The organism is Arthrobacter psychrolactophilus, assembly GCF_003219795.1.
Classification (GTDB): Bacteria; Actinomycetota; Actinomycetes; order Actinomycetales; family Micrococcaceae; genus Specibacter; species Specibacter psychrolactophilus.
This window is the reverse complement of record NZ_QJVC01000004.1, coordinates 55,714-286,399: the sequence shown is the minus strand read 5'-3', so window position 1 is coordinate 286,399 and position 230,686 is coordinate 55,714. Positions and strand designations below refer to the sequence as shown.

Annotated in this window: 207 protein-coding genes, 1 tRNA gene, 1 pseudogene and 1 riboswitch (2 of these 210 running past the window's edge); of the genes and pseudogenes, 115 read left to right on the top strand and 94 right to left on the bottom strand. The window is 60.1% G+C overall.

Features of this window, described 5'->3' with window-relative positions; all coding sequences use genetic code 11:
- Nucleotides 1-1,051, bottom strand: the beginning of a protein-coding gene (locus CVS30_RS07510) for a DEAD/DEAH box helicase (protein WP_110484707.1). 2,459 nt of this gene lie to the left of the window's left edge; the window shows 1,051 of its 3,510 coding nt (coding positions 1-1,051); the start codon lies at nt 1,049-1,051; its stop codon lies beyond the left edge, outside the window.
- Nucleotides 1,052-1,264: 213 nt separating this feature from the next.
- On the bottom strand, nt 1,265-2,209 hold the full coding sequence (trmB, locus tag CVS30_RS07505) for a tRNA (guanosine(46)-N7)-methyltransferase TrmB (RefSeq protein ID WP_110484706.1): 945 nt from the start codon (nt 2,207-2,209) through the stop codon (nt 1,265-1,267).
- A 313-nt stretch (nt 2,210-2,522) separates the two neighbouring features.
- On the opposite strand from trmB, the gene CVS30_RS07500 reads away from it, so the two are divergent.
- Nucleotides 2,523-4,226, top strand: a complete 1,704-nt coding sequence (locus tag CVS30_RS07500; protein ID WP_110484705.1) for a DEAD/DEAH box helicase — start codon at nt 2,523-2,525, stop codon at nt 4,224-4,226.
- A 108-nt stretch (nt 4,227-4,334) separates the two neighbouring features.
- Here the strand turns inward: CVS30_RS07500 and CVS30_RS17950 are convergent, their stop codons facing one another.
- The 6 genes from CVS30_RS17950 to CVS30_RS07475 all read right to left on the bottom strand — a co-directional run bounded on the left by CVS30_RS17950 (nt 4,335) and on the right by CVS30_RS07475 (nt 7,382).
- Nucleotides 4,335-4,613, bottom strand: a complete 279-nt coding sequence (locus tag CVS30_RS17950; protein WP_181419721.1) for a hypothetical protein — start codon at nt 4,611-4,613, stop codon at nt 4,335-4,337.
- Between the two features lie 54 nt (nt 4,614-4,667).
- Entirely contained in the window at nt 4,668-4,793 is a 126-nt protein-coding gene (locus tag CVS30_RS18395) for a hypothetical protein (RefSeq protein WP_281268071.1), read from the bottom strand.
- A 49-nt stretch (nt 4,794-4,842) separates the two neighbouring features.
- Nucleotides 4,843-5,640, bottom strand: a complete 798-nt coding sequence (locus CVS30_RS07490; protein ID WP_110484704.1) for a hypothetical protein — start codon at nt 5,638-5,640, stop codon at nt 4,843-4,845.
- Between the two features lie 80 nt (nt 5,641-5,720).
- On the bottom strand, nt 5,721-6,560 hold the full coding sequence (locus CVS30_RS07485) for a PhzF family phenazine biosynthesis protein (protein ID WP_110484703.1): 840 nt from the start codon (nt 6,558-6,560) through the stop codon (nt 5,721-5,723).
- Between the two features lie 4 nt (nt 6,561-6,564).
- On the bottom strand, nt 6,565-7,149 hold the full coding sequence (locus CVS30_RS07480) for a HutD/Ves family protein (RefSeq protein ID WP_110484702.1): 585 nt from the start codon (nt 7,147-7,149) through the stop codon (nt 6,565-6,567).
- Nucleotides 7,149-7,382: a hypothetical protein gene (locus CVS30_RS07475; protein WP_110484701.1), complete on the bottom strand. Its 234-nt coding sequence runs from the start codon at nt 7,380-7,382 to the stop codon at nt 7,149-7,151. The genes CVS30_RS07480 and CVS30_RS07475 overlap by 1 nt, the downstream gene beginning before the upstream one ends.
- Before the next feature lie 187 nt (nt 7,383-7,569).
- Between CVS30_RS07475 and CVS30_RS07470 the strand changes: the two genes are divergently transcribed.
- The 9 genes from CVS30_RS07470 to CVS30_RS07430 all read left to right on the top strand — a co-directional run bounded on the left by CVS30_RS07470 (nt 7,570) and on the right by CVS30_RS07430 (nt 15,492).
- On the top strand, nt 7,570-8,574 hold the full coding sequence (locus tag CVS30_RS07470; protein ID WP_110484700.1) for a LacI family DNA-binding transcriptional regulator: 1,005 nt from the start codon (nt 7,570-7,572) through the stop codon (nt 8,572-8,574).
- Nucleotides 8,575-8,715: 141 nt separating this feature from the next.
- On the top strand, nt 8,716-9,594 hold the full coding sequence (locus CVS30_RS07465) for a transporter substrate-binding domain-containing protein (RefSeq protein ID WP_110484699.1): 879 nt from the start codon (nt 8,716-8,718) through the stop codon (nt 9,592-9,594).
- Nucleotides 9,595-9,654: 60 nt separating this feature from the next.
- Nucleotides 9,655-10,302 carry an amino acid ABC transporter permease gene (locus CVS30_RS07460; protein ID WP_110484698.1) on the top strand — a complete coding sequence of 216 codons (648 nt, stop codon included), beginning with the start codon at nt 9,655-9,657 and terminating at the stop codon, nt 10,300-10,302.
- Nucleotides 10,299-11,099 carry an amino acid ABC transporter permease gene (locus tag CVS30_RS07455; RefSeq protein WP_110484697.1) on the top strand — a complete coding sequence of 267 codons (801 nt, stop codon included), beginning with the start codon at nt 10,299-10,301 and terminating at the stop codon, nt 11,097-11,099. Before CVS30_RS07460 ends, CVS30_RS07455 begins: the two co-directional genes overlap by 4 nt.
- A 71-nt stretch (nt 11,100-11,170) precedes the next feature.
- The gene (locus tag CVS30_RS07450) at nt 11,171-11,911 is read left to right on the top strand and encodes an amino acid ABC transporter ATP-binding protein (RefSeq protein WP_110484696.1); all 741 of its coding nucleotides are present in this window, start codon (nt 11,171-11,173) and stop codon (nt 11,909-11,911) included.
- Nucleotides 11,912-12,019: 108 nt separating this feature from the next.
- Nucleotides 12,020-13,009: a C-terminal binding protein gene (locus CVS30_RS07445; protein ID WP_110484695.1), complete on the top strand. Its 990-nt coding sequence runs from the start codon at nt 12,020-12,022 to the stop codon at nt 13,007-13,009.
- On the top strand, nt 13,006-13,830 hold the full coding sequence (locus CVS30_RS07440; protein WP_110484694.1) for a glucose 1-dehydrogenase: 825 nt from the start codon (nt 13,006-13,008) through the stop codon (nt 13,828-13,830). Before CVS30_RS07445 ends, CVS30_RS07440 begins: the two co-directional genes overlap by 4 nt.
- 16 nt (nt 13,831-13,846) lie before the next feature.
- The gene (locus CVS30_RS07435) at nt 13,847-14,518 is read left to right on the top strand and encodes a bifunctional 4-hydroxy-2-oxoglutarate aldolase/2-dehydro-3-deoxy-phosphogluconate aldolase (RefSeq protein ID WP_110484693.1); all 672 of its coding nucleotides are present in this window, start codon (nt 13,847-13,849) and stop codon (nt 14,516-14,518) included.
- Nucleotides 14,518-15,492 carry a sugar kinase gene (locus CVS30_RS07430; RefSeq protein ID WP_110484692.1) on the top strand — a complete coding sequence of 325 codons (975 nt, stop codon included), beginning with the start codon at nt 14,518-14,520 and terminating at the stop codon, nt 15,490-15,492. The genes CVS30_RS07435 and CVS30_RS07430 overlap by 1 nt, the downstream gene beginning before the upstream one ends.
- A gap of 49 nt (nt 15,493-15,541) precedes the next feature.
- Here CVS30_RS07430 and CVS30_RS07425 read toward each other — a convergent pair whose 3' ends face one another.
- Nucleotides 15,542-15,943: a YccF domain-containing protein gene (locus CVS30_RS07425; RefSeq protein ID WP_110484691.1), complete on the bottom strand. Its 402-nt coding sequence runs from the start codon at nt 15,941-15,943 to the stop codon at nt 15,542-15,544.
- A gap of 97 nt (nt 15,944-16,040) precedes the next feature.
- Between CVS30_RS07425 and CVS30_RS07420 the strand changes: the two genes are divergently transcribed.
- Complete coding sequence (locus tag CVS30_RS07420; RefSeq protein WP_110484690.1) at nt 16,041-16,610, top strand: hypothetical protein; 570 nt, start codon at nt 16,041-16,043, stop codon at nt 16,608-16,610.
- Between the two features lie 9 nt (nt 16,611-16,619).
- A complete protein-coding gene (locus tag CVS30_RS07415) occupies nt 16,620-17,108 on the top strand; it encodes a PspA/IM30 family protein (protein ID WP_110484689.1) in 489 nt (162 codons plus the stop codon).
- 352 nt (nt 17,109-17,460) lie between these two features.
- Here the strand turns inward: CVS30_RS07415 and CVS30_RS07410 are convergent, their stop codons facing one another.
- Genes CVS30_RS07410 through CVS30_RS07400 form a run of 3 tightly spaced genes read right to left on the bottom strand, consistent with a single transcriptional unit; the run spans nt 17,461 to nt 20,955 of the window.
- Complete coding sequence (locus CVS30_RS07410) at nt 17,461-19,071, bottom strand: sialidase family protein (RefSeq protein ID WP_110484688.1); 1,611 nt, start codon at nt 19,069-19,071, stop codon at nt 17,461-17,463.
- A gap of 55 nt (nt 19,072-19,126) precedes the next feature.
- On the bottom strand, nt 19,127-19,744 hold the full coding sequence (locus CVS30_RS07405) for a response regulator transcription factor (RefSeq protein ID WP_110484687.1): 618 nt from the start codon (nt 19,742-19,744) through the stop codon (nt 19,127-19,129).
- The gene (locus tag CVS30_RS07400) at nt 19,741-20,955 is read right to left on the bottom strand and encodes a sensor histidine kinase (protein WP_110484782.1); all 1,215 of its coding nucleotides are present in this window, start codon (nt 20,953-20,955) and stop codon (nt 19,741-19,743) included. The genes CVS30_RS07405 and CVS30_RS07400 overlap by 4 nt, the downstream gene beginning before the upstream one ends.
- A 143-nt stretch (nt 20,956-21,098) precedes the next feature.
- On the opposite strand from CVS30_RS07400, the gene CVS30_RS07395 reads away from it, so the two are divergent.
- Nucleotides 21,099-21,572: a small multi-drug export protein gene (locus CVS30_RS07395; protein WP_110484686.1), complete on the top strand. Its 474-nt coding sequence runs from the start codon at nt 21,099-21,101 to the stop codon at nt 21,570-21,572.
- Here CVS30_RS07395 and CVS30_RS07390 read toward each other — a convergent pair whose 3' ends face one another.
- From CVS30_RS07390 to CVS30_RS07375, 4 genes are read right to left on the bottom strand one after another with little or no spacing between them, the layout of a single operon-like run.
- A complete protein-coding gene (locus tag CVS30_RS07390; RefSeq protein WP_110484685.1) occupies nt 21,573-22,232 on the bottom strand; it encodes a pentapeptide repeat-containing protein in 660 nt (219 codons plus the stop codon).
- 59 nt (nt 22,233-22,291) lie between these two features.
- Entirely contained in the window at nt 22,292-22,588 is a 297-nt protein-coding gene (locus tag CVS30_RS07385) for a cold-shock protein (RefSeq protein ID WP_110484684.1), read from the bottom strand.
- Between the two features lie 33 nt (nt 22,589-22,621).
- Nucleotides 22,622-23,047, bottom strand: coding sequence for an ASCH domain-containing protein (locus CVS30_RS07380; RefSeq protein WP_110484683.1), 426 nt, complete (start codon nt 23,045-23,047; stop codon nt 22,622-22,624).
- A gap of 23 nt (nt 23,048-23,070) precedes the next feature.
- Nucleotides 23,071-23,937, bottom strand: coding sequence for a DUF4031 domain-containing protein (locus tag CVS30_RS07375; RefSeq protein ID WP_110484682.1), 867 nt, complete (start codon nt 23,935-23,937; stop codon nt 23,071-23,073).
- Between the two features lie 112 nt (nt 23,938-24,049).
- Here CVS30_RS07375 and CVS30_RS07370 point away from each other — a divergent pair, with 112 nt between their 5' ends.
- Entirely contained in the window at nt 24,050-24,739 is a 690-nt protein-coding gene (locus CVS30_RS07370) for a ubiquinone/menaquinone biosynthesis methyltransferase (RefSeq protein ID WP_110484681.1), read from the top strand.
- Between the two features lie 13 nt (nt 24,740-24,752).
- Here CVS30_RS07370 and CVS30_RS07365 read toward each other — a convergent pair whose 3' ends face one another.
- Nucleotides 24,753-25,523: a MerR family transcriptional regulator gene (locus tag CVS30_RS07365; protein ID WP_110484680.1), complete on the bottom strand. Its 771-nt coding sequence runs from the start codon at nt 25,521-25,523 to the stop codon at nt 24,753-24,755.
- 160 nt (nt 25,524-25,683) lie between these two features.
- Between CVS30_RS07365 and clpB the strand changes: the two genes are divergently transcribed.
- Entirely contained in the window at nt 25,684-28,299 is a 2,616-nt protein-coding gene (gene clpB, locus CVS30_RS07360) for an ATP-dependent chaperone ClpB (RefSeq protein ID WP_110484679.1), read from the top strand.
- A gap of 58 nt (nt 28,300-28,357) precedes the next feature.
- On the opposite strand, the gene CVS30_RS07355 is transcribed toward clpB, so the two are convergent.
- Nucleotides 28,358-29,872, bottom strand: a complete 1,515-nt coding sequence (locus CVS30_RS07355; RefSeq protein WP_110484678.1) for a septum formation family protein — start codon at nt 29,870-29,872, stop codon at nt 28,358-28,360.
- 325 nt (nt 29,873-30,197) lie between these two features.
- Here CVS30_RS07355 and CVS30_RS07350 point away from each other — a divergent pair, with 325 nt between their 5' ends.
- Complete coding sequence (locus tag CVS30_RS07350; RefSeq protein ID WP_110484677.1) at nt 30,198-30,428, top strand: DUF3073 domain-containing protein; 231 nt, start codon at nt 30,198-30,200, stop codon at nt 30,426-30,428.
- A gap of 239 nt (nt 30,429-30,667) precedes the next feature.
- On the opposite strand, the gene purM is transcribed toward CVS30_RS07350, so the two are convergent.
- The 7 genes from purM to CVS30_RS07315 form a co-directional block, all read right to left on the bottom strand.
- On the bottom strand, nt 30,668-31,816 hold the full coding sequence (purM, locus tag CVS30_RS07345) for a phosphoribosylformylglycinamidine cyclo-ligase (RefSeq protein ID WP_110484676.1): 1,149 nt from the start codon (nt 31,814-31,816) through the stop codon (nt 30,668-30,670).
- Nucleotides 31,817-31,838: 22 nt separating this feature from the next.
- On the bottom strand, nt 31,839-33,404 hold the full coding sequence (purF, locus tag CVS30_RS07340) for an amidophosphoribosyltransferase (RefSeq protein WP_110484675.1): 1,566 nt from the start codon (nt 33,402-33,404) through the stop codon (nt 31,839-31,841).
- Between the two features lie 80 nt (nt 33,405-33,484).
- A complete protein-coding gene (locus CVS30_RS07335; RefSeq protein ID WP_181419720.1) occupies nt 33,485-33,808 on the bottom strand; it encodes a hypothetical protein in 324 nt (107 codons plus the stop codon).
- Nucleotides 33,809-33,862: 54 nt separating this feature from the next.
- On the bottom strand, nt 33,863-34,216 hold the full coding sequence (locus CVS30_RS07330; protein ID WP_110484674.1) for a sterol carrier family protein: 354 nt from the start codon (nt 34,214-34,216) through the stop codon (nt 33,863-33,865).
- 41 nt (nt 34,217-34,257) lie between these two features.
- Nucleotides 34,258-35,262 carry an asparaginase gene (locus tag CVS30_RS07325; RefSeq protein ID WP_110484673.1) on the bottom strand — a complete coding sequence of 335 codons (1,005 nt, stop codon included), beginning with the start codon at nt 35,260-35,262 and terminating at the stop codon, nt 34,258-34,260.
- Between the two features lie 36 nt (nt 35,263-35,298).
- A complete protein-coding gene (locus tag CVS30_RS07320; protein WP_110484672.1) occupies nt 35,299-35,835 on the bottom strand; it encodes a hypothetical protein in 537 nt (178 codons plus the stop codon).
- 172 nt (nt 35,836-36,007) lie between these two features.
- Nucleotides 36,008-38,368 carry an Ig-like domain-containing protein gene (locus CVS30_RS07315; RefSeq protein WP_110484671.1) on the bottom strand — a complete coding sequence of 787 codons (2,361 nt, stop codon included), beginning with the start codon at nt 38,366-38,368 and terminating at the stop codon, nt 36,008-36,010.
- Nucleotides 38,369-38,830: 462 nt separating this feature from the next.
- On the opposite strand from CVS30_RS07315, the gene purD reads away from it, so the two are divergent.
- Nucleotides 38,831-40,123 carry a phosphoribosylamine--glycine ligase gene (gene purD, locus CVS30_RS07310; protein WP_110484670.1) on the top strand — a complete coding sequence of 431 codons (1,293 nt, stop codon included), beginning with the start codon at nt 38,831-38,833 and terminating at the stop codon, nt 40,121-40,123.
- A gap of 11 nt (nt 40,124-40,134) precedes the next feature.
- Nucleotides 40,135-41,067 (top strand): phosphoribosylaminoimidazolesuccinocarboxamide synthase, encoded by a 933-nt coding sequence (locus CVS30_RS07305; protein ID WP_110484669.1) that lies wholly within the window; start codon nt 40,135-40,137, stop codon nt 41,065-41,067.
- Nucleotides 41,068-41,151: 84 nt separating this feature from the next.
- Here the strand turns inward: CVS30_RS07305 and CVS30_RS07300 are convergent, their stop codons facing one another.
- From CVS30_RS07300 to CVS30_RS07275, 6 genes are all read right to left on the bottom strand, one after another.
- Nucleotides 41,152-42,399, bottom strand: a complete 1,248-nt coding sequence (locus tag CVS30_RS07300; RefSeq protein ID WP_110484668.1) for a helix-turn-helix domain-containing protein — start codon at nt 42,397-42,399, stop codon at nt 41,152-41,154.
- On the bottom strand, nt 42,396-44,489 hold the full coding sequence (locus CVS30_RS07295) for a DUF6541 family protein (RefSeq protein WP_110484667.1): 2,094 nt from the start codon (nt 44,487-44,489) through the stop codon (nt 42,396-42,398). Before CVS30_RS07295 ends, CVS30_RS07300 begins: the two co-directional genes overlap by 4 nt.
- 33 nt (nt 44,490-44,522) lie before the next feature.
- Nucleotides 44,523-44,876 (bottom strand): zinc ribbon domain-containing protein YjdM, encoded by a 354-nt coding sequence (locus CVS30_RS07290; RefSeq protein ID WP_110484666.1) that lies wholly within the window; start codon nt 44,874-44,876, stop codon nt 44,523-44,525.
- A gap of 127 nt (nt 44,877-45,003) precedes the next feature.
- Nucleotides 45,004-45,080, bottom strand: a tRNA-Pro gene (locus CVS30_RS07285).
- A 125-nt stretch (nt 45,081-45,205) separates the two neighbouring features.
- A complete protein-coding gene (locus CVS30_RS07280) occupies nt 45,206-46,162 on the bottom strand; it encodes a metallophosphoesterase (protein WP_110484665.1) in 957 nt (318 codons plus the stop codon).
- A gap of 12 nt (nt 46,163-46,174) precedes the next feature.
- Nucleotides 46,175-48,415 carry a transglycosylase domain-containing protein gene (locus tag CVS30_RS07275; protein WP_110484664.1) on the bottom strand — a complete coding sequence of 747 codons (2,241 nt, stop codon included), beginning with the start codon at nt 48,413-48,415 and terminating at the stop codon, nt 46,175-46,177.
- Between the two features lie 36 nt (nt 48,416-48,451).
- Between CVS30_RS07275 and sp36 the strand changes: the two genes are divergently transcribed.
- From sp36 to CVS30_RS07265, 3 genes are all read left to right on the top strand, one after another.
- Complete coding sequence (sp36, locus tag CVS30_RS17945; RefSeq protein ID WP_181419719.1) at nt 48,452-48,607, top strand: Sp36 family protein; 156 nt, start codon at nt 48,452-48,454, stop codon at nt 48,605-48,607.
- Between the two features lie 2 nt (nt 48,608-48,609).
- Entirely contained in the window at nt 48,610-49,095 is a 486-nt protein-coding gene (locus tag CVS30_RS07270) for a RidA family protein (RefSeq protein ID WP_110484663.1), read from the top strand.
- A gap of 115 nt (nt 49,096-49,210) precedes the next feature.
- Entirely contained in the window at nt 49,211-50,023 is an 813-nt protein-coding gene (locus CVS30_RS07265; RefSeq protein WP_245934482.1) for an NUDIX hydrolase, read from the top strand.
- A gap of 77 nt (nt 50,024-50,100) precedes the next feature.
- On the opposite strand, the gene CVS30_RS07260 is transcribed toward CVS30_RS07265, so the two are convergent.
- Complete coding sequence (locus CVS30_RS07260) at nt 50,101-50,778, bottom strand: Crp/Fnr family transcriptional regulator (protein WP_110484662.1); 678 nt, start codon at nt 50,776-50,778, stop codon at nt 50,101-50,103.
- Between the two features lie 233 nt (nt 50,779-51,011).
- Here CVS30_RS07260 and CVS30_RS07255 point away from each other — a divergent pair, with 233 nt between their 5' ends.
- A complete protein-coding gene (locus CVS30_RS07255) occupies nt 51,012-52,196 on the top strand; it encodes a MarP family serine protease (RefSeq protein WP_110484661.1) in 1,185 nt (394 codons plus the stop codon).
- A gap of 48 nt (nt 52,197-52,244) precedes the next feature.
- On the opposite strand, the gene aroQ is transcribed toward CVS30_RS07255, so the two are convergent.
- The 6 genes from aroQ to acs all read right to left on the bottom strand — a co-directional run bounded on the left by aroQ (nt 52,245) and on the right by acs (nt 59,381).
- Nucleotides 52,245-52,703: a type II 3-dehydroquinate dehydratase gene (gene aroQ, locus CVS30_RS07250; protein WP_110484660.1), complete on the bottom strand. Its 459-nt coding sequence runs from the start codon at nt 52,701-52,703 to the stop codon at nt 52,245-52,247.
- Between the two features lie 237 nt (nt 52,704-52,940).
- On the bottom strand, nt 52,941-53,732 hold the full coding sequence (locus CVS30_RS07245) for a DeoR/GlpR family DNA-binding transcription regulator (RefSeq protein WP_110484659.1): 792 nt from the start codon (nt 53,730-53,732) through the stop codon (nt 52,941-52,943).
- A gap of 44 nt (nt 53,733-53,776) precedes the next feature.
- Nucleotides 53,777-54,685, bottom strand: a complete 909-nt coding sequence (locus CVS30_RS07240) for a carbohydrate ABC transporter permease (RefSeq protein ID WP_110484658.1) — start codon at nt 54,683-54,685, stop codon at nt 53,777-53,779.
- Nucleotides 54,685-55,527, bottom strand: a complete 843-nt coding sequence (locus CVS30_RS07235) for a carbohydrate ABC transporter permease (protein ID WP_245934481.1) — start codon at nt 55,525-55,527, stop codon at nt 54,685-54,687. The genes CVS30_RS07240 and CVS30_RS07235 overlap by 1 nt, the downstream gene beginning before the upstream one ends.
- 217 nt (nt 55,528-55,744) lie before the next feature.
- A complete protein-coding gene (locus CVS30_RS07230) occupies nt 55,745-57,067 on the bottom strand; it encodes an ABC transporter substrate-binding protein (RefSeq protein WP_110484780.1) in 1,323 nt (440 codons plus the stop codon).
- A gap of 337 nt (nt 57,068-57,404) precedes the next feature.
- Complete coding sequence (acs, locus tag CVS30_RS07225; protein WP_110484656.1) at nt 57,405-59,381, bottom strand: acetate--CoA ligase; 1,977 nt, start codon at nt 59,379-59,381, stop codon at nt 57,405-57,407.
- 348 nt (nt 59,382-59,729) lie between these two features.
- Here acs and CVS30_RS07220 point away from each other — a divergent pair, with 348 nt between their 5' ends.
- Genes CVS30_RS07220 through CVS30_RS07210 form a run of 3 tightly spaced genes read left to right on the top strand, consistent with a single transcriptional unit; the run spans nt 59,730 to nt 62,556 of the window.
- On the top strand, nt 59,730-61,052 hold the full coding sequence (locus CVS30_RS07220; RefSeq protein ID WP_110484655.1) for a hypothetical protein: 1,323 nt from the start codon (nt 59,730-59,732) through the stop codon (nt 61,050-61,052).
- Nucleotides 61,052-61,873: an endonuclease III gene (gene nth / locus CVS30_RS07215; protein WP_110484654.1), complete on the top strand. Its 822-nt coding sequence runs from the start codon at nt 61,052-61,054 to the stop codon at nt 61,871-61,873. The genes CVS30_RS07220 and nth overlap by 1 nt, the downstream gene beginning before the upstream one ends.
- The gene (locus CVS30_RS07210; RefSeq protein ID WP_245934480.1) at nt 61,870-62,556 is read left to right on the top strand and encodes an NUDIX hydrolase; all 687 of its coding nucleotides are present in this window, start codon (nt 61,870-61,872) and stop codon (nt 62,554-62,556) included. Before nth ends, CVS30_RS07210 begins: the two co-directional genes overlap by 4 nt.
- A 34-nt stretch (nt 62,557-62,590) precedes the next feature.
- Here the strand turns inward: CVS30_RS07210 and CVS30_RS07205 are convergent, their stop codons facing one another.
- Nucleotides 62,591-64,336 (bottom strand): bifunctional 3'-5' exonuclease/DNA polymerase, encoded by a 1,746-nt coding sequence (locus tag CVS30_RS07205; protein WP_110484653.1) that lies wholly within the window; start codon nt 64,334-64,336, stop codon nt 62,591-62,593.
- Nucleotides 64,337-64,456: 120 nt separating this feature from the next.
- Between CVS30_RS07205 and ssd the strand changes: the two genes are divergently transcribed.
- From ssd to CVS30_RS07175, 7 genes are all read left to right on the top strand, one after another.
- Complete coding sequence (gene ssd, locus CVS30_RS07200) at nt 64,457-65,632, top strand: septum site-determining protein Ssd (RefSeq protein ID WP_110484652.1); 1,176 nt, start codon at nt 64,457-64,459, stop codon at nt 65,630-65,632.
- Nucleotides 65,632-66,888, top strand: a complete 1,257-nt coding sequence (locus CVS30_RS07195; protein ID WP_110484651.1) for a TadA family conjugal transfer-associated ATPase — start codon at nt 65,632-65,634, stop codon at nt 66,886-66,888. The genes ssd and CVS30_RS07195 overlap by 1 nt, the downstream gene beginning before the upstream one ends.
- Before the next feature lie 19 nt (nt 66,889-66,907).
- The gene (locus tag CVS30_RS17785) at nt 66,908-67,786 is read left to right on the top strand and encodes a hypothetical protein (protein WP_146233369.1); all 879 of its coding nucleotides are present in this window, start codon (nt 66,908-66,910) and stop codon (nt 67,784-67,786) included.
- Nucleotides 67,787-67,821: 35 nt separating this feature from the next.
- On the top strand, nt 67,822-68,460 hold the full coding sequence (locus CVS30_RS07190) for a type II secretion system F family protein (RefSeq protein ID WP_181419718.1): 639 nt from the start codon (nt 67,822-67,824) through the stop codon (nt 68,458-68,460).
- Nucleotides 68,461-68,618: 158 nt separating this feature from the next.
- Nucleotides 68,619-68,969, top strand: coding sequence for a DUF4244 domain-containing protein (locus tag CVS30_RS07185; RefSeq protein ID WP_245934479.1), 351 nt, complete (start codon nt 68,619-68,621; stop codon nt 68,967-68,969).
- A gap of 23 nt (nt 68,970-68,992) precedes the next feature.
- Nucleotides 68,993-69,577, top strand: coding sequence for a TadE family type IV pilus minor pilin (locus CVS30_RS18390; RefSeq protein ID WP_281268073.1), 585 nt, complete (start codon nt 68,993-68,995; stop codon nt 69,575-69,577).
- Nucleotides 69,564-69,929 carry an Rv3654c family TadE-like protein gene (locus CVS30_RS07175; protein ID WP_110484777.1) on the top strand — a complete coding sequence of 122 codons (366 nt, stop codon included), beginning with the start codon at nt 69,564-69,566 and terminating at the stop codon, nt 69,927-69,929. Before CVS30_RS18390 ends, CVS30_RS07175 begins: the two co-directional genes overlap by 14 nt.
- Before the next feature lie 102 nt (nt 69,930-70,031).
- Here the strand turns inward: CVS30_RS07175 and CVS30_RS07170 are convergent, their stop codons facing one another.
- Nucleotides 70,032-72,377 (bottom strand): DEAD/DEAH box helicase, encoded by a 2,346-nt coding sequence (locus CVS30_RS07170; protein WP_110484649.1) that lies wholly within the window; start codon nt 72,375-72,377, stop codon nt 70,032-70,034.
- 24 nt (nt 72,378-72,401) lie between these two features.
- Nucleotides 72,402-73,115, bottom strand: a complete 714-nt coding sequence (locus tag CVS30_RS07165) for a GNAT family N-acetyltransferase (protein ID WP_146233368.1) — start codon at nt 73,113-73,115, stop codon at nt 72,402-72,404.
- 75 nt (nt 73,116-73,190) lie between these two features.
- On the opposite strand from CVS30_RS07165, the gene trhO reads away from it, so the two are divergent.
- Nucleotides 73,191-74,084 (top strand): oxygen-dependent tRNA uridine(34) hydroxylase TrhO, encoded by an 894-nt coding sequence (trhO, locus tag CVS30_RS07160; RefSeq protein WP_110484647.1) that lies wholly within the window; start codon nt 73,191-73,193, stop codon nt 74,082-74,084.
- 68 nt (nt 74,085-74,152) lie between these two features.
- Here trhO and srmL read toward each other — a convergent pair whose 3' ends face one another.
- On the bottom strand, nt 74,153-75,271 hold the full coding sequence (srmL, locus tag CVS30_RS07155) for a PheS-related mystery ligase SrmL (RefSeq protein WP_110484646.1): 1,119 nt from the start codon (nt 75,269-75,271) through the stop codon (nt 74,153-74,155).
- Nucleotides 75,272-75,456: 185 nt separating this feature from the next.
- Here srmL and CVS30_RS07150 point away from each other — a divergent pair, with 185 nt between their 5' ends.
- The 6 genes from CVS30_RS07150 (at nt 75,457) to proC (ending at nt 86,509) form a co-directional block, all read left to right on the top strand.
- Nucleotides 75,457-77,109: a DUF7059 domain-containing protein gene (locus tag CVS30_RS07150; RefSeq protein WP_110484645.1), complete on the top strand. Its 1,653-nt coding sequence runs from the start codon at nt 75,457-75,459 to the stop codon at nt 77,107-77,109.
- 137 nt (nt 77,110-77,246) lie between these two features.
- Nucleotides 77,247-80,036, top strand: coding sequence for a type I DNA topoisomerase (gene topA, locus CVS30_RS07145; RefSeq protein WP_110484644.1), 2,790 nt, complete (start codon nt 77,247-77,249; stop codon nt 80,034-80,036).
- A gap of 323 nt (nt 80,037-80,359) precedes the next feature.
- Entirely contained in the window at nt 80,360-83,389 is a 3,030-nt protein-coding gene (locus CVS30_RS07140; RefSeq protein ID WP_181419717.1) for a family 20 glycosylhydrolase, read from the top strand.
- A gap of 150 nt (nt 83,390-83,539) precedes the next feature.
- Nucleotides 83,540-84,526 carry a Ppx/GppA phosphatase family protein gene (locus CVS30_RS07135; RefSeq protein ID WP_110484642.1) on the top strand — a complete coding sequence of 329 codons (987 nt, stop codon included), beginning with the start codon at nt 83,540-83,542 and terminating at the stop codon, nt 84,524-84,526.
- Between the two features lie 6 nt (nt 84,527-84,532).
- Nucleotides 84,533-85,375, top strand: coding sequence for a sugar phosphate isomerase/epimerase family protein (locus CVS30_RS07130; RefSeq protein ID WP_110484641.1), 843 nt, complete (start codon nt 84,533-84,535; stop codon nt 85,373-85,375).
- A 297-nt stretch (nt 85,376-85,672) separates the two neighbouring features.
- On the top strand, nt 85,673-86,509 hold the full coding sequence (gene proC, locus CVS30_RS07125) for a pyrroline-5-carboxylate reductase (RefSeq protein WP_110484640.1): 837 nt from the start codon (nt 85,673-85,675) through the stop codon (nt 86,507-86,509).
- Between the two features lie 128 nt (nt 86,510-86,637).
- Here the strand turns inward: proC and CVS30_RS07120 are convergent, their stop codons facing one another.
- From CVS30_RS07120 to CVS30_RS07100, 5 genes are read right to left on the bottom strand one after another with little or no spacing between them, the layout of a single operon-like run.
- Entirely contained in the window at nt 86,638-87,282 is a 645-nt protein-coding gene (locus CVS30_RS07120) for a methylated-DNA--[protein]-cysteine S-methyltransferase (protein ID WP_110484639.1), read from the bottom strand.
- Nucleotides 87,282-87,854, bottom strand: coding sequence for an RNA polymerase sigma factor (locus tag CVS30_RS07115; RefSeq protein ID WP_110484638.1), 573 nt, complete (start codon nt 87,852-87,854; stop codon nt 87,282-87,284). The genes CVS30_RS07120 and CVS30_RS07115 overlap by 1 nt, the downstream gene beginning before the upstream one ends.
- A gap of 11 nt (nt 87,855-87,865) precedes the next feature.
- Nucleotides 87,866-88,375 (bottom strand): methylated-DNA--[protein]-cysteine S-methyltransferase, encoded by a 510-nt coding sequence (locus CVS30_RS07110; RefSeq protein WP_110484637.1) that lies wholly within the window; start codon nt 88,373-88,375, stop codon nt 87,866-87,868.
- Between the two features lie 48 nt (nt 88,376-88,423).
- Nucleotides 88,424-89,110: a potassium channel family protein gene (locus tag CVS30_RS07105; RefSeq protein WP_110484636.1), complete on the bottom strand. Its 687-nt coding sequence runs from the start codon at nt 89,108-89,110 to the stop codon at nt 88,424-88,426.
- Nucleotides 89,103-90,479: a TrkH family potassium uptake protein gene (locus tag CVS30_RS07100; RefSeq protein ID WP_245934499.1), complete on the bottom strand. Its 1,377-nt coding sequence runs from the start codon at nt 90,477-90,479 to the stop codon at nt 89,103-89,105. The genes CVS30_RS07105 and CVS30_RS07100 overlap by 8 nt, the downstream gene beginning before the upstream one ends.
- A gap of 175 nt (nt 90,480-90,654) precedes the next feature.
- Here CVS30_RS07100 and CVS30_RS07095 point away from each other — a divergent pair, with 175 nt between their 5' ends.
- The 9 genes from CVS30_RS07095 to CVS30_RS07055 all read left to right on the top strand — a co-directional run bounded on the left by CVS30_RS07095 (nt 90,655) and on the right by CVS30_RS07055 (nt 99,560).
- Nucleotides 90,655-91,803: an acetoin utilization protein AcuC gene (locus CVS30_RS07095; RefSeq protein ID WP_110484634.1), complete on the top strand. Its 1,149-nt coding sequence runs from the start codon at nt 90,655-90,657 to the stop codon at nt 91,801-91,803.
- A gap of 109 nt (nt 91,804-91,912) precedes the next feature.
- Entirely contained in the window at nt 91,913-92,614 is a 702-nt protein-coding gene (locus CVS30_RS07090; RefSeq protein ID WP_110484633.1) for an ArsR/SmtB family transcription factor, read from the top strand.
- A gap of 163 nt (nt 92,615-92,777) precedes the next feature.
- Complete coding sequence (gene gdhA / locus CVS30_RS07085; RefSeq protein ID WP_110484632.1) at nt 92,778-94,118, top strand: NADP-specific glutamate dehydrogenase; 1,341 nt, start codon at nt 92,778-92,780, stop codon at nt 94,116-94,118.
- A gap of 255 nt (nt 94,119-94,373) precedes the next feature.
- Complete coding sequence (locus CVS30_RS07080) at nt 94,374-95,321, top strand: family 43 glycosylhydrolase (RefSeq protein WP_110484631.1); 948 nt, start codon at nt 94,374-94,376, stop codon at nt 95,319-95,321.
- Nucleotides 95,318-95,497 (top strand): hypothetical protein, encoded by a 180-nt coding sequence (locus tag CVS30_RS07075; RefSeq protein ID WP_110484630.1) that lies wholly within the window; start codon nt 95,318-95,320, stop codon nt 95,495-95,497. The genes CVS30_RS07080 and CVS30_RS07075 overlap by 4 nt, the downstream gene beginning before the upstream one ends.
- 214 nt (nt 95,498-95,711) lie before the next feature.
- A complete protein-coding gene (locus CVS30_RS07070) occupies nt 95,712-96,998 on the top strand; it encodes an ABC transporter substrate-binding protein (RefSeq protein WP_110484629.1) in 1,287 nt (428 codons plus the stop codon).
- A 17-nt stretch (nt 96,999-97,015) separates the two neighbouring features.
- Nucleotides 97,016-97,969: a carbohydrate ABC transporter permease gene (locus CVS30_RS07065; protein ID WP_110484628.1), complete on the top strand. Its 954-nt coding sequence runs from the start codon at nt 97,016-97,018 to the stop codon at nt 97,967-97,969.
- Nucleotides 97,966-98,877, top strand: a complete 912-nt coding sequence (locus CVS30_RS07060) for a carbohydrate ABC transporter permease (protein WP_110484627.1) — start codon at nt 97,966-97,968, stop codon at nt 98,875-98,877. The genes CVS30_RS07065 and CVS30_RS07060 overlap by 4 nt, the downstream gene beginning before the upstream one ends.
- A gap of 2 nt (nt 98,878-98,879) precedes the next feature.
- A complete protein-coding gene (locus CVS30_RS07055) occupies nt 98,880-99,560 on the top strand; it encodes a Poxvirus protein I5 (protein WP_245934477.1) in 681 nt (226 codons plus the stop codon).
- 64 nt (nt 99,561-99,624) lie between these two features.
- On the opposite strand, the gene CVS30_RS07050 is transcribed toward CVS30_RS07055, so the two are convergent.
- Nucleotides 99,625-101,679, bottom strand: a complete 2,055-nt coding sequence (locus tag CVS30_RS07050; protein WP_110484626.1) for a beta-galactosidase — start codon at nt 101,677-101,679, stop codon at nt 99,625-99,627.
- A gap of 73 nt (nt 101,680-101,752) precedes the next feature.
- On the bottom strand, nt 101,753-103,732 hold the full coding sequence (locus CVS30_RS07045) for a DUF6807 family protein (protein ID WP_110484625.1): 1,980 nt from the start codon (nt 103,730-103,732) through the stop codon (nt 101,753-101,755).
- Between the two features lie 293 nt (nt 103,733-104,025).
- Here CVS30_RS07045 and CVS30_RS07040 point away from each other — a divergent pair, with 293 nt between their 5' ends.
- Together CVS30_RS07040 and CVS30_RS07035 are read left to right on the top strand one after the other, a co-directional pair.
- On the top strand, nt 104,026-104,679 hold the full coding sequence (locus tag CVS30_RS07040) for a YesL family protein (protein WP_110484624.1): 654 nt from the start codon (nt 104,026-104,028) through the stop codon (nt 104,677-104,679).
- Between the two features lie 40 nt (nt 104,680-104,719).
- A complete protein-coding gene (locus tag CVS30_RS07035) occupies nt 104,720-105,355 on the top strand; it encodes a rhamnogalacturonan acetylesterase (protein WP_110484623.1) in 636 nt (211 codons plus the stop codon).
- Nucleotides 105,356-105,371: 16 nt separating this feature from the next.
- Here CVS30_RS07035 and CVS30_RS07030 read toward each other — a convergent pair whose 3' ends face one another.
- The 3 genes and pseudogenes from CVS30_RS07030 to CVS30_RS07020 all read right to left on the bottom strand — a co-directional run.
- On the bottom strand, nt 105,372-107,459 hold the full coding sequence (locus CVS30_RS07030; protein ID WP_181419716.1) for a hypothetical protein: 2,088 nt from the start codon (nt 107,457-107,459) through the stop codon (nt 105,372-105,374).
- Nucleotides 107,460-107,495: 36 nt separating this feature from the next.
- Entirely contained in the window at nt 107,496-108,791 is a 1,296-nt protein-coding gene (locus CVS30_RS07025; RefSeq protein ID WP_110484621.1) for an ABC transporter substrate-binding protein, read from the bottom strand.
- A 125-nt stretch (nt 108,792-108,916) separates the two neighbouring features.
- Nucleotides 108,917-109,420 (bottom strand): annotated as a pseudogene (locus tag CVS30_RS07020) (substrate-binding domain-containing protein); the annotation flags it as partial.
- Nucleotides 109,421-109,631: 211 nt separating this feature from the next.
- On the opposite strand from CVS30_RS07020, the gene CVS30_RS07015 reads away from it, so the two are divergent.
- From CVS30_RS07015 to CVS30_RS06980, 8 genes are all read left to right on the top strand, one after another.
- On the top strand, nt 109,632-110,393 hold the full coding sequence (locus CVS30_RS07015; protein ID WP_306418759.1) for a YesL family protein: 762 nt from the start codon (nt 109,632-109,634) through the stop codon (nt 110,391-110,393).
- Nucleotides 110,386-112,419, top strand: a complete 2,034-nt coding sequence (locus CVS30_RS07010; RefSeq protein WP_110484618.1) for a beta-galactosidase — start codon at nt 110,386-110,388, stop codon at nt 112,417-112,419. Before CVS30_RS07015 ends, CVS30_RS07010 begins: the two co-directional genes overlap by 8 nt.
- Nucleotides 112,416-114,992, top strand: a complete 2,577-nt coding sequence (locus CVS30_RS07005; protein WP_110484617.1) for an exo-rhamnogalacturonan lyase family protein — start codon at nt 112,416-112,418, stop codon at nt 114,990-114,992. Before CVS30_RS07010 ends, CVS30_RS07005 begins: the two co-directional genes overlap by 4 nt.
- A gap of 12 nt (nt 114,993-115,004) precedes the next feature.
- Nucleotides 115,005-116,567 (top strand): extracellular solute-binding protein, encoded by a 1,563-nt coding sequence (locus CVS30_RS07000; RefSeq protein ID WP_110484616.1) that lies wholly within the window; start codon nt 115,005-115,007, stop codon nt 116,565-116,567.
- A gap of 78 nt (nt 116,568-116,645) precedes the next feature.
- Nucleotides 116,646-117,644, top strand: coding sequence for an ABC transporter permease (locus tag CVS30_RS06995; RefSeq protein WP_245934476.1), 999 nt, complete (start codon nt 116,646-116,648; stop codon nt 117,642-117,644).
- A gap of 1 nt (nt 117,645) precedes the next feature.
- Entirely contained in the window at nt 117,646-118,518 is an 873-nt protein-coding gene (locus CVS30_RS06990) for a carbohydrate ABC transporter permease (RefSeq protein WP_110484615.1), read from the top strand.
- 48 nt (nt 118,519-118,566) lie between these two features.
- Nucleotides 118,567-119,217: a rhamnogalacturonan acetylesterase gene (locus tag CVS30_RS06985; protein ID WP_110484614.1), complete on the top strand. Its 651-nt coding sequence runs from the start codon at nt 118,567-118,569 to the stop codon at nt 119,215-119,217.
- Nucleotides 119,214-119,894: a DUF1961 family protein gene (locus CVS30_RS06980; protein ID WP_110484613.1), complete on the top strand. Its 681-nt coding sequence runs from the start codon at nt 119,214-119,216 to the stop codon at nt 119,892-119,894. Before CVS30_RS06985 ends, CVS30_RS06980 begins: the two co-directional genes overlap by 4 nt.
- On the opposite strand, the gene CVS30_RS06975 is transcribed toward CVS30_RS06980, so the two are convergent.
- Nucleotides 119,880-120,905 (bottom strand): LacI family DNA-binding transcriptional regulator, encoded by a 1,026-nt coding sequence (locus CVS30_RS06975; protein ID WP_110484612.1) that lies wholly within the window; start codon nt 120,903-120,905, stop codon nt 119,880-119,882. The two genes, CVS30_RS06980 and CVS30_RS06975, sit on opposite strands and share 15 nt — an antisense overlap.
- 123 nt (nt 120,906-121,028) lie before the next feature.
- On the opposite strand from CVS30_RS06975, the gene CVS30_RS06970 reads away from it, so the two are divergent.
- Genes CVS30_RS06970 through CVS30_RS06955 form a run of 4 tightly spaced genes read left to right on the top strand, consistent with a single transcriptional unit; the run spans nt 121,029 to nt 126,101 of the window.
- Nucleotides 121,029-121,400 (top strand): L-rhamnose mutarotase, encoded by a 372-nt coding sequence (locus tag CVS30_RS06970; protein ID WP_110484611.1) that lies wholly within the window; start codon nt 121,029-121,031, stop codon nt 121,398-121,400.
- Nucleotides 121,397-122,563, top strand: coding sequence for an L-rhamnose isomerase (rhaI, locus tag CVS30_RS06965; RefSeq protein ID WP_110484610.1), 1,167 nt, complete (start codon nt 121,397-121,399; stop codon nt 122,561-122,563). Before CVS30_RS06970 ends, rhaI begins: the two co-directional genes overlap by 4 nt.
- Before the next feature lie 2 nt (nt 122,564-122,565).
- Complete coding sequence (locus CVS30_RS06960) at nt 122,566-124,647, top strand: bifunctional aldolase/short-chain dehydrogenase (RefSeq protein ID WP_110484609.1); 2,082 nt, start codon at nt 122,566-122,568, stop codon at nt 124,645-124,647.
- Complete coding sequence (locus CVS30_RS06955) at nt 124,644-126,101, top strand: rhamnulokinase (RefSeq protein WP_110484608.1); 1,458 nt, start codon at nt 124,644-124,646, stop codon at nt 126,099-126,101. Before CVS30_RS06960 ends, CVS30_RS06955 begins: the two co-directional genes overlap by 4 nt.
- Nucleotides 126,102-126,174: 73 nt before the next feature.
- Here CVS30_RS06955 and CVS30_RS06950 read toward each other — a convergent pair whose 3' ends face one another.
- Entirely contained in the window at nt 126,175-128,502 is a 2,328-nt protein-coding gene (locus tag CVS30_RS06950; protein WP_110484607.1) for a beta-galactosidase, read from the bottom strand.
- A gap of 263 nt (nt 128,503-128,765) precedes the next feature.
- Between CVS30_RS06950 and CVS30_RS06945 the strand changes: the two genes are divergently transcribed.
- Nucleotides 128,766-130,025, top strand: a complete 1,260-nt coding sequence (locus CVS30_RS06945) for an NAD(P)/FAD-dependent oxidoreductase (protein ID WP_110484606.1) — start codon at nt 128,766-128,768, stop codon at nt 130,023-130,025.
- An 18-nt stretch (nt 130,026-130,043) separates the two neighbouring features.
- Here the strand turns inward: CVS30_RS06945 and CVS30_RS06940 are convergent, their stop codons facing one another.
- A complete protein-coding gene (locus CVS30_RS06940) occupies nt 130,044-131,078 on the bottom strand; it encodes a LacI family DNA-binding transcriptional regulator (RefSeq protein WP_110484605.1) in 1,035 nt (344 codons plus the stop codon).
- Nucleotides 131,079-131,294: 216 nt separating this feature from the next.
- Between CVS30_RS06940 and CVS30_RS06935 the strand changes: the two genes are divergently transcribed.
- The 5 genes from CVS30_RS06935 to CVS30_RS06915 are packed head-to-tail and all read left to right on the top strand — an operon-like array spanning nt 131,295 to nt 137,193.
- Nucleotides 131,295-132,734, top strand: a complete 1,440-nt coding sequence (locus tag CVS30_RS06935; RefSeq protein ID WP_110484604.1) for a Gfo/Idh/MocA family protein — start codon at nt 131,295-131,297, stop codon at nt 132,732-132,734.
- A 2-nt stretch (nt 132,735-132,736) separates the two neighbouring features.
- Complete coding sequence (locus tag CVS30_RS06930) at nt 132,737-133,672, top strand: NAD-dependent epimerase/dehydratase family protein (RefSeq protein WP_110484603.1); 936 nt, start codon at nt 132,737-132,739, stop codon at nt 133,670-133,672.
- A gap of 8 nt (nt 133,673-133,680) precedes the next feature.
- Entirely contained in the window at nt 133,681-134,604 is a 924-nt protein-coding gene (locus CVS30_RS06925; protein WP_110484602.1) for a 5-dehydro-4-deoxyglucarate dehydratase, read from the top strand.
- Between the two features lie 12 nt (nt 134,605-134,616).
- A complete protein-coding gene (locus CVS30_RS06920) occupies nt 134,617-135,699 on the top strand; it encodes a mandelate racemase/muconate lactonizing enzyme family protein (RefSeq protein WP_110484601.1) in 1,083 nt (360 codons plus the stop codon).
- A 42-nt stretch (nt 135,700-135,741) separates the two neighbouring features.
- Nucleotides 135,742-137,193: an aldehyde dehydrogenase (NADP(+)) gene (locus CVS30_RS06915; RefSeq protein ID WP_110484775.1), complete on the top strand. Its 1,452-nt coding sequence runs from the start codon at nt 135,742-135,744 to the stop codon at nt 137,191-137,193.
- 107 nt (nt 137,194-137,300) lie between these two features.
- On the opposite strand, the gene CVS30_RS06910 is transcribed toward CVS30_RS06915, so the two are convergent.
- The 7 genes from CVS30_RS06910 to CVS30_RS06880 all read right to left on the bottom strand — a co-directional run bounded on the left by CVS30_RS06910 (nt 137,301) and on the right by CVS30_RS06880 (nt 146,392).
- Nucleotides 137,301-138,395, bottom strand: a complete 1,095-nt coding sequence (locus tag CVS30_RS06910; protein ID WP_245934475.1) for a M24 family metallopeptidase — start codon at nt 138,393-138,395, stop codon at nt 137,301-137,303.
- Nucleotides 138,392-140,401: a DUF6807 family protein gene (locus CVS30_RS06905; protein WP_110484599.1), complete on the bottom strand. Its 2,010-nt coding sequence runs from the start codon at nt 140,399-140,401 to the stop codon at nt 138,392-138,394. Before CVS30_RS06905 ends, CVS30_RS06910 begins: the two co-directional genes overlap by 4 nt.
- A gap of 73 nt (nt 140,402-140,474) precedes the next feature.
- Complete coding sequence (locus CVS30_RS06900; RefSeq protein WP_181419715.1) at nt 140,475-141,824, bottom strand: ABC transporter substrate-binding protein; 1,350 nt, start codon at nt 141,822-141,824, stop codon at nt 140,475-140,477.
- A gap of 73 nt (nt 141,825-141,897) precedes the next feature.
- Complete coding sequence (locus CVS30_RS06895; protein WP_110484597.1) at nt 141,898-143,082, bottom strand: L-talarate/galactarate dehydratase; 1,185 nt, start codon at nt 143,080-143,082, stop codon at nt 141,898-141,900.
- Between the two features lie 129 nt (nt 143,083-143,211).
- Entirely contained in the window at nt 143,212-143,964 is a 753-nt protein-coding gene (locus tag CVS30_RS06890) for an alpha/beta hydrolase (RefSeq protein WP_110484596.1), read from the bottom strand.
- Nucleotides 143,961-144,752: an acetylxylan esterase gene (locus CVS30_RS06885; RefSeq protein WP_306418758.1), complete on the bottom strand. Its 792-nt coding sequence runs from the start codon at nt 144,750-144,752 to the stop codon at nt 143,961-143,963. The genes CVS30_RS06890 and CVS30_RS06885 overlap by 4 nt, the downstream gene beginning before the upstream one ends.
- Before the next feature lie 344 nt (nt 144,753-145,096).
- Nucleotides 145,097-146,392, bottom strand: a complete 1,296-nt coding sequence (locus CVS30_RS06880) for an ABC transporter substrate-binding protein (RefSeq protein WP_110484594.1) — start codon at nt 146,390-146,392, stop codon at nt 145,097-145,099.
- Nucleotides 146,393-146,735: 343 nt separating this feature from the next.
- On the opposite strand from CVS30_RS06880, the gene CVS30_RS06875 reads away from it, so the two are divergent.
- From CVS30_RS06875 to CVS30_RS06850, 6 genes are all read left to right on the top strand, one after another.
- Nucleotides 146,736-147,680, top strand: a complete 945-nt coding sequence (locus tag CVS30_RS06875) for a carbohydrate ABC transporter permease (RefSeq protein WP_110484593.1) — start codon at nt 146,736-146,738, stop codon at nt 147,678-147,680.
- Entirely contained in the window at nt 147,673-148,611 is a 939-nt protein-coding gene (locus CVS30_RS06870) for a carbohydrate ABC transporter permease (RefSeq protein ID WP_110484592.1), read from the top strand. Before CVS30_RS06875 ends, CVS30_RS06870 begins: the two co-directional genes overlap by 8 nt.
- Before the next feature lie 174 nt (nt 148,612-148,785).
- A complete protein-coding gene (locus CVS30_RS06865; RefSeq protein ID WP_110484591.1) occupies nt 148,786-149,796 on the top strand; it encodes an acetylxylan esterase in 1,011 nt (336 codons plus the stop codon).
- 200 nt (nt 149,797-149,996) lie between these two features.
- The gene (locus CVS30_RS06860) at nt 149,997-151,121 is read left to right on the top strand and encodes a 3-deoxy-7-phosphoheptulonate synthase (RefSeq protein WP_110484590.1); all 1,125 of its coding nucleotides are present in this window, start codon (nt 149,997-149,999) and stop codon (nt 151,119-151,121) included.
- A 128-nt stretch (nt 151,122-151,249) separates the two neighbouring features.
- On the top strand, nt 151,250-151,486 hold the full coding sequence (locus CVS30_RS06855) for a helix-turn-helix domain-containing protein (RefSeq protein ID WP_110484589.1): 237 nt from the start codon (nt 151,250-151,252) through the stop codon (nt 151,484-151,486).
- Nucleotides 151,487-151,600: 114 nt separating this feature from the next.
- Entirely contained in the window at nt 151,601-151,699 is a 99-nt protein-coding gene (locus CVS30_RS06850; RefSeq protein ID WP_074712200.1) for a 30S ribosomal protein bS22, read from the top strand.
- Nucleotides 151,700-151,817: 118 nt separating this feature from the next.
- On the opposite strand, the gene CVS30_RS06845 is transcribed toward CVS30_RS06850, so the two are convergent.
- Nucleotides 151,818-152,630, bottom strand: a complete 813-nt coding sequence (locus CVS30_RS06845; protein ID WP_110484588.1) for an HAD family hydrolase — start codon at nt 152,628-152,630, stop codon at nt 151,818-151,820.
- Nucleotides 152,631-152,769: 139 nt separating this feature from the next.
- On the opposite strand from CVS30_RS06845, the gene CVS30_RS06840 reads away from it, so the two are divergent.
- Nucleotides 152,770-153,114 carry a glutaredoxin family protein gene (locus CVS30_RS06840; RefSeq protein ID WP_306418757.1) on the top strand — a complete coding sequence of 115 codons (345 nt, stop codon included), beginning with the start codon at nt 152,770-152,772 and terminating at the stop codon, nt 153,112-153,114.
- A 153-nt stretch (nt 153,115-153,267) separates the two neighbouring features.
- Nucleotides 153,268-153,981, top strand: a complete 714-nt coding sequence (locus CVS30_RS06835; protein WP_110484586.1) for a redox-sensing transcriptional repressor Rex — start codon at nt 153,268-153,270, stop codon at nt 153,979-153,981.
- A gap of 35 nt (nt 153,982-154,016) precedes the next feature.
- On the opposite strand, the gene CVS30_RS06830 is transcribed toward CVS30_RS06835, so the two are convergent.
- The 3 genes from CVS30_RS06830 to CVS30_RS06820 form a co-directional block, all read right to left on the bottom strand.
- A complete protein-coding gene (locus CVS30_RS06830; protein WP_110484585.1) occupies nt 154,017-154,736 on the bottom strand; it encodes a DUF6264 family protein in 720 nt (239 codons plus the stop codon).
- Nucleotides 154,737-154,868: 132 nt separating this feature from the next.
- Complete coding sequence (locus CVS30_RS06825) at nt 154,869-155,519, bottom strand: hypothetical protein (RefSeq protein WP_110484584.1); 651 nt, start codon at nt 155,517-155,519, stop codon at nt 154,869-154,871.
- Between the two features lie 127 nt (nt 155,520-155,646).
- Nucleotides 155,647-156,204 carry a YceI family protein gene (locus tag CVS30_RS06820; RefSeq protein WP_110484583.1) on the bottom strand — a complete coding sequence of 186 codons (558 nt, stop codon included), beginning with the start codon at nt 156,202-156,204 and terminating at the stop codon, nt 155,647-155,649.
- 166 nt (nt 156,205-156,370) lie between these two features.
- On the opposite strand from CVS30_RS06820, the gene CVS30_RS06815 reads away from it, so the two are divergent.
- The 5 genes from CVS30_RS06815 to ccsB all read left to right on the top strand — a co-directional run bounded on the left by CVS30_RS06815 (nt 156,371) and on the right by ccsB (nt 161,292).
- Nucleotides 156,371-157,033: a histidine phosphatase family protein gene (locus tag CVS30_RS06815; protein ID WP_110484582.1), complete on the top strand. Its 663-nt coding sequence runs from the start codon at nt 156,371-156,373 to the stop codon at nt 157,031-157,033.
- 118 nt (nt 157,034-157,151) lie between these two features.
- Nucleotides 157,152-157,739, top strand: coding sequence for a TlpA family protein disulfide reductase (locus CVS30_RS06810; protein ID WP_181419727.1), 588 nt, complete (start codon nt 157,152-157,154; stop codon nt 157,737-157,739).
- A gap of 15 nt (nt 157,740-157,754) precedes the next feature.
- Entirely contained in the window at nt 157,755-158,510 is a 756-nt protein-coding gene (locus tag CVS30_RS06805) for a cytochrome c biogenesis CcdA family protein (RefSeq protein WP_110484581.1), read from the top strand.
- Complete coding sequence (gene resB, locus CVS30_RS06800) at nt 158,510-160,219, top strand: cytochrome c biogenesis protein ResB (RefSeq protein ID WP_110484580.1); 1,710 nt, start codon at nt 158,510-158,512, stop codon at nt 160,217-160,219. Before CVS30_RS06805 ends, resB begins: the two co-directional genes overlap by 1 nt.
- Nucleotides 160,219-161,292: a c-type cytochrome biogenesis protein CcsB gene (gene ccsB / locus CVS30_RS06795; protein ID WP_110484579.1), complete on the top strand. Its 1,074-nt coding sequence runs from the start codon at nt 160,219-160,221 to the stop codon at nt 161,290-161,292. The genes resB and ccsB overlap by 1 nt, the downstream gene beginning before the upstream one ends.
- An 82-nt stretch (nt 161,293-161,374) precedes the next feature.
- Here the strand turns inward: ccsB and CVS30_RS06790 are convergent, their stop codons facing one another.
- Nucleotides 161,375-163,012: an ABC-F family ATP-binding cassette domain-containing protein gene (locus CVS30_RS06790; RefSeq protein ID WP_110484578.1), complete on the bottom strand. Its 1,638-nt coding sequence runs from the start codon at nt 163,010-163,012 to the stop codon at nt 161,375-161,377.
- Between the two features lie 349 nt (nt 163,013-163,361).
- Nucleotides 163,362-163,480: riboswitch (SAM riboswitch) on the top strand.
- A 35-nt stretch (nt 163,481-163,515) separates the two neighbouring features.
- On the opposite strand from CVS30_RS06790, the gene CVS30_RS06785 reads away from it, so the two are divergent.
- A complete protein-coding gene (locus CVS30_RS06785) occupies nt 163,516-164,058 on the top strand; it encodes an OsmC family protein (protein ID WP_110484577.1) in 543 nt (180 codons plus the stop codon).
- Here CVS30_RS06785 and CVS30_RS06780 read toward each other — a convergent pair.
- Both CVS30_RS06780 and CVS30_RS06775 read right to left on the bottom strand, forming a co-directional pair.
- Nucleotides 164,055-164,720 carry an NADPH-dependent F420 reductase gene (locus tag CVS30_RS06780; protein WP_110484576.1) on the bottom strand — a complete coding sequence of 222 codons (666 nt, stop codon included), beginning with the start codon at nt 164,718-164,720 and terminating at the stop codon, nt 164,055-164,057. The two genes, CVS30_RS06785 and CVS30_RS06780, sit on opposite strands and share 4 nt — an antisense overlap.
- Nucleotides 164,717-165,775 (bottom strand): LLM class flavin-dependent oxidoreductase, encoded by a 1,059-nt coding sequence (locus CVS30_RS06775; RefSeq protein ID WP_110484773.1) that lies wholly within the window; start codon nt 165,773-165,775, stop codon nt 164,717-164,719. Before CVS30_RS06775 ends, CVS30_RS06780 begins: the two co-directional genes overlap by 4 nt.
- A 109-nt stretch (nt 165,776-165,884) precedes the next feature.
- On the opposite strand from CVS30_RS06775, the gene CVS30_RS06770 reads away from it, so the two are divergent.
- Nucleotides 165,885-166,403: a MarR family winged helix-turn-helix transcriptional regulator gene (locus CVS30_RS06770; RefSeq protein ID WP_110484575.1), complete on the top strand. Its 519-nt coding sequence runs from the start codon at nt 165,885-165,887 to the stop codon at nt 166,401-166,403.
- Between the two features lie 7 nt (nt 166,404-166,410).
- Here CVS30_RS06770 and CVS30_RS06765 read toward each other — a convergent pair whose 3' ends face one another.
- Nucleotides 166,411-167,427, bottom strand: a complete 1,017-nt coding sequence (locus tag CVS30_RS06765; protein WP_245934491.1) for a LacI family DNA-binding transcriptional regulator — start codon at nt 167,425-167,427, stop codon at nt 166,411-166,413.
- A gap of 285 nt (nt 167,428-167,712) precedes the next feature.
- Here CVS30_RS06765 and CVS30_RS06760 point away from each other — a divergent pair, with 285 nt between their 5' ends.
- The 7 genes from CVS30_RS06760 to CVS30_RS06730 all read left to right on the top strand — a co-directional run bounded on the left by CVS30_RS06760 (nt 167,713) and on the right by CVS30_RS06730 (nt 173,707).
- Nucleotides 167,713-168,939, top strand: a complete 1,227-nt coding sequence (locus CVS30_RS06760) for a sugar ABC transporter substrate-binding protein (RefSeq protein ID WP_245934473.1) — start codon at nt 167,713-167,715, stop codon at nt 168,937-168,939.
- 171 nt (nt 168,940-169,110) lie between these two features.
- Complete coding sequence (locus CVS30_RS06755) at nt 169,111-169,959, top strand: carbohydrate ABC transporter permease (protein ID WP_245934490.1); 849 nt, start codon at nt 169,111-169,113, stop codon at nt 169,957-169,959.
- 9 nt (nt 169,960-169,968) lie between these two features.
- The gene (locus CVS30_RS06750) at nt 169,969-170,829 is read left to right on the top strand and encodes a carbohydrate ABC transporter permease (protein WP_110484571.1); all 861 of its coding nucleotides are present in this window, start codon (nt 169,969-169,971) and stop codon (nt 170,827-170,829) included.
- Nucleotides 170,830-170,896: 67 nt separating this feature from the next.
- A complete protein-coding gene (locus CVS30_RS06745; protein WP_110484570.1) occupies nt 170,897-171,685 on the top strand; it encodes a ThuA domain-containing protein in 789 nt (262 codons plus the stop codon).
- Nucleotides 171,682-172,827, top strand: coding sequence for a Gfo/Idh/MocA family protein (locus CVS30_RS06740; RefSeq protein WP_245934472.1), 1,146 nt, complete (start codon nt 171,682-171,684; stop codon nt 172,825-172,827). Before CVS30_RS06745 ends, CVS30_RS06740 begins: the two co-directional genes overlap by 4 nt.
- A gap of 139 nt (nt 172,828-172,966) precedes the next feature.
- Entirely contained in the window at nt 172,967-173,470 is a 504-nt protein-coding gene (locus CVS30_RS06735) for a hypothetical protein (protein ID WP_110484569.1), read from the top strand.
- 48 nt (nt 173,471-173,518) lie between these two features.
- Nucleotides 173,519-173,707 carry a hypothetical protein gene (locus CVS30_RS06730; protein ID WP_110484568.1) on the top strand — a complete coding sequence of 63 codons (189 nt, stop codon included), beginning with the start codon at nt 173,519-173,521 and terminating at the stop codon, nt 173,705-173,707.
- 65 nt (nt 173,708-173,772) lie between these two features.
- On the opposite strand, the gene CVS30_RS06725 is transcribed toward CVS30_RS06730, so the two are convergent.
- Complete coding sequence (locus tag CVS30_RS06725; RefSeq protein ID WP_110484567.1) at nt 173,773-174,972, bottom strand: hypothetical protein; 1,200 nt, start codon at nt 174,970-174,972, stop codon at nt 173,773-173,775.
- Nucleotides 174,973-175,186: 214 nt separating this feature from the next.
- Here CVS30_RS06725 and CVS30_RS06720 point away from each other — a divergent pair, with 214 nt between their 5' ends.
- From CVS30_RS06720 to CVS30_RS06710, 4 genes are all read left to right on the top strand, one after another.
- Nucleotides 175,187-177,004, top strand: a complete 1,818-nt coding sequence (locus CVS30_RS06720; protein ID WP_110484566.1) for an ABC transporter ATP-binding protein — start codon at nt 175,187-175,189, stop codon at nt 177,002-177,004.
- A complete protein-coding gene (locus CVS30_RS06715; RefSeq protein WP_110484565.1) occupies nt 177,004-178,749 on the top strand; it encodes an ABC transporter ATP-binding protein in 1,746 nt (581 codons plus the stop codon). The genes CVS30_RS06720 and CVS30_RS06715 overlap by 1 nt, the downstream gene beginning before the upstream one ends.
- 87 nt (nt 178,750-178,836) lie before the next feature.
- Nucleotides 178,837-178,980 (top strand): hypothetical protein, encoded by a 144-nt coding sequence (locus CVS30_RS17940; protein ID WP_181419713.1) that lies wholly within the window; start codon nt 178,837-178,839, stop codon nt 178,978-178,980.
- A gap of 75 nt (nt 178,981-179,055) precedes the next feature.
- A complete protein-coding gene (locus CVS30_RS06710; protein WP_110484564.1) occupies nt 179,056-180,105 on the top strand; it encodes an LLM class flavin-dependent oxidoreductase in 1,050 nt (349 codons plus the stop codon).
- Between the two features lie 128 nt (nt 180,106-180,233).
- Here CVS30_RS06710 and CVS30_RS06705 read toward each other — a convergent pair whose 3' ends face one another.
- Nucleotides 180,234-180,863 carry a maleylpyruvate isomerase family mycothiol-dependent enzyme gene (locus CVS30_RS06705; RefSeq protein WP_110484563.1) on the bottom strand — a complete coding sequence of 210 codons (630 nt, stop codon included), beginning with the start codon at nt 180,861-180,863 and terminating at the stop codon, nt 180,234-180,236.
- 330 nt (nt 180,864-181,193) lie between these two features.
- Between CVS30_RS06705 and CVS30_RS06700 the strand changes: the two genes are divergently transcribed.
- From CVS30_RS06700 to CVS30_RS06675, 6 genes are all read left to right on the top strand, one after another.
- Nucleotides 181,194-182,867 (top strand): ribonuclease J, encoded by a 1,674-nt coding sequence (locus tag CVS30_RS06700; protein WP_110484562.1) that lies wholly within the window; start codon nt 181,194-181,196, stop codon nt 182,865-182,867.
- 133 nt (nt 182,868-183,000) lie between these two features.
- Entirely contained in the window at nt 183,001-183,933 is a 933-nt protein-coding gene (locus CVS30_RS06695) for a sensor histidine kinase (protein ID WP_110484561.1), read from the top strand.
- Nucleotides 183,934-183,938: 5 nt separating this feature from the next.
- A complete protein-coding gene (locus CVS30_RS06690; RefSeq protein WP_110484560.1) occupies nt 183,939-184,628 on the top strand; it encodes a response regulator transcription factor in 690 nt (229 codons plus the stop codon).
- A gap of 164 nt (nt 184,629-184,792) precedes the next feature.
- A complete protein-coding gene (locus CVS30_RS06685; RefSeq protein WP_110484559.1) occupies nt 184,793-185,839 on the top strand; it encodes an ABC transporter substrate-binding protein in 1,047 nt (348 codons plus the stop codon).
- Nucleotides 185,840-185,869: 30 nt separating this feature from the next.
- Complete coding sequence (locus CVS30_RS06680) at nt 185,870-187,618, top strand: ABC transporter permease (protein ID WP_110484558.1); 1,749 nt, start codon at nt 185,870-185,872, stop codon at nt 187,616-187,618.
- Nucleotides 187,596-188,765: an ABC transporter ATP-binding protein gene (locus CVS30_RS06675; protein WP_245934471.1), complete on the top strand. Its 1,170-nt coding sequence runs from the start codon at nt 187,596-187,598 to the stop codon at nt 188,763-188,765. Before CVS30_RS06680 ends, CVS30_RS06675 begins: the two co-directional genes overlap by 23 nt.
- An 87-nt stretch (nt 188,766-188,852) precedes the next feature.
- Here CVS30_RS06675 and CVS30_RS06670 read toward each other — a convergent pair whose 3' ends face one another.
- From CVS30_RS06670 to CVS30_RS06650, 5 genes are all read right to left on the bottom strand, one after another.
- The gene (locus CVS30_RS06670) at nt 188,853-189,233 is read right to left on the bottom strand and encodes an RNA-binding S4 domain-containing protein (protein ID WP_110484557.1); all 381 of its coding nucleotides are present in this window, start codon (nt 189,231-189,233) and stop codon (nt 188,853-188,855) included.
- 116 nt (nt 189,234-189,349) lie between these two features.
- Nucleotides 189,350-190,351: a sugar phosphate isomerase/epimerase family protein gene (locus CVS30_RS06665; protein WP_110484556.1), complete on the bottom strand. Its 1,002-nt coding sequence runs from the start codon at nt 190,349-190,351 to the stop codon at nt 189,350-189,352.
- Nucleotides 190,352-190,354: 3 nt separating this feature from the next.
- A complete protein-coding gene (locus CVS30_RS06660) occupies nt 190,355-191,530 on the bottom strand; it encodes a Gfo/Idh/MocA family protein (RefSeq protein ID WP_110484555.1) in 1,176 nt (391 codons plus the stop codon).
- 13 nt (nt 191,531-191,543) lie between these two features.
- Nucleotides 191,544-192,650, bottom strand: coding sequence for a Gfo/Idh/MocA family protein (locus CVS30_RS06655; protein ID WP_110484554.1), 1,107 nt, complete (start codon nt 192,648-192,650; stop codon nt 191,544-191,546).
- Nucleotides 192,651-192,655: 5 nt separating this feature from the next.
- A complete protein-coding gene (locus CVS30_RS06650; RefSeq protein ID WP_110484553.1) occupies nt 192,656-193,390 on the bottom strand; it encodes a sugar phosphate isomerase/epimerase family protein in 735 nt (244 codons plus the stop codon).
- A gap of 255 nt (nt 193,391-193,645) precedes the next feature.
- Here CVS30_RS06650 and CVS30_RS06645 point away from each other — a divergent pair, with 255 nt between their 5' ends.
- From CVS30_RS06645 to CVS30_RS06625, 5 genes are all read left to right on the top strand, one after another.
- Nucleotides 193,646-194,776: an ROK family transcriptional regulator gene (locus CVS30_RS06645; protein WP_370800500.1), complete on the top strand. Its 1,131-nt coding sequence runs from the start codon at nt 193,646-193,648 to the stop codon at nt 194,774-194,776.
- Between the two features lie 8 nt (nt 194,777-194,784).
- Nucleotides 194,785-195,840 carry a LacI family DNA-binding transcriptional regulator gene (locus tag CVS30_RS06640; RefSeq protein ID WP_110484551.1) on the top strand — a complete coding sequence of 352 codons (1,056 nt, stop codon included), beginning with the start codon at nt 194,785-194,787 and terminating at the stop codon, nt 195,838-195,840.
- 300 nt (nt 195,841-196,140) lie between these two features.
- Nucleotides 196,141-197,439 carry an ABC transporter substrate-binding protein gene (locus CVS30_RS06635; protein ID WP_110484550.1) on the top strand — a complete coding sequence of 433 codons (1,299 nt, stop codon included), beginning with the start codon at nt 196,141-196,143 and terminating at the stop codon, nt 197,437-197,439.
- A 199-nt stretch (nt 197,440-197,638) separates the two neighbouring features.
- Nucleotides 197,639-198,613, top strand: a complete 975-nt coding sequence (locus CVS30_RS06630) for a carbohydrate ABC transporter permease (protein WP_110484770.1) — start codon at nt 197,639-197,641, stop codon at nt 198,611-198,613.
- A complete protein-coding gene (locus tag CVS30_RS06625; protein WP_110484549.1) occupies nt 198,606-199,445 on the top strand; it encodes a carbohydrate ABC transporter permease in 840 nt (279 codons plus the stop codon). The genes CVS30_RS06630 and CVS30_RS06625 overlap by 8 nt, the downstream gene beginning before the upstream one ends.
- A gap of 117 nt (nt 199,446-199,562) precedes the next feature.
- Here the strand turns inward: CVS30_RS06625 and CVS30_RS06620 are convergent, their stop codons facing one another.
- The 3 genes from CVS30_RS06620 to aceA all read right to left on the bottom strand — a co-directional run bounded on the left by CVS30_RS06620 (nt 199,563) and on the right by aceA (nt 203,526).
- A complete protein-coding gene (locus CVS30_RS06620) occupies nt 199,563-200,267 on the bottom strand; it encodes a DsbA family oxidoreductase (protein WP_110484548.1) in 705 nt (234 codons plus the stop codon).
- A gap of 175 nt (nt 200,268-200,442) precedes the next feature.
- Nucleotides 200,443-202,089, bottom strand: a complete 1,647-nt coding sequence (gene aceB, locus CVS30_RS06615; RefSeq protein ID WP_110484547.1) for a malate synthase A — start codon at nt 202,087-202,089, stop codon at nt 200,443-200,445.
- Between the two features lie 114 nt (nt 202,090-202,203).
- Nucleotides 202,204-203,526: an isocitrate lyase gene (aceA, locus tag CVS30_RS06610; RefSeq protein ID WP_110484546.1), complete on the bottom strand. Its 1,323-nt coding sequence runs from the start codon at nt 203,524-203,526 to the stop codon at nt 202,204-202,206.
- Between the two features lie 146 nt (nt 203,527-203,672).
- Here aceA and CVS30_RS06605 point away from each other — a divergent pair, with 146 nt between their 5' ends.
- From CVS30_RS06605 to CVS30_RS06595, 3 genes are all read left to right on the top strand, one after another.
- Nucleotides 203,673-205,169: an XRE family transcriptional regulator gene (locus CVS30_RS06605; RefSeq protein ID WP_110484545.1), complete on the top strand. Its 1,497-nt coding sequence runs from the start codon at nt 203,673-203,675 to the stop codon at nt 205,167-205,169.
- Nucleotides 205,170-205,389: 220 nt separating this feature from the next.
- The gene (locus CVS30_RS06600; protein WP_110484544.1) at nt 205,390-206,229 is read left to right on the top strand and encodes a DMP19 family protein; all 840 of its coding nucleotides are present in this window, start codon (nt 205,390-205,392) and stop codon (nt 206,227-206,229) included.
- 96 nt (nt 206,230-206,325) lie between these two features.
- Nucleotides 206,326-206,844: a GIY-YIG nuclease family protein gene (locus CVS30_RS06595; RefSeq protein ID WP_110484543.1), complete on the top strand. Its 519-nt coding sequence runs from the start codon at nt 206,326-206,328 to the stop codon at nt 206,842-206,844.
- Between the two features lie 101 nt (nt 206,845-206,945).
- Here the strand turns inward: CVS30_RS06595 and CVS30_RS06590 are convergent, their stop codons facing one another.
- The 8 genes from CVS30_RS06590 to CVS30_RS06555 all read right to left on the bottom strand — a co-directional run bounded on the left by CVS30_RS06590 (nt 206,946) and on the right by CVS30_RS06555 (nt 217,486).
- Nucleotides 206,946-208,142: a hypothetical protein gene (locus tag CVS30_RS06590; protein WP_110484542.1), complete on the bottom strand. Its 1,197-nt coding sequence runs from the start codon at nt 208,140-208,142 to the stop codon at nt 206,946-206,948.
- Between the two features lie 174 nt (nt 208,143-208,316).
- Nucleotides 208,317-209,243, bottom strand: coding sequence for an NADP-dependent oxidoreductase (locus CVS30_RS06585; RefSeq protein WP_110484541.1), 927 nt, complete (start codon nt 209,241-209,243; stop codon nt 208,317-208,319).
- Between the two features lie 180 nt (nt 209,244-209,423).
- A complete protein-coding gene (locus CVS30_RS06580; RefSeq protein WP_245934470.1) occupies nt 209,424-211,907 on the bottom strand; it encodes a signal peptidase I in 2,484 nt (827 codons plus the stop codon).
- Between the two features lie 80 nt (nt 211,908-211,987).
- Nucleotides 211,988-212,614, bottom strand: coding sequence for a hypothetical protein (locus CVS30_RS06575; RefSeq protein WP_146233365.1), 627 nt, complete (start codon nt 212,612-212,614; stop codon nt 211,988-211,990).
- Nucleotides 212,615-212,835: 221 nt separating this feature from the next.
- A complete protein-coding gene (locus tag CVS30_RS06570; RefSeq protein ID WP_110484538.1) occupies nt 212,836-214,014 on the bottom strand; it encodes an alpha/beta hydrolase in 1,179 nt (392 codons plus the stop codon).
- A 16-nt stretch (nt 214,015-214,030) separates the two neighbouring features.
- Nucleotides 214,031-215,362, bottom strand: coding sequence for a DUF3100 domain-containing protein (locus CVS30_RS06565; protein WP_110484537.1), 1,332 nt, complete (start codon nt 215,360-215,362; stop codon nt 214,031-214,033).
- On the bottom strand, nt 215,359-216,591 hold the full coding sequence (locus CVS30_RS06560) for a M20 family metallopeptidase (protein ID WP_110484536.1): 1,233 nt from the start codon (nt 216,589-216,591) through the stop codon (nt 215,359-215,361). The genes CVS30_RS06565 and CVS30_RS06560 overlap by 4 nt, the downstream gene beginning before the upstream one ends.
- A gap of 40 nt (nt 216,592-216,631) precedes the next feature.
- The gene (locus CVS30_RS06555; protein WP_110484535.1) at nt 216,632-217,486 is read right to left on the bottom strand and encodes a MurR/RpiR family transcriptional regulator; all 855 of its coding nucleotides are present in this window, start codon (nt 217,484-217,486) and stop codon (nt 216,632-216,634) included.
- A gap of 221 nt (nt 217,487-217,707) precedes the next feature.
- On the opposite strand from CVS30_RS06555, the gene CVS30_RS06550 reads away from it, so the two are divergent.
- Together CVS30_RS06550 and CVS30_RS06545 are read left to right on the top strand one after the other, a co-directional pair.
- The gene (locus CVS30_RS06550; RefSeq protein ID WP_110484534.1) at nt 217,708-218,307 is read left to right on the top strand and encodes a hypothetical protein; all 600 of its coding nucleotides are present in this window, start codon (nt 217,708-217,710) and stop codon (nt 218,305-218,307) included.
- Nucleotides 218,308-218,449: 142 nt separating this feature from the next.
- Nucleotides 218,450-219,166 carry a queuosine precursor transporter gene (locus CVS30_RS06545; RefSeq protein ID WP_110484533.1) on the top strand — a complete coding sequence of 239 codons (717 nt, stop codon included), beginning with the start codon at nt 218,450-218,452 and terminating at the stop codon, nt 219,164-219,166.
- Nucleotides 219,167-219,264: 98 nt separating this feature from the next.
- Here CVS30_RS06545 and tgt read toward each other — a convergent pair whose 3' ends face one another.
- From tgt to CVS30_RS06525, 4 genes are all read right to left on the bottom strand, one after another.
- Entirely contained in the window at nt 219,265-220,614 is a 1,350-nt protein-coding gene (gene tgt / locus CVS30_RS06540; protein WP_110484532.1) for a tRNA guanosine(34) transglycosylase Tgt, read from the bottom strand.
- A 79-nt stretch (nt 220,615-220,693) separates the two neighbouring features.
- Nucleotides 220,694-221,410: an SRPBCC family protein gene (locus CVS30_RS06535; protein WP_110484531.1), complete on the bottom strand. Its 717-nt coding sequence runs from the start codon at nt 221,408-221,410 to the stop codon at nt 220,694-220,696.
- A gap of 39 nt (nt 221,411-221,449) precedes the next feature.
- A complete protein-coding gene (locus CVS30_RS06530; protein WP_110484530.1) occupies nt 221,450-221,989 on the bottom strand; it encodes an NUDIX hydrolase family protein in 540 nt (179 codons plus the stop codon).
- Nucleotides 221,986-222,627, bottom strand: a complete 642-nt coding sequence (locus CVS30_RS06525; RefSeq protein WP_110484529.1) for a VOC family protein — start codon at nt 222,625-222,627, stop codon at nt 221,986-221,988. The genes CVS30_RS06530 and CVS30_RS06525 overlap by 4 nt, the downstream gene beginning before the upstream one ends.
- Nucleotides 222,628-222,674: 47 nt before the next feature.
- Between CVS30_RS06525 and CVS30_RS06520 the strand changes: the two genes are divergently transcribed.
- Complete coding sequence (locus CVS30_RS06520; RefSeq protein WP_110484528.1) at nt 222,675-223,271, top strand: YdeI/OmpD-associated family protein; 597 nt, start codon at nt 222,675-222,677, stop codon at nt 223,269-223,271.
- Here CVS30_RS06520 and CVS30_RS06515 read toward each other — a convergent pair.
- On the bottom strand, nt 223,268-224,311 hold the full coding sequence (locus tag CVS30_RS06515; protein ID WP_110484527.1) for a glycoside hydrolase family 76 protein: 1,044 nt from the start codon (nt 224,309-224,311) through the stop codon (nt 223,268-223,270). The genes CVS30_RS06520 and CVS30_RS06515 overlap by 4 nt on opposite strands.
- A gap of 254 nt (nt 224,312-224,565) precedes the next feature.
- On the opposite strand from CVS30_RS06515, the gene CVS30_RS06510 reads away from it, so the two are divergent.
- Both CVS30_RS06510 and CVS30_RS06505 read left to right on the top strand, forming a co-directional pair.
- The gene (locus CVS30_RS06510) at nt 224,566-225,345 is read left to right on the top strand and encodes an SDR family NAD(P)-dependent oxidoreductase (protein WP_110484526.1); all 780 of its coding nucleotides are present in this window, start codon (nt 224,566-224,568) and stop codon (nt 225,343-225,345) included.
- Complete coding sequence (locus tag CVS30_RS06505) at nt 225,342-226,520, top strand: acyl-CoA dehydrogenase family protein (protein ID WP_110484525.1); 1,179 nt, start codon at nt 225,342-225,344, stop codon at nt 226,518-226,520. The genes CVS30_RS06510 and CVS30_RS06505 overlap by 4 nt, the downstream gene beginning before the upstream one ends.
- A 216-nt stretch (nt 226,521-226,736) precedes the next feature.
- Here the strand turns inward: CVS30_RS06505 and CVS30_RS06500 are convergent, their stop codons facing one another.
- Nucleotides 226,737-227,543, bottom strand: coding sequence for a DUF1684 domain-containing protein (locus CVS30_RS06500; RefSeq protein WP_110484524.1), 807 nt, complete (start codon nt 227,541-227,543; stop codon nt 226,737-226,739).
- Between the two features lie 106 nt (nt 227,544-227,649).
- Here CVS30_RS06500 and CVS30_RS06495 point away from each other — a divergent pair, with 106 nt between their 5' ends.
- Entirely contained in the window at nt 227,650-228,210 is a 561-nt protein-coding gene (locus tag CVS30_RS06495) for an SRPBCC domain-containing protein (protein WP_110484523.1), read from the top strand.
- A gap of 134 nt (nt 228,211-228,344) precedes the next feature.
- Nucleotides 228,345-230,686: the 5' portion of a phosphoenolpyruvate carboxylase gene (gene ppc / locus CVS30_RS06490; protein ID WP_110484522.1), read on the top strand. It continues 478 nt past the right edge of the window; 2,342 of the gene's 2,820 nt are visible here — the first part of the coding sequence; it begins with the start codon at nt 228,345-228,347; its stop codon lies beyond the right edge, outside the window.

The window sequence follows — 230,686 nt, the reverse complement described above, 5'->3', positions numbered from 1 at the left end:
CCATCGCGGTGGGCTCGGAGAGATTGCTGAAGAACAAGCCGTTGACGGGATTGCCCACGCGGCCCACGATCTCTGCGGTGACGGGCACGCCGTCGATCTCGATCATGGGGCCAACATCGAGGCCGCCGGATTCGCCCTGCGTGACATCGAGTTGCAGCTTGGCGTTGTGCTCAACAACCCGGACCGGGTCACCATTACCGGTCTGGATCAGGGCAATACCGTTTTTGTGTGCGCCATGGAGCAGCTGCCAGAGATTGCGGCCAGCGAAATCGTTCAGTGACAACCAGGAACCAGCATTGCCATGGTTGAACTGCCGTGGGCTGTGCGAGGTCAGGAATTCCGTGAGCCATTCCAGCTGTGTGCGGTCGTGGGCGCCGCCGTACGTCAGGTAGCCGAGGGTTGCCCAGCTGACGCCGGTCTTAACCCATTTTCCGCGCGTGCCCATGACAACCGGGCGCACGTTGAGGACAGGCTCCGAGGGAACCGTGCCACCGCGACCGCGGTAAGAAAAACGAGGCGGGGGAACATGAAGCTCAAATTGCAGACCCAGGGCCGGGGTGTCCGCGCTGGGTGCAAGCGTCGTTGGTGGAAGAAGGGCGGAAAGGGCCGCTTCCCAAGAGTCGAGCGCTTCGACGTCATCGCTGGGAGCAGGTGCAGAGGCGGCCGACTTGCCGTCCTTGGCCTTGGCCAGCAGCGTTTCCAGGAACGTGGGTTCCCGCGGCGCTTCCTCGGGAACGAAGAAATCGGTGAACGACTGATCGGCTTCAGCAGCGGCGATCAAGGCCACGACGTGTTTGCAATTTTGGCGCACCGGGCAGTTGCAGATGCCGACACGGCAGGCGATCACGCCGTCGTGCTCGCGGACAAGCTTTGCCGTTGTCCGGTAAACCTGAGTTCCTGCCACCTTGCCGGAGAGTAGCCCAGTTTCCGGTTCCAGCGTGATGTCGCTGACCCGTCCCTGATCTGCATACACACGGCCAGCCGCAATGGAATTGTCGGTGAACTCGGCGACTCGCGTTAGCAAACGGGAACTCGCGGAGGATTGCGTCACGGAACTTTTCCACCTGTCGGTTGAGGAGGGTTCAAGATTGCGAACCACATCTATCAATCTTAGGCGGCTTTGGGCCACACTTTCATCTTTTGGGTTCGTTGAGATCCCGTAACGAGGTAATGGTGAGGCGAATCCAGTGCAAAAAGGCACGGAGATCTTTGGTGGGGCGGCGAATTCTCGTCACAAATCCGCCGCCCCACGGCACGGTGGTGCTTAGTTGCGGCGGAACGCGAGGTCGAAGATGACTCGACCGGCCTTGTGCGCCTTATTTTCAAAACTCGTCAAGATACGTCCGTCAAAACGCGGAGCCCAACCACCCACCGTGTCCGGCTCGTCACTTTGTTCGCAATCTACTCCACTGAGTCGCGCCGCGGTGAGGGGGCTATCGGAACCGGTGCGTTCGCCGTCGTGCATGTTGGTGAACTCTTCCGCAGCCGCACCAACCTCCAGCATCTGCTCGGCGTAGGTGGACCAGTCGGTGGCCAGGCGCCAGGTTCCACCGGGAGCTAGGACGCGGGCCACGAGCGGGGCGAAGGTGTCCTTCACCATGCGGCGCTTGTTGTGCTTGGTCTTGTGCCACGGGTCCGGGAAGAATACCCACACCTCACTGACCGAGCCAGCCGGGAGCATGGTGCTCAGGACCTCGGGGGCGTTGGCCTGCACCACGCGGACGTTGTTGAGCTCGTTGGAAACGATCTTTTGGATAGTCTGGGCCAGTCCGGGGGTGTAGACCTCAACGGCCAGGAAGTCCTTGTCCGGGTTCTCCTTGGCTGCATGGATGACGGCGTCGCCCAAGCCAGAACCAATTTCAACCACCAGAGGAGCCGTGCGGCCAAATTCTTCTTCAGCATCAAAGACGTATTCGGGGTGCACCGAGGTGTCGGAGATGTGGCGGGGAACGTCTACCGCGAGAGTGTCGGAGTGATCATTCCACGCCTGCTGGCGGCGGCCCTGCAAACGGGTGCCGCGACGCACAAACGACACCGGCTGGGCGCGGTAGGTGCCCTCGGCGGCCTGACTTCCCGGCGTGACGGGACGCGCGGAGCCGTCTTCCGTACGCGGCGCGGGCTGCTCAAGATGCTGCGCAACGGTGTCAGTTGCGCTGGCCTCTGCGGCAGTCGCTAGGGATTCTGGGCTGGAAACTGGGTTTTCACTCATCGGAGTTAAGCGTACCGGGGTTAGTGAGAGCTGGTTCAATCGCATCGAGGTTCATAGGGGCGCCTCCTAGGATCCACAGCGCAGAAGGTGAGTTGTGGCACTTTCGGGAGGTCCGGCGTCGAGCCGCTGTTAGACTGAGACTACTTAATGTGCATTAAGCGCATTCTGCGTCGATGAACGCATGCAACTTGTCCCGCATTGATTTTGCTCTATAGCAACTCGCGGTTGACACGCTCTGGCATTGAATCGGCGAACCCGCGGTCAAAACTGCCCGTGGGACGTTGAACCGCCTTACGAAAGATTCTCTCTTTACATGACAACTTTTGCTGCCCTTGGTGCGCCCAAGGAAATCGTTGCTTCACTCGCCGCTCAGGGCATTGAAGAAGCATTCCCCATCCAGATCAAGACCCTGCCGGACACCCTGGCAGGCCGCGATGTTCTGGGTCGCGGCCGCACCGGCTCCGGCAAGACCATTGCCTTCTCCATCCCGCTCGTAGCCCGCCTGGCCGAGCGCGAAGCCCCGTACTTCCGCAAGCCCGGCAAGCCGATGGGCCTGGTTTTGGCTCCGACGCGCGAGCTCGCAACCCAGCTAAACAACACCATCGAGCCCCTCGCCAAGGCCATGGGCTTGAACACGACCGTCATCTACGGTGGTGTCTCACAGGCTCGTCAGGAAAAGGCCCTGCGCGCCGGTGTTGACATCGTCATCGCTTGCCCGGGTCGCCTCGAAGACCTCATGAAGCAGCGCATCGTCTCGCTGGAAAACGTTGAGATCACGGTCCTCGATGAGGCCGACCACATGGCTGACCTCGGCTTCCTGCCCGTCGTCAAGCGCCTCCTGGACACGACCCCCACCCAGGGTCAGCGCATGCTGTTCTCCGCCACCTTGGATAACGGCGTGGACAAGATTGTTCAGCGTTACCTCTCCAACCAGCTCACCCACTCGGTGGACGAGCCCAAGGCTGCTGTTTCCACCATGGAGCACCACGTTCTTGTGGTCAACGACCAGACCGTCAAGAAGCAGGTCATCGTTGAGCTCGCATCGGGCGCCGGTCGCCGCATCCTCTTCATGCGCACCAAGCACCACGCTCGCAAGCTGGCCAAGACCCTGACCGACGCCGGCATCCCCGCCGTCGACCTTCATGGAAACCTGTCACAGAATGCCCGTGACCGGAACCTGGCCGAGTTCTCCACCGGTGACGTTCGCGTCCTGGTTGCCACCGACGTTGCCGCCCGCGGCGTGCACGTTGATGACATCGAACTGGTTATCCACGTTGACCCGCCCACAGAACACAAGGCTTACCTGCACCGCTCGGGTCGTACGGCTCGCGCCGGATCCGACGGCGTTGTTGTCACCTTGACGCTCCCGGAGCAGCAGGGCGACGTCAAGAAGCTCATGCGCGCAGCCGGAGTTGACGTGAACTTCGAGCGCGTCACCACCAGCTCACCGCTGATCGCGACCTTGGTTGGCGACGTTGCTGACAAGATTGACCCGCGCACCCGTGCAGCCTTGCTCGCCTCCAAGCAGCCGGCTCAGGGCGGTGGCACCTCAACCGGTGCAAACGCTCAGCGCAAGCGCGCCCGTTCCGGCGCAGCCCCCACCGCCGGTGGCCGTGGCGGCCGCGGTGGCCGTGGACGCGTTTCCTCCGACTCTTCAGAGCGTCCGGCAGCTGCGGGCAACCGCGGCGAGCGTCGCGAAGGCGCCCAGCAGGGTGCCCGCTTCGGCGGCGGCGAAAACCGTCGTCCGGCACGTGCTGCCGGCGAAGGCCGTCCCGTACGTTCCGGTGAAGGTCGTCCGGCTCGCGACGGCGATGTAGCTCGCGGCAAGCGCGCCCCGCAGGGCGGAACACGCGAAGGTGCACGCACCGGATCGAGCCCGGCCTGGTCCTCCAACACCGGTGGAACCTCCGGCGGCAGCTACAACGCAAACGGTGGTGGCTCGGCTCGTCCGGCACGCTCCGGTGGCGGTGCCCGCCGTGCGTCGGCTCCGGCCTCCAACCAGCGTCGCGGACGCTAGCCCACAGGCTAAATTCGCCGAGTAAGACGGAGCCCCGCCGAATCAGATGTTGCACAACATCTGATTCGGCGGGGCTCCGTCGTTCTCAATGAAGTCACTGGACAGGGATTAGTGCCGGTTCGTTTTGACGCCCGCGGTGCCGGCGTTTGCATAGCGCCCTGCGGCCACGGTCGCAGCAGCCATCGTGACGAGGGCGCCGAGGACCAGGGCAGCCGGTTCGCCCGGCGTCGAGACCGCCAACCCAAAGGTGAAGCCCGCGAGCATGATCGACACGTGGCTCCACATTGCCAGCCCCACGCCGGCTGCTGCCGAAGCGCAGGCCGGATTTGCTTGTCCCTGACCGGGACGTGGGGTCCGGCCACAAACATGATGACTGCGAACCCCCATTTCGGCCAGAAATGTAAAGGTGGGTTCGGCCGGGTCCACGAGATTCAGCCCGGTTCAACCGATCAACAGGCCGGCAAGAAGCTCGCCGATCACCACAGGGATTCGCCATTTTATAGGCAACGCCAGCAGCGGCCCCATAAGTGCCAAGAGGCAGATCAAGGCAAGGATCGGAAACGTCAAGGCCTCAGCCTACTGCGCCACCCGCTGGCCAGCTCCGGCTACGAGGTAGTCAGTCTGAGGTGGTCGCTTCGGGCGGGGTGAGCCCCTCGAATGGTTCGAGCGCGTCCCTAAACGCGGCCAGGTCTTGTCTGGCCAGGGTGGTAACGCCATAGCTCAGGGAAATGCTGCGGGGTGGGAGCCCAGATTTCTCGTACTCCGCGGCAGCCTTGCCTGTTGTATCCCGGTCAACATTCACGAGTGCGATCGAGAGCCACTGGGAGTTTGCATAGGCTGTGCCAGTCCACCAATAAAGCTTGTTTGGATCCGTCGTGCCGTGTTTATCCAGCAATTCCTGGTGCCATGCGGGGTCATTCTTGAGGCTCGCCGCATCGGGGGACAACTTCACCGCTCCGAGTCCACCGGCGCTCGTGATGCGGTTGGTGATGGCCAGAATTTCTTCCCAGTCAGAGCTTCCGACAGGGGCGTTGTCGCTGTCCCACGACACCGAGTTGAAGGTGGTGGTCATGGCCTTGCCGCCGTACCCATTGCCTTGTTCGGGATACCAGCCGGATTCGCCATTGGCGGCCCACTGCAGCTCGAACTCTTCAGTAAGTGCAGCCTTGAGCTCATCCAGTATCGCCGCCGACACTCCCTCAGCGTCCTCTTTGACGGGCGCTGCAAGGATCTCCTCAGCCAGCGAATACGCGTGGGCCGGATAGTCCTTCCAATTCACGGTGACTTCCGTGCCAGCCGCGTTGATGTAGCTGCTGGTGGGCGCGGCGGCGCACCCGCTCATTCCCACGAATGACGCAACAGCGGCGGTCACTAACGCCGCGCGAAATGTACTCTTGAACGCCCAACGACTCATTGCTGGTCCTTCCCCTAGGAACTCTCAGCCTATGCAGGAAGGAACGATCAGGCCTCAGACTCAGGGATGAAACTATGCCGTTAAAGCTGGACCGTGCCCTCGATGCAGAGGGTAGCTTCTCCGCCCACCCAAATCGTGGCGTCCTCGATGTCGATGTGCACGCGCCCTTCTCGTCCAAGAACAGTTCCTTGCGCGGCAACATAGTTCGACGGCGCCACCTGGGTATCGCTCATCCAGCGCGCCAACCCCGCATTGAGGCTTCCCGTGACGGGATCCTCCCAGACAGCGTCGCCGCCAAAGAACGCACGCACCTCAAACTGAACTTCAGCGCCGGGAGCGTGAGGACCCACAACACCAATCTCGAGATCATCCAAGCGAGTGGGATCTGGCCGGAGCGCCAAGACTTCTTGCGCCGAGGCCAAGCGGATGCCCATCCAGCGGGGTCCGTTGACGATCCACGAGGAGTCGAGAATATGCTCACGTTCAATGCCGAGAACGCTTGCCACCTGCTGTAGGCGAGATTCTTCGATGGCTTCGTATCGTGTCAGCGGTGGCGCCGCAAAAGCTAGGCGGTCAGCTCTCACGCGAACCGGCACGAGTCCGGCCTCGCATTCCTGCATGATCACACCGCTTGCGCCTACGGTTCCGCCGGAGCCCAACCATGCCCTCGCGGATCCCAACGTTGGGTGCCCGGCGAAGGGCAGCTCCTCGCTCGCCGTAAAAATTCTGACCCGGTAATCCGCCCGTGAATCAGTGGGCGCGAGCAAAAAAGTGGTCTCGGCGAGGTTGGTCCAGTTGGCGAACTGTTGCATTTCCGCCGTGCTCAAGTCCTCGGCGTCGTGGACCACGGCCAGCGCATTGCCGCGGTAAGCTGTCGCGGAAAAAACATCGACCTCGCTGTAGCGGCGCGACATCACCATGGCGTTAGAGAACGGGGTCGATGCTCAGCACAGCGAGGAAGCCGCGTCCGGAAATTTCCGGGGCAGCGTCCGAGCCCACCACCGTGTCAAACTTGCCCAACGCCTCGGCGACAATCGCAGGGGAGGAGGCATCGGCGTCGTCCGTTGCCGAGGGAGAGACGGTAGCCGAGCCCTGCAACAGCACGGCGAACTGGTCCGCGAACACGGGGTGCGGGCGCTTCTTGGACAGCTCAATGATGGCGGCGTAGCCCTTGAAGGCGCCACGGCGGGTCATGAGATTCAGGTCCTTGAGCGCGCCGGTGGGCAGGCTTGCGGAGGTGTCGGAGTCGCCGGAAAAGCGGAACGGGCGGAACTTCTCGAGCGCCTGCTCGGCACCGTCGACGCTCAGCGCGATGAGCTCGCCCTCGACGACCGTAATAATCCGGTCAATGCCGGGCATCGGAGAGAACGGGCCGGCCTTGGCGACCTCGGCGAGGCTGACGCGCCAGTCCCAGCTCTTGGCGTCCGGGCCGGCCGCGATCTGCCGCGTGACACCGCCACCGTTGGGCCAGGGCGTGCTCTTCAGGGAGGCGTAACGGATGATTTCCACTATTTTTCGTCCACATTCTTCTCGCTGTACACGTGCAGGCGTTTGAGATCTGATGGTCGACGGCGGAGCTTGCGTTTGTAGTACGACCAGCCTCCCGTGATGGCGAGGGAGACGGCGAAGGCCAGGACGATCTTGAGCGGCAGGTTGATCCTGGCGAAGGTGAGGACCAGAATCATGGCCGCGAAGCTGGCGAAGTTGACGATGATGTCCAGCCAGTCGGTCTTTTTACGCATGGGACTAGCTTACGCGGCGCCGTTGTGGCCCCGGGCAATCTCAGACTTAAAACGCTGCAAGCTGAAGGGGGAGGAAGACAAAATGAAAACAAATGAAAACTGTTGCATCAAAATGAAAAGCCAGTGATGATTGTCATATTGGTGCTTCAGGGATTACTTGGGGCGGTTAGACGTTAAGGAGGACGTTATGGCAGCGACGTTGAAAGATGTTGCAGCAGCAGCTGGCGTCTCATTGGCGACAGCTTCGAGGGCTTTCAAAGACTCGGGCCTCTTGGCACCAAGAACTCAGAAGCGCGTCTTAGATGCCGCCTTCTCACTGGGCTATGAAGTTCCTCTCTCTTCCCGATCGAAGGCGATTGGGGTCGTGGTCCCGGACATCTCTAACTCGTTTTATGCAGAGCTGATTAAGTCAATTCAAAACAGCTCATGGCCAGGTCGCCACCGAATGATCTTGGCTGACACCAATGAAGATCCTGCGAGAGAACAAGAACTCATCAGCACGTTGAGCCGAACAGCTGATGCGCTGATTGTATGTTCACCTCGTTCCGAGAGTAACGCCATTCGAAAAGCAGCGGGAAACATCCCCCTCGTTGTGATCAATGGCCAAGCCCCCGGAGCTATCTCGATTTTTATGGATGTGCGACAAGGCTTACGCCAGGCTGTTGAACATCTCTATGCCTTGGGCCACCGAAAAATTGTGCATGTGCCTGGTCCGGTTACCGCTTGGGCTAGCAGAACCAGATATTTGGCGCTGTCTGAACTTGCCAAAGAGTGGGACATCGAGCTGATTACCGTTGGCAATCAAGCAGCTAGCATCCAAGGCGGGCTAGCAGCCGCCGCCGCGGTGGTCGCAAGTGGTGCAACGGCAGTCATTGCCTACAACGATTTAGTTGCGTTGGGCGTCGCATCGGAAATCCGGACGATGGGCTATAGCTGCCCGGGCGACTTCAGCATTCTAGGAATAGATGACCTGGAAATAGGAGCCGTCTCCGATCCAGGATTGACCTCGGTAAAGGTCGGAGTCGCCCAAAGCGGTGCGCTGGGACTCGAACTGGCGTTAGAACTCATTGACAGAAAGCCGCCGAGACAATCGGAATTCATCCTTGAATCCCAACTGATTGTTCGACGATCAACCAATGCGCTTGCTGCGAATCACAAGAATGATCCGGCCGTACTGAGCGCGACACACTAACAAATCACCTTCCTGACATCGCTGCTCTGAGCAGTGCCAGCGGACTCACAAAGAGTCCCACGAACAACAACTCTTCTCCCGTGCCTTACTACTGTGCACCCATTTTCACCCTTCTAATCAACAGATAGAGAGCGACGACTCATGTTCCGACTCACCAAAAAAGCCTTGCTCGTTGGCGCTGTTTCTTTGACCTTGCTGGCCACTGCTTGTGGCAACACAAGCAAAGAAGCCGCCCCCACCGCAGTAGATTTCCCCGCTGGCTCGACGATGGCGTCGATTGCAACGGCCGGAAAAATCAAGATCGGTGCCACCCCGAACCAGCCCGGACTAAGCGAACTAGACCTGAAGGGAAATTGGAAAGGGTTCAACATCGAACTCGCTGAATACCTCGTGGCACCGATGGGGATCGCTCCTGACTCCATCGAGTGGGTCCACACCACCATGGCTAACCGCATCCCCTTCATTCAACAGGGAAAAGTGGAGATGTTTGCGACGGCACTGGCCATCACGCCCGAACGCATCAAATCAATTGCAATCGCTGGCCCTTATATGGATGCCAAGCCGCAGCTGATTGTACGCAAGGGAGAAGCTTCGAAGATGCAGTCTCTTGCCGATATTCCGAAGGGCTCCAAGATCTGTGTCATCCAGGGTAGTCAGGGTCAGCCTCGCGTCAGCAAGGAAATTCCTCAGGCCACTGTTGTTGAATTCAACGCCTTGACCAACTGTGTGCGGGCCCTTGAACAGGGCACGGTTGATGCGGTCGATTCAACGGCACCTCTCTTGGCCGGATTCATTCTGGAAAAGCCGGATGTCTTTGAATTCACCCCCATGACGTACGGGGAGGGCGAAATCTGGGGTGTGGGTGTTCCGACTGAACAGCAGGACTTCTGCACGTTCCTCAATGAGCGGATCACGGCCGCATTTGAAGACGGCACCGTCAAGAAGCTGTGGGACGCGAACATGGCCAAGTCCGGTTTGGCTGAGCCGACCGCTGCCAAAGAACTGACCAGTTGCAAATAAAATGGACGCCAAGAATGACCTTGGCGATTCATTCCGAACTTTGAAAGGAGGTATGGACTCATGAACGCAATTATTGAAAACATCGATGTCTTACTGTCAGGCTTCCTGACCACCCTTGGCCTCAGCGCACTTGCCGGGTTCACCTCATTCTTTGGTGGCCTCATCCTGGCCGGCTTCGCGATTTCGAACAATCCCACATTGCGCAAAATCAGCATGCTGTACGTGGCGTTGATGCAAAACATCCCCGCTGCAGCTCACCTGTTCTTCATGATCTTCATCCTCCCAGTTTTGGGTCTGAAGGCACCCTTCTTTGTCTTGGCAATTATCGGCGTCACGATCTACTTCTCGGCGTACTACTGCCAGGCCGTCCGTTCTGGTGTCAATGCCATCGGCCGCGGACAGCTCGAGGCATCTCGGGCACTAGGTCTGAAGAATATGCAGACAATGCGGTTGGTCGTCCTCCCGCAGGGACTTAGAAATTCCGTCCCACCCCTGATCAACACCACAATTGCCTTGATCAAGGTCACGGCCATTGCCGGCGTATTCGGTGTCACGGAGCTCTTTGGCACCATGCTGCAGCTGATCAACGTCAATGACTCTGCCGTCATCGCCTTGATGCTGGTCACCGGCATTGGTTACTCGCTCATCACCATCCCCGCTGCCCTTGCAGCAGCAGCCGTAGAACGAAAGGTGGCGTTCAACTCATGATGAACGTAGAACTCTACGACCGTCCCGGCCCGCTAGAACGACGGCGAATCCGCCTTTGGACGCTAGTCCTGGCCATCCCCGCCCTCGCCGGAGTCATCTGGGTCGTGACAACGCTTCGAGAGCAAGGCATCCTCGACTCAGAAGCCTGGTCGATCCTGACCGACTCTGAGGTGATCGTTTCGCTCCTGACTGGATTGCTGGCGACGCTCAAAGTAGCCGGCGTAACAGTTGTCCTGTCACTGGTTGTGGGTCTTCTCTTGGCTCTTGGGCGCATGTCTGAGCTGCGTTGGCTCAGTCTTCCCACCCGGGTCTGGGTTGAGGCTCTTCGCGGACTCCCCGAGATCCTTTTGGTCTTCCTGATTTACCTAGGTGTCCCCGCTGTCACGGGACTGAACATCAGTACCTTCTGGGCCTTGGTTGTAGGCCTGGTCCTGTATCAGAGCGCTTCGATGTCGGAAGCCTTCCGGGCCGGGTTCCTTGCTCTCCCGAAAGGCCAGAAGGAAGCCGCGGTTGCCTTGGGCGTTCGAGGATTCAAAACCCTGCGATTCATCTTGTTGCCTCAGGTTATTCGGCAGATTCTTCCCAACCTGGTCAGCGAAATGGTGAGGGTTACGAAGGCCTCTTCCCTGGGATTCGTGATTGGTTACACCGAGCTTCTGCTCTCTGGCGAACAAGCCATTGAATACCTCGGTGGCCAGTACGCGGTTCCGATTTTCGCCGGTGTCGCGCTCCTCTACGTGATCGTTTGTCTCCTCCTTTCCTGGGTTTCACGCATTCTCAGCGAACGCCTGCGCTAATCCCTAACATTCCCCCGTGGGTCTGCAGTAACACTCCAAGACCCACCACAGTCCAGTTTTGAGGTATTCCAATGCAAGCAACAAATAGCATGATCTCGATCAAGGGTGTCAACAAGTGGTACGGATCATTCCACGTTCTCAAAGACATTGACCTAGAAGTAGCTCAGGGCGAGGTGGTCGTTATTCTGGGCCCCTCTGGATCCGGAAAATCGACCCTGTGCCGAACCATCAACCGGTTGGAACCGATCAACAACGGCGCTATCAGCATCGATGGTCAGGCACTGCCAGAAGAAAGCGGCCCCCTCTCGCAGCTCCGTAGCGAAGTCGGCATGGTCTTCCAGCAGTTCAATCTCTTTGCCCACATGACCGTGCTTGAAAACGTCATGTTTGCTCCGATTCAGGTACGCAAACAAAAACCTGCCGCGGCACGCGCCCGGGCCATCGAACTCTTGGACCGTGTGGGAGTTGGTGCGCAGAAAGATAAATTGCCATCCCAGCTTTCCGGGGGTCAGCAGCAGCGTGTTGCTATTGCCCGCGCACTGGCGATGGATCCTAAGGTCATGCTGTTTGATGAACCCACCTCCTCCTTGGATCCAGAAATGATCAAGGAAGTTCTGGACGTGATCGTTGAGCTCACCAAGGGTGGTATGACCATGGTGGTTGTCACGCACGAGATGGGTTTCGCGCAAACAGCCGCTGACCGTGTGGTGTTCATGGCTGAAGGCGAGATTGTCGAGGTCAGCACGCCCGAGGAGTTCTTCAACAACTGCCAAACTGAGCGTGCCGCTGAGTTCCTCAGTAAGGTTCTGTAGCCAAAAACCGGCTATCTGCCATCGTCTCGATGGATCTCAGACTGACAAAGCCACGTTCCGTTCCTCCTAAGGACGGGCCGTTAGACGACGAAGGAAGTGCCGACTCACATGGCAAAAATCATCATTACAGATTGCGATCACTCTTCGATCGCCATCGAACAATCACTTGCAGCTGAACGCGGCATCGAATTGGTCCTCGCCTCATGCAAAACCGAGGACGACGTCATCGCTGCCGCCGCAGATGCGGATGCGATCATCGTTCAATACGCTCCTGTGACAGACCGAGTGCTTGCCGCGTTGCCAGGATTGAAAGCCATTGGCCGGTATGGGGTGGGTGTTGACACGCTCGACGTCGAAGCCGCCACCGCGCGAGGCGTTGCCGTGTGCAACGTTCCCGACTATGGGACAGAAGACGTTAGCGACCATGCCATTGCTCTGGCACTGGCGCTCAGTCGTGGCCTAGGTCAGCTGGACCGTGGTCTGCGCCGGGGCGATGCCACATTGACCCCTGCACAGCCACTGCACCGCTTCTCGACCCGCACCTTTGGGGTAGTTGGTCTGGGACTGATTGGCGCAGCCACCGCCCGTAAGGCTGGCGCGTTGGGCTTTGACCTCATTGGCTTCGACCCCACGCTGAAGACAGGAACAGTCACTAAAGAGGGTGTCCGCGTCGTTGGCTTGGAAGAAGTACTGCGCCAGGCTGATGTGGTCTCTTTGCACGTGCCGTTGAACAAGGCGACGCATCATCTGATCGACAGTGAGACTTTGGGTTTCTTCAAGTCAACGGCTGTCCTGGTCAATACGTGCCGCGGTGGTGTCGTTGACACAACGGCTCTTGTGACGGCGTTGAGCACTGGCGCATTGAAGGGTGCCGGACTTGATGTCTTGGAACAAGAACCCTTGGATGTTGCAAGTGATTTGGCTGCCTTGGACAACGTCATCCTGACACCTCACGCTGGCTGGTACAGCGAAGAATCTTATAGCGAGCTCAAGTACCGCACCCTTGAAAACGTTTCGGATATTGTCCGAGGAGTACGACCGCGAAACATCATGAACCCGACGGTGCTGGATTCACTCCTGAGCCAGGGCATCGCATGAGCGGGGCAACGCCGGCTTACCTTGATGAGTCACCGGAGCCCGCTGCTCAGCCCTCTCACGAAGGGCCTGCCAACCCTCTCAGCCTCACGGGGCGAACGGCCGTTGTTACCGGCGCTTCTCGCGGTATTGGGCACGCACTAGCCGCCGGACTGATAAGTGCTGGTGCCAACGTCGTGGCGCTACAGCGTGGCACAATATCATCCGAGCTGCTCTCACTTGCGGAGCAGAAGGGGGTGTTTGTCGAGGCGCAAACCGTGAACCTCGCCGATGAAGAATCGATCTCGGAGGCTGTGGAGGCGGTTCTGGAGAAACACCAGATCGACATCTTGGTCAATAACGCTGGAACGCAGATCCGGCATGACTCCACCGAGTTCCCCCTGAACGATTTTGACGCGGTCATGGATATCAATCTGCGCGCAGTCTTCCAACTGTGTCAGGGATTCGGCCGGAGCATGGTGGAGCGTGGAAACGGAAAAATCATCAACCTGGCGTCGATGCTGAGTTACCAAGGGGGCTTCCGCATTCCAGCCTATGCCGCATCAAAGGGGGCCGTGGTCCAACTGACCAAAGCCTTGTGTAATGAGTGGGCGCCCCGCGGTGTCAACGTCAATGCGGTGGCCCCTGGTTACTTTGCCACTGATATGAATTCGGCGTTGCTTGCCGATGCGGAACGCCACCAACAGATTTCTGAGCGTATCCCGGCCGGTCGTTGGGGGCGGCCGGAAGATATGGCCGGAGCCGTCGTCTTCCTTGCCTCAACCGCTGCTGACTACATTCACGGAACCGTCATCCCCGTTGACGGTGGCTGGCTCTCCCGATGACAAAAAGGAACCCATCATGAACATTCAGTCGTTTCAACGACCTGCAGCCTCAAGCATGCTGTTGGCAAATCCAGTTGTTGCCGTCCTTCGCGCAGATCACGCTCGAGAGTACGCACCCGTTATCGAAGCGCTGGTTGAAGGTGGCGTGCGATCCATTGAGTTGACCCTGAGCACGAATGGCGTTTTCGATCATCTGGGCGAATTAATTGGGCAATTTGAGCATGCTGCCGAGATCGGCTTGGGCACCATCACCTCCTTGGACGAGGCCGAACAGGCGCTGGATCTGGGAGCCGCCTTCTTGGTAACCCCTACGACGCAATTGGATGTGATTGCCGCTGCCGTGGGCCGTGGAATTCCGGTTTTCCCTGGCGGATTGACGCCAACTGAATTGGCCAGTGGGTGGCAGGCCGGTGCGACAGCCGTGAAGTTATTCCCAGCATCGGTCGTTGGCTCCGACTACATCGCCGCACTCCGGGGTCCTTTCCCCGACATTCAAGTGGTTCCCAGCGGCGGCATCGATATTGCGGCCGCCCCGAAGTGGATTGCTGCTGGAGCGCTCGCCGTCAGTCTCGGCGGACCTTTGATCAAGGACGCATTCAAAGGCGGAGACTTGGTGGCCTTGACCGAACGGGCTCTTCACGTCTCGGAGCTTGTTGCAGAAGCATTGGCAGCGAAGGGTCGCTCATAATGACCAAGACAATTGGTAGCCAGAAAAGCTGGCCGGAAGTAGTCACGATGGGCGAGACTATGGCCTTGATGCGGGCCGAAGGGGCCGGCCCGCTGCAGCACACTACGAGTCTGGGGCTAGGAATTGGCGGCGCAGAAACAAACTTTGCCATTGCTCTGCGCCGACTCGGTACCTCGGTCGTGTGGGTCGGTAGGGTCGGCAACGACAGCCTCGGTGCGAAGGTGCTGCGAGAGCTGGCTGCCGAACGAGTGGAAACGGTGGCCGTTGAGGATTCGGAGGCTCCCACTGGCCTCATGATCAAGGAGCGCAGGACCGCTGAAAGCCAAAAGGTTTGGTACTACCGGCGGGGAAGTGCTGGCTCGCGGCTAGCCCCAGAGGATGTTCCGGCCGAGTACATTGAACATGCCCGGCTACTCCACATCACGGGTATTACCCCCGGCCTGTCGGCAACTGCGGCAGCGGCCATTGATCATGCCATCGAGGTAGCCCGTCACCACGGGACAATAGTCTCGTTCGACCTGAACTACAGGTCAGCGTTGTGGACCCCGGAAGAGGCTGGCAAAGCATTCGTGGCCTTGATTCAGAAGGCTGATGTGGTTTTCGCTGGCGACGATGAGGCCGCGCTTGCGGTGGGTCACGCCGATGATCCTCGACTGCTCGCTGCTCGCATTGCAGAGTTGGGACCATCTCAGGTGGTGATCAAGCTAGGAATCGAGGGCTGCGTAGCTCTCGTCAATGGTGATAGCTACGAGCAGTCAGCGATCTCGGTACGAGCCATCGACACCGTCGGTGCTGGCGACGGGTTCGTCGCAGGATATATTGCCGAGCTTCTGGCAGGGCTTGCTGTTGGAGACCGCTTGCAGACAGCCGTCAAGGTCGGAGCATTTGCCTGCCTAGTCCCAGGGGACTGGGAAGGAATGCCTTTGCGGCGGGAACTAGACCTGCTCGAGGCCGCTGAACCAGTGAGTCGATAAGTGTCTATGCCATTGCCTGGCGACAGGCAATGGCATAGACGCCGTGTTATTAACGGTACGTGGCAACAAAGGGCTGGTTAGTCGGCACAATTTCCTTGCCCAGCGGCATCAGGGACACCGGGATCATCTTGATATTGGCGATGGCCAGCGGGATCCCAATGATGGTGATGGCCATGGCAACGGCCGTGGTGATGTGGCCAATGACGATCCAAATGCCAGCCACCAAAATCCAGATGACGTTTCCGAGTGTGCTGGCGATCCCCGTTCCGCCCGGCTTGTCCACGACGGTCCGGCAGAAGGGCCACAGCGCATATCCTGCGATGCGGAAGGAGGCGATGCCCCACGGGATCGTGATGATGAGAACGCAGCAGAGGATGCCAGCGGCAAAGTAGCCCAGCGCCAGCCAGAAACCGCCGAACACGAGCCAAATGACATTCAAAAGTGTCTTCATGCCTCCATTCTGCCCTGCCAGTCTGACAACAGCCTGCGGTGTTAGGCTAAATTGCAACAACACGACCTGACAAAACCGCAAGGATATCGGCAATTCCATGGACCCCGGCACCGTATTTTTGATCCTCATGTTGGTTGTCATCGCCATTATTTTGGGTGTCGCCATTACTCTTGGCGTGCTGATTTATCGCGGTGCACTGAGCATTGCCAAGATCTCCAAGCCCAAGATCGAGTCTGCCAAGCGCAGTGCGTTGAAAGTCCGTGCCGAGTCGAGCACGGGTCCCGTGGCGGACATTTTGAAGCAGCGCGTTGCCCTCCAAGACGCGCTCGAAGCCACGCGCCGCTCCCTCGGTGTGGCCCAGACGACCGGGCAGTACACGGGCAATCTCGAATCCATCTTCCTGACTCTGAACCAGGCCGGAACGGTCATGGAGCACCAGCTGCTCGTGGCTCAGCAGGAACCCGACCGCGCCGTGCAAGCGCTCTACGCCAAGACCCTCAGTGTTCAGGTTGAACAGATTACGCAGACCGCATTGGGCGTCCGGAACGCGCTGGCCAGTGCCGCGGCCCCCACGCCCGACGTCGACATGAAGGACCTCACCCGCACCCTGGAGATCGAGGCCACGATGCTCAAGAACTGGTCCAAAACCTATACGGACCTCGGCTAGGAGCAGGTCATGAGTTTCCTGGCCCGGATCTTTTCCTCCAAGCCTTCTCCTGCCACGTTCGACGGCGGATCCGCCTCCCGCGATCAGCTCACCTTGACGGAGGCTCAGCTTAAGCAGCGGGCGGCCGTGCAAAAGATGCGCCGTGGAGTCGCCGATGTGTCGGTCAGCCGCCAACGCCTAGATCTGCAGGCAGTCGACCTCCAAAAAGCCATGAACGATTTAGCCGCACAGGCGCAGGCCTCGGAGGCTGGCGGAGATTGGGCGGCTGCGCAAACGGCCATGAACCGGCACCTGATCATGGGCGAACAGCTGGCGGATCTGATCTCGCAGCGCGACGCTCTTGCGGAACAAGAAACCATGCTGATGGGCGCCCTGACGCAGCTTCAGGCGCGCGTCAGCGGATTCAATGTCACGGCGGAAACGCTCAAGGCAGCGCACACAGCGGCGGGCGCCGACCACGCCATCGCGCAAGCCCTCAACGAGCTTGAAGAGCGCTAGTTTGAGCAGATGCACCTGTAAGTGCGTTCTCGACGTCGAATGTGACTGACTCTGCGTTGAGTCGTCACGTAACGCCCTTATGGAGATTCATAACGGCGTTACGTGACGACTCAAACTATGTATGGGTATCCCGGCGCCGTTTTCCCGCCAAGGAACCTTACTTTCCCTCGGTCCACAGCTTGAGTTGCCAGATAATGCCGCCAAGAACGTTTTAAGGGGCGTCATCTGGCGACTCAACAAACGGAAGCGGACGGGGGCAGGGCACGGAAGGTGAGAGAGCCCAGTAGGTGAGTGTCGCGCCGTCGTACGTGGGAGAAACACACTAGGGGAGCGTGCCGCGTGGCAAAGTCCCTTAGCCTTCCGAGATCTCTCCCGAGCTCATGTCAAAGCTAAAGGAGCGTACCGCGCTGTCCGGGCCGGTGGTCAGCGTGAAGTTCACGGTGAGGGAACCGCGTGCCACGTCATCCTCCGTCAGCGTGTAGGCCGTCTTGAATCCGCGGGTGGCTCCGGCATCGAGCGGTTCCGCTGTTAACACGGTGTCGTTGACGAGGCCAGCAGCCATGGCGACCGAGGTGGTCGGCGTGAACTCGGACGCCTCAATGCGGCCTGAGAATGCCAAGACATCGCCGGACTTATAGCCCGGGATGACGGCCCCGTAGTTGAGGTCCTGGGATTCCCTGTTAGAGAGCACCTGCGGCGCGTCCTCGGAGTAGCCCTGGCCCACTTCCTTCCACGCGGACGGATCCCACTCGCCGTCGGTCTGCGTCAGCACAAAGCTTTCACCCAAACTTTCCCAGACGGCAGGACGCCCAGGCGTCACGGAACGCAACACAACACACAAACCGACGTTGCCCGCGAAGGAGGTTCCGGCGTCGTGCGTCAAAGAGGAAGCCGGCGAGGACATAAGCCTCGCCGGATCGACCGCAACAAAGACGATCTCCTGGTAGCCCTGGCGCTCGTACAGGACGCCGATGCGACCGTCGGGCAGGCGGGCGGCGGTGGAATACTGCGAACTTCCCGCGCACAGTTCGACGGCGTACGGCCAGGTTGCGCCGTTATCTTGCGAGAGCTTCAGGATCGTATTGCGGCGCAGCAGGGTGTCGTGATTGTGGGTGGCGATGAGCCAGGTCGCGGTTTCCGGCGTGGTTAGGGTGGCGACGTTGGGGAGGCCGTCGAAGCGGGCCACGGAGCCATTGTCGCTGGGATCGGGGAGCTCGAGGTGCGGCTCTGCGGGGGAGTAGGAGTGGCCGCCGTCGCGGGAGATGGCCGTGAGCCGGTGCGGGGTGGCGCGCGAATGCATGAGCAGCGTGCCGTCCGCGAGGCAGACGACCTTGTTCTCGTTGGTGCAGGTGATGAATTCGCCGAGCGTCCAGTTCTCGCCGTGATCGTCGCTGTAGGCGCTGGCGGCCTTGATCTCGCCACCGTGCAGAAGCACAAACTGCTGCACGAGGCGGCCCTGATAGGCGCCCGTGTGGATCTGGATGCCTGCGCCCGCGGCGGCGAAGAGGCCCGTCACGCCGTCGATCTTGAGCATGTGGGTGAGGCGACGATGGTGCCACGTGAGGCCGTCGTCATCAGAGAAGCTGAGATCTGCGTGCTGGATGCTGTCCTCACGGTCGAGGCCCTCGATCGCCTCGAAGAAACCCGCATGCGTTCCCGCGGCGTGGAACATGAAGATCCGCTGGGTCTCGGTGTCGATCAACAGGCTGGGATCGCCGTAACCATCCAGGCCCGTGCCCGTGCGGACCGTTTGCTGCGGACCCCACGTCGCCCCGTTGTCCGTGCTGCGGCGCAGCAGCAGGTCAATCGGATTGGGGAGGTCATCGAGGTTTGGCCTGCCGTCGTACGCGGCGAGAATTGTGCCGCGCTGGGACACAGCAAGGGCCGGAATACGGTACTGACGGTGGCCGGCAACGCCGCGACGGGCGAGCACCTGCTCCGAGGAGGTAGGACGTTTGATCACACGATGATCTTAGCGCCCATTGGGGCCCCGAGTCTGGTGATCTGATGAATGGATGTCAGATCCAGCCCTGTTGCCACGCCTTCTCGGCGGCCTCGTGTCTTGAGGCCGCGTTTAACTTCATCATGGCCGAGGAGATGTAGTTTCGCACCGTGCCCGGGGCCAGATGCATTTGCTGCGCAATGTGTGCGACGCTGCTTGTCGAGCGGCCAAAGCGCAGGGCGTCGAGCTCCCGATCCGTAAGTGGGCAGCGCTCGGCGGTCAATGCCGTGGCGGCAATCTCCGGGTCAATGTAGCGTTTACCTGCCGCGACATCGCGAATCACATGGGCCAGCTCTTCTGCCGGCGTGGATTTCGGGACAAAGCCGGAAACTTTTGAGGCCAGCGCTCGCCGCAGAACGCCTGGGCGCGCATGCCGGGTCACGATGATGACGCGGGTATTAACGGTCGAGAGGATGCGCGCGGCGGCCTCCAAACCATCGGCCTGCGGCATCTCAAGGTCCAGCAGGCAAATATCGGGCTGGGTGGACAATGCCAGCTCGGCCGCCGTGACGCCATTGTCGGCGCTGGCCACGATCTCGATGTCTGGTTCCAGCCCGAGGAGTGCCTCGAGGGCGCCCCGGATGAGGTGTTCGTCGTCGGCTATGAGAAGACGGATACGCTGTGGTTCGCTCACGCGATAGTTCCTTTGCTGGGGATTGTGGCCCGGAGCTCAAAGCGTTCGGCATTCACGGTGACCTTGAGCGTGCCTTGCAGGGCCTCGAGGCGTTCGCGCAATCCGGTGAGTCCGTTGCCGGAGTTAGGCGTATTGGCCGGTGAGGTGGAGACACCGTTATTGCTGATGGTGAGCGTGGATCCGTCGGCCGCATTGGTCCAGATGATGGAGGCGTGGGTGGCGTCGCTGTGCCGGAGGATGTTGGTCGTGGCCTCACGGACCGTCATGGCGAGGGCGGTGCGAAGTGCGGGGCTGCTGGGCAGCGAGTCGAGCGTGAGTTCGCAGTGTGCCCCGGCGGCAGACACTACCTCACGCGCATTCTCGAGTTCGTTTTCCAAGACCGTTTCACGGTAGCCCGAGACCAGCGACCGGGTCTCCTCGAGGGCCTGCTTGGCAATGAGCCTGGTCTCGTGAATGTGCTCGCGGGCGGCCTCTGGATGTGCCGCGAGCAGCCGCTCAGCAAGCTCCGATTTTAGGGCGATGACCTGCAGGTGGTGGCCCTGAATGTCGTGGAGGTCCGCGGCAAAGCGCAGCCGTTCCTGTGCGACGGCGAGTTCTCCCGCGATCATCCGATGCTTATCTAGCTCGACAACGATCCGCCACCACCACAGGCTGCTCAAAATTACCAACGGCATGCCCGCCGCATAGACCAGCAGCATGTTCATCCCCTGATTGTCCGAGAAGCTATTCGACTCACCGTTGATCAGGGAGAACAAGAACGGATGCAGCAGCGATACGACGACGCCCGCGCCCAGGGCAGCGATACGCGGCCGCAATGGCAGGAGGCAGACGATAAGCGCGATGCCCAGCCATAGGGGGAGGGCCCACATGAGGGCAGCTGCCGGCACGAAGAGCCCCAAGATCCATACCGCGAGTGGCGGAACCAGAAGTGCAGCCGACCACAGCGGACGCGGAAGTCCGCTGCCTAGACCGGATTGCAGGAACCAGCAGTAGCGAATCTGGGTGACCATAGACGCTAGGAGGATCACGACGAGAAGGGTAGAGACGACGTCGTACTGGTTATTGAAAGACTCCACGGCCAGGCTCAGCAGCATGGCGTCGAGGACCACAAGGACAAAAACGATCGAGCCGAGGGTGTACGTCCAAGTGGTGCGCACGCTGCGGCCGGGAGCTGTAGTTGGGTGCGGAATTTCCGGGGAGAGAGCGGGCATGGTGCCCAGTTTAGAGCAATGACATTTGTCATGGATGAGCGTGCGAAAGTGCCCGAGAAGCCATGACAGTGGGGCACTACGCGGACCGGTCTCGGCGCGAAAGGATTGAATCATCAACGTTTCCACCCATGAAAGTAGCTCTCATGATTGAATCTCTGCAGTCCTTCGCCGCCTCCCTTCCCGCAACGTTGCAGTGGATAGGCGTGCTGCTCGTCGCGGCCATTCCCTTTGTGGATTCATACTTTGGGGCCGTGATCGGCGTGGTTATCGGGCTCAATCCCGTGCTCGCCATCTCGGTAGCCGTGGTGGGCAATGTGCTCTCGATGCTGATTTTTGTTTTCGGCACGCACAAGGTCCGGAGCAAGGTGTCGATCGGTAAGGCAGAGAAGGAGTTGACCCCGCGTCGCCAGAAGATCCGCACCGCCTTTGATAAGTACGGTGTGGCGGGTGTGAGCCTGGTGGGTCCGGTCATCCTGCCGAGTCAGTTCACCTCGGCCGCCATGGTGTCCTTTGGGGCTCCCAAGAATGCCGTCATTCTGTGGCAGGTTATCGCCATCATCATCTGGGGCACCGCATTCGGCGTGGCTGCCTCGCTGGGCATCTCGCTGGCCCGCTAATTATTCGATCGTGATGCCCAGATGAGCGGCCAGGATGGGTGCCAGCAGGCCCAACTGGTAGTCGTCAAGGATGGTGCCTGACATGGAGCCCACGCCGTTGAGTGTGCGGAATTCGGTGGTGCGCAGATCGAGATCCTTGAGCGTTGCCTGCTGCAGATCGAGGGTTCCGATGCGGCAATTCTTCAGGGACATGCGCGTGATCTTGGCACCGCCCAGGTCCAGCTCGCCAATGATGCAGTCACTGATCTGGAGATCGATGATCTTGGCAGCTCGCAGATTGAGGAAATCGATTTTCCCGCCGTCGATCCGAACCGACTGCCAGCTGCTGTCATAGAGCTCGGCTGATCCCCACCGAGGTGAGGCGATCTCGGTGTCACGCCAGCTGGTCCGGGCGCCCTTCATGATCGGGGCGAAGCTGTCATTGAGTGCTGTTCCACGGAAGCGGACGCCGCGTAGCTCGGTGTCGTTGAGGGTTACGCCGTTGAGCTCGCACTCGAGGAAATCGGTAGAGGTTAGATTGGCGTCGTCAAAAGATGTCCGATCAAATTGCTGACCATCATAGGTCTCGCCTGGGCCGAAGAAAGCATCATCGTTTTCCACAAGATCGTGCAGATCAAGAGGCGTGAGGCGGGGCGCGCGGTGTTCTTTTTTCAAAGCCATGACATTAGCGTATCCGGCAGCGCAGACATCGAATTTCTGATAATCACGGGCGCCGGTAATCAGTTGTCGAAGCTGATGGTCAGCCCCGAGGTATAGGCTCGACCGGTGGCAGCACTAGGCGTAGATGGTTCCGGCGTGGTGCCGGTGATCCAGGCGCGTGTAGCTCGAAAGCTATACCCGTCCTGAGCTGCCATTTCCCACTCAAACTCCACTGCTTGCCCGGTTTGTAAGGCGCGGTAGCCGGGCATGGCAAGGTGCGAGAAATGGATCCAGCAGCCGCCAGGGGTAGCTACCGAATCAACGACTCCCCAGCCTTCTTCGCCGTGCCAGATGCGGACAATTCCGGTGGTCTCCATGGCGTCAGCCTAAGGGTAACGACGGTGGATCGGCTAGGGTAATCGGGCGATGACCGTGAATCGTTGCAGGACTAGCGGGGTATCGTCATCGACGCTGAAGTTTGGGTCAGCCATCGCCTGACGCATCTCCTCGGAATGCCAGAATCCTTCATGGCCCGCCCGCCACTGCGCCACGGAAGAATATCCCTCGCCCTCGTCAATTGCGTGCCGCACGTCAACGTCGGCCAGGCGGACGATCCGCACCTCCGTCATCTCAATGACGGCGACACCATTGCCCTCGGAATCGATCACCAATTCCTGATGGCCAACACGCGGCAGCGCTTCGTTTTCGATTTCGTATTCAATGAGCGTCGCGGTCGTCGCGGTCTTGGATCCGTCAAGAACTGCGCCGACCAGTTGATCGCGCAGCGGTCCAGGGAAGGCAAACTCGCAAATCGGCAGGGTGCTGTAGTCAGTCATGAACTTACCCTAGCCGCTACTTTTTAGCTCAACTGCGCCAGTTCCTTGCCAAGATTTTCCTGCGCCTTCAGGCCCCATAGCTCCCTGCCCCTCGCGGTGTGAAACATCGGCTCCAGTGCCAGTAACTGGCGAACGACGGCGGCCCTCCCCTTGGTGAAATCATCGTCCGACACGTGGGCAAAGTCCCGGCGAACTCCCGCAAGATAGCGGGCATACTCGCCCGATTCGGCACCCAGAATGGCGAGGTCGGCATCGCACAGGAGGTGTCCGGCGCTGTCCGTGGCGGTCGGTGAATGCGTGGCGGTCAGGCGAATCAGCCGTGCCACCTCGAGCAACTCTGTCGGCTCAACAATGCCATTAAGGCATGCCTGTGCCAAAACAGCTGAGTCCTCTTCATCGCGGGCAGTCCCGTTGTACACGGCATCGTGAAACCATACCGCCAGCACCACTGCTCGAGGCGCGGCCCGATTACTGAGCAGATCCAGCGCCTCCAAAACCGCCAACAAATGGGTTGCCGAATGGTAGTTCCGGTGCGGCTCATTCCAGCGGTTGAGCAGGGAAGCGCCAAGCTCCGGCTGCTCCGGAAGAAGGGCGTTCCAGCGCAGCTCCAGAACCGAGCCGACCGACTTCACTCGGTACTTGGCCTTGATGCGCAGCCCGGATGCCACCAGGGTACGGGCCAGCTCCTTGCCAGAGAGGGGCGTGGCGCCAGCGGCTACGAGCTCCGCATAGAGTCGTTCCGGAACGTCGTAGTGGTCCAGATCAAAGGCGCGCTCGGTGACCCCGTTGGCTTTGGCAAAAGCGTGCAATTCGGCCACCGAGGTATCCGAGATGAGGTGGGAAAAGATGGTTCCGTGCGCTGGCCAAAACGGCGGATCGATGAAGATCATGGCCTTAGTGTAGGCCGCTGGGCTCCATGCCGCTCGATTCGCGAATATGACCTGCCGCCCCTGCCCGCATAGACTCGTTGAAGTTCAAGACATCAAGCGAAGGTCAGTGGCAGTGCGAAACGAAGACTCCTCAGTTCAGGCGACCTTTAACGGAATCGCGCGGCGTTATGACCTGATGAACAGGCTCATGACCTTGAATTCGCACGCTCGCTGGTGCAAAGAGGTCGCCAGGGCGGCCACGGCGCGTCCCGGCCACAGCTACCTCGACCTCGCAACGGGGACCGGCGTGATTGCACGCTGCATTCGCGCCGAGCGACCCTCAGGGGCCATTATCGGAGCTGACTTTTCCGAGTCCATGCTCGATGTCGCCCGCCAGATCGAGGGCAACTCCGGTATCGAGTGGCAGTTTGCCGACGCTCACGAGTTGCCATTTGAAGACAACGCGTTCGACGCCGTCACCCACGGTTACCTTCTTCGCAACGTCAGCGATCTGGACCAGGTGTTGAACGAACAGTTCCGGGTTCTCAAGCCCGGTGGCGTCGTCGCTGCCTTGGAGTCGTCTCCTCCTCGTGGCATCCTGGCTCCGTTCATCCGCACCGGCATGAAGATTGTTATCCCCACGTTGGGAACGCTCATTGGTCGCGACCGTCCCGCTTATCAGTACTTGGTCGATTCGACCCTTGGCTTCCTGACCCCTCAGAAGCTGCGACTCAAATTTGAAGAGGCCGGATTCCAGAACATCCATGTGACATCGAAGTTCATGGGCACCAACATGATCTGGACGGCTCGCAAGCCGGGCTAACCCCAGGGTTCGCCTATAGCTCCCGTTCGGCAAAGTTGGTGAGTGCATCGCGAACAAATTCAGCTCCCGAGGTGCCGCCGTAGTTGGCGGCAAAGCGTTCGTCGGAAACGTACATCGCTGCCAGCCCGAGGATGTAGCCGCGTGTGTCGCCGTCAGATGCCGAGGTGGGTGTTCCAGGGATGGAGGAAAGCCAGGCAACGTGGCGCCGTGCCAACTCCTGTGCGGCGGGCGAGGCAGGTGCGTCCGTGCCGGAGGCCAAGGCGATCCAGCCGCTATTGAGTGCTGCAACCTGGGCTTTCCAGGTTGATTTTCCCGAGGCGTCCTTGCTGCGCCACCATGCGTCACTTTTCGCATATGCCTCCTTGCCCCAGCGCTGTTCTACCTCTTCTTTGTGGGCCGTGTGGTCAAAACCGTCAAACATGTCGTGTGCCATGATGTCCTCTCCAGCGGCCTCTGCCGCAATAGTCTTTTCGACCGACTCGATGAGTCGAGACAGTCGATCTTGTTCGCTGCGCAGCCAGGTAACGTGCGTGCGTAGGGCTGATGTTGCCGATTCTTCTTGGGCCAACACGGCGGCAATGGCCGGCAGGCTGAGCCCCAGCTCGCGCAGCAACAGGATGCGTTGTAGCCGCATCAGGGACTGCCTGTCGTAATGCCTGTAGCCATTGCTGGCGATGCGGCTCGGCGGCAGTAATCCCAATGAGTCGTAGTGACGCAGGGTTCGGCTCGTGGTGCCCGCCAGAGCGGCGATGTGTTGGATTGACCAATCGTCCGAGTTGCTCATGACAGCAACTCTAAAGCTTGACGTTGCGTCAAGGTCAAGCGCAATTTCGCCCACGGAAAAAACTCGGAATAAGATCCCGCAATGCAAAGTTGAGCGTAGTAGACTCAACTTAGAAAGTCATGACACCCAAGTTCCTAGACAGCCAACGAAAGGACCTCTCTTGGACGCCAAATTCACCACAAAGAGCCAGGAGGCTCTTTCCGCCGCAGCCATGAATGCCTCGACCGCCGGTAACCCCACGGTTGAGCCGGCCCACCTACTCAAGGCGCTCATGGACCAGCGCCAGGGCGTGGCGGTCGCGCTCTTAAAGGCCGCCGGGGTGGACCCTGACGAGGTCAGTGTCGGTGCCAGTGCCGCCATTCGCAACCTCCCGTCGTCGTCCGGGACCTCCGTGGCGCAGGCCCAGCTCAGTCGCAACACTCTGCTGGTGGTCCAGGCCGCGCAGCAGGCCGCTGACCGCATGGGCGACAGTTACGTTTCCACCGAACACCTCCTTTTGGGTCTTGCGGACGACGCCGGAACCGCCGGAGGTGCCATGCGACAGTCGGGTGCCTCCCGGGCTGCGCTCGACGCCGCATTGCCTTCAGTCCGTGGCGACGGCAAGGTCACTACGCCTGACCCCGAGAACACCTTCGAGGCCCTGAGTAAATTTGGTGTCGACATGACAGCGATTGCCCGCACCGGCAAGCTCGATCCCGTCATTGGTCGCGACTCGGAGATCCGCCGCGTCATCCAGGTTCTGAGCCGTCGCACCAAGAACAACCCCGTTCTGATCGGCGAGCCTGGCGTGGGTAAGACCGCTGTCGTGGAGGGTCTGGCCCAGCGCATGGTGGCGGGCGATGTGCCCGAATCGTTGCGCGGAAAGACGCTCATCAGTCTGGATCTGGCCTCTATGGTGGCCGGCGCCAAGTACCGTGGCGAGTTTGAGGAACGTTTGAAGGCCGTCTTGGAGGAGATCAAGGCCTCCGACGGGCAAATCGTCACCTTCATCGATGAGATTCACACTGTGGTTGGCGCGGGTGCTTCCGAGGGATCCATGGACGCGGGCAATATGCTCAAGCCCATGCTGGCCCGCGGCGAGTTGCGTCTCATCGGTGCCACGACGCTGGATGAATACCGCGAGAACGTGGAAAAAGATCCGGCGCTAGAGCGTCGTTTCCAGCAGGTCTTCGTCGGTGAGCCCAGCGTTGATGACACGATCGGCATCCTGCGTGGCCTCAAGGAACGCTACGAGGCGCACCACAAGGTGGCCATCGCGGACTCCGCCCTCGTTGCGGCTGCAACCCTGTCCAACCGCTACATCAGCGGTCGCCAGTTGCCGGATAAGGCCATCGACCTTGTCGACGAGGCGGCCTCACGACTGCGCATGGAGATTGATTCCGCACCGGAGGAGATCGACCAACTGCGCCGCTCGGTTGACCGCCTGACCATGGAGGAATTGGCGCTGACCGGTGAAAGCGATGCCGCCTCGATCGAGCGCTTGGAGGCCCTGCGCGCCGATATGGCCGATAAGAAGGAAGAGTTGTCCGGCCTCAATGCCCGGTGGGAAGCGGAAAAGGCTGGGCTGAACCGGGTCGGCGACCTCAAGGCCAAGCTGGATGAACTACGTTCCATTGCGGACAAGGCCCAGCGCGACGGCGATCTAGAGCAGGCATCGCGCATCCTGTACGGCGAGATCCCGGCACTCCAGCGCGAACTTGAAGCTGCCGCGGCGTTGGAGGAATCCACGGACAAGCCTGAGCTGATGGTGGCCGAAGAGGTGACCGCGGACGATATTGCCGAGGTGATCTCCGCTTGGACCGGCATTCCGGCGGGGCGCATGTTGCAGGGTGAAAGCCAGAAGCTGCTGCAGATGGAGCAGGTTCTGGGGTCCCGCTTGATTGGTCAATCGGCTGCTGTCACGGCCGTTTCTGACGCCGTCCGTCGTGCCCGTGCCGGTATTAGCGATCCCGATCGGCCCACGGGTTCCTTCTTGTTCCTGGGTCCCACGGGTGTGGGTAAGACCGAGCTGGCCAAGGCACTGGCGGACTTCCTCTTCGACGACGAACGCGCCATGATTCGCATCGATATGAGCGAATACTCCGAGAAGCATTCCGTCTCACGCCTTGTCGGTGCCCCTCCCGGATATGTCGGGTACGACGAGGGTGGCCAGCTGACTGAGGCCGTGCGCCGTCGTCCGTATTCAGTGGTGTTGTTGGATGAGGTGGAGAAGGCCCACCCGGAAGTCTTTGACATCTTGTTGCAGGTGTTCGACGACGGCCGCCTCACCGATGGTCAGGGCCGTACGGTTGATTTCCGCAACGTCATCATCGTGCTGACCTCCAATTTGGGGTCCCAGTTCCTCGTGGATCCGTCGCTGGCCGACGATGCCAAGCACAAGGCCGTCATGAGTATTGTGGAGGCGTCGTTCAAGCCCGAGTTCCTCAACCGACTCGATGAGATCGTCATGTTTGATGCACTCAATGTGGAGGAGCTTTCGCGCATTGTCGAACTGCAGGTGCTGTCGCTGGCGAGCCGCCTGCACGAACGGCGACTCTCGCTCGAGGTGACGGATGCGGCTAAGGCCTGGCTGGCGCTGACAGGGTACGACCCCGCGTACGGTGCCCGCCCACTGCGCCGCCTCGTGCAGCGCCAGATCGGTGACCGCCTGGCTCGTGAGATTCTGGCCGGAAGCATCGTTGACGGCGACACAGTCTTGGTGGACACCGCGTCAGATTTCGATGAACTCGATCTGGATGCCTCATCGGGTTCAGGACTGACTGTCACCCGGAAGTAACCCTTGCTGGCCGGGCCTGTCGAGAATTGGATCTCGACAGGCCCGGCCAGTGCTGTCTTTACTTAACGAGGTCGGCTTCTAATTGATTGCCCTCGCGCGTGTCGTGGACCATGCAGTCAACTCGGCGATCGTTTTGATCATTCCAGGTGGCCTCTGTGGGGTAAGCCGTGCTTTGCAGCAAGGTCTTAGTTTCCGCGGCAACGGAGGTAAAGACGACGCCATTACAGACGTCCAGGGCCTTGGCCTTGAGTGCCTCTACGCCGGGGAATTCATCAGCGTCATCGTAGTAGAACGTTCCGACCAGCTGCGCGTTGTGGGGCGAGCTACACAGCACCACGTCGGCGGACTTGGACTGATCCGTGAAATCTCGCAAGCAGTCTCCGCTGCGCCAGTCCAAGGGAGATAGTGCGGCCAAGATCAGTCCGTCATTAGCATTCGCAGTTGTGGTTTTGCTTGCCTCCGCGGTTGCTGCGGGGCTGGTGCCCGCATTTGAGGGAGCCAGCGTCTCGGCTTGGGAGGATGCGCTCGAGACGGGAACGACATTTTCGCCGTCGTTGCCACCGATGATGAGATCAACGATGAGCCAGATCAATAAGGCAATGAGCCCAAGGCCCACCACGGCGGCACCGAGAAGAATGAAGAGCTTCTTCTTGGACGAGGCTGACATAGCTTCGCCGGACTGCGCAGTGTCGGAATTCGGTGGTGTGGACGAGGCGGCTGCGGCGGCTGGTTGTTGAGCCGCTGGATCGACGGCCCTGGCCTGAGCGGGAATGGCGGAGGTTGCCGCGCTTGGGATCGCGGCTTTCTCTTCGAGTTCGCCAACCGGAATCGCGTTGGTGCTGGCGGCTTCCTCTTCAGTGCGTGCCAACTGAGCCGGAGACTGCCACTGGCCGGCCTTAGGCTGCCACGGCGTTTCCGGGCGACGCCATCCATGTGCGTCCTCACTCGTGGTGTGAGGACCAGGTCCCGTGGTTGCGGGCGGTTCGGCGATGGGTGCTTCCGCAGAGGCCTCATCCGTTGCGGCCGGTGTGGCTTCTTCCGATTCCGCTGCGTCGCTTGCCTCCGCCGTGTCCGAAGTGGCAACGGTGGCGCCTTTAGCGGTCTCTGCGGTGGAGGTATCCGCCGTGACTTCCTGTGAGGCGTCTTCGCCGGAACGATCTTCGATGGGTGTTTCCTCGACGGTGGACGGTTCCTCTGCAGGAGCTTCCTCGATGGGGTCTGCGCTCTCGGTCAGTTCCGCACCTGATTCTTCCGCGGGAGCGTCCTGGGCTACCGGCTTGGCTTGATCTTCTGCGGTGGCCGCTGGGTCCTTGGGGGCGTCTTCACCCAGGGACACTGAGACTCCCTGTGACGCGAGTTCCGCCTCATGCTCAACTCGGGCAGCTTCGGCTTCAACTGCTTCAAGGTCGACGCTTTCGGCAACATCTCCACTTATTTCGGCAGCGCCAAGTGTCGGCTCGGCAAGCTCGGAGGCAGCAATCTCCGAATCCGGTGTCTGCTCCTGATCGGCAGCCTGACTGTTTTGAGGCTTCTTCTGAGCGCCCTGATCGCTGGCGTCGTTGCTCTCGTTCATGGGGCTGGCCTTCCGTGCTGCGCCGAATTCAGCGCAAAAAGTTGTTCTTGTAGGTGTGATCGGACGTGTTAGAAATGCGCCTCTACGCATTCCGCGCTCGTCGATTCCGTGGATGCAACACAACGTCTACTGATGACTCTACCGAATATTGGAGCCCTGCCGCGGGTAAGTGGGGGTTTGGCTATCGGCAGAACAGGGCGTGGTGGGACACAGGAGGGGCAGAACTAATGTAATCTAGGAATACGACAAATTGACCGAATATTCCGGAGCCTCGCTCATAGCCCGAGCGACCACCTCCGGTCCAAGTGTAAAAGGGGGTCACGCCATGGGGCGCGGCCGTCAAAAGGCGAAGGCAACCAAGCAGGCTCGGGACATTAAGTACTACTCCCCGAGCACTGACTATTCAGCTCTGCAAAAAGAGCTTGGTGGGACTACTCGGCGTGCCCCGAGCCATCACAGCGAACTTCCTGCAGAGCCGGACTACTCGGCATATGAAGATAAGTATGCGGATCAGTTTGAAGATGACGACGAAGTGGACTCCCGTAGAATTGGGTAGGACCACGTAGTCCAATAAACGCAACAAAACCCTGCACGACGCGAAAGCGACGTGTGGGGATTTTGTTGTCCCCGGGAGCTGCGCATTAAGTTCACGGCTCGAGAGCTGGTGCGTCTCCCCGTGTGAATTTCGGCCCTGCCAATGACAAATGCCACCGTTAGGCATTCTCGCTATAGCTCGAACTATAGCGAGAATGCCTAACGGTGGCATTTATGCTCGAGGGGCTCGAGCAGTGGTACTTAGGAGGCGTAGTTGCCAACCAGGCGAACCGCGCCGCCGTTGACGCCCTTTGCGCCCTGCGTGTAGTCGGTTCCGCTCTTGTCGGAGTCGGAAGCTTCGGCCGTAACTGTACCCATGACCCACGACGGCAGGCCGCGAGCGTTCAAGCGGGCAACGGCGTCGTCGGCAGCGTCGGCTGAAACAACGGCCACCATGCCAACTCCGAGGTTCAGGGTACGCTCGAGGTCGGCCAGCGGCACGTTACCCAGCTGCGAGACCACGCTGAAGATGGACGGCAGGCTCCAGGTGGAGCGATCCACGGTGCCGATGAGGCCCTGCGGCAGAACGCGAGCCAAGTTAGCAGCGAGGCCGCCACCGGTGACATGGCTGAAGCCGTGAACAGCCTTTTCCTGCGTGACAGGCAGGTAGCGGGTCAGATCTAGGCAGTCTGCGGCGTACACGCGAGTGGGTTCAAGGAGTTCCTCGCCCAAGGTGCGGCCGAAGTCGGCAACCTGACGGTCTAGGGACCAGCCAGCGTGGTTGATGACGCGGCGAACCAGGGAGTAACCATTGGAGTGCAGACCTGAGGACGCCATACCGATGATGACATCGCCTTCACGCACTCGTTCCGGACCCAGCAACAAATCAGCCTCGACGACACCGGTGCAAGCACCTGCGACGTCGTACTCATCAGGAGCCAACAGGCCCGGGTGCTCAGCCGTCTCGCCACCCACGAGGGCGGTTCCGGCAACCTTGCAGGCGCCAGCAATACCACGCACAATATCGGCCACGCGCTGCGGGACAACCTTGCCTGTGGCGATGTAGTCAGTCATGAAGAGCGGCTCGGCGCCAACCACCACAATGTCATCGACAACCATGCCCACAAGGTCGTAACCAATCGTGTCGTGGATATCCATGGCCTGGGCGATGGCAACCTTGGTACCCACACCATCGGTGGAGGTAGCCAGCAACGGCTTCTTGTAGGTCAGCAGCTTGGAGACGTCGTACAGGCCGGCGAATCCGCCGAACCCACCGACCACGGACGGGCCGTGGGTGGCCTTGACGGCTTCCTTCATCAGCTCGACGGCGAGGTCACCGGCTTCGGTGTCGACTCCGGCGCTGGCGTAGGTGATTCCCTGAGGGGCTGAATCGTTGGAGGCGTTGGTCATGGCGTCTCTTTTCTGCGAATGCTTAAGAACCGTTGGCGGCGGTGCGGTCTTGATCGGTCAGGACATTTTCCAGTTCCGAATCAGGACCAGGATCGCAACCGGTGGACGGGGTGGCGTTGCCGGGAGCGGTGCGTTCGAGCAAGTTCTTGCCCAAACGGTCGCTGCTGGGAAGTTCAATCGGGTAAGTACCCGTGAAGCAGGCGGTGCACAGGCGCTCACGAGGCTGCAAGGTTGCATCGATCATGCCGTCCTCGGAGATGTACTCCAGGGAATCAGCGCCAATGGACTTGGCGATCTCATCAACTGCGGCACCGTTGGCGATCAGTTCTGCGCGAGAGGCAAAGTCGATGCCGTAGAAGCATGGCCAGCGTACGGGCGGTGAAGAGATCTTCACGTGAACCTCGGCTGCGCCGGCTTCCTTGAGCATGCGAACCACGGCGCGCTGCGTGTTACCGCGGACGATGGAGTCATCCACGACCACGATGCGCTTGCCACGGATCACGGATTCAAGAGCGCTGAGCTTGAGCTTGATGCCCAACTTGCGCAGGGTATCGCTGGGCTGAATGAAGGTTCGGCCCACGTAGGCGTTCTTCACGAAACCATGAGCGAAGGGGATGCCCGACTGCTCTGCATAACCAATGGCCGCCGGAGTTCCGGATTCCGGAACGGGGATGACCAGATCGGCTTCGTAGTGGCTTTCGCGGGCCAGCTGACGGCCCATTTCCACGCGGGACTCGTACACGGAACGGCCAGCAATCGTGGCGTCCGGACGGGCAAGGTAAACATACTCAAAGACGCAACCGGCTGGGGTGGCGGGAGCGAAACGCTGGGTGCGGACACCGTCTTCATCGATGGCGATGAATTCGCCGGGTTCGATTTCACGGATTAGCGTGGCGCCAATCGTGTTCAGGGCAGCGTCTTCCGAGGCGACAACCCAGCCGCTTTCCAGGCGACCCAAAACCAACGGGCGAACGCCGTGAGGGTCGCGGGCAGCGTACAGGGTGTGCTCGTCCATGAAGACGAAGCTAAATGCGCCGTGGATCTTGGGCAGCAACTCCATGGCGGTCTCTTCGAGAGAGCGGCCATCTTCGCCACGCATCAAGGTGGTGACAAGGGCGGTATCGGTCGTGTTGCCCTGAGCCATTTCACCCGAGGTGGGGGAGCCGTACTTAGCCATGACCATCTCAAGCAGTTCCGCTGAGTTGGTGAGGTTACCGTTGTGCGCCAAGGCGACAGTGCCGCTGCCTGTTGCACCCAGGGTCGGCTGAGCGTTAGCCCAATTGGCCGCACCTGTGGTGGAGTAGCGACAATGGCCCACGGCCATGTGTCCGGTCAGGGTATTCAGTGTGGGTTCGTCAAAGACCTGGGATACGAGTCCCATGTCTTTGTATACACTGATCCGCTTGCCATCGCTCGTTGCGATGCCAGCAGACTCCTGACCACGGTGCTGTAGTGAATACAGTCCGTAATAGGTTAGTTTTGCAACCTCTTCGCCGGGTGCCCAGATGCCCAGAACGCCACAAGCGTCCTGAGGTCCCTTTTCGCCGGGTAAAAGATCATGGGATAATTTTCCGTCTCCGCGTGCCACGAGAAAATTATCTCATGTAATGAGGCGCACATCCGACCTACTGTGACGTAGCTTATGTTCGGGTGCGGAAGGTGGCCGAATTACGCGGTTTCTGCCTCTGCATTGCTCTCGTCATCTGGCAGCGGCTGCGCGACAAGGGTCTTGGCCCGACGCTGACCTTGGCGGTCAAACATCAGCGCTGCAATGGCGCCCAGTCCCACACCCGGGATCAACATCAGCACGGTAAACATGCCAAAGACGCTTGACGCCGAGAATTGTTCGTTCGGGGGCAGCGCCATGGTCATCACGGCCGCGGCGATGATGCCGACAATGCCGCCGGCAATCATGAAGGGGACGTACTTCGGGGCGCGTCGCACACTGAGTTTGCGGGGCTCGACGGACGTGGGCTCAGGCTGGGAAGTCATACATCAAGGGTACCCGGCGTAGCTGAACGTTCGGGGAGAGCGCCCTGGGGTTCGCTAGAAGGGTAGCTCGGAGGAGAGATCCGCCCGCAACCCTGAGGCCGCAACAAGGCCACGTTCGACGGCGTCACCCCAGCTAGTCTGTCCGGTCACCAAGGAGAGCCAGGTTTCGGCGTCGCACTCCACCACATTGGGAGGCGTACCGCGAGTGTGGCGAGGCCCGGGGATGCATTGGGTGACGCCGAAGGGAGGGACTCGCACCTCAACCGAGTTCCCTGGTGCGCGGGCCGCAAGTTCTTCGAGCGCATATCGCACAGCCATGGCCGTGACGGAACGGGACACCTCGCCGCCACGCCACGCGGCCAGAGCAGCGCTTCCCTCGGCGATATCAATACGACGGCGGGCAACCATGAGGAGCTCCTTACTAGGGGGTTGGGGGAGGTGGGTAAAACTTAGACGAGCAGGGCGCTGACGGCCTGGCCCAGGCGTAGGCTGCCAGCTCGGCTCGAGCCGCCCATGACCTCCGGGACCACCTGATCCAGCACTCCCGCCACCTCTGGAATATCTAGGGCGCCGTACGCGGCCAAAAGGGTAAGCCCGACAAGGGAGGCGGCACGGCCGTTGCCGTCAAGGATTTTCACGGCAACGCTGGCACCGGTGTCGGTTGCCATGGCGAGGACACCTTCTGCGCCCATCTTGGCAATGACGCCGAGCTTGTCCATGACCACCGTATTGGGCCTGCCATGCCCCTCGACGGCCCAAGGGTAATCGAGCATGGATGTGGCAATCGTGGCGGTTCGAGCATTTGCATGTTTGTCCGACGGCGCCTTAGCTAGCGTGCTAAAGGCACGGGCCAAGCCGGTAAGGGAAACGGACATAACAGGCGCGCCACAACCGTCAACACCCGTGTGGGCAATTTTTTCGCCGGTGTATTCCTCTAGCACGGTACGGACAGCGCGCTGCATGGGATGGTTGGGCTCCAAGTAGCCGGCCACATCCCAGCCGTTTTCCCTACAGGCCCACAAAAATGCGGCATGTTTACCGGAACAGCTCATGGCGAGCTTGGATTTGTCCTTCTCGGTACGCACCATCCACGCCCGGGCGGTGCTGTCACTGGGCCATGCCGCGGGGCAGCCCAGATGGCTTTCGTTCAGGCCGGCTGCCTTGAGCATGCCAGAGACAACATCCATGTGATCAAGAGAACCTGTATGGCTGCCACAGGCGATGGCGACTTGCGCGCCGCGCAACGGGACGCCAGCCTGCATGGAGGCCAATGCCTGGAAGGGTTTGACGGCCGAGCGTGGATAAATGGGGGCCTTGATGTCCCCGAGTTCGGTCACAACGGAGCCGTCTCCGGCGACCACGACGGCCGAGCCAATATGGACGGACTCAACAAATCCGCTGCGTTCCAGGACGGCGAGCTCAACGGCGTCGTACGCCCTGAAAGTATGACTCATGGTGTCATCTTATCCAGAGCTTGGCGGTTGCGGTGCTTAGAGGGGCGTGGCAATGCCGCTCGACTCCCTGATGAGGAGGGCGACATCGCCGCCTGGTTTGTCTGTCGCTGCGACTTTGGCGATGGCGTCGAGCTGTGGCGGATCGACAAAAAGCGTAATCGTCCCGGTGCTGCCATCCGGGATGATCTTATGAATCGCGGTCGCCTGCTCCGAGGGGAGTTTGCTCTGCCACGCGGCAATCGACTGAAGTGCCGCCTCCAACTGAGTGGCATCAATGGTGACGAGCTTTGCGACGGCGCCTGCGGCCGTGACGATGGCTGCGCCGGAGTCACTGGTGACGGCTATATGCAGTACCCCGCCTTCGATCCAGGCATCTGAATAGTCTTCCCCAAGCTTTTTGCGGAGCGAATCGTTGAGCAGGAGCAAAGCGCTGCTGTCCGAGGATTCGGTTGCAGAGGGTGAGGAACTCTGCGGGGATGCACCCTGATCTTCTGGGGTAGCGCAACTGCTCATGCCAAGTGCTCCTATCATCGTGGCCGCGAGCACTGCCGCCGCCATCTTCTTGCTGTTCATGGTGCCTCCCATATATTCGTCGACACAGCGTCGCTTGCCTACTCGTTTTCATGTCCGAAAAGTCATTTGATGTGCAAAACAGGAGTGGGTCCCCTTCTGGATGAACGGGACCCACTCCTTATGTCAGCTACGCCTGAGCGTCATATTGCTGCTCTGCGCAACTTATTGGAAATTACCGTGCTGAGCGACGACGCAGCAGCAGGAATGCTGCTCCTCCGAGGACCAGCAGAGCGCCGGCTGCCCCAAAGACAAGTGTGGAGCTTGAAGCGCCGGTGTTAGCCAGCTCATCATCCTTGGGTGCCTTGGTAGCGGGTGCCTTCGTCGGTGCCGGTGCGGCTACCGAGGTCGGAGCCTTTGTTGGCGTCTTTGTTGCAGGAGCAGTCGTAGGCGCCTTTGTCGGAGTCGTCGTCTGCGTAGGCGTCTGTGTCGGCGTCTGTGTCGGAGTCGCGGTCGGCGTCTGCGTAGGCGTCTGTGTCGGAGTCGCGGTCGGCGTCTGCGTAGGCGTCACCGTCGGGGTCGCCGTGGGTTCCTGCGTGGGTTCCTGCGTGGGAGTAGCCGTCGGTGACGGGGTAGCCGGAGGAGTCGTTGGTTCCGGCACTGCCACCACGAACTTGTTCGTGACGCTCGGAGAAGCGTTCCAGTCGGACTTGGTCTGCTTTGCGGTGACCGTGTAGTCGCCATCAGCCAAGGCCGGCGCTACGGTGAAGGACCACTTGCCGTCTGCGCCAACCGTTACGGTTCCCGTGACGTCGCCGCTGAGCTCAACTGCAGCGCCTGCCGTGCCTGTTCCGGAAATAACCGTGACAGGTGCGGTGACCGTGGCATTGTTGGCAGGAGTCGAGATGGCCGGAGCCGCCAGGGTCTCCTTGGCAACCTCGACGGACGCCGTCGTGGTTGCCGAGGTGCTGAAGCCATTCTTGGCCTGCACGGTGATGGGGAAGGTGCCGACGCTGTTGGGCGCTTCGACGCTCCACTTGTCGCCATCAACGGCAACTTCGGTGGTCTTGCCATCGAGGGTGACGGTCACGGTGGTTCCCTCAGGTGCGTCGACAACGGTACCGCTGACGAGATCCTGGCGGTGAACCGGGGCCGTAGTGGTGACCTTGGGTGCCGACAGTGCGATCTTGATGGTGTAGCCAGCGGTGTGGGCCAGTGCATCGGTGAGGCCGACACCATACGTGTAGCCGCCACCGCCGGCGCTGAGCATACCAACTGCCAGTGAGCCGGAAATAATGGCACCACCGGAGTCACCGTGGTCGGCGGTGAGAGACGTGGATTCGAAGCCGCGCACGGCTCGAACATCTTCTGGATCGCTGGCTTGGTTGATGCCATTGACCAAGAACACACCGACTCTGCTCACTGTGCCGCAGCTCCAACCTGTGGTGCGCCCGGACTTGCAGATGTCTGCGCCGACAATGGCGTTAGAAACACCCTTCACAACGGGACCGGATTCCTTCGGTACCGCCGGAGTGGTCCAGTCGGTCACCTTGGCAAGCTGGTTCAAGTCTGGATTGATGCCATCAATGACGGAGACATCCGTACCAATGTTATTCACATTATCGGGGTTGCCGTCCCAGCCCGATGGTGCGGTGGCGGGGGAGTTGTTGGCTCCGCCGAACTGTGAGACACCGAAGGTGCCCAGTGCAACTGTCGGAACATAACCTGCGCCACCAACGGCAGGTTCCTTAGTTGGGTCGGTCAAGGCAGTGTTGGTGGCGGCGCCATCGTTGGTGCAGTGGCCTGCCGAAATGACGGCGGGGTCACCGGCGGCGTTAAAGCCATTCCAACCGATGGAGCAGGAGAAGAGGTAGTCGCCCTGCTGAGAAACATAGCCCTGACCATTCGTGACGTCTGTCGCGAAGGCCTTGGCTGCTCCGGCTGCCGTCTCAACGGCGACGTTGGTGAACGTCGCCGCGAAATCGGCGACTGACTTCGTGGCGGGTGCACTGTAGAAACGTGCTGGGGAGGCCGAGCTGCTGGTGGCGGCCTTGCCTGTCCGGATGACGTAATTACCGTCGGCATCGACCATGATGGCCTGCAGCTCGGTTACGCCGAATTCTGCCGTGTAAGCGGCGAACAAGGAATCAACACTTGCCGCACCCTTAGCGACGCTTAGCGGTGCAGCCTGGACCTTCGTTACGACGACCTTGCTGGTCCCGGCGGCGGCTTTGGCCGCTTCGGGAGCTGTCGTAGTGACCTTGATGGTGTCGCCCTTGACGGAGACGACTGCGGCGGGATCGGTCGTTGCTACTGCGGCTTGAACCTCTGCAGCCTTGGCGGCTACTTCAGCATCGGCGTTGAATTCCTCAACGGTCTTGCCCAGATCCTGCTCGGTGGCTTTAGCCAAACCGGACGGCAGGGCCGTTTCGGTTGCTGAAGGCGTGCCGACTGTCGTGGCAATCGATGAAGGAGTGGTGTCGGTCGTAGGCGCCGCGGTGGCGGCGCTGGCGGCAAAGGTGCCGCCTAGCAAGACCGCCGCCGCGGCGCAGGCCGCACCGCCGCGCTTGAAGAAGGCGCGCTTAGATGCTCGCATATGAGTATTTCCCCCTGAAGAAAATATAAGAATGATCCGTGATGAGATCAGGCGTCAATCGCGCCCGCTATTGCTGGAAAGTCCTGCTGAGTCAAAGTCACGGCAGCCCCATTGGTTAAGCTATCAAATGGAATAAGTGCCTGCAAGATCATTTCGACTATTTCTTAGGATTTCCTGTGAATAGCGTGCGAGCTATTTTCTTAGGGAAAATAGACGATGGCGTAACTCCGCGGCATCGTCCCGTTCGCTCGGAGCCTTCCGCGGAAATTATGAGGTGAGTTCCGGCGACACGAGGGAACAGGCCTGGGAGAGGTCCAAGGAAACCTTCGCGTGCTCGCCGACTGCCTTCATGTCTCCCATATTAAGTGGCGGTCGAGGCTGAGCTGACGCTTGGGACGCGGCTAGCGAGATTCGGTCGACATCATTTACGGCTGCCGTGCCTAATCAAAGTAGTCTTGAGAGGTGAAGGTTTTAGTCATTGGCCCCGGAGGCCGCGAACATGCCATTGTCCGCTCGTTGCTCAGCGACCCCAACGTCAGTGAGGTGCACGCAGCCCCTGGCAATGCCGGGATCGCAGCTATTGTGCCGACCCACGAGGTTAACGCCAGCGACCCTGCAGCTGTAGCCGCCCTGGCGCTGAAGCTAGAAAGCGACCTCGTTGTAGTCGGTCCCGAGGCCCCGCTGGCTGCCGGTGTTTCCGACGCCGTACGCGCGGCCGGGATCCCCGTGTTCGGCCCCAGCAAGGAAGCTGCGCAGCTCGAGGCATCCAAGGCGTTCGCTAAGACCGTCATGGCTGAGGCGCAGGTGCCCACGGCCATGGCTAAGGTGGCCATTAACGCCGCCGAAGCCGCCGACGCTCTCGACGCTTTCGGTGCCCCGTACGTTGTTAAAGACGACGGACTCGCCGCGGGCAAGGGTGTTGTTGTCACGGAGGACCGCGACGAAGCCCTCGCCCACGCACAGTCTTGCTTTGACGTCGGCGGAACTGTCGTTATTGAGGAGTTCCTCGACGGCCCGGAAGTTTCCCTCTTTGTTCTGGCCGATGGCCGCACCGTTGTTCCCTTGGCCCCGGCCCAGGACTTCAAGCGCATCTTCGACGGCGACGAAGGCCCCAACACCGGTGGTATGGGTGCATACTCACCGCTCGAATGGGCTCCCGCCGGTCTGGTACAGGAAGTCATCGACCGTGTTGCACAGCCGACCATCGATGCCATGGCACACCGCGGAACGCCCTTTACCGGCGTCCTGTACTGCGGCCTGGCGTTGACCAGCCGTGGCACCCGCGTCATTGAATTCAACGCCCGCTTCGGTGACCCCGAAACGCAGGCCGTCCTCGCTCGCCTGAAGACTCCCCTCGGTGGTGTGCTCATGGCGGCCGCCAAAGGCCAGCTGGATGAAATCGATGAGCTGCGCTGGGCACCCGAGACGGCTGTCGCCGTCGTGCTGGCTAGCGAAAACTACCCGGATGCACCCCGCACCGGTGACCGTATTCGTGGGCTGAAGAAGGCTAACCGCCTCGACGGCGTGCACGTCCTGCACGCGGGAACGAGCAGCGACGCCGATGGGAACACCATCAGCGCCGGCGGCCGCGTGCTCGCGGTGGTTGGGCTCGGCGTTGACCTGGAGGATGCTCGCGAGCGGGCTTACGCCGGCATCGAGGAAATTTCTCTGGAGGGCGGACAGTTCCGCACCGATATTGCGGCCAAGGCTGCTCGCGGCGAAATCACCGTGGCGGATACCGCCACGCAGGCATAAGGAATTAAGGCATGACTTCAGCAATTCCCGCAGCACCGGCACTTCCCGGCTGGACGCACGTGTACTCCGGCAAGGTCCGGGATCTGTACGTCCCCGCTGCCGTAGCCGCGGATAACGATGGTCCGTTCGCCGGCCGCGAGGACGTTGTCCTGGTGGTCGCCAGCGACCGCATCAGCGCCTACGACCACGTGCTGTCCTCGGAAATCCCGGACAAGGGCCGTATTCTGACCGGCTTGAGCCTGTGGTGGTTTGAGCAGCTCAACGTCCCGAACCATCTCGTGGCCACCACGGTCGACGGCGGCGTCCCGGCTGCCGTGGCCGGCCGCGCCATGGTGTGCAAGAAGCTTGGAATGTTCCCGATCGAGTGCATTTCCCGTGGTTACCTGACAGGATCCGGACTCATCGAGTACCGCGCGTCTCAGACCGTGTGCAGCCTCCCGCTGCCGGCCGGTTTGGAAGATGGCTCCCGCCTTGAAAAGGCCATCTTCACCCCGTCGGCCAAGGCCGAGGTGGGCGAACACGATGAGAACATCACCTTCGAACAGATGGTGGACACGGTTGGCATCGAATCCGCAGAAGCCCTGCGCACGCTGACCCTGGAAATTTACTCGCGCGCCGAGGAAATTGCCCGGGAACGCGGCATCATCCTAGCTGACACCAAGGTTGAATTTGGAACGGACCCGGCCACGGGCGTCATCACCCTCGGCGATGAGGTCCTCACCCCGGATTCTTCCCGTTTTTGGGATGCCGAGCTGTGGGCACCCGGTCAGGCGCAGCCTAGCTTCGACAAGCAGTATGTTCGTGACTGGCTGGCCAGCCCGGAATCAGCGTGGGATCGCGCCTCGGATACACCGCCGCCGGCACTCCCGGCCGACGTCATCGAGCGCACTCGCGCCCGCTATGTTGAAGCCTTTGAACGGCTGACGGGCGTTACCTTCGTCTAGCGGTCATGCGAAGGGGCCGTTGTTACTTTTCTGTCGGGCAACCGGGTCTGAAAAGTAGCAACGGCCCCTTCTGCGTTTAATCCCTTAGTTCCTGATCTCCGCCATGCTCGCCTGCGCTTCGGCGGCTCGCTCGTGTGCTCCTGCCTGAGTGAACTGCTCGTGGGCGCTCTCAAACGCGGCGTAGGCATCGTCAAGACGTGCCATAGCCTGCAGGGTTGATCCGCGGAGCAGGGATGCGTCACCGGCAATGTGTGGCGCTAAGAGTTCGTGCTGGGCGTCAATGACATCCAACAGCTCAAGGGCTCCCTGGAGATCGTCGGTGAGGAAGTTCCAGCGGGCCCGAAGCAGCGAGACTTCCAAAGTCTCGGCCGGCGTCGCACCCACTACCGAGTGGGCAAGTTCGCTCCGTTCAATGGCCTGCAAGGTGGCCGGCTCCACGACGCCAGCCCGGAGTCGCACCCAGGCCGTCGCCTTGTTGAATTGGGCCCAGCGAGACAGATCCGCGGTCGGGGAGAGGAGTCGACTGGCCTTGGCATGGTGCTCTAATCCGGTGCGGGTATCTTGCCGGATAAACGCCACATTGCCGATAACCCAATGAATTTCACCGGCCATCTGTGGTGGCGTTTCATCCGTCACGGCCTCGGCCAGGACCAGGGTGTGGATCCATGCCTCATCGAGCCTGCCCGCCTCGCTCAGGGCCCCGATGAGCGTCTGCAAGGCGAGGAGGTAGGCGCTGAATTCCTCGGGGCTGTCGCCCGAGCCAATCTCCACTGCCGCCGTGGCATGCGAGATCGCCTCGGCCAGCTGCCCGTTAGCTAACATGACGGAGGCCATCACCTGATTGGCGCGAAGAGCTAGCGCATCACTTTCCACCGTAAGGGAATGGCCGAGGAGCTTGCGCAGGTTGGCTGCCGCCTCGGATTGCTCACCGTTTCGCAAAAGTGAGGTGGCCGCCAAGAACGTCATGTGCCACCAAGTCACGGCATCGTCGTTGGCGCAGGCCAGTCGTGCCGCTGCCGTGGCGTTGCTCGCGGCACCGCTGTAATCACGGGTGTCCCAGCTTTGGCGGGCGCAGAGCGAAAGCCGGAGGCATTCACTTTCCTCAGGGAACACGGCTTGATCCCACGCTGCGACGGATGAGGGCGCCAATTGCAGCTGCTCCGCGAGCTGGTTGATGATCTCGGCGGTTGGCTCACGGTGGGCGTTTTCCAACAGAGAGATATAGCTGGCCGAATAGAGCTCGCCTCCCAGTTCTCCTTGGGATAAATTGCGAGACAGCCGTTCGTGTTTGAGCCGATCACCGAAACTGCTGCCCACAGAATTGCTCCTCATTTGACCGAATTGTTGTTAAATTCTAAAGCTTTGATGGCCACCGTGGGCAGATTTAGTGACAAAAGCTGTCTCGATGCGGTGGTCTTGTCCGTTTGGTCAGGGGCCAGCGGCACTCCGCCGCACATATCCAGGCGGTAAAGACGCGCATGGCCCTCCTCTGCGATCAGTGTGAAGCCCGCCGAATCAGCCGCGAGCGTCACTCCCGGGTAGAGGGATCGTGGATCGTTGAAGGCCGGAATGTAGTCGGTCCCAAAGTCCAAGAGGAATCGCACGCCCTCCCGTTTGGCTGCCGCGCACACCTCCTGATCACTGCCCACACGATTGAGCCAGAAACGTAGCGTCACCTGATCTGCGGTGAGGTCGCCTTGAGAGCTATAGGGGAACAACATGTTCCGCCCCGCCAGCGCCATCGCCAGAGCTGATCCGTTGTAAGGATTGTTCGCGATGACGTCATCGGCAGTGGTGTAATCCGCCAGTCGCTTGATCAAGGCCAGCTCCTGCGCATCCACCTGAGCTAGCTCGTCCGGTTCGGCGGGCACGTTGTACATGCGGGCTACCTCGGTCTTGATTTGCCAGATCCCCGGATTGGACAAGACCAGAACGACGGCGAGACTCGCCCTCGCCGCGAGCCTCCCCTGGCGAGTGGCCAGGACCGGGCGACGGAAAATATTGGGGAGGCTGCGCCTGCTCCAGTCAAATAATCTCGTCAATCCGAGGGCGGCCAACGGGACGGCCAGCAGCGGCATGAGCGCACCAATACGCTCCGGATTGTCCCACCATGGCGCCATCACAATATTGGCGACGGGCAGATTTGTCCCTGATGACAAGGGATACGTCAGCGCCAACAAAATGAGCGCGGCCGGCAGCCAGCGCAGCCCGGTGCGACGGAATCCTGCCCAGACGCCAGCTACAACCAAGATCGTCAAAGCGACAGAGGGGAACCAGATGGGAGACGGTGCATGGGTGATATTCCGGAGCAGGGCCAGAGGGAACGACAAAAAGGCCGGGCTGGTGTAGTTAAACAAACTACGAATCTGTGGCAAGGAGTAGAGGACGGCAACAGAGCCCGCCGCCCCGAGAAGGAGGAGCACTGCTCGAGTCGATCCCACACGTCGGCTCGTGGCGAATCCGGTGCGCAGCCAGGCATAGACCAAGAAGGCTAGAAGCGGCGTGAGAACTAGCAAGATACTGAAAATGCCGTTGGGTTGAGCCATGACGGCGCCCGGGAGGAACAACGCCAAAACAGCCAGGGACTGTGCCGGTTCAAGACCGCGATGGCTTGCCGGGCGCAGGATGAGAAGCACTAAGGCAATACCCAAGGGGACCATCGAATTTGAGAGGGAATTCGGATATGCCGAGCCGTACTGCAGTAAAAGCCAGGGAAACGCGGGAAAAGCAGCAGCCAGGATGCCGGTGAACAGCAGCAGGAGAGGGCGTCGGCCAAACAACACGCTCGCCAAGAACACACAGCTCAGTGGCCAGATCACCCCGGCCGTGGCGAGCCACATGAGGTTCGTGGCCGCCGGGATGCTAATTCCGGTCAGGACGACCAATAAGCTTGTTAGCCCGTGCCAGGCCCCTGGATAGAAAGAGGACTTCACGGTTGGCAAGATGAAGCTAGAGATCGCAAAGGAGGATGCGTTGCCGGTCTCCACCGCAAATTTTGTGGCATTGAGGTGGAAGACGGAATCGTAACCCTGAGTGAACGACTCCGGGCTCATCGTCACCGAGACGAGCAACGCCGTCGTTATGACCAAGGCGAGGAAGACGCCGGAGAGGGCAGCTCCTAGCGTTGCTCGTGGGACGCTGCTGGGGATCGCGGTGCGGAGGGCGGGGATGAATCGTTGTGCCAGCCATGCGCCACCGCTTGCGACGACGGTCCCGAGCATCACCACCGGAATGTTCCATGACAGATGGATCAGGGGCGCCACCATGGCGCTGACGGCGATGACAGAGACGGATACCGCGGGTGTCAAACAAACGGCCAGTAACCCGCGGATCCTTAGCGCCGTCAGCACGGCTGCTCCGGGCAGGGCAAGTATCAGAAGCGCCACCGTGAACGCCGGCAGCGCCTCAATCCATGAACTCACCCAGATATCCCTGTCATAAAGTGTTGGGCCGGATCAGACTTTTTTAACGACGCTGGACTTGAGCTTCATGGGGCCGAAGCCATCCACCTTGGCGTCAATGTCGTGACCGTTAACGGGAGTGATCAGGCGAATGTTGCGTACCTTGGTACCGATCTTCAGATCCTGGGGGCTGCCCTTGATCTTCATGGTCTTGACGATGCTGACCGTGTCGCCATCGCTGAGAACATTGCCAACGGCATCCTTGATCACAGTTTCTTGCTCGGTGGCTTCGGCGGCATCTTCTGCGGGGGACCATTCATGGGCGCACTCGGGGCAGACCAAAAGCTCGCCCATTTCGTAACTGTACTCGCTGTTACAAACGGGGCAAGGGGGAAGTGTGTCGTTCATGGGCTCCATTCTAGCCGTTGCGGGTTTTATCTCCGGGTTGTTCACGAGCCCGTGCGTGGCGTGCTCAACTCGTTGTTAGGCATGAAAAAAGCGATGGTATCCATTGGATACCATCGCTTTTTTCATTTGGTCGGGGTGACAGGATTTGAACCTGCGGCCTCGTCGTCCCGAACGACGCGCGCTACCAAGCTGCGCCACACCCCGATCCATTACATTTTCGTTGACCAGTGACGGTCTGGAAAAGCAACCTCTAAAGAATAGCGGATAAGTGCTTAGAATACGAAATCGAGTCACGGAGCACGAGGCTAGCCACCGAAAATTCACTACCGCTAGGGTGCGGTTTTGGCCGTCAGCGTCAGTACTACGGCTTCGGGACGGCAGGCGAAACGGAAGGGGGCCGTGCGAGAGGTGCCGATACCCGCGGAGACGTTGACCGGCGTCGTCCGTCCTTGGCTTTCCCAGTCATGAAGTCCCTTGGCCCGCCAGGTCGGCAGATCGCAATTGCTCACGAGGGCGCCATAGCCGGGCACACAGACCTGGCCGCCATGGGTGTGACCGGCAAGCAGCAGATCGGCACCATCGGCCGTGAAATGGTCCAAGACCCGCTGATACGGGGCATGCACCACCGCAACCTTGACGTGCGGGGCGCTGTTCTGCCCGGCGGCACCCTTCGGCCATCCGGCATAGCGCTCGCGATTCAGGTGCGGGTCATCTACGCCGCTGAAGTCAAAGCGAATGCCCTTTAACGGAATGGACTGCGCCCGGTTCGTCAGATTGACCCAACCGCCCTGACCGAAGCCCGCGTGCAAAGTTTCGGTGTCGAGGGGGACCGGGAGACGCTTATTCTCGTTCGGCAACTTAGAGGGGCCCGAAAAGTATGTCAAGGGGTTCTTGATGCGCGGCGCGAAGTAGTCATTTGAACCGGGAACAAAGACTCCCGGGAATTCCATCAACGGGCCCAGAGCATCCAGAAGCGGGGCGATCGCCTGGGGGTGGCTGAGATTATCGCCGGTATTGACCACCAGATCCGGTTTCAGGGCGGCTAAGCCCTTGAGCCATTCGGTCTTCTTGTGTTGGCCGAGCGACAAATGTATGTCGGAGAGGTGGAGCACCGTGAACGGCGCCGATCCGGGCGGCAAGATGGCCAGCGACTCCTCGCGGAGGGCAAACCAGTGCCGTTCAATGAAGGTGCCATAGGCCACCGCTGTGGCTCCGGCGGCAACGGCAAACCCCGCCGCCGCCCCCAATGTTGCGAGGCGGGACGGGGTTGTGCTCGTGCGTGACATCGTGGCTATGTCCTAGTCCTTCTTCTTGTCATCGGTCTTGACGCTGTCGTCCTTCTTCTCGTCGTCCTTTTTCTCCGACGGTTTGGCCGTTTCAGTTGGCTTCGGCGGGATGACAACAGGCGGGTTGACCATGCTGGCCGGAGGAGCGTCGAAGAAGCTGACGTCATAGTTGCCGCCAATCTGGTTCATATAGCCCTGCCAGGCCTTGCCCGCATAGGTGGCGCCGTCAACATAATCCAGACGCTGGCCGGCAATGAGCTTGCCATTGTTGGAGACCGACTTGTTCTCGGGGCTGCCGAGCCATGAGGCGGTGGCCAGACCCTTGGTGTAGCCAATAGTCCAGGTGTGCTCGGAGTTGTTGGTGGTACCCGTCTTGGCTGCGGCAGCGTACTGCAGCGGGATCTGGTAACCGGAACCGCGGACCAAAACTTCCTGCAGGACACTGGTGACGCCCGCAGCAACTTCCGGCTTGACGGTCTGCTTGCAATTCGCTCCCGGAACCGGCATTGCCTCACCCTTGATGTTTTTCACGGAGACCAAGGCAATCGGATCGCAATGCGTGCCGCCCGACGCGAAGGTGGCAAAGGCCGAAGCCATCGTTAGCGGGGCAACCTCGCCCGAGCCCAGAAGCGAGCTGACGTATTCCACGCTGTACGGCTGCTTGGGATCCTCACCGAGGTGAATACCGGTGGCCGTCATCATCTTCTGGATATTGCACATATCCAATTGGGCGGCCGTGGCAAAGGTTGCCGTGTTCAGAGAGTTGTAAAGCCCCTCACGTGCGGTGAGGCTGCGGTACCAGCCTTCTTCTGCATTCTGAAGATCTGGTGCGGCTTCGGGGTTGGTGCTGTCGTAGATACCGCCGGTGACACCGCAGCTGTTGTTCCACTGGAATCCTGCCGGGTAGCGGCGGACTCCTGCGTTGACCACGTCATTGATGCGGTGGCCGGAGTTAAGCCATTCGGCAAAAGTGAAAGGCTTGATTGTTGAACCCACGTCGAAACCGCCGGCACCGCCAAGCGAGTTTCCATTGATATCGAAGCGGTCCACGTTGAAGTTGTAATCAGAGTTGAACTGCCCCTCGCGGGCGATGAGCTTGGTGTTTTGAGCCATGGCTAGGATCTTGCCGCTAAGAGGCTGCACCGTGACCAGTGCCTGGCCTACATCATCCGGGTTGTCATTAGCGGGCGTAAAGTTCGCGAACTGAGCCTGGGCGGCATCCTGAAGCACCGGATCCAGCGTGGTGGTGATGGTCAAGCCACCCTGCTTCAAGAGCCTGTCCCGGTCCTCAGGGGTCTTGCCATAATTGGGATCATTGAGGATCAAGTTCGTCACGTATTGGCAGAAGTATTCTGCTCGGGTAGCCGTGGTGCAGCCATTCCGGTTTTCCTGGATTTTCAGCCCAATCTCGGCCTTCGTGGCGTCAGCGTGCTGCGTGGCATCGATCATTCCCTGATCGAGCATGCGGTCCAGCACCATATTGCGGCGTGAGAGCGCATTGTCCGGGTTGACCACCGGATCGTAGTAGCTGGGACGGTTGACCACACCGGCCAGCAAGGCGGCCTGAGGCAGCGTCAGATCCTTGGCATGGGTGCTGAAGTAAAAGGAGGATGCGGCTTCGATGCCGTAGTTATTGTTAGCAAAAAACACCCAGTTGAGGTAGCCCTGAAGGATTTCGTCCTTGGACAGCTGCTTATCAACGGCGATGGCGAGCTTGATCTCGCGAACCTTGTCGCCGATGCCCTTACTATCGCCCTGCCTGACCTTCTCCAGCTCACCATTGGCAGCGTGAGTCTGGTTCATGACATTGCTGACGTATTGCTGCGTAATAGTGGAGGCACCCTGGCGTCCACCACCCTGAACCATGGCGGCGACGGCACGCATGAGTCCGCGCGTGTCGATGCCACCGTGCTCTCGGAAACGAGCGTCTTCCACGGCGACGATCGCGTCCTGAATGAAGGGCGAGATGCTATCGAGGGGAACCTCGGTGCGGTTCTGGTCATAGAAGGTAGCTATGACTGAGCCGTCAGCAGCAAGGATTTTCGATGACAGCGCCGGAGTTTCAAACTTCATCTCATCGGGCAGATCGTCAAAAAAAGTGATGGAAGAGGTCGCGGTGCCGCCAGCCAACGCAACGGCCGGAACCATTAGTCCTGCCACCAGCACACCACAAATGGTGCTGATGCCTAGAAACGCGACTAATTTACCCAGAGTTGTGGCGGTATCGAAAATGGGATGTTTTTTTGCTGCCATTTTTCCAGTTTAGCGGCAGGGGATACGCTTTGAGGTATGACCAAATGGGAGTACGCTACGATTCCGCTGATTATCCACGCCACAAAGGCAATTCTTGACCAGTGGGGTGACGAGGGCTGGGAGCTGGTCCAAGTTGTTTCCGGCCCGGATGGCAAGGGCCTTGTTGCATACCTGAAACGAGAGAAGGCTTAACCGTGAGTGACGCGTCAACTCAAGGAATTTCACGCATTGAAGCCCGCCTCGCGGAGCTTGGCCTAGCCCTGCCTGCTGTGGCTGCGCCGGTAGCTGCCTATGTGCCAGCTGTGATCTCCGGAAACCACGTTTACACCTCCGGGCAGCTGCCTTTTGTTAACGGGAAACTCACAGCTTCAGGCAAGGTGGGTGCCGACGTTTCCGCTGAGGACGCAAAAGCCCTCGCCGCCATCTCCGCACTTAACGCTATTGCGGCACTGAAAAGCGTTATCGGTGACCTTGACCGGGTAACTCGCATTGTGAAGGTCGTTGGCTTTGTCGCCTCGGACCCTTCCTTCACGGGCCAGCCGGGCGTCATCAACGGAGCCTCTGAGCTCTTGGGTGAAGTATTTGGTGAGGCGGGAGTTCACTCCCGCTCCGCCGTCGGAGTTTCCGTTTTGCCTTTGGATTCTCCTGTCGAGGTTGAGTTGATTGCCGAATTCCAGTAGCACTCCCGCGGGTTTTAGGCCCGCAGGCAAGAGGTACTTCCCGCTGAATGCAGATCAGCGGGAAGCGGCGGAGACGTGGGTGGAATACGGGGAGCGCACTCCTCGTAAGCCACGCATGGCGTCATCCGTTGTGCTGTTGAAAGACAGCTCGGCTGGCTTGAAAACGTATCTGACGTACCGGCCGGGCGGTTCGCCGCTGGGGACTGTCGCCTTCCCCGGTGGCACTATTGAAGTCGCGGACGACGACGTCACCGACTGGGTGGGCCCCTCGGCGACCGCGTGGGCCAAGAGTCTCGGGACGGACGACATTGGCCTGGCGAAACGCCATGTGGTGGCGGCTATCCGTGAGCTTTTTGAGGAAACCGGTATTTTGCTGGCCGGAACCGATGCTTCCTCTGTCATTGAGGGAATTTCGGGACCCGAATGGATGCGCGCGCGAGAATCCATTGCCGCACAGGAAAGCACCTTCGCTTCCTTGCTAGAGCGTTATGGTCTGGGGTTGCGGACCGATCTACTGAAGCCTTTGAGTCATTGGATCAGCCCGGAATTTGCTCACAGGCGTTTCGACACGCGTTACTTTGCCGCGACACCCCCTGTAAATCAGGAGCCGACGTTGCTGACAAGTAAGGGGGTGTGGGGTCGGTGGGCTTGCGCCTCTGAGATCCTCGCTCAGCGAAGCAACTCAGCCTTGGGTGATGAGATTGGGCTTCCCAACACAACAGCTTTGACGCTGGGCGAGCTTGTTGTGCCTGGCGTGGAGATCATCTTGGAGAAGATCGCGGCGGCGCGTGGTTGTATCGCTTATCTAAACCACAAGCGACCCATCAGTGAATACCAGCCGCGGCTCATCGTTGGCGACGATGGTGGATTCACCCTTGAAGTTGCCACGGCGCCTGCCTCGGAAGGCGGGCTCTGCCGGGAACGTTAGCCGTCTTTGATGGCATTCTTAAAAACAAAAAGCCGATCGGATCAACATTGATCCGATCGGCTTTCTTGTGGGCAGACTTAGCGTGAACGCTGACGCAGACGGTTGACATCCAAGATGACAACGGCGCGAGCTTCCAGACGCAACCAGCCACGCTGAACGAATTCAGCCAGAGCCTTGTTGACGGTTTCACGTGAAGCGCCGACCAGCTGGGCCAGTTCTTCCTGCGTGAGTTCGTGAGCAACCAGGATGCCGTCGGTGGCGGGGCGGCCGAAGCGGTCTGCCAGATCCAGGATGGCCTTGGCCACGCGGCCGGGAACATCCGAGAACACCAGATCGGAGAGGTTGTCGTTGGTGCGGCGCAGGCGGCGAGCCAGAGCCTGCAGCAACTGCATGGACACCTCAGGGCGGTTGCGCAACAAAGCGTTGAGGGACTCATTGCGGAGACCAGCCAGGCGGGTTTCGGAAACGGCGGTTGCCGTGGTGCTGCGCGGTGCGGGATCGAACAACGCCATTTCGCCGAACAGTTCGCCCGGGCCGAGGATGGCAACGAGGGATTCGCGGCCATCGGAAGAGGTGCGTCCCAGCTTTACCTTGCCTGAAACAATGAAGTAGAGCTGATCGCCCTGGTCGCCTTCGCGGAAGACCGAAGCGCCTCGAGACAGATCTACCTCCGCCAGTTCGTCCGTCAGAAGGCGGAATGCCTCATCGTCGAGCGTGGCGAACAGGGGTGCTCGGCGTAGTACTTCGATGTCCATGAAAACTCCTTGCATTATGTAGCTAATCAGTTGTGACCTATTACTGATTGTTTCAGAATTTTTCTGTTTTTGTGACCAATTTGGCATTTGAGGTGTCCGTTGTCAGCATATTGGCAGTTTCGCTACCCTAGAAGACCACTTGTTACTCGGCTTGTGCCGGTAGCATGTGCCACTGAGACGTAATTGCTGCGTCTGACGAACTGAGTTCTGCTCGTGAGGAGCTGTGCGAGACGGTGTTTGGGTTCTCCTGGCTTGATATTTTATTGATTCTCTGGCTCTTATGGCAGCTGATTTACGGCCTGAATGCTGGTTTGGTGGTGGCACTTGGTGGCCTCGCCGGATTTATTGCAGGCGCTGTAGGGGCGTTTTTTGCCGCGCCATTTGTGAGTCAATTTTCGCCGAGTCCGGGGTGGCGAACAGTCATGGTGATCGGCGCTACCGTGCTATTGATCGCCGTCGGGCATGGAATTGGCATGAAACTTGGCCGCGCAATTGGCCGACATGTGAAATCAGACTCAATCCGCTCCATTAACCGAATTTTGGGTGGTGCGTTGAATGTTGTCGTGGGCGCATTGGTTATTTCCATGCTGTCATTTGGGGTTTCCAATTTAGGTATTCCGGCCGTTTCAAAGGCCCTCAGTGACTCTCAAGTCATATCCAAAATCGATGCGTGGACACCGAAACCTGTCAAGGAAGGTGTGGCGCAGGTTCGCTCGTTGGTCCTTGATGAGGGTATTCCGGCACTGCTGAATCCCAACGGCTCCAATGTCGAGGTCGCGGCACCCACCGCCGACACCAACACCGATGCCTGGAATAAGGCCGCGGAATCTGTCATGAAGATTTCCGGGACCGCATTCCAGTGCGGCCAGAACCAAACAGGCACCGGATTTGTCATTGCGCCCGGTCGAGTCTTGACCAACGCGCACGTGGTGGCGGGTGTATCGATGCCCGTGGTCCAAACGCAGCAACAGGGCGCGCTCCCTGCACGTGTGGTGTACTTCGATGCCTCCCACGATGTGGCAGTCTTGGCGGTTGATTCCCTCAACGCCGAGCCTCTGGCCACTGCGGCAACGGTAGGGACCAACACTGAGACAGCCTTCGCCGGGTACCCTCTGGGCGGGCCGCTTCAGGTGCGGGCCGCGACCATCCTCTCGGCCGCACCCATGCTGGTTCCGGATCTTACTGCCGACGCTACGACTCTCCTAGACGTGTACCAATTGGCCGGCAATGTGCAGTCCGGTAACTCCGGCGGACCGCTGCTGGACAGTAACGGCAAGGTGGTCGGCATGATCTTCGCTAAAGCCACCTCGGCCAACAACGTCGGCTTTGCCTTGACGATGGAAGAGGTTGGCCCCATCATCGCCGAGGCACCGTTGCTCAGCAACGCGGTAGCTGCCGGTTCCTGCAAGGTGAGCTAGCCCGCTTGCCAGCGGACGGCACCTCGGTGCTCGGTGGGTGGCGCGAAACTACGCCAGAGAATTGGCCAGGGCGCTCACTGCCAGCGCGTACCCATGCACGCCAGCGCCGACAATGACGGCGCTGCACACCGGTGAGAGGTAGGAGTGGTGCCGGAATTCCTCGCGCTTATGAACGTTGGAAATGTGCACCTCAACGGTAGGAATCTCCACGCTGGCGATCGCATCTCGCAGCGCCACGGAGGTGTGCGTGTAGGCGCCCGCATTGATGATGATGCCCACCGCCGTGCCACGGGCCGCGTGAATGGCATCAATCAAGACACCCTCATGGTTGGACTGCAGGCAGGTGATGCTGAACCCTACGGCTTCGGCAGCCGCGGTGGTGACCTGTTCGACGTCGGACAGGGTCGCTGAGCCGTAAATTCCGGGTTCGCGGGTGCCCAAGAGGTTCAAGTTGGGGCCGTTGAGAACCAACAGCGTGCCGCGGTGAGGTGCAGTCGAAGAAGTCATGGCTTAATAATGCCCCACGTCAGCGCCACACCGCGTCAGCCAAGAGCTAAAACGCACCTGCTTCTGCGTTGACCCGTCAGGTAACGCCCTTCAGAACGTGGTCAGAACGCTGTGAAGCGGCGCTACCTGACGGGTCAACGCACGGAAGCGGAAGGTGAGGCTCACGCCGTCGTACTTTGGCGGGGAAACACACCAAGGGAGCCTGCCACGTGACAGAATCCCCTCGTGCCGGACCCACTACGTCTCCGATGACGCTGTTTCGGTGCTGACGATACGCAGCTTCCCCACCCTTTCACGCAGGACTCTTTGGGCTTCCAGGCCGAGATTGTCGTCGCTGATGAGCTCGTCCACGTCTTCCAGCCCGGCGATGGTGCTTATTCCAACCGTGCCCCACTTGCTGTGGTCGGCCAGGACCACCACCTTGCGGGCGGCCGCAATGAGCGCCCGGTCCATCTCGGCTTCGAGCAGGTTGGGGGTGGTGAAGCCGGCGTTTTCATCCACCCCATGAACTCCGAGGAACAGCACATCGAGGTGTAACGACCGGACCGACGCGGTGGCAATGGGGCCTACCAAAGCATCCGAGGGCGTGCGCTCACCTCCCGTCAGGATGACCGACACGCGAGAACCCGCGGACTGAAAAACATCGGCAATCTTCACGGAGTTGGTCACGACCGTGAGGTTCTTGCGAGAGCTGAGCGCCTTCGCCAGCACCCACGTGGTGGTACCGGCACTGAGTCCGATCGCCATGCCATCTTGGACAAGCGCCAGCGCCGCCTGGCCGATGGCCCGCTTTTCATGAGTATTTTGGGTGGACTTGAGCTCGAAACCGGGCTCGTGCGTCCCGGCGCCTCCCGGGACTTTAGCGCCGCCATGGATCTTCTGGACCAATCCGGCGTCGTCCAAGGAATCAATGTCCCGACGAACCGTCACAACGGACACGCCAAGGGCTTCAGCTAGGTCAACGACCCGAGCGACTCTCTCCCGAGACACGATGGCTACAATTTCGCTGCGCCGGATGTCTGCAAGCATGGGAACCTCCTCGGTTCGAGTGTGGAATGAGCGGGGCCGCACATTTAGCCCTTGCTGGAACCCAGTGTCAGGCCAGCGACGAAGTGCCGTTGGAGCAGCAGATAAATGACAAGAGTTGGGATGACGGTGATGGTTGCCCCGGCCGCCAGCAGGTTGTAGTTCGAGAGGAATGTGCCCTGCAAATTGTTGATGGCCGTGGTCACCGGGAGTCGATCCCCGCTTTGGATGAAGAGCAAGGGCCAGAAGTAGTCGTTGTAGATGAAGATGAGTTCTAGGGTAGCCAAAGCGGCGATCGCGGGGCGGCACAACGGCATGATGATGGAAACGTATTGGCGCCAGATCCCTGCTCCGTCCACCAGTGCGGCCTCGGTCAAATCACCCGAGAGAGCCTTCATATAGTTGGACAAGACGAAGGTGCAGAAGCCAATTTGGAAGGCTGTATTGGCGATGATGACGGATATATAGGTGTTCAAGAGGCTGCCGGAGTCGCTAAACCAGTAAGGCAGCTGGAGGAGCTTGAACATTTCAAATAGCGGCGTGGCGAGAACTTGTGGCGGAAGCAGGTTTCCCGCCGTGAACATGATGAGCAGCGTGATGTTGAATTTCCAGCTCACCCGGCTGACAGCAAAAGCCATCATGGAACTGCACAAAAGCACCAAGATAATGGTGGGGATTGTGATGATCAGCGAGTTCGCGAAGTAGCGCGGGAAGCCGCCCTGGGTCCAGGCCTGGACGAAGTTGTCGAAGTTAAAGGCGCCGCCAAGGCTGAAATAGCCAAATTTGTCGGTGTCGGCCTTGGGGCGGAGCGCCGTGAAGAGTGCCCACCCCAGCGGGACCATCCACATGATGGCCATGACGGTCAAGAAGATGTGGGTGCCGTAGTGCGGTCGTTTGAGCCCGTGGCCGATGCCGCCGGTGGCCTCTCGGGTGGTTCTCGTGGCGGAAGTAGACATTAGAACTTCTCCTTCCGGAAGGTGCGGGAGAGGTAGATGGTGATGGGAACCAAGGAGATGACTAGCAGGATCACGGCGAATGCGGAGCCGATGCCGATCGATTGGCCTTCTCCGATGAGGTAGCTGATGACGAGGGCGCTGATGAGTTCTAGCCCGTTGGTGCCCTTGTTGATGACCCAGACAACGTCAAAGGCGCGAAGGGATTCGATGATGGTGATGACCACGATGACAATGTTGATGGGCGCCATGGCGGGGAAGACAATCCGGAAGAAGGTCTGGGTAGCATTTGCGCCGTCCAAGGAGGCAGCCTCCTTGAGGGATGCATCCACGCCCTTCAAGCCGGCTAAGTACAAGATCATGACGTATCCGGCGTGACGCCAGGTGGCCGCTATCAGGGCGGCCCAGATGTTGACGCTGGAATCGCCAAACCAGTCAACGGCCTCTGGCGTACCTGCCGTACCCAGAAGGAAATTCAGCAGGCCATTGTCCTTTTGGTAGAACAGCTGCCAAATGATGCCCACCAAGGCCAGGGACAACATGACGGGGACGAAGAAGATACTTTGGTAGATCTTGCTTCCGCGAATCTGCTGATCCAAGAGCACCGCAAGCAGCAGGCCCAGAGGTGTGGCGATGACCGCAAGGAACACTAACCACAGGATGTTGTGCTGGACGGCGGGCCAGAAGGCGGGGCTGTCGTTAAAGACGTAGCTGTAGTTGGCGAGGCCTGCGGCGCGGATGTCGGAGAGAGCCAGGCCGTTCCAGCGTGTGAAGGACAGCAGGACGGAGAGCAGAGTCGGGATCCAGACGAACGCGAGCTGGACCAGAGTTGGGATTCCGATCATGAATCCAAGGACCACTTTGTCCGTGGTGGAAAGGCGTTTAACTCCGGCATTTTTTCGGGGTCGTCGTGGTGATGCGGGGGCGGCCCGTTTGCCGTGTGGGGCTGGGGCAGAAAGTTCGGTGGGCGTGCTCATGGCAAACTCGTTTTCTCGCAGTGAACCGTGCAGGAGGGCGGGGACCGGGTGTGGTGGCGGGAGCTCGCCGCCACACCCGGGCGTATTACTGGGCCGCGTACAGAGCCTTAGCCTGTGATTCCATGTTCTTGACGTCCACGGTGCCGTCCTTGATGAACGCCTGCAATGCCGGGATCATGACGTTGTTAGCCATGGCCGGCAAAGCGTCACGGTCAAAGAACTGGCTGATGCTCTTGGCATTGGCAATGGTATCGGCGCACTTCTTCGTCAACGGCGAGAATGCCGAGGTGTCGGCACCCTTTGCGGTGGCGATGTTGGACGGGTCGACCTTTGCGTAGGCATCCTGACCTTCCGGCGTGCCCATGAAGGACATGAAGTCCTTTGCTGCTTGGTTGTTGCCGCCCTTCTTGGACAACAGCAGGCCATCGATCGGGGCTTCAACTGCGTCTTGACCTTCAACCGCAATCTCCGGGAAGGGGAAGAAGTCGATGTCGTCCAGGATGGCCTTGTCCGTGTACTGCTGGGTCACAAAGGATCCCAACAGATACATGCCGGACTTCTTCTTGCCCATGTTGATGGCCGCATCCTGCCAGGTCATGCCCAACGCGGCAGGGTTCTGGTACGGCAGCAGAGCCTTCCAGGTGTCAAAGACATCGCTGACCTTCTTCTGATCCCAGGTTTCCTTGTGAGCCGTCAGATCCATGTGGAACTGGTAGCCGTTGAGGCGCATGTTGATGTAGTCGAAGGTGCCCATGGCTGGCCAGCCGTCCTTGTCAGCGAACTCGATCGGTACCAAGCCGTCGGCCTTCATCTTCGCGCACAAGGTCGTGAGTGCATCGAAGGTGGTGGGAACTTCGTAGCCCTTTTCTTGCCACACACTCTTGCGGTAGAAGAAGCCCCAGGGGTAGTTGTAGTTCGGAACAAAGTACATCTTGCCATCGGGGCCTGTGGAGGCCTTCTTCATGGCGTCGGAGTAGTTGGCGCCAATGGTTTCCCAGACATCGTCGATGGGAGCCAGCAGACCCTTGCCCGCGTAGTACTGCATGCGGTAACCGGCGAACCAGGTAAATGAATCATCTGGGCTGCCCTGGAGGTAGGTGGAGATTTTGTTCTGGAAATCGTTGTGAGGGACAACGTTGGTGGTCACGACGTTCTTGGTTTTGGCTGTGAAGGCGTCTGTGACTGCCTTGTAGGCGGCCTTGGGGACGTCATCCGAGGAGCCGGAGCCAAAGGTCAAGGAGGTTGATGCTGCTGCAGAACCGCCTGGGCCGGATCCGCCGGTGCACGCTGCGAGCAGCGGAATGCCGGCCGCGCTGACGGCGCCCACGCCAAGCGTCTTCAGCAGAGTTCGGCGGTCAAAGGCTGAACGGATGATTCCCCGAGCAGACTGGTCTTCGTTGAATGACATGATTTCTCCCTTGAAATGCATAATCACGTGAAGTGGATCACATGAATCAATCGTCAAACCACATAAAAGAAACGTCAAGAGTCAAAAGAGAAACATTTCGATCACGGTGGTGTTTCTTTTGAGTAAGTCATTGCCACGGGAATGCACGGGAGAGGGCTTTCCCTGAAGCGCGGCGCGGATCAAGATACGGCTCCGAGAGCTGAGCGGAGTTTCCTGTGAATTTGCGCCCACGCGTCTTAACCCAGATCGAGGACGTAGTCGTTAGACCGAAAACACCGAACATCGGTGAAATCGGTCCAACAACTGCGTCCTCGATGAGGGGAGAGAAGGGGCGGGATTAGGCCTTCAGGGACTCCGCAATCTGGTTCATGACGGTGTTGTCGGCGAGGGTTGAGGAATCGCCAGCGGCGCGGCCCTCGGCCACATCCTTGAGCAAGCGGCGCATGATCTTGCCGGAGCGCGTCTTGGGAAGTTCCGGAACCACCAAGATGGTCTTCGGCTTGGCGATGGGGCCAATTTCCTTGCCCACGTGGTTTCGCAGGGTTGTCACGATATCGGCATCCTCCACGGCAGAGCCGCGCAGGATCACGAATGCCACAACGGCCTGACCGGTCGTCTCGTCGGCGGCACCCACAACGGCGGCCTCGGCGACGGACGGGTGGCTCACCAGTGCGGACTCGATCTCCGTGGTGGAGAGGCGGTGCCCGGAGACGTTCATGACATCATCCACGCGACCCAGGAGCCAAATGTCGCCGTCATCGTCCCACTTGGCACCGTCGCCGGCGAAGTACATGTCATCGAAGCGAGACCAGTAGGTGTCCTTGTAGCGATCCTTGTCGCCCCAGATGCCACGCAACATGGACGGCCAGGGCTCGCGGATCACCAGGTACCCACCATGTCCGTGGGGAACCGAAGCGCCGAGCTCGTCCACCACGTCGGCGGCGATGCCGGGCATGGGGACCTGAGCGGAGCCGGGCTTAGTGTTTGTCACCCCTGGCAGCGGTGCCACCATGATGGCGCCGGTTTCCGTCTGCCACCAGGTGTCAACGATGGGTGCATTATTGCCGCCAATGACGCGGCGGTACCACATCCAGGCCTCGGGGTTAATGGGTTCGCCCACAGATCCGAGCAGACGGATAGAGGACAGGTCGTACTTGGCGGGGATGTCCTCGCCCCACTTCATGAAGGTGCGGATCGCCGTCGGGGCCGTGTACAGGATGGAGACCTTGTACTTTTCTACGATTTCCCAGAAGCGGCCCTGGTGCGGGGAATCCGGGGTGCCCTCATACATGACCTGGGTTGCGCCATTGATCAGTGGCGCATAGGTGACGTAAGAATGGCCGGTGATCCATCCGACGTCGGCCGTGCACCAGAAAACATCCGTTTCGGGGTGCAGGTCGAACACAGCGCGGTGGGTGTAGGCGGTCTGCGTGAGGTAACCGCCGGTCGTGTGGAGAATACCCTTGGGCTTTCCCGTGGTGCCGGAGGTGTAGAGGATGAAGAGCGGGTGCTCGGCGGCATGCCCGACGGCGGTGTGCTCGGCTGAGGCGGTGCCAACAGTGTCGGCCCACCAAACGTCACGGCCCTCAACCCAGTTCACATCCTCGCCATTGCGCTTAACGACGACGACATTTTGTACGGAGTGACCAGGCGTGGCCAGGGCGTTGTCGACAGCAGGCTTCAAAGCGCTGGGCTTGCCGCGACGGAACGTGCCGTCGGCGGTGACAACGAGCTTGGCTTCGGCGTCGTCAATGCGGGAGCGTAGGGCCTCGGCGGAAAAGCCACCGAAGACCACCGAGTGAATGGCGCCGATGCGGGCGCAGGCCAACAAGGTGATGACGGCTTCCGGAATCATGGGTAGGTAAACGGCAACACGGTCGCCCTTAGCCAAGCCCAGGGTCTCAAAGGCGTTCGCGGCCTTCTTGACCTCCTCGGTCAGTTGAGCGTAAGTGTAGGTGCGGGTATCGCCGGGCTCGCCCTCGAAGTGGATAGCAACACGGTCGCCATTGCCAGCCTCGACGTGACGGTCAAGGGCGTTGTACGCAGCGTTGATCTCGCCATCCTCGAACCATGTGGCGAAGGGTGGGTTGCTCCAGTCCAGAGTCTTCGTGAAGGGCTTGCTCCACGTCAGAAGCTCGCGTGCCTGCTCGCCCCAGAAGGCGGGACGGTCTGTATTGGCCTTGGCGTATTCGTCGCCATGCACAATGGCGTTGGCAGCAAATTCTGCGCTTGGTGCAAAATGACGGTTCTCCGTGAGGAGGTTTTCCAGTGCGTCTCCGGACTGGTCGTCAGCTGCGGTGGTGACCTCAGACATCTAATATCCCTTCGTTCCTTCTTATGCTGTTGTCCCGTGAACCATCGACCACGCAGCTTCGCGTGGCATTCCCTTTCGGGCTGGCAGCGGTGCGCAGTGTGGTCTTACGGACAACGTCGTGTTCTGCCATAAACTGTAGCGCTTCCGGCGATCTAACGTGTTCGCCGTCACAGGTGATTGGGGTCAATGGCGTCATATCTGCGCTCAAATGCATGATCTTCCCCACTGACAAGGTAGTGACACCTTTTACTTCGGAGGGTTTTGCTGGGTTTTAGCTGTGGCTCGCTAGTGTTGGCGGTCCACGGTAACTAGGCTGGGGATCAATCGTGACATTAGAGGAGTCAGACCATGACAGTGCAATCTACGTCTTCCCCCCAGACGGCCACCGGCACCACGGGCCCAGCGCTCAGTAACGCCGTCGTTGGCCCGTTGACTATCCGGGACCTTGGGGTTCTGGGCTCGGTCCTGATCATTTTCGTGGCCTCAGTGGTGCCGATCATCCAGACGTTGGCCGGCAGCCTGAACCTGTGGAACACCGGGGGTCTGTTCTACCTTGCCATCGGCGTCATTTTGCCGCTGATCGTGGGTGCTCTGTTCCTCGCCCGCCGCATGAGCCCCAAGACTCAGCTTCGTGTCGGCTCGCTGTCCACGGACCAGTTCGCCTCCGTCGTGGCTTCCTTTGCCACCTTTTTCTTCTTCACGGGAACGGTGACAAGCTTCGGCATCGCCTACCTCGTCGGCTTGATCGGCTCGTTGCTGCTGCTAGCCTTCACGGCCTGCGCCCAGTGGATCCCGGCCTTGGCCTCGGACTTTGTTGGCCGCCCCGAGGTTCCGGCTCACCTAGTAGCGCGCGACGCCGTCCCTGCGGTTAAGCGCCCCTCCGCACCGAAGCCTGAGGTTGAGAAGGCAGGACCAAAGGTCACCGCAACGCCCAAGACCTTTGAAAAGGGTGCTTCCTTCGGGGCCGCCGTAAGTCCCGCGCCTGCTCCTGAGGATTCAGCTGACGACAAGGACACCTCCGATGTGGCCGCCGATGCTCCTTCGGCTTGGGGCACCTCACAGTCTTCACTGGGGCACCTTGCCGCAGGCCAGATTTTCACACCGGCTAAGGAAACTTCCCCGGCGGCACAGACCGCTCATGCCGTGGCTGGCGCCGAGGCAAGCTCTCCTATCAACCCAACCCAGACCTTCCAAATAGCCGACGTTGCTGCCGAAATTGCCAAGCAGGACGCTGCGGCAGCTGCCGAGGAGAACGCGCCGGAAGTCGAGGAGCCCGCCGCTACCCCGCCCGCCAGCGAGGAAGCCGAGCAACCCGCGGAGGAGAGCCCCGCCGTCGAACTGGCCGAGGATGAAAACGCCACCAGCATGAACCCGCAGGTGGCTCCCGTCGCTGAGCAGGACGTTGCGGAGCCGGCCAAGGAAAGCATCGGCGCGACTGTGGATCCGCAGGTAGCCACGACCGTCAGTACGGAGCCGTTCTGGTTCGCCGTTGATCGCCCGCAGAACGTGATCGACGAAGGCACCCGCCAGTTCGTATTCAAGCTCAATCCCGGCGCCTGGATTTTGGCGCTGGAGGACCGTGGCAGCAGCTTCCTCGTTCAGGACAGCCAGGGAAAGACTGGCGTTTTGCTCGATCTCGTGGGGATTGAGCGCGCCTCGGACAGCCAGTAATGTCGCAGGAATCGGCGCTCGCGCTCAAGCGGCGGGCCCGGAAAATCAATCGCGAGCTGGCGGAACTGTACCCGTATGCGCATGCGGAATTGGATTTCCGAAACCCCTTTGAGCTGTTGGTGGCCACGGTGTTGTCCGCCCAAACCACCGATATTCGGGTCAACGCGGTCACGCCGGGACTCTTTGCGCGCTTCCCAACCCCGTTGGCGATGGCGCAGGCGTCCAGCGTGGAGCTCGAGGACATCATCCGCCCCACTGGATTCTTCCGCGCGAAGGCGAGCAATCTCTTGGCCTTGGCAACGCGTCTCGTCGATGAGTACGACGGCGTGATCCCGGCTTCGCTGGCAGATCTCGTCACGCTCCCGGGAGTTGGGCGAAAAACCGCCAACGTGGTGTTGGGTAACGCCTTTGGTGTCCCCGGCATCACGGTGGACACGCACTTTATGCGTCTGGCCAAGCGCTTCGGATGGACCGAATCCACGGATCCCGTGCGGATCGAGAGTGATGTGGCTGCCCTGTTCGAGCCGAAAGACTGGACCATGCTCTCGCATCGGGTGGTTTTTCACGGTCGACGGATCTGTCATGCGCGCAAGCCCGCCTGCGGCGCCTGCCCGATTGCTCACTTGTGCCCCGCCTATGGCGATGGCGAGGTAGATCCCGTGAAGGCTGCCAAATTGCTCAAGTACGAGTTGGCTCCCGGTCAGGAAGAGTTGTTGGCGCGGATGCAGGCTGATGTTGCTAACGCGGCGCAGTATCGACAGGAATCGCAATTGGCCGCCCGTACCGGGCAAGCGAGCGATCCGGTGGGTGGACACTCGTGAGCGCCTATGCCGATCTTGTGGGGCTCGCCGAGAGGGCAGCCACACTGACGACCATTCGCGGGGTGGGGCGGCCCGCTTCGTGGGCTGTCGGAGCGGATGAGGCCACGTACCGTAACGCCGCTGTACTCATGCTGTTCGGGGCGTTGGACAATGTTCCGGCGATCTCGAACAAACCGCTAGTTTCTGCGGATCTGGACGTTCTCCTGATTGAGCGGGCGGCAACGCTCAACGATCATCCGGGACAGGTGGCATTTCCTGGCGGAGGAGTAGACGCCACCGATGATTCCATCCTGGCGGCGGCCTTGCGGGAAGCCGAAGAAGAAACTGGGCTCGACCCCAGCGGCGTCGAGATTCTAGGGACCTTGCCCGAGGTGCCCTTGGTTGTGAGTAATTTTATGGTGACCCCGGTCGTGGGGTGGTGGGCTCGCCAGAGTCCCGTGGACGTGGTTGATTTTGGCGAATCGGCGCAGGTTTTTCGGGTCCCGGTGCGCGATCTCTTAGATCCAGAAAATCGCTTCACCGCCGTCTTGAAAAGGGGCCGACAGACCTATCGGGGTCCGGCCTTCGCCGTTAACGGTTTGGTCGTTTGGGGATTCACCGCAGGAATCTTGAACTACGTATTCCAAGAATTGGGCTGGTCGGTTCCCTGGGACGAACAGCGCGAAATTCCCGCACCCATCTAGTCTCCTCCGGAGACGCTAAGCGACTCACACGGTGCTACTTGGCGTCTGCGTAGCACTGGACCACGCTGACATTGACCGGAAACTCCAACGGAATCTTGCCAAAAATCAGCTCGGTGGCCGCACGCGAGGACTCATGGACGATCTGCTTAACCTCCTCGATGAGGTGATCCGGGCAATGCACCATGACCTCGTCGTGCAAGAATGCGACGAGCTGAGGCGTCCCAGGCTGAGCCGCACCGTCACCGGAAAAATCTGGTGCAACAGCGGCGCTGGCTGCCAAGACCCGCAGCCTCCGTCGAAGTTCGGCTAACCAACAACACGCCCACTCGGCGGCCGTCCCTTGAACGACGAAGTTGCGGGTAAAACGGCCCCGGGACCTGGCAGCTTGTTCGGCTCGGCGTTGCTCGGCAGCGTTTGTGCTGCGCTGCCCATCTCGCCACTCTTGGGAGGTGGGAGGGGTGCTTCGGCCCAAATAACTCGTGACGCGTTCTCCACGCTCACCTGCCCGGGCCGCTTGTTCCACGAAGTCCAGCGCGCGCGGGTACATGCGCGCCAGCTGCGGAACCAAGCGACCAGAATCGCCGGTCGTTGCTCCGTAGATGGCACCCAACAACGCGACTTTAGCCATGCTGCGATCGCCATCGAAACCTTCTGCCGCGATTCCGGCGTACAAGTCCTTGTTGTTCCCTGCGGCATCACCTCCGGCGGCAGCCATGGCCGTGTCTTGGGCCAACGCCGCCAAAACTCGTGGCTCCAATTGGGCAGCGTCGGCGACAATGAGTGAATATCCAGGATCGGCCACGGCCGCGTGACGGATTTGTGCCGGGATCTGCATGGCGCCGCCGCCACGTGAGGCCCAACGGCCCGAGACCACACCGCCCACCACGTATTCGGCGTGAAAACGGCCATCCTTGACCCATTGCTGGAGCCAGTTCCAACCGTTCGTCGTGAAAAGTCTGCTGAGCTTGCGGTAGTTCAGGAGAGGTTCTATGACCGGGTGTTTGAACTCTTGGAGTTCCCAACTACGGGTGGATTTTGTTTCGATACCTGCCCGATGCAGAGCTCGCATGAGGTCCTGCGGCGAATCTGGATTCAGCGATGGTGCGTTGAGAGCGGTGCGTAATTGTCCTGCCAGCGCTTCCAATTTTTCGGGATGAGCGAAATTGGCTGGCTCCGGTCCAAGTAAGTCATTGAGTAACCTCCTATGTAGTTCTTCCCGCCAGGGGATACCTTCATAGTGCATCTCTGCTGCGACCAAGGCGCCCGCAGATTCTGCACTGAGCAAAAGTGTCAGCCTTGCCGGGTGTGTGGAGGAAGCGATAGCTGTTTTCTGGGCCACGAGCTCGCGAGCCACGGCGGCCAGATCCCATGAAACGGGGGTTGAGGATGACGGTGGAGCGTCGAAAAGGCTCTCTTGTCCGGCCTGCGCGCCGTAGATTGATGAGCTGCCCCGGGCTGGATCGACCTCCGGCGGCAGCGGCGTGAAATTTTGCTGATATCCGGTAGCGGCAGCAAACTCCGAATACTGCAAAATGTTCTGGCACAGCGCGAGATCATGGCACTTTTCTACCCGGATGCCGTCGGCCAGAAGGCCGGGATACCAATGGATGGCCCGATCCCAGACCCACCGTGGGTGGTGCGTTGCCTCGAGCGATTGAACGGCGGAGCCGAGTTGTGAGCGCTCGATCGTTTGGGCTGGAGCGGCCACCGTTCCGTCGTCGTTCCGAAGCTCAACCAAGACGGTGGAGGACTCGGGACCCGTGGCCAGCAATGCGTACATAAGTTCTATTGTCCACTGGAAAGGGCCAGTATTCCTCCACAGTTATCCCGTGGCCCGAAGTTATTCACTTTTGGCAGCGGAGCTATGGAAGTCCTTTGATTGGGGCGGCACAGTTACTCCATGAGAAGTCGCCAAACTCTGCCAACGGGCCGCACCGGGGATCCTTGGATCCCTCACAGGAGCACCTCAGTATTGCTGTTGTCGTCCTCCTCCGAGGTCCAAGGTGCCGCGGGGCGGGTGTGTGCGGCAGCCGCCGTCGAACTTTTGGTGATGCACGGGCTGGAGCAGGCAGTTGCACGTTGGGACGATGTTGCAGCCGTGTTGATTGATGCCACCGGGACAATGACCGGGCTCGATGGCTGGAGGGGGCCACTGGTCGTGGTGGGGCTTGCCACAGATGCCGTGCTGGCTTGGCAGCAAGCCGAGCAGTTGGGTGCGGATCGGGTTGCGATCTTGCCGGAGTCGGCACCATGGCTGGCCAACTATTTGAGTTGTCTGCGGAGTCCGGTTTCGGGAGCGGGTGTCGTGGGAGTTGTGGGCGGATGCGGCGGTGTCGGTGCCTCAACCTTGGCTGCGGCGCTTGCTGTGAGTGCGGTTAAACGCGGCGTTCGAACGCTACTGGTCGATGGTGACCCTTGGGGCGGTGGGATGGGCTGGCTGTTGGCTGCGGATGAGGCGCCTGGCCTGCATTGGCCGGAGTTACTGCGGGCATCGGGTGCCATCAATCCCGAACAGCTCGCGGCATCATTGCCTTATTTTGCGGGGTTGGCGGTGCTGTCCTGGAACACGGACACCCCGGGGAGCAACGTGCCATTTGGGCTGGCACAACTGGGGGAGCAGGGGCCAACGGCGGTGGGTGAAGTCATGCGAGCGGCGAGGGGCGCCTACGGTTTAGTGGTGGTCGATATTGGGCGGACACCGGACACTTTCGCCTCCTTGGCCCGGCACTGTGACGGAATTGGGGTGCTGGTTCCGGGACGGGCGCGAGCAGTCGTCGCCGCCGCCTCCGTGGTGGGTGCCCTGCCGTTGAAGCCTGCGGTGGCTATTGTTCGAGGACCTCTCCAGGAGGGGGTAGACGCGGCTACGGTTGCGGCAGCGGTTGACTTGCCACTGGTGGGCACCATGCCACGGTTACGCGGGGCTGCGGAGGTGATGGGATCCCAACAGCTCCTCGAGTTGGTCCGACGGCGGCCCATGCGAAGACTTGTCACGAATGTTTTGAAGTGGATGGCAGGAGACGACACCCGGGATGCGGACCGTCAGTCGAGTAGCTCCATGGTGGGCGGTGGCAGGTGATGACTACCGATCCGCAACTGGACAGCACTTCCTTAGGGCCCTGGGGCGGGAGTGTGGACGCTCAGCTACTCGACACAGTTCGGCGCAGTGTGTTGGCGCAGGCTGGTCCGGTCACGGAACTCCAGGTTGCCGCGGCAGTACGCGAGAGTGGCCGTCTGCTCGGCGCCTCGGGATCGCTGATGGCGATGGAAAGGATTACGGCAGAACTCAACGGCTTGGGCCCGCTTCAAGGGCTGGCTAAAGATCCTGAGGTCACGGATATTTTTGTCAATGCACCGGACTCGGTGTGGCTCGATCGGGGCTCCGGGCCTGAACGCGTAGACGTGCGATTTTCCTCCGAAGGAGACTTACGAGCGCTCGCCGTCCGGTTGGTGGCCAGTGGCGGACGCCGGCTGGATGAGAGCAGCCCCTGCGTGGATGTGAGAATCGCTGCCGGATATCGTATTCATGCTGTGCTGCCGCCTATCTCTGCCGCGGGGACCCTACTCTCCATCAGGATCAAGCGACGAACCGTTCTGACACTTCAGGACATGGAGAATGACGGAAGCCTAGAACCCGTAGTTTCCCAGGTCTTGAAATCCATCATGTCGCACCGGCTGAACTTCTTGATTAGCGGGGCAACGGGAGCCGGGAAAACCACCCTGCTCTCGGCACTTCTGGGGCTTTGCCCCGTGCGGGAGCGCATCGTCCTCATTGAGGATGCTGCGGAGCTGGAACCAGAACATCCACACGTGGTCACAATGGAGGCGCGACACGAGAACGCAGAAGGAGCAGGTGCGGTCGATCTAGCGGAACTTGTCCGGCAGGCACTGCGCATGAATCCGGGCCGACTCATTGTTGGCGAATGCAGGGGTAGAGAAGTACGCGAACTGCTCATGGCCTTGAACACTGGACACAGCGGTGGTGGCGGGACGATTCACGCAAATAGTGCCCGTGACGTCCCTGCCAGGTTGGCAGCTTTGGGTGCGCTCGCCAGCATGTCACCCGAGACAGTTTTCCTGCAAGGAGCCAGTGCCCTTGATGTGGTGATCCACCTAGCCCAAGTTCAGGGGCGCCGGGTAGTTGCAGAGATTGCTGTCGTTGAGTTGGACCATGGCCGTCTCGAAGTTGTACCCGCACTAACACGCCATGCGACCCAGCCGAAGGAACATAGCTCCAGTAGGGGTGCTGGAGTCACTGCCGGGCAAGGATGGCCGCTACTTGCGCAAAGACTACAGCTCGATGAGCAGCTGACACCACCACCAGAGACGACATGAAGATGTGCAGGCCCCAGCTATGAGCGCGATCATCATCTTTGTCCTCTCTGCCTGTGCCTGTGGCCTCATAAATTTACAGCGACCCACGTGGGTAGTCACCACGAAGTGCGGGCACAACCGTACAAAAAACAAGCACCGTCCTTCAGCTCCCACTGCCGAGGCCCTCCCACGTCTGATCCGCCAACTGGCATCACTACTCGCCGCCGGACGGACGGGCGAACTCCTTTGGGAAAGCCTTGCGATGGTCCTCACCGTTGAGCAGACCCGAATTCCAGAACATGCTCGATCCCCAGCCAAGGACGCCCCGCATTCCGTAGAAAAACGAACTCACCATCCAACAGGGCTCATTCACGAACAGCTGGAAGCCACGTTGCACTTGGTCCTCACCGTGGAGCGAGCCAACGCTTTAGGCCTGCCCACAGCCACAGCGATCCGGAACGCCTGCACCAACGGTGCTCCGAAGAACAATGGCCACAGGGACGGGTGGGACGCCCGAAGGAGAGGGCTGGGGACGGAACAAATTCGCATGTGGCTAGATATCGCCGCCTGCTTCGACGTCTGTGAAGCCAGCGGGGCTCCTGTCGCGGAAGTTCTCGAACGATTGGCCACCTCCATGGAAGCCGATCATGATGCTGCCGCATTGCGAGAAACAGCGCTCGCAGGCCCTCGAGCAACCGTGAAGCTTCTGACGTGGCTCCCACTTCTCGGGCTTGGCCTCGGAATCTTGATGGGTGTTGATCCGCTCGCAGCGCTCCTAGGGAGTCCCCTGGGCTGGGCAGTCTTGTTGGCGGGAGGTGTCTTTGCCATTGTCGGGAGGGTATGGTCCGGAAGCATGATTTCCCATGCTGCGCAAACCATAGGTTCCTCGACAGGACGCAGAAAGACCGGCAAGACATAACAGAAGCATGCTCACCAACGAATCGAGGATTAGCCATGAGCGCGTTCATCGTCTTTGCTCTGACGGCGCTGGCCAGCCTGATCATATGTGGTAAACAGCAAAGGCGACTTCCGAACTTTGAATCACATCGCACCGAAGTTGGTATCTCCCGGCGCATCCTTGGCCCTCACGAGGGCGAATCAGGCGGAGGCGGTTGGAGACGCCGCTGGCCGTTTCATGGAGAATCCTCACGTGCCTCTGAGCCGGGAGTAGCCTCCGTTCCGTTGCTCCTGGAGTTACTGGGGACGGCTTTAGATTCCGGGCTGACGATTCAGGGCGCCCTCCGCGCGGTGGCCCACGTTGCCACGCCCGGCCTCCAGTCACAACTTCTGCGCGTGGTTGCGGGGTTGGACATCGGCGCTTCTTGGCAAGACTCATGGGAGGGGCATACCGCCCATGCCGACATTGCACAGATTCACGATGCGCTAAGTTTCGGGGCTATCACGGGAGCTTCCTCGGCAGCTTTGCTGTATGCCGAGTCCAAACGGCTGCGCAAGGCGGCAAGTCGCCATGCCGAGAAACGCGCTGCAGCACTGGGAGTGAAACTGGTGCTCCCGCTGGGCCTTTGTTCTTTGCCAGCCTTCATTGCCTTGGGAATTGTGCCGGTTGTCATGGCGATGATTCCTGACTTTTAGCGAGAACCATTCATCCACAGGCCTAGCTGGGGTCCGCACTATCCACCAAAGGTCAAAGTGGTCTTTTGCCGAAGGGCAGAGGAGGGAAGAGTTCATTCATCAACTAGAAAAGTCGCCCCGCTTGGTAAGGGGTTTGTAGATAGCACCAAGGAGTTGAGATGAACAGTAACGACGCCGCGCGAGGAATGATGATCCGTTCAGAAGAGGCCGTGAACAAGAGTAACGTCAGCGAGATCTTTCCCGGAGCCAGTCAGAACCCGCCTATTGTGAACAAGTCCATTCACCCTGAACGGGCACGGCTGCCGTGGACCCGAGGGTTGTGGTCGGCAAGGTCATGGAACGGCAAGCGCTGGGCTAAATCGGGGATTGAAGCCGGGATGGCTACGGCAGAATATGCCATCGCTACCCTGGCCGCCGTGGGATTTGCCGGCTTGTTGGTCGTCATCCTGAAAAGCGATGAAGTCCGAGGTTACCTGCTCAACATCATCCGAACTGCTCTAAGTTTCTGAGTAGCGGTGGTGATATCGCCGTGATGAGCATTCTGTGCCAGTTCCCCCGCGAGACAAGTGCGAACGATTCCCGGTTTTCTCACAGATCCAGCGGCATCCGGGGTTCTGTGACCGCGGAACTGGCAGTCGTTCTTCCCGCGGTGACCGCCCTTCTCGCGATGCTTCTCCTGAGCGTCTCGGCCGGAATGCTGCAGCTTCGACTCGAAGAAGGCGCCAGGGCCGGCGCGAGAGCCCTGGCACGGGGAGATTCTTCGACTCAGGTTGTGGATATTGTCGCTCGGGTGTCGGGCCGGGGAGCTTCGGTTCACCTGTCCGAATCTGGTGGTTACGCCACAGTATCGGTCAGCGACCACGTGCGCGGGGTACTCTCCGCTATTGTTCCGTGGACGCAGACCGCGCAGGCTAGCGCGAGGTTAGAAAGCCGGACGGCCGGGACGAAGAATTCGGTTCCAGAGAACCCTCCACGGATTGAAAAAGTTTGCCGGGGCACTACCAAGCTCAAGGCAACACTCTGGCGGTGGGTGAGAGGTCCTTCGTGCCCGCAAGCGACGGGGCGCTGCATGGCAACGGCGATGAGTTCAGGCGGTGGTCTCCATGGACAAGAATGAACAAGGCGCGGGGACAGTATTGGCTCTGGGGCTTGTCTTCGCCATGTTGTTGCTCCTAGGCATGGTGCTCATGCTCGGACAGGGTGTCAATGCGGCAGGAAGGGCGGCCACGGCTGCCGATTTATCTGCCTTAGCTGCTGCGGATGCTTACCGGGGGCTCTCCTCTGGTGCGCCGTGCCAGGTTGCTGCCGACGTTGCGGCTCGTCACGGGGCCTCGCTCATGGCCTGCACATTGGCGGGTGATTATTCCCTGAGCGTGCAGGTATCCGTCAAGACGCCATTGCCCTGGCTCTTCACCGGCATGGCCCGGGCGGGGCCGCCACCAGATACGGTCAAGCCCGGACTGCCATGAACGGTAGTGCCGAAACTTCTCTGCCCTGTGCATATCCATGGCACATTCATCAGATGCGCGAATCCGCGTACGTTTCTTGAAAACTGAACAGTGAAAGTGTGGCTAGCGAGGCAGGGTGCGCTGCGGGGCTTTGTTGAGCAAAAGCTTTAGCAGCAATACGGCGCCAGCCTTATCCAGGGGATTGTTCTTATTGCCGCATTTCGGTGACTGCACACAGGAGGGACAGCCGGAGGGGCATTCGCAAGCCTCGATGGCGTCCAAAGTCGCTTTGAGCCACGTCCGAGCCATATCGAAACCACGCTCGGCGAATCCGGCCCCGCCGGGATGCCCATCATAGACAAAGATTGTTGGCTGTCCCGTGTCCGCATGAATAGCTGTCGATACCCCGCCAACATCCCACCGGTCGCTCGAGGCAACCAATGGAAGCAAACCAATCATCGCGTGTTCGGCCGCATGAAGAGCGCCTGGGAACTGTGGTTCGACGAGGCCACCGCTGAGCATCGTCTGATTATCGAGAGTGAACCATACAGCCTTCGTGAATAAGTCACGGGCTTCGAGCTCTAATGGTTCTTCGCCAAGAACCTCATTGGAGATGATCGCCTTGCGCTGGAAGGAGACCACCTGGGTGCGGACCTGAACTGGCCCGAAATGCATCTCAACGGGACCCCACACCTCGTTTTTATTGGATTCCAGAACCTCGATCTGGGTCACGTCTCGGGCTGTTGTGTAGAAGTCCGGGGTACCTCGGCGCACGAGGGCGCAGTGATCGGCCTCGTTGAGTTCCAGCACCACGTAGCTGGTCCCTTGATGAACGTACACGGCACCCGTATGGGCCTGGTAATGAGACTGTGGGGAACCCATGGTTCCTAGAAGAGCGCCTGTCTCGGCTTCGATGATGTTGATGGGGCCGCCCCCGTCCTCACGCAGGTTGACCATTGCGGCCGCGCTTTGGGGGTGCGTCCAGAACCAGCCCGCTGGCCTCTTACGCAGATAGCCTTGCGCCACCAATTGATCGAGCAACGCCGGGGTGCTGTCATCAAAGATCGACAAATCTGTGAGGGTAATGGGAAGTTCGGCGGCAGCCGCACAAAGATGAGGGCCTAAGACATAAGGGTTTGAAGGGTCAAAAACGGTGGCCTCAACCGCACGATCAAAAATTGCTTCGGGATGATGAACGAGAAAGGTATCAAGGGGATCATCGCTGGCGACAAAGGCAGCTAAGGCGTCCTGGCCGGCCCTACCCGCACGGCCAATCTGCTGGAAAAAGGATGCTCGTGTTCCGGGCCAGCCAGCCACCAGAACAGCATCCAACCCGGAGATATCGATTCCGAGTTCGAGTGCGGACGTGCTCGAAACGCCAAGGAGATCTCCCGAGCGGAGCGCTTTTTCTAGCTCTCGTCGTTCCTCGGGAAGGTATCCGGAGCGATAGGCAGCTACCCGAGAAGGAAGGCTGGGGTCGACATCATCTAGAAGCCGTTTGGTGACGCTTGAGATGGTTTCAGCGCCGCGACGGGATTTGATGAAGGCAATGGTTCGCACATGGGATGAGACCAGGTTTGCCAGTAGATCTGAGGTTTCGGCGATGGCGGTGCGGCGGGATTGGGCACCATTTTCACCTTTGAAATCAGTCAATTCTGGTTCCCATAGAGCAACGGTAGTCGCGCCGTGAGGGGAGTAGTCTTCTGTGACCGTAGTGACGGGGGCGCCGATGAGCCGGGCAAATGATTCACCGGGGTCGGCCGATGTGGCAGAAGCACCAATAAACACTGGGTTGGCCCCGTAGTGCGCGCAGATTCGACGAAGACGCCGCATCAAAACTGCAACATGGGACCCGAAAACGCCGCGGTAGCTGTGGGCCTCATCGATGATGACGAACTTGAGACGTTTGAAGAAACGGGCCCACCAAGCGTGGTTTGGCAGTATGCCGAAGTGCAGCATGTCGGGATTGCACAAGATGAAATTGCTGTGGTCTCGGATCCAGCGCCTATCGGCGGGAGCGGTGTCTCCATCGTAGGTGGCAGCGCGCAGCGTGGACAGATTGAGGGAGTTCAGGGCAGTCAGCTGGTCTGCTGCGAGTGCCTTCGTGGGGGAAAGATACAAAGCGACGGCGCCGTCGCTCTCAAGCAGTCCAGGGTTTTCTTTGACGCGCAGGGCGGCTCGGTGGACGGCATCTAATGCTGGCAGCTGGTAGGCAAGTGACTTACCTGAGGCGGTTCCTGTTGCAATGATCGTGTGCTCACCGCTGTGGGCCGCATTGGCGCCGAGTACTTGATGCCGCCACGGTTGAGCCACACCTAAAAAAGAGTACGCATTCACTAGATCCCGATGCGCCCATTCGGGCCAAGCCTCATTGACGGCTTGGCGTGCTGGAATACGGCGGACGTGCTGCAATTGCGGAGGGTTGTTCCCTCCGCCCAACTGCGAGATCAGCGAATGATTGGTAGACACTTCATCATTGTGTCACCGCAACAGTTACAGCTTGGCCATCTCGTCTAGTCGTTCACGTGGCACCAGCACCGTGACGGGGCTCAAGCTACGCCACCCGAGTTTGTAATACAGCTCTTGTCCGGCAGCGCTAGCCATGACTAGCCCCGTTGTAACGGGGTAGTCGAGGGCTCTGGCGGTGATTGTTTTCATCATCAGCATGCCAAAGCCACGTCGGCGATAGGCGGCACTGGTTTTGAGCCCATCGAAGATGGCGTAATCGTCATAGATGCCGACCCTACCGCTGGCCACAGCAGTTTGGCCGTGCATGATCGCCGCCGAAAATCTCGCCTTACATGCTGAGGAACTGTGCCTACCGCCAATCTTCTTGACGACAACGGATAGCTCGGGGTCTCCCAAGAAGGGCTCCTGATTGTCCTGAGTTTCCATGGCACACACCATGAGTCGTTCCGAGGTGGAGACCATGCCCATCCTGTGTTGATGTGCCAACGCCACATAGCGGTGAATATCTGGCGCAATCACCGAGTAGGCCCGCTGAGAGGACGCAGTCACGACCTCGGCCACAGCGGCAAATTCAGCAGAATTGGGTGTACAGCTGAAGTACTCCCAGTCACCATTGCGATCTAGGCGTTGGGCTGCAAAATAGCCGTCTCCAATGCGACTGGGATAGCTGCGGAGCGCGCTCCAACCGGTGAACCATGCTGCTGCGTGGACCGCAAGCTCCGAGGAACCATCCATCATGGTTCTAGCCTATGCCCGGAGTGCTTGTCATCACGAACAGTTGTCCATTTGGCGGCGCAAAGTAGGCTTTAAGACGTGTCGATGAACAAAATTGTGCTCTTTTACGGCTTTACCCCTCTGAGCGATCCGGAAGCGATCAAGCTATGGCAGCGCGCCTTATGCGAAAAGCTCAACCTCAAGGGTCGCATCATCATCTCCAAAGACGGCATTAACGCCACCGTTGGTGGTGACATCAAGGACCTCAAGCAGTACCTGAAGACCACGCGCGAATATGCCGGTTTTAGGAACATGGACATTAAATGGTCCGATGGTACGGGCGACGATTTCCCCCGCTTGAGCGTGAAAGCCCGTGACGAGATTGTCAGCTTTGGGGCGCCAGGAGAACTCAAAGTCGATGAGAACGGCGTTGTTGGCGGAGGTACGCATCTCAAGCCCGAGGAACTCCACGAACTGGTCGCCGCGAAGGAGTCTAACGGGGAAGAAGTTGTTTTCTTCGACGGACGCAACGCCTTCGAGGCACAGATCGGCAAGTTCAAAAACGCCATCGTTCCCGACGTTGACACGACGCACGACTTCATCAAGGAACTGGATTCCGGTAAATACGATGATCTGAAGGACAAACCGGTCGTCACCTACTGCACCGGTGGCATTCGATGTGAGGTGCTCAGCTCACTCATGGTCAACCGCGGCTTCAAAGAGGTCTACCAGATGGACGGCGGAATCGTCCGCTACGGTGAGACTTTTAAAGACAAGGGCCTTTGGGAAGGTTCACTCTACGTCTTCGATAAGCGCATGCACATGGAGTTCAGCGACGAAGCAAAAGAAGTTGGCCATTGCATCCGCTGCAACAAGCCCAGCAACAAGTTTGAGAACTGCTCTAACCCCAGCTGCCGTAATCTCAACCTTTACTGTGAAGAGTGCGCCAGCGCCCCGGAAACCCTGCAATGCCCGCAAGGTTGCACGGACTAATTCCGATTGCCCTCCCAAGCACAGCCGCAGCCGCGACTGCGCTTGGGAACAAGGCGCCCTAACGAGTGCTAGACCGTAATGAGCTCCATCGTGGGCCCCTCATGCAAAGCCACATAGACGCGATTACGTAGTTCATTCGCCTCCGTGGAGGTGAGCGTTCGCTCGAGAGATTGCAAGGTTAAGCGCAGCAAAATATTCGCCTGCCCTGGCTGCAAACCCAGTCGAAGCACGGCTCCTGCCGGAAGCGCTGAGGCTGGTGTTACTTCCAACACCGCCAAATCGGCCAGAATGTCCGCGTCTAGACCCAAAGCGGAACGGGCCGCATCCCCCAAAACCTCAGCATCGACGTCGTCCGCGCAGACGAGGGATAAATCTCGGCGCATCGGTGGCATGGTGGACACCGGGTTGTAAGGGTTCAGATCGTTTAGTTGGCCGGAAATGCGGGGATCCGTGGACCGCAATAGACGGATATCATCCATGCCCTTGCGGAGCATCACCGCCCGGTCCAATCCCATACCGAGTGCGAGTCCATACCAGCGTCGCGGATCAAGACCTGAGGCACGCAGGACCGAGGCCGCCACTAACCCGGCCTCGGCAAGCTCCAACCATTCGCCATTAAGCTCCACATCAAGTTGAACGCCGGCCGTTGTGTAAGGATGCGTGCTCGGCGTGGTCCGCCAGCGAGCACCGGGCAGAACTGCCTCCACGACGGCGCCCAGCATTTCATTCAGATCAGGAACACCCAAGAGTCCTCGTGAGCGTAGCCGCCACAAATCCACTTGATGCGGCGTGCCGACATGGGTGCGATCCACGGCGTCGCGCCGGTACACCAGGCCGGGGAGTACATGGAGGGTGTCATATCTACGCAGCTCCGGCTGCAGCGTATCAAGCACGGCAGGCATCCCCGCCGATGTGTGGCTGCGCAGCATGACGGTAGGGCTGATGTGCCGAGAATATCGGGAGTCGCGGGTGACGTCGTCTGGGCTGAATCCTAGGCGATCGTAATTATCGCGGACTGAAACCAGTGGGCTGGGGCGATGCTCAACGACAGGCAAGGCCCAGAGCTGTGTAAGAGCCTCCGTGACCGATGCCAGCATGGCGGAGACTGCATGTCCGGAGTCAGGAGCGCTGAGATCAGGGACGGTGAGAGCAGATTGCAGGGCGGAAAGAGAGAGGTAGGTGTGCATGATGAATCCTTCGGTATCCGGATGGTGATGGGTTTAGAACCCCTCAGCCGCTGCCGGATGGACTCAGCGCGTCAGCGAAGTAGCCCATGCGGCCAAAGGCGGCCGAGGGCAGGTAAATCGCTGAACTGTTTGCATAAATCAATCCTACGCCTGCCGAGAGCGCCACAACTCGATAGGCTGTTCTAATGACTGATTTCGCCACCGTTCCTGACGCCCCGCGTAGTGACAACCTGACCACCCTTGCCACCTTGGCCGCAGACCTTGCCGCCGTTAATTACACGGTCGACGGCGTGGCGGAGCTCCTTGGTGACGTGGCTAATCAAGCCTTAGCTCGGGACCAGATGGTGCCAGCAGCCTTGGCGCTGCGCGATAACCACGAAGCGCTGGGCGCCGTGGTCAAGCTGTGGCTGCTCGCGGACCACCTTCCGGAAGAAGCCTTAGCGCAGGCCTTACCCAGTGTCGGCCTTGAAACGCTCACTCATCTGGGACTGATTGAAGCCGCCCCTGAGCCCGGCATGGTGCGTGCCGCCGTCGACCTTCGTCCCTATGGTTGGCCAGCCGCCGAAGAGGATGGCCAGGACGTCAACTTGTGGGTTGCCAGCGACCTTGGCGCCCATCAGCGCCCCGGGGTCCTGCGCAAGGACCACGTTCTGGGCATCGGTCAGGCCTCCTTGACCTTGGCTCAGGGCACAATCCGTCGGGACGTCGACCGGGCCCTCGATCTGGGCACCGGCTGCGGAATTCAGCTATTCCACCTGCTGCACCACGCCCAAAACGTTGTTGCGACCGACATCTCGGAACGCGCCTTGGCCTTCACCCGCTTCAATCTGGCCCTCAACGCGCCGGAATTAAAACTGTCCGAGGCAGACTTTGAGGCAGACAACGCGAAGGCTCGAATTTCATTGCGCCTAGGCAGCCTGCTCGAACCGGTTGCCGGCGAATCCTTTGACCTGGTGGTCTCCAACCCGCCATTCGTCATCACCCCGCGCCACCGTGGTGAGCAGAGCAGCGAGCAATTCACCTACCGCGACGGGGGTATGGCGGGCGATGCCATCGTAGAGACCCTCGTTCGAGAACTGCCCAGTATCTTGAACCCCGGCGGGACAGCGCAGATGCTGGGCAACTGGGAAATCAGCGAGAACGGTGACGGCACCGAGCCTGCATGGCAGACCCGCCCCGAGCAGTGGCTGGCACCGGGCACGGAAGCCTGGTTCATCCAGCGTGAGCAAGTTTCACCCGGTGGGTACGCCGAAACCTGGTTGCAGGACGCCTCGCAGGGACGGGATTCCGCCGCGTACACCAGTGCTTATGAGGACTATCTGCTTGATTTTGCCTCCCGCAAGGTCGTGGGAATTGGATTTGGGTACATTTTGTTGCGTCGCCCCGCGGCCGGGGAGCATCCCGGTGATTCACGGTTTGAGGAAATTCTCTACCCCATCGAGCAGCCGGTAGGGCCGCACCTTGCCGATGCCCTAGCGCGAACTCAGTGGTTGAAGCAGCGCCCAGATCTTGCTGAGGAATTCCTTCTTTCAGCCTCCGACGTGACCGAGGAACGCCACCAAAAACCGGGAGCCGAGCATCCCGGTGTCATCCTCTTACGTCAAGGTGCCGGGCTGCGGCGAACCAACCTGTTAAGTACGGAGTTGGCGGGCTTCGTGTCAGCGTCCGACGGCGACCTTACCGTTGGGCAGATTATCGGCGCCTTGGCCATGTTGCTGGAGCGTGACGACGAGGAATTTGTGCTCTCTCTCAGTAGTGATGTTCGCAACCTCGTCAGGGATGGCTTCCTTATTCCAGCGCCGGAGGAGAGTGAATCCGAGGGCGAAGCTAGCCAGTGATTTGCCCAAAGCGACTACCGTGGGCGCATAGTTATATGAAATCAGTTTCCCGAGCAATACGCGTTCACGATAAAAATATGGTGAACTAGGCTCTTGGGGACACCGTTCGTCCCACTTTCATTCCCTGTAGGAGTACCGTGCCCAGCAAGGCAGCAGCCAGCAAGCCAAAGACCGGCAAAAAGCTCGTAATTGTCGAGTCCCCTGCCAAGAGCAAGACCATTGCCAAGTACCTCGGCGAGGGTTTCGTTGTGGAAGCCTCGATTGGGCACATTCGTGACCTGCCGCAGCCTTCCGAGCTGCCCGCGGAACTGAAGAAGTCCTCGATCGGCAAGTTCGCCGTCGACCTTGAGAATGATTTCAAGCCGTACTACGTGGTCTCCTCGGACAAGAAGAAGAAGGTGGCGGAGCTCAAGGCACAGCTCAAAGACGCCGACGAACTTTACCTCGCAACTGATGGGGATCGCGAGGGCGAGGCCATCGCGTGGCACCTGCTTGAGGTGCTCAAGCCCAAGGTGCCCGTGTACCGCATGACCTTTGCGGAAATCACGAAGGAATCGCTGCAGCGTGCCCTAGGGAACCTGCGCGAGCTGGACACGGACCTAGTCGACGCGCAGGAAACCCGCCGTGTGGTTGACCGCCTGTTTGGTTACGAGCTCTCACCGGTGCTGTGGCGCAAGGTCGCTCCGAAGCTCTCCGCAGGCCGTGTGCAGTCGGTTGTCACCCGCATGGTTGTCGAGCGCGAACGTGAGCGCATGGCGTTCCGTTCGGCCGGATACTGGGACCTGGCTGGCGTCTTCAGCACGACCGACACGAAAGAGTCCTTCAGCGCTAAATTGGCTGCCGTTGATGGCAAGCGTGTTGCGTCTGGCCGCGACTTCAACGACAAGGGCGAGCTGACCGGCAAGAACGTCGCTCACCTGGACGAGTTGGCTGCCAAGGCACTGGCTTCCTCCTTGCAGGACGTTAAATTCTCCGTCCGCTCGGTGGAGCACAAGCCCTACACTCGCCGACCTGCCCCGCCGTTTACGACGTCGACCCTCCAACAGGAGGCCGGCCGCAAGCTGCGCTTCTCCTCCAAATCGACGATGTCGACCGCTCAGCGTCTGTACGAAAACGGTTACATCACGTACATGCGTACCGACTCCTCCTCGCTCAGCGATGAGGCGGTCAACGCTGCTCGCAAGCAGGCCTCGGAGCTGTACGGCCCCGAGTTTGTCCCGGCCTCGAAGCGTGTTTACGCGAACAAGAGCTCCAACGCGCAGGAAGCCCACGAGGCCGTCCGCCCCGCAGGTGACTCCTTCCGCACCCCCGCCCAGGTCGCCAGTGCGCTGCGCGGGGATGAATTCAAGTTGTACGAGCTGATCTGGAAGCGCACTGTTGCCTCTCAGATGGCTGATGCTAAAGGCTCGACGGCGACCATCAAGTTGGGTGCCACCGCGGTTGGCGGCGAGGCCAACGGTACGGATGCAGAGTTCTCGGCATCCGGAACTGTCATCACCTTCAAGGGCTTTATGGCCGCGTACGAGGAAGGTCGTGACGAGTCCCGGAACGCTTCGGATGACTCGGATCGCCGTCTTCCCAACGTGAAGGAAAAGGACACGCTGGACGCAGCGGAAGTTCAGGCTAATGGTCACGAGACCTCACCGCCGCCGCGTTTCACGGAAGCTTCCTTGACGAAGGAAATGGAAGAGCGCGACATTGGCCGGCCATCGACCTACGCGTCGACGCTATCCACCATCATGGACCGTGGCTATGTTCGCAAGCAGGGCTCTGCCCTGGTGCCGAGCTGGATTGCCTTCTCCGTGGTGCGCCTGCTGGAACTGCACTTCACCGACTACGTGGACTACGAATTCACGGCCGGGATGGAGACTGGCCTGGATAAGATCGCCAACGGTCAAGACAAGGGTTCCGACTGGCTCAAGCGTTTCTATTTTGGTGAAGGTGAAGGCGCGGGGCTGCAAAGCATCGTAAACAACCTTGGCGAGATTGACGCCCGGGAAATTAACTCCATGCCCATCACCGATACCTTGGTGCTGCGTGTAGGCAAGTTCGGCCCGTATCTGGAAAGCACCGTCCCCACCGTGGACGCCAAGACCGGTGAGATTATCGAGGCGGCTCGCGCCAACGTGCCCGAGGATCTGGCCCCGGATGAGCTCACTGCGGCCAAGGCGCAGGAACTCATGGACACGGCGGCTCCCGAGGAACGCGTTCTCGGCGTCGACCCGGTTTCGGGTCACACCGTGGTGTCTAAGAATGGTCGCTATGGGCCGTACGTCACCGAGGTCATCCCCGAGATGACGGCGGAGGAAATCGCTAACCAGCCGATCGAGTACTACAAGAATGGCAAGCCGAAGCCCCCGAAGAAGCCGGTGAAGGCCAAGCCGCGTACCGGCTCGCTCTTCAAGTCGATGACTGTTGACACGGTGACCTTGGATGAAGCCTTGGCCATCATGAGTCTGCCGCGAGTTTTGGGCGTTGACGCTGAAGATAATGAGATCACTGTTCAGAACGGACGATTTGGTCCGTACCTGAAGAAGGGCTCTGATTCTCGTTCCATCGGCACGGAAGAGGAGATCTTCACGATCACGTTTGAGGCAGCTGTGGAGATCTATTCCCAGCCCAAGCAGCGTGGCACGCGTGCTGCCGTTCCTCCGCTGGCAGAGTTCGGCGAGGACCCGGTCTCGGGCAAGAACATCGTTGTCAAAGAAGGCCGTTTCGGTCCGTACATCACCGATGGCATCACGAACATCACGGTGCCGCGTGGAACCGAAGTGGAGCAGCTGACGCGGGAGACCGCCATCGAGCTCCTCGCTGACAAGCGTGAGCGTGGTCCGGTCAAGCGAACCACCAAGACCGCTGCCAAGAAGCCAGCCGCGAAGAAGCCGGCGGCAAAGGCTCCCGCGAAGAAAGCTGCAGCAAAGAAGTAAAGCTGCCGCGACCTGTTGTAGCAATGTCGCCTCACACATCGAATCTGGTGTGTGGGGCGACATTTTTTTGCGTTAATTACCGGACATTGGTGTGTGGGGCTGCCCAGCATTATTGAGATCACGAGCGTATATGTGTGAAAATGTGCCATCTCATGCGAATGGGATCCGTAACATTGGGAATTTTTCAGATTGAGAACCGTAACATGTGTGGTGTAGCTCAGATTGTGTCTCAGGTCACATGTCGTGTGATTGCTCGCAATGTTGGTGCTTCAGACCACCCGACCATTCCAGCTTTACGGGGACATATGAAAACTCGTCAACCTATGGGCCGAAGTGCGGTTTTCGCGGGTATGACCGCGGCTGCATTAGCCCTCACCGCCTCATTCGTCTCGCTACCAGGTGCCAGTGCGGCCGTCGCGCCTGCTCTGGCACCTGCAGTCTCGGCGCTTTCCGCACCGTCTGGCGCAGTCCCGCTGACGCCGAACGGCGCACCTCAGACAATTCCAGGCCTCGCCAACTGGGCTGGGCAATCTGGCCAATTCACCTTAGGCACTGGGGCCAAGGTCATCGGCGCAGATGCCACCTTGACGGGCGATCTCGCACAGCAACTGTCAGTTGTTCTCGGTCGAACCGTGGGTGCTGCCACGACAGGAGCCATTGCCGGCGATCTCGAAATTGCCATTGACTCAACCCGCAGTCAAGATCTCGGGCAAGAAGGCTACGAGCTCACTGTTGGCAACACCATCAAGGTCATCGGCGCCACGGACACCGGTGCATTTTATGGGGCCCAGACAATCTTGCAACTGCTGACGCAGGGCAACACGGTCAATAAGGGCGTCTCCATTGATGTGCCGCAGTACCAAGAGCGTGGGGTTGGCCTGTGTGCCTGCCAGATGTCCATCTCTATGGAGTCGCTGGAACGCACCATGAAGGACATGGCCTACAACAAGCTCAACCAGTTGTGGCTAGAAACCAAGCTGAAATCCGACGCCTACCCGAAAGCCAATTTTTGGGCGTACTACACCAAGGCCGAGGCTGCACAGATCACGGCATGGGCCAAAAAGTACCATATTGAGCTGGTCTTGGAAGTGAACTCTCCCGGGCACATGCGTCCCTGGCTCTACGACTACCCCGAGCTGCAGCTGGTCAACGAGGCCGGCAACAAAAAAGTTGAGCAACTGGACATCAGTAAGCCCGAGGCATTCACCATGGTCACCACCTTGGCTGACGAGTATGCTGCCGCGTTCCCTGACCAGCCGTACTGGCACATGGGTGGCGATGAATACATGATGGGTGATAGATACAGCAACTACCCGCAGTTCGCCAAGTTCGTCGCTGACAACCCGGAGATCTTCCCGGCAGGCTCCGGCCCTGGCGATGTCTTCGTCTGGTTCATGAACAAGGTCAACGCACACGTCAAGGCCACGGGCAAGACGCTGCGCATTTGGAACGACGGGGTCCCCTCCTCAAGCATCATTCCCCTCGACTCAGATATTGTGGTGGAGCACTGGCTGAACTCCGGGCCTACTCCTCAGGCCTTGCTCAATGCTGGCCACGATGTGCAGAACTCCGCCCAGCGGCTCTACTTCAACCGCCCCGGCGCCTACAACGTCAACCTGCAGAACCTGTGGAATTCCGGGTGGACTCCCAGGACGTTCGACGGCGGCACCACGGTGACCGACGTTGAAGGTGGTGGCAAGGTTTTGGGTGCCAAGTTGTCGGCTTGGCCGGATGACACCACCGCAGCCACGGAGGCAATGGTAGAAGAGCAGCTGTTCTCCACCATGCGCTTCCTAAGTCAGGCAACCTGGGGCAGCCCCAAGCCCACGGCAGACTTCTCCAACTTCAGCACGCTGACCAACAACTTGGGCCGAGTACCCGGCTACGACAGCTACGACAGGACCCCTGTGGGCGATGGTGGATACTCCATCTCAACGGCCAATAAGTCCGTCAACGTCAGCGGATCCGGTGTGGCGGTTGCTGACGCAGCCAACGAAACCTGGACACTGGCAGCCACCAGCGATCACTACTACAAGCTGACCGCCGCCAACGGCAAGTGCTTGGCTATGGCTGGTGGCGTGCTGTGGCTACAGGCCCCCATGCAGCAGGACCTGGCACCTTCGGTGTCCGATTGCAACAGCACTGATCGCCGACTTAACAACCTGCAAAAGTGGGAAATTCTCGAAGTCAACGGCGGCTTCACCATCCGTAATGCGATCACGCAGTTGCCGCTCAGCGTCAATGCCGCGGGTGCGCTGACGCAGCAGGCACCCGATGTACGTGCGGCAAGTGTCTTCGTCCTGACCGGCGAAGTTTCCACCAGCGTGCAGGCTCCTACCCGTGCCGTTCCTGGTGTTCCCTCCAGTGTCACGGTTGTCGTTGACAACCGCACGGCCACCGACATCACCTCGACCGTCGTGACGCCGTCCGCTCCCGAGGGATGGTCCATTTCCCCCGCCTCGGTATCTTTGGGTGACGTGGCCGCGGGAACCAGTAAGACGGCGACGTTTACTGTAACTCCTTCAGATGAGGCCAGCTTCGGCAGCTTCCAGGTCTCCGCGCAGACGGCCTATTCAGCAGCTTCGGAGTCGCTGGTGAGCAATTCCAGCACCTCGGGACTGTTGACCTGCTCCGTGGATGCCGTTCGTCCGGTGAGCGCCGTGGTGGACAGCTTCAACAATGGTGGCGGGGAAGTAACCCCGGCCGAGAACGCCATCGATGGCAACTCGAACACGTTCTGGGGAACCGCCTGGACACCATCAAATGCTCCTCTTCCCCACAGCATTACCGTGGATCTGAATAAGGAGATGAGTATTTGCGCCATCAATGCCTTGCCTCGCCAGGGCGCGAGCTCCGGGGCAGCTAACGGACGTATCAAGGACTACGAGATTTATGTCAGCAGCAGCGCTGACAGTGTTGGCACCAAGGTTGCCTCGGGCACTTTCGCCAATGTTGCCACGATGCAAAAGGTCTTCCTTGATGCTCCGGCGCTAGGACGTTTTGTGACGCTGAAGGCGTTGTCAGAGCAGTCGGGCAATCCCTGGACCACGTTGGCCGAGTTGAGCTTGGACGCAGCTGATCCTGCTGCGACCCCGACGCCCACACCGACACCGACACCGACACCGACACCGACACCGACGGTCACGCCCACTCCCACACCGACCCCGACGGTCACGCCGACCGCTCCGGCCACGAGTCAGCCGGCCTGCGATAACGGCACGGGTAACAATGGTGCCGGTCAGGGCAAGGGTTGCAACAACGGTCATGGCAATAACGGTTCAAACAATGGCTCCAGCAACGGTCAGGGCTGCGAAAACAGTGCCGGCCGTGGCAATGCCTGCAAAAACGGGTGATGTAAGAGTTACCTAGGAAGGTCGGAGGGAACAGTTCACGTTCCGACCATCGCACCAGAAGGCCACTCGGGTGGCGAAGCAGACGTAAAACTGCTTCGTCACGCGAGTGGCCTTTCACATGGATGGCGTTGAAGGGTCAATAATGGGCGTATGAGATTAGGCGTCCTCGACATTGGTTCCAATACTGTCCATCTGCTGCTCGTTGATGCGCGCCCTGGCGCAAATCCGGTGCCGTATGCATCCCACAAGCGGCCCTTGAGCTTGGTGAAATATCTGGATGCAGAAGGAAATATCAGCGATGAAGGCCAACATGAGCTGATCGAATTCATCCTGGAAGCGTGGGAATTCGCGGCAAAACACCAAGCCAAGGATTTGTTGGCGTTTTGTACCTCCGCTATTCGTGAATCAACTAATGGTGCCGCGGTACTTGCCCGCGTGCAGCATGAAACCACCATTCGCCTGACCGAGCTCACCGGCGAAGAAGAATCTGCCATGACGTTCTTCGCGGTGCGTCGTTGGCACGGCTGGGGTGCCGGCACCATCTTGAACCTCGACATCGGTGGCGGCTCCTTTGAGATCTCGCAGGGCAGCAATGAGCTCCCTGAACAAGCCCACTCTGTGCCGCTGGGCGCTGGCAGGTTGACTCGCGAATGGCTCGCCGAGGATCCGCCCACAGCCAAGAGCATCAAGCGTCTTCGCAAACACATCAAGGAAACCCTCCGGGAACCCATCGCGGCCACCCAAACGCTAGGCGCGCCCAACATCGTCACGGGCTCATCCAAGACCTTCCGGGCGCTGGCCCGTATTACGGGAGCTGCGCCGTCGTCCATGGGACCGTATGTGCGCAGGGAACTGCACCTGAGCGATCTGGGATTGTGGTCGCAGCGGTTGTCGGCGATGTCCTCGGCTGACCGGATGCACCTCCCCGGTGTCTCGGCCGCGCGTGCTCAGCAGGTGCTGGCTGGTGCGCTGGTGGCCCAGACCGCGCTGGAGATGTTCAAGGTGCCGACCATGGTTGTAAGTCCTTGGGCTCTGCGTGAGGGACTGATCCTGCGGCGCCTGGACCAGCTGGTCTTTGACGGTCCGCTGGATCCTCCCGCTCACGTTGGCAAGCTTCGCAATTCGGAGGGAAAGTAGGTCGACATGACGGGCAACGCAACGGACTCTGCGGAAAACGGCGTTCAGGCTAGCCCTGCACGGCATATTCCGGTGGCGCTTTCGACGGCCTCCGTCTATCCGTTGTCGGTGCATGACGGGTTCGCCGTTGCTGCCGATCTGGGATATGACGGGGTCGAGGTGCTCGTGACGCACAACGGCGATAGCCAAGATGCCGCAGCTCTGACACGTCTGGCCGAACGCTACGACCAGCCGATTTTGGCGATCCATGCCCCCACTCTTCTGTTGACCCAGCAGGTGTGGGGGAGTGCCTGGAATAAGGTGCAGCGCTCCGCCCAGATGGCGGTGGATGTGGGTGCCGAGGTGGTGGTGGTGCATCCGCCGTTCCGCTGGCAGAACGACTATGCGGAGACCTTCGCACACGGTGTCCGCGATATTGCCGAGGCTTTTGGTGTGCGGATTGCCGTTGAGAATATGTATCCTTGGCGCGTTCGCGGGCGCGAGGCGCTGGCGTATTTGCCGCATTGGGATCCCGTTCCGCAGGACTATAGCGACGTCACGTGGGACTTTTCCCACGCAGCCTCGGCCGGTGCGTCCAGTCTTGACGCGGCCAAAGCGCTCGGATCCCGCTTGCGGCATATTCATCTCACAGATGGGATATCGCCCTCGACCAAGGATCAGCACCTGATCCCGGGCCATGGCACGCAGGAATGTGCCGAGGTGCTCCAGCACATTGCCGGTAACGGGTTCGATGGCGCGGTGGTCGCCGAGATCTCGACCCGCAAAGCAAAAGGTGCGGGGCAGCGCGAAGAATGGTTGGCTGAAACTTTAGAGTTTGCCCGCGTGCATTTGGGGCAAAACCTGCCCTAAAGCGTTCGGCCGCGAAAAGGGCGTTAAATGCGAAATCGCCGGAGAATATGTCACCAGTGGATGGGGGGAATCACTGGCGAGATCTCCGGCGATTTGACTGGTCTTCAGGACAAGACCGGTCCGATCATCACTCGCACCCTTATGAGGTAATTAAAAGACTACGGTTCGCGGTTGAGAATAGTCCGGGCGCCAGCTGTGCGTTTGCCATTAAGTATTTTTGATCGATGAATTTGGCCTCGAGTAGTTGCCGTGGAGCTTCATTTGCATGCGATGCTGAGGGAAAGACAAGATGGAGAAATGATGAAAAAGATTGTATTCCTTGGCTGCGGTTCGATGGGTGAAGCCATCTTAAGCGGAATGCTCGCCGCTGGTGTCTCACCCCAGTCAGTCGTTGTCACGGTGCGTCGCCCGGAGCGAGCCAATGAATTGGCGTCCCGTCACGGCGTCACGGCATTGGCCTCTAATGAAGAAGCTGGTGCGAATGCTCAGGCCGTTGTGGGTGCCGGCGTGGTTATTCTTGGGGTGAAGCCCGTGGGAATTATGGAGCTGTGCCGTGAGGTCGCCTCGTCGCTGGAATCCGAGGCCGTCGTGATCAGCGTTGCTGCCGCCGTGTCGCTCGAGCAGTTGGAAGGCGCTCTGCCTGCCGGACAGCCCGTGGTGCGTTCCATGCCCAACACTCCATTGAAGGTGGGGCGGGGTGTCGTGGCACTGTCCGCCGGTTCGTCTGTCGATGAGCACCACCTTGCCGCCGCCCATGAGGTCTTCGACGGGTCCGGCGTCGTGCTGGATATTCCTGAGGACCAGCAGAATGCTGTTTCCGCCATCAGCGGTTCCGGCCCCGCATACGCTTTTTATCTGGCCGAGGCGATGGCTGCTGCCGCCGAGAACTTTGGCTTGGCTCCGGAGATCGCTCAGATCCTGGCACGCGAAACCGTTGCGGGTGCCGGCATCATGCTCGCCGAGCCGGGGGCCAATGCAACGCTCCTGCGACGCGCCGTAACGAGCCCGAACGGCACCACGGAGCAGGCCATCGCCAGTTTTGACCGGGACAACCTCCCGGGCATTGTGTTGACGGGTGCACAGGCAGCGGCAGGTCGCGCAGCCCAGATTACCGAGGAGCTCGGGCGCAACTAACGCTCAGCCGCACCGAGCCAGATGGAGCCCCGCCGAGTTAGATGTAGCGCTACATCTGACTCAACGGGGCTCCATCTAATTCGGCAGCAGCGGGGAGCAAAATGGTGCGGGCCAGGGGAGCGGGGAGCCTATTGCGCCCCGGATTCGAGCGCAAGCAGCAGCGCCTTGGCCTCCACGCCGCCCACATACGCGCCCTGCGAGCCGTCGGAACGGATGACCCGGTGACACGGCACCACGAGGGGCAGGGGATTGCGGGCACAGGCCGTTCCTACCGCGCGCACCGCCCGCGGACTAGACGTCAGGGCAGCCACGGTGGCGTAACTTGCCGTGTGACCGTAGCCAATGTCGGGCAGGTGGGCCAAGACCTCGCGGCGGAATCCGGCGGCGAGCTGAAAGTCCAGCGCGAGGTCAAAGTCCTGGCGTTGACGCGCAAAGTATTCGTCGAGTTCCCGGGCCGCCGCGTCTAGGCGCGAGGGGGCCAGCAATACGCGTGGGCTGACAGTCGTAGCGAGCGATTCCAGCACGGCGTCGTGGCCCTCCCTCGCGAACGCCACACGGACCAAGCCCCGTTCCGTTCCCGCGAGCAAGAGCGCACCCACGGGAGAGTCGACGATCCGGTAGGCCACGTCGAGCAAGCCTGCGCCCGCTGCAGCGCTCCGGAAGAGTTCTGTGAGCCTGTCCAACGCGGTGGATTCGTCCCGCGTGAGCGACGCGAAGTCGGCTGGGACGAGGGCCGTCGAGCCGGTCTCCGAGTCCACAAAGTGCTGTTCCATCACGAATCTTCCTTTCGGTTCTGCCCCAAATGCGCCCGCAACGATTTCATGCCGTCTGCCGCGGCCCGTCGCGCGGCCGCCTCGGAATTGCCCAACAACTCCGCCACCGCGGCATAACGCAGCCCGGCCAGATGGTGATAAACCACGGCCTCGCGCTGCGTGGGCGGCAGCAGGGCTAGCGCCGTCCAGACGAGTTCCGCCTCTTCCGCAGCTTCTACGGAGCGTACGACGGCGTCACCGACTCCCAGCGGACCGTCACCAACGCTCTCCACGGGTTCCGGAACGCGGGCCGTGCGGCGGTGATGATCCACAGCCTTGTTTCGCGCGATCGTGACCAGCCACGCCTCCCTGTTCAGCACGCCTGCCGTGCTGGGGTATACCCGCAGGGCCGCGAGAAAGGTCTCCTGCCAGACGTCGTCCGCATTATGCGGGCCGACGAGTCCCCGGCAGACCCGCAAGATCGTGGCGCCGTGAGTGGCAACGATGGACTCGAAGGGTGGCAGGGAGTCGCCTGCAGGGGCGCCGGAGCCTGCCGAGCCCGCGCCGGAGCCGGTCTTCACCGCGGCACTCATGAGGCGTTCATCTAAAACAGCGCCTCGGTATGAAAGCGTGCCGGATTTTCCAGTTCCAGCAGGAATTCCTTGCGTTCCAGCCCGCCCGCGTATCCAACCAAGGAACCGTCCGCCCCGACGACGCGGTGACAGGGCACGATGATGCTGATGGGGTTGCGGCCATTCGCCGAGCCCACGGCCTGTGCCATGGATCGATCGCCCAAGGATGCCGCGAGATCGCCGTAACTGCGCAGTTCCCCATAGGGAATTTCGGCCAGCGCGGCCCACACCCGGTGTTGGAAGTCGCTGCCGATGGGCGCCAAGGGAAGGGAAAATTCCTGACGCTCCCCGGCAAAGTATTCGCCAAGCTGCGCCGCCGTCGCGGCGAGAACTGGCGAGGCAACGGCGGCAACCCGCTCGCCCATCGTCTCTAACGCCGGGAGCCGCTTATGCGACGTCATGTACACGGCTTGGAGTCCGGCGTCGTTCGCAACAGCCGTCAGGGGACCCAAGGGTGAGTCAAAAACTAGATGCTGGATCATGAAAGTACCTCCTGCCCGGTAGACGCACGGCGCCGCAAAAACGTGAGTTTAGGGGCGCGCGGCGAAGCGTTCGAGCAGGTCAACATAGCCGGAAACAATGAGCATGTCACGGCTGGAGACCCGGGTGTGCGGCTGCGCGTAGGTGAAGTCCTCGCCGGGCGACTTCACGCCCACCACGGTCACGCCATACTTGGAACGCACCTTGGATTCCTCAAGCGTGAAGCCCTGCGTCTCCTTCGGCGGGTACATTTTCACGATCGCGAAATCGTCGTCGAACTCGATGAAGTCCAGCATGCGCCCACCCACGAGGTGCGCGGCGCGAACACCGGCGTCGGCCTCGGGGTAAATGACATGGTTGGCGCCAATGCGGGTCAAAATCTTGCCGTGTGACTGCGTGATCGCCTTGACCCACAGATGTGCAATGCCCAGGTCCACGAGGTTCACGGTGATCAGCACACTGGATTCGATGGAGGTTCCCACTCCAACGACGGCGGAGCTAAAGTCCTGTGCCCCGAGTTGGCGAAGGGCATCAATATCGGTGGCGTCGGCCTCGACCACGTGCGTGAGCACACCGGCCCACTTCTGCACAAGAGCGGGGTCGCGCTCAATGGCAAGCACCTCGCGGCCCTGCTTGACGAGCTGGTGAGCCGTCGCGGCACCGAAGCGGCCCAAACCAATGACCAGAACCGGCGCATTGTGCGGCGGGCGGGTGCTGGAGCCTATTTTCTCAGCCAATGATGGGCCTTTCTTCCGGGTAGTGGAACAACTGGCGGCGCTGGCGCAGCGCCAAGGCGGCGGCCAGCGTGATGGAACCGACGCGGCCAAAGAACATCATGGCGCTCAGTACATAGGTTCCCGACGGCGGGAGCTCGGCACTGAGTCCCGTGCTAAGTCCCACGGTAGCGTAGGCAGAGATGGTCTCAAAGAGTACCCGGTCCAGGCTTTCGCCGGAGATCGAGAGCAGTAATCCGCAGGCAACCATGACGAACGTTGCGCCCATCATGGTCACGGAGATGGCCACACGCAGGGTGCCCTGGGGGATAGTGCGGCCGTAGATCTTCACGTCGTTGTCGCCACGGGCCTCGGCCATGATGGCCAGGAACATGACGGCCAAGGTGGTGACCTTGATACCGCCTGCGGTGGAGGCCGAGCCGCCACCGACGAACATCAAGGCGTCAGTCAGCAACATGGTGGAGGAGTCCATGGCGTTCATGTCGACCAAATTGAAGCCCAGGGAACGGGTCATGACGGAGGCAAAAATTGCGTGGATGATCTTATCGCCCAGGCTCATGGAGCCGATGGTGGCCGGGTTTCCCCACTCCATGGCACCCCAGAGCACGGCACCGGCAGCGAGCAGGATCAGCGATACCTGGACGGTCAGCTTGGCGTGCAGAGTCCATTTTTTAAAGCGGAATCCTGTGGCCAAGAGAACCATCAGCACCGGAAAGCCGAGGCTGCCGATGAAGCCGCCAATCATGAGCGGCGTCAAGATCCACAGATCGGCTTCGTAGGGGACCACGCCGTCGGAATGGGGTGTGAAACCGGCATTATTGAAGGCCGAGATGGAGTAAAAGGTGGCATGCCACAGGGCTTCCGGAAGAGACTCGCCCAAGATCAGGAAACGTGGGGCCAGCGCCAAGGCCAAGGCAATTTCAATCGCCACGGAGGTGCTGATAACAATGCGCAGCAAGGTACCGACCTCGCCGAGTCGGCCGGCATTCATGGCCTCCTGAGCGATGAGTTTGCCGCGCACACCCAGACGCTTACTGACCATCAGGGACATCACCGACGCCAGGGTCAAGATACCCAAACCGCCAACGAAAATGCCGATCAAGATGACCAGCTGTCCAAAGAACGACCAATGCAGAGCGGTGGAAACCGTGGTTAGCCCCGTAACACAAACCGCCGAAACGGCCGTGAAAAGTGCGTCGTGGAAGGCGGTCGCTTTACCGTCACTCGCGGCTGCAGGCAGACATAAGGTCAAGGTGAAGGCGAGGATGACCAAGGAGAACACGATGAGAGCTAGCCGGGCGGGTGAGCTATTAGCTACCCTGTCCACGAAGTCGCGGACACTGACCACAACTCTTAAGGGCCATTGCGGCAGCCACGGGAAAGGTGTCGTATTAGCGCTCAACGCTGTGCTGCCTCCCCTGCCATGAACTGTTATAAGGCCGCGGATACGGCATTTTCGGCCCGACTTCGATAGCCTGTGAGGGATGTCATCCTTTGTCAGCACCGGGCCGGCGGCCGTCCCGACAAGCATAGTCTGCGATGCGGCTATGTCTGCGTACAATTTTGGCCCCGAACACCCCATGTCGCCAATGCGTCTGGAACTTACGGCATCGCTGGCTCGCGAGCTGGGGATTTTTGATCTCCCCCAGGTCACCATGATGGAGTCGTACATCGCCTCCGATGACGAACTGGCCACCGTACATACGCGCGACTACATCGCCGCAGTGCGCTACGTGGGGGAGGACCCCACACGTTCCGATCCTGCCCGTGGCCTCGGCACCGAGGACGATCCGGCCTTTGGCGGAATGCATGAGGCCAGTGCCCGGCTCGGTGCCGGATCGCTACTTGCCGCAGAGACGATTATTACCGGATCTGCGCTTCGCGCCGTCAACTTTGGCGGCGGCATGCACCACGCCTTTGCCGACAAGGCCAGCGGGTTCTGTATTTATAACGACAGCGCTCTGGCCATCATGAAACTCCTTGATGCGGGTGTGTCCAAGGTGGCGTACATCGATATTGACGCTCACCATGGTGATGGAACCGAGCGGATCTTTTGGGATGACCCGCGGGTCCTGACGATCTCGCTTCACGAATCCGGTGTGACGTTGTTTCCCGGGACTGGATTCTCCAATGACATTGGAGGGCCAACAGCAGAGGGCACCGCGGTGAACGTTGCGATCCCAGCCGGCACCTCAGACGCCGGTTGGCTCCGAGCCTTTCACGCCGTCGTACCTCAACTGGTTGAGGCCTTCGGGCCGGAGGTGATTGTCAGCCAACATGGCTGCGACTCCCACCGCCACGATGACTTGACGCATCTGAACACGTCGGTGGATGGGCAACGCGAGGCGGCCTTGAGTATCGCGGCGCTGGCCGAGAAGGTGTGCGGTGGGCGATGGATCGCGACCGGTGGTGGTGGATACAACGTGGTGAGCGTGGTGCCGCGGGTGTGGAGTCATCTCATGGCGATCGTGGCTGGAAAGCCGGTGCCGCTGCGGACGGCCGTTCCGGAAACCTGGCGAACGCATGTGATGGAGAAGTACGGCAAGGCGGCGCCGCTGTTCATGGGCGAGGACGCCGATACCTGGTGGCGCTCGTGGGAGGTGGGGTACAACCCGTCGGATGCCTTGGATCGGACGGTTATGGCGACGCGAAAATCCGTATTTCCGCTCTACGGGCTCGATCCCTGGTTCGATTAGTCGCCTGAGAAGGCGCTTTTGGGCTCCGAGAGTGCTCGGAAAGCATGATATTGGCAATTTTTGGCCCCCTCAAGATGCTCACAACGGCATATGTCGCTAGGGTAGTGGAATGGTTGCAGAAAAAGTCTTTGCGGTAATTGCCGAAAGCACCCGGCGGGACATCTTGGAAGCACTAGCCCAAGAGAGCAAAGCGGTAGGTCAACTGGTCGATGAACTGGGAGTTTCGCAGCCGACAGTGTCCAAGCATCTACGAGTTCTGCGTGAGGCAGGAGTCGTGACCATGCGCGCCCAAGGGCAGAAGCGTTTTTACGGCATCAATACTGAGCCTCTCGCCCTGGTTTCCTCCTGGCTGGATTCTCTGGGAGCCGGGACGCTCGCTCCGGCTGCGGTAAAGAAGACCTCGGCACCTGCCGTCAAGCCGGCCGAAGCTGAAGAGAAGTCTGCCTTGACCGTTGTGGTTACCCCGGTTACGGAGGCGGCTCAGCCCGTGCGTCCAGCCGTTAAGGTCCGTACCCCGGAGCCCGTTGCGACCATCAAAACTGCAGCTCCGGTAGGAAGCGCGATGCCCACAACGGTTGCGGCGCATCCCGTGAAAACTACGCCCACCGTCGTGGCCCCTGCCGCCAAAGCCGCACCTAGCGTTCCTGTGCATGTTGCTGCACGACCAGGGGCAGTTGTTGTGCATTCGAATGATAGCGACAACGGTGCTCAGAGTCCCTTGAGTCGGAGTGTGGGGCGGGCCGCCAATAAGGCGGCAGATCTGCTGGCCAACCTCCCGACGCTGCCAACCTTTAAGCGCCGGAAAAACTAGGCGACAAGAGTAAAAGATATAAATTGATCGGGCTATTTCAGCATGATCATGCATGTCGTTTCGAGTCCTGAGAATAATTAGGCGAGCGGTTACATGAATGGAATATTGGCGGTGAGCATATTTATGCGCCGCGCTGCGGCGCCTCACACTTTTCAGGAGACTCATGGATACCAGGCTCGAAGCCATCCGGGAGCAAGTTTTAGCTCGTAACCCCGGCGAAAAAGAATTCCACCAGGCAGTTCTAGAAGTTTTCGAAAGCCTCGGCCCGGTTCTCGATAAGCACCCGGAATTCGTTGACGCAGCTGTTCTGCAGCGTCTGTGCGAACCCGAGCGTCAGATCATTTTCCGTGTGCCGTGGATGGATGACTCTGGCCGTGTCCAGATCAACCGCGGTTTCCGCGTTGAGTTCAACTCTGCACTTGGCCCGTACAAGGGTGGCCTGCGCTTCCACCCCTCGGTGTACTTGGGCATTGTGAAGTTCCTCGGCTTCGAGCAGATCTTCAAGAACGCACTGACCGGCATGCCCATCGGCGGCGGAAAGGGCGGTTCCGACTTCGACCCTCGTGGCAAGTCCGATGCTGAAGTCATGCGTTTCTGCCAGAGCTTCATGACCGAGCTCTACCGCCACATCGGCGAATACACCGACGTCCCCGCGGGTGACATTGGTGTTGGTGGCCGCGAAATTGGCTACCTCTTTGGCCAGTACAAGCGCATCACCAACCGCTACGAGTCCGGCGTTCTGACCGGTAAGGGTGTTGGTTGGGGCGGCTCGTTGGTACGCCCTGAGGCTACCGGTTTCGGTACCGTCATGTTCACCCAGGAAATGCTCAAGACCCGCGGCACCTCGCTCGATGGTCAGCGTGTGGTTGTTTCCGGTTCCGGTAACGTAGCAACCTTTGCAATTGCCAAGGCTCAGCAGCTCGGTGCCAAGGTTGTCGCGTGCTCGGATTCCTCCGGCTACATCGTGGATGAGAACGGCATTGACGTGCCTTTACTGCGCCAGATCAAGGAAAAAGAACGCGGACGCCTGAAGGAATACGCGGTTCGCCGTGGCGCCTCGGTCAGCTACGTCGAGGGCGGTTCCGTTTGGGACGTCAACGCAACTGTGGCCTTGCCGTGTGCGACTCAGAACGAAATCAACACCGAAGCAGCAACTCGCTTGGTGAAGAACGGTCTTGTTGCTCTCGCTGAAGGTGCCAACATGCCTTCCACCAGCGGTGCAGTTGCCGTCTTCCAGGAGGCAGGCATCCTGTTCGGCCCGGGTAAGGCAGCCAACGCCGGTGGCGTGGCAACCTCAGCCTTGGAAATGCAGCAGAACGCTAGCCGTGACGCCTGGTCCTTCGAGCACACCGAGGCTCGTCTGCAGAACATCATGGTTGGCATTCACGACCGCTGCGCCGAGACCGCCGAAACGTATGGCTCCCCGGGCAACTACGTTGTTGGCGCCAACATTGCCGGCTTCGTCAAGGTAGCTGACGCCATGCTGGCTCAGGGCTTGATCTAAGCTCCGCAGTTTCCATAAGCCCGCAGTGGGCGGCGTGCATCACCATCAAGGTGCTGCACGCCGTCCCTGCGGGTTTTTTGTTTAACCATTACCGCCACGGTTCATAAAATGAAAGGATTCAAAATATTCTTGACAGGCAATCTGCCGCCACGCAGACTGGGTCATGCGCACTCCTGCATGGAGCGCCTGTGCACCTCGTCTCTGGTGGCAAAGCCCGTCTAGAGCCCTCTTTTCCCGCCTAAGGAGCAACGCATCATGCCCTCGCCTCGGATCGCTGATGATCTCAACCAAGCCGCATCGGCGCAGAAGGGCTTGCGGGGCGAGACGCGCTCGCCCATTCCGGGATACTTCGCAGACCCGAACCTTGCGGTGGTAGATGGCCGCTACCTGCTCTTTGCCACGAGCGACGGCTCTCCGGAATGGGGGGCGACCGCCTTCCGTGCGTTCACCTCCGCCGATTTGGTCGACTGGCAGGATCACGGCGAGGTCTTTGACGTGAGATCGTCTGCGTGGGCTACAGGGTATGCGTGGGCGCCAGGGTATGCGCAGGCTAACGGCAAGCACTATCTGTACTTCACCGCGAACCGGGGGAGTATCGGCGTCGCCGTGGCAGACGAGGCACTGGGGCCCTATCGCGACTCGGGGCAGCCACTCATTGCCGAAGGGGACTTTGAGGGCGTTGCCATCGATCCCTCAACCTTTGTCGACGAGGATGGGACTGCCTATCTGTTCTGGGGCAACGGAGTCGCGCACGGGGTGCGGTTGGCGCCCGACATGATCTCCTTCGCACGTGAGGACGTGGTCTCTTACGTGCCCGAGCAGTTCCGCGAGGCTGTCTGGGTCCATCGCCGCGGGAGAGATTACTACCTGTCTTGGTCCGTCGACGACACCCGTAGCGAGGACTATCAGTTGCATTATTCCAGGGGATCGGGGCCGCTGGGTCCGTGGGACTATCAGGGCGTTTTGTTGCGCAAGGATGTGGCTCGCGGCATCCTTGCGACGGGGCACCACTCGGTCAGTGCTATTCCTGGCACTGACGACTGGGTGCTGGCCTACCATCGTTTCGCCATCCCCGACGGGAATGGATATCACCGGGAGCTCCGCTTTGAGCAACTGCGGCACGGATCGGACGGGATGCTGGAACCGATCGTGCCATCGCGGGAGCCGTGGCGTCTGCCGTTGCCGGTTGTCGAGGCAAAATGAGTTCCGCGGGCGGCTTCTTGCTCGCTTATTTCTTGGGTGAAGAAGAGTCCGACGGCGAACAGCTCAGATGGCATCATGTACCAGAAGCTGTATTGTCACGAGGTGCTCGTCATGGCTCACTCTTGGCCATGACTGCCGAGGAGCGGACGCGATTGGCCGGAAACGTCTGGATGTAGGCGAAGTCGAAGAAAAAACTTAAGCAATCACATAAGCGCAAATTTGTGACCTCCTTGATGGGAATGCGCTTGCCAAGAAGCTAAAACAGCATTATTGTAACGTTTCAGAAGGTGTAATTGGCGTCACGTTGGTACGTGTGGAAGAGCACCTCGAAAATCTGAATTTGCGGTGTCATAAGGGTGCCGCCGGAATCTAATGAGCGAGGGAGCTCCAATGATCAGCAGAAGGAATTTCATCACCAGCATCGCCACGGGCGTGGCTGCTGCGGCAATGCTATCGGCATGCGGCAAGTCCGGAGGTTCTGCCGGAGGCGGAACCGTTGAGAACCCGACCGTGCTGAACTACACCTGGTGGGGCAACGATGACCGCGCCGAGCGTACCAACAAGGCCATTGCCCTGTTCAACGAGAAGAACCCCACGATCAAGGTCGTTGGAACCTTCACCGACTGGGCTGGCTACTGGCAGAAGCGTGCAACGGAAGCTGCCGGCGGCGGCCTGCCGGATGTTATGCAGTGGGATCTGTCTTACCTCCGCGACTACGCCAAGCGCAACCAGCTGCTGGACCTCAGTGACGTCGGTGTTGACCTCTCAACGTTTGACAAGACCCTGCTGCCCTCGGGTCGCGTCAATGACAAGCAGTACGGTGTCCCCACCAGCACGAATGCCTTTGCCATTTACTATGACCCGGCGAAGCTGAAGGAAATTGGTGTTGCCGAGCCGACTGGCACATGGACGTACGCCGAATACAAGAAGTTCCTCACCGAAGCAGGCGAGAAGGGTGCCGGAAAGTACAACGGCTCCACCGACTTCACCGGCATCTGGTGGCAGTTCAACATCTGGCTGCGCCAGAACAAGATCGAGGCGTTTACTTCTGACGGCAAGCTTGGCTTTACCAAGGACGATCTGCGCAAGTGGTGGAACCTCGCCGCAGACCTGCGTGGCACCCCGGCAATCATTTCCTCCGACAAGGTCACCCAGTTGCTGCCGAAGTCGCCCTTCGGTTCCAACAAGACCGTTTCCGAAGCCACCTGGGATAACTTCATGGCCGGCTACCTGGCCGACTCCGGTGCCAGCGAATTGAAGATGGTCCCTGTTCCCTCGGACGACCCCGACAACCTCGGCTTGTTCCTCAAGCCCTCTATGCTCATGGTGGCTAGCGCCAAGACCAAGAACGCAGACGCTGCCGCAAAGTTCATCGACTTCATGGTCAACGCACCCGAAGTTGGCGAAATCTTCAAGACCTCCCGCGGTGTTCCGGCATCGAAGACGCAGCGCGATGGCACCACGTTCGACGGCGTTGACGCCCAGGTTGTGGCCTACGAGGACTCCATTTCGAAGTACCTCAGCGACGCTCCCGAACCGCCCATCGTTGGCTTCGGAACGCTTGAAACTGAATTCCTGCGTATTCAGGAAGAGCTGAACTATGGAAAGGTCACCGTGGATCAAGCCGTTGACCAGTGGTTCACCTCTGCTGAAGACGTTATTAAGCAAAACGCGTAGTAGACGAAAGTAAAGCCTTGACGCATACCCAAGCCCCGACACGGCGGGCGAAGTCGGCCCCTCCGCAGCGCAACGAGAAGTTGAAGCTGCGGAGGGCTGAGTCCCGCGCCGGATACGCTTTCCTCTTGCCCTGGTTGTTGGGATTCTTTGTCCTGACGGCCGGTCCCATGATCGCCTCGCTGTACCTCTCGTTCACCAATTACAACCTGTTTGAAGCACCCAAGTGGATCGGTGTTGATAACTATGTAAACCTCCTCTCGGATGAGCGTTTTATTCAGTCCGTCAAGGTGACCCTGACGTACGTTGTCTTTGGTACCCCCACGAAGCTTCTGGCAGCACTGGCGATTGCCATGCTGCTCAACAGCAAGCGTCGCGGCCAAGGCTTTTACCGCTCGGCGTTCTATGTTCCCTCACTCATTGGTGCCAGCGTTTCCATCGCCATCGTGTGGAAGGCGATGTTTGGCGATGCTGGCCCCGTTGATCAGTTCCTGAGCTTCTTTGGGATTGGGCTTGGCGGCTGGGTAGGAAACCCGAACATGACCATGCCCATGATGATCCTCCTGACGGTGTGGCAGTTCGGCGCACCCATGATCATCTTCCTGGCTGGCCTCAAGCAGGTCCCGGCTGAACTCTACGAAGCGGCAGAAATGGACGGCGCCGGTTGGGGCCGGAAGTTCGCCAGCATCACCTGGCCCATGCTGTCCCCGGTCATCTTCTTTAATTTGTTGATGGAAACGATTAACGCCTTCCAGGTATTCGCCTCGGCATTCATCATCTCTGGTGGCACCGGTGGTCCTGCCGGATCCACCATGTTCTACACGCTGTACCTGTACCTGCGCGGTTTCGGCGACTTCCGGATGGGCTACGCATCGGCTATGGCCTGGCTGCTCCTCATCGTGATCGGCATCATTACGCTGATCTTCTTCAAGACCTCCGATAAATGGGTTCACTACAGCGGGGATGAAAAATGACAATCACAGCAGTCAAAGCTGCACCTGTATCTGGGAACGCAACGCTCCCAGAACCTAGGAACCGGACCATCATGGGCCGGAGCCTGAAGACGCTCGCATTCCATGGTGTGTCTTTGATCCTGATCGCCGTCGTGCTCTACCCGGCCGTATGGATGATCGCCTCGTCGTTCAAGCCCAGCAGTGAAATTGTTGGCAACGCGGCCATCTGGTCCGAGAACTTCAGCTTTGATAACTTCATCAAGGCCATGGATGGAATTGGCGGCATCAGCACGCTGCAATTCTTTGGCAACTCGCTTTTCCTCGCGGTTGCTTCCGTTATTGGTGTCGTGTTCTCCTCGACGTTGACCGCCTATGCGTTCACGAGGATTAACTTTCCGGGCCGGAAGTTCTTCTTCACCATGATGGTCATGACACTGCTGCTACCGTTCCACGTCATCATCATTCCGCAGTACATTGTCTTCCAGCAGGTGGGTCTCGTAGACACCTACGTTCCGCTGCTCTTGGGCAAGTTCCTGGGCGCGGAAGCGTTCTTCGTGTTCCTCATGGTTCAGTTCATGCGCAACCTGCCGAAGGAACTCGATGAGGCCGCTCGGATCGATGGCGCTGGTCATATCCGTATCTTCTGCAGCATTATGCTCCCGCTCATGAAGCCTTCCATCATCACGGCCTCCATCTTCGCTTTCATCTGGAGCTGGAATGACTTCCTGGGTCCACTGCTTTACTTGAACACTCCGGATAAGTACCCGCTGCCCTTGGCGCTGCGCTTGTTCGTGGATCAGACGCAAAGCTCGGACTACGGTGCCATGATCGCAATGTCGGTTCTTGCCCTGCTTCCCGTGCTCTTGTTCTTCCTGATCTTCCAGCGCCACATCGTTGAAGGCGTCTCCACTCAGGGATTGAAGGGTTAGTTATGGCTACCGCCCGTCGAACAAGCCGCCAGGAGCTCAACGCTCGGCGTGCCGCTACGGCAGCTCCTAAGGTCAGTAAATTTGCTTTGCTGAGCGAGACGCTGCTCCTTGGCGTGCTGTTGTTCATTCTGGCGCTTCCCCTCGTGACCGCGCCGGCAGCTTATGCTGCTGGCGCGGCACATATGGAGCGGCATATTTCGGGGCGGCCCGACACGGTGGGCTCCCTCTGGGCCGATTTCAAGGCCGCCCTGCCGGGTAGCTGGAAATTTGGGCTGGTTCTGGTCAGCGCGGGCGTCGCATCCTCCGTGAACTTGCTCTTGGCCGCGTCGGAGCAGCTCCCCGGCGGAAGGTTTGTCCTGGGCGCCACGGTGCTTTTGGCGGCCGCCCTTGCCGTCTTGCTCCTGCGCACGGCCGGCCTGTGGCACCACGCGCTGTCTCAGCTGAGTTCTTCGGAACGTTCGACTGCGGATGCCTCACCTTTGGCGTGGGGTGCAGCGTGGGTCCAGGCTCGGCATGATGTGCTCAGCGATTGGATCGGCTCGATCTTGCTGGTGGCGGCCTTGGGTATGTGCCTGAGCTTTGTGTGGATGCTGCCGCCGTTGATTTTCATTGCGCCCGGTGCCATGACCTTGGCTGTGGTCTCCGTTCGCTTCCGCCGATCGGCGTTGCAAGCGAAAAATTAGCACCAAAAAGCTGGCTTCTGGTCCGCAGGAATTCCTGCAGACCAGAAGCCAGCTTTTTGCATTCTTAGCCTTCGGCGATGACCGCCACGGCGCCGGCGGGTACGGTTCCGTTGAACGGCGTGCCGCTGATCAGCTCGGTGCCCTGAGCACTGACGGCTGCCTCTGTCACGTTGTGGTTGATGGCGAAGAGGTAGCTGCGTCCATCGGCATGACTGCGTCGGGACAGCTCAACCCCGGCTGCGGCCATTGCGGGTGCTCTGACGCCGGACTCTGCGATGAGGGAATCGAGCAGTGATTCCAGTCCCGTGGCATCCGGGAACGTGGCCAGGTACCAGGCAGCACCGGTTCCTACAGCATGTCGAGTCACGGCGGGTACTCCCGTCAAGGGTGCTTCCGTGAAACTCACCTTGGCTTCGGCGCCTGTCAGGTGGACATGCTCGCTCCAAATCCGCCCGGACCAGCCAGCATCGAGGGAGACGGTGGAGTTCTCCGGAAGCGGGTGGAACTCCTCGACGGTGACGCCCAGCAAGTCACGGAAGGCTCCGGGGTAACCACCCAAACGAACGGCATCGTTCTCGTCAACAATGCCACTGAAGTAGCTGATGAGCACTGTGGCGCCGCGTTCTGCCGCTGCCGCAATATTGCTGGCCGCGGCATCGGTGACGGTGTACAGGGTCGCGACGATCACCAGGTCATAGCCGTCAAGGTTAGCGCTGGGATGGACCAGATCGGCGGTGATGCCGCGCAGGAACAGGGAGCGGTGGAAGGCTCGCAAGAGTTCCAGATACTTCACATCGGTGCTGGGGTGGGAGTCCAGTTCGCTTGCCCACCAGGCTTCGTAGTCGAAGACGATTGCGGTGCGTGATTCCACCTCGGCGCCTTGAACCTCGGACAAGGCTTTGAGGCTTGCGCCCAGCTCAACAACTTCACGCCATACTCGCGTGTTGGTTCCGGCGTGCGGCACCATGGCCGAGTGGAATTTCTCCGAACCCTGCTTGCTCTGTCGCCACTGGAAAAACATGACAGCATCAGATCCGCGGGCCACATGTGCCAGGGAGTTGCGGGCCATTTCGCCCGGGTTCTTGGTCATGTTGCGAGGCTGCCAGTTCACGGCGGAGGTGGAGTGCTCCATCAGGATCCAGGGCTTACCGCCGGCAATGCCTCGGGTCAGATCGGCGCTGAAGGCCAATTCGATGTGACGCTCGGTATCGGCGGCCACCAGGTAGTGATCATTGGCGATGACATCGAGTTTCTTGGCCCAGTCAAAGTAGTCCATAGACTTGGTGGCGCTTGAGGCCATCAGATTTGTCGTGGTGGGCACGAGCGGGGTGACCTCGCGAATGACCTCGGCGAGCATGGAGTAGAAGTCAATCAACGCCCAGGAGCTGAATCGCTGAAAGTCCAGCTGCTGCGTGGGGTTCAGGGTGGTCGGTGCGGGGCGCGGGGTGAGGATTTCCTCGAAGCAGCTATAGCGCTGGGACCAGAAGGCGGTGCCCCAGGCCTCGTTGAGGGCCTCGATCGTGCCGTAGCGTCGGCTCAGCCATGCTTGGAAAGCGGCGGTGTCTTCCGGACCGTAGAACTCGGAAACGTGGCAGCCAAGTTCGTTATCGACATGCCACAGCGCCAAGGCCGGATGATCCTTGTAGCGTTCGGCCAAGGCGCGGGTCATCTTCGCCGCATACTGGCGGTAGATGGCCGACGACGGAGAATAGTGCCGCCGCGAGCCGGGTCCCAGCGTGCTTCCCTCAGCAGTGACGGGCAGGATTTCTGGATGCTTGCGTACCAGCCACGCTGGCGGAGCCGCAGTGGCCGTGGCGAGAGCTACCTTGATGCCCGTGGCGGCAAGATTATCCATGACCTCATCGAGCCACGTGAAATCGTAGCTTCCCTCTACTGGCTCGAGCCAAGCCCAGGAGAAGATGCCAACGCTGAGGGCCGACACTCCGGCTTCCTGCATGAGCGCTAGATCTTCCTGGCGGACCTGTTCCGGCCACTGTTCGGGATTATAGTCACCGCCGTAAGAGAGCCCCGGCAGGGCTTCCCATAAGCGGTTCGTGCGCAGCTCCTGAGCGGCAGTATCTGGTGTCGTTCCCTCGGAGAGGGGAGTGGGGGACGGCATAGGGCTCCTTTGAATACGGCGTCTAATGGTCATGAGGCAAAGAAAAAAGTTTTATGGTGGCAGGCGGCCAAGGTTAGAGCGTGTCGACCCAGCGCAAAATTTGTTCATCGCTGGCGATCTCATCGGCAACAACCACATTGAACGTGCGGCTGACGCTTTCCCCAGGCAGCAATGTCATGGCCGTGTCCCACGTCAAGGCCGAAGCAACCGCGGGGTACTCGTTCGCCCGAACAAACCAAGGGTCGGCTGCTTCGGGCGGTGCGGAGAAGACTACTGTTGCGGGTCCGGCTGCAAAGTCTGCGGACCATGCGAGCCAAGCAGCGCTCCTGCCGTGAACTTGAGCTTCTCCGCGACCGTGCGCCGTGTGAACCTGAACGTTATGAGCTGCGGGGAGGCGCCACATGAAGCCGCCGTATCCGCTTCCTGCCAGACCATTCGAGCCGGGCCCACCCAAGATCACGGGGTCGGAACCGGCCGGAGTGAGGGTGAATTTCAGCGTCAGCCGCCAAGCGCCGTCGTCCAAGGAGGTGGCAGAGATGGTGCGCTGCTCACGCAGGATCTCCGCATCGTCGGGGCCAAGCCAGAGAAGTTCCTGAGTGTCGGGGGACTCGGCGCTGCCTTCGGAAGATGTCCGGACGATTCGGCCGTGATCAGGCAGCCATTCGTAACTGGCGCTCTGGCGCGTGTAGGTCTTGCCGCCCCAAAAATTCACGCCGTTGACGTCCTGCAGAGCCACGCCAACACCGAGATGCCAGGGGTGGTCGAGCGGAAATGCGTCGCTGACGAGAACACCTCCCGCGGTCGTCACGGGATGGAGGTAGGGTCGTGGCGCGAGCCGTGAGGCTACGGTGGTGCCGTTGACGTGATGGGCGAGGTCAACGCCGTCGACCGTGATCGTTGCGGACGTGCTGGCCGGCAACGTCCAGGGTGCGCCGAGCTCGCTGAAGGTTGCCTCGCTAGCCGTGACTCGGTCGATCCAGTGAGCAATGTTGTTGATGACGGGGTGAGCCGAGGGTCCCTCGCCGATCCACTCAAGATGTTCTTCGGCAATGGGGCGAGGATCAGCGGCCGTGCGGACGGCCTCGAGGACACGCATGAACGCGCCGCTGTTCTCAATCGAGCTCAAAAGTGCGGTGCCGTCACTGCGATGTGCCAGCAGATTCTCCAAGAGATCGGTGCGGGCAAAGGTCTCGCTGGACATGCCGTTGGAGCGCGTGACCTCCAGAATGTCCTCCGTGTAATAGAAAACAGCATGGCCCTCGGTGCCCTGAACACGTACGGAAGGGTGAGATTCTTCCGGGGCACAAACGGTGAGGGCACTGACGACGCGCGGACCCTCCTTGGGTGTGATGCGGACAGCTGAGGTGTCATCACCTTCGATATCGTGTGCGCGGAAGAGATCGGTTTCAACGCTCTCGATGGCATCGGCGGAACGAATTCCTGCAATGAAGAGTGCTGTGGCGACGGCATGAGCCAGCGGGTTGGTCGTGACGCCGTCAACCACATCAATGCCATTGATGGTTCGTTTGCCGGCCCAGCGAGAGCGTTGGTAGTACGCCTTGTCGCGCACCCACATGCCCCGGGCGGAGATTCCTTGAATGGTGCCCAGCTCGCCGTCGTTAATCATGATTGCCAGGGCAGGGAGGGCGAGCGAGCCAAGAGACTGGAATCCGATTTGAACGGAACGTCCGGCGGCATTCGCTGCCGCCCGCAGCTCATCAAATTGCGCCATGGAGGCTGCCGTTGGCTTCTCAAGATAAACGTCGGCGCCCGCGGCAAGTGCGGCAAGACCCAAGGCGCAGTGCGTTTGGATGGGAGTGGCGATGATGATGACATCGGGGTGGACGTCGTCGGCCAGAAGTGTCGTCAGATCGGTGTAGATCCCGACGTCTTGAGCCAGACGCCCGGCTTCCGGAGGATTCGGATCGGCAACGGCGACCAATTTCAAGGTTCCGGCCGCTTCCAATCGGTCCAGATTGACTAGATGATGAGCGCCGAAACCATGAACCCCAACGAGGGCAATGCGAGGGAGGGGAGGGGTCGTGCCAACCATGCGTCTAATCCTTGTTCATCGATACGTTGGGAAGCCAATAAAAGGTGTTCAGCCCATCATATGTGAAACGTATCAATTTCAATAGGGTAATCAGGTATGTAACCGATTCGTGGCGCCAATTGCGGCACTTGAGACAAAAGATGACTCTCGGAGTCACGATTCGATAAAACGTTTCAATAGAGCTTTGACGTTCCCTGCTTCGCGGTGCTACTTTTTGGAAAGCGTTTTCATTTCTGTGACGTAAGGCACAGTGAATAGTGGTCTAGAAGCAGGTGGAGGGCAATGAAGCAATCATGGATGGCAAAGATCCGCGCGATCTCGCCGCCCTGATCTGGGCCGTGTCGTTGAATCTTCTATGGCTCGGAGGGGCGGCGGCTGGGCTGTTCCTTTTTGGTGCGGGACCAGCGAGCATGGCGTTATCTGAGGTGATTCAGCGGCGTCTGCAGGGAGAGAAGTTTTCCCAAGTCCAAGCTTTTTACGGTAGTTATCGGCGGAGCTTTGCTCGCGGTAACGCTGCGGGTGTGCCGCTCATCGTGACAGCTGTGGCTCTCTTTCAAGGATGGACACATTATTCCGTGCAGCTGAACTTCGGTGCGCAGCTGATTGCCTCCCTCGTCGCTTTGGCGTCGTTGTTGCTTGCGGGAACGCTCTGCTATATCTTCCCGATGTTCAGCCGAGGGGACGCAAGCCTCTTGGATTGCTTTGTTGGCGCCGCCCGGCACGCCATCTGTCATCTGCCGCAGACGGTCTTTATGCTCATGGCAACCGCTGGAATGGCCTACCTTAGCCTCAGACTGCCACTTGTCGCTGGCCTCTTGAGTTTCAGCCTGTGGTTCCTCATGGTGGCTTGGTTCTGCAGGAACTTGTCCGTTTCCGCCGAAAATACTACCGAGACCATGACCGCACAAGTGGAGACGCTCAGAAAGTCCTGGGCCCTGGCTCGCTAGTCAGCGGAGCCCGGCCACCGTTATCTATTTGGAGAAGTGTATGAAAATCTTGCTTGCCGGTGACTCGACTGTGGCAAATTGCCCTACGGAGGAGTACCCCATGAGTGGCTGGGGTGCGGAGCTGCCGCCGCATGTGTTCACGCGAGCCGCCGTGCACAATTTTGCCAAGGGCGGAGCCTCGACAGAGTCTTTCAGGGAAGAAGGGCTCTGGGGCAAGTTGCTGGAGATCACCGAAACAGGCGACGCCGTACTGCTGCAATTTGGACACAACGACCAAAAGCTCAGCCATCTGGGAGCGGTGAACGGATATACGAGCAACCTAAAGCAGATGATCTCCGAGGTTCGTGAGCGGGGAGCCCATGTCGTCCTGTGTACCTCAGTCGAGCGACGAAACTTTGTTTCAGGCGCTCAGCAGGCTACCTTGGCGGACTATGCGGACGCAGTGCGTGTCTTGGCTGAGGAAGAGCAGCTGCCTCTGATTGACCTTTCGGAATGGACCACTGAGCTGTACGAGACGGCCGGCGAAGCAGGTTCCATGGAATACTTCACTCACCTGGTGCCGGGGGAACATGGGCACTGGCCTGAAGGGTTGCAGGACAATACGCACTTTAACCGGGTGGGAGCGGCAACCATCGCGGAATATGTTGCCCAGGAGCTAGGTCGCATCCTGCCCTAGCTCGGGGCCACCGCGGCTAGGGCAGAGGCAGAATGCCTTCCGAGGTCACCGACCAGGTGCCGTCTGAGGGGAATCCAGGGTTGGTCTGTCCATCGCCGTGTCCGGCTGTCATTAAGGCGACGGCTGTGAGTAGGCCTCCGTTGCCCGGCAAATAGATCGGCAGTGCATCGGTCTGAAAATTGTGTCCGTTGGCGAGGTAGGTGTTTTTTCCTTTATCCATGAAGAGGGCATCGACTGCGTCATGCGGACGGTTGAGTCGTGCGGCGGTCATGGCGATCATGGGGTAGTCCCAGCCCCACGTACTTTGCCAGTCCCAGTCCGCCAAGACGCTGTCGAGGGTATTGCTCATAACTGTTGGATCGATCAGATGGGTTGCCGGCAGGACACCTAATGCTGCGAGCATGGATGGGTGATCCTGGCGGATGGTGAAAGGGGAAACAGATATGGCGCTGTACACCCCGTTATCGATGTGCGGCTTGACCATTCCTTGGGAGACTTCTGACCACTCCACAATTTCTGGGCGGCCGAGTCTGCGCCGCCACTCCTGCGCCACATCCAATGCCCAGGACCAATAGGCTAATTCAAACGTTGGATTCTGCACGGTGTCGCGCATGAATCCGTAGGACTCTTGAGCGGGAACGAGAGGAGGACCGAGGGTCATGCCTCCGTCGGAGCGGACAACGTAACTGGCCATGAATTGAGCGCTCTCGAACACGAGGGGCGCTAAGCGCTCAAGAACGGCAGGATCGCCAGTGCTGCGCCATAACAGCTCGGCTAGGTATATGGGGTGGGGTTGTTGCCAGATGAGGAACGGGCCAATGTCGCTTGGGCTTTCGCGCCCATCACGGGAGACTTGTTTTGGCCAGCGAGCTCCTTCGAACCCTTGTCTCCGAGCCGTCGCCTGGGCGGCCTCGAGAATTTCTAAGTACCAATTCATGCTTCTGTCTAAGAGCTCAGGGCGGCCCCAGACTGGGAAGTGAGCGCCGTGCCACCAATGCATTTCTAGGTGAAAGCGACCTCGCCAAGAATTGACCATGAGGCCGGTCTCTTGGGGAGGTTGTGCTCCGCTGCAGTTGACGGCTAAGAGATACTGCGAGAGGAGCACGCGCCGTTCAAGTTCGTGTGCTCTCGGGTCAGTGCTCCCAGAAAAATCGATGAGGCCGCCGTCAGACCAGTGGCTTGCCCAGTGCTGCAAGGATGCCTGGCGAATAGCGATGAAGTCCTGATTCTTCTGGGGATTTTCTGTGCTTTCTGAGTCCGTGGCCTCCGCGAAGTTGACGCAAAAAGTGAGGTTCCTTGATGATCCGGTCAAGAGAAAACGGTGTGAATCTTGCCGGGTCAGAGTTGAATCGTTAGCGGAAATAGTTGCTGTGTATTTGGTGGAGTCCAAGGTACGCCGGATCTGCCATCCGCCAGGGACCTCAGATAGCGACGAGGTGTGTTTCTCGGGATGCTCCCAATCGGCTGAATTTCCCCAAGCTTCACTGCCGTAAGGAAAGGCCAGCTCAACCGAGGGGGGTATAGTGCCTGAGCTGCAGATAGACACAGCCAGTGTGTCGGTCGTTGGGCAGGCAACTGTTTCTACCTCAAAGTCGATGCCATTGATGCGGAAAGCACTCGAGAGCAGACCTGACCAGAGATCGAGTGTTTGGTTGATGCTGCCAAGATCTGAAGCGTGAATCACATCAAGCCCCGTTGAGCTGGCGTCGAGGGACAATTGGCCGAGCATGAGTCGATGAGGGTTGTTGCGCAGCCAGGTTTCTTCTGGTGAGCCGCCGTCCAGATGCGTGGCACTGGTATTTCCCGTGAGGTCTACGTACCTCACGGGGCCGTGAGGGCTGTCGTATTCCTTGATGGCGGAGTCAAGTGAGGGTTCAAGGTCTATGGGGGTGGAATGCCATCCCCAGTTTGATTGGGTCCCGAGCAGTGTTCCTGGTTGTTCTACGTACCTCCCCGGCGCCGGATAAACGCCGGGGAGTGTTTGCAGCCCGGTGACATCTGCTGTGAAAGCAAAACTGCCATTTCCGACGGTCAAAGGTGAGCGCGCATCAATCGCGTCAAAGACGACATTGTGGCGACGGACAAGACTTTTTCGATCGATCAAAGGGATATCTCCATGGCAGAGTCGTGAGGGTCAAGACTAGGAAAGGATTGCTGCAGCGCTCTCGGACATCCATTGCTTTGCACCTTCAGCCGGGCTGACCTTCTCAAACATGACGTTGGTGTTGATCCGGGCCGTAATCTCGCCCACCGAGGTTGACCCGGTGGGGCCGATGAACGTCGGCGCGAACTTAGTTTCACCAACGATGTCAAGGTACTTCACCTCGGACTGGCCTGATGGGCTGAGCTCCGGGGCAATGGCAGCCCTAATCGCTGAATTGCTCGGCACTCCTCTATCTGTCAGGAGAATCTTGGCAGCTTCCTCGTCATTGACCAGGAAGCTGATGAGCTTGGCAGCGGCCTCGGACTTCTTTGACTGGGCGGAGATCGCGAAATACTGCGATGACTGAAGCCAAATTCCAGGCGTTGGAGTTTCGCCAGGCAATTGGAAGAGTTGCAGATCGCTTCCCGCGGCTTCGTTCAGGGCGCGCATGGAGTTACTCCATGTCAGCATCATCCCTGCCTTGCCGGTGCCCATGAGGCTTTGTTCGATACTGACGCTTGCCTGCTCCACCATTTCTGATGGCGAGGGGGAAGCTTTCTTCTGGCTCAGTGAGAGAGAAAATGCGAAGTAGTCCGCGACGGTCTTTTCCGACAGACCCAGCTTTCCATCCTCTGTGTAGAGTTCTTCGCCATGCTGCCGGGCAAAAGCATCGAGAGAGTCATGTGTGAGAACGGAAGCCGAGCCAAAAGTTCCCGCGGGGGACTTTGTGGTGATCTCTGCGGCGATATTCCGGAAATCTTCCCAGGTCCAGGTTGCCGGATCCGGCAGAGCTACACCCGCCGCCTTGAAGACGGCCGGATTTATGACCATGGCGAGGGCGTTAGCGCCGGTCGATACACCGTACTGAACCCCGCCCACCTGACCATTAGTCAGCGCCGAAGCATCCATCTTGCTCAGGTCGAGCGCATCTCCTGCCTTAGAAAGATCAAGCAACGCGCCACGGTTGGCGTACTCAGCAGGATAAGCACCCCCGAGTGTGAAGAGATCAGGCGCATCTTTGGCTGCGACGCTTGTAGCGAGCTTGTCGAAGTAGCCGCTAAAGTCGCTGGGCTCTCCCTTGACCTTGATCGTGGGATTAGCCGCTTCAAATTTGTCGATCACTGCCTGAGTGGCTTCGGCGCGCGCAGTGTTGCCCCACCAAGCAAATCGGATCGTCGTGGTGCCATCGGCATCGGCGGCGCCGCTGGAACCTCCGCAGGCCGTGAGTAGTCCCAAAGCGGTTGTGCCGAGGACGGCATGAGCGAAGGTGCGGCGACTGAGAATGATCGACATTGATCTGCTTTCGGTGAGAAGTTCCGAGTAAGAAAGGAAGAAAACGTTTTCTGAACTGAAACGTATCAACGAATTCTCAGCGCGTCAATGGATTTTGTGGCAGTTTCTGCCAAGTTACGAGGGGCTTAGTGGTCCGCGGTGCCGACGGTGCTTGCGCGGACAACAAGCTCCGGCTTGAAGACCACGGAACGCGGCTTGGCGTCTGGGTTGACCATTTGCTCCGCAAGAAGCTCGATGGCGGCTCTGCCGATCAACGCTGTGGGCTGCCTGATAGACGTCAAGGGTACAACGGCAGAAACAGCAAAGTCGATATCGTCATAGCCAACGAGTGCCACGTCCTCAGGAATGCGCAGGGTGTGGAGCATGGTCAAGGATTGAATGACACCCAGTGCGAGGAGGTCGTTGGTGCAGAAGAGTCCGTCAGGCAAGGAATCTCCAGTGCGCTCCGCGAGGAGATCTCCCACGTTGTGTCCAGCCAAGACTGTCAGGTCGCTAGCCTGTAAAACTTCCAGCGTCGCCCCTGCCACTTCCGCGACGGCCGTGCGTGCGCCAGCCAAGCGATCGGACACCTGGTGGAACTGCTGGGGGCCAGCAACAAAGGCAATCCTGCGACGGCCAATATCCAAAAGACGGTCCTTTCTGTCGCTGGAACGTATCGGGCGATTAGTGATGAACGTATGGTTTTGCTCGATTACGAATCTATTCGATAGGTCAAGGGTGCCGGTGCGTATTTCTTGAAATGTTATGGAACGATTCAAAATCTTCTTGACCAGCATTTTCTTAAGTGCTATGTTTTGGAAACCGCTTTCCTGAATGTGATGTACAGCACCCTGTTGGGTGATGGGGCAATTCACGGATCCGGTCAATGGGGATTTGGGTCGACCAAGAAGGATTGACATGAACGCATCGTGGGCGCTGAAGGCCTATACACTTTTTGACACGCTGCTATGGATTGCGTGCCTGAATTTGTTGTGGTTAGTCTTCACGCTTGGAGGCTTAGTAATCTTCGGGGTTGGGCCTAGTACAGTGGCAGCTCATGAACTGATTCGCTGCCGAGTGCGAGGCGATGCGGTGCCGCTTATGCCCGCGTTCTGGGGTGCATACCGACGGAACTTCCGTCGCGGTAACGTCTTGGGTGTGGTGGCGATCTTTGTGGCTGCCATGCTCTTCGCGAACTGGAAGTTCTTCTCCGTCGAGCCGACCTTCCTCGCGCAGCTAGCCGCCGGTGTGATTGTCCTATTGTCAATTATTTTTGTGGCGACGCTTTGCTATCTATTTCCCATGTATGCCAGGTATCAACTGCCGGTCCTGCGCTACTTCACGCAGTCTTCTCGTTTTGCCCTGAGGAATCTAGCTGGCACAGTTCTACTCCTACTGGTTACGGCAGCCGTGGGGATCGTGAGCCTTCGCTTACCAGGTCTCGTCCCATTCTTTAGCGTTGGTGTGTGGATGTTCCTCGTGGGTTGGCTCTGCGACAAGTTCTACTCGTCCAATGATGAATCGATGGCCGACGTATCAGTTGGGGCAACGCTGGAAAAGCGCGGGCCGCGCGCACTGGCCACGGTCCGCAAGTCACAAGTGAAGGTAGCGAATCTTGGCTGAATTATTTGATGGCCGTCTCCTTTATGGCGCAGCGCTCTACCCTGAGGTCTGGGACAAGAATATTGTCGCGAGCGATGCTGCCTTGATGGCCAAACTTGGTATGAACGTAGCTCGCATGGGCGAGTTCATTTGGTCGGCACTGGAGCCCGACGAGGGACGCATTGACCTTAGTATTCTCCACGATGCTCTGAATATCCTCGATGACCATGGCATCGCCACCATCTTGTGTACGCCCACGGTGACTCCTCCCATTTGGCTCACGCATGGGCATCAGGGTCGCCTCCACCACACGGCTGACGGCACCGCCTTGGGTCATGGGTCGCGGCAGCATGTATGCACGAATGGCGCTTACTTCCGCGAGCGTGCAGCGATTATCACGGGCGCCCTGGCGCGTGAGTTTGGACAAGATCGCAGAGTGATCTCCTGGCAGCTTGATAACGAGTTCAAATCTCATGTTGGTGGCTGCCACTGCCCCAGCTGCCGTGACTTGTGGGGGCAATGGTTGGAGGCGAAGTATCAAGATATTGCGCAGCTTAATGAGCAGTGGTCAACGGCAGTTTGGAGTGAAACGTATCAATCATTTGATCAGATACCATTGCCAGCTCCCACACCGTTCCTGCACAACACCGCCCTGATGACGGCTTTCAATGACTTCAGTCAAGTAAAGATCAACGAGTTCGCCGCCGAGCAAAGCCGCATCATTCGTGCACACAGTGAACTGCCAATAACGCATAACAGCGGCTTCGGTTTCGATCTGGACAATCAGGGCCTGTATTCGAATCTCGACTACTCCAGCTTCGATACTTATCCGGCGGCGCCGAACTACCCTGCATTCCTGATGAACCTGGACTATTTCCCGCATTTCGGAGCTAGCGGCAAAACCATACTCATGGAAACGAGTACCAGCCACGGGGGATCCATCGCCAACTACGGTAGTCCTCACCCGGCTGGCTTTGTGGAAGCGGAGATTTTTGCCAATTTTGCGGCGGGTTCCAAGGGTTTCCTGTTTTGGCCGTTCCGTCAACACTGTGGCGGCAGCGAACAGCCCCACGGCGCGGTTGTCAGCCCCTGGGGTGCGCCGACAATTGGCTTTTCATCCGCGGCCCGTGGAGGTGAACTACTCGCCCAGCTGGAAACCATCTTGACGGGCGGTGAAACGCTGCCGCCCCGCGTGGCAATAACGTATTCCGATCGGGCAAAAACAGCGTTGAGCGTCGAACCCGGCGGAAAACTCGACTATCGGGGCGTGCTGTCGGGGATTCATCGGCGTTTTGTGGAAGCTGGAATTGGGCGCGCCCTCATTCCGGAAGGGGCTTCATTGGATGCCTACGATGTGCTGTTGACACCCTATGCTCACCACCTTGATCCGGAGTTCTTGGAGCGGGTCAGTGACTGGGTCCGTGCAGGAGGTACCTGGCTCGTGGGACCTGGCACGGCAGATCGGGACGCCCACCACCGATGGCATAGCGATGCCGCCCTAGGTGCACTTGAATCCATAGCCGGTGTGCGCGGCGTCCTGGCGTTCCCGGCCACAGGATCGGGAACTAGTGCCGAATTCTTGGGATGGCAGGGGGGCCTTGACGGAATGTCCACCTTTATGGAATGCACCACTGCCCGTCCCTTAGGTATGGTGCGCAGTGGACCGGCCGCGGGCCTAGCGTTTGTGACGGAGAACCAGGGTACTCCCGAAACGGGAGACGGGCGTGTCATCCTAGTGGGCTCCCTCCCTGATGGATTCGAAGACCCGTTATTGGTGGATCTGCTCATTGGATACGCAACTACGCCGAGCAAAACATGGCCCGCGCGGACGGAAGCGCGAGAACTGGGTGCCGGTGGCGGTGTTGTTGAGTATCTGCGGCGTAAAAAGGGTCGGTTGCAACGCTGGCTGGTGAACATGTCAGATACCACTGCAGAGCTGGAGCTGCCCTTTCCAACCACGGAGCTACTGAGTAATACCAACATGAATGCCGGAAAGTATCGGCTTGAACCGTACACCTACATCATCGCTGAGGAGCGTAACGCATGAAATGGCTGGAAAAGGCACCACTCAGGGTAAGTGGCATCACTTTTGGTCATCCCTGGCAGCGTGGTGAACTAGAACAGGAGGATGTTGCAGCGCTGAAGCTGGCAGGAGATCCTTGGCCACATGAGGCCCGGACTCTGGCCTACTGGCCGGACGGCAGCGTGAAATGGACAGGGCACGCGGCCGTAGTTCCGGCAGGTGCAGCGGCCCCGGAATTAGACCCCAAGCTGGGGGAATTCCATCACCAAACTCCGCTGGCCGTAGCGGGCCCGGACGGAATCATGGTCGATACCGGGGCGATCCGCTTCACCGTCCCCCGCACTGGATCCGTGCTGACCGGCGAAATCCGCAACAGTAACGGAGAACTGCTTGGAAATTCCTTACGTTTGCTCGTGCGAACCTCGCAAGGAAACCCCGAAGCCAACGTTGAGCTGACATCCGCCGTCCTTGAGACGCCCGGTGCGGTGCGCAGCGTGGTCAAGGCGGAGGGGACGGTGCTACTAAACACCGGAATCTTGTTGACTTTTGTGCTGCGGCTGGCTGTATTTGCTGGCCAGTCCACCATTAGCGTGACCCAGACGCTGCTTTTCACGGACGCTGCCAAGGACCGGATCATCAAGGGTATTGGCTTGTGTCTGGACACGCCTATGTCTGGGGAGCTATTCAATCGCTACGTCAGCTTTGCCGGAGATGAAGGCGTCTACACCGAACCGGTGCAGTCTTTGTACAGTCGTCCCTTCAGCGAGAACAACCCGGTCTACGCTCAGCAGTTGGACGGTATTCCGGTGCCCGAAGACACCGGGCCCGAGCGATTGTTCGAGGTTGGCACGCTCAACGCGGTGTGGGGAAACTATCGGTTGACACAGGAGTCCGAAGACTATTTCCGGATGGAGAAACAGTCTACCGACAGGCTTGCGCCGGTGCGTGTTGGCAAGGGGCGCCGTAGTCAGGGGCTACTGTACGCTGGCCATGCAGCAGGAGGCGCCGCGGTGTCGCTGCGCGGATTCTGGCAGAAGAACCCGGCCGCCTTGGAAGTTGACGGTGTCGAGGGTGATGCCGCCGCCCTGACGGCGTGGTGCTGGGCCGAATCGGTCGAGCCAATGGATCTGCGACACTACGCTGCGGGCTGCTTCGTGGACAGCGCCTACGAGGGTTTTGATGAAATGCGCGCCACCCCAGAGGGTGTGGCAAATACCTCGCACATCAGTTTTGATTTTCTTCCAGCGATAGTAGACGGCGGACTGGCGCAAGAATTGTGGTTGCTGGCGCAAGAGCGACAGCAACCCGCTCAGGCAGTTTGCGCCCCTGAAAGCTACTACAAGAGCCGCGCTACAGGAGTCACGTGGGGCTTGCCCCACGCTGTGAATACTGAAGTGGACAGTATTCGGAGCCTGGTTGAGCAGCGCCTAGCCGGCTTCGTTGAGTACTACGCGGCCGAAGTTGAACAACGCTCCTGGTATGGCTACTGGAACTTTGGCGACTTCATGCACACCTACGACCAATACCGCCACCAGTGGCGCTACGACATGGGCGGCTACGCCTGGGCCAACAATGAGCTGGCGCCGAATATGTGGTTGTGGCAGTACTTTCTGCGGACCGGGGATGCCACTACGTTCCGTCTGGCAGAGGCAATGACTTGGCATAGCGCAGAAGTTGACCGGCACCATAATGGCACGTACGCGCAACTAGGTTCCCGGCATAACGTCTCGCACTGGGGATGCGGCTGCAAGGAAGTGCGCATCAGCATGGCCGGATTGCACAAATATTACTACTTCTTGACCGGTGACGAGCGCATTGGGGAACTACTCTCAGAAGTCCGCGACGCCCAGCATGCGCTGGACCGGCTGGACCCCATGCGCGAATTCTACGAGCGGCCCGAGGGGCGCACGCACATACGGATCGGCCCGGATTGGTCGGCGCTGACGTCCAATTGGTTCAGCGAATGGGAACGCACCGGCGACACCCAGTGGCGGGATTGGATTACCAAGGGCATCGATCAGCTCAAGGCCATGCCCATGGGATTGCTCTCGGGCCCCACTGTGGAGCTGGACACCAGTACAGGGGATCTGCATCATATGCAGCTGGCTACCAAAGGGGGCTTCCATATGATCATCGCCTTCGGGGCCCCGCAGGTCTGGATGGAGATCGCCGACGTCATGGAGAACGGCGAGTTCAGCCGGATGATTGCTGAATTCGGACGATTCTACGCATTGTCCGAAGAAGCAAAGTTGGTGGAAAGCGACGGCCACCTCGATGACAGCTTCTTCTCATGGCCCTCCATGGCCACCGGGATGATGGCGTTCGCTGCCAGTTACTACGACGATGCGGAACTGGCCCGAAAAGTCTGGGACATTCTGATTGAAGATGCACACACCGAGCTAACCGTTCCGCTCCCTGAATCCCTCAGCGACGCCGAGACCTGGGTGCCTGTGAAGGAATACCCGCATATGTCCACTAACTGGGCCTCACAGTGGTGCCTGAATGCCATGCTCGCCCTAGAAATGATTGGGGCACCCGGTGAGTTTGAAAGCCGCCGAGAAGACCCCTCCAACCACCTGATTTCCACCAACAATTAAGGAAGTACCGCAATGAAGCAAACTACCTGGAACGCCGTCAACGCACCCTTTAGTCGCAGAGCCTTGTTCGGGGGCGCGATCGGCACCGCTGTCTTCGCCCTTACAGCATGCAATAGTGGCTCAACGGCGCCGGTGGATCTGTCAACGGTGAACATAATGGCCCCGTTCCTAGGCACTGACGCACCTTTGCCTGGCGGCGAATTGCAGGGCAAGGTTGAGGCAGCCACGGGCAAGACCTTGAACATCAACTGGACGCCGAACTCCTCGTATGAAGACAAGACAAACATCACCTTGGCTGGGGATGATTTGCCCCATGTTATGGTCATCCAGGGCAAGTCGCCTGGCTTCGTGAAGAATGCCCAAGCCGGCGCTTTCTGGGACCTGACGGACAAACTCAAGGACTACCCAAACCTAGTCACCACCCTGCCGCAGGTGCAGCTCAACGCCAGCATCAACAACAAGGTGTATGGCATATTCCGTGGCCGCACCCCCATGCGAACTGCCGTAATTCTGCGTAAGGACTGGCTGGACAGGCTTGGCCTGGAAGTGCCCACGACCACCGAGGAGCTCTATGAGGTGGCGAAAGCCTTCACCGTCGGTGACCCGAACGGCGACGGAAAGGGTGGGACCACCGGCATCATGATCCCGAAGTGGCCCGGATCCATTGGCAGCAACAGCCCCTACGACGTGGTCGAGGAATGGTTTGGAGCTGGCAACCGTTGGAGTGAACGCAACGGTTCCCTGGTGCCCAGCTTCGAGACTGACGAATTCTTGGAAGCGAACAAGTACGTCAAGAAGATGGTGGATGAGAAACTCATTAATGCCGACTTCGCCACGGCCGACAGTACCAAATGGAACGATGCCTTCTTCAACGGTAAGGCCGGCATAATCATCGATGTCGATTCCCGAGTTGCCGCCCTGATTACGTTGTTCAAGCAGGCCAACCCGGACGACTTTGAAAACAAGGTTACCTTTACGGGCAACCTGACGGGCCCGGACGGAAAGCTCTACGCACATCCTACCGATGGATACTCTGGCTTCTTGGCCATCCCCAAATCCAGTGTCCGCACCGAAGCAGACCTCAAAGCGGTGCTGGAATTCTTGAATGCGATGAACAGCAAGGACGTAGCAGTCTTGCTAAACAACGGAATTGAAGGCGTCAATTTCACGGTGACCGACGGCCGGGCCATCCTCGTCGAGACTGAAACGGCTGAAAGCAAAAAGGTCACTGAAGACGTCAAGAGCTTCTCCCAGTTGGGCACCAGTGTTAAGGGCGACGAGTTCTACAAGGTCCAACAGTCCACCGAGTACGAGCAGAAGGTGTATGACGAGCGCCTCGTTGTCATGGCGGAAAACCTCAAGAGTGCCGTATATAACCCTGCGGCCCCCTATGTCTCCGAAACCTATGTGGCTAAGGGTGCTCAGCTGGACAATATCATTGCCGACGCCCGGATCAAGTACTTGGCCGGACAAATCGATGAACAGGGGCTAAAAGACGCCATTAAGTTGTGGGGTACCTCCGGCGGCGACCAAATCAAGGAAGAAACCAACAAGCTCTGGCAAGAGAACCAGTAAACATGCCGCGCGTCAGCGGTGCGGACTGCCTTGGGCATACTGCACCGCTGGCCACCACAACATTGAGAGAGGACTGCTATGGCACAACTTTTGCCGGTTGTTGACACCCCATCCCGGGCAGAATCAGAGACGGTTAGGACAACGTCAGATGGTGCACGAGGACCGCTTCGCAAACGAACATTCCGTACCCAATTCAGGCACTACAAATGGCTGTACCTGCTGCTCTTGCCGGGCATTTTATACTTTGCGATCTTCCGCTACGGACCCATGTATGGTGTCACGATTGCCTTCAAAGACTATGTGCCGTTCCTAGGCGTCAACGGCAGCCCCTGGGTGGGGGTGCAGAACTTTGCGGACTTCTTTGCCAACCCAGATTTTCCGAGACTGATGGGAAATACGTTAATTCTGGCCGGGCTCAGCCTCGGCATTGCCTTCCCTCTCACCATTGTCTTAGCGCTGCTGCTTAATGAGGTGCGACTATCCATCCTCAAGCGCACGGTACAAACGCTCGTGTACATTCCGCATTTTCTTTCTTGGACCATTGTTGCCTCGCTGAGCTTCTTGCTATTTGCCTTGGATCTGGGCCCCTTGTTTCACTTCCTCAATGGCCTCTTTGGCACAGAGATAGATTTCCTCACCGATCCGGCTTGGTTCAGACCACTGATTGTTTTGCAGGATATTTGGAAAAATACAGGATGGGGAACCATTATCTTCTTGGCGGCGCTCTCAACGGTGGACCAAGATCAGTATGAGGCGGCAATTCTTGATGGTGCAGGCCGTTTCCAGCGGGTCTGGCACATTACGTTGCCAGCGATCCGCAGCACTATCATCGTCATGCTGATCCTAGCGATTGGACAGATGCTAAACACTGGTTTCGAACAGATATATCTCATGACGAATGCGCTTAATCGCAGTGTCGCTGACGTCTTTGACACCTATGTGTACTTCGTTGGCATCACACAGGGCGCATATAGCTACAGCACCACAGTTGGCCTATTTAAGTCCGTTATTGGGATTGTGCTGATTTTCGGAACGAACTGGCTGGCAAAGCGTTTCAATCAGAGCGGACTGTTTTAACATGAAAATTCACAACACTACAGGCGGCCGGATTTTTGATGGCGCAAACTATGTTTTTCTCGCACTCATTGGCATCGTGACGCTGTTGCCGTTTGTGTACGTCGTGGCTGGTTCATTTGCCACCGAAGTGGAAATCACCTCCCGACCATTCTTTGTTTGGCCTAACGAGGTGTCTCTGGAATCTTACAAATACATCTTTTCCACACCCGCGTTCATGCGGGCGTTGGTGACGACGATACTGGTCACCGTTGTGGGAACGGTTGTCCAACTAGTCTTGACCGTCAGCATGGCCTACCCTCTCTCCAAGAAGCAGTTGCCAGGGCGCAAGCTGATTCTGAATCTGGTCGTCTTTGCCATGGTGTTCTCCGGTGGCATGATCCCCACGTTCCTACTTGTCAAAGACTTAGGTCTCTTGAACAGTTACTGGGCGCTGATTCTGCCGGCCGCCATCAATCCTTTCAGCCTCATTATCATTAAGAATTTCTTCCAGGAGCTGCCCGCCGAGTTGGAGGAGTCGGCAAAGATCGATGGCGCCACGGAGGTTGGAATTCTGTGGCGGATTCTCTTGCCTCTGAGTAAACCGGTTCTGGCTACCTTTGCTTTGTTCTACGCTGTCGGCATTTGGAACGATTTCATGTCTCCACTGCTCTACCTTAATGACAACAGCATGTGGACTTTGCAGATGTATCTGAGGCAAGTTACGGCGGCTAGCGATTTGATGGCCAGCGGTAACATCGACCCGAATTATATACCACCGGCTCAGGGTATAAAATTTGCGGTCATTGTGGTGGCCACCCTGCCCATCTTGGTGTTTTATCCCTTCTTGCAAAAACATTTCGCCAAGGGAATGCTCGTGGGCTCGGTCAAGGGTTAGTTCAAGAAAACTACCACCCTTAGCAGAACTTGGATAAGGAAAAAGAAAATGAAAATTCTACTGGCAGGGGACTCTACTGTTGCCCGTTGCCCCAGCTATGAGTACCCCATGAGCGGTTGGGGTAATGAACTGGCTCCGTTCGTGTCTCAGTGGGGGGCTGTTTACAATTTTGCGAAGGGTGGTGTGAGCACCGAGACCTTCAGGGATGAAGGCCTTTGGGCCCTGCTCCTAGCAGAGCTTGGGCAGGGGGACGTTGTATTGCTTCAATTTGGCCACAATGATCAAAAACGCAGCCACCTGGGTCCCGAAACAGGGTACCGAAGCAACTTAGAACGCATGATTACGGAAGTCGTAGCGGGAGGATCTCAGCCAGTTTTGTGTACTCCTGTGGAGCGACGCAACTTCATCGACGGGCGGCAGCGCCTCACGCTGGCAGCCTATGCCGACGCCGTCCGACGGATCGGGCGACGACAGCAGGTGCCTGTCATCGAGTTGAACGATTGGACGGCGGCCCTGTACGACACGGCCGGCGAGAATGGGTCCATCGCCTATTTCACTCATCTGGAGCCCGGCAGTCACGCGCATTGGCCCGACGGCTTACTAGATGACACTCATTTCAACTGCACCGGGGCGGCCGAGGTGGCAGGCCACGTAGCAAGGGAACTGGCGCTCATCTGCAATAAGGTGGCGGTGGCGTGACGGCTGTGCCCACGAAAGAACGAGTGCTCTATAGCAACCCCATGTCAGCCGAGTCTCTCACCGACTGGGTGCGCGAGGGGCCCATCACGATCAGCAACGGCCATGGAGGCGCAGTCTTGGCCAGTCATGCCGATCCCGAGGTGTTGGGGGACTATGCTCATTTCACGGTGTGGTGCCCGCAAAAGTTCCCGGACCGGATCAGAATTTCCTGGGAATACTTCCCAATATCCGGTCAGGGCTTGGCGATGGTTTTTTTCGGGGCTCAAGGCGCGGCCGGCCAGGAGTTGTTTTCCCAGAGCTTGGCGCCTCGCACCGGATATTACCCTCAGTATCATTCCTCAGATATCAACGCTCTACACATTTCCTATCAACGGCACAAGTACGCCTCAGAGCGGGCTTTTCGCACATGTAATTTGCGCAAAAGTAGCGGCTTCCATCTGGTTGCTCAAGGAGCTGACCCGCTGCCTACTACGGAGGACGCAGACGGGTTCTATCGAGTAGAAGTAACCCAAGAGGGGCCGCATGTCACGTTCAGTATCAACGGGCTGCAGCTCTTTGCTTGGAGCGACGACGGCGTCACGAATGGCCCTCCCATAGGTGGTGGCTACTTGGGGTTGCGGCAGATGGCTCCGTTACAAGCCGCCTACCGTAACCTTTCCGTCTCAGCGTTGGTGTGATTGCGCCTCGGTGGTGCTGGCGCGGACCACCAGTTCCGGCTTGAAGACGACGGAACGAGGCTTCGCGTCGGGGTTATCCAACTGCTCCGCGAGAAGCTCGATCGCAGTCCGACCGATCATGGCTGTGGGCTGGCTGATGGAGGTGAGGGGAACGACGGCGGAGGCGGCAAAGTCGATGTCGTCGTAGCCGACCAGCGCGACATCCTCGGGAATGCGCAGCGTATGGAGCATGGTCAGGGACTGAATCATGCCCAGCGCTAGGAGGTCGTTGGCGCAGAACAAGCCGTCAGGCAATTCTCCCTGCTGGCGCATCACGAGGGTATCTCCCACTTCACGGCCTGCCAATACAGTCAGGTCGTTGCCTTGCAAGATTTCCAAGGTGGCGTCGGGGAACTCAGCCACGGCGTTTCGAGCCCCGGCCAAACGGTCAGACACCTGGTGAAAGTGCTGGGGGCCGGCAACAAAGGCAATCTTGCGACGGCCAATATCTAATAGATGCTTAGTGGCGGTGTAGCCGCCGTGTACGTCATCGACTGAGACGGAGCTGAAATCACCCTCGCTGGACGGGCTGTCCACGAGGACGACCTTGGTTCCCCGTGCCGTCAGCGCCGATAAGCGCTCGGTAATGTCAGAGACGGGGGAGATGAGGACCCCTTGTACGCGCTGTTCCTCGAAGAGGTCGATGTAGTGCCGTTCGCGATTGGCGTCGTGACCGCTATTTCCAAGAACAACCGCGTTGCCGCTTTCCGATGCGGCGTCTTCGGCTGCTCGGGAAATGGAGGTGAAGAACGGGTTTCCAATGTCCAAAACGATGAGGCCGATGGTGCGGCTGTGGCCAGCGCGAAGCTGCCGGGCAACGTCATTGCGAATAAAACCAAGTTCATTAATCGAATTCAAGACCCGTTGGCGAGTCTTCTCGGCTACTCGATCCGGATAGTTGAGCACATTTGAAACTGTGCCGACGGCAACACCTGCATGCGTTGCTACGTCCTTGATGCTCGCTGCCCGCATTGGTCCTACTCCGTTTCAATGCCCGATGGGTGAAGTCCAATTGCGGGCCATGGTTGACATCACTTTAGAAGCAAGTGTACTTTGAATCGTACTAATGAATCGTTTCAAGAATTAGAGGGTTCAATGCGTGTTTGTTTTCGTTCCGCGGTAGATGTGAAACATCTCGCCGCCTATAAGGCAGCCCATGCGGCTGTATGGCCGGAAATGCTTCTGGCATTGAAAGAAGCCGGCTGGAACAACTACACGCTGCACCTAGGTGATGACGGCCTGCTGATTGGTTTTGTTGAATGCGACGACCTCGATGCCGCCCGCGCCCGCATGGCCCTGACCGACATCAACGTTCGCTGGCAGAAGGAAATGGCGAGGCTCTTTCCAGCAGCAGAAGGCAACCCCGATGAGGGATTCATGGTGATGGAAGAAGTTTTTAGTTTGGAAGACCAGCTGGCTGCTGCCGGCATTCTCGATGCTCAAATTAACGAAGGAAAAGTGAAATGACGGACATGGCAACGGCGCTCAATGGCCTCGACCAGCTGGCAATTGAAGTCCCCTCGTGGGCCTACGGCAACTCGGGTACTCGCTTCAAGGTTTTTGGTACCCCGGGCACGCCTCGCACCATCGAGGAAAAGATTGCGGATGCCGCGCAGGTGCACAAGCTCACCGGCTTGGCGCCCGCCGTCGCCCTGCATATCCCGTGGGACAAGGTTGAGGACTATGCGGCGCTGGACCGTTATGCCAAGGATCTCGGCGTGGGTCTTGGAACGGTCAACTCAAACACGTTCCAGGACGACGTGTACAAGTTCGGCTCGCTGACTCATCTCGATGCGAAGGTTCGCCGCCAGGCCATCGACCATCACTTCGAGTGCATCGACGTCATGGATGCCACGGGCTCCCGCGACCTGAAAATTTGGCTCGCAGACGGCACCAACTACCCGGGCCAGGGCGATATGCGCGGCCGTCAGGACCGTCTGGCCGAGTCCCTGCAGGAGATTTACGCCCGTCTGGGTGATAACCAGCGCCTTGTCCTGGAATACAAGTTCTTCGAGCCCGCTTTCTACCACATGGATGTCCCGGACTGGGGTACCTCATACGCGCAGACTCTTGCCCTCGGCGAGAAGGCGCTGGTCTGCCTCGACACAGGCCACCACGCACCCGGAACCAACATTGAATTCATCGTCGCGCAGCTCCTGCGTCTGGGTAAGTTGGGCTCTTTCGACTTCAACTCCCGCTTCTACGCCGACGATGACCTCATCGTGGGCGCGGCAGATCCGTACCAGCTGTTCCGCATCATGTACGAGGTCATCCGCGGCGACGGTCTGGGACCTGACTCCGGCGTGGCCCTCATGTTGGATCAATGCCACAACCTGGAGGAGAAGATTCCCGGCCAGATCCGTTCCGTGTTGAACGTGCAGGAAATGACGGCGCGCGCCCTCCTCGTTGATCGAGTGGCCTTGGCCGAAGCCCAGAACGACGGCGATGTGCTCGGCGCCAACGCGATCTTCTCCGACGCTTTTTACACCGATGTCCGTCCCGCCTTGGCGCAGTGGCGCGAAGAGCGCGGTTTGCCGGGTGATCCGTTGGCCGCCTTCGCCGCCAGCGGCTACCAGAAGAAAATTAACGATGAGCGCGTGGGCGGAACCCAGGCCGGATGGGGAGCCTAACCATGACTAACTCAACAAGTACGACGGCGGTATCCGCCACTGCGTCCCAGGGCACCGACACTGTGGCCGCGTTGATTTCCCGCTCCAACCGTTTGGGTGCCGACAAACGCAATACCAACTACGCCGGCGGGAATACCTCCGCCAAGGGCACCGCGACGGACCCTGTCACGGGTGAAGATGTGGAATTGCTCTGGGTCAAGGGATCCGGAGGAGACCTTGGCACGCTTAAAGACTCTGGCCTAGCCGTGCTGCGTCTGGATCGTATGCGCGCCATGGTCAACAGCTACCCGGGCGTTGAGCGTGAAGATGAAATGGTTGCTGCCTTCGACTACTGCCTGCACGGTAAGGGAGGGGCTGCTCCGTCGATCGATACGGCCATGCACGGTCTCGTCGACGCGTCCCATGTGGATCATCTGCACCCGGATTCTGGCATCTCCATTGCCACGGCTGCCGACGGCGAGGAACTGACGGCCAAGATTTTCGGCAGCAAGGTTGCCTGGGTGCCGTGGCGTCGTCCCGGATTCCAGCTGGGTCTGGACATTGCCGCCATCAAGGAGAACAACCCCGAAGCGATCGGCACCATCCTTGGCGGGCATGGCATCACCGCGTGGGGTGACACAAGTGAGGAAGCCGAAGCGAACTCGCTGTGGATCATTGAGACGGCAGAGGCCTACATCAACGCCCACGGCCGGCCCAACCCTTTCGGCGCCGAACTGGCAGGTTACGGCGCACTGTCTGAGACCGAGCGCCGCGCGAAGGCCGCGGCCTTGGCCCCGACGATCCGTGGACTGGCGTCCACCGACAAGGCAGCCGTCGGTCACTTCAGCGACGACGCCGCCGTGCTGGAATTCCTCAGTTCGGAAGAACACCCCCGCCTTGGCGCCCTGGGCACAAGCTGCCCGGACCATTTCCTGCGCACCAAGGTCAAGCCCTTGATCCTTGATCTTCCCGCTGGTGCTTCGGTGGAAGACTCGATCGCCCGCTTGAAGGAACTCCACGCGGACTACCGTGCGGATTATGCGGCGTACTACGACCGCAACGCACTGCCGGATTCGCCGGCCATGCGCGGCGCCGATCCGGCCATCGTGCTGGTGCCGGGTGTTGGTATGTTCTCCTTCGGCGGTAACAAGCAGACCGCTCGCGTAGCTGGCGAGTTCTACCTCAACGCCATCAACGTCATGCGCGGTGCGGAGGCACTCTCCACCTACTCGCCCATCGATGAGGTCGAGAAATTCCGGATTGAATACTGGTCTCTCGAGGAAGCCAAGTTGGCTCGGCTGCCCAAGCCGAAGTCGCACGCAACCCGCATCGCCTTGGTGACGGGTGCGGCGTCGGGCATTGGAAAGGCCATCGCCACCCGACTCGCGGCAGAAGGCGCCTGTGTTGTCATCGCCGATCTCAACCTTGAGGCGGCTCAAGCCGTGGCTCTGGAATTGGGCGGCCCGGACGTGGCCGTTGGAATTCAGGCTGATGTCACGGATGAAACCGCCGTGCAGGGCGCCGTGGATGCTGCCGTCTTGGCCTTCGGTGGACTGGACCTCGTGGTTAACAACGCCGGTCTGTCCATCTCCAAGCCTTTACTGGAAACCAGCGAAAAGGACTGGGATCTGCAGCATAACGTCATGGCCAAGGGCTCCTTCCTGGTCTCCAAGGCTGCCGCGAAGGTGCTTATCGAGCAGGACATGGGCGGAGACATCATCTACATTTCCTCCAAGAACTCAGTCTTTGCCGGACCCAATAACATCGCCTACTCGGCAACGAAGGCAGATCAGGCTCACCAGGTGCGCCTGCTAGCCGCCGAACTGGGCGAATACGGCGTCCGCGTCAACGGCATTAACCCCGACGGTGTGGTCCGCGGCTCCGGTATCTTCGCCGGTGGTTGGGGTGCAAAACGCGCCGCTGTCTACGGAGTCGATGAGGAAAAGTTGGGCGAATACTACGCACAGCGAACCCTGCTCAAGCGTGAGGTCCTGCCGGAAAACGTGGCTAACGCCGCTGCCGTGTTGACCTCTGCAGAGCTCTCACACACCACGGGTCTGCACATCCCCGTCGACGCCGGCGTGGCAGCAGCCTTCCTGCGATGAGTTCCTTGTTCGCCGCCGTCGACATTGGCGCGTCTTCTGGACGTGTCATTGTCGGCGCGGTGGGGGCCGGTGCGGCCGATTTGCAGGTCGTCCACCGCTTCCCGAACGGAGTTGTGGAACGAGCTGGCAGCTTGTTCTGGGACATCGAGGGGCTCTTCGAGCAGGTACTCGTGGGCCTGACCGCCGCCGCCGAACACGCTGCCGCGCGTGGATCCAGTATTGCAAGCATCGGCATCGACACCTGGGCGGTGGACTATGGCCTCGTCGCCGCCGACGGCACCCTTGCCGGACCCGTCTTTAGCTATCGCGATGGCCGCGGCGCTACTGCCGTGGCAGATGTGCACGGCATTGTGGCCCCGGAAAAGTTGTACGAGGTCTCCGGGTTGCAGCACCTGCCCTTCAATACGATCTTCCAGCTGGCTACCGAGCGGGACCTGACTGACAAGCAGGCCCTGTTGATCCCGGATTTGCTCGCCTATTTCTTGACGGGCGAGCGCCGCTCGGAGTCCACGAACGCCTCCACCACCGGGCTGTATGACGCCGTGGCCGAATCGTGGTCGAGTGAGCTTCTCGGCGCGCTTGATCTGCCCCGGTACCTCTTTCCGGCACTGGTAGAACAGGGTGAGGTCATCGGGACGCTGCGAGCTGAGAGTGCGGAGCGAACCGGGCTGCCGCTTGTGACCAGGGTTGTCGCCGTGGGCTCGCATGACACCGCCTCGGCCGTCGCCGCGGTTCCGGCGACGACACCGAATTTCGCATACATCTCTTCCGGGACCTGGTCGCTCGTCGGTGTGGAACTCGATCAGCCTGTTCTGAGCGAGGCGAGCCGATTGGCGAACTTCACGAACGAACGAGGCGTGGACGGCACCATTCGTTACCTGCGGAATGTGGGTGGCCTCTGGTTACTGAGCGAGTCGATCCGGACGTGGGAGCAAGAAGCTCACGACGCCGGGTCCCCGGCTTTGCGCCAGAGCCTCCTGCCGCTGTCCTTACCGGAGCTCTTGGCGGCTGCCGCTGCGGAGCCTTCAGGCGGTCCGCTCATCGATGTGGACTCCGAGGACTTCATCGCCCCGGGACAGATGCCGGAGCGGATTCTTGCTGCCGCACGCGCCGGGGGAGGCGCGCTGGAAAGCCGGCCGGCCGCCGTCGTGCGGTGCATTCTCGATAGCCTCGCCGCGAGTTACGCAAGGACGCTCGCGCAGGCGCAGGAGCTCTCGGGGAAGCCTGTCGAGGTGATCCATATTGTGGGCGGCGGCTCGCAGAACACGCTTCTGTGCCAGCTCACGGCCGATGCTGCCGGACTGCCTGTTGTGGCAGGCCCCGTTGAGGCGACGGCACTCGGGAACGTACTCATCCAGGCCCGGGCGGCCGGGGCTGCGCCTGAGGCCTTGGAGGGATTACGCGCCATTGTCGCGGCAAGCCATCCGGGAATCAGATACGTACCCCGCGGCTGATCGATGCAATAACCCCATACCCCGCAGAGAAGGCCAGATCATCGTGATTTTGACCCTCTCTGCGGGGTATTTTCTATTGAGCGCTCAGTGGCACGGAGCGTTGGTGGAGAATGCGGACGTCCGTGATTTCCAGGAGCTGCTGGGTCGGTCGGATCGTCTCCTCGACGTAGATGGGCGCGTCGGGGTCGAAGGGGAACGCCTGCAACGTCAGTCCCTGTTGGAGCAACTCTTCACGGTGCGGCGTCAGATCGATGTCCCATGACAATCCGTTCCAGTAGTTGTCCGAGATGAGCTGTTTGCCCACAAGGGCCTTGGCGGCATCGCCCGTCCATGAAATGCGCAACAGGTTTTGCATCCCGAGCGGGAGCTGCTCCGGGGTGAAATTCAGGTGCAACTGAGCGGCCTGTGCATAGTCGGCATCCACGGGGGCCGAGGCTCGATTCTGGGATCCACCCATTCTCTGAGGCGCTGGTCCGGCTGCCTCGGAGATCGGCGCCACGTTGAGAGAAGTGGCCAGTTGTGACTCCGGAACCTCGACAGAGAACACGCTCAGTGGCCCCTGATGTGCGTACTTTTCAACGGCTATCTCAGGGGTTCCGGACGTGATGCGCAGCTGTTCGACGGGAGGATAGATGGCAACGTCCTGACGAGAAGTTGAGATGTCGAGCATGAGCAGACCACTGCTCTCCACGACGGAATCGGCCAAGATGATCCGCGGCTCACCGTCGAACCTGGCCGTCCACAGCCGCAGGGCATCCGCTGCGTCGACGAGCAAAATGGATACGCCAGCCGTCACCTCCAGCTCAATCGCCCCGTAGCCTGCGGGAACCTTCAGTGGCAGGATTTGGTGAGTGTCGCCGTCGGACGTGGGAAGAGAAACCTCAAATTCCGCGGCAATGCCGTCAGTTCGAGAAAAAACAAAACAACGCCCTCCTGGAACCGGCAGGCTGGTGAGGAGCTGGGCCGTGGTGCGCACGAGTGTTGCGTTCTCGCCAAGGGGGAGGTTGAAGGGCCAGACGAAATGCGCTCCCGCAGTCACGGTGACCGCTTGCCGAGGGACGGTGAGATTCCCGCCGTCGGACATCCTAAGACTGAACTGGACGTCGTGTTTGGGCGGCAGTGCGTCCGTTGCGGGCTGGTGATTATTGACGAAGAGGAAGCCGGAACGGCCATTGCTGCGGACTGACCAGCGCAAGGATTGAGTATCGTCGAGTCCGGCAGGGAGCACGTCGGGCAAGGTCATGGGCATCTGGGCGAGGTCCGGGCCCACCTCAGCAAGGAACAGATGCTGAGCACGCAGGCGATGATAGGACTCACGGAGCTGCCCGTGCTCACCCAAGGGGGCCTGGAAATCGTAGCTCATGACGGGAAGATCGTTGGGGTAGTTCGTGGCCTGGGACTCTTGCAAAGTAGACAACTCACCTAGACCCTGAGAAGCGCCGTGGAACATGTAATAGCCCTGCCACGTGGAGCCGCTACCGATCTTGGCTAGGGCCAGCGCCGACACATCCGCGGCCGGAATAATGGGACGCCGATGGTAGGCCGACGGCATTCCGCCGCCCAGTTCACAGGTGGCAAAGGGTGCATCGAGTTCCTCCGCCTCGGATGTCGAGCTGGCAAGAGGGCGCAGATCCGCGCCGATGGAATGGTCGTCGCGAATATGACTGAAGAAATAGTGTTTTCGGCTCCCGCGCGCCCACCCGGGGTGGGCATCTTCCCAAAATGCTTCGGGGTATCCGCCGTAAAGCGGCAAGACCTCCCCGGCCGGTAGTTGGGCGCCGCCCCATGCCGTGGCAGTCCACAGGGGAGGCGTCATGCCAAGGGATTGAGCCATTCTCTTGAGCGTGAGGATGTGTCCCGGCTGATCGTAGAGTTCGTTCTCAATCTGCAATGCCACGATGGGGCCACCGTCGCTGTGGAAGAGACCGTGGAGCTGGGTTGCTATCTCGCCAAAGAAAGCCCGCACATAGTCCAGATACTGTGGGTCGTCGCTGCGATGGTGAAGCGGGAGGGCCTGCAACCAATCCGGGAATCCGCCATTGCGGGCCTCGCCATGAGCCCAGGGGCCGATGCGCACCACGGAATCGAGGCCAAGCTCGGCGCACAGCGTCACGAAGGCGCGGAGATCTCGCTTTCCATTCCATTGGAAGGCGCCTTGTTGTTCTTCGTGATGGTGCCAAAAGACATAGCTTGAGACGGCCGTGATGCCGCCCTGTTTCATGCGTTCCAACCCGATGCGCCATTGCCCAGGATCTTGGCGGCTGAAATGATACTCGCCCATGATCGGGAACCATGGGGCGCCGTTCCGGGTGAGGTGCTGGCTAGAGGCGGTGATTTCCCCGTCGCCCATCAGAGGGAGGGAGTCGTTTTGCTCCGCAGCGGGAATGGTGGCGTGGAACATGGAGATAGTCCTGTCGCAAGAGAGAATAATGGGCCATCAGGGCCGGCGCTTCGGGCAGCGCGAGAAGAACAGCCCCGATAATTGTATCGATTCATAATCGCTGAGGGACATTGTGTCGTGATGGATGTGCTCGGTGATGCTTATCGCTCCTTACTACGATGGGGGCTCACTGTCCGCGGAGGAATTGGGGCTATCGAACAAAAGTGGTTAGCTTGGGGCAAGGGCCCTCCGTGGGTCGAATGAAGCTCAAAGGAGAGTGAATCGTGGTCAGTGCAAAGGCGCCTGAGCATGTGGTTGTTGTTGGTGCGGGAATCATTGGATTATCTACCGCGTGGTATTTGCAGGAGCAGGGTGTTAAGGTCACCGTGGTCGATCGCGGCGGGGTTGCCTCGGGTTCCTCTTGGGGGAATGCGGGTTGGCTCACCCCGGCCCTGACACTTCCGCTGAGCGAACCGGCGGTCCTGCGATACGGCCTCAAGGCCATGATCAATCCGGCCTCGCCGCTGTATATTCCGTTATCTGCTGATCCGACACTTCTGAAATTCCTCGTGGGGTTCGCGCGCAATTGCACGTCCGCCAAATGGCGTTCGGCCATGGGTGTGTTTGCTGAGCTGGGCCGGACCGGGATTGATGCCTTTGATGAAATCGCGGCCGGAACGCCAGCCGTGGCCGAAGAAACTCACATAGCGGATCCGTTCTTAGCGGGTTTCGCTTCTAAGGAAGACCGTGACGCCTTAGTCAAGGAGTTCCACGTCATTCGGGAAACGGGCGGCCAGGTGGACTTCAACCTGATTACGGGAGATCAAATCCGTGAGCTTGAACCAGCGCTGGGTGTTGGCGTGGCTGCGGGAATCGAAATCCGCAATCAGCGATTCATTAACCCGCCAGCCTTCATGCACTCCCTTGCGGATACCGTCGTGGCTCGCGGCGCCACCATCATTAGTGCGTTTACGGTTTTTGATGTTCGGGACACGGGATCCGGCGTAGACGTCATTGGTTCGGAGGGCCGCCTCATCAAGGCTGACGCCGTAGTTCTCGCCACGGGTGCATGGTTGGGGACGTTGGCGCGTAAATTCGGCGTCAAGCGAGTGGTGCAGGCGGGGCGAGGTTACAGCTTCACTGTGGTGCCTGAAACGATGCCCACCCGGCCGATTTACTTCCCGGCACAACGTGTCGCCTGCACCCCGCTAGGGGATCGGTTCAGGGTCGCCGGAATGATGGAGTTCCGAGATGCTGATGCGCCCTTGGATCCGCGACGGATCAAGGCCATTGTGGAGGCCGCCTCGCCCATGTTCACCGGTATCAATTGGGATGAACGGTCCGAAGAATGGGTTGGTTCCAGACCCTGCACCGCTGATGGGTTCCCGCTGGTGGGTGCGACTCGTTCTCCGAGAGTGCATGTTGCCGGCGGGCACGGCATGTGGGGGATCGCGCTTGGACCACTGACAGGCAAGATGGTGGCGGCAGGGCTGACCGGCCAAACAGCGCCAGCTACCCTGCGTCATTTCAACCCGCTGCGCTAGGTTGTGGCTCCACGGCGTTTAGCTCTCCGCCGTGGAGTCCTTTCCGTGTGGGACGCCGGTGCTTCCTCGCACCACTATGTGTGGTTCAAAAACGCGTACCGCTTCCGTGATGGCATTCCCGAAGAGCAGCTCGCGCATCTGTGCCCATGCTTGTTCCCCAGCTTCCATGATGGGAGCTGCCGCGGTAGTGAGGGGCGGTGTGGTGTAACGAGCAAAGGGAATGTCATCGAAGCCAGTCACGGAGATATCCTCAGGAACCCGAATGCCTCGCTCATTGAGACTGCTGAGAAGACCCATGGCTGTCAGATCATTGAAGGCAAGAATGCCGGTCGCACCGCTGGAAAGTACATCATTGGCAGACTCGTAACCGTCCTCGAATGTCGAGCCGTTGCGTAAGTGCACCACTTCGATGTGTGGGTGAGTTCGACTAAATTTTTCCAAGCCCACCAGGCGAAGGGCGTTGGATGCGCTGCTGGCTGGTCCGGCAACGTAAGCAATTCTTGTGTGCCCAAGGTCTGCGAGATGTCCCGCCAGGTCTTGGATTCCCTTGCCGTAATCGATCATGACACTCGGGCTGTTGGGAACGTTCGTTGTGCGGTTGACCAGAACCATGGGTTGCAAACTCGGAGCCAGTTCTTCCAGCTCGGCCGCACTCATACGTGGCGCACACAGCACCACGCCGTCGCAGCGCCGGCGTGCTTCGCCCGCCAGGATGGCTTCCTCGCTGGAAACCTCCGAAGAGTCTGCGATGAGGACGCGGTAACCGTCTTGGGCCGCTGCCCGGCTCACTCCGCGCAACACCGTTTGAAACGTCGGATTCCCTAGATCGGGAACAACTACTCCAATGGTTTCTGTCTTCCCTCGGGCCAGATTTCGACCGATGGGGTTGGGTTGGTACTTCAGCTCTGCGGCAGCCGATTGCACTCGAGCAGCGATTTTTGGGTCAACGCTCTGGTTCCCGTTCATGACACGAGAGACAGTCGCCAAGGAGACGCCTGCTTTCGCGGCGACGTCAGAGATGCCGATTCGGTTGCTTGGGGCTCGCTTAGCCATGGTTCTTCCTCAGTTTGGGGCGCCAGCCAGTATGGCGATGTCGTAAATCGAATGCGCCTTGACGTGGTGCCCAGTGTGTTGATAGAAAGCATATAACAGATTGAGAAAACGCTTTCTCAATAAATTTACTTCAAGAGTCTCAACTACCCAAAAGGAACTACCCACGGGTGGGGCGGGCAGGTAACCGTACAACGTTGTGAAAGGTCATCCAAGCTCATGAGTACCGTAGTGTCGTCCGCCGAGAGGGCAGCAGAAGTGTTATCGAAGAAGAAAGCTCGCATAGCGCTGGTCGGGGCAGGATCCAGGGCCGAGATGTACATTCAGGCCATCATGGGAGCCCATGCCGATACGGCCGAACTGGTGGCCATCGGGGATCTGAACCCGGGCCGTACTGCCTATTACACGGATCTTGCGGCCAGGCTGAGTGCTGAGAGCGACTCCTCGGAACAGGACAAATCGTCTCAGATTCTGCCTGAAGCCTTCGATCCGAACGAGCTGACGGCTTTCATCAAGGCAAACTCGATAGACCGAGTCATTGTTACCACTCCGGACTACACTCACGCGGATTACATTGTTGAATCACTGCGTGCCGGCGCCGATGTTGTCGTGGAGAAGCCGCTCACGATTGATGTTGACGGTTGCCGCCGGATCACCGCAGCCATCGAGGAAACCGGCAAGAATGTGGTTGTCACCTTCAATTACCGGTACTCGCCGCGTAACAGCACACTTAAAGAACTCATTCAGAGTGGTGTGATTGGCAAGGTCACCAGCATCGACTTCAGCTGGATGCTGGATACCGTTCACGGAGCTGACTATTTCCGCCGCTGGCACCGTGAAAAGAAGAATTCTGGTGGCTTGCTCATCCACAAGGCATCCCACCATTTTGACCTGGTCAACTGGTGGATCGACGATGTCCCCGCGCGTGTTTATGCCTCAGGTGGCTTGCGCTTCTATGGTTCGGACAACGCTACCGCTCGTGGTTTGGGCGAGCGTCCGGCTCGAGGCACCATCGACGGTGCCGCGCAGGATCCGTTTGCCTTGGACCTTCGTGAGGACAGCAAACTGGCTGCGCTCTACCTTGAAAACGAAAAGTTCGACGGGTATCTTCGCGACCAAGACGTCTTCACCGATGGCATCACCATCGAGGACAACCTGGCCCTGACGGTGGATTACGACGGCGGCCCCACCTTGAGTTATTCCCTCAACGCCCATAGCCCCTGGGAAGGCTACCGAGTGAGCGTCAACGGCACCGAAGGTCGAGCAGAACTTGAGGTCGTAGAGCGGGCCGCTGTCCATGACAGCACCGACAAGAAAAACGTTGTGGATCCCAGTGCGACCCCTATCGAGGAAGATGACGCCGTGCGCCGCAACGGTGAACGCCTCATTGTTCAGCGTCACTGGGGATCCGCGTATGAGGTACCTATTGTCAATGGCGAAGGCGGGCACGGCGGTGGCGACACGCTGCTGCTGGCAGACCTCTTCAATGGTCCCGGAGAAGACCCCCTGGGCCGTCCCTCCGGTTACCTTGACGGGCTGCGTTCTGTTGCAGTGGGCATCGCCGGAAATGCATCGTTGTTGACCGGAAATGCGATCCGAATTCCAGAACTGGGGCTAGGCGCCGACCTTGCCAAGGTATCGGGAAAGGTTCAGGGCTAGAGATGACCACCGTACTTATCACCGGAGGGTCCGGAAGGCTGGGTCGAAGCGTTGTCGCCGGATTCGCCGCGGCCGGTCACACCGTGATTTCTTTGGACCGCGATAGCCTGCCTGCAGATCCCGCATTGGCAGGTGTGACCCAGGAATCGGTTGACCTCCTCGACGCAGAAGCCGTTAACAAAGTAATGGCACGGCACTTGCCTGATGCTGTGATCCACCTTGCCGCGATTGCTGTTCCTTTCAGCGCACCCGAAGACGTCATCCTGAAAACCAACACGATGTTGGCCTACAACGTTTTCCAGGCGGCCACGAGCAACGGCGTCCGTCGGGTTGTGACTGCCTCTAGCCCGACCGTGCTGGGCTACGGCAACCCTTCCGGGTGGCTGCCGGACAGCTTCCCTTTGGATGAAAAAACCACCCCAAAGCCATGGAACGCTTATGCCTTGTCCAAGCTGGTGGCCGAACAAGTCATGCGTATGTTCGCCGCTGCTTCGGGGGAAGCCACGCGCTATGCCGCCTTCCGTCCTTGCTATGTGATTTCCCCGGAGGAGTGGGAAGGTGCCCCCACCCAGCAGGGACACACTCTCGCGGAACGTCTGGCAGATCCGGCACTTTCCGCACCCGCACTGTTTAACTATGTGGATGCTCGTGACGTCGCCGACTTCTTAGCCGTCCTCCTGGAAAAGATGGACAGCATCGAAAACGCCCAGGTCTTCTTTGTTGGCGCAGCAGATGCGCTCGCCATTGAACCTCTCGACAAGCTCATGCCGGACTTCTTGCCCGGCAGTGAGGCGCTGGCGGCCGGATTGACCGGCACGAGCCCCGCATTTTCCATCGCCAAGGCGCAAGAAATCTTGGGCTGGACGCCGCAGCGAAGCTGGCGCACAGAACTTACCGACACCAATACCGCGGGCCTGAGGTCCGCGGCCGCACTCTAGGAGATCCATTGAATTTCGAAGGCGTTCTTTTCTTCCCCGTCACCCCATTCAATGAAGCCGGACAGGTAGATGTTGTGCTCCTCAAGGAGCATGTCGCCTCACGTCTTTCCTTCAAGCCCGGCGGCATCTTCCCAGCCTGCGGAACGGGCGAATTCCATGCGCTGAGCCTGACGGAAATCGCCACCGTCGTCCAAGCCACCGTCCAGGTTGTGAACGGTGCCGTTCCGGTGATCGCCGGCGCCGGTGGACCGTTGGGACATGCTCTCGATGCAGCCCGCGCAGCTCAAGCTGCCGGTGCAGATGCGCTTTTGGTCTTGCCGCCGTACTTGGTGGGCGCCCCCGTGGCCGGGCTGGTGGCTTACATTGAAGCCGTTGCCGCCGAAACCACACTTCCTGTCATTGTTTACCACCGTGCCAACGCCAAATTCACGGCGGCAGCCATGGTGCAGCTGGCTGCCAACCCGAAAGTTATCGGATTCAAGGACGGTATTGGTGATGTGGGTCTGGCCCAGGAAATCGTCTCCGCCGTTCGAGCAACAGGCCGCGAGGACTTCCAATTCTTCAATGGTCTCCTGACCGCCGAACTGACCCAGGGCGCTTACCGTGGTCTCGGCATGCCGCTGTACTCATCGGCCGCCTTTGCCATGGCGCCAGAGATCGCCACGGCTTACTACCGCGCCTACATGGATGGCAATGAGGCCGCCCGCGAAGAACTCATCGCAGGCTTCTACGCTCCGCTGGTCCGATTGCGCGACGAGACCCCCGGCTTCGGTGTTTCACTCATCAAGGCCGGCCTACGCCAGGCTGGCTTGCCGGTCGGCCCGGTCCGGCCTCCGCTGGTGAATCCCACCGCCGATCAGGAAGCTCGTTTGGCTGCCATCCTGGCCGCCGGTCACGAACTCGCTGCTAGCCATGCGCTGGCAAACGCTTAAGGCAGAAGGCGCATGAGCTCGAAGATCACAGCGTTCCACACCCGGTTGCTGACGGTGCCACTGCGCCGCAGTTGGGGTGTGGAGGCGCCGGAAAATCACATCATTGCCACCACCGTAGAGACTGACGACGGCGGCATCGGCCACGGTTTTTCGTGGACGCCAACCATTGGCCCGCAGGCTGTCAAAGCCTTGTTGGACTTTGATATTGCCTCTTTCGCGCTCGGCCTGCCAGCCGATCCCGAGCCCTTATGGGATGCCCTGTGGCTGCGGCTACATGAGGCAGGGGGCGGAGGACTGACAACGATCGCCATGGCTGGAATTGATCTTGCCCTGTGGGATTTGGCGGCACGGAATGCCAACACCTCGGTGGCGGGACTCTTGGGTAAACGCCGTGAATCTGTAGAGGTTTATGGTTCCGGCGTTAACCTGCACTACTCCCTCGAAGAACTCATCGCCCAGGCAGAACGTTGGGTGGCCGCAGGGCATTCATCCGTCAAGATCAAGGTGGGAAAGCCTGATATCGCTGAGGATGTGGATCGGGTCGCTGCGGTACGAAGCGTCATTGGGCCCGACCGTGCCTTGATGATCGATGCCAATCAGCGCTGGGATCTACCCACGACGATTCGGGCGTTGTCCCGCCTAGAACAGTTCAACCTCCATTGGTTGGAAGAACCTATCCGGGCCGATGATCTGTGGGCCTATAAGCGATTGCGCCAGCATTCTTCCGTGCCCATTGCTCTGGGTGAAAACGTGCATACGATCCAGCGTTTCCGGGACTTTATCGATGCCGGAGCAGTGGACGTCATTCAGCCCAACATCGTGCGTGTTGGTGGAATTACCCCGTTCCGTCGCATCGTGGAGCTGGCTCGCACCAACAGCATTGCCGTTGCCCCGCATCTGCTGCCGGAACTTTCCGGACAGCTTGCGTTGACACTGGCTAACCCTGTCGCCGTAGAGGATGTGGAAGACGCCTCCTTTGAACAGCTGGGAATTTTGGCCGGACCATCCCCGATCACGATTCGCGACAGCCGACTTTCCGGCACCGGACGCCCAGGGCTGGGCTTGCAATTCGCCGCAGGGATTCCCACCCGTTAGTCCTAACCGGTATTCATTTTTACAAGCAGAGGAACAATGAACGTGCAGACTGCAACGCTAGACCTTGAAGAACTGACAGCCGCCGCTCATGCAGCGGCCGGAGTGGCTGCGGCGGCAAGTGACGCCCAGCGAGCATCGTGGCTTAACGCGATTGCCGACGCCTTGGACGCTAACGTGTCCGAGCTAGTAGAAATTGCTGACGCTGAAACCCGCCTCGGAACGGTTCGTCTCACCGGTGAGGTGGCCCGAACCACCGGGCAATTGCGACTCTTTGCCCGAGTCATCACAGAGGGCTCCTACTTGGAAGCTGTCATTGACCACGCCAATCCGAACTCCACACCGCCAGGACCGGATCTGCGTCGCATCCTGCACCCCGTGGGTCCGGTCGCCGTATTCTCGGCATCGAACTTTCCGTTCGCTTTCTCGGTCGCTGGTGGCGATACGGCCTCGGCATTGGCCGTTGGTTGCCCGGTCATCGTCAAGGCTCATTCGGGGCACCTTGAGCTGTCTAAGCGAACGGCAGAAATTGTGAGCCAGGCGTTGAGTGACGCCGGTGCGCCCGAAGGGCTTTTTGCCCTCGTGGCTGGCCGTGAAGCGGGAACGGCCCTTGTGCAGGACCCGCTCATCAAGGCCGTAGGATTCACCGGCTCCATCCCCGGTGGCCGGGCCTTATTTGACCTTGCCGTCTCACGTCCGGAGCCTATTCCGTTCTACGGCGAACTGGGCAGCCTGAACCCCGTCGTCATCACGGAAGCTGCGCTGGCTGCTCGCGGCGATGCTCTTGCCGCTGGTTTGGCTGCTTCCTTCACGCTGGGCGCTGGCCAGTTCTGCACTAAGCCGGGTCTGGTCTTCATCCCGGCAGGATCCACGTTTGGTGCAACAGTGGCCACCGAGTGCATCGGCAAGACAGCGGCACCCATGCTGACCGACAGGATCGCTGCAGCCTACCCGGTAGGCCTTGCTGCTCTGGCGGCACAGCCGGACGTCTCCGTACTCAGTGGGTCCACGGAACAGGACGCGGAAGCAGACGGGGCCGCCGCCGTCGTATTTTCCACAACCGCTGCGGCTGTTATTGGCAGCCCGCAGGCCATCCTGGAGGAATGCTTTGGACCGACCACTTTGCTTATTGAATACCGTGATCAAGCCGAGCTGACAGCCGCCTTGGCTCTGGTTCCGGGTAGCCTCACCGCCACGGTTCACGCCGAAGACGGAGAAGACATTGGGGCCTTGGTTCAGCAGCTCACGGGTCTTGCCGGCCGAGTGCTCTTCGGTGGTTGGCCCACGGGAGTGTCCGTGAACTGGTCCCAGCAGCACGGTGGTCCGTACCCGGCGACCACGTCATTGTTCACGTCTGTAGGTGCGACGGCGGTCCGCCGCTTCCAGCGTCCGATCGCGTTTCAGGATGCTCCGGAGTCCGTCTTGCCGGAGGCGCTGCGTGAGAGCAACCCGCTCGGCGTCCCGCGCCGTGTGGATGGCGTGCTGACGCTCGCTTAACGAGAGTCATCGTGCAGTTCAAATAACAGAGGGGACCGACCACTAAAGTGGTGGGTCCCCTCTGTTATGCAAGCCCTCCATAGGGATGAGTGGCGGCTTTTCGAGTCCTATCGCTGGAGCGTGATGGGGCGGTCGATGCCGTTGACCTTTGTTGTAGGCCAGCGGTGATCCACGCTCAAGGGGCGGATTCCCTCGGAGCTCAGCAGCACAGTGTCCTCAATTTTGACGCCCGGTCCGGACGGATTCCAGGTGAAGGGCTGGTTGAGCGCGATCGTATCCGCGACAGCAACTGTGGCCCGAGGATCGCGTCCTGCGTAGCCTGCTGGACCGCCTTGGTGGTGCAACTGCCACTGATCTGGGCCGAAACCGTGCCGTGGATATGCTGCCTGGATTTCAGAAAAGACGTGAGCAATGCTTGCGCCCGGGACGGTGGCATCAAAAATATCCGACTCTACATTGGCGATACGTGCCTCGGCGTCGCGCTCGGCCGAGGTTCCGTCGTCGAACCTCACCCATCGCGTCACATTGGCGATCATGCCATCGCGACGCGCGCAGACAACTGCCATGGCTCGTCGGCCCAAGGCGCTATCCGTCGGCAGCGGATGGCGGAAAGCTGCCCGAGATGCCCCACTGGTCAGGAGTACGAGCGGGTCGGCGCCCGCTGCGACAACTCGCTCGGCCAAGGCCGCCGCGATCTGGCGCTCCGTGGTCTGCGGGGTGGCCTGCGAGAGCACGTCGGTCAAGATAGTGGCGGAATCCCGGCAGAGGAGTTCGTACCGGCTTAGCTCACCGGGAAGCAGTGAGCGCCGCGCCAACCGCAGTGGGGTGGCTAGCTCTGACTCTGTGGCAGGGAAGATGCCGGGTCCAAGCCATGAGGCGACATCACTCAAGGAACCGTGCCACGGGATCTCATGAACGGTGACTCCGGCAGGAATTTCTTCGGCGATGAGTCGCTGAGCCTCGTTGTTAAACGTGACTAGGTGATCGCCATCGTGCGTCACGAGGAGGGCGGCAATGGGGTCACCGGCCAAACTGATGCCAATGCGGCTGCCGTCAAGATACCAGCTGAGCGTCGTGTGACTTGTCAGAAGGACAGAGTCCCGAGCTGCAGCATCAAGGATCTCTAGAACACGGGCGCGTTTGATGGCGCGGTCCTCGAGTTTGCGCTCGAGAGGATGGGCGATGAGGGCCGGTGAAGTCATAGAGAATCGGTCCATTCGTTAATGTGCTGGTCGGTGGCGATGCCGTCGGCAATGGTGACGGCAATAGTGCGGGTCAAGGATTCTACGGGTTCAAGCACGACCGCTGTGTCCCAAGCAAGGGAGGATCCCACTCCTGGGTATCCTTCGACACGGACAAACCACGGGTCGTTGGCTTCGGGAGGGGCCTTGAAAATTAGAGTGGCAGGGCGGCCGTCGAAACTGCCGGTGCAGGCCAGCCAAGGGGTACGGCTGCCATGGACAGCGCCTTCGCCGCTAGCTTGAGCGGTTCGGACGCTCATATCTGCGATGGGTGGGAGGCGCCAGAAGAAGCCACCATAGCCTCCTGCTTCACGGCCGTTGGATCCGGGGCTTCCCAAACTCACGGAGTTGGTTCCCGCCGGTGTCAGCGTGTAGGAAAGTGTCAGTTGCCATGCTCCGTGGGCGGCTTCGGACCAGCGCCACGTACGTGTTTCATGGAGAATCTCGGCGCCATCTGGGTCGTGCCACGCCAGCTGTTCCACACGGGCCGCTTCGTGCTCAACAGAAGAGGTACGCAGGATCGTGCCGTGGTCGGGCCTCCAAATGTAGCCAGCTTCTTCACGGCGATAGGTACGCCCTCCCCAGAAGTTCACGCCGTTGACGTCCTGCAGTGCCACACCCGCGCCGAGGTGCCAGACATGATCTAGCGGCATGGCATCGGTGACAATGGTTCCCTGCAACGTCATGATCGGATGCATGTAGGGGCGAGGCGACAGCGTCGGGGCCACCTTCTCTCCGCTAATTTCTTGAGCCACAACAGTGCCAGAGACTCGAATTGAGTCCTTCGACTGCGCCGCTCGGGCCCAGGGTGCGCCGATTTCGCTGAAGGTGGCTTGCGCCGTCGTCGCTCTTTTAATCCACCAAGCAATGTCGGCGATGACAGGGTGCGCGGCAGGTCCAGAACCTATCCATTCAACATGTTCAGCGGCTATGGGCGAGGGCGGGGGAGCCGTGCGGACAGCTTCAAGAACACGCATGAAGGCGCCGCTGTTTTCCAGTGAGCTGAGCAACGCGGTGCCATGGGCACGATGCTCCAAAAGGTTTTCGAGCAGATCGCTGCGCCCAAACGTTTCCCTAGTGGTGCCATCTGCGGTCGTGATTTCCAGGACGTCTGTTGTGTAAAAGAAGACGGCAGTTCCGGCAGTTCCGTGAACCGTGACGTACGGGTCAGTCTGTTCGGGTGCGCAGACTGTGAGGGCACTGACGACGGCGGGACCGTGCCAGGGCGTGATTCGAACGGTTGAGGTGTCGTCACCTTCGATCTCGTGGGCCCGGTAGAGGTCTGTTTCTACAGTTTCGATGGCATCGGCGGAGTGAATGCCAGCAATCTGAAGTGCCGTGGCAACGGCATGTGCCAAGGGATTGGTGGTGACGCCATCCACCACGTCAACACCGTTGATGGTGCGTTTTCCAGCCCAGGCGGAGCGTTCGTAATAAGCCTTGTCGCGTAGCCATGTCCCTGTGGCGGAGTAACCGCGGATGGTTCCAAGAACGTTGTCTTTAATGGCCTCTTTTAGTGCGGGTAGGGCCAGTGAACCCAGCGATTGGAAACCAATCTGGACTGCACTTCCAGCGGCTTCCGCTGCGGAGCGGAGTTCCAGGAACTGCGCAAAGGATGCGGCAGTTGGCTTTTCGAGGTAGACGTCGGCTCCTGCGGCTAAGGCCAGCAGACCCAGCGAAGCGTGGCTTTGAATCGGGGTGGCGATGATGACCACATCTGGCGCTGTGCCTGCTGCCAGTAAGTCCTCCAAACTGGGGAAGACAGTCACGCTGGAGGGTAATTGGCCTGGTTCTGGAGGGTTAGTATCTGCCACGGCCACCAATTTGAGGGTTCCGGCGGCTTCGAGTCGCCCAAGATTGCTCAGGTGGCGTGCTCCGTAGCCATTGATGCCGACCAAAGCGATACGGGGGAGTCGAGTTACTGGCTCACCGAGGGCCGGCGCCGACGTTTGTTGTGTGGTGCCCATGAAGAAAATCCTGTCCTTGCTTAAGATGAAAAGTGGTGTGGTGTAGCTTCGGCACGAAGCTGCACCACACGATCTAGCTACTGATGGCTGCGGTCATCTCTTCAACGGCTTTGCTGGCAGCTTCAGAGGGTGTTTGGCGCTTAAACATCACTTCAGATGCGTAGCGCTTAATGATTTCTTCCATGGCACCCGCCCCTTTGGGCACCGCGGGAGGAACCGGACCGAGTTTGTCCTTAATACCGTCAATGAAGTCAATGACTCGAACATTCGCGGGAGTCATCTTGTCTGCCACCGCAGCCCGAACCACTGTGCTGGTGGGGACGCCGCGGTCAGCCAGCAAGGCTTCGCCTGCTGCCGTGCTGTTGGCAAGGAATTCGATGAGTTTCGCGGCTTCCTCAGGGTGTTTTGTGCGCGCAGATGCGGACCAGAATTGCGATGGCTTGTACCATAGCTTTGCATCGGCAGAATTTCCCGTCTTAGACGGGTAATTCAAGATTTGAAGTTCAGTGCCTGCGGCGTTTTCCAGGGCAGGAAGTTGGTTGGACCACCAGAAGGACATGGCGGCAGCGCCGGTTGCGGTGGCGCTTTGGTCCAGAGGAGAAGCTTGCTCCTCGATAACAGTGGAAGCCGGCGGAATGGCCTTGGCATCGCCTAATTCAATGAGGAACGCCAGCCAGCCTTCCAGATCCGTCGGGGCAAAGCCCAACTTTCCATCGGTGGCGAAGAAGTCTTTGCCATTTTGTCGTAGCCAGACGTTGAGGGACGCCTGATCTGCACTGTAGGCGGTGGAACCGGTGACTCCGTCTGGCGAACCTTTCGTCACCTCTGCGGAAATTCTCTTGTAGTCTTCCCACGTCCAGGTGGAATCGTTGGGGAGTTCCACTCCGGCATCCTTGAAGACCTTGGGATTGGCAATGATGGTGGCAGCGTTGATCCCAGCGGGGATGCCTGTCAGGCCGGCATCACTCTTTCCGGCCTTGAGGACGTCGGCCACGAGGTTTGTTGTATCTACTTTGTACTTGGACAAATCCAAGAGGGCGCCGCGGGAAGAGTACTCGGCAATGTACTTCTCATCCATCTGCAAGACATCGGGAGCATCATTTCCGGCGGTTTGCGTAGCGAGCTTGTCCCAGTAACCACTCCAGTCTCCATACTCGGCCTTGACCTTTATGCCGGGGTTTTCCGCTTCAAAGGCGGCGATGGCCGCGGTGGTCACTTTGACTCGAGCATCAGATCCCCACCAGCTGAATCGGATTTCAACCTTGCCGTCTGCGTTCGTCGCGGACGTGTCGGAACCGCATGCCGCAAGGGCAAGAGAAACGGTGGTTGCTACTGCGGCCCCACCCAAAAGTCGGTGGAATCCTCTACGGGACACGGGTGCGTCCAAGGAAGCGAGGGAGGAGTTCTTGATCGATTTTGACACGGAATAATCCAATCTACGTTGACTGTTTCTGAGGTGCTTTTTGATCTCTTGCTGTTCTAGCTGCGGGGTTTACTCAGTAATGACTGTTATGCGGTCCACCAAATTCTGCGGTTGCCACCGTCCACGCCCGAGCCTGATCGGTGAGGGTTATTCCCAAACCGGGACGGTCCGGGATATGCATTCGTCCATGTGAAGTTTCTAGCCGCTCGTTGAAGAGTGGTTCAAGCCAGTCGAAATGCTCCACCCAAGGTTCGCGAGGGTAGGCGGCGGCAAGATGAAGGTGAATTTCCATGGCGAAATGAGGAGCCAGATCAAGCCCATTGTGATCGGCTAAGGCGGCCAGTTTCAGGAACTGGGTGATACCTCCGATTCGTGGGGCATCCGGTTGAATGATGTCCGCAGCTTTGTGGCGAATCAGCTCCCAGTGCTCGGCCACGCTGGCCAACATTTCACCTGTCGCAATGGGTGTGTCGAGGGAAGCGGCTAAGGCCGCATGTCCCTCAGCGTCGTAGGCGTCAAGTGGCTCCTCGATCCAGGCGAGGTTGTACTCTTCCAGAATCCGGCCCATTCTCTGGGCTGTTGCGCGGTCCCACTGCTGATTGGCATCGACCATAAGCGGGACAGATCCGTTAAGCCGTTCATGCACGGCGGCTACTCGAGATAAGTCAACCGCGGAATCAGGATGCCCCACTTTGATCTTGATTCCGCCAATACCGTTGGCGACCGTGGCATCGGCGTTCTCCAAAACTTGCTCAAGAGGCGTGTGTAAAAAACCTCCCGAGGTGTTATAGCAGCGCACGGAATCACGATGTGCTCCCAAGAGTTTCGCGAGCGGAAGATTGGCCCGTTTGGCCTTTAGATCCCACAGTGCGATGTCCATGGAGGCGATGGCCTGTGTGGCAAGTCCGGAGCGACCAACCGATGCCCCAGCCCACGTGAGTTTGGTCCATAGCCGCTGGATGTCGTTGGCGTCTTCACCCAAGAGCTCTGCGGCAATTTCTCTAGCATGGGCAAACTGACCAGGGCCTCCGGCTCGTTTTGAATAGCTGAAACCGATGCCTTCGGCGCCATCGGCTGTGCGGATCTCCGTGAATAAGAAGACGACCTCGGTCATGGGTTTCTGGCGTCCGGTAAATACCTTGGCGTCGCTCACGGGGACGGTCAGAGGAAGTACCACTGACGACAGCTTGACCCATTCGATCTTGGACCCGGAGGATACCTTCCCCGGAGTTTTCAGGGTTGCGGGGGCTAAAGACATAACGATCCCTTCAAAGAGTGAGAAAACGCTTTCTCGTTGAATCCTAGAGTATTGCTCCGGGACTAACAAGGATGATGGCGGCGAACTTTGGGTGTGCCAATAGTGACGCAAGATGCTTGCTGGCGAGCACTATACGGAAGGATGCCAGCCTTGCCGGGTCAGCCATGTGGAGCAGAGTTCCGCCCATCCGGCTGCTGAATGCTGCGCAACTTCCTCTTCGTCAGTGGCTAGACCTAGGCCGTGGCGTCCGTGGGGGAAGATGTGCATCTCGAAGGGGACGTCGTTGCGCGCTAGAGCCGAGGCGAACGACAAAGAATTCTCCACGGGAACCGCGTCGTCGTCTGCAGTGTGCCAGAGAAAAGTCGGAGGGGTTGAGGCATCAGCGCACACTTCCGCGGAGAGGAGGTGTCGAGTGGCCCTGGAGGAATCTGGACCAAGCAATGCGTCCACCGATCCTTGGTGCGCATGTGAAACCAGAGAAATGACGGGATAAGCCAAGACGGTAAGGTCTGGCCTGTCTGTTGTTTCTGTTTCTCCGGCGCCGGTGCTCAACGTTGCGGCCAAATGACCCCCGGCTGAAAAGCCAAGGACGCCGATACGAGTTGTATCGATGGAAAGCCCAGACTCGCCAGAACGCAGCCATTGGAGAGTCCTTCTGACTCCGGTCAGGGGAGCCGGATGAAGTATTTGATGGGCGCGCTCCGGGGCAATGGGATAGTGAACCACGATGGCATTTAGCCCGACTGAATTGAGCCAACGAGCCACGGGAGCACCTTCATGGTCGGCTCGATGAAGGTATGCACCTCCTGGGAGCACCATAAAAACAGGCTGTCCAGCCAGTTCTGCGGGGCAGAAAACTTCTAACGGTGGCGTGGGGCTCATAGAGTGATCTCATTTCCGAGAGTCTTATAGAAAAAGTCGAAGACTTGTCGTTGCATGTCGGCCGAGAATCGATGTTCCACGGGCCAAAAACTGCCGGTATAGCTTCCTGTGTCATGCAGACTGTTCAGCAATTTGTCGGCATCTCTCATTCCTTGCTCCGGAAATAGAGGGTCCCGGGATGCAAACTGGATCAGGAACTGTTCCGCAGACGAATGTGTGGTGAGCTCCGGCCAGTCAGCAACTTTCCATAGCCCTGGTGTTTGTAAGAGCCACGAATGTGCGTCGAGATAGGCGGGCAATAAGGAACTAAATGTGGTCATCATCGCTGTTATTGCGTAACTACGGATCTTAGGAGAAAGCGCGGCCAGCATCAATGCCCGGCCGCCTCCACCTGAGAACCCGAAACAGCCGAGTCGTGAAGCATCCACTTCCGGGAGTGATTCCAACACGCTCAGTGCTGCCAAATCGTCATGTGCCACCATGCCGGCGAAACTCGTGCCGATCAGTCCAGCTGCTTTCGCGATCGTGCTCTCATGAACTGCGGCAGCGGCGTTGTAGACCTCGGGCGGAGTATCGAGAGAGAAACGGCGACTGCCCCAAGAGAAGGTGTCGTGGGCTAGGACAGCAAAACCATCGCGCGCCAGATCTGTTGCGGCGGACCGGCCATCATAAAGGTCATGTCGAGCTGGATCGGTTTCAATTCCCGGCTCGCTCTGGTTATCCGGGAATGTAATGAGCCGGCTAGCTCCGGTGTATTTCTGTCCAGCATGGCAATGAAGTGCCAGCACCCCGGGGAGGGGGCCGGTAGCGCCCTCCGGGACAACTAGCCAGGCACGAGTCTCTGGGCCAAAACCTAACTGCCAGCTGAGAGCCATGGTGGTAACGCCGTCGTGAGTTTCTCTCCATTGCCTCGAGATTTGAAGGTTAGACGCGGGGGCTGGGACGCCCAGAACCTCGGCTAGTTGCCGGGAACGCTGCGGAACCTCGACGAGATCATTTTTAAAAACGTATCCGGGCCAGTCCTCATAACCAGGGATGGCGCTGGGTCGGGCGGATGAGTCCACGATGGCCTTTCGACGAAGACGCCGGGTGCCTGAGAGGGATCAGGCACCCGGCAAGCTGGGTGAGGAGGTTACTTATCCAAGTTGAGATTGATTTCCTCGATAAATTTCTTCGCAGCGTCGGCGGGGGTCGCCTTTTCGAAAAGAACATCGGTCAGATTACGGTTCAAAACTTCCAGTGTGGCCGAGGACCCAGCGGGGAACGGTACCGGCGGAGTCAGGTTCATCTCGGCAATACGATCAAGATACGCGGCTTCCTTTTGCTGGTTGTCCTTGAGCAAGGGCAAGACTGCCTTGCGAACCTCGAGGTTGGCAGGCATGCCACGATCACTCTTGATCAACTTGCCGGCTTCTTCGCTATTGACGAGGAAGTTCACAAACTTGGCAGCGGCCGCGGTGTTCTTAGACTTCGAGGAGATCCCATATTCCATCGAGGAACGAAGCCATGCTCCGCCCGTCGGTGTTTCACCCGGGAGCTTCATCATGACCAGTTCATTGCCTGAGTATGAATTCATCTGGTTGCTCCAAGACATCTTCATGCCCTGCTTACCCTGGCCAATAAGGGTCTGTTCGGGTTGCGCGGCAGTATCTTCAACGACCTGTGAAGCCGACGGTGACCCACCTGATTTCTGCAGATCGAGATTCATTTGGAACCACTCAGTGACACGAGCTTCGCTGATACCGAGCTTTCGTCCGTCGTCGGAATATAGCGGTTCGCCGCCTTGACGTGACCAAACGGCGAGGAATGAGTCATTGGCCATCGGAATGGTGCCGAAGGTGCCCTTCGGGGACTTTGCTGTAATCTCGGCGGAGATGTCCTGGTAGTCCTTCCACGTCCAGGTTTCGTCATCAGGAAGCTCAACGCCGGCGGCCTTGAAAACGGCTGGATCGATAACGACGGACATGGAGTTGACCCCGGCCGTGATGGTGTACTGCTTGTCGTTGATTTGTCCGAGTTCTACGGTGCCAGGGGCGAACTTGGAAGTGTCGATCTCATCGTTGACTTTGTCCAGATCAAGCAACACGCCACGGCTGGAATATTCGCTGGGGTAAGAACCGCTCAGAGCGAATACATCAGGAGTGTCACCTCCAGCGACCTGGGTTGCCATCTTGTCCCAGTAGGAACTGAACTCTGAGTTCTCACCCTTGATCTTGATGCCGGGGTTTTCTGCTTCGAAAGCCTTAATGACTTCTAGTGTCGTCTTTGCCCGGGCATCGTTACCCCACCATGCGAAGCGAATGGTGACCGGATCATCTGCTGTGCCGACCTTTTCGGCTGTTTCAGAAGCGCCGCAGCCGGTGAGGAGCAGTGACATCGCGACGAGTGCGCTTGTGCCGACTGCAATTGATTTCTTGAGCTGAAACATCTTTGTCCAACCTCTCGTTGTTGCTTTCCCGCGACCCGGGAAGCCTTGTGGCCCCCATCACAGAAAGCGCTTTCTCGAAATTTAGCAAATGGACTGTACAGACGTCAAGAAAACGTTTACTTTGGATTAGGCCACTTGAAATTTAGTGGCGTGGATCTCATTGCATGAGGTTCACCCAGCCGACAATCGGCTGACAAGAACGCACATATTGAATGCAAAAACGAATGTCAGTTTTCCTCGACATGAAACCAAAGGAGGTTCGCATGCTGGCTCATGACCAACGAGACGGTGGTTGCATCGCAGGCATGACCGAGGCTGGAATGGCGCAAATGGAGGTCCGGCCATGAGTGCGCTGGGAGAACTCTCCAAAATGAAGCGGCGGACCGGCGCCAAGAGTGCCGCCGAGAAGAGGGACGATCGTCGCGACAATAAAGCCGCGTACATCTTCTTGATCCCTTGGCTGATCGGACTGCTTTTCATCACCATCGGGCCCATGGTGGCCTCGTTGTACCTGTCGTTCACGGACTACAACTTGTTGCAGGCTCCGAACTGGACCGGCTTAGACAACTTTGCGCGAATGCTTCGCGATACCCGACTGCATAATTCGCTCGGGGTCACCTTCACCTACGTATTGGTTGGCGTGCCAGTTCAGCTTGCCGTCGCGCTATTGATTGCCATGGTTCTCGACAAGGGAATTCGCGGCCTGCCGTTCTACCGGTCGGTTTTTTACTTACCGTCCCTCTTGGGTGGGTCCGTGGCTATCGCTATTTTGTGGAAGCAGATCTTCGGCACCACTGGACTGGTTAATCAGCTCCTAGCCATGATCGGCATCCAGGGGCCGGGCTGGATCTCTGATCCCAATACGGCCCTAGGATCCATCATCTTGCTCCATGTATGGACATTTGGTGCCCCCATGATCATCTTCCTAGCAGGCCTGCGCCAGATCCCGGCCATGTACTACGAGGCCGCGTCCGTCGATGGTGCAAGCCCGTGGCAGAAATTTGCCAAGATCACCATTCCCTTGCTGAGCCCAATTATCTTCTTCAACCTGGTGCTTCAGATCATTGGTTCTTTCCAGGCATTCACCCAGGCGTTCATCGTCTCTGGTGGAAATGGTGGACCGTCGGATTCGACGATGTTCTTCACGCTTTACCTGTACCAAAAGGGTTTCGGCCAGTTCGACATGGGATACGCCTCTGCCATGGCATGGGTGCTCCTGATCATCATTGGTGTCTTCACCGCCATCAACTTTGTTGTCTCTAAGTATTGGGTGTTCTACGATGACTAATCTTCAAACGGCGTCCCCGGAAACTAAGACCGTTGCAGCGCCGATAAGCCCCGAGAAAAAGCCAAAAGTTCGTGAGTCCATGGGATCGCTGGCGTTTAGCCGTCGGGCTCGGGCTCGCGCCATAACGAAGCACATCATCCTCATCGCCTGTGGCGCGATCATGATCTATCCGCTGCTCTGGATGGTAGTTTCTTCGCTACGACCTAATGACCTGATTTTCAAGGATCCGGGCCTGTGGCTCAACACCTTGGACCTGAGTAACTACAGCAGTGGCTGGTCAGCGTTGACCCACCCATTCGGGCACTACATGCTCAACTCCGCCATTGTGGTGATTGGTTGTATCCTCGGAAACTTGATCTCGTGCTCAATGGCCGCCTATGCGTTCGCGCGGCTGAAGTTCACCGCCAGCAAGCTCTTCTTCGGCATCATGTTGCTGACGCTGATGTTGCCCTTCCACGTGGTTGTCGTTCCGCAGTATGTTTTGTTCTCCCAGATTGGGTGGGTGAACACTTTCTGGCCACTGATTGTCCCGAAGCTGCTGGCCACCGATGCATTCTTCGTTTTCCTTATGGTGCAGTTCATCCGAGGCATTCCGAAAGATCTTGACGAAGCTGCACGTATCGATGGTGCAGGCCACCCCCGCATCTTCCTGCGTGTGATCCTGCCACTGATGGTGCCGGCGCTAGCGACCACCACGATTTTCACGTTCATCTGGACCTGGAATGACTTCTTCAGCTCACTGATTTACCTGACGGACCCGGACATGTTTACCGTTCCGGTCGCATTGCGAGCTTTCGTTGACTCCCAGGCAGGGACTAGCTGGGGTTCGCTCTTCGCCATGTCGATTGTCTCCTTGCTGCCAGTGTTCCTGATCTTCCTCTTCGGCCAGCGATTCCTCATCAAGGGCATCGCCACCACTGGCATTAAATAGCGAGTAGTACAGATGACCGCATGTTCTCCGCTGGGCCGCCATGGCCCATCGGGCGGAGAACATGCAGTCATATTAATTGGAAAAACCCTCCCCAAATCAACACATGGGACATAGGATGTCCAGTGAGCCTGTTCGGCACAGCAGCCGGACCCTGACTGAAATGGACTCCTAGCTATGCCGCTCTTTGATATGCCAGTTGACCAACTTCGTAGCTACACCTCGAGCATTGTTGAGCCTGCCGACTTTGATAGTTTCTGGGATGCCACGATTGCCGAGGCTCGCGCATTCGCGCTGGATGCCAGCTTCCTCCCCACGGAGAATCTACTCACCGTCATTGACAGTTTCGACGTGACCTTCGCCGGATTCGACGGCTCCCCGATCAAGGGCTGGCTGCATCTTCCAGCGAACCGGACACCGGGCGAAAAGCTCCCCGTCGTGGTGCAATACATTGGCTATTCTGGCGGTCGTGGCCTGATTCAGCAGGACACCGGGTGGGCTCAAGCCGGCTATGCGCACTTCATCATGGACACCCGCGGGCAAGGCTACGGCGGCCTGCTCGGCGACACCCCCGACCCGCATCCTTCCGCTGGCGACGTGAACTATCCTGGCCTCATGACCCGGGGCATTTCCGCCCGCGACACGTACTACTATCGCCGCCTCTACGTTGACACCTTCCGCGCTATCGAGGCCGCGCAAAGTCATCCGGACGTTGACGCCGCCAAGGTCATTCTGACGGGCATCAGTCAGGGCGGTGGCCTCGCCATCGCCGCCGCCGGTCTCGCGGCAGGAAGGCTCGACGGCGTCATCGCCCTCCTGCCTGATGTCCCGTTCCTGCAGGACTTCCCTCGCGCCATCGACACCGCCCCGCGTGGCCCGTATCCGGAAATTGCCGACTTCCTGAACCGTCACCGCACCGCCTATGAGGGTGTCCTTGAGGTATTGAACTACTACGACGGGGTCCACCTCGCCGCCCGCTGCACGGTCCCGGCCTTGTACTCCTGCGCAGGTATGGATGATATCTGCCCGCCGTCTACCGTGTACGCGTCTTTCAATAACTACGGCACCGCTGCGGCCCAGCAGCCCGGCAAAGAAATCGAGTACTACCGCTTCAATAATCACGAAGGTGGACAGGAACACCAGCGGCTTCGGCAGCTACATTACGTCGCGGATTTGCTGGCCGGATAATTTTCGGCGTATGGTGTGGGCATGACAAACCGTTGGTATGCGTATTTTTCGTTGGCTCTGGAGGGGCCCGCGTCTAACTGACACGCATCCAACCTTCCTTCAGAGCCAACAGGACAGAGAATCTTATTCTCTGTCCTTCGCCATTTCCGGCGGGCTCCGATGTGGGCTCGCATCCAGCCTCATCCAAAGGAATCACCCTCATGAGCGTCACCGCAGAAGCCACCTCATCAGCCTCGGCAGCCCCGCAGAGTACCGCTAACTTGCGTGTCAGCCGCTTCACCGAACTACCGTCACCAGCGCAACTTTCACAGAAGCTGCCGCTGGATCTCGCCGCGAGCAACGTCGTCGAACGTGGCCGTGATCAGGTGCGAGCCGTCCTGGATGGAGTCGACGATCGCCTCCTCGTCGTGGTGGGACCATGCTCGATTCACGACCCCACGGCCGGACTGGAATACGCTCGTCGCCTTGTTGAGACCGCCAAGGAACATGAGGAAGACCTGCTCATCGTCATGCGGGCGTACTTCGAAAAGCCGCGCACCACGGTTGGCTGGAAGGGCCTGATTAACGATCCCGACCTCGACGGCAGCCACAATGTTGCCAAGGGTCTGGAAATGGCGCGCGAGTTCCTGCTCGAGGTCGCCCAACTCGGCATGCCCACCGGCACCGAATTCCTGGAACCGATCAGCCCCCAATACACCGCTGATCTCATCTCCTGGGGTGCCATCGGGGCCCGCACCACGGAAAGTCAGATTCACCGCCAGCTGACGTCCGGGCTGTCGATGCCGGTCGGCTTCAAGAACGGCACCGACGGTGACCTGCAGGTGGCCCTAGATGCCTGCAACGCCGCCAGTGCGGAGCAGTCCTTCCTCGGCATCGACGGTGAAGGTCGCGCTTCCCTCGTCACCACTTCCGGTAACCAAGACACCCACGTCATCCTCCGCGGCGGACGTAAGGGCCCCAACTACCGCGCCGCTGACGTGGCGGCCGCTTCTGAGAAGGCCACGGCTGCCGGCATCAACCCTCGCCTGATCGTGGATGCAAGCCATGCCAACTCCGGCAAGAGCCATCACCGTCAGGCCGAAGTTGCCCTAGAAATTGGTGCCCAGCTGGAAACTGGAGATGAGTCCGCTCACACCATTGCAGGCGTCATGTTGGAGAGCTTCCTTGTTGGCGGCGCCCAGAGTCTTGACGTTGACAAGGTGGCCGCAGGCGCCGCCGAGCTGACCTACGGGCAGAGCGTCACGGACGCTTGCATGGATTGGGACGTCACCGCCGTGGTGCTGGCGAACCTGGCGCGCAGCTCGCGCGCCCGCCGCACCGCCTAAGGGCACCAAATACGTTCAATTGCTTTCACTCAGGCACCTTCTGCCTCTAGAGTTAGCGCTAGGAGCAGAAGGTGCCGGGCGCCAAAAGGTCGCTCCAACTTGAATGAAAATGGATACCAAGGATTGCAATGACTCAGGAGCAAAACTTCTCCAATGTGACCTTCTTGACGGTTCAGGAAGTCGCCGAGCTCATGCGGGTGTCAAAAATGACTGTCTACCGCATGGTGCACGCCGGCGAGCTCCCTGCAGTGCGTTTTGGAAGGTCGTACAGGGTACCGGTAAACGCCGTAGAAAGTTATCTTCGATCCGCCGTGGTCGACGGCACAGAGGCTCGAGGAGCCTCCGGTTCGGCGCATGCAGGTTAAAGGCGGTACCCTAGGAAAGATCCATTTTCGGCTTTGACCGATTCCTGAGATCGGTCAACCTAATCGTTTACGGCCTCATCCGAGGTTGTTCTATGCAGTTTGTGAGGAACTTTCATGGGTTCAGTAGTTAAGAAGCGCCGCAAGCGGATGTCCAAGAAGAAGCACCGTAAGCAGCTTCGCAAGACGCGTCACCAGCGTCGTAACAAGAAGTAAATCTTCTTTTTTGCGAAGGCACCCGTTCACCCTTGTGGTGTGCGGGTGTTTTTTTATGCCTGAACAACCCCGCCTCAGCCTAGATTTTGCGGCAGCTTCGGACACTACTCACAAGGTACTAACGCTGACGCACCTTGGCAATGCCCTTCCATAGCCCGTACACAATGCCCGCTCCCGTCGCTGCCCGCAGTCCAAGAGTCGCGGCGCGACGCCCGGAACGGTAGTCATAGATGGGCCAGTTGTTGTCTTTGGCATGCTGACGCAATTTTGAATCAGGGTTGATGGCTACGGGATTTCCCACGGAGGTCAGCAAGGGGATGTCGTTGTAGGAATCGCTATAGGCCCAGCAACGCGTCAGATCCAGATTTTCTTTCTCCGCCAGTGCAAGGACTGCATGTCCCTTGGCGGCACCATGGAGGATTTCGCCAACAATACGACCCGTATAAATGCCATCCTCGACCTCAGCCACCGTGCCGAGGGCGCCAGTCAGGCTCAGGCGTTCGGCAATGACGGAGGCGACCTCAACGGGCGTGGCAGTGACAAGCCACACCTGACGCCCGGATTTTAGATGTTCCTGGGTGAGTGCCCTGGTGCCGGGCCAGATCTTGGAGACAATCATCTCGTCATAGACTTCTTCGCCCAGCTGACGAATGAATTCGGTGCTAATTCCGGCAGCCAACTTTTGGGCGGAATCCTGAACCGAATGAACGTCCTTCATGTTCTCGCCGCGCGTGATGAATTTCAGCTGCTTCCAGGCGAATCCTGCCACGTCCCTGAGTGTGAAGGCGCGCTTCTGGTACATCTTCCGGGCCACATGAAACAGACTGGCACCCTTCATGAGGGTGTTGTCGACATCAAAGAAAGCGGCTTCACCCTGGTGCGGCGCAGCAGTCGAGGCGGCCTCGGCACTGTTGGTAATCACGTCGGGCATGCTACGAGTCTAGTCAATCCTCGCCTCATACGCGGCTCCGCCACCGACCTCAGGGGTTAACTGTGGTGAAACTTTCATTTGCCGAAAATCTTCCGGTTCATGGTTCGACTTTTCCGCGTGATGAGGAAGCCCCTCGGCATTGAGTACCGTTAGAGGCATGGAACCTACCGCCAACGTCCCCGACGCCCGCCGTGACGATCCCGCCGTCGAACTTCCCGTGAACGGGGCCAGAGGACCCCTTCTGGAGCTTGTCACGAGGTCTGGCTGCCATCTCTGCGAAGACGCCCGTGCTGTCGTGACGGAGGTGGCCGCTGAATTGGGGCTGAGCTGGAGTGAAGTGAGCATCGACAACGACGCTGAGCTGACCGCTCAATATGGTGAGGAAGTCCCGGTGGTCCTCGTGGATGGCATTCAACGGGACTTTTGGCAGATCGACCCCGTTCGCCTGCGCACAATTCTGAGCAAAGCGGTGGCGGAGAACTAATCTGCCCACAATGTACGGCCCTCTCCGGCGCTGCCGCAAGTCTCCAAAAGCCGGAATTTTTTGGCTGGAACCGGGCCACGCCATACAGTGGATGAGGATGAACACGGGTCCTAGAGGCGTGTCAGTAGCAGCCGTTCGCGGCGTTATTTGAGAATGAGGAGTGGTGTTTTGAGTCCTGTGCAGACCCCGGATGAGTCGACGGCCGAGCCGGCCCGGCAACTTCCGCCTGCCACCGTCTCGCGCCTCACCCTGTACCTACGGACCCTGAACGCCCTGTTGGCCGAGGGCGCAGAGAGCGTGTCCTCTGAAGCACTCGCGGAATCAGCCGGTGTTGGTTCGGCTAATGTTCGCAAAGACCTGTCGTACTTGGGCTCTTACGGCACCCGTGGCGTGGGCTATGACGTTGCAAATCTCAGCCGCAAGATCGCCCAAGCACTGGGGCTGACCCACGAGTGGCGGGTCGCCATTGTTGGTGCCGGTAACCTGGGCCGCGCCTTGGCCCGCTATGCCGGATTTGAATCCCGCGGCTTTGACGTTGTGGCGCTGCTGGATGCCGACGAGCTTATCATCGGCACCGAGATTGGCTGGCTGCGCGTAGGTGATGTGGCGCAGTTGGAAGCTGTTCTGGAGTCAACGCGGGCCAACATGGTGGTCTTGGCCCTGCCCGCCTCGGTGGCGCAGTCTGTGTGCGATCGTGTTGTCGACGCCGGGGTGCACAGCATTTTGAGCTTTGCCCCGGTGGCCTTGACCGTCCCCGAGCATGTCAACCTACGCAAGGTCGATATGGCCACCGAATTACAAATTTTGGCCTATCACGCGCAAAGCCTGCAGGCGCCAGAGCTGAACCAGGAGCGCTCCGGCGCCTGAGCGCGTAGGCGCTCCACGGAACCATCCGAGAAAAGCTAGATCTTGCCCATGCCGCGGCTGGCCTTGCGTGCCGCGAAGAAGTCCTTGCTCAGTGGTCCAAAGAGCAAGAATGCGCCGACAACGCCGAGCCCCACCTGGACGATCGTCAACGGGTTTGGCTGCACGAGGAACACGAGCGAGAGAATGGCCAAGACCAGAGCCGTGACCCTAGCCCAGTTGGCGCCCTGACGAAGCTTGCGGGCGAGCAGGAAATAACTGGCCGTCATGGCGATGCTCAAAACAAAGGCAAAGAACAACGCCACATTGATCAGCGTCGGATCTGAGTACACCTCCATCAGTTCTGGGGTGCTGCCCAAGGTTGTCTGCAGCGCATCAACGATGGATGCCTTGACCGAAGGCATGAGCAGCACAGCCAGCAGGGCTATCACCGAGATGGCTTGCAAGGCTCCGGCCGCGAGGATCATGCGGCTACCCAAAAGGACCCTGCGGGGCGGAGCTAAATGTTCCTCGCTGCCGTACGGGAGGGCTGATTGCTGCGGGCCGCCGGGTTGTGTGCCTGGAAACCCGGGGTAAGCCTGGGCAGGGGGCAAGGCCTGCGACGGCGTGGCTGCCTTCTGCGCGTCTTTCACGTCCTGAGGCGGCTCCCATCCCTCAGGCGCGTATTGACCGTAGCGGGGCACCCCTGGGGCGATCTCGCCGTAGCTCCCCGGACGGGTGGTGGGTTGCTCTTGGGATTCTTCACCGGAGGTAGTCATGAGATGTACTCTTTCAGGTTGCCGTGGCGCCATAACGCAGCCAAGAAAATTCAAGAGAGGCCGCGGCGGGTTTCTCACAACCCTACGCGACCTCTCTCGAAGGCTGCTAGCCGGTGCGGCTACCAGCGAAAACTAGTATCCGGGGCTTCGGGAACGCGAATTCAACCACGCGGTGGACTCGGGTAGCCACATAAAGACCGCGGCAACAACACCCAGCAGGCCAACTCCGCCGCCGCCAAGGAACAACAAGATAAAGCTGACGACAACGCTGGCCGTCAGGGCCAATCGTGCCCACTGCAGACCCTCTTTGAGTTTCATGGCGCACAGTGCCACCGCAACCATCAAAGCCAAGGAGATCAGCGTTGCAACGAGACCCTTGACGCTGCCAAAACGGGTGCCCAACAACAGCAGATTGCTGAAGAAGGCCAGAACGCCAAAGATGATGCCAAGACCTGCCGTCACGAGCCACAAGATGTACGAGACCTTGAGCATTTGCGGCAAGCCGTTGACCTTAAACATTCCAGAAAAGCCACCGGCCGGCATGACGTCGTTCAAGGACGTGGGCATGTCCTTGGGTAGTTCAAATTTGAAATTGCCGGCAGGCGGGGGCTGTTGTGCGCCCGGCTGCTGGTAGCTCGGCGGGGCTTGATAGCTGGGAGGTGCCTGATATCCGGGGGGAACTTCATAGCCGGGAGGCGGGGGAGTGGGCGTTGAACCATAACCGGGAGGGAATGGTTGCGAGCCGGATTGCTCGGGACCTGGGTGCTCATTCGGTGTGCTCATAGTCCAAACCTAGCCGCGCCAACAAAACTTGCATAGGGGGTCGGTGGGCAGCAAAGAGGCCGGCTCACCATAATGGCGAACCGGCCTCTACCCTCAGTGGCGAGGGGATATGCCTAGGGGAGAACCCTTATGCAGCCTTGACGAAAGCAACGTCAAGGGTGATGGTGACCTTGTCGGAGACCAAGACGCCGCCAGCTTCCAAAGCTGCGTTCCAGGTCAGGCCGAATTCCTTGCGGCTGATGACGGTCTTGGCTTCGAAGCCTGCGCGGGTGGCGCCAAAGGGGTCAACGGCAACGCCGTTGAATTCGCCCTTGAAGGTGACGGGCTTGGAGATGCCACGGATGGTCAGCTCGCCGGCCAGTTCAAAGTCCTCGGTGTCGCCGGAGATGGCGGAGGAGGCGAACGACAGGGTGGGGAAGCTTTCAACGTCGAAGAAGTCGGCGCTCTTGACGTGGCCGTCGCGGCCTTCGTCGCCCGAGCTGAAGCTGGCAGCCTGAATGGTGGCGGTCACGGAGGAATCGCTGAGGGTTTCGCCGAGGGTCAGTTCGCCGGCAACTTCGGTGAACTGGCCGCGGACCTTGGAGATGCCAGCGTGGCGGACAACGAAGCCCACCGTGCTGTGTGATGCGTCGAGGCTCCAGATGCCCTGGGCAAGACCGGTTGATTCGATGGTGGTTACTGACATGTGGATCTCCTTGAAAATTAGTTGGTGACACGGTGGCAGGATCGCCACTGTGGTGATCCTTCACATGGCATAAGCATGCGTTTGCATCTAATATTCCCGGGATTGAAAAAAACTTTTCCGGGAGCTGATTAACCCCTTCCCAACTAACTTTGAGAAACTGGGAAGCATGTCTCACGTAACTGTTCATCTTCTGCGCCACGGCGAGGTTTTCAATCCCGATGGCGTGCTCTACGGCCGGCTCCCCGAGTTTCACCTCTCCGAGCGTGGCCGCGCCATGGCGGTGATGGTTGCCGAGCACTTTTCTGCGTTGAAGAACGACGGCGCCGCTCCCGTCTACCTCGTGGCCTCACCTTTGACTCGGGCCCAGGAAACAGCACAACCCACGGCCGAGGCTTTGGGTCTGGAGATCGTGACCGATCCGCGCATCATCGAAGCCGAGAACCACTTCGAGGGCATGAAGGTCAACAAGTCCGAGCTGCGCAAGCCCAAGCACTGGCCTTATTTTGTGAACCCCTTGCGCCCTTCTTGGGGTGAAGCCTACGAGGCCCAGGCGGAACGCATGTTGGAGGCGGCACGAGATGCTCGTCGTCGTGCTTTTGAAATAGGTGGAGATGGGGCACAGGCCATCATGGTCAGCCACCAGTTGCCCATCTGGTCCGCGCGTCGCAGTGCCGAGGGTAAGCGCCTCTGGCACGACCCGCGCAACCGCGAATGCACCCTGGCCTCGCTCACGTCATTGACGTTCAATGGCAATGACATTGTGGACGTCAACTACAGCGAACCGGCGGCCGTCTTGCTGCCTGGTGCTGCCACAACGCCCGGGGCCTAAATTCCGCGCAGCACTCAGCTGACAATCAGCTATTCGACGTATCGTAGAACAAAATGCCATGTCTGCGATTGCGCGATGGCTTCCCTTGAAACGAAAGATTTGCGTCGTGACTTCTTCGATGAGCCGTAGATCCCTGCTGGCTGCTGGCGGCGCCGTACTCACGGTGGCCCTGGCCGCCTGCTCCGGCAACGACCCCTTGGCCGATCAGGCCAATGCGGGCGATAACAAGAATTACATCGCAGGGGACGGATCGGTCACCGAATATGGTGCCGCGGATCGCAAGGATGCGGTCACGTTTACGGCGACGCTCTTTGACGGGGGAACCGTGGACGCTGCGGACTTCGTCGGCGAGGTCACCGTCTTGAACTTTTGGTACGCAGCCTGCGCCCCGTGCCGTTTGGAAGCCCCGGCCATGCAGGAACTGAACACGGAATTCACGCCTCAGGGCGCGAAGTTCATCGGCGTCAACGTCCGGGATGACAAGGCCGCCGCGGAGGCCTTTGAACGCAACTTTGGCGTGAGCTACCCGTCGATCTTGGACAAGGACGGCGGAGTTTTGCTGGCCATGACAAAGTATGTGCCGCCGTCCTCGGTTCCCACCACCCTGGTGCTGGATAAGAAGGGCCGCGTCTCGGCACGCGTCCTCGGCACCGCCGATAAGGGCACCTTGAAAGCCCTCATCACCTCCGCCCTGGCTGAGAGTTAACGGCCAGTCACCCTTATGAACAATCCATTTGCCGAGACGATCCTTTCCGGCTCCATGCTGCTGGCGATTCCTGTCGCCATGCTCGCTGGCCTGGTCTCGTTCCTGTCGCCGTGCGTCTTGCCGCTTGTTCCCGGATACTTGGGCTACGTTAGCGGGCTGACCGGGGTTGATCTGGAAAACCAGCGCCGCGGGCGCATGTTTGCCGGCATTGGGCTGTTTGTGCTCGGGTTTTCCGTAGTTTTCGTGCTCATTGGGGCGGTGTTCGGTCAGCTGGGCGCCTGGCTCATGGGACCCGACGCCGCCTGGGTCACGCAGGTGCTCGGCGCCGTCGTCATTCTCATGGGTGTGGTGTTCCTTGGCGGATTAAGCTGGTTCCAGGGCGAAGCAAAGATTCACGCGAAACCACCGGCCGGGCTCTGGGGCGCACCAATCCTCGGTCTGACCTTTGGATTAGGGTGGGCGCCCTGTATCGGCCCCACCTTTAGTGCCGTGCAGCTCCTAGCGTTCTCCGATGGCCCCAACGCCGTCAAGGGCGCTTTTTTGACGTTTGTCTACTGTTTGGGTCTGGGATTGCCCTTCCTGCTCATCGCCTTGGGCGCACGCCGTGGACTGGGCGCCCTGACGTTCTTCCGGAAGCACCGCCGCGGCCTGCAGTACTTTGGCGGCGGCATGTTGATTCTTCTGGGATTGTTGATGGTGACCGGGTTGTGGGGCACGTGGATCAACGAATTGCAGTTCTGGTTTGCTAATGAAGTGAGATTGCCAATCTAATGAAAGAGACAGTGGTGAAAGAACCCAAGAGCAAGGCACCTATTCCCTCCGGTGGTGAGGTGGTGCTGCCGCAGCTTGGCTTCTTCGGGATGATCCGCTGGGCCTGGCGGCAGCTGACAAGCATGCGTACCGCCTTGTTCCTGCTCCTGATGCTGGCCGTGGGTGCGGTCCCCGGTTCCTTGTTCCCGCAGCGCTCCTCCGCTGCCTCCGAGGTGGCGCAGTACCTGAAGGACAACCCCACCTCGGGGCCCATCATGGACTGGTTCAAGCTCTTCGACGTGTACTCCTCGCCGTGGTTCTCTGCCATCTACCTGCTGCTGTTCATCTCCTTGATCGGCTGCGTGATCCCTCGCGCCAAGATTCATTACAAGGCCATGCGCTCGGCACCCCCGCGAACACCCAAGCGGCTATCTCGGCTGGCCGAATACGGCACGGTCACGATCCCTGCCGCCAACGGCATTGACGCCACGACGGCCGTCAAGGAAGCTGCGCAGATGCTCAAGAAGCGCGGATACCGCGTGGATGTGCGGGACCTCGACACCGAACGGCCCTCCGTCGGCGCGGAGATTGGCTTCATGAAGGAAGTTGGCAACCTGCTCTTCCACACGGCCATGATCGGCGTCCTCGCCGCCATCGCCTACAGCGGTCTCTTTGGCTATAGCGGGCAGCGCGTGCTGGTTGAAGGGGAGACCTTCGTGAACACCCTGAGCAGCTACGACACCTTCACCCCTGGCACGAACTTCTCCGATGCGACCCTGGAGCCGTACTCGGCCCAGCTGGAAAAGCTGGTCGTCAAGTACGACAGGTCCACCGAGGCGCACTACGGTCAGCCGCTGGACTTCAACGCCACGCTGAAGGTCAAGGACGGCACCGATGGAGAAGCCGTCACCAAGACGCTCAAGGTCAATGAACCCGTGGGTATCGGTGGCACCAATATTTACCTCGTAGGTAATGGCTACGCCCCGGTCGTCACGATCAAGGACGGCGAAGGCAAGGTGGCCTACCAAGGCCCCGTCATCACGATTCCTACCGACGGCGCCTACACCTCCCTCGTGGTTATCAAGGTTCCCGATGCCAAGCCCCAACAGCTCGGCTTCGTTGGCTTCTTCCTGCCCACCGCCTTGGTAGGTGAAGATGGTGTAGCTTATGGCTCGGACCCTGACCCGTTCAACCCGCAGCTGAACCTCAACGCCTACACAGGTGACCTAGGGCTTGACGGCGGTATCCCGCGCAATGTCTACACGCTCGACACCTCAACTTTGACCGAAATCAACTCCCGTAACCTTGACGCCGGCGGTATCGTACTCGGCCCCAATCAGAGTTACACCCTCCCCGGTGGCAACGGCACCATCAGCTTTGACGGCATCAAGCGCTTCGCAGCCCTTGATATCCGCCATGACCCAGGACAGGGATATGTGCTGGTATTTGCCGTGCTGGCCCTGGCTGGTCTGATGGCGTCCTTGTTCTTCAACCGCCGCCGGGTCTGGGTTCGTACGGGTAACCATCCCGACGGGCGCACCATGGTGGAATACGGTTTGCTGGCTCGTGGCGAAGACCACCGCCTGGCCGGCGAATATGAGGCCATCAACAAGGCACTGCACAGCAAATGGCTGGTGCCATTGGATGAAGCAGAGCAAAATGGTCTCGAGACGTCCCCTTCAACTTCCGACTCCGCACTCGGCGACACTCCCGCAACTAAGGATCAGTAATGCAAGATATCAATGAGGGCTTTGCCCAACTTAGCGAGCAGCTCATGCTGGTTGCCGGTATGGCGTACGCGGTAGCATTCTGCGCTTATGTCTGGGACTTGTTCACCTTCAGCAAGGCCGCCAAGGCTGGTTTGGCCACTGAAGAATCCACGCTTCAGGCCAGCGTCCTCGCCGGAGCTAACGCTCGCGGCGCCACAGGCCAGGGACTGGAAACCGGCCCGCAGGACCGCGGCGTGCGTCCCAGCAGCAAGACCCATTCCGGCTCCGACGGCGTCACCGCCGGTGACTCCATGCGCTACAGCAAGGAACGCCGCGTGGTGGCTCGCGTGGCCGTGGCACTGACTGTTGTGGCCGCCGTCGTCCAGGGTTTTGCTGTGGTCCTCCGCGGACTGGCGGCCGGGCGTGTGCCGTGGGGCAATATGTACGAATTCTGCACAACGGGTAGCTTTGCCGTTGTCATCGTGTTCCTTTTGGTTCTGACGCGTCGCGACCTGCGCTTCCTCGGCACCTTCGTGGTTGGCCTGATCCTGCTCATGGTGGTTGCCGCATCCGTGGCCTTCTGGACCCCCGTGGGTCACCTCGTGCCCGCACTGCAGAGCTACTGGCTCATCATTCACGTGTCCATCGCGGTACTCTCCTCGGCGTTCTTCACGCTGACATTTGCCATGTCAGTGCTGCAACTTTTCCAGGCTCGCCGTGAGGTGGCGATCGCCTCGGGCAAGAAGGACAAACTGCCCGTGATGCGCTTGGTTCCGAACGCCTTGAGCCTTGAAAACCTGTCATACCGGATCAACGGAATTGCGTTCGTCGGCTGGACCCTGACGCTCATGTTTGGTTCCATCTGGGCTGAAAAGGCGTGGGGCCGCTTCTGGGGCTGGGACACCAAGGAAGTCTGGACCTTCGTGATTTGGGTTGTTTACGCTGGCTACCTGCACGCCCGCGCCACCAAGGGCTGGACCGGCACGCGTGCTGCCTGGCTCTCGATTGTTGGCTACCTGTGCGTGGTCTTTAACTTCACGATCGTGAACATGTACTTCTCGGGTCTACACTCCTACGCGGGTGTTGGCAGCTAAGTGCTGTTCTTGTAGATGTAGTAATGCCCGGGATGCGAAGCGCATCCCGGGCATTGCTGTCTGTACAGACTGTGCTTGTGCTCTACAGCTCCGAGACCATGCCATTGGAGACCGACCAGCGCGTGTCCAGCTCAACGTTTTCCAGCAGGCGGCGGTCGTGAGTGACCAGCAGCAGCGTGCCTTCGTAGCTTTCCAAGGCCTCTTCAAGCTGCTCAATGGCGGGCAGATCGAGGTGGTTGGTGGGCTCATCGAGTACCAGGACGTTGACGCCGCGGGCCTGCAAAAGTGCCAGGGAGGCGCGGGTGCGCTCACCGGGGGAAAGCGCACCGACGGGGCTCGTGACCTGATCGGCCTTGAGCCCAAATTTTGCCAGCAGCGTGCGGACCTCGGCCTGATTCATCTCGGGGACGAGGGTCTCGAAGGCGTCACCTAGCGGGACGCCTTCGGGGAATTGGCTACGGGCCTGATCGATCTCACCGATGGCCACATTCGCGCCCAGTGATGCGGTGCCGGTATCCGGCGTGGTCCGGCCCAGCAGCAACTTCAACAAGGTGGACTTGCCTGCTCCGTTAGGGCCGGTGATGCCAATGCGTTCACCGGCATTGACCTGCAAGGAAACGGGCCCCATCGTGAAGTCACCCTGCTGCACGATGGCTTCGTTGAGCGTTGACACAACGGTGCTGGAGCGCGGAGCCGCGGCGATACTGAATTGCAGGGCCCATTCCTTGCGCGGCTCCTCGACCTCATCGAGTCGGGCGATCCGCGATTCCATCTGCCGCACCTTTTGCGCCTGCTTTTCGGAGGATTCCGAGCTGGCGCGACGACGAATCTTGTCATTATCGGGGTTCTTCTTCATGGCGTTGCGAACACCCTGAGAGCTCCATTCACGCTGCGTCCGCGCGCGACCCACGAGGTCAGCCTTCTTATCGGCAAACTCGTCATAGGCCTCGCGGGCGTGGCGCTTGGCGATGGCGCGCTCCTCGAGGAAGGAATCGTATCCGCCGTCGTACACGGCCACCTTGTTCTGCGCCAGGTCGAGCTCCACGACCGAGGTGATGCAGCGAGCCAGGAACTCGCGGTCGTGCGAGACCAGAACCACGCCGCCGCGCAGGCCCTTCACAAATTCCTCGAGGCGGGCCAGACCTGCCAGATCAAGGTCATTGGTGGGCTCGTCAAGGAGCACGATGTCGAAGCGGCTCAGCAGGAGGGCCGCCAGCGCCACCCGTGCGGTTTGTCCACCGGAGAGGCCTGTCATGAGCGCCTCGGGACCTACCTCAAGGCCTAGCTCGGCCAACGTTGCCGGGATACGGTCATCGAGATCCGCGGCACCGCAGGCGAGCCAGTGATCCAGAGCGGCCGCGTAGCGATCGTCATCTTCAGTTTTGCCCGAGCCGAGCGCCTCGGCGGAACTTTCCATGGCAATCGTGGCGGCGGTGCAACCCGTCCGGCGGCCAAGGTAATCGGCGATGGTTTCGCCTTCAATGCGTTCATGTTCCTGCGGCAGCCAGCCAACAAAAGCATCCGAGGGAGCCGTACTGACGGTGCCGCCCTGCGGTGTTGTGGCGCCGGCCAAGAGTCCCAACAGGGTCGACTTACCGGCACCATTGGCGCCCACGACGCCAATGACATCGCCGGGTGCAACGGTGAAGGAGAGGTTAGAGAAAAGGGTGCGGTGTGCGTGGCCTCCGGAAAGGTCCTTTGCGACAAGAGTTGCGCTCATAGTTCCATCTTAAGTTGCTTCCAGCGGCCCGCCGGACGGGCGTGGCACGCGTCTCCCCAGCGCACGTTCGGGCCTCCCGGTTGGCCTTTCTCGTCACAGAACCTGATGCTCCCTTATTCCTCACGTTGAGTCGCCACCTAATGCCCTTTAGAACGTTCTAAAGGGCATTATGTGGCGGCTCAACGGGTTTACAGGGCGGTTGTATGGGAAGGGGCGCTTTCTTGTGGGGTTAGGCGGCTGGGACGCGGGGAAGGCTGGGAGGAGGTGTCCGACGTCGTGCTTGGGAATGTTGCCGCAGATGACGAAACGCTTGAAGCCGGCGGCGCGGGGCGGGCACACTGATGAGCAGAATCAAGAGTTTCGACCACGTGGCCCTGGCCGGTCGAACGGCAACCCTCGCAACCATAGTGGGGTGCCCCAGGTGAAGATTCGGCGTCTCGGCACCAGTCGCGGGCGTAAGTATGGCGCGGTGCTCAGCACTCGCCTTCACACGAAGGAAAACCATGTCTGAAGCAACAACTTTGATCAACGACGCCGCAGAACGCTCAGCCCGATTGGGTGATGCAGGCGCGGCCTGGGGCGAGCGGATTGGCTCGAACCCGGACAGCGCGAAGCTCACGTACAAGGTGGCCGGCGTCGGAGTGGGCTCGGTGGCCACGCGGATCAGCGCCGGCAAGCACCAGTTCACGGTGGACGAGCCCGCGGCATTGGCCGGCGACGACACCGCCGCCAGCCCCGTGGAATACGCGCTGGGCGCCGTCATCTCCTGCCAGGTCGTGGTGTACCGCCTCTACGCCGAGCAGTTGGGCATCCAGGTGGACGACATCTCGATCGACGCCGAGGGAGATCTGGACGTCCGCGGCCTCTTCGGCATCGATGCGAGCATCCGACCCGGCTTCAGTGACATCCGCTTGACCGTCAACATCACGGGACCGGAATCGCAGGAACGCTACGAAGAATTGGCTCGCACGGTAGAGGCTCGCTGCCCCGTGCAGGACCTGTTCAGCAATGCGACGCCGTTCAGCACGGTCATCGCGAAGGTCTAGCGGGAGGTTGTCAGCTCGCCGCGTTCAGCCAGATGTGCCACGAGCTCCGCTTCCAACGCGGGTGCTGTGTAGGAACCCGTGAAGATCGGGGTATCGGGTTCGAAGGCTGTCCCATTGCTGAGGGGGCCGGCGTCGACCGCGTCAAAACCAAGGCGCTCCACAAAGTCCAGGACCAGCGCGCGGGTGTCGTCATCGTCCGAGACCACCGCCAAGGCCCGCCGGTCCGCTGATCCGTCCGGCCGCGCGTCGAGCTCCAGCTCGTGGTAACCAATGTGGTTCAACGACTTGGCCAGGCGCGCGCCCGGGATGTGGGCCAGTACCATCTCCGAGCTCGACGGCGCATCCGCCAATTCCGGCATGTCACCGTTGGTGTCGCGCCAGTAGTTCATAGTGTCCAGCACGTGCTTGCCGTTCAGGCCGGCCGGATCTAGGGTGCGGAACTTGTGCAACGGAACGGAGAGCACCACAAGATCGGCCTCGGCCATGGCCTGCTCGGCGGTGACCGCAATCGCCCCGGGCGCCATGACGGACACAATCAGATCAATCTTCTTCGGGTCTCCGGAGCCAGCGATCAGGACGCGGTACCCGGCGAGAAGTGCCTGGCGGGCAACGCCCGTGCCGACCTTGCCTGCGCCGAGAATGCCAATAGTTTGGGTGCTCATGCTGCGTTCTCCTTGGTGGTTCCGAGTTCGGCGTCGATCAAGGGCTTGACCTCGGTGCCGAAAAGTTCAATGGATTTCAAGATGTCCTTCTGCGGCACGGAGGCCAGGTCCATCTCGAGAATGTGGCGATTATGGCCCATATGCTGGTGCGTCAGCAGGATCTTCTCCGCAACTTGCTCAGGGTTACCGGCATAGATGGCTCCCGAGGGCGCCGTCTGCATGTTGTAGCTAATACGGTTGGGCGAGGAGAAGCCGCGCTCGCGGGAAATGTCGTCCATGACGCGGCGCCAGTAGGGGTAGAAGGTGTCCGCGGCACCACCTTTTGCAATAAGTCCGACGGCGCTGACCCCCACCTTGAGTGCCTTGGCGTCGTGCCCGGCTTGGGCTGCCCCGGCCCGGAAGAGCTGCGCGTGGCGGGCGAAGTTGCTGACAGCCCCGCCGAGGAGTGCGTAGATGACGTTGGTGCCGAGGGTTGCGGCCCGGGCCGTTGAGCTGGGCGTGCCGCCCGTGGCGATCCAGATATCGAGGTCGTTGTCTACCGGGCGCGGGTAGATGGTGGCATTGTCCAAGGCGGGGCGGAATTTGCCGCTCCAGGTGATGGGGGCTTCCTTGCGGCCTGCCTCGTTGAGTCCGAGGAGGAGCGCGATTTTCTCCTCATACAGTTCCTCGTAATCGTTGAGGTCGGCGCCAAAGAGCGGGTAGGACTCAATGAAGGAGCCGCGACCGGCCGTCAGTTCGGCGCGGCCGCCCGAGATGAGGTCAATCGTGGAGAACTGTTGGTAAACGCGGACCGGGTCCTCGGTGCTCAGCACCGTGACGGCAGAGCCAAGCTTGATGTTCTTGGTCTGTGCAGCGGCGGCGGCCAAGACGGGAGCAATGGACGAGACGGAGTATTCCTTGCGGTGATGTTCGCCGATGCCGAAGTAGTCCAGACCCACCTCGTCAGCTAAGCGGGCACGTTCCAGAAGATCGGCCATGCTTTGCTGGGGGCTGACACGGGCGCCGGTTGCGGGGTCAGCATGGATGTCGCCAAAGCTGTAGATACCAAGTTCCATCGAATGCTCCTCATCGTCCAATGCCACAATCACAATATGTGTTGCTTTACAGATCATATTACTCAAATATGATCTGTTGTAAAGCTGATTGTTCCGTTATGATGTTTCCATGAGCAATAACACCGCATTCGCATCCTCGTCCGTGGAGTCCCAGAAGGACTTTGGGTGGACGTTGGGTGTGTTGGTGCGCAACTACCAAAATGCCTCGACGGCGGCCATGGGGGAGTTTCCACACGGCCCGCGCGGCTATCAGGTCCTAGTGGCCGTGGTGAGTGGCGAACAGCCCAATCAATTGGCATTGGCACAGCATTTGGGGATTGATCGAACCGTCATGACCTACCTCATCGATGACTTCGTGAAAGCCGGTCTTGTGGAGCGCCAGCTGAATCCCGCGGATCGCCGCGCCCGCATCGTCGTCGCCACACACGCCGGGCGAAAGGCGCTAGAAAAATTGCAGCACGACGTCCTCGGAGCAGAAGATGTGGTGCTTGGCGTCCTTGCAGAGGACGAGCGTGAGGTGTTCCGCTCCCTCCTGCGGCGCGTCGCATGTGCCGAGCCGGCCGCCGTCGACCATGGCCTGGGTGCGTGCGAGGCCATGGAGGAAATGCTCGGAACCGGCAAGAAATAGCTGCCCGCTAAGGCTTCTTGCGGGGCGCCTTACCCATGGTTGCGCCGGGGGAGTAGGTGCACTCGATCAAGAGCTGCGGGAGCGGATCGTCCTTCTTATCGATTTGGTCGATAAGCGCATCGACGCCGAGCCGGCCAAGTTCGTCTGCGGGGGAGATCAGGACCGCCATTTCCGGCTCTGCCATGCTGGCCGTGTCTACCGACGAGGCGATGGCCAGAACGGAAATGTCCCGCGGCAAGCGGTAACCGGCTTGTTGCAGCCCGGCGACAAAGCCCGGACCGGCATGCTCATTCATGATCAACACGCCCGTGGTGTCAGGGTGTTGCGCGGCAAATTCCTTGGCCAGATCTCGCCCTCCCGCCGATGAATGCAGGCCACTCATGATGGCTGCGGAGAGGCCGCGCTGAGCCGTGACCTCACCAAAAGCCTTGCGGGTTCGCGCGACCGGACCGTAGCCGCCAAGCAGCTGATCACCACCGCCGCCGTCAACGAGCACCAGGTTGGTGTGGCCCAATTGAATCAATCGGTCGACGGCAGTTTCTACCGCGGATTCGAAATTGACGTCAACAAAAGGAATCCCCGTGGTGTCTCGGGTGCGGCCGATGAGCGCAAAGGGAATGTTGCTTCGGGAGAGCTCCGTGACGCGCGGGTCGTCGAGCTGGACCTCCATGAGGACGACGCCGTCGACCAGGCCGGAGGATGTCAGCTCGGTGACAGCCTCCGCTTCATTACTCATGGGCCAGAGGACGAGATTGTAGCCACGAAGTCGGGCTTGATCTGCTGCGCTGGTGAAAAAGCGTACCGAGGTGGGGGAGAGGCGGTGCTGCAATGCGGGATAGAGAAGCGCCAAAACATGAGTGCGGCCTCGTGCTAAAGCGCTGCCCACGGCATTGCGGCGATAGTTCAGCTCCTTCATGGCCTGTTCCACTTTTGCCCGGGTTTTAGGCGAAACGGGCTTTGAATTGTTGATGGTAAATGACACGGTCGCCAAGGACACGTTCGCCAGATTGGCGACATCTTGCATGGTTGCCACGTTGCTCCTCCCAGTTGCTCTGGGGTCAAAGCTACCGCACTCGACTCTAGTCAAAGTGTGACGCGTTGACGAAACAAAGTAAAGCGCTTTAATTTTCTCTTGACATCGACGCCGCGGTAACGGCATGATCGATATCACACCAGCAGTAAAGCGCTTTACTTTTGAGGGATTCCGACTGCAATGACCAGCAGAGAGTCCATCGCCACCCGACAGAATGCGGCGGCGAAGCCTCGAAAGGAAGCGCCCACATCACGCAATCGAGCAAAGGAGCTACACGTGAAAACCCCAACGAAGACCCGCCTTACCAAGATCTTGGCCCTGGCGGCAGTTGCGCCGTTCGTCCTAACGGCCTGCGGAGGCGGTGGTGGCAGCTCCTCCGGTGACGCCACCTCCCTGACGCTCATGGATTACTACAACAACGATCCAGACAAGGGCCTGATCCAGACGGCCATCGATAAGTGTGCCGCCGATATTGGCGTCACGATTACCCGTGAAGTTGTCCCCGGCAAGGACCTCATTCAGAAGGTTCTGCAGAAGTCGTCCTCGAAGACGCTTCCCGATATCTTGATGTTGGACAACCCTGATGTGCAGGAAATTGCCTCCACCGGTGGTCTCGCCCCGCTGAGCGACTTTAACGTGGACACCTCAGGTTTTGCGCAGGGCATGCTCGACGCCGGCACCTACGAAGGTGAGGTCTACGGGCTGGCTCCGACGGCCAACACCCTAGGTCTGTTCTACAACAAGAAGCTCCTGTCCGACGCTGGTTTGACGCCTCCCACCACCTGGGACGAATTGAAGACGACCGCAGCAGCGCTGACCAAGGGCGACCAGTACGGTTTGGCGTTCTCCGCGATCGCCACGTACGAGGGCGCATGGCAGTTCCTGCCGTTCATGTGGACCAATGGCGGCAGCGAAACCACCTTGGATTCCCCGGAAAACAAGGAAGCCCTGCAGCTCTGGAAGGATCTGGTCAGCAGCGGTTCGGTCTCCAAGGGTGCCATCAACTGGGGCCAGGGCGACGTCAAGGATCAGTTCATGGCAGGCAAGGCAGCCATGATGATCAATGGTCCGTGGCAGATCCCCGCACTGAACGATGATTCTGCCCTTGAATGGGGATCTGTTCAGGTGCCGATCAACAAGACCGGCCAGACGCCCACCGCTCCGTTGGGAGGCGAGGTTTGGACCATCCCGCAGACAGGTAACAAGGACAAGCAGGCCAAGGCCGCCGAGTTCATCAGCTGCTTCACCTCCGATGACAACCAGGTGAATTTGGGTAGCGAACGCTACACCGTACCCACCAAGCCGGAGCTGGCTAAGGCCTATGTCGAGAAGATGCCGGATATGGAATCGTTCACGGAGCAGATCGCTAACGCCCGTTCACGCACGGGTAACCTCGGCGCCGAATGGCCCAAGGCTGCCACCGAAATTTACACGGCCATCCAGCTGGCGCTGACGGACAAGGCCACCGTTGATGAGGCCTTCGCCCAGGCTGCCAAGGGCTAGCAGCACCACTATTTCGACGCCGGTTCCGCACACTGATGCGGAACCGGCAGAGAGGCCACCATGACTTCCCTTTCAACGGATGCCCCCGTGACTCGGGCCAGCAAGAAAATAGACACACCGACTCTTCGACCGCGCCAGAGTTTTTGGGCGCGCGAGAACATCGCCAAGATTATGTTCGTGGTCCCGGCGGGGCTCTATATGGCGTTGTTCTTTGGCTACCCTGTCATCAAGAACCTCGTCATGAGCCTGCAGGATTACACCACTAAGACCTTCTTTACGGGCGAAGCCCCGTGGGTTGGTTTGCAGAACTACGCCACGGTCATCAGCTCAAATCTGTTCGCCCCGGCACTGCTCAACACGGCCCTGTTTACGATCATCTCCATTGTTGGCCAGTTCGCCATTGGCTTGGCACTAGCCTGCTTCTTCAACCGTAACTTCCCGCTCAGCCGATTCTTGCGGGCCATGCTCTTGCTGCCATGGTTGTTGCCGCTGATCGTGGCCAGTGCCACGTGGCGCTCAATCCTTGACCAGGATTCCGGAATTCTTAACCAGTTTCTGGGCACGTTCGGTATCCCCGCCATCCCGTGGCTGACCAGCCCCGATGTGGCACTTATCGCCGTCATCCTCGTCAACATCTGGGTAGGTATCCCCTTCAATGTCACGCTGTTGTACGGCGGACTTCAGGACATTCCATCGGAGCTGTACGAGGCAGGGCAGCTGGACGGCGCCACCGGGTGGAAAGCCTTCCGCCATATCACCTGGCCCAACCTGCGCCCGGTGGTCAGCGTGGTCTTGATCTTGGGAGTTGTTTACACCATCAAGGTCTTGGACATCATCCTCGGTCTGACCAACGGTGGCCCTGCCAACGCAACGCAAACTATTGCGGTGCGGTCCTATCAGGAATCCTTCGTCAATTTTGAGTTCGGTGTGGGTGCTGCGTTCTCCAACATCTTGATCGTCATTTCCCTCGTATTCGCCGTCATCTACCTGCGCGCCAATCGCCGCGCTGTTGATGAGTAGGAGCATCTTATGACTACTGCACAGCTCAACCCATCAGATATGCGCCAAGGTGCGATCCGGCGTCGAGCCTTTAAAACTCGCGGCTCCACCGTCTTGGGATTCATCTTCCTTGCCATCATGCTGTTCCCCATTTACTGGATGGTCAACGCATCACTACAACCCTCCGGCAACACCCTTTCGGCAGACTTTTTCCCCTGGAACCCGAGTTTTGCGGGATATGAAAAGGCCATCGCCGACCAGGGTAAAAACCTGCTGACAAGCCTCATCATTGCCATGGGTACCGTGGTGGTGACGCTCCTGATCGCCGCTCCCGCCGCTTACGCGTTGGCGCAGTTCAAATTCCGTTGGATCAGCTGGGCGCTTCTGGCGATTCTGATCGCGCAGATGATTCCCGGCGTCGTGATTGCCAATGCGCTCTACGCGGCTTACAACAATCTGGGACTCTTGAACTCGATCCCGGGTCTGATTCTGGCCGATGCCAGCCACGCCATTCCGTTCGCGATCTTGATCATGCGAGCCTCCATGATGAGTATCCCGGCCTCGATCATTGAGGCGGCACGCGTGGATGGTGCGGGTCAACTCAGGGCGTTCATCTCGATCGCCTTGCCCATCGCCAAGAACGCGCTCATCACCGCGGGTCTCTTTGCCTTCCTGTTCGCATGGAGCGATTTCTTGTTCGCCTTGACTCTGACAACGACAGATGAAATCCGTCCCGTCACGCTCGGTATCTACCAGTACCTCGGCACGCAGGTCTCCAACTGGAGTGCCGTCATGGCCACCGCGGTGCTCTCTTCCCTACCGGCGATCGTGCTGCTCGTCGTGGCACAGAAATACATTGCGGCCGGCGCAACCGGTGGCGCCGTCAAGTAATTGAGCACCATCCACCCGCTGGGCTAAGCCCCAAATCACGCACAGTCTTTTATAGAAAGCGAAAACAATGTCTGGAATTACCAACACTGAAACCCCCATCAACGTCGTTGTCTGGGGCGAAAATCGGCATGAACAAGTTGAACAGTCCGTCCGGGATATCTACCCCAACGGCATGCACACCACCATCAAGGAAGGCATCGAAGAGAACCTGGGCTCCGACGTTCAGGTGACGACCGTGACCCTTGATGACCCCGAGCACGGTTTGACCGAGGAAGTGCTCGCCGCAACCGACGTCCTCGTCTGGTGGGGCCACGCCGCCCACGACGAAGTGTCCGACGAGGTCGTTGAGCGCGTGCACAAGCACGTCCTAGCGGGCATGGGTCTGCTGGTCTTGCACTCGGGCCACTGGTCCAAGATCTTCGGCAAGCTCATGGGCACCTCTTGCACGCTGCGCTGGCGTTCGGAACAAGACCGCGAACTCGTGTGGACCGTTGACCCCACGCACCCCATCGCGCAGGGCATCCCGCACCCGTTCATCATCCCCGCACAGGAAATGTACGGCGAGTACTTCGATGTTCCCGCCCCGGATGAACTGATCTTCCTGTCCACCTTCACGGGCGGCGAAGTGTTCCGGAGCGGCATGACCTACCGTCGTGGCTTCGGCAAAATCTTCTTCTTCAGCCCGGGCGATCAGGATTACCCGGTCTACCACCAGAAGGAAGTCCGCAAGGTCATCGCCAACGGTGTCCAGTGGGCCAAGACGCTTCGCCCGGAACGCGCCGCGCCCGTCTTGCTGCGCTACGAGACCGAAGACTTTTACAACGGCCACGGCTACCAAGGAGCGATCTCCAATTGAGCACCTTCGCCACAATCGACACACCCGGCCCGCTGCGCCTCGTTCAGGTAGGCGCCGGCGGCATGGGCAAGGCCTGGATCGACGCGATCACGGCCAACCCGGACGTAGAGCTCGTTGGTCTGGTTGATTTGAATCAAGAGACGGCACATGAAGCGCTCGCGGACAAGGGTCTCGAGGGTGTTCTCGTGGGGACCAGCGTCAGCGACATTGCTGCCGCTACCGGAGCCCACGCGGTCGTCAATGTGACGGTTCCGGTGGCCCACCATCCCGTCAACGTCGAGGCCTTGTTCGCGGGATTGCCGGTGCTGTGCGAGAAGCCCGCGGCACCGACGGTCGCCCAGGCACTCTCTCTGGCCGCCAGTTCGGAGGCTAGCGGCCAGCTGCTGATGATCAGCCAGTCACGCCGCTACTTCAATTCTTTGGCGCAACTCAAAGCTGTCACCGGCGAATTGGGCGACATCGGCGTCATCACGACCGAGTTCTTCAAGGCGCCGCACTTTGGCGGTTTCCGTGAGGAGATGGACCATGTCTTGCTCGTCGACATGGCCATTCACCCCTTCGACGCCGTCCGTTACCTCACGGGCCAGAATCCGGTCAGCGTCTATTGCGAGGAGTTCAACCCGAGCTGGAGCTGGTACCAGGCCGACGCCGCAGCTACCGCCATTTTCGAGTTCTCCAGCGGCCTTCGCTATGTGTACTCAGGTTCCTGGTGCGCCGACGGGCAAGAGACCTCCTGGAATGGCCAGTGGCGTGTCAATGGCGCGCACGGTACCGCGACCTGGGATGGCGAACAGGCGCCGCTCGTCGACGCCAACGATGCAACCGGTCAGTCGTTGTCGGTGCCTGAGGCCTCTGCCGGGCCGGAGCAGATTGCTGGCTCGCTGGCAGAGTTCGCCTCGGCGGTCCGCACGGGAGTGGTTCCCGACGGTCAGATTCACTCCAATGTGCACTCCCTCGCCATGGTGGAGGCCGCGGTGCTGTCGGCCGAGACGGGTCAACGAGTTCGGATCGACGATGTCCTCACGGCCGCGTATGCGCAGGCTTTGCATAATGAAAAGAACGACGACGTCAAGGCAGTTTTGTCTGGATGGGGCTCGCCTTTGGGGAACTACTCGGGCCTTGCCGATGCTGTGAGTTCTTAAGAACTTAGGTAATGACGAACAACGGGCTGTGCAGGGGACTTTCTGCACAGCCCGTTGGCATTGGTGCACGGTTATGAGCCATGCTGAATTGCAGGACAAAGCGCCCACGGGTGAGGGTGCGCGAAACTAGGGGGTAGTTTTGACAGGCATTTCCGGGGTATCCGGCGCAAAACAAACGGCGGTGACGAGCCGAGTTGTTCCTTTGCTGCTCGTGGCACCGATCGTTTCGATCATTCTGCTCGGAATCTTGTTCTTAATAGTGCGTCCCTTGATGCCGGAGAACATTCCCATTCACGTAGGCCCTGACGGTGTGGGCTCCGGCTCGGGTGGACTCTTAATCGCGATTGCCTGCGGCATCGCCGCGGTGGTGTTCGCGATAGGCGGGGCTACCACAAAAGAATTCTTCAAAGATGACCACTGGTTTCAGACCGAGAAGTCGATTGCCGTGGGGATCATGTCCTTGGGATATGGCCTGATTGGCTTTGCCGTGGCCACGATTCTGAGCACCGTGGGCGACACTACGGGTTCGGATTCGAGCATTTCGGTGGGCATGGGAATGCTGGGCTTCCTGTTGACCTTCATCGCAGCGGTCTGCATTTACATCGTGGCTTTTCCTCGAGCGAAGATGACCCCTCTGGGGTAGAGCCTCGGGTGGATGCACTCGACGCTAGAACACTAAGGAAGGACAACAATGGACATCGTCTCAATCTTGATTATCGCGGGGATAGTCATCCTTTGCCTGCTGCCTGTCGTGTTCCGTTCCTTCCGAAGCTATGACAAGAGTGCCAACGACATCGAGCCGCAAAGCCCCGATGTTGCCCAAGCAATCAGGGAAGCACGTAAGAATATTGATCGTGGAAAAGGCCGTTACGGCCCATAATTCGTGGCTGAACGTCGGTCCTCCGTGCTGGCTACCTCGGCGGGAAAGGGACGAATTTCGGGGCGCTAGGCGTCGGAGATCTGTTCGGCTTCGAGGCGCGCGAGCTTTGTGGCGTACCGCGACTGGCGGCGCACCTCCACAAGGAGTTCGGTCCAATAAGCACCTTCACGGGGACCGTCGAAGCAGGCGATCAGCGCATGGACCGCCTTGTTCTTGGGGCGGGCAGCCATCTTGTAGCCCAGCGGTGTCATATGGGCGGCCTGCGGCTTGCGGAAAATCAGGAGTACTGAGGGTGCCAACCATAAGAAATAGCCGAGAAGCGAGTGGAACACCCGCTCATTTTGCAGGGCCGCGATGGTCAGCGGACACACGACAGCCAGAGCCACGACGACGAGGAGCACCAGGGCATAAGCTAGGCCAACGCCCGGCCGAGGGTTACTGCGATACAGCGACACGGCTACGGCCACCAGAGCCGCCGTGGCAACGCCCAAAAGTACCAGCGCCACAGTCGAAGCCACGACTACGAGCGGGGAGAACCCGCTACGCAGAGCTAAGGGGATCACGGTGAAGACAGCCCCGCTCCCTGCCCACCACAGCAGTAAATCCACCGTCTTGCGAGGCTCGACGTCGATAGTGTTTTGACTTGAAATACCCCACATATGCTCCCACCGATAGGTGTGCAGACGCATGGCCGCGGTGAGGTGAAATTCGTCCACCTCACGTTGCACAGCCGCATCTCGTTGCCGTACGACGGAGAAAATAACCAACATCAAACACAACAGGGCAAGGAAGAACTTGGGGCCGGAATCGGGATCAACCGGCAAGAAAAACACATTGTGCAGCGCCATCCACATCGTGGCGGCCGCCGCGATCCCCACCAGCAAGGTCAATAGCTCCAACAGCTCATCCAACGCCATGACCTGAGCCTGATTGGCCATACCCAACGGGTTCCTGCCACTGAACACTAACGCCACCAGGATCGTGGCGGTGGCGCCGATGATCCAGCCCAAGGCGTCGAGACCAAAAGCAAAGAGTCCGGGATTGGTAAATGGCGCGAGTATCCGTTCGGTGAAGCGGGCCCACACCACGTTGAGGTCTGAGAAGGAAACGACCATGGCCGTATTGGCAGGGTGGTGCACCTGCAGGATGAGCAGACACATGAGTAATCCGAGAAAAAGCAAGGTCAAAATCTGGCGATGTTGGCTGCGCTTTTCCCGATGAAACTCGGCGACCGCAACCATATTGTGTTCGACGAGTCCGCTCACGATGCCCCCTGATTGTGCCTATTCGGCGATCTTAGCCGAGCAAGTAAAGGCGTGGGTGATTTGCACTGGAAGCTTTCCGTTATGTGCGTTAGAGTGAGTAATTGTGAGATAGATAACGCAGCCCCCGCCCCGCGCCGATCGCTCTGCCTCGAAGGCAGCTTGCCGGATCGCGCCACATTCGCCGGCCAATCCACACATAATCAAGAAGGCTGTAGTGCGCTCTTTTCCCTATAAAAATGCTGGAAAACCAGATCTCCGTTCACCCAATCGCTATCTTCTCTGGCTCGCTGGCGCTCAGCGCGGCACGCTCCTCCTCGGCATCATGTACGGCAGTATCTGGACCGTGTGCCAGGCACTCACCCCGTACATTTTGGGACAGGCGATCGACCTCGGCATTTTGCCGGGCGACTTCGCCACCTTGTCACTCTGGGTGGGTCTGCTCATCGGACTGACCGTGGTGCAATCGATCTCGGCCACCCTGCGCCACCGCGCCGCGGTCAGCAACTGGCTGCAGGCCGCTTACCGGTCCTCCCAGGTGGTGGGTCATAAGGTGACCAGGAGCGGCGATGCCCTGCCGCAGAAGTTCTCCACCGGCGAGGTCGTCTCGACAACGGCCTCCGACTCCATGCGCATCGGGGAAATCTTTGACGTGGCAGCCCGCCTAGCTGGCTCGGTCATTGGTTATCTACTCGTCTCCTACCTGGTCTTCCAAACTTCGTGGCAACTGGGCCTCGTCGTCTTGATCGGCGTGCCCCTGTGTGGCGCCGGCATGCTGTTTGTGATCCGTCCGCTGCAACGCCGCCAAAAGGATCAACGCGAGGCCTCGGGACAAATGACGGCTCTTGGCGCCGACACCGTGGCCGGACTGCGTGTTCTGCGTGGCATCGGCGGCGAGCATATCTTCGTTGAGAGGTACCGAGAACGGTCACGGGCAACGCAGCTCGCCGGCAACAAGGTGGCCTATTCTCTGGCCGATCTGGACGCCGCGCAGGTCTTTGTCGTGGGTGTTTTCAGCGTCGCATTCACCTGGATCGGCGCCATGCAGGCCGTGTCCGGACAAATTGAGGCCGGCCAGCTGGTGGCCCTGTATGGCTACGCAGTCTTCCTGGTCTCACCCATCCGGACCTCGGCCGACGCCGTGTCACGCTTCATCCGCGCCCAGGTAGGTGCCAAACGCATCATCGATGTCTTGTCCACACCTTCTGCCGTGCACGACGTCGACACAACAGTTTCCTCGCCCACCTCGCCTAGCGCTTTGCTTGACGAGGTCACGGGTGTGGTCATCACCCCGGGACGGTTGAGTGCCATCGTGTCGGGTGATCCTGCCCACTCGGCAGATCTGGCCCGACGTTTGGGTCGTTTCGAGGATGCTGTGCTCCGCGAGGCGCAGGTGACGTGGGGCGAGGATGCCCTGCACCTCATGCCGCTGCGCGAGGTCCGCTCACGCATTGTGGTCTCCGATGCGGAGCCGCAATTGTTCACCGGCACCTTGCGCGAAGAGTTAGACCCGTCCGGGGACCACAGCGACGAACAGATCATGGCGGCCATCGATGTGGCGAGCGCCGATGATGTGTTTGACGGCCTCGAGGATGGTCTCAATGACGAGGTAACGGAGAAGGGTCGCGGCTTCTCGGGAGGTCAGCGGCAACGCCTGACACTGGCCCGCGCCGTCTTGATGGACGCCGAGGTCTTGGTCTTGATCGAGCCCACGAGCGCCGTTGACGCACACACGGAATCACGGATCGCGACAGCACTGCGCCGCACCAGAAGCACACCGGGGCACAGCACCGTGGTGGTCACGGCCAGCCCGCTCTTGTTGGCGGCCATGGACACCGTGGCATTTTTGCAGGACGGCAAGGTGCAAGCTCAGGGTACGCACCGTCACCTGCTCGACACGGTGCCGGCCTACCGCAAGGTGGTGCTTCGCGGCGAAGGCATGGACGGCCACGGCGCAGCGGTGAGTGGCGGCACTGACACACGTCCCGCCGTCGAACTTTCACAGGACAACACCACACCCGGAGGGGAGAAGTAATGGCTGACAACAAGCTGCCCGTCGCGAATTCCGCGCAGGTCAAGGCCGAGGGGCTGCGGCTCCTGCGCATGCACAAAAAGCCGCTCGCGGGCGTGGTGGGGCTGTACGTTATTTCCGCCGTGGCGGGCCTGGCGGGACCGTTTTTGCTGGGGCGACTCGTGGATGCCATCAGCAAGGGCACCACGGCCGGATTCGTGGCGATCGTTGCGCTGAGTCTTGCCGCGTTCGTGATTATTCAGACGCTGCTGGCTCGTTGGGCGCGACGCAAGGGCATGGTGTTGGGCGAAAAGGTCTTTGCCCAGCTGCGCGAGGAATTCATGGAGCAGGTCACCTCGCTGCCGCTCTCAACCGTGGAAAAGGCCGGGACGGGTGACCTGGTGTCGCGCACAACCAATGACGTGGACGCGGTTTCGCACACGGTCCGTTTTGGTGTGCCGCAGGTGCTCGTCTCCGTCGCGACCATTGCGCTGACCGTGGCCGCGGCCGTGCTGACGAGCCCGCTGGTCGCCGTCGCCTTGCTCATCGGCGTGCCCATGCTGGTCCCGGTCACGCGCTGGTATCTCAAGCGCGCCACGCCTGGTTATTTGGCCGAGCGGGAGAGCTACGCGGGGCTCAACGGCGCCATCACCGAGACCATCGAGGGTGCCCGCACCGTCGATGCGCTCAGCCTTGGCCCGATCAGGCGCCGGCGGATTGATAACGCGCTGCGCAATTGTTTTGAGAAGGAAAAGTACACGCTGGGTCTGCGTACGGTGCTGTTCCCTGTGGCCGAGCTGTCCTTCTGGCTCCCCGTGGCGGGCGTGTTGTTGTGGGGAGGCTGGCTCTCCTCGCAGGATCTGGTCACCACCGGCATGGTGGCCACGGTTGCGCTGTACGCCATGCAGCTGATCGACCCCGTGGACACGCTCATCATGTGGATCGACGAGATCCAGGTGGGTGCCTCCTCGCTGGCCCGCATCGTGGGTATTCGCGACGTCCAGACGGACCGCACCGCCACCGATGCCGTGCCTGACGGCGAGCTGCTCGTGGTGGATCAGGCCCGGTATGCCTACCGCCCCGGGCACGATGTCCTGCACGGGATCGACCTCACGCTGCGGCCGGGGGAGCGCCTGGCCATGGTGGGCCCCTCCGGTGCGGGCAAGTCCACGCTGGGCCGACTCCTAGCCGGCATTCACGGACCCACCTCGGGTTCTGTGACGGTGGGTGGGGTGCCGCTCGTGGATCGGCCCCTAGATGAGCTGCGCGGCGAGGTCGCCCTCGTGACGCAGGAGCACCACGTCTTCGTGGGGACCTTGGCCGATAACGTCCGCCTCGGCAAGGCCCACGCAAGTGACGCGGAGATTGAAAAGGCCCTGTCCGACGTCGGATCCTTGGCTTGGGTGCGGGCCCTTCCCAATGGCTTGGCTACTGAGGTGGGATCCGGTTCGCACACCCTCACTCCGGCCCAGGCTCAGGAGTTGGCGCTGGCACGCCTCGTGTTGGCGGATCCGCACACGCTCGTGTTGGACGAGGCCACCTCGTTGATCGATCCGCAGGCTGCCCGCGATCTGGAGTTTTCGCTCAGCGCGGTGCTCGAAGGGCGGACGGTGATCGCGATTGCGCATCGTCTGCACACCGCGCACGACGCCGATCGGGTCGCCGTCGTGGAGAAGGGGCGCATTTCGGAGCTGGGCTCGCACGATGAACTCTTGGCGCAAAACGGTTCCTACGCGGCACTGTGGAATTCATGGCGGCAGGACGCCTAATCCTGCGCGGCGCCACCCTGTTGGCTGGCTGGAAAAGCGCGTACCGTTCAAAAGGAGGGGAAGCGTTGGAATGACAAGGAGTTCACCATGCCTGACAAACAACCACACCACCACGAACATAAAAAGGTGGACAAGGGCCACGCCATCAAGGCTAAACGTGCACTGAAGAAGGCGCGCGGCGCAGCCGATGAATCAGCCGATCCCGTCGCCCACATGACGAAGAAGCGTTAGCGCCTGCGGCACAGCGGCGGCCAGCTACATGCATACGCATGGAATAGCTGGCCGCCGCTGTGTGTTGTGCCGAGTATGGAAACACACTTTAAGAAACGTATTGGATTCCTCTCCTTTGGCCACTACGGGACCGGCCGTGGTTCGCAAACCAACACGGCCGCCGACGCCCTGCATCAGGCCATCGATCTCTCGGTGGCCGCGGAGGAGTTGGGGATCGACGGCGCGTTCTTCCGTGTTCACCACTTTGCCCGGCAACAGGCAGCGCCGTTCCCGCTCATGGCCGCGATTGCGGCGCGTACCAGCCGGATCGAGATCGGCACGGGCGTGATCGATATGCGCTACGAAAACCCCCTATATATGGCGGAGCAGGCGGCGGCCACTGACCTCATTGCCGACGGTCGGCTACAGATCGGTGTGAGCCGTGGTTCACCCGAGCCCGCAGCCAATGGTGCCGCAGATTTTGGCTATCACCCGCTCGACGGCGAAACCGGGGCAGACATGGCCCGCCGCCACACAGCGACATTCCGGCACGCGATTTCCGGTGCCGGGGTGGCCGAACCCGGCGAACATGCATACATGGGTGGGGAGCGGCTGCTCCGCATTGAACCGCAGGCTCCGGGCCTGTCGGAACGTATTTGGTGGGGTGCGGGCTCCCGTGCCACCGCAGTTTGGGCCGCGCGGCAGGGCATGAACCTCATGAGCTCAACGTTGCTGACGGAGGACACGGGCGTGCCGTTCGATCAGCTCCAGGCCGAGCAAATCCAGTTGTTCCGCGGCGAGTGGGCCGCGGCAGGTCACGGCTTCACACCCCGGGTTTCGGTCAGCCGCAGCATCATCCCGGTCGTGGACGACACCGACCGTAGGTACTTTGGCCTGCGCGCCCAGGTAGATGGCAAGGATCAGGTAGGTATGATCGACGGTCTGCTCTCGCGCTTCGGCAAGAGCTACATGGGAGACCCAGCCGATATTGCCCGGGATCTGGCCAACGATGCTGCCGTGCAGGCTGCGGACACCCTCATGCTCACGGTCCCGAATCAGCTCGGCGTCGCGTACAACACCAAGATGCTGGCCAATATCGCCGAGCACATCGCCCCCGCGATCGGCTGGGAACCGGCCACCGCATAAGGCGCCGCTTCCGTGCGTTGACTCGCCAGATAACGCCGTTTAGAACGTTCTAAAGGGCGTTAGCTGGCGAGTCAACGCGGAGTCAGGCATGCCCGACTCCGAGAACGCACCTGAAGCGGAAGGCGCGACTAGCGCATGCGCTGTGCCAGCACCGCCACCCCGTCGCCTTGGAGCGCTGTGAGATATGTGGGTCGCCCGGCCATCGCCATGACGAGGTCGAGTTGTTTGCCTCGCACAAGCGGACCCGTTCCCGCTTTAAAGGACGAATCGTCGGCCTCCAGGGTCAGGTCGTGGACGAGGGTTTTGCTATTGACCGCGAAGGCGCGCTCGGAGAAGAAGCGCGCCACCTCATATACCCCAGCCGGTTCGGGCTCCAGATCGAGACCCAGGGGCCGGGCGATGTCCTGCCCGTGGACGATCACTTCCCCCAGCATGGCCACGTAATCCTTACTCGGTGCCACCGTCTTCTCGGCCGATGCGCGCAAGATCGCGAGTGATTCCGCAGGCGTAGCCCCAAGATATTTGCGCAAGCGACGGTCATTGTGCCGCGCCGGATTGAAGCCAGCCAGAACGATGCTGAGCAGCCAGGCGCCCTGACCAACGTTGGCGGCGGCGGTCAGATGCGCCAGCACCTGAGACACCGACCAGTCATTGCACAGCGTGGGAGTCTGCCACGCAGCGTCGTCAAGCGGTGACAATGCGTCGAGTAGCCTGTGCCGTTCGGCATGGATTGCAGCCCAGATATCGTTCTTGTTCATCGGACCCTTTCGGAGTTGAGTTCAGCCTAATCCGTCCTGCACCAAGGACCATAGTGTCGCTACCCGAGCCGACGCGGGGTGTCGATTGCGGCGTTGGGTGGGGTCCCGCAGTCGGACATTAAAGTACGACGGCGGGACCTCGGCTGGCGAGGGAATCGCACCTTTTCGGGGGACTGGAGATTGGCGTGCGGCCGCGGTGCTAAAATCGGGAGTGGAGCAATCCCCCTTAACTTTTTAGCGGCACCAGACCGGCATACAGCCGAAAGTGTCGCACGAGAAGGCGACGCCTCAACGCCGCCACCGCCCACAACACCATAAAGTCTGGAATCCATGAGAAGAACAGTTCGCCGAACCCCACCCGCCCTCGCCGACGGTGCAATGCGCATCGTAGCCCTTGGTGGATTGGGAGAAATTGGCCGCAACATGACCGTCTTCGAATTCGCGGGAAAGCTGCTGATTGTTGACTGTGGCGTGTTGTTCCCCGAGGAGCACCACCCCGGCGTCGACGTCATCATCCCCGATTTCTCGTACCTGAAGAACCGCTGGCAGGACGTGGTTGGCCTCGTGCTGACCCACGGCCACGAGGACCACATTGGTGGTGTCCCGTACCTGCTCAAGCACCGCAGCGACATCCCCGTGATCTCCGCCAAGCTGACGCTGGCATTCCTGAAGACCAAGCTTGATGAGCACCGCATCAAGGGCAAGATGGTTCAGGTCAAGGAAGGCGACCGCCGCAAGTTCGGCCCGTTCGACGTCGAATTCCTCGCTGTCAACCACTCCATCCCGGACGGTTTGGCCGTTGCCATCCGTACGCCCGCCGGCCTCGTGCTGGAAACAGGCGACTTCAAGATGGACCAGTTCCCGCTGGACAAGCGCATCACCGACCTGGCCGGCTTTGCCCGTCTGGGCGAGGAGGGCGTGGACTTGTTCCTGCCTGACTCCACCAACGCTGAAGTTCCCGGCTTCTTGGCAGCCGAGGCTGACTTGATCCCGGCCATCGACCAGGTCATGCGCACCGCGCCGCGCCGCGTTGTGGTCTCCAGCTTTGCGAGCCACGTGCACCGCATCCAGCAGATCATCGACTCTGCTCACAAGTACAACCGTAAGATCGCCTTCGTAGGCCGTTCCATGGTTCGCAACATGACCACGGCACGCGAACTGGGCTACCTGAAGATCCCGCGCGGCGTGCTTGTCGACGCCAAGGAACTTGAGCGCATGGCCCCCAACAAGGCCGTTCTGATCTGCACCGGTTCACAGGGTGAGCCCATGGCTGCCTTGGCTCGTATGGCCAGCGGCGATCACCAGATCAACCTGACCGAGGGCGACACCGTACTGTTGGCCAGCTCGCTGGTTCCCGGTAACGAGTCCTCGATCTACCGCCTCATCAACGACCTCACCAAGCAGGGTGCCAACGTTGTCCACAAGGGCAACGCCAAGGTGCACGTCTCCGGTCACGCCAGTGCTGGCGAGCTCGTGTACTGCTACAACCTGGTTCGCCCGAAGAACGTTATGCCGGTTCACGGTGAATACCGTCACCTGAAGGCCAACGCCGAGCTGGCTGTGCGCACCGGTGTTGACCCGAAGAACGCCTTCATCCTCGAAGATGGCACCGTCCTGGACCTCAAGGACGGCGTTGCTAAGGTCACCGGTAACGTACCCGCAGCCTACGTTTACGTTGAGAACATGATCCCCGGTGCAGCTACCGAGGAATCTCTCCAGGATCGTATCCGCCTGGCAGAAGACGGAGCCGTCACGGTTCTGCTGATCGTCGATCCCGACAGTGGCAAGATCGAAGAAGACCCCGAGTACTTCTCGGTCGGCTTCAACCTCGCCGAGAAGGACATCGACAAGGCCACCGTCATCGTGGAGAAGACCATTGCGTCCCTCCGCGGTGAGAAGACCGGCCGCACCGCAGAGAAGGCCATCGCCGACGCACTCCTGCGCTGGTCTGACCGCGCACTGCGCCGCAAGCCGGTTTACACCGTCATCATCGTCGAAGCGTAAAACCTTCCGCCCGTTGAGGGCCCGAACAACACCCACCTTGGTGTTGTTCGGGCCCTCTTCTGTTTCGCGGCTGGCTCGGGCGGTCCGTGATTGGTGTGTCCGGTATCACGTCGATTTTGGGTAGACTATCGAGGTGCTTGCCCAAAACAGCCCTAATGCCCATTCTGGCGCCATCGTGGACGTCAAGCTGTGGCGTACCATCGGGCTGCTTCCGCTGGGGTTGAGTATCTTGGCGGTGATCCTCTTGGCGTTATCGGTGGCCGCTGAATATCAGGGCTGGCCTTTTCGCAGTAGCTTCCTTGCCGTCCTAGCGGCGGTCTCGGCGATGAGTGCCTCCTATATTTTGGTGATCCGTCGGCGCGTGGATCTTATTACCAACTCCCATTTGCGGGGACTGGAATCTCGACGCGCAGATCAAGTGTCGATGCTCAGTCATGAAATCCGCACGCCTTTGGCCGTCATTAGTGGATCGGCCGAGCTGCTGGCGGAGGAGGGGCCTGGCCCATTGACCGCGAAGCAGCGCTCGTTCGTGGCCCGGATTCTCGATAATTCGCAGCGCATGGCTAACCTTGCCGAACAGTTGCTCACTCAGGCACGGATTGAGGCGGGCGTTTTTGAGGTGCGTCCCGCTGTCGTGGATGTGCGATCACTAATGCGCCACATTGTGGAAGATCTGGTCCACGTGACGGACGCGCCCATTGTCCTTGACGCTCCGGGGGCACCCGTGCGGGCCAATGTGGATGCCGAGCTTATTCGGCAGGTCGTCACCAATCTCGTCATGAACGCCGCTCGCAGTAACTATGAGCGCACTCCCATTCAGATTCGGCTCACCTCTGGAGAAGATCAGCTCATGGTGTCCGTCAGCGATGGTGGATCTGGAATGACCGAGGAGCAACGAGATCGGCTCTTCAGCCGCTTCTCCAGCGGCCGTCCTCTGGGAAACGGGACCGGAATTGGACTATTCATTTCCCAACAAGTGATTGAACTACATGGTGGACGCATTTTTGTTGACACTATAACCGGAGGCGGCACCACCATGATGTTTACCCTTCCTGCGAAAGGCTGAACTAGATGACCGCCACTGCGCCCCTCGTTTTTGTCGTCGACGACGAACCGGCAATGCTCGATATTGTGACCTTTGCACTGGAAACCCAGGGTTTCACGCATCAGTCTTTCCGTTCGGCCGAGGCTCTCTGGGTGGCCATGCATCACACAGTTCCCGATCTTATCGTCCTAGATGTCATGCTCCCTGGCGTCTCCGGCATCACAATGTGCCGACGGATTAAGAGCACCACTCAGGTACCGGTGATTCTCCTGACGGCCAAGGGCGAGAGCTCCGATCGGATAGCCGGACTTGAGGCGGATGCTGACGACTACATCGTCAAGCCATTTCATCCACGGGAGCTTGCCTTGCGGGCACTGCGTCTAGTTCGTCGGCCCAGCGATCTGAGTCAAACCATGGTAGCGGGCCCCTATGAATTGGATCCGGCCGGCGACTGTGTCTACATCTCCTCAGTACGGGTACTGCTAACCCCCAATGAATTTAAGGTTCTTATGACGCTCATTGCCCAGCCAGGGAAGACGCTGGGATTCGATCGGCTGCTGCTCGCCGGGTGGCGCGATGCCGATCGGATGGGTGGCCGTCAGATGCTGAAAACGGCTGTCTATCGGCTCCGACACAAGCTTGAATCTGCGGTTCCGGGTAGCGGGGAGGCTATAGAAAGTGTGCGGGGGAGCGGTTACCGCCTCAATATCCCCTGAGCCCGGAAGTCTCCTGTACCTCCGGTCACATAACTGTGACCATCGGTGTGCCCGCTGTGACCATTTTCGGCATTGGCCTTGCATACCGTTGAGATCGTTATCCGCACTTACGTGCAAATCACTTCGTGCACATAGACGTGCACCGTCCACAAAGGAGCCGTTCCATGCGACGGTACGTATCAAAAGCAGCTGCATTCTTCGCACTTGGCGCACTCGCAATGACGGGATGTAGCGCAACGGATGGCGCGACGGCATCGGAAGATAAGTCATTGACTTTCGTGTGCAGCCCTCAAGAAGACTGGTGCCAGCTTGTGGCCTCCGAGTTTTCTAAAGCCACTGGCATCAAGGCCGACTATGTGCGGCTCAGCGGCGGGGAGGCAGTTGCTCGTCTGACCGCATCGGGTGACACTCCGGAATTTGACGCTTGGTTCGGGGGTGGTGCAGACGGTCACATTGCCGCTCAGGCCGAAGGCCTCATTGAGAAGTTCGTCCCCGAAAATGCCGCCCAGATCCCGGCTGAGTACAAGGATTCCGAGGGCTACTGGACCGGTATCTACGCTGGGGCGTTGAGCTTCTGCTCGAATACAGATGTTTTGAATACGTTGGGTGTTTCGGCACCGGAATCGTGGGACGATCTGCTGGATCCCAAGCTGAAGAAGAACATTGCCATGGCGCATCCAGGTACTTCCGGAACAGCCTACCAAGCAGTGTGGAGCCAGGTGATACTCAACGATGGTAGTCAGGATGCATCTATCGAGTACTTCAAGAAGATGCATAGCAATGTTTTGCAGTACTCCAAGAGCGGTAGCGCTCCGGGGCAGATGGCTGGCCGCGGTGAAGTTGGCGTGGGTGTCATCTTCGCTCAGGACTGCCAGAAATTCATCAATGAGGGATTCACACAGTTGAAGACCACATTCCCTAAGGAAGGTGCCAGCTTCGAAGTTGGTGCGGTCTCCTTGATCAAGAATGCCAAGCACCCTGACGCTGCAAAGAAGTTCATCGAGTGGTCGCTGACCGCGGAGGCACAGGACTTGGCCGCAACTGTTGGCAGCTACAGCATCCCCACGAACCCTGAGGCCACCATCACCGACGACATGGTGGATACCTCGAAACTGAACATGCTCAAGGCCGACATTCGCGAAATGGGCGAGGCTCGTAACGAGCTGACGGCACGATTTGACCGCGAAGTCGCACCGGCTCCCAAGGGATAACAGGAATCGAACGAGAGCCGAAAGGACATCATGGCTATTCCCCTGATCGACGCACCGGTTCCGGACAGTGTCCGGGCAACTGCACCAAAGCTCAAACGGAACGGGAAAAGCGCCAAAGATCCGGCCGTTGTTATTCTGACGACTATTGTTTGCGCCATCCTGTTGCTCATCATTGGCTTCCCGCTGTATGGCCTCCTAACCTCGGCTTTTGCGCCAAAGGGTCTGGAAGTCCTCGCTCGGATGGTGACAGATCCGGTCAACCACCGCATCATTGCTAACACTTTGCTCCTAGGACTGATCGTTGGCACTACAGGAACCCTGGTGGGTTTCTTGTTCGCCTACGCGCAGGTCAAGGTGAAGTTCCGAGGTAAACGGGCGCTTCATCTCCTAGCGATGATCCCCATTGTGGCTCCTCCTTTCGCCGTTGCAACAGCAGTAATTACCCTCTTTGGACGCAACGGAGCCATCACTAACGGCATCTTTGGTTGGCAAGCGGATATCTACGGATTGCCCGGGTTGACCATTGTCTTGTCGCTGTCCTTCTTTCCTGTTGCCTATATGAACATCAGAGGGATGCTCGAAAGCCTTGACCCGTCTCTTGACGAGGCGGCCGCTGGGCTCGGGGCCAGTAAATTGCGGGTGTTCTTCACCGTCACGATCCCCATGCTGGTTCCTGGCCTTGCCGGATCATTCCTACTGTTATTCGTAGAATCCATCGCCGACCTCGCTAACCCCTTGGTTTTGGGTGGGGACTACACAGTGTTGGCCAGCCGTGCCTACCTGGCCGTGACTGGTGAGTTCAACATGCAAGCGGGTGCCGCCTACTCCTTGACCCTGATGTTGCCGGCCTTGCTGGTCTTCTTGGTGCAGAGATACTGGGTGTCCCGTAAATCGGTGGTCTCCATTACCGGTAAGCCCGCCGGGGCCACCGAACAGATCTCGGCCCCCAGCATCCGTATTCCCGTGCTTGTAATTGTCGGTTTCTTGGCGGCACTGATCGTCTCCATCTACGCAACAGTTTTGGCCGGTGGCTTCCTGAAAGTCCCCGGGGTCAATAACGAATTGACGCTGGCGCATTATCAATTTGTGCTGGCCGGGCTCGGTTCAAAGGCCATGGTTGACACAACGATTCTGGCCTTGATTGCTGCACCCATCGCGGGGCTGCTGGGCATGCTGATTGGCTGGCTTGTGGTCCGGAAACTCAAACGGGCCAGCGGCCTGATCGACTTCATTGGCATGTTGGGGCTTGCTATCCCCGGCACCGTCTTGGGCATTGGTTACTTGATTACCTACAACAAGCCCGTGAACATTTTTGGTCTGCAGGTGTTCCCCGCTTTGGCTGGTGGATCGGCAATACTTGCCGGTGCTGTAGCCATCGTGATGGTTTACATCGCCCGGTCCTTGCCATCAGGACAGCGTGCCGCCGTCTCGGCCTTGCAACAGATCCATCCCGCTATTGAGGAAGCCTCGACCTCGCTCGGAGCGGACTCGGCAACAACGTTCCGCAAGGTGACCTTGCCGCTTATCCAGTCGGCGTTGTTGACCGGACTGACTTTTGCTTTTGCCCGGTCGATGACGACGCTTTCGCCCATCGTTTTCCTGACCACCCCTGGGATCAAAATCATGACCTCCCAGATCCTTGCCGAGGTTGATTCTGGCCGGTTCGGTAACGCATTTGCATACTGCACCGTGTTGATCGGCATCGTGCTCCTCGTCATTCTTCTCCTGAACGTCATCATTCGAAAGGTGGTCTTCCGTGGACAATCTCACCGCCGCTGACCCGACACCCATCACCGCCGACGCTAGCGAATTTGCGCCAGCCCTGGAAAGCGGGCAGGTCACCCTCTCCGCATTAACCAAAAGGTACGGCAATCGTGTCGACGATCCGATCGCCGTCGATTCCGTCGATCTTGACATCAGGGCGGGTGAGTTTGTCACCTTGCTGGGTCCGTCCGGTTGCGGAAAAACCTCGACCCTGCGTATGATCGCAGGTTTTGAGACTCCCACCTCTGGCCATGTCACAGTCGATGGCACCGATATGGTTTCGGTTCCGCCCAACAAGCGCCCCATGTCTATGGTTTTTCAGTCGTACGCACTCTTCCCTCACCTTTCCGTACGCCAGAATGTGGCCTATGGCTTGCGCCTGAAGAAGACGTCGGAGAAGCGTCTGCGTGAGGAAGTGGATACCGCACTGACCATCATGAACTTGATGCCGTATGCCGAACGCGCGCCGCATCAGCTCTCTGGTGGACAGCAGCAGCGCGTGGCACTGGCCCGGGCGCTGGTCATGCGCCCCAAGGTGCTGCTCTTCGACGAGCCGCTCTCGAACCTGGATGCCAAACTCCGTGTGCAGATGCGAAATGAGATCCGCCGTCTGCAGAAGCGTCTGGGCATTACGAGTATCTTCGTGACGCATGATCAAGACGAGGCCATGACGCTCTCGGACCGCATCGTCGTCATGAATCAGGGCCGGATTGAGCAGATTGATGTGCCGGAACAGGTTTACCGTCACCCCTCCTCCATCTTTGTCGCCGACTTCATTGGCCGAGCAAACTTCTTGGATGCCACGCTCTTGGTAGACCCTGTCGATGGCCGGGCGCGAGCCTTTGCGCTGGGCCTAGAGCGTGAGGTCGCGACGCATCCAGATGTCAGCCTTGAGGGTGAAGTCTTGCTCATGGTGCGTCCGGAGTCGGTGATCCTCACACCTAATCCGGCCGCTGATAGCGTGCACGGTGAGGTGGGCCGGGTACTTAGCGCAATCTTCCACGGTGAATCGGTGGAGTACGAGGTTGAGACAGATACCGGCAGCATCGTTGCGCTCGTATCAGATCCCGCGGCCAACGAAATCTTTGAGCCCATGGACACCGTAAGCGTTGGGATAAAGGCCGATCGCGGCTGGCTCCTGCCGGTCCACGCGGAGTCTTGAGGGAAGAAGTTAAAGGCACGTGCCGCCGTCGTTCTTTAAAGAACGACGGCGGCACGTGAGTTTAAGCGGAGGGCTGCGCCGCGAGGGCTACTCGCCGCGCAGTCTGTCCATATCGCGGCGGTCCTTTTTGGTAGGACGGCCGGTGCCGCGGTCACGCTGCGGCAGACCCAACGCGGGGAGGACGGGGCGCGGGGGAGTGTGGTCGGTGAAGCAATGGCTGGCTGCCTCGGCACCGACGCGTTTGTTGATGAGCGCGCGGACCTCCAAAATTCGGTCGTAACCGGGCTGCCGGACGCGGAGCATATCGCCCGGGATGACAATTTGAGAGGCCTTGACGTTGGCATCGTTGAGTTTCACGTGGCCTGCGCGGCAGGCGGCCGTCGCCATCGAGCGGGTTTTGTAGGCGCGGATGGACCACAGCCAGGCATCGACGCGGACCGCCGCGGGTGAGTTCTTCGGAATGCTCATAGTGCATCTACTCTAGCGCCGGGCGCCGCGTCAGACGAAGAGCCGCAGTGGCAGACGTAGCGCTACGTCTGAAACTGCGGCTCCGGGTCTGACCCCGGCGAATGGAGGGCGAAGTGCTAGCCCTGGTTGCTGAATGCGGCGTCGAAGGAGAGCTCCGAGGGGGCAAAATCGAACTTCTTCAACGCTGCGAGAGCCTCGGGCGCGCCTTGGAGACGGTCCATGCCGGCGTCTTCCCATTCCACGGAGATGGGGCCATCGTAACCAATGGCCGTCAGTGCGCGGAACGAGGATTCCCAGGGCACATCTCCACGGCCTGCGGAGACAAAGTCCCAGCCGCGGCGCGGATCGCCCCAGGCCAGGTGCGATCCCATGACCGTGTTCCGGCCGGTGGGGCGCAGCTTCGTGTCCTTGCAATCCACATGGTAAATGCGATCCTTGAAGTCCCAGATGAACGAGACCGGGTCGATGCCCTGCCACATGAAGTGGGACGGATCCCAGTTCAGGCCAAACGCCGGGCGGTGGCCGATGGCTTCAAGTGTGCGCACCGTGGTCCAGTAGTCGTAGGCGATTTCGGAGGGGTGAACCTCGTGAGCGAAACGCACGCCGCACTCGTCAAAGACATCGAGGATGGGGTTCCAGCGGTCGGCGAAGTCTTGGTAGCCCGCATCGATGACGGACTGGGGAACCGGCGGGAACATGGCAACGTACTGCCAGATGGCGGAACCCGTGAAACCCACCACGGTCTTCACCCCGAGTGCCTGCGCCAAACGAGCCGTCAGCTTCATTTCCTCTGCGGCACGCTGGCGTACGCCCTCGGGATCCCCGTCGCCCCACACCTTGGTGCCAACGATGGCCTCGTGGCGGAAGTCGATGGGGTCATCGCAGACTGCTTGGCCCTTGAGGTGGTTGGAAATGGCCCAGACCTTGAGGTTGTAGCGCTCTAAGAGTGCGAGCTTACCCTCGACATAGCCGGGCTCGTCCCAGCGCCAGGGATCCAGGTGGTCGCCGGAGCAGGCGATTTCCAGGCCATCATAGCCCCACTCGGAGGCGAGCCTCGCGACTTCTTCGAAGGGCAGATCGGCCCACTGGCCGGTGAATAACGTGTACGGGCGTGCCATGAGTTAGTCCTTTGACGTGGGGAGGAGGGAGGGAATGGTGACGGTGATGCCGTTGGCGGCCGCGGAGGCCTCGACAGCTGCCAAGACCTGCTGGACGCCGAACCCTTCCTCGAAGGAGGGTGAGGGGTCGGTTCCCGTGGCGATGTGGTTGAGGAAGTCGCGAATCTGGTGGGTGAAGCTATGCTCCCAGCCAATCACATGTCCCTGCGGCCACCACCCTGAAATGTACGGGTGTTCGGGTTCCGTGACGAGGATGCGCCGGAAGCCCTGGACCTCAATGGGCTCCGTGCCGTTGAGGAAGAACAGTTCATTCGGGTTTTCCAGATTGAACTTTAATGACCCAGCCGTGCCATAAACCTCAATGGTCAGGGCGTTCTTTTGCCCCAGCGCCACGCGTGAAACGTCAACGCTGGCGATGGCGCCACCGGCCGTCGTCAGGGTTGCCCATGCGGCGTCGTCGACCGTCACAGGCTCCAGCCCATCAGGGCCGGGACGCTCGGAGACGAAGGTATGCAGCTTGCCGGAAACTTCGGTGACGGTGTCGTCGAGCAGATACTGAATCTGGTCAATCGCGTGCGAGGCAATATCGCCCAGCGCGCCAGATCCGGCCGTTTCCTTACGTAGGCGCCAGGTCATGGGTGACTCAGCGTCGGCTAGCCAGTCTTGTAAGTACGACGCGCGGACCTGACGGACAGTGCCCAACTCACCAGCGGCGATGAGTTTGCGAGCCAAGGCCAGGGCCGGTACGCGACGGTAGTTAAAGCCGACCATGGAGCGCACGCCAACACTGCGTGCCGCCTGTGCCGCGGCCACCATCGCCTCGGATTCGGCAACGGTATTGGCAAGTGGCTTCTCCACCAGGACGTGCTTGCCGGCGGCGAGGGCCGCCGTCGCAATTTCAGCGTGGAGCCAGCCCGGGGCACAAATATCGATGATGTCGATATCGTCCCGCGTTATGACCTCCCGCCAATCCGTGGCAGATTCGCTCCAGCCGTACTTCTTGGCGGCAGCAGCCACCGCAACGGCGTCCCGGCCAACGAGAACTTTTTGTTCAAAGTCGGGAACGTCGAAGTGGCTGGCTACCGTGCGCCAAGCGTTGGAGTGGGCTTGCCCCATGAAGGCGTAGCCAATGGCGGCCACACCCAAGGGGCGGGCGGGGGATGCTTGAGGGGAGGTCATAGTCGTGGGATTCCTAAAGGGTTGCTGCGGCGGGGTTCCAGTCCACCGGCACGGGCTCGGAAGCCGTGGCCGTGCTGGCGACCGACACAAATTCGCCGCTGTCAACGGACTCGGCGATGGACACCATGGCATCCAGGACGTGATAGGCCAGTTCGCCCGCGGCACGGTGCGGAACTCCGGCGCGGATGGAGCGGGCCATGTCGAGCACGCCTAGGCCGCGGCCATCTGCTGGGCCTTCGGACGGGATGGTGGTCCAGTCCTCTTCGCCACGCTTGCACAGCTGGATATCGCCGTCGAAGTTGTTCGGATCAGGCAAGGAGATGGTGCCCTCGGTGCCCGTGATTTCCACGAAGCCCGTGCGAGCCTTGGGAGATTCGAAGCTGTAGACGCTGTGCGAGGACGCGCCGGATTCAAACTGGGCGATGGCGCTGACATGGGTGGGAACCTCGACGTCGAATACCTCGCCTTCCTTCGGGCCCGAGCCGATGGTGCGGGAGGGGAAAGCGGTATTTCCGACGGCGGCGACCTTTGCGATGGGGCCAAAGGTCTGGACCAATGCGGTCAGGTAGTAGGGCGCCATGTCGAAGAGCGGACCGGCACCCTGCTGGAACAGGAACGCCGGGTTCGGGTGCCAGGATTCCGGTCCGGGGGACTGGAACATGGTCAATGCTGTCAACGGGGTGCCGATGGCGCCAGAGTTGATCAGACGGCGGGCCGTCTGCAAGCCGGCTCCGAGGAAGGTGTCGGGCGCGCAGCCCAAGCGAACGCCTGCGGCCTGAGCTTCCTTCAAAAGCCCCAGTCCACTTTCGCGGTCAAGCGAGAACGGCTTTTCGGTCCACACATGCTTGCCAGCCTTGACGGCTGCCGTGGCAACCTCAACATGGGCGGCCGGGATGGTGAGGTTTACGATGATTTCAACATCGGGGTGGTTCAGCGCAACGTCAACGCCACCGGAAATTTCCACACCGTATTCCGCGGCGCGCGCGGCGGCGGCGTCCTCAAAGAGGTCCGCGATGACAAGTACCTTCACATCGGGGAACTTGGTGAGGTTGTCCAGGTACTGCTTGCTGATATTGCCTGCGCCGATGAAAGCGACGCCTACGGGTCCAGTCTTTGCCATGGTGATCAGGCCTTTCCGCGGTTCAAGAAGGCGAGGCTTTCTGCGATGCCGTCGAAGATGTCGCCGGCGTAGTCATCAAATTCCACGACGCCAACTTCCAGCGACTTGGCGGCTTCGATGACGTCCCAGACGGGGACCTGGCCCTGGCCGGCGGGCAGCTGCGCCAGGTTGTCGGTGGTCAGCGGGCCGTCCTTGATGTGGATGAACTTCACGCGGTCACCCAGGCTGGTCAGGACGTCAACGGCGTTGGCGCCACCAACGGACACCCAGTAGGTGTCGACCTCGAGCACGAGCTCGGGATCCAGCAAAGTTTCAAAGTACTCCAAGGCCGTAGTGCCGTTGATCTTGGACTCGAGCTCCCACTGGTGGTTGTGGTAACCCACGCGGACGCCATATTCGGCCCCCTTCTTCGCTGCGGCGTTCAGGCCGGCGGCGATTTTCTGGATGTCCTCGGCGCTCTGCCACTGCTCGGCAGGGATGAAGGGGTCGATGACGGTGGTGATGCCCAGCTTGTTGGCAGCGGCGAAGATCTCGTCCTGGTCATCCTTGAGGAGAGGTGCGTGGCCGGAAGGAGCCGTGATGCCATGCTCGGCAAAGGCTGCGGCAAGGGCATCGGCGGTGGCGACGAAGTTGTAAGGCTCAACCTTGGTGAAGCCCAGTTCCGCCACACGAGCGATCGTGCCGGGAAGATCTTCTTCAAGGGGCTTGCGAACGGTGTACAGCTGCAGAGAATACGTCATTGGGAACTCCTGAAAGGCATGAATGTGTGTTCCAGATCAACTTATGGGAACTTTTGACGATGGTCAAGCAAAAGTTTGCATTTACTTCGCAATCCAAATAATTGTGACAGTTGGAAGTCCTTGTGTTATCTATTGTGAATGTCAAAGTCACCAGTAGTGCCCGTATCGCGTCGAGAGTCGCCAGGCGGTGCAGATAGTCAAGAAACCACTGCACCGTCCTACGGGCAATCCCGTGCTGGGGACGTTTTTCAACTTTTGCGTGATGGTCACGCCCGGACTCGAGCGGAACTCGCCAGCATTACCGGGCTCGCCCGCTCAACCGTTGCGGCCCGTATAGACGCCCTCACCGCTGCGGGACTGATTGGCCCGGCAGGTGAGGCCATCTCCTCAGGGGGGCGTCCGCCGTCGCGCTTTGCCTTTCAGCCCTCTGCCCGCATCATCCTGGCGGTCGACGTGGGCGCCACACACATCCTCGTGGCGCTGCTGGACCTGCGCGGAACCGTGCTGAGCGAGATCCGGGAAGTCATTGACATTGCGACCGGACCCATTCCCGTTCTGGATCAAATGCTTGAGCTCAGCGATCAAGTGATTGCTAGGGCCGGGCGTCACGCGCGCGAACTGGTGGGCGTCGGCATTGGCCTTCCGGGGCCTGTGGAGCACTCCTCGGGTAAGCCCGCGAGCCCGCCGATCATGCCAGGCTGGGATGGATTCGACGTTCCTGCCTATGTGCAGAATCGCTTTGATGTGGATGTTTTGGTCGATAACGACGTCAACATCATGGCGCTGGGGGAGCGTGCCTCGCACTGGCCCGACGTCGAAAATCTGCTGTTTATCAAGGTTGCCACGGGTATTGGTGCCGGCATCATCAGCGGGGGGCTGCTGCAGCGTGGCGCCGATGGAACGGCCGGAGATATTGGCCATGTGCGGGTTCCTCGCGGCGGAGATGTCATGTGTCGCTGCGGCAATATTGGTTGCCTCGAAGCCATGGCGTCGGGGCCGGCGGTGGCGGCGACGCTGGCCGCGGCGGGGGTTCCCGCGACGAGCGGTGATGACGTTTTGGAATTGGCCAGGCGCGGGAATCTGGCCGCAATTGCCGCGATGCGACAGGCTGGCCGCGACGTTGGCGACGTCCTGGCCGCGAGCGTGAACCTGCTCAACCCCTCGGTCATTGTTATCGGTGGTGGGTTGTCGTCGGCGGGAGAATACTTAATGGCTGGCGTGCGCGAGATTGTTTACCAGCGCTCGCTTCCCCTGGCCACGGCGAGGCTGCGCATCGTGCAATCCATGGCAGGTGGACACGCTGGCGTTCTGGGAGCCGGGCACATGGTGATCGACCACGTTCTCTCCCCGGCCAGTGTCGAGCACCTCGTGCAGCAACAGCCCTAGGGATTCATATGGCCAACGTGACTATCGCTTCCTTGGCGCAGCAATTGGGTATGTCTAAGGCGTCGGTTTCGTATGCGCTCAATGGCCGCAGTGGCGTCAGTGAGGAAACGCGCGCAAAGGTTCTCTCGCTGGCCGCGGAGCTGGGCTGGTACCCCAATTCAAGCGCCAGGGCCCTGTCGCAATCGCGCAGCGAAGCCGTGGGAATTGTCCTGTTGCGAGATCCGGCTGATGTAGGTTCCGAGCCGTTCTACATGAGTGTTTTGGCTGGCATCGAGGCCATTCTTGGTGAGCGAGAGCAGAACCTGATGTTGCGCATCGTCGCTCCGGAGACTGGTGCCGAACGGCGTGATCTTGGAGTTTATCGACGCTGGTCGGGTGAGGGTCGCGTTGACGGTGTCCTCCTCTTTGATGAATGTCGCAATGATCCACGAGCCCCGTTGCTGACCGAGCTGGCTCTGCCCTGCGTCTGGGTGGGAGGCGCCCATGGGGCGACGGCGAGAAGTGCGGCAACGTCAGTGGATCAGTCGGGGGATGCCTTGACGGTAGTGGAGGCCTTGTCGGAGCGAGGGCATCGCCGGATCGCTTACATCTCGGGGTTAGCTCAGCTGGAGCATGAACGCGCCAGAAGTTCCGCCGTCGAAAAGCATGCGAGTTCACTGGGGATCTCGATGGTTGTCGTGGCCTCGGACTACACGGCGGCCGACGGTGAAATGGCTACGATTGCGCTCCTGGCCGGCCTGGAACCTGCGGCACGGGACTTCCCCACGGCGCTTGTTTATGGCAACGATCTCATGGCCGTCGGGGGCTTGTCCGCCCTGAAAAAGCTGGGACTTTCGGTGCCCGAGCAGGTGTCCGTGGTCAGTTGGGATGACTCGATCATGTGTCAATTCAGTTCACCACCTGTGGCGGCGCTTCAGCGTGACATCGCCGAACTTGGTCGGCAATCGGCTTCGCTATTGCTGGATATTGTTCAAGGGCACGAGCCTCACAATGTGCGGATGCAATCCGCCGGGCTGCGGCAGAGGGCTAGTCTCGGCGTGGTTCGACGGCACCCGAATCAGTAAAGTCCTCGAAGCCTAAGTTAACCGGTTCAGTAACGACCATCTTCCGTTCAGGAGTGCCTCCATGCCGCGGAAAGTCGCGGAATTCTCGCCATCTGAGCCCAATTATCGTTCGGTCTAAATCTCCTATTCTGAGGATCCGACGGTCACGAATCAATAAGTTTTTCATAACTTTCTTACTTTTGATTGACGCTCGGCATAAGTTTCGTCTAGGTTTGGACTCACGCCCTTGGGTGTGGCCTGCGCCACATCTAAGACCTGAAGATTTTCCAGGCTAACCCCTCAGACAAGGAAGTCATTGAAGTGAAAATTCGTTCTCTTGCCGCGGTAGCGGCCATTGCGGCACTCGCCCTGACCGGTTGCAGCGGATCTGCAAACGATGCGTCGGATCCATCAGCTGGTAAGACCCTGACCTACTGGGCCAGCAACCAAGGCACGAGCCTGGATAACGACAAAGAAGTTCTTACCCCGCAGCTGAAGAAGTTTGAAGAAGAAACCGGAATCAAGGTCAACCTTGAAGTCATCGGTTGGAACGACCTGCAGACGCGCATCCAGACCGCAGTCACCTCCGGTCAGGCACCTGACGTGCTCAACATCGGCAACACCTGGGCCGCTTCACTGCAGTCCACGGGCGCCTTCCTGCCCTTCGACTCTGCGGCACTGGATGCCATCGGCGGCAAGGATAAGTTCGTCAAGACGGCCATGGACACCGGTGGAGTCCCCGGAGAAGACCCCACCTCCGTACCTCTCTACGGTTTGGCCTACGGCTTGTACTACAACAAGGCCATGTTCAAGGATGCCGGCCTGACGCCGCCCACCACCTGGGAAGACATGGTGGCCGCTGCCAAGAAGCTGACCACTGGTGACAAGCACGGCTTCGCCCTTGCCGCCGGCAGCTACACCGAGAATTCACACTTCGCCTTCATTAACGCAGCCCAGAACGGCGCTGATTTCTTTGATGCTGAAGGTAAACCCACCTTCACCGAAGATGGCATCATCGACGGCATCTCCCGCTACCTTGACCTCATGCAGACGGACAAGGTTGTTGACCCCGGAAATGCTCAGTACGACAACGCAACCCGGGCCGTCAATGACTTTGCCAATGGCAAGGTGGCCATGATGCTGACCCAGAGCAACGCCAATAGCTCCATCAGCTCTCAGGGTATGAAAGATGACGAGTTCGGTGTCGTCGCTTTCCCCTCACCCAAGGGCGGCACTGAAGTAGCCACCATGGTTGCCGGTATCAACATGTCCATCTTCAAGAACACGAAGAACAAGGACGGTGCACTGGAATTCGTGAAGTTCATGACGAGCGAAACCACCCAGGCTGCACTCGACAAGCCGTTCGCCGCACTGCCCGTCCTGGCCGGAGTCACCCCCAGCTTCACGGATGATGCAGAACTGGCGAAGACCTTCTCCGATATCTACGAAAACAAGTCTCGCCCGCTGCCCCTCGTACCTGCTGAAGATCAGTTCGAGAGCACCGTTGGTAAGGCCATGAACCAGATGTTCGCCACGATCGCCTCGGGTGGAACTGTCACCAAGGAAGACATCAAGGCGGCTCTGACCACCGCACAGCAAGCTGTCGAAGCAGCCAGCTAGTCTGCTTGTTCTCCAACTTCGGGTCGCTTGGCGGCCCGAAGTTGGAACACCTGCAGGTGCCCGCGCTACCTGCCCGTTAGCTCTCTTATCCCTTTGGCCGTGCCTTTCCTGCCAGCCAGTTTCACCTACGTTCTTCTTCAGGCGTGAGTGCTCCGCCACCCTCAGTCTTCGATCCTTCTCAGAAAGGTGAGTGTTCGCAGTGTCTGCATCCACCGCCGTAAAGAACACCGGCCCCGCCGCCGGGGCAACCGGAAGGAAAGCTCGCAAGCCCCGCCGCCAGGGTTGGTGGTTGCCTTATGCGTTATTGGCACCGGCTGTCATCTTCGAGCTTTTCGTCCACGTAGTTCCCATGGTCACCGGTATCTGGATGAGCTTCCTTAAGCTCACCAAGATGTTCATCTCCAACTGGGGCAACGCGCCTTTTGTGGGCCTGAAAAACTACCAGGTCGCACTCGACTTCGACTCCGCCGTCGGAATGGGACTGCTGAAGTCCTTCGGCATCACCATCGCCTTTACTCTCTTGGTAGTTGGCATCTCCTGGGGCTTGGGCATGGCTGCCGCTGTGGCCCTGCAGAAGACCTTCAAGGGGCGCGCCATTTTCCGCACCTTGTTCCTCATTCCCTACGCCTTGCCCATGTACGCCGGCGTCATCGCCTGGAAGTTCATGCTGCAGAAGGACAACGGCGCCCTTAACCACTTGATTTTCGACAACCTAGGCCTGCCCGGCGACAAGCCGTTCTGGCTCATCGGTGACAACGCGTTCATCTCCGTCGTCATTGTTGCTATCTGGCGCCTGTGGCCCTTCGCCTTCTTGATGTTGATGGCTGGCCTGCAGTCGATCCCAACAGATGTCTACGAAGCAGCATCCGTTGACGGTGCCAAGCCGCTGCGCCAGTGGTGGAACATTACGCTGCCCATGCTGCGCCCTGTCAACATATCGCTGGTCTTGGTCATGTTCCTGTGGACCTTCAACGACTTCAACACCCCCTTCGTCTTGTTTGGTGGCTCGCAGCCCCCAGCCGGCGACCTGATCTCCTTCCATATTTACAACGCTTCGTTCTTGACCTGGAACTTTGGCTCCGGCGCTGCCATGTCAGTTCTGCTCTTGCTGTTCCTGATGGTTGTCAGCGGAATCTACGTTCTCTTCATGAACCGGAGGAAAGACAATGCATGACACAACCGGCACCAAAGTTTTTAGAGTCGTCACCATCACCTTGCTGAGCATCTTCACCATCATTCCCATCTATGTCATGGTCATCTCGGGGCTCAAGCCGCTCAAGGATGTCCAAGGGACATTCTCATGGTGGCCGGAAACGTTGACGATCCAGCCCTACATCGACATGTGGAAGACGGTCCCGCTGGCCGACTACTTCGTGAACTCGGTGATCGTCTCTACCGTATCCACAGTGCTCTCGCTCATCATCGCCATATTCGCCGCCTATGCGGTGTCCCGTTACACCTTCCGCGGCCGGTCGCTCTTCTCGGGGGCCGTGCTCTCGACGCAGATGTTGCCAGGTGTGCTGTTCTTGTTGCCGCTGTTCTTGATCTTCGTGAACATCAACACCAACTTTGGGATTCAGCTCGTGGGTACGCGAGCGGGATTGATCATCACTTACCTGACGTTCTCCCTGCCGTTCTCCATCTGGATGCTCGCTGGTTACTTCAATGGAATCCCACGGGAACTCGATGAAGCGGCCAAGGTTGATGGTTGTGGTCCGATGCGTGCCTTGATCAAGGTCATCCTGCCGGCAGCCCGTCCCGGACTTGTTGCCGTTGCCATTTATAGCTTCATGACGAGCTGGGGTGAGGTGCTCTTTGCCTCGGTCATGACGACAGATGCGAACCGTACGCTCGCCGTGGGACTGCAGCTCTACTCGACGCAGACCAATGTGTACTGGAACCAGATCATGGCCGCCTCGGTAGTGGTCAGCATCCCGATCGTCATCGGCTTCTTGCTCCTGCAAAAGAACTTCGTGGCTGGCCTAACCGCAGGTGCTGTGAAGTAGCTAGATACAACAAACGCCATAGCTGGGCATTCTCGCCATAGGTCGACTTATAGCGAGAATGCCCAGCTATGGCATTTTTTGGTGCGGGGCCGGTTTGACGGCCGCCGAGGCGAGGAATTAGATCGCGCAGCCGTCCGGACCGCAGGCTTCGGCATCGGATCCACCAGCACTGACCATGGTCAGCGGGTTAGCTTCCTTCCAAGCCTCTTCCAGCGCCTGCGTGAACAATTCGGCAGGCTGGGCGCCGGAGATTCCGTACTTTCTGTCAATGACGAAGAACGGAACACCCGTGACACCGATCGCGCGGGCCTCGGCAAAGTCCTGACGAACGTCATCGGCGTACTTGTCGGTGTCCAGCGCCTCGTTGACGTCATCGGCGGCCAGTCCGGCCTCGGTGCCGACGCGCACCAGAGCTTCGCGGCTTCCAATGTCCACGCCGTGCTCAAAGTGCGCCGACAGCAGCGCTTCCTTGACGACGTCGCCCTTGCCGTTAGCCTTGGCCAGGTGCAGCAGCTGGTGGGCGTTGAAGCTATTCGCCACCACCACATCGTCGAACTTATACGTAAGTCCCTCGCCCGCGGCCTGCTCGGTGACGTGGGCAAACATGCCGGCAACCTGCGACGGGTCCATGCCCTTGCGCTCACTGAGGTAGCTCAGCTCGGTGCCGTCATAGTGCTCGGGGAGGCTGGGGTCCAGCTGGTAACTGCGCCACTGTACCTCCACGGAATCCTTGTGCGGGAATGCGTTCAGGGCAGTTTCAAAACGGCGCTTGCCAATGTAGCACCAGGGGCAGGCCACGTCGGACCAGATCTCAATCTTCATACTCGGGCCAACAAAGAAATATGGACGGTTATTCCGTATGAAGCACGACGGCGTGAGGCGAGTTTCGTGTGAAACTCGCCTCACGCCGTCGTGCTTGGGGGAAAATCATGCCTGCCACACCGGGACCCGACCATCGGGTGTGCAGTGGCGTTGCATCCGGTGTAGGCAAGCAAACTTAGGCGGCCGCGAGCTCGCGATCCTCGGTGGCGTGCAGGTAGTTGGCGTAGGCGGAGGTGGTCAGGAAGGCCGGGAACTCCTCGCCCATGGCAACGTCGGTGAAGATCTCTAGCGCGTCCTTGAAGCGGTTGCCCTCGAAATGGGGGAGCCGGGCGAACTCCTCCTCGAGCAGCTCCTTGACCCAGTCGTAGGTGATGAGCTCGCCCTGATCTGTGATGGCCTGGCTGTGGATCCACTGCCAGATCTGGGAGCGGGAGATTTCCGCGGTGGCGGCGTCCTCCATGAGGTTGTTCAGGGCGACGGCGCCGTGACCGCGCAGCCACGATTCGATGTACTGGATACCAACCCAGATATTGTCGCGGATGCCTTGCTCGGTGATGTTGCCCTGGGTGCCGGCGACGTTGAGGAGGGCGTGGTCGTCCGCCTCCACGTCCTCGCGCAGGCGGCTGATCTGATTGGGGTTCCAGCCCAACGCCTCGTCGAAGACCTCCATGGCAACGGGGACCAGATCGGGGTGGGCAACCCAGGAACCGTCGAAACCGTCGTTGGCTTCCCGGGTCTTATCGGCGCGGACCTTGGCCATCGCATTGGCGTTGGCCTCCTCATCGCGACGATTGGGAACGAAGGCTGCCATGCCGCCGATCGCCATGGCGCCGCGGCGGTGGCAGGCGCGGACGAGCTGCTCGGTGTAGGCCCGCATGAACGGTGCCGTCATGGTGATCTGGTTGCGGTCCGGGAGCACAAAGCGCGGGCCGCGGGTGCGGAAGTTCTTGATGACCGAGAACAGGTAGTCCCAGCGTCCGGCGTTCAAGCCGGACGCGTGATCGCGCAGCTCGTAGAGGATCTCCTCCATCTCAAAGGCGGCCGTGATGGTCTCGATCAAGACAGTGGCGCGGATGGTGCCCTGCGGGATGCCGAGCAAATCCTGAGCCTGAATGAAGATGTCATTCCACAGGCGAGCTTCCAAATGGTTTTCAATCTTCGGCAGGTAAAAGTACGGGCCCTTACCCTGGGCGATGAGGCGGCGGGCGTTGTGGAAGAAATACAACCCGAAGTCCACGACACCACCGGCCATCGGCTTGCCATTGATCAGCAGGTGCTTCTCCGGAAGGTGCCAGCCGCGGGGACGGACCACGATGGTGGGCAGTTCCTCCGCGGGGGCCAGCTTGTATTCCTTGCCCTCGGGGCTCGTGAAGTCGATGCGGCGTTCCAGCGCGTCAATGAGATTGAGCTGGCCGCGGATGACATTGCCCCAGGTGGGGGTGGAGGAATCTTCCATATCGGCCAGCCAGACCTTGGCGCCGGAGTTCAAGGCGTTGATGGTCATCTTCTTATCAACGGGCCCGGTGATCTCCACGCGCCGGTCCTCGAGCCCGGGAGCGGGCGGTGCCACCCGCCACTTTGGGTCTTCACGAATGTGAGAGGTTTCGCGCAAGAAGCGAGGATCGCTGCCGCTCAAAATCTGGCTGCGACGCGTTTGGCGAGCCTGCAGCAAGTCGTGACGTCGCGCCGTCGTGTTGCGATTCAAGGCGGCAATGAAGTCCAAGGCTTCAGGGGTGAGGATTTCATCCTGGCGGTAAATGGGCGGCGCCGTCATGGTGATGCCGTTGAACGTGATTCCGTTCAGGCTGTTCGTGGAATTCATGGGGGTTCTCCTGGGCTGGCCAATCTGTGTGGCAGTTGTTGTGCGAATTGGCACCATTTCGGGCCGAATCGGTGTATCAACTGCCACACAGATGGAAGGAAGGGACTGAGGGGGTTAGTGGAACTGCTGGGCTTCGGTGGAACCAGCTAATGCGAGAGTGCCGCTGTTGGGGTTCAGTGCGCTCGCGACCAGATCGAAGTAGCCTGTGCCCACTTCGCGCTGGTGCTTAGTTGCGGTGTAGCCGCGTTCTTCTGCGCCAAATTCGCGCTCTTGCAGTTCGACGTAGGCGCTCATCCCGTCCCGGGCGTAACCGTGGGCGAGGTCAAACATCGAGTAGTTCAGGGCGTGGAACCCAGCCAAGGTGATGAACTGGAATTTGAAGCCCATGGCGCCGAGTTCGCGTTGGAACTTGGCGATCGTGGCGTCGTCCAAATGCTTTTTCCAGTTGAACGACGGTGAACAGTTGTAGGCTAACATCTGGTCGGGGAACTCCGCGTGGATGGCGTCGGCAAATTTCTTTGCGTGGGCCAGATCCGGGGTGCCGGTTTCCATCCAGATGAGATCGGCGTGGGGTGCATAGGCCAGACCGCGGGCAATACACGGATCAATGCCGTTGCGGACGGTGTAGAACCCTTCGGGGGTGCGCTCGCCGGTGATGAACGGCTTGTCGCGATCATCGACGTCGGAGGTGATGAGGGTGGCGGCCTCGGCGTCGGTGCGGGCAACAATGACGGACGGAACATCGCAGACATCGGCGGCCAAGCGAGCGGCGTTGAGGGTACGGACGTGCTGCGCCGTGGGAATCAATACCTTGCCGCCCAGGTGGCCGCACTTCTTCTCGCTGGCGAGCTGGTCTTCCCAGTGAACACCAGCGGCGCCGGCGGCGATCATGGATTTCATGAGTTCGTAGGCGTTCAGCGGGCCACCAAAGCCGGCCTCGGCGTCGGCCACGATCGGAACCATCCAGTCCTCGACGCTCTGCTTTCCCTCGGAGAACTCGATTTGATCCGCACGCAGCAGCGCGTTGTTGATGCGGCGGACCACCGTGGGAACCGAGTTCACGGGGTACAGGGACTGATCTGGGTAGGTGTTGCCCGAGGTATTGGCATCTGCGGCAACCTGCCAACCGGAGAGATAGATGGCCTTCAGCCCTGCCTTGACCTGCTGCACGGCCTGGTTTCCCGTCAACGCGCCGAGTGCGTTGGTGTAGTCGGACGGGCCGGCGTTACGCAGCTGATTCCACAACTTTTCGGCACCACGGCGGGCCAGCGTCTGTTCCTCCGTGACCCTCCCGCGGAGCTTGACGACGTCGGCAGCTGTGTAGGAGCGTTCGATCCCGGTCCAGCGGGGGTTGGCTGCCCACTCGAGTTCGAGGGCCGCGGCGGCCTTGGCGTTGTTCTGCTCCGGCGTTGACGTGGGTTCAAATGCTGCGCTCATGGTGTTCGCTCCTTTGCGGTGAGTCCGGCCTGTCGTGGCCCGGGATTGCTGTTCCTTCTTCGTGGTTTCTACTATTCAGAGCTTTTCAAGCCCTTGCTAGGGGTAAGTGCTGGAAAGAAACGCAGTTCTTCACGTATCCTCAAGAAATGACTAATGTGGGATGGAACACAGGCGAGACTCCGACTCCGCGAGAGGGTGGGGCTGGGGCAAAAGGCGAGCTGGACATCATTTCGCTTGGGCGCCGGGTGCGGCATCTGCGCAAGGGATTGGGCCTGACCTTGGACGATCTGGGCGAGCTGGTGGGGGCTGCGCCGTCGCAATTGTCGTTGATCGAAAATGGCAAACGTGAGCCCAAGCTCGGGTTACTTCAGGGACTGGCTGGGGCACTCGGCGTCGGACTTGAACAGCTTCTGGGAGCCGAGCCGCCGAGCCGTCGAGCCGCGTTGGAAATCGAGCTGGAAAGGGCGCAGCGCGGGCACCTCTACCAGTCGCTAGGGCTGCCCACAGTGCGCGTCAGCTCGCGGCTTTCCACGGAAGTTCTCGAGTCGCTCGTGGGTTTGCAACATGAGCTGGAGCGGCGGTTGGATGAGCAGTCGGCCACCCCTGAGGAGGCGCGCCGGGCCAACACCGAACTGCGGATGGAAATGCGCGAGCGGAACAACTATTACCCCGAGATCGAACGGCAGGCGCAGGAGCTGCTGGCCAAGGTGGGCCATAATCATGGGCCGCTCTCGCATCATGTGGCCGCGGACGTTGCCGAGCACCTCGGTTTTGACCTGCACTACGTGGGCGATCTGCCGCATTCCACCCGCTCGGTGACGGATTTGAAGAATCGCCGAATTTATCTCACGCAAGGGCAGCGTTCCGATCATGACCCGCGTTCGGTGCTGTTGCAGGCGCTGGGGCACTACGTTCTGGGGCATCAGACGCCGCGCAGTTATGCCGACTTTTTGCGGCAGCGCGTCTACACGAATTACTTCGCGGCTTCCCTGCTCATGCCGGAGCGGGCCACGGTGGACTTCCTCAAGGAGGCGAAGACGGCCAAGGAGCTGGCCATTGAGGACATCCGCGACGCGTTCTCCGTCTCCTATGAAACGGCCGCGCACCGCTTCACGAACCTCGCCACAGAGCATTTGGGTATCACGACGCATTTCCAGAAGGTGCATGAGTCGGGGATCATTCACAAGGCCTACGAGAACGACGGCGTGAACTTCCCTGCCGATCACACCGGCGCCATCGAGGGGCAGGCCGTGTGCCGCTTCTGGACCTCGCGGGCTGTGTTTGATGTGCCCGATAAATTCCGGGCCTTTAACCAATACACGGATACCGCGGCCGGCACCTACTGGTGCACGGCCCGGACGGAGCGGCACTCCTCGGGCGAGTATTCGCTGAGCATCGGGGTGCCGTACGAACACGTGAAGTGGTTCCGCGGGCGTGAGACCACGGAGCGATCCTTGTCCCGCTGCCCCGATCCCGGATGTTGCCGCCGTCCACCGGCCGAGTTGTCGGCGCAGTGGTCCGGTCACGCCTGGCCGTCGACGCGCGCCAATTCGCATCTGCTGGCCGCCATGCCCCAGGGAGCCTTCCCTGGCGTCGACGAAACCGAGGTGTACCGCTTCCTCGCCGCGCACGAGGGGCGTTAGAGCGCCCCTGAGCCCGGATTCCCACGTTGAGTCGCCAGATCACGCCCTTCTGACGCTCCAGAAGGGCGTGATCTGGCGACTCAAACGGGGAAAGCGTCTCGGAGCAACGTTTTCCGGATCTTCGCCTGACGTTCACCTCACTTTCGGCCTTCTGTCCGGCTTGGCACCATAGCGTGAAGGTGTCAGGAGCAGCTTTGGCTCCCAAGAGTGAGGAACTTCCATGACCACGCACCATTTCCCCGTCGTATTGACCACCCAGGGCGCTGCTGCCGATAACGAGGACGTTGTTGGCGACAATGTTTCTGTTGTGAATGAGATGTACCAGGCACTCCTGAACGCCGATGAGATCGCCCCGAATGCTTTGCGGAGCTACTTTGTAGACTTCTACCTCACCCAGGCGCTCGACGGCGGATTCGCCCAGTATGTTTTCATGACACCGGATCGCGAGGAACTGGACGCTTACATCCGCGAGGGCTTCGAGGCGATGGGTGCGAAGGCGCACCTGGAACTCTTCAACCGCACGGCCGCCCTCTACGATCTCCTATCAGAACAGGACACCGAGGCGTACCTCGAGGATGAGGATGAGGCGCAGGATGAGCGGTCCGAGGGTGTCATTGCCATGGAAGAACTCGACAATGAATTTGAAGAACTCTTTGAATCCGAAGATGTCACGGGTTTGAATGCCCAATGGCTGCGCGGTCAGGAGGGTCTGCTGATCTTGGATGCCGAGGAACTCGAGGCGCACATCGCCACCCGCGTCGCAACTGTCACCGATCTGGAGGCCCGCCGGGCCGAGGCGGCACTGGAAGATGCGCCCGAGTTTGAGCTCGTCATCCGTGAGCTGTGCTCCGTGGCCGGTCATGAGCTGCTCAAGATCACGATGGGCGATCCCAACTTTGAGCACAACGGTGCCACCGTCCTAGCCTGGCACTTCACGACCAACAAGGGCGAGTTCCTCATGATTGACGACGACGAAGAGGCCGTCATGCTCGATCCCATCAGCAAGGAAATCATCGCCACGGTGGAATTTGAACTCGAAGATGAGCTCGCCGAGGCGTAATCGGTGAGCGGCTCAGCGTGAGCCGAGGGGCTGTGGGTGGTGGTCCAGAGGGAAGCCGAAGAAAGGAATGCTTCGGCTTTGCCGTAAGGTCAACGCATGGAAGATCTCAAATGGACCGCCACCGCTCCGATCAAAGCCGCGTGGCAAGCTATGCCTTTTGCCCCCGGAATTTACAAGATTTACTTGCGCGGGGCACTGCCCAAGACGGCGAGCTGGCCCTCGGAGTTGACGCCGCTGAAGCGTGGTGACTTGCTGTATGTGGGCAAGGCGACAAACCTTCGGACCCGCGCAAAGCACCATGGAGTCCAGACGTCCAAGTCAACGCTTCGCCGTTCTCTGGCAGCCCTCTTGGGGCTGCAGGCGCAGTGGCACGGAAAGTCGGCGCATCCGCGGCTGACCGATGTGGATGAAGAGATCCTCAATGCGTGGATGGTCGCCAACCTGGGCATGTCATTTGCCGTGGTGGCTGAGCTTGAGCCGGTGGCAGGCCTCGAGGACAGCATGCGTGAAGAACTCTGCCCGCCCCTGAACCGCGACGCCCGCACACCCGAGCAGCTGCACGTCTCGGCGACCGCTGCCACGGCACACCGCAACGCCCTGCGCGACAAGGGATAAAGAGTTAAAGATTTGATGCCTCCAACTGCTAAGCAGCTGGAGGCATCGTCGTTTTCGGGATCAAAGGAACCAAGATCTGGCGCTAAGTCGCCGAATCACGGTTATTCCGCAAACGCGGCGCCCGGCCCGACGGCGTTGACCGGCAGGTCATCACTGAGCATCTCAAAGACGTCCGCACGGAAGATCGGCGGCACCTCGATAAACTCACCCACGGTGACCAACCCTTCCTCAGCCCAAAACGCAATGTTCTGGGCAATCGCGAGCAGATCCGGGTGCACAGACTCGGGATCGGACAATGCCTGAATAATGGGCGCTGCTTCGGGCGGGTTTTCGGAGGAGCTCTGGGTCAGCCAATCGCTCATCTCCAGCTGCCAGTACTCGTAGTCGCCCTCTTCGGAGCCCTCCAAGGTGACAGAGAAAATGTAAAGGCCGATGAGCTCGCGCATGGTCGCGATGATGTCGTCCTCATCAGCCGAGGCATCCACGACCGGCTTGGTGACGTAAATCTGTGAGTCGCCGACGGTGATCAGTCCTGCCACGTCCAGCATTTCCAGATAAATTCCCAGCCGGGCGCCGTCGTGCTCTTCAGGCGTGGTGAACTTGCTGGCCTCGGAGAGAACCCCCAAACCGCTGTGGGTCAGGGTGGCCGCGGCGCCGACGCTGTCCTGCAGGGTGCGGTCCGCGGTGAGATCCTTGCCATCCCCGATCCAGTCGAGCAGCGCCATGGCATTCTTCCACAGGGGCGCCTCGAAGACTGCCTGCAAGGTCTCTTCCTGGGTCAATTCGGGGATGTAGACCTCCGCGAACTCGTAGTCCTCCACGGCCAATTCCTCATCGACGTCCGCGTCGAAGCCCTCGGTGTCCCGGCCCGTGCGCGCCAGTTCGGCCTGAATCGCGGCGAGGTCATCGGCCGATCCGGTCCAAAGCGTGGCGTGCGCCAGATAATTCACATAGTCGCGGACCCCGGCACGCAGCGTCAGCACACCCAGCGGATTGGCGTGGGCGGTGACCTCCATGACCTCCGCAACGGCCTCCGGGACCAGCGCTGTGGGATCGGTTTTCGGCTCGATAATGCGGTACATATCGAAGAAATCGTCCAGGATCAGCAGGCTCGTGTCGATCGACTTGTTGGGCCGGCTCTGCTCCTCCAGCCACGCGACAAATCCTGGCGCCAGCGATTCCATGGCACGCTGCAGTCGCTCATCGGCCGAGGACGGCGCAACCTTTCCGCGTGCGGCGGCGTCAGCGGCGGCCTTGGCCGGGTTGCCGAAACGGGACTTCTTGTTTTTCTGTGCCACAGGGTTCCTTGCGGTCAGCGGAGAGAGGACCCCTTAACCGTAGCTGCACTTCGCTGGCAGTGAGGATTAAAGTACGACGGCGTCACTCCCGTCCCGCGCTGCCCTCAACCCGGTCGGTGGTCCAGTGGGTGAGGACAGCGTGGGGAAGTGACGTCGAAACGGTGCCGGGGCGCGTTAGGCCGTGAACTCGGTCATGACGATCTTGCCAGCACCGTGGCCGGACATATTGGCCTCGAAGGCCTGCGCCAGATCTTGCATGGGGAAGGTTTGCGCCACATCGACCGTGAGCGTTCCAACCTCGACCAGGAAACTCAGCCGTTCCAGCTCTTCTGCGCTGGGGCGCACCCACACGTAGTGCCCGCCGTGGGCGGTGACGCCCCAATCGGCGATGGACGCGTGGCGGCCACCGCTCTTGAGCAGCGCCAGAGTGTCGTCAAGGACATTGCCGGTAAAGTCCGCCACGGCGTCGACGCCCTCCGGTGCCAGCGCTCGGACACGCTCCACGAGTCCTTCGCCGTATTCGATGGCTTCGGCGCCAAGTTCACGGAGCCGGGGGTGATTATTCACGGATCCCGTTGCGATGACGCGGACGCCCGCGTTGACGGCCAGCTGAATAGCGCTGCGGCCCACACTGCCGGAACCGTTATGGATCAACAAGGTATGGCCGGCAGAGACACCCAAGATATCAAGCGTGCGCTGTGCCGTCAGACCCGTGAGGGGGAGTGCGGCGGCTTGTTCCCAGCTCAAGGTTGCGGGCTTGTGTGCCACGAGTGCCGCGGGGAGGGCCACCAGCTCGGCAAAAGTGCCGCCTTGTACAGTGTCGCGACGGCCGTAGGCATACACTTCATCGCCCACCTCGAATTCGGGGGTGTCAAAACCCACCGCTTCCACGACTCCGGCCACATCCCAGCCCGGTGTGACGGGGAAGTTCACATCCATCAACGCGTCGAGTCCGCCGGACATGATCTTCCAATCAACGGGGTTGACCCCGGCTGCCTTGACGCGGATCAACACCGCGCCCGGCCCGACCTTGGGGGTAGGTCGCTGCGAGAGTTCCAAAACCTCAGTGCCGCCGTATTGTGCATACGTCATGGCCTTCATTGTTGCGCTCATCGTGGGGATTCCTTTCCTTGCTGCTTGAGAGCCGTTATGGGCGTCCATTGGGTGCAACGGCGTGGGTGTGCCGAAGATTCCTTATGCGTCTGCGTAGCATTCACTGCGAATGTGGCGCCACTTTTGAAGCTGCGCCAGATACGTCCCTATTGGCGCGCAGATACAAAATTAGAAGTCGCGGTCCAGAGCGCCGGATTCGGTCATGGGAGCGATGGAACACGTAACGCCCGAGGTGCTGGTGACGGACGAGGTAGGCGTCCACACCATGGCCACAGATGTTGTGGATGTCCGCAGGCTGCCGGCTCCGCTAGTGGGGACACCCAGCGTCACGGTCACCACGGTCCTGGGCACGCCGCCAACGGTCACTGTTGCGGCCGTCATGGTGGCGTTGAAGGAGATGGTCTTCTTGCTCTTTGCAAAGTTGCCCTTTGTGTTAACCGAGCCAAGGTTCACACTGCTGCCTGGCCGCTGGATATCCACGGTATCCCCGTTGCTGCCGGTACCCAGCCCCGCGACGTTGCCATCGCGCAATCGCACGATGACGGGCAGAGCGGCGCCGGCCCATCCCGGACTGACGGATGCCAGATTGACCTGCTGGCTGTAGCCGAAGGTCAGGGTGTCGCCAGCATCAAACTTGCCGAGAACTCCGGTGCCGTTGGCAGCTTGAACATCAGCTGCACGGAACGGGCTATTGTCTACCCGCCGGCCCGTGACCGCCGTAGAGATGGTCTCCTTGCCGGCGCCGTCGGTCAGGATGGAACGGAAATCGTACAGGCCATCGGCCACGGTCTTCGTATCCCAAATACATACATAGGGTGCAGCAGCCACGGTACAGCGCGTGCTCCAGGTGTTGGCACCGGCGGGCGACGATTGAATCCGTATATTGCTTACGCCCGCGGTCGAGTTCGCGGCTGCCGTGAGTGTTGCATTACCTGACAGATAGACGCCCGGATCCTCCATGGACACCGAGGACACCGTGTTATCCACCAACCTGTTGGTGACCGCAGTGGAAATTGTACTGTTGCCAGCCTCATCCACAGCGACGGCACGGAAATTGTACGAGGCGTTGGTAAGAACGGTGGTGTCGAGCCTGCACGAGTAGGGGGCATCCGCGACGGTGCAAAGAGTTACCCAGGTACTGGTGCCCGTCCGGAGATACTGAATTTGAAGGTTGTTGACGCCCGAGTCCGCGTCCGTGGCCACGGCGGCGAAAGTACTCACTCCCCGCAGAGGTGAGCCGGGATCGCTCATGGTCACCGTGGGCGCCACGTTATCCACCTGCACATCGGTAACGGTATCCGAGTAGGTAGAGGTGGTACCCGAGACGGCTACGGCGCGCAGGTCATAGAAGTCATTGGCGAAGGTGTTTGTGGCCCAGATGCATTGATACGGGGACAGCAGGTTCAGGCAGAGTGTGTTCCACTTATTGGCGCCCGCCACTGAATATTCCACACGGACGGCGTAGACGGTGTTGCCCGGACTGTTGAGAGTAACGCCGAGATTCACGTTGCCGCGGACAGTGTCTGCGGGACTGTTGAAGAGCACTGCGAAGGCGTTGGCCACGGTGGTTTGAAGGGTGGCCGAGGTGGTGGAGAGGCCCGAATTGTCCCTGGCAATGGCGCGGAAGCTGTAAACCCCGTCCGGCACAGTCTGGGTGTTCCACAGGCACGTATAGGGCTCGGCCGTCTGGGTGCACAGTGTTGTCCACGCACCGCCGGAGGGCAGGTATTGAATGGCGACGTTGCGGATGCCCGTCTCTGCATCGCTGGCAACAACTGTCAGTGCAACGCTTCCCCGGACTGTTGTGCCAGGGCTGCTCAAGGTGACCTGCGGTGGCGTCCAGTCTGCTGCCGCGGCAAAAGTACTGCCCCTGGTGGCGGACGTTGCCGTAAATGCAGCCGAGGAGAATGTTGTGGAAGTGGCCACCACCAGAATCGTCAGTGCGGTAACAAGGCCGACGGCGGCGCCCATCTTCACGTGTCGGGTGCGGGTGGGTGGGGGAGCCTGTGGGTCGTCGCCCACTGGGGCGCCGGCAGCCCCTGCCCCGGATACACCGGGATCCGCGGTACCCGCGTCTGATGAGTGGTCCGGCGAGTGATCCACAGTATCCGGCGAGTCGCCAGTCTGGTTCTCATCGTCTGGCGTCCGCACGCCGAAGACGGCCAAGCCCACGGCGAGCAGTGTCAGGACGCTCCACCAGGCAAGCGCCGGAAAGTTTCCCTGTCCAAGCCACAGTCCGGGTAGCCCCATGTACGGAACAAGGAGCCGGGCCTGGCCGGTGATCTGTTCACGTTTGAGCGGGGTGCTGTCTATCACGGCGTTGGCATCACCAGCAGTGATGAAGGTGCCGTCAGTATTCTCGGCGACAATCCGGTGCAGCCGGGTTTTCTCCACGCCACTAGGCTCGGCTTCGGCGGGACTGGTGAATTCCACAACCCCGCCCACGGGGACCTTATGCGAGGAATCAAAGCCAGCCGCGAGCACCACATCGCCGGCGCTGATGTGCGGCTCCATGGATCCGCTTTGAACCACGGTGCCGTGCCAGCCCAGCAGAGCAGGCAGCACGGCGATCAGAGCCAGGCACAAAAGCACGCCCAGATAGAGTCGCGAAATCAGGGATGCCAGAAAGAGCACCCAACCGTCAGTGGACAATAGGGGGGCCCACCGGGAAGAACCCCGGGCGAACCCGGGTTCCTCTCGGTTCACAGGTTAAAGCTGCCGTGGCCTCCCGGCTACGGCGTTGTGGGGGACTCGTTGGACTGGAGTTCCCAGACGAGATCCAGACCTACTCGGGCGCCTTGGAGGGCATTGATCTCGCTCTGGCTCATGCCCGTGGTGTCGAAGCGCCAGGTTCCGCGGTAGCTCCTGGTTTCACCCGGGGTGCCGGTAGTATTCCAGACGGATCCGCCGGTGGCGAAGTCCTGCACCGTTGCGGCCAGAGCGGCGATGGACATCTCCGGGACCTGGTTGGAGGTAGGAGTGAAGCCGGTGCAGTCATTGAAGGAGCCGCCGGTGCCCTGCTCCAGATCGAAGAAGATGCGGTCTTCCAGGCCCTTGGCGGAGATCAGGTTTTGCGTATAGGGCTTGACCACCCCGGGGACGTTGGACTGCGACGTGACCACGATGCACTTTTGGCCGGACTGGCCCGGGACGATGTTTTCCACAGTAAACGCGGCGGCGCCGAGGTCATCGTCGGAGAGGGTCACATTGCCGGTGGCCCAGGAGCTGCCCGAGTTGCGGGTTGAGGCGGTGAAGGCTGCCTGTGAACCTTGCCAGACCATGCCGCCGGCGATCATGATAGCCACAGGCGCGGCGGCGAACATAGCGATTTTGCGTGTGCGTGAAGAGGGGGTTTTCATGACTGAGACCTTGTCTTAGAACCGATGGAGTTAGGATACTTGCTCGGTTTTGTCACAGACTCTCCCAGAAATCCGTGGCCCCCAAGCGCTGACAATCCCTGCGCAGAAGGAACTGTTCAGCTGCTATCGACACTAACTTCCCCGCCAAGCGAGGCCAAGTTTTTCGGCGAATCCTAGCCACTTGGACAGGTCTCAAGAGTCACATTAGGGGCGAAAATGCCTCAGTCACGAGGGGGATGCGACCATCCGGTCTGTTCGGCGCGTTCCTGCCAGCGGCCCTGAGCCGCCCCATCGAGCGCCGCCTCCACCCAACGCCCCATGTCGCGGTAGGCCCGCGCGCGCACCTCCGCCGGGGATAGAAATACGTCATGGAACGCCCCGGGAATCCTGTGGAGCGTCACGTCATTGCCCAGATCGAGCGAGCGCTTGGCCACGGCATCAACGTTCAGCACGACGTCGGCAGCCAGCGCCGTCGAGGACCACTTGGGTTGCAGATAACTCTTATCGGAGAGCATCACCAGCACCGGGGCCGTGAGCCCCAGACCTCGCGCCACCTGCGACTGCCCCTGAAATACCGCATTGAGGAACGACGCCGTCACGGGAAAACCACGGTCCGGGCGCCATTTGGATTCGTAAGCCCATTCGCCGTCGTACCTGTTGGAGACGGCCCGCGTGTAAAAGCCCGGGTCGATGCCCGGCAGTGGCGTCAGCGGCCGGAAACGAGTCCGCGCCTGGATGAGCGGCGCCACCATGGCCCGCCCCATCTCGCTCGCCTGAAATTCCAGCCAGGGACTATTAAGTACGACGGCGGCTGCCGCACCCGGGTGCCGCGCGGCCCACAAACTCAAGGTGAGTCCACCCGTGGAATGGCCCAGCAACACGAGGGGCCGTTCGCGGGGCATTTCGGGAGGATCTTCGGGGCGCTCCCGGCCGGCCAGCGCGTCAAAGGCTGCGCTGAGACGGTGCCGGGCCTCCTCTAAAAAGGCCAGCTCAAAGCTATGAGGGTCGGGAGCCTCATCGGGCGCGGGCAGCGGCATCGTCTCCTCAGTGACCTCAGCGCGCCCTATCGCAACAAGCGCGGCCGCAATGTCGGCGTCGTACTCGGTTAACGAAGCAACCTGGCCCGGGACTAAGCCCGGGCGCAGGCTGCGACCGTAATTGTGGAGATCGAGCGCATAGAAATTGGCGCCGGCGCGGTGCCAAAATTCGGCGAGTTCGTGCTGGAAGAAGTAGTCGGACCAGCCGTGGACGTAGAGGATATCCGCACCGCTCAGGGACGAGGCGGGCCACGTCGGGGTATCGCCGACATAACGAACCAAGGTGGCCAGCGAGTCGGCGGGCAGCTCGAGGGTGAGCTGTTCAAAGTTCGATCCGAGCACGTCCGGCTGCCAAGAGGTCATGGCTCGATGGTAGCCGCTATCCCCAATATCCGAGGGCGAACTCGGCGATCACCACGGAAAGCAGGAATGATGCCGTGATGGCGACCAAGCCAACGGGGATGATCTTCCAGCCGATGTTCTTGAGCAAGGGGACGTCCTTGCCCAGCGACAGACCAGCCAGTGTGAGCATGACGGTGGCGATCGAGAGGAAGTCGACGGCGGAGACCAGTTCGGTCAGTGCCTCCGCGGCAAAGAACCACGGGCTGGAGACGTAGGCGCCGATGGTCGTGATCCAAATGATGGCCGAGATCTTGCGGGAGACCTTGCCAAGGAACAAGCCCAGAAGGACCAGGGCCAAAAGGACCGCGTAGCCGCCGATGACATTCCAGTGGAGACCCTTGGCGGCAACGGACGCCGTGGCCACGCCGAGAATGGTCAGCACGCTCAGCGAGAGCCATAGGGGCAGCTTGACCTCAGCGGAGGACTTGGCGACCATTTCGCGGAAGTCGCGGTTGACGTCGTCGTCCGTGGTGGAGGTGGTGGAATCTACGGCAGCTTCGGTGGCACGGCTCTTGCGCGTCAGGAGCTTGTAGAACTTATCGGCCAGGGGCAAGGAGACGTAAATGCCCACGTACACGCCCAGGATCGTGGTGATCAGGTTGGAGACGGCGGCCATGCCGAGGATGGCCTGTTCATCGCCGGGGTAAGCGTCGATGATGCTCGCGGCGGAGGCAGCCATCATGGAACCGGAGCCAACACCCGAACCCATGGCCAGAGCCAGCGGGTTGAAGATGCCCCAGTTCGCCACTAGAGAGGTCAGCAAGGTGATGAAGACAGCGCCAAAGAGCGTGCCAAAGACGTACATGGCCAGAACGCCGCGGTACTGATCGGAATCTGCACCGTACTTTTCCGAGACCATAGCGAAGGAGGGCTCGCGGTCGAGGGAGAACGTGGCGCCCACCGTGGCCTTACCCATGCGCAGCAGGACGGCTAGTGGCAGGGCCAGCATGACCGTGCCCAAGAGATGGCCCACTTCCTGCAGCAGCAGTGCCGGTCCAGCCTTGACGAGCACCGGAAGGCTCGGGCCGATATTGAAGGCCAGGCGCGCCACGAGCAGCATGACGGCAACGCCAACCAGTGCCGAGGCGACCTTTTGCAGATCGATGCCCAACGGTTTGAACTTTTGAATCGAGATCAGCAGGCCAACGATCAATCCCCACACCATGGGGAAGATGACGATCGAGCCGATGCCAATGTGGATCTTTGTCGAGCCGATGAACTGAACTGCAACGGCAATGACAATGGCCAGAGCGGCGATGGGCAAAGTGTGTTTCAAGCCTGCCTTGGCAGGGGCAACTGTGGTGCTCATAGGGCGGTTACCTCAATCGTGGTGGGTGTAGCCGGAGTGTAGGCAGCGTCGATGAAACGCTGACGTTGTTCGGGGTTACTGGCGGCGTCTGCCGTGGTCCAGGCGAGAGCTATGGCGGCCTCAAACATGACGGCGTAGGCCTCGGGTGTGTCGGCCAGCGCCGCAAATCCGTGGGAGTGAATGGGGACATCGGCGCCGGGGATGCTCAACCAGGGGTGCAGGCTCGGGATGACCTGGGAGATGTTGCCCATGTCGGTGGAGCCGCCGCTAAGCCCCGCGGCCGGCGAGGTGTCCTTGCCGAAGTGGTCCATGGCGGCTGTCCAGTGTGCGGCGAGGTCGTCGTCCTGGATCAGCGGTTCATACAGGGGTTCGGTGGCTTCGAAGGAAAGCTCCGTGCCGGTAGCCAACGCGGCGCCCTCGAAGCAGCGGCGAACCCGAGCCAGCAGGGACTCGTATTCCGGCAGCGTGAAGGCGCGGCATTCAAATTCCACCACCGCGAGTTCCGGGATGATGTTCGTGACGTGCCCGGCCTCGGCGATGTACATGGCCACGCGGTGATCGCTGGGAATCTGCTGCCGCAACAGCCCCACGGCCACCTGGCTGAGCACGGCGGCGTCCGCGGCATTGACACCCAGATGCGGAGCCGCTGCAGCGTGGGCTGCCTTGCCCGTAAACGTGGCACGGTAGCGACCCACGGCCTGCGCGCTGGTTCCTGCGGGATTGTAGGTGACCCCGTCCTGAACGGGGTGCACCATGAGAGCCAGCCCCACGCCGTCGAACGCGCCTGCCTCAAGCATGAGGGCCTTGCCGCCGCCGTGCTCCTCGGCGGGGGTTCCGATGGCCTTGAGGGTGATGCCCAGGGCGTCGGCGAGCGGTGCCAGGGCCAAAGCGGCCGCAACCGAGGCGCCCGCGATCAGATTGTGCCCGCACGCATGGCCGATCTGCGACAGGGCGTCGTACTCAACGCAGAGAGCTACGGTGAGTTCGCCACTGCCCACGGAGGCCGTGAACGCCGTCGGAAGTCCCGAGGTGCCCATCTCGACCTCAAAACCGCCTTGGCGCAACAGCTCCGCGATCGCCGCGGCCGACTTGACTTCCTCGAAGGACAGTTCCGGGTTGGCGTGAATGTCACGGGCCAGTTGCTGGACCTTTTCACGCCAAAGTTCGACGCCGGAGACGAGTTCCGCGTGGAAGCTCGCTGACGCTGTGGTGGTGTTGCTCGGGCTCATGGTGGGTTCCTTGAAATGAGATGCGGTGTACAGGCGGAGGCTAGTCGAGGTGGATGTCGAGGTCTTTCCACAGCTGTTGGGAGCGGCGGATAGTTTCGCGGCTGCGTTCCGGGTGTGCGGCCTGCATGCCAGCGAGCAGGCCGTAGACCACGCTGGTCGTGGCCGTGACGGATTGGAAGAACGCAATGCCTTCTGAGGGGACAACGAGGAGGTGTTCGGAGATTGCGGCGAGGCGGCCACGGCGCATATCGCTGATGGTGAGAATGGTGGCGCCAGCCTGGTGGGCGGCCTCGGCGGCTGCGATCATCTGGCCGATGGAACGCCAGATGTTAATGACCACGAGGACGTCTCCGGGGCCAAGGGTGTTGGTGCTGGAGACGAGGTGGACGCCGCCGCGACTTTCTAGCGTGATCGGGTATCCCATGGTGGCGCCCAAATGCGCCATGACGCTGGCCGGTGCGGCATAGGAACCGTGTCCCAACACCAGGATGGACTTTGCGGCAGCCAGGGTGGCGATGGCTGCTTCCACTTCCTCGGGCGCGTTTGCCTCGAGTGTCAGGCGCAGATTCTCCATGTCCCGGGTCAGTGCGGCGCGCAATGGGCTGCTGTGTTCGCCGTGCTGAACCAGGGTGTCTTCCGTGGAGATTTTCGTGAGATAGCGGGAGCGTAATTCTCGTTGTAGATCGGGCCAGCCCAGGAATCCTAGGGATTGGGCCGTGCGGACAACAGTTGAACTATTAACCTCGGCGCGGGCGGCGATTTCAGCAATTTCTGCGTAGGAGGCCAGCTGGGGATTGCGGATGATCACCTCGGCCACACGATTTTGTGCCTTGGGTAAGGACTGTTCGGCCATGATGTCATCTAGCCAGTCGATGCCTGGGCCTGCAGGATCCATGCGGGCAGGCTCGGATGTCTCCGCGGGTAACTCTGTTAGCTGGGTCACTCTGCAATTATGATTGCAGAATTATGTAAAAAGCAATCGAAATTGCGAGAATCTCAAATATCAAGAAGCTGAGCGTTGAGCAGGCCTATGCTTGGTGAGTGAGGACCACGGGAAATTTCTTTGTTCCCGCGGCTGTTAGACCGCATAGACGTTGAGATGAAACGGGGTTCGTTATGGCTGTTTGGCAGGATGCTTTCTCTGATTGGGCGCTGGCCTGGGCCTCGGTGCAAGATCAGGCATCGGAGATTGTCGAAAGCGTTGTGCGCATCGGAAGCCAGCACCTCATGGTGTGGCCGGGAGATCCCGACGCGGCGGCAGGGGCTACCAGTCTGCTGTTAGTCACCGACGATCCCGACGGTGCATCGCAATTTGCGCAATCCCTTGGTCTGCAGGCACAAGGCCGCCAGGTGCTCTTGAGTGCCGTGACGGAAGAACTTGACCTTGTACCCGAGTTGCCAGCTGACGCGAATCTGGCGGAGGCACCCATGGAGAATTACGATCTTGTTGAGGTCGCCCTCTTTGACCGTCCAGTGGCTCGCGGACGCCTCAGCCTCGGTGAGGAGATTGCCGTGCTCGCTGCGCTGAGCGTGGACGCCGGCAACGACGAGCTCCTGGGCATGCTCGAACAAGCCATGGTGTCGGCTCTCGGCGAGGAAGCCTTCACGCACGGCGCCGATACCTTGTTCCTCATTGCCGATGAGGAACAGGCCGCACGTTTTGTCGAGGTCGATGGCTGGAAGCGGGCTGCGGAGATTCTCAGCTTCGGGGCTTAGCATCACGGCGGTGGACATGGCAGAATAGGGGATGGCCCGGGTGCAGACGGGTCCAGTGATAATACAGCCGACCGGCGCAAGCTCCCTTGAGGAGACGCCGGTATGAGCGAACCACTTAGCCAAAAGAAATTTGAGACTCATCATGTCCCCGCTGCAAAGCAAGGCTTCGGCGCTGCCTGTTAAAAACGCCCCCACTTTTGCCGCCGTCGGCAGTCCTTACTTTGGAATCCTGCTGGCCGCCATGGCTGTCATCGTGATTTTGTCCAATATTGGCGCCTCCAAGGGTGTGCTTTTTGGTCCGATCGTGACGGACGGTGGCTTCTTCCTCTTCCCCTTCGCCTACATTCTGGGCGACGTCATCAGCGAGATCTACGGCTTCAAAGTGGCCCGCAAAGCCATCATCACCACCTTTGCGCTCTCCATCTTCGCCTCGCTGTGTTACTGGGTGATTATCGCTTTGCCCGGATTCACCGACGACTATGGGATAGCAAAGCAGCACGCCCTGGAAGACGCTCTGGGCCCGGTGCCGCAGATTGTGCTGGCCAGCCTGCTGGGCTTCCTGGCCGGGCAGACCATCAATTCCTGGATCATGGTCCGACTCAAGGAACGCCAGGGCGAACGGAAACTCTGGGCCCGCCTCATGGGATCCAGCGGCGTGGGTGAATTCGTTGACACCGTGATCTTCTGCGCCATCGCGGCCCCCGTTATCGGGATCGTGGGCTTCTCCATGTTCGCGAACTACGTCTTGGTAGGTTTTGTGTACAAGACGGCCGTGGAATTCCTGTTTATCCCTGTCACCACGTGGGTTATTCGCTGGTTTAAGCGCCACGAACCGTCTTACACGGCCTCCGCTGTGTAGTACTTTCGCCGAAACAAAAAGGACCCTTGTTGGGTTAGACGCTGCATAACGTCTAACCCAACAAGGGTCCTTTTGTTGTGGAACCGCAGGCCGCTCGCTTACCGGTTCGGGTAGTAGCGACGCAGCGTTTCGGCCTTGAACTCGAAGAACGTGCCATCCTCGATGGCGAGACGGGCGTCGTCGACCATCTTGACCACAAAGCGCTCATTGTGGATCGAGATGAGCGTCGCCGACACCATTTCCTTGGCCTTGTACAGGTGGTGGATGTAGGCGCGCGTGTAGTTTTCGCAGGTGTAGCAATCGCACTCGTCGGACAGGGGCGTGAAGTCGCGCTTGTACTTGGCGCCGGAGAGGTTGAAGCGACCGTCCGGCGTGTAGAACGCCGAGGTGCGGGCCACCCGGGTGGGGGAGACGCAGTCGAAGGTGTCGGCGCCATTCTCGATGGCCGTGAAAATGTCATCCGGCTCGGAGATGCCCAGCAGGTGGCGCGGCTTGTTCTCGGGCAGTTCCTCGGTGCACCAGCGCACAATGGTGCCCAGGTTTTCCTTTTCCAAGGCGCCGCCGATGCCGTAGCCGTCAAAGTTCATCTCTCCCAGATCGTGGGAGGCCTTGCGGCGCAGATCCTCATATTGCGCGCCCTGAATGACGCCGAAGAGTGCCTGGTACGGCTTGCCGACGCGGTCCTCGGTGAGCTTAAAGTGCTCAGCGATGCAGCGTAGCGCCCACAGGCGGGTGCGCTCCAGCGACATTTCCTGATAACCGCGCGAGTTCAGCAGCGTGGTCAGCTCGTCGAAGGCGAACATGATGTCGGCCCCGATCTGGTGCTGGACCTGCATGGAGATCTCTGGGCTGAAGCGGTGCATATCGCCATTGAGATGCGACTTGAACCAGACACCATCGTCGTCGATGTGCGCCAGGCGTTCCTTGCCCACGGCCACGGAATCGTCGGAGCCGGCGTTGGGAGATGAGGCCACGGCGTCCATGTTGATGACTTTTTTGAAGCCGGAGCCCAAGCTCATGACCTGGAAGCCGCCGCTGTCGGTAAACGTGGGGCCCTGCCAGTTCATGAACTTGCCGAGTCCGCCCGCTGCATCCAAGATGTCAGCGCCCGGCTGCAGGTACAGGTGGTAAGCGTTGGACAGCAGCGCCTGAGCGCCCAACTCCGTCATGGATTCGGGGAGCACAGACTTGACGGTGGCTTTGGTGCCGACGGCGATGAAGGCCGGGGTTTTGATGGTGCCGTGCGGGGTCGTGATGACGCCGGTGCGGCCCTGGAACGCCCCGCCGTTGCGCTCGATGGCGTCGGCGGTGGGGGCACACGTCTCATTCAGGCGAGTGGTGACCTCGAAGCTGAATTCACTTTGCGAGGCCGGGGCACCGGGGGTGCTCTGTGGCTCGGAGATGGGTGCGGGCGCGAGGAGATCCGTGACGGTTTCTGGGGTTGGCATTCTTCCATTTTGCCAGTCTTTGGCGCCAGCGGGGTTCCTTAGTGTTCAACCCAACCCGCCAACCTCAGGTTTTGCCCGCTCACTCGTCGGGGAAGTGGTTCTCCATGAACGTATCCCATTGGGACCCGATAGCCTCAAAGGCCGCCGAACCCAGATCGTAGGTGCTGACGATAATCTGGGCGCCGGGGTGTTGTCGCACACCCTCAAGCGGAGCCTGGCGGGCCAGAATAAGCAGGCCGTCGCCGTGCTGTGCATAGTCTGTTACGGTCAGACCCAGCTGTGAGTCGCTGCGATACCAAACCTTGCCAGCGATCGTGGCCCCAGTGTTGAGCGTGAGCTCGTACTTTTCGCCAGGATCTGGCAGCCAGCCGGTGTCGATGCCGAGGGCGTCCCACAAATTTGTGCTGGCCGCGCTGGTTCCGTCCACATAGATAGTGCGCCGCGGCGTGCGAGGGTGGTGCTCCACGGCAAACTTGAGCTGCTGCAGGAACATGGCCCAGCCCTCGGTGATGTCGGCATCGTACTTTTGCCACTCGCCGGTCGCCTCACCACGCGTCAGAGTCAGGAGCGTTCCCTCCGGCTGAGGCTCGAGCGTGAAGACGTCGCCCATCTCCAGATCCAGCCGCAGGTGGTTCGGGCTTTCCACCACGTTGGAGTAGTAGATCTGCCGAATTTCATCGTCCAGACCTTCCATCTCCCACCCGTGCCATTGCGCCAGTCTGGCCGGTTCGCGGAGCATGAGCCACAACTGCTCGGCATCTGCGTTGACTAGGACAGAGAGCTGATTGGTCGCCATGAAAGGTAATCTACGCTGGATCCTTGCACGGGGCTAGGGCTAGCGGCCCAAGCCGGCGTAGGAGATCGCCTGACGCACTAGTGCCCCGCGGCCGCCGACAAATTCTTCCTGCACGCCGGGGCTCAAAACTTCCTCGGGCGTCATCCATGTCAGCTCCAGCGCGTCCTGTCGAGGCTCGCATTCGCCCGTGACCGGAATGACGTACACCATGGCCACGGCGTGCTGCCGTTCGTCGGTGAAACCGGTCTGTGAAGGGGAGGGCAGATATTCGGCCACCGTGAACGGCACGGGGCTCACCGGCAGCTGCGGGAAGGCGAGCGGCCCGAGGTCCTTTTCAATGTGCCGGATCAGCGCGGCCCGAATGGTCTCGCGGTACAGCACGCGCCCGGACACGAGGGTGCGGACCATGGAACCCTCGGCGTCGGCCTGCAACAGCAAGCCCACCTCGTTGACGTAGCCGAGCGGGTCAAGTCGAACCGGCACCGCCTCCACATAGACCATGGGAAGCCGATTGCGGGCTTCGTACAGGTCCTCGTCGGACAGCCAGCCGGGATAAGGATCAGGGGTGCGAACGCTCATATCTCTAGTTCTACCTCATGCATGCCCCGACCGTCGCACCCACGCGTCAAAACTGCTGACGGATTCGTGCCCGGCACTGAGGCGAGGAGGCCGCCGTCGTGCGTTATGAGAAGTTCGACGCCGGCCACCTCACCTGGCGCTGTGAGGACGAATCCGCCGTTCTTGGCGCGGAAAAGGGTGCCGCCATCGGGGCGCTCGGCCACAAATTTCGCGCCAATATTGGCCAGGACCGTGGTGGCCGCGAGCGTGTCCGGCGTGCGCCAGAGCGCGATGACGGCCGGCAGGGAGGAGGGATCAGGCAGGCTCAGATCGGTGACGGGGTCGGCGAGGAAAGTGAATCCGTCGGGGGCCGTGACGCGGGCGGTGCTGCCGTGGCTGGAGTCCTCGAGGGCCGCCTGCGTGCCGTCTTCGAGGGTGCGGCGGATGAAAATGAGGTGGTCGCGCACTTCGAAGCCCAGCGTGGTGGTCCCGTCTTCGGCGCTGCCAGCCTCCGCGAGGTGCACGCCGACCTTGCCGTTGCCGGAGTCAAAGACGCACCAGTCGCCGTAATTTTCCACGCAGCGCAGCCCCTGGGATTCAAGTTGGGTGGCGTAGTCCTCGAGTGCGGATGTGAAATGGATGGGGCGGACGCGCAGCATGATTCCTCCTGGTGGTGCCTGATGGTTCCCAATATTACTGTTGAGCCATGGCTGAACTTCCTGAACTCTTGATACCGCACGCCGCCGCCTGGCGGGCCTGGCTGTTCGAGCACCACGCCACAAGCCCCGGCGTCCGGCTCGTGCTGCATAAAAAGGGCGGCACCGTCACCGAGTTGGATTACGCTGCGGCCCTCGATGAGGCCCTGTGTTTCGGCTGGATCGACGGCGTGGTGGGAAAACGTGACGAGCACTCCTTTGTCCGCCGCTTCACCCCGCGCACCAAGGCCAGCAGATGGTCCAAGATCAACGTGGGGCACTTTGAGCGGCTGGTCGCGGCCGGGCTCATGCAGCCGGCGGGGATTGCGGCAGCCGACGCCGCGAAGGCCGACGGGCGCTGGGAGGCGGCCTACTCGGGGTCGGCCAGTGCCGAGGTACCCGGGGATCTCGCCGCCGCCATCGCCGCGAGCCCGCGGGCACAGGCCATGTTCGAGGTTCTCACCGCGGCCAATCGCTTCGCCCTGATTTATCGCACCAACGACGTCAAAACTCCGGCCGTGCGCGCGGCGAAAATTGCCGGGTTTGTCCAGCAACTCGAGGCCGGGGAGGCCCCGTATCCGCAGAAGCGCCGCCCGAAACCCGCTTAGAGTGAGGCAGCCGCGGCAAAAACTGTCCAGCGCTGCACGGCGGCAGAGAGCTGTGTGGGATGCTCGTGTGCCAGTTGGGCCGCGGTGTCCCGCACCAGGTTCGACGCCGTGTCCCGGCTAAGTGCCGACAGCCGCGGATCCCGTGCCGCGAGGGCAAGGTAGCGGCACAGGATACCGGTGAAGAGGCTGCCGTCACCGCCCGGCTCGAGGCGCAGGCCCTGGCCAGGTGTGCTGAGCCGCTCCGAAATGGCGGCAATGAGCGCGGCGGCGTGGTCGAGATCTTGCGGTCGGCCCAGCTCGAGCAACGCGGCCAGAATGGGGCCCTGGTTGTAGGTGTAGATCGTGCCCTCAACATCGCGCCCCGTCGCGGAGGGATGGATACCGTCCAGGTACAGGCCGATCTCGGGGTCAAAGAGCTCCAAGCGGAGCCAGTCCGCAACTGCCGCAGCCGTCTCCTTGGCGCCGCTGCGGGCAAAGACCAGCGCTGCGGGGCCATTGGCGGGAGTGTTCTTGAAATCGCGCTTGCGGGACCAATAAATGCCGCCACCGAGGACCTCATCATGGGCGCCATGGAGGTGCCGGGTCAACGTGCGCACGGCGTGCCGGGCCAGCCATGAAGGGCGCGCCTCGAGCCGGATCGAGAGGCCATTGAGTCGTCCGGCGGCGAGCGCGAGCCAGGCCATATCGTCGTAGAAGTAGTTGGGGAAGAGCCCAAAGTTGCGGATCATGATGCCGAATAGGAGCGCCCGGCCACGGCGGAGCTCGGCGTGGGCCGTAATGCGATCACCCTGCGCGAGGGACAGGTAAGCGGTGTCGATGAGGGCGTCGAGGTAGTGTGCCTGCCACCAGTAGTGCCATTCGGACCAGGGGCGTCGAGGTGCGGCGGGTGCCTCCGTGCTCAGCTGGCCGATCCAGGTTCCGGGCAGGCTCATGAGGCGGCGGCCAAAGGTCTGGTTAACCTCGTCGGCCGCCTCCGCGGTGAGTGCGGCCCAGTTGTGGGTGTGTGCGGGAGGGTTGTTGTGGGATGCTGCGCCTGTCATGACCCCCAGCGTACGTCTCCTCCTCCCCGACGCCGCATCATTTTACGGCGCTTTTCTTCAAACGCGGCATCACTTCCGGGCGGCGGCCCCGTCTGTTTCCGGGTCGCTCGTAGCAGTTCCGCCGTAAAGTGGTGCGGCGTTTGCGTTTTATGGCCGTAAAGTGGTGCCGCGTTGGAAGGGAATTTAGTTAGTATGCATTAACGCAAGATATTGTCCTAGCCCGGATCTGGGCCACACCTCAACGAGGAGGAACTATGGAGATTTCGAATAACGGCACGGTTGCGCTCATTACGGGCGGTGCCTCGGGACTGGGCGCGGCGACGGCGCGGCGCTTGCATAAGGCGGGTGCCGCCGTCGTGCTTGTTGATTTGCCGAACTCTAGCGGTGCCGAGCTGGCGGCGGAACTGGGGGAGCGGGCCGTTTTTGCCCCGGCAGACGTCACGAACGAGGAGCAGATCCGTGCCGCAGTTGCCGCCGCGGCCGCGCTGGGAACGTTGCGGATCGTGGTCAATTGCGCCGGTGTAGCCACTCCTGGCAAGGTGCTGGGGCGCGAGGGAGTGCTGCCGCTGGAGCAGTTCAGCCGCGTGGTCCAGATCAATTTGATCGGCACCTTCAACGTGGTTCGGCTGTGTGCCGAGGCGATGGCAGCCGCCGAGGCGCTGGAGGGCGAGTTTGGCTCCGAGCGCGGCGTCATCGTGAACACGGCGTCCGTGGCCGCGTTCGACGGGCAGATCGGCCAGCCCGCCTATGCCGCGTCCAAGGGTGCCGTGGCCGCCATGACCCTGCCGATCGCGCGCGAACTGGCCCGTTCGCTCATCCGTGTTGTGACGATTGCACCCGGTATTTTTGAGACCCCCATGCTCGCCGGACTGACGCAGGCCGCGCAGGATTCGCTGGGACAGCAGGTCCCGCACCCCTCCCGCCTCGGCAAGCCCGCCGAGTATGCCGCGCTCGTGGAACATATCGTCGCCAACGCCATGCTCAACGGCGAGACCATTCGGCTCGACGGTGCTATCCGCATGGCGCCAAAATGAGCACGCTGCCGGCCGCGGACTTTTACGATTTTGAGTCCCTCCTCAACGCCACGGAGCAGACTAAGCTGGCTCAGCTGCGCACCTTCCTCGCTGCCGAGGTGGCCCCGCACGCCACCACGTGGTGGAACGACGCGCAGTTCCCGGCCCAAATTCTGCCCCAGATTGCCGCGCTGGATCTCGCCGCCCCGGACCGCCGCCAGCTGAGCCACCTGTTCACGGGATTCATCGTGGCGGAGATGACGCGCGTGGACACCTCCCTGGCCACGTTCTTCCTGGTCCACCACGACCTCTTCGTCCAGGCTCTCATCGACTTCGGCACGCCCGAGCAACAGGCGCGGCTGCTCCCCGACGCCCTCGCCCTGCGTAGCACCGGGGCTTTTGCCCTGACCGAGCCTGACCACGGCTCCGATGTGGCCGGTGGCATGGTCACCACTGCTCGGCGTGTGATGGACGACGGCGAACCCTCCTGGGTCCTCAACGGTGCCAAACGCTGGATTGGCAACGGGACGTTTTGCGATCGGATGCTGCTGTGGGCCCGCGACGCTGACACGGGACAGGTGCGTGGCTTCTTCCTCGATGCCACACTTCCCGGGGTGACGCGGACGAAGATCGAGCACAAGATTGCGCTACGGACGGTACAAAATGCGCACATCACGCTGGAGAATGTGCAGGTCGCCGAGGCCGACCGGATCGCGAGCGTCAACTCCTTCGAGGACACCAACAAGCTGCTGCTGGGCTCGCGGATCTCCGTCGCCTGGCAGGCGGTAGGGCAACAACTGGCCGCCTTCGACGTGGCCCGGGCCTACGCCGTCGAACGTCAACAATTTGGAAAACCGCTGGCCGCCTTCCAACTGGTGCAGGCGCAGCTGGTAAAAATGCTGGGGAACGCGACGGCGTCGTTTGCCATGATGGTGCGCATCTCCGGGCTGCAGGACGGCTCAGACGCGGGCCCCACGATGGCGCAGGTGGCGCTCGCGAAGGCGCACACCACGGCCGCGATGCGCGAGACTGTGGCGCTGGGGCGTTCCCTCATGGGCGGCAATGGCATTGTGAGCGATTACGGCATGGCCAAGATCTTTGCCGACGCCGAGGCCATCTACACCTATGAGGGCTCCCACGAGATCAATACCCTGATTGTGGGGCGCGCCGTGACAGGAGTCAGTGCCATCGTGTAACAGCGCTGCGCAGTGCCGACCCTTGTGCGCCTAAGTTGCGCGGGGGCCCGGCGCATAAATTCTCGAGCCCGCCCTTATGCGCCCAACTCAGTCTCAGTGGTGAGCATAAATGTTTATGCTCACCACTGACATTCGGTTTAGCGCATAAGTTTTCGGCCGCACCCTTAGGCGCCAGACGCGCGACGGCTCCAGCGCATAGGGTACGGCGGGACGTGGCTATTTGCGCGGGTCGCGCTCGCCGGCCTCTACCGCGACGGGCAGTGAGTTGGCCGTGATGGGTGCGGGGCAGGTGCCGTAGTCGGTGAAGGCACTGGGGTAATTGATGGAGCGGTTGAAATCGAGCACCACCGTGCCATCGGGACGGGGCCGGGTCAGCTCCAGCTTGCGCCAGTGCGAGGTGGTGAGGTTGTTGCTGGCATCGTGGAATGACACGACGAGCGAGCCCAGCCCACCCTCTTCGGCGGCGATCCGGTACGTGGCGCCGAAGAGTTCAAAGGACACCTCACCCACCAGGACGGCACGGCCCGGAACCTCGGGATGGGCCGTCTCAATGACCTCGACGCGAGGTGCCTCATAGGGTTCAAAGGTCCCCGTCACCACGAGCTCCGGGTTGTAGTCAAAGATGGGGACGCCGGAGAAGTTCGTCAAGGTCGGTGACTGTGAATCCCTGGTGCGGATCATGTAGCGGTTGGCCCGCACGCCGAGCTCAACCACCACGGAGCCAAAGCTCACCCAGTTGATGGACTCCTCATCCGCCAGCTCGGCCGTGATGGTGCCAATCACGGCTTCCCCACTTGAGCGAAGCGTGAGGTGATCCTCCGCGCTCGCGGTGAGGACCGCCGTCGTACCTCTGACACTCCACAGACCGGGGACGCCGGGCAAAGCGGAGGGGGTATCCGGGAGCCACTGGAACGAGGTGAGCGTGAGCCAGCCGTCGGGACCGGCCAAGGCGGTGTTGCGGCCCGTGCGGAAACGCCCCCAACGCTGGGTGAGGCGGTCGAGTTCGGCGGTGGTGGTGCTCATGAAGCGCTCCTTAGCAGGCGGAAGATCTACAGTAGCCACAACCATTCTGGCGGGCCTCATATTCCGCAGGCGGCACCCGGGCGGCAAGTGATGAAAGAATGGATGCATGGCAACGAACTCTCCCAATGCAGCCCTGAACAAGGACATGACACGGCACCCGATCGGCACGGCCGCCAAGGTGGATGCCGAACGAACCGAACTGACGCTCACGCGCCACTACGCCGCGGCCCCCGAAGAGATGTGGGCCATGCTCACCGATCCGGCCAAGACCCAAATGTGGTGGGCCAAGACGCGCGGACAGGCCAAAACCGGCTCCTCCTTCGACCTGAAATGGCTCAACGTCAAGGACGAGGGCCAAGGCATCGAAACCGACTGGTGGTATGGGCGGATCGTGGAAGCCACGGCACCGGCGCTGCTGGAATTCAGCAACGACATGCATGGCCGGATCCGGATTGAACTCACCGCGGTCGACGGCGGCACGCAGCTAGTCTTCTGCAATACCGTCGCGGTGCAGGAGGAAGTGGTCCTGATGTCGTTGGCCGGCTGGCATGTGCACCTGGATCACCTGCAGGAAGCCCTTGAAGGCAAGAGCGTGCACTGGCAGCAATGGTGGGACGATTTCTACCCGTGCTGGCAGCAGGCTCACGCGCTATACGTGGGATCCTGAGCCTCACCATCTGAGACGGATTCGCTCGTGTGAGCGCCCGCACAGTAAGATCCAAAAGGCCCTGTCTTGGGCCTCACCGTATTCAATGTCGCATACGAGCACCCCAGACTCACAGACCGTAAGGACGTTGACTCATGAGCTCAGACTTGCAAGCAAACCCCACGGGCGCGGCCCAGGAGCCGGAGCAGGATACCGACCTGCGCGCCGATGTGCGCCGCGTCAGCACCCTCTTGGGTGAATCACTGGTCCGCCAGCACGGCCCCGAGCTGCTCGCCATGGTCGAACAGGTCCGCCTGCTGACCAAGGAATCCAAGGAAGCCGCCCGCGGCGAAACCGGCACCGGCCCGTGGAGTGCGAACGACGTCGCAGAGCAGGTCCGCGAGGTCCTCGCCTCCCTGCCCCTCGAGCAGGCGACCGATCTGGTGCGTGCCTTCGCGTTTTACTTCCACCTGGCCAACGCCGCGGAGCAGGTGCACCGTGTCCGCAGCCTGCGCTCACGCCCGGAAAAGGACGGCTGGCTCGCCAAGGCCGTGACCGAGATTGCGGAGCAGGCTGGCACCGAGGCCTTGCAGAAGGTCGTCAACGACCTTGACGTGCGCCCCATCTTCACGGCTCACCCTACGGAGGCTTCACGCCGTTCCGTGCTGGATAAGATCCGCAAGCTCTCCGACATTTTGGCTACGCCTTCCGCCGAAGGCACCACGGCTCGCACCCGCCAAGACCGCAAGCTGGCCGAGATCATCGACCAGATGTGGCAGACGGACGAGCTGCGCAAGGTGCGCCCCACCCCGTTGGATGAGGCCCGCAACGCGATTTACTACCTGCGCAACATCCTCACCGACGCCATGCCGGAGGTCCTGACCGAGCTCAGCGATCTGCTCGGCGAGCACGGCGTGACCCTGCCGGTCGACGCAGCCCCGCTGCGCTTCGGTTCCTGGATCGGTGGCGACCGCGACGGCAACCCGAACGTCACCTCCGAGGTGACGCGCGAGGTGTTGATTCTGCAGAACCAGAACGCCGTGAAGATCTCCCTCGTGCTGATCGATGAGCTCCTGAGTGTCCTCTCCAACTCCAGTGCCCTCTATGGTGCGGATGCGGCGCTGATGGATTCCATCGCCGTCGACCTTTCCAACCTGCCGGCCCTTGACCCGCGGATCCTCGAGCTCAACGCCGAAGAGCCGTACCGCATGAAGCTCACGTGCATCAAGGCCAAGCTCATCAACACGCAAAAGCGCGTGGCAGCCGACGCTTACCACGAGCCCGGCCGCGACTACAGCACCACGGCCGAGCTCATCGCCGATCTGGAACTTCTGGAAGTATCGCTGCGGAACAACTCCGCCGCCCTGGTCGCCGACGGCGCCCTGGCCTCGGTCCGCCGTGCCATCGCCTCCTTCGGTCTGCACCTGGCCACCCTCGACATCCGCGAACACGCTGACTACCACCACGACGCCGTCGGCCAGTTGATGGACCGCGTGGGCGTGTTGGACACGCCGTACGCAGAGCTGGATCGCGCCGAGCGCCTGGCTGTTTTGGGTACCGAACTCGCCAGCCACCGGCCGCTCTCGGGGCACCCGATTGTACTCGAGGGAACCGCCAACGGCACCTACGACGTCTTCCGTGTGGTCCGCCGTGCCCTGCGCACCTACGGCCCGGACGTTGTGGAAACCTACATCGTGTCCATGACCCGCGGCGCCGACGATGTTTTGGCGCCTGTTGTCCTGGCTCGTGAAGCCGGACTGGTCCAGCTCACGGGCGAGAACCGCTACGCCAAGATCGGCTTCGCCCCGCTGCTGGAAACCGTTGATGAGCTCCGCGCCTCCGCGAAAATCGTGGACCAGCTGCTCTCCGATCCTTCCTATCGCGAACTTGTCCGCCTCCGCGGCGACGTGCAGGAAATCATGCTCGGCTACTCGGACTCCAACAAGGAGTCCGGCGTGCTCACCAGCCAGTGGGAGATTCACAAGACCCAGCGCAAGCTGCGCGACGTGGCGCTCAAGCACGGCGTCAACGTGCGCATGTTCCACGGCCGCGGCGGTTCCGTGGGCCGCGGTGGCGGACCCACCTATGACGCCATCATGGCTCAGCCGAACGGTGTCCTTGAGGGTGCCATCAAGTTCACCGAGCAGGGCGAGGTCATCTCCGACAAGTACTCGCTGCCCGAGCTGGCCCGCGAAAACCTGGAGCTCTCGCTGGCAGCCGTCATGCAGGGTTCGGCCCTGCACCAGGCGCCGCGCCACTCGGACGATGACCTCGAGCGCTTCAGCGCCCTCATGGAGGTCATGTCCGACGCCGCCTTCGGTACCTACCGCACGCTCATCGACCACGAGGACCTGCCGGCTTACTTCCTGGCGTCCACGCCGGTGGAGCAGCTGGGCTCGCTGAACATTGGCTCGCGCCCGTCCAAGCGCCCCGATTCGGGTTCCGGCCTGGGCGGCCTGCGCGCTATCCCGTGGGTCTTTGGCTGGACACAGTCACG

Excerpts from the sequence above, each read along its gene's own strand:
- trmB (WP_110484706.1), bottom strand. The coding sequence starts at position 2,209 with ATGAGTGAAAACCCAGTTTCCAGCCCAGAATCCCTAGCGACTGCCGCA.
- CVS30_RS07500 (WP_110484705.1), top strand. The coding sequence starts at position 2,523 with ATGACAACTTTTGCTGCCCTTGGTGCGCCCAAGGAAATCGTTGCTTCA.
- CVS30_RS17950 (WP_181419721.1), bottom strand. The coding sequence starts at position 4,613 with ATGGGGGTTCGCAGTCATCATGTTTGTGGCCGGACCCCACGTCCCGGT.
- CVS30_RS07490 (WP_110484704.1), bottom strand. The coding sequence starts at position 5,640 with ATGAGTCGTTGGGCGTTCAAGAGTACATTTCGCGCGGCGTTAGTGACC.
- CVS30_RS07485 (WP_110484703.1), bottom strand. The coding sequence starts at position 6,560 with ATGGTGATGTCGCGCCGCTACAGCGAGGTCGATGTTTTTTCCGCGACA.
- CVS30_RS07475 (WP_110484701.1), bottom strand. The coding sequence starts at position 7,382 with ATGCGTAAAAAGACCGACTGGCTGGACATCATCGTCAACTTCGCCAGC.
- CVS30_RS07470 (WP_110484700.1), top strand. The coding sequence starts at position 7,570 with ATGGCAGCGACGTTGAAAGATGTTGCAGCAGCAGCTGGCGTCTCATTG.
- CVS30_RS07465 (WP_110484699.1), top strand. The coding sequence starts at position 8,716 with ATGTTCCGACTCACCAAAAAAGCCTTGCTCGTTGGCGCTGTTTCTTTG.
- CVS30_RS07460 (WP_110484698.1), top strand. The coding sequence starts at position 9,655 with ATGAACGCAATTATTGAAAACATCGATGTCTTACTGTCAGGCTTCCTG.
- CVS30_RS07455 (WP_110484697.1), top strand. The coding sequence starts at position 10,299 with ATGATGAACGTAGAACTCTACGACCGTCCCGGCCCGCTAGAACGACGG.
- CVS30_RS07450 (WP_110484696.1), top strand. The coding sequence starts at position 11,171 with ATGCAAGCAACAAATAGCATGATCTCGATCAAGGGTGTCAACAAGTGG.
- CVS30_RS07445 (WP_110484695.1), top strand. The coding sequence starts at position 12,020 with ATGGCAAAAATCATCATTACAGATTGCGATCACTCTTCGATCGCCATC.
- CVS30_RS07440 (WP_110484694.1), top strand. The coding sequence starts at position 13,006 with ATGAGCGGGGCAACGCCGGCTTACCTTGATGAGTCACCGGAGCCCGCT.
- CVS30_RS07435 (WP_110484693.1), top strand. The coding sequence starts at position 13,847 with ATGAACATTCAGTCGTTTCAACGACCTGCAGCCTCAAGCATGCTGTTG.
- CVS30_RS07430 (WP_110484692.1), top strand. The coding sequence starts at position 14,518 with ATGACCAAGACAATTGGTAGCCAGAAAAGCTGGCCGGAAGTAGTCACG.
- CVS30_RS07425 (WP_110484691.1), bottom strand. The coding sequence starts at position 15,943 with ATGAAGACACTTTTGAATGTCATTTGGCTCGTGTTCGGCGGTTTCTGG.
- CVS30_RS07420 (WP_110484690.1), top strand. The coding sequence starts at position 16,041 with ATGGACCCCGGCACCGTATTTTTGATCCTCATGTTGGTTGTCATCGCC.
- CVS30_RS07415 (WP_110484689.1), top strand. The coding sequence starts at position 16,620 with ATGAGTTTCCTGGCCCGGATCTTTTCCTCCAAGCCTTCTCCTGCCACG.
- CVS30_RS07400 (WP_110484782.1), bottom strand. The coding sequence starts at position 20,955 with ATGCCCGCTCTCTCCCCGGAAATTCCGCACCCAACTACAGCTCCCGGC.
- CVS30_RS07395 (WP_110484686.1), top strand. The coding sequence starts at position 21,099 with ATGATTGAATCTCTGCAGTCCTTCGCCGCCTCCCTTCCCGCAACGTTG.
- CVS30_RS07390 (WP_110484685.1), bottom strand. The coding sequence starts at position 22,232 with ATGGCTTTGAAAAAAGAACACCGCGCGCCCCGCCTCACGCCTCTTGAT.
- CVS30_RS07385 (WP_110484684.1), bottom strand. The coding sequence starts at position 22,588 with ATGGAGACCACCGGAATTGTCCGCATCTGGCACGGCGAAGAAGGCTGG.
- CVS30_RS07380 (WP_110484683.1), bottom strand. The coding sequence starts at position 23,047 with ATGACTGACTACAGCACCCTGCCGATTTGCGAGTTTGCCTTCCCTGGA.
- CVS30_RS07375 (WP_110484682.1), bottom strand. The coding sequence starts at position 23,937 with ATGATCTTCATCGATCCGCCGTTTTGGCCAGCGCACGGAACCATCTTT.
- CVS30_RS07365 (WP_110484680.1), bottom strand. The coding sequence starts at position 25,523 with ATGAGCAACTCGGACGATTGGTCAATCCAACACATCGCCGCTCTGGCG.
- CVS30_RS07355 (WP_110484678.1), bottom strand. The coding sequence starts at position 29,872 with ATGAACGAGAGCAACGACGCCAGCGATCAGGGCGCTCAGAAGAAGCCT.
- CVS30_RS07350 (WP_110484677.1), top strand. The coding sequence starts at position 30,198 with ATGGGGCGCGGCCGTCAAAAGGCGAAGGCAACCAAGCAGGCTCGGGAC.
- purM (WP_110484676.1), bottom strand. The coding sequence starts at position 31,816 with ATGACCAACGCCTCCAACGATTCAGCCCCTCAGGGAATCACCTACGCC.
- CVS30_RS07335 (WP_181419720.1), bottom strand. The coding sequence starts at position 33,808 with ATGACTTCCCAGCCTGAGCCCACGTCCGTCGAGCCCCGCAAACTCAGT.
- CVS30_RS07330 (WP_110484674.1), bottom strand. The coding sequence starts at position 34,216 with ATGGTTGCCCGCCGTCGTATTGATATCGCCGAGGGAAGCGCTGCTCTG.
- CVS30_RS07325 (WP_110484673.1), bottom strand. The coding sequence starts at position 35,262 with ATGAGTCATACTTTCAGGGCGTACGACGCCGTTGAGCTCGCCGTCCTG.
- CVS30_RS07320 (WP_110484672.1), bottom strand. The coding sequence starts at position 35,835 with ATGAACAGCAAGAAGATGGCGGCGGCAGTGCTCGCGGCCACGATGATA.
- CVS30_RS07315 (WP_110484671.1), bottom strand. The coding sequence starts at position 38,368 with ATGCGAGCATCTAAGCGCGCCTTCTTCAAGCGCGGCGGTGCGGCCTGC.
- CVS30_RS07305 (WP_110484669.1), top strand. The coding sequence starts at position 40,135 with ATGACTTCAGCAATTCCCGCAGCACCGGCACTTCCCGGCTGGACGCAC.
- CVS30_RS07300 (WP_110484668.1), bottom strand. The coding sequence starts at position 42,399 with ATGAGGAGCAATTCTGTGGGCAGCAGTTTCGGTGATCGGCTCAAACAC.
- CVS30_RS07290 (WP_110484666.1), bottom strand. The coding sequence starts at position 44,876 with ATGAACGACACACTTCCCCCTTGCCCCGTTTGTAACAGCGAGTACAGT.
- CVS30_RS07280 (WP_110484665.1), bottom strand. The coding sequence starts at position 46,162 with ATGTCACGCACGAGCACAACCCCGTCCCGCCTCGCAACATTGGGGGCG.
- CVS30_RS07275 (WP_110484664.1), bottom strand. The coding sequence starts at position 48,415 with ATGGCAGCAAAAAAACATCCCATTTTCGATACCGCCACAACTCTGGGT.
- sp36 (WP_181419719.1), top strand. The coding sequence starts at position 48,452 with ATGACCAAATGGGAGTACGCTACGATTCCGCTGATTATCCACGCCACA.
- CVS30_RS07265 (WP_245934482.1), top strand. The coding sequence starts at position 49,211 with ATGGCGTCATCCGTTGTGCTGTTGAAAGACAGCTCGGCTGGCTTGAAA.
- CVS30_RS07260 (WP_110484662.1), bottom strand. The coding sequence starts at position 50,778 with ATGGACATCGAAGTACTACGCCGAGCACCCCTGTTCGCCACGCTCGAC.
- aroQ (WP_110484660.1), bottom strand. The coding sequence starts at position 52,703 with ATGACTTCTTCGACTGCACCTCACCGCGGCACGCTGTTGGTTCTCAAC.
- CVS30_RS07245 (WP_110484659.1), bottom strand. The coding sequence starts at position 53,732 with ATGCTTGCAGACATCCGGCGCAGCGAAATTGTAGCCATCGTGTCTCGG.
- CVS30_RS07240 (WP_110484658.1), bottom strand. The coding sequence starts at position 54,685 with ATGTCTACTTCCGCCACGAGAACCACCCGAGAGGCCACCGGCGGCATC.
- CVS30_RS07235 (WP_245934481.1), bottom strand. The coding sequence starts at position 55,527 with ATGATCGGAATCCCAACTCTGGTCCAGCTCGCGTTCGTCTGGATCCCG.
- CVS30_RS07230 (WP_110484780.1), bottom strand. The coding sequence starts at position 57,067 with ATGTCATTCAACGAAGACCAGTCTGCTCGGGGAATCATCCGTTCAGCC.
- acs (WP_110484656.1), bottom strand. The coding sequence starts at position 59,381 with ATGTCTGAGGTCACCACCGCAGCTGACGACCAGTCCGGAGACGCACTG.
- CVS30_RS07220 (WP_110484655.1), top strand. The coding sequence starts at position 59,730 with ATGACAGTGCAATCTACGTCTTCCCCCCAGACGGCCACCGGCACCACG.
- nth (WP_110484654.1), top strand. The coding sequence starts at position 61,052 with ATGTCGCAGGAATCGGCGCTCGCGCTCAAGCGGCGGGCCCGGAAAATC.
- CVS30_RS07205 (WP_110484653.1), bottom strand. The coding sequence starts at position 64,336 with ATGTACGCATTGCTGGCCACGGGTCCCGAGTCCTCCACCGTCTTGGTT.
- ssd (WP_110484652.1), top strand. The coding sequence starts at position 64,457 with ATGAGAAGTCGCCAAACTCTGCCAACGGGCCGCACCGGGGATCCTTGG.
- CVS30_RS07195 (WP_110484651.1), top strand. The coding sequence starts at position 65,632 with ATGACTACCGATCCGCAACTGGACAGCACTTCCTTAGGGCCCTGGGGC.
- CVS30_RS17785 (WP_146233369.1), top strand. The coding sequence starts at position 66,908 with ATGAGCGCGATCATCATCTTTGTCCTCTCTGCCTGTGCCTGTGGCCTC.
- CVS30_RS07190 (WP_181419718.1), top strand. The coding sequence starts at position 67,822 with ATGAGCGCGTTCATCGTCTTTGCTCTGACGGCGCTGGCCAGCCTGATC.
- CVS30_RS07185 (WP_245934479.1), top strand. The coding sequence starts at position 68,619 with ATGAACAGTAACGACGCCGCGCGAGGAATGATGATCCGTTCAGAAGAG.
- CVS30_RS18390 (WP_281268073.1), top strand. The coding sequence starts at position 68,993 with ATGAGCATTCTGTGCCAGTTCCCCCGCGAGACAAGTGCGAACGATTCC.
- CVS30_RS07175 (WP_110484777.1), top strand. The coding sequence starts at position 69,564 with ATGGACAAGAATGAACAAGGCGCGGGGACAGTATTGGCTCTGGGGCTT.
- CVS30_RS07165 (WP_146233368.1), bottom strand. The coding sequence starts at position 73,115 with ATGATGGATGGTTCCTCGGAGCTTGCGGTCCACGCAGCAGCATGGTTC.
- srmL (WP_110484646.1), bottom strand. The coding sequence starts at position 75,271 with ATGCACACCTACCTCTCTCTTTCCGCCCTGCAATCTGCTCTCACCGTC.
- CVS30_RS07150 (WP_110484645.1), top strand. The coding sequence starts at position 75,457 with ATGACTGATTTCGCCACCGTTCCTGACGCCCCGCGTAGTGACAACCTG.
- CVS30_RS07140 (WP_181419717.1), top strand. The coding sequence starts at position 80,360 with ATGGGCCGAAGTGCGGTTTTCGCGGGTATGACCGCGGCTGCATTAGCC.
- CVS30_RS07135 (WP_110484642.1), top strand. The coding sequence starts at position 83,540 with ATGAGATTAGGCGTCCTCGACATTGGTTCCAATACTGTCCATCTGCTG.
- CVS30_RS07130 (WP_110484641.1), top strand. The coding sequence starts at position 84,533 with ATGACGGGCAACGCAACGGACTCTGCGGAAAACGGCGTTCAGGCTAGC.
- proC (WP_110484640.1), top strand. The coding sequence starts at position 85,673 with ATGATGAAAAAGATTGTATTCCTTGGCTGCGGTTCGATGGGTGAAGCC.
- CVS30_RS07120 (WP_110484639.1), bottom strand. The coding sequence starts at position 87,282 with ATGGAACAGCACTTTGTGGACTCGGAGACCGGCTCGACGGCCCTCGTC.
- CVS30_RS07115 (WP_110484638.1), bottom strand. The coding sequence starts at position 87,854 with ATGAGTGCCGCGGTGAAGACCGGCTCCGGCGCGGGCTCGGCAGGCTCC.
- CVS30_RS07110 (WP_110484637.1), bottom strand. The coding sequence starts at position 88,375 with ATGATCCAGCATCTAGTTTTTGACTCACCCTTGGGTCCCCTGACGGCT.
- CVS30_RS07095 (WP_110484634.1), top strand. The coding sequence starts at position 90,655 with ATGTCTGCGTACAATTTTGGCCCCGAACACCCCATGTCGCCAATGCGT.
- CVS30_RS07090 (WP_110484633.1), top strand. The coding sequence starts at position 91,913 with ATGGTTGCAGAAAAAGTCTTTGCGGTAATTGCCGAAAGCACCCGGCGG.
- gdhA (WP_110484632.1), top strand. The coding sequence starts at position 92,778 with ATGGATACCAGGCTCGAAGCCATCCGGGAGCAAGTTTTAGCTCGTAAC.
- CVS30_RS07080 (WP_110484631.1), top strand. The coding sequence starts at position 94,374 with ATGCCCTCGCCTCGGATCGCTGATGATCTCAACCAAGCCGCATCGGCG.
- CVS30_RS07075 (WP_110484630.1), top strand. The coding sequence starts at position 95,318 with ATGAGTTCCGCGGGCGGCTTCTTGCTCGCTTATTTCTTGGGTGAAGAA.
- CVS30_RS07070 (WP_110484629.1), top strand. The coding sequence starts at position 95,712 with ATGATCAGCAGAAGGAATTTCATCACCAGCATCGCCACGGGCGTGGCT.
- CVS30_RS07060 (WP_110484627.1), top strand. The coding sequence starts at position 97,966 with ATGACAATCACAGCAGTCAAAGCTGCACCTGTATCTGGGAACGCAACG.
- CVS30_RS07055 (WP_245934477.1), top strand. The coding sequence starts at position 98,880 with ATGGCTACCGCCCGTCGAACAAGCCGCCAGGAGCTCAACGCTCGGCGT.
- CVS30_RS07050 (WP_110484626.1), bottom strand. The coding sequence starts at position 101,679 with ATGCCGTCCCCCACTCCCCTCTCCGAGGGAACGACACCAGATACTGCC.
- CVS30_RS07045 (WP_110484625.1), bottom strand. The coding sequence starts at position 103,732 with ATGGTTGGCACGACCCCTCCCCTCCCTCGCATTGCCCTCGTTGGGGTT.
- CVS30_RS07040 (WP_110484624.1), top strand. The coding sequence starts at position 104,026 with ATGGATGGCAAAGATCCGCGCGATCTCGCCGCCCTGATCTGGGCCGTG.
- CVS30_RS07035 (WP_110484623.1), top strand. The coding sequence starts at position 104,720 with ATGAAAATCTTGCTTGCCGGTGACTCGACTGTGGCAAATTGCCCTACG.
- CVS30_RS07025 (WP_110484621.1), bottom strand. The coding sequence starts at position 108,791 with ATGTCGATCATTCTCAGTCGCCGCACCTTCGCTCATGCCGTCCTCGGC.
- CVS30_RS07015 (WP_306418759.1), top strand. The coding sequence starts at position 109,632 with ATGGGGCAATTCACGGATCCGGTCAATGGGGATTTGGGTCGACCAAGA.
- CVS30_RS07005 (WP_110484617.1), top strand. The coding sequence starts at position 112,416 with ATGAAATGGCTGGAAAAGGCACCACTCAGGGTAAGTGGCATCACTTTT.
- CVS30_RS07000 (WP_110484616.1), top strand. The coding sequence starts at position 115,005 with ATGAAGCAAACTACCTGGAACGCCGTCAACGCACCCTTTAGTCGCAGA.
- CVS30_RS06995 (WP_245934476.1), top strand. The coding sequence starts at position 116,646 with ATGGCACAACTTTTGCCGGTTGTTGACACCCCATCCCGGGCAGAATCA.
- CVS30_RS06990 (WP_110484615.1), top strand. The coding sequence starts at position 117,646 with ATGAAAATTCACAACACTACAGGCGGCCGGATTTTTGATGGCGCAAAC.
- CVS30_RS06985 (WP_110484614.1), top strand. The coding sequence starts at position 118,567 with ATGAAAATTCTACTGGCAGGGGACTCTACTGTTGCCCGTTGCCCCAGC.
- CVS30_RS06975 (WP_110484612.1), bottom strand. The coding sequence starts at position 120,905 with ATGCGGGCAGCGAGCATCAAGGACGTAGCAACGCATGCAGGTGTTGCC.
- CVS30_RS06970 (WP_110484611.1), top strand. The coding sequence starts at position 121,029 with ATGCGTGTTTGTTTTCGTTCCGCGGTAGATGTGAAACATCTCGCCGCC.
- rhaI (WP_110484610.1), top strand. The coding sequence starts at position 121,397 with ATGACGGACATGGCAACGGCGCTCAATGGCCTCGACCAGCTGGCAATT.
- CVS30_RS06960 (WP_110484609.1), top strand. The coding sequence starts at position 122,566 with ATGACTAACTCAACAAGTACGACGGCGGTATCCGCCACTGCGTCCCAG.
- CVS30_RS06955 (WP_110484608.1), top strand. The coding sequence starts at position 124,644 with ATGAGTTCCTTGTTCGCCGCCGTCGACATTGGCGCGTCTTCTGGACGT.
- CVS30_RS06950 (WP_110484607.1), bottom strand. The coding sequence starts at position 128,502 with ATGTTCCACGCCACCATTCCCGCTGCGGAGCAAAACGACTCCCTCCCT.
- CVS30_RS06940 (WP_110484605.1), bottom strand. The coding sequence starts at position 131,078 with ATGGCTAAGCGAGCCCCAAGCAACCGAATCGGCATCTCTGACGTCGCC.
- CVS30_RS06935 (WP_110484604.1), top strand. The coding sequence starts at position 131,295 with ATGAGTACCGTAGTGTCGTCCGCCGAGAGGGCAGCAGAAGTGTTATCG.
- CVS30_RS06930 (WP_110484603.1), top strand. The coding sequence starts at position 132,737 with ATGACCACCGTACTTATCACCGGAGGGTCCGGAAGGCTGGGTCGAAGC.
- CVS30_RS06920 (WP_110484601.1), top strand. The coding sequence starts at position 134,617 with ATGAGCTCGAAGATCACAGCGTTCCACACCCGGTTGCTGACGGTGCCA.
- CVS30_RS06910 (WP_245934475.1), bottom strand. The coding sequence starts at position 138,395 with ATGACTTCACCGGCCCTCATCGCCCATCCTCTCGAGCGCAAACTCGAG.
- CVS30_RS06905 (WP_110484599.1), bottom strand. The coding sequence starts at position 140,401 with ATGGGCACCACACAACAAACGTCGGCGCCGGCCCTCGGTGAGCCAGTA.
- CVS30_RS06895 (WP_110484597.1), bottom strand. The coding sequence starts at position 143,082 with ATGTCTTTAGCCCCCGCAACCCTGAAAACTCCGGGGAAGGTATCCTCC.
- CVS30_RS06890 (WP_110484596.1), bottom strand. The coding sequence starts at position 143,964 with ATGAGCCCCACGCCACCGTTAGAAGTTTTCTGCCCCGCAGAACTGGCT.
- CVS30_RS06880 (WP_110484594.1), bottom strand. The coding sequence starts at position 146,392 with ATGTTTCAGCTCAAGAAATCAATTGCAGTCGGCACAAGCGCACTCGTC.
- CVS30_RS06875 (WP_110484593.1), top strand. The coding sequence starts at position 146,736 with ATGAGTGCGCTGGGAGAACTCTCCAAAATGAAGCGGCGGACCGGCGCC.
- CVS30_RS06870 (WP_110484592.1), top strand. The coding sequence starts at position 147,673 with ATGACTAATCTTCAAACGGCGTCCCCGGAAACTAAGACCGTTGCAGCG.
- CVS30_RS06865 (WP_110484591.1), top strand. The coding sequence starts at position 148,786 with ATGCCGCTCTTTGATATGCCAGTTGACCAACTTCGTAGCTACACCTCG.
- CVS30_RS06860 (WP_110484590.1), top strand. The coding sequence starts at position 149,997 with ATGAGCGTCACCGCAGAAGCCACCTCATCAGCCTCGGCAGCCCCGCAG.
- CVS30_RS06855 (WP_110484589.1), top strand. The coding sequence starts at position 151,250 with ATGACTCAGGAGCAAAACTTCTCCAATGTGACCTTCTTGACGGTTCAG.
- CVS30_RS06850 (WP_074712200.1), top strand. The coding sequence starts at position 151,601 with ATGGGTTCAGTAGTTAAGAAGCGCCGCAAGCGGATGTCCAAGAAGAAG.
- CVS30_RS06845 (WP_110484588.1), bottom strand. The coding sequence starts at position 152,630 with ATGCCCGACGTGATTACCAACAGTGCCGAGGCCGCCTCGACTGCTGCG.
- CVS30_RS06835 (WP_110484586.1), top strand. The coding sequence starts at position 153,268 with ATGAGGAGTGGTGTTTTGAGTCCTGTGCAGACCCCGGATGAGTCGACG.
- CVS30_RS06830 (WP_110484585.1), bottom strand. The coding sequence starts at position 154,736 with ATGACTACCTCCGGTGAAGAATCCCAAGAGCAACCCACCACCCGTCCG.
- CVS30_RS06825 (WP_110484584.1), bottom strand. The coding sequence starts at position 155,519 with ATGAGCACACCGAATGAGCACCCAGGTCCCGAGCAATCCGGCTCGCAA.
- CVS30_RS06820 (WP_110484583.1), bottom strand. The coding sequence starts at position 156,204 with ATGTCAGTAACCACCATCGAATCAACCGGTCTTGCCCAGGGCATCTGG.
- CVS30_RS06815 (WP_110484582.1), top strand. The coding sequence starts at position 156,371 with ATGTCTCACGTAACTGTTCATCTTCTGCGCCACGGCGAGGTTTTCAAT.
- CVS30_RS06810 (WP_181419727.1), top strand. The coding sequence starts at position 157,152 with ATGAGCCGTAGATCCCTGCTGGCTGCTGGCGGCGCCGTACTCACGGTG.
- CVS30_RS06805 (WP_110484581.1), top strand. The coding sequence starts at position 157,755 with ATGAACAATCCATTTGCCGAGACGATCCTTTCCGGCTCCATGCTGCTG.
- resB (WP_110484580.1), top strand. The coding sequence starts at position 158,510 with ATGAAAGAGACAGTGGTGAAAGAACCCAAGAGCAAGGCACCTATTCCC.
- ccsB (WP_110484579.1), top strand. The coding sequence starts at position 160,219 with ATGCAAGATATCAATGAGGGCTTTGCCCAACTTAGCGAGCAGCTCATG.
- CVS30_RS06790 (WP_110484578.1), bottom strand. The coding sequence starts at position 163,012 with ATGAGCGCAACTCTTGTCGCAAAGGACCTTTCCGGAGGCCACGCACAC.
- CVS30_RS06785 (WP_110484577.1), top strand. The coding sequence starts at position 163,516 with ATGTCTGAAGCAACAACTTTGATCAACGACGCCGCAGAACGCTCAGCC.
- CVS30_RS06780 (WP_110484576.1), bottom strand. The coding sequence starts at position 164,720 with ATGAGCACCCAAACTATTGGCATTCTCGGCGCAGGCAAGGTCGGCACG.
- CVS30_RS06775 (WP_110484773.1), bottom strand. The coding sequence starts at position 165,775 with ATGGAACTTGGTATCTACAGCTTTGGCGACATCCATGCTGACCCCGCA.
- CVS30_RS06770 (WP_110484575.1), top strand. The coding sequence starts at position 165,885 with ATGAGCAATAACACCGCATTCGCATCCTCGTCCGTGGAGTCCCAGAAG.
- CVS30_RS06765 (WP_245934491.1), bottom strand. The coding sequence starts at position 167,427 with ATGCAAGATGTCGCCAATCTGGCGAACGTGTCCTTGGCGACCGTGTCA.
- CVS30_RS06755 (WP_245934490.1), top strand. The coding sequence starts at position 169,111 with ATGTTCGTGGTCCCGGCGGGGCTCTATATGGCGTTGTTCTTTGGCTAC.
- CVS30_RS06750 (WP_110484571.1), top strand. The coding sequence starts at position 169,969 with ATGACTACTGCACAGCTCAACCCATCAGATATGCGCCAAGGTGCGATC.
- CVS30_RS06745 (WP_110484570.1), top strand. The coding sequence starts at position 170,897 with ATGTCTGGAATTACCAACACTGAAACCCCCATCAACGTCGTTGTCTGG.
- CVS30_RS06730 (WP_110484568.1), top strand. The coding sequence starts at position 173,519 with ATGGACATCGTCTCAATCTTGATTATCGCGGGGATAGTCATCCTTTGC.
- CVS30_RS06715 (WP_110484565.1), top strand. The coding sequence starts at position 177,004 with ATGGCTGACAACAAGCTGCCCGTCGCGAATTCCGCGCAGGTCAAGGCC.
- CVS30_RS17940 (WP_181419713.1), top strand. The coding sequence starts at position 178,837 with ATGCCTGACAAACAACCACACCACCACGAACATAAAAAGGTGGACAAG.
- CVS30_RS06710 (WP_110484564.1), top strand. The coding sequence starts at position 179,056 with ATGGAAACACACTTTAAGAAACGTATTGGATTCCTCTCCTTTGGCCAC.
- CVS30_RS06705 (WP_110484563.1), bottom strand. The coding sequence starts at position 180,863 with ATGAACAAGAACGATATCTGGGCTGCAATCCATGCCGAACGGCACAGG.
- CVS30_RS06700 (WP_110484562.1), top strand. The coding sequence starts at position 181,194 with ATGAGAAGAACAGTTCGCCGAACCCCACCCGCCCTCGCCGACGGTGCA.
- CVS30_RS06690 (WP_110484560.1), top strand. The coding sequence starts at position 183,939 with ATGACCGCCACTGCGCCCCTCGTTTTTGTCGTCGACGACGAACCGGCA.
- CVS30_RS06685 (WP_110484559.1), top strand. The coding sequence starts at position 184,793 with ATGCGACGGTACGTATCAAAAGCAGCTGCATTCTTCGCACTTGGCGCA.
- CVS30_RS06680 (WP_110484558.1), top strand. The coding sequence starts at position 185,870 with ATGGCTATTCCCCTGATCGACGCACCGGTTCCGGACAGTGTCCGGGCA.
- CVS30_RS06670 (WP_110484557.1), bottom strand. The coding sequence starts at position 189,233 with ATGAGCATTCCGAAGAACTCACCCGCGGCGGTCCGCGTCGATGCCTGG.
- CVS30_RS06665 (WP_110484556.1), bottom strand. The coding sequence starts at position 190,351 with ATGGCACGCCCGTACACGTTATTCACCGGCCAGTGGGCCGATCTGCCC.
- CVS30_RS06660 (WP_110484555.1), bottom strand. The coding sequence starts at position 191,530 with ATGACCTCCCCTCAAGCATCCCCCGCCCGCCCCTTGGGTGTGGCCGCC.
- CVS30_RS06655 (WP_110484554.1), bottom strand. The coding sequence starts at position 192,650 with ATGGCAAAGACTGGACCCGTAGGCGTCGCTTTCATCGGCGCAGGCAAT.
- CVS30_RS06650 (WP_110484553.1), bottom strand. The coding sequence starts at position 193,390 with ATGACGTATTCTCTGCAGCTGTACACCGTTCGCAAGCCCCTTGAAGAA.
- CVS30_RS06640 (WP_110484551.1), top strand. The coding sequence starts at position 194,785 with ATGGCCAACGTGACTATCGCTTCCTTGGCGCAGCAATTGGGTATGTCT.
- CVS30_RS06625 (WP_110484549.1), top strand. The coding sequence starts at position 198,606 with ATGCATGACACAACCGGCACCAAAGTTTTTAGAGTCGTCACCATCACC.
- CVS30_RS06620 (WP_110484548.1), bottom strand. The coding sequence starts at position 200,267 with ATGAAGATTGAGATCTGGTCCGACGTGGCCTGCCCCTGGTGCTACATT.
- aceB (WP_110484547.1), bottom strand. The coding sequence starts at position 202,089 with ATGAATTCCACGAACAGCCTGAACGGAATCACGTTCAACGGCATCACC.
- aceA (WP_110484546.1), bottom strand. The coding sequence starts at position 203,526 with ATGAGCGCAGCATTTGAACCCACGTCAACGCCGGAGCAGAACAACGCC.
- CVS30_RS06605 (WP_110484545.1), top strand. The coding sequence starts at position 203,673 with ATGACTAATGTGGGATGGAACACAGGCGAGACTCCGACTCCGCGAGAG.
- CVS30_RS06600 (WP_110484544.1), top strand. The coding sequence starts at position 205,390 with ATGACCACGCACCATTTCCCCGTCGTATTGACCACCCAGGGCGCTGCT.
- CVS30_RS06595 (WP_110484543.1), top strand. The coding sequence starts at position 206,326 with ATGGAAGATCTCAAATGGACCGCCACCGCTCCGATCAAAGCCGCGTGG.
- CVS30_RS06585 (WP_110484541.1), bottom strand. The coding sequence starts at position 209,243 with ATGAAGGCCATGACGTATGCACAATACGGCGGCACTGAGGTTTTGGAA.
- CVS30_RS06575 (WP_146233365.1), bottom strand. The coding sequence starts at position 212,614 with ATGAAAACCCCCTCTTCACGCACACGCAAAATCGCTATGTTCGCCGCC.
- CVS30_RS06570 (WP_110484538.1), bottom strand. The coding sequence starts at position 214,014 with ATGACCTCTTGGCAGCCGGACGTGCTCGGATCGAACTTTGAACAGCTC.
- CVS30_RS06565 (WP_110484537.1), bottom strand. The coding sequence starts at position 215,362 with ATGAGCACCACAGTTGCCCCTGCCAAGGCAGGCTTGAAACACACTTTG.
- CVS30_RS06560 (WP_110484536.1), bottom strand. The coding sequence starts at position 216,591 with ATGAGCCCGAGCAACACCACCACAGCGTCAGCGAGCTTCCACGCGGAA.
- CVS30_RS06555 (WP_110484535.1), bottom strand. The coding sequence starts at position 217,486 with ATGGATCCTGCAGGCCCAGGCATCGACTGGCTAGATGACATCATGGCC.
- CVS30_RS06550 (WP_110484534.1), top strand. The coding sequence starts at position 217,708 with ATGGCTGTTTGGCAGGATGCTTTCTCTGATTGGGCGCTGGCCTGGGCC.
- CVS30_RS06545 (WP_110484533.1), top strand. The coding sequence starts at position 218,450 with ATGTCCCCGCTGCAAAGCAAGGCTTCGGCGCTGCCTGTTAAAAACGCC.
- tgt (WP_110484532.1), bottom strand. The coding sequence starts at position 220,614 with ATGCCAACCCCAGAAACCGTCACGGATCTCCTCGCGCCCGCACCCATC.
- CVS30_RS06535 (WP_110484531.1), bottom strand. The coding sequence starts at position 221,410 with ATGGCGACCAATCAGCTCTCTGTCCTAGTCAACGCAGATGCCGAGCAG.
- CVS30_RS06530 (WP_110484530.1), bottom strand. The coding sequence starts at position 221,989 with ATGAGCGTTCGCACCCCTGATCCTTATCCCGGCTGGCTGTCCGACGAG.
- CVS30_RS06525 (WP_110484529.1), bottom strand. The coding sequence starts at position 222,627 with ATGCTGCGCGTCCGCCCCATCCATTTCACATCCGCACTCGAGGACTAC.
- CVS30_RS06520 (WP_110484528.1), top strand. The coding sequence starts at position 222,675 with ATGGCTGAACTTCCTGAACTCTTGATACCGCACGCCGCCGCCTGGCGG.
- CVS30_RS06515 (WP_110484527.1), bottom strand. The coding sequence starts at position 224,311 with ATGACAGGCGCAGCATCCCACAACAACCCTCCCGCACACACCCACAAC.
- CVS30_RS06510 (WP_110484526.1), top strand. The coding sequence starts at position 224,566 with ATGGAGATTTCGAATAACGGCACGGTTGCGCTCATTACGGGCGGTGCC.
- CVS30_RS06505 (WP_110484525.1), top strand. The coding sequence starts at position 225,342 with ATGAGCACGCTGCCGGCCGCGGACTTTTACGATTTTGAGTCCCTCCTC.
- CVS30_RS06500 (WP_110484524.1), bottom strand. The coding sequence starts at position 227,543 with ATGAGCACCACCACCGCCGAACTCGACCGCCTCACCCAGCGTTGGGGG.
- CVS30_RS06495 (WP_110484523.1), top strand. The coding sequence starts at position 227,650 with ATGGCAACGAACTCTCCCAATGCAGCCCTGAACAAGGACATGACACGG.